Origin of the sequence: Parafrigoribacterium soli, from assembly GCF_040227235.1 — a bacterium.
GTDB classification, from domain to species: Bacteria; Actinomycetota; Actinomycetes; order Actinomycetales; family Microbacteriaceae; genus Parafrigoribacterium_A; species Parafrigoribacterium_A soli.
In genome coordinates this window covers 341,833-566,569 of sequence record NZ_JBELNZ010000002.1, presented here as the reverse complement: position 1 = coordinate 566,569, position 224,737 = coordinate 341,833, and the positions used below count along the sequence as shown (strand labels likewise).

231 protein-coding genes, 1 tRNA gene, 3 rRNA genes and 1 pseudogene (2 of these 236 running past the window's edge) are annotated in these 224,737 nt (G+C 66.2%); 172 read left to right on the top strand and 64 right to left on the bottom strand.

Translation table 11 applies throughout. The features are described from left to right. Positions 1–354 carry the 3' portion of a hypothetical protein gene (locus ABUA37_RS07010; protein WP_349898414.1) on the top strand. Its footprint begins 54 nt before the window's first position, so only the last 354 of its 408 coding nucleotides appear in the window; its start codon lies beyond the left edge, outside the window; the stop codon is at positions 352–354. Positions 355–376: 22 nt separating this feature from the next. Here the strand turns inward: ABUA37_RS07010 and ABUA37_RS07005 are convergent, their stop codons facing one another. Continuing rightward, positions 377–1,309 carry an aminodeoxychorismate lyase gene (locus tag ABUA37_RS07005; RefSeq protein ID WP_349898413.1) on the bottom strand — a complete coding sequence of 311 codons (933 nt, stop codon included), beginning with the start codon at positions 1,307–1,309 and terminating at the stop codon, positions 377–379. A gap of 531 nt (positions 1,310–1,840) precedes the next feature. On the opposite strand from ABUA37_RS07005, the gene trxA reads away from it, so the two are divergent. The 4 genes from trxA to lgt all read left to right on the top strand — a co-directional run bounded on the left by trxA (position 1,841) and on the right by lgt (position 5,284). After that, the gene (trxA, locus tag ABUA37_RS07000; RefSeq protein WP_349898412.1) at positions 1,841–2,230 is read left to right on the top strand and encodes a thioredoxin; all 390 of its coding nucleotides are present in this window, start codon (positions 1,841–1,843) and stop codon (positions 2,228–2,230) included. Between the two features lie 141 nt (positions 2,231–2,371). Further along, the gene (locus ABUA37_RS06995) at positions 2,372–3,562 is read left to right on the top strand and encodes an alcohol dehydrogenase catalytic domain-containing protein (RefSeq protein WP_349898411.1); all 1,191 of its coding nucleotides are present in this window, start codon (positions 2,372–2,374) and stop codon (positions 3,560–3,562) included. Further along, positions 3,559–4,212 (top strand): UdgX family uracil-DNA binding protein, encoded by a 654-nt coding sequence (locus ABUA37_RS06990; RefSeq protein WP_349898410.1) that lies wholly within the window; start codon positions 3,559–3,561, stop codon positions 4,210–4,212. Before ABUA37_RS06995 ends, ABUA37_RS06990 begins: the two co-directional genes overlap by 4 nt. Positions 4,213–4,324: 112 nt before the next feature. After that, positions 4,325–5,284, top strand: a complete 960-nt coding sequence (lgt, locus tag ABUA37_RS06985) for a prolipoprotein diacylglyceryl transferase (protein ID WP_349898409.1) — start codon at positions 4,325–4,327, stop codon at positions 5,282–5,284. A gap of 74 nt (positions 5,285–5,358) precedes the next feature. On the opposite strand, the gene ABUA37_RS06980 is transcribed toward lgt, so the two are convergent. After that, entirely contained in the window at positions 5,359–5,685 is a 327-nt protein-coding gene (locus ABUA37_RS06980; RefSeq protein WP_349898408.1) for a cupin domain-containing protein, read from the bottom strand. 69 nt (positions 5,686–5,754) lie between these two features. On the opposite strand from ABUA37_RS06980, the gene ABUA37_RS06975 reads away from it, so the two are divergent. Together ABUA37_RS06975 and ABUA37_RS06970 are read left to right on the top strand one after the other, a co-directional pair. Beyond that, positions 5,755–6,672: an ATP-grasp domain-containing protein gene (locus ABUA37_RS06975; RefSeq protein WP_349898407.1), complete on the top strand. Its 918-nt coding sequence runs from the start codon at positions 5,755–5,757 to the stop codon at positions 6,670–6,672. Positions 6,673–6,794: 122 nt separating this feature from the next. After that, complete coding sequence (locus ABUA37_RS06970) at positions 6,795–7,481, top strand: endonuclease/exonuclease/phosphatase family protein (RefSeq protein ID WP_349898647.1); 687 nt, start codon at positions 6,795–6,797, stop codon at positions 7,479–7,481. A 16-nt stretch (positions 7,482–7,497) separates the two neighbouring features. Here the strand turns inward: ABUA37_RS06970 and ABUA37_RS06965 are convergent, their stop codons facing one another. From ABUA37_RS06965 to ABUA37_RS06955, 3 genes are all read right to left on the bottom strand, one after another. Then, complete coding sequence (locus ABUA37_RS06965; RefSeq protein WP_349898406.1) at positions 7,498–8,304, bottom strand: DarT ssDNA thymidine ADP-ribosyltransferase family protein; 807 nt, start codon at positions 8,302–8,304, stop codon at positions 7,498–7,500. Positions 8,305–8,363: 59 nt separating this feature from the next. Continuing rightward, positions 8,364–8,771 carry a DUF2510 domain-containing protein gene (locus ABUA37_RS06960; protein ID WP_349898405.1) on the bottom strand — a complete coding sequence of 136 codons (408 nt, stop codon included), beginning with the start codon at positions 8,769–8,771 and terminating at the stop codon, positions 8,364–8,366. Between the two features lie 170 nt (positions 8,772–8,941). Further along, positions 8,942–9,556, bottom strand: a complete 615-nt coding sequence (locus ABUA37_RS06955) for an NADPH-dependent F420 reductase (RefSeq protein WP_349898404.1) — start codon at positions 9,554–9,556, stop codon at positions 8,942–8,944. An 86-nt stretch (positions 9,557–9,642) separates the two neighbouring features. Between ABUA37_RS06955 and ABUA37_RS06950 the strand changes: the two genes are divergently transcribed. Continuing rightward, positions 9,643–10,134, top strand: coding sequence for a MarR family winged helix-turn-helix transcriptional regulator (locus tag ABUA37_RS06950; protein ID WP_349898403.1), 492 nt, complete (start codon positions 9,643–9,645; stop codon positions 10,132–10,134). A 7-nt stretch (positions 10,135–10,141) separates the two neighbouring features. Here the strand turns inward: ABUA37_RS06950 and ABUA37_RS06945 are convergent, their stop codons facing one another. Further along, positions 10,142–10,507, bottom strand: coding sequence for a hypothetical protein (locus tag ABUA37_RS06945; RefSeq protein ID WP_349898402.1), 366 nt, complete (start codon positions 10,505–10,507; stop codon positions 10,142–10,144). A 56-nt stretch (positions 10,508–10,563) separates the two neighbouring features. Beyond that, on the bottom strand, positions 10,564–11,433 hold the full coding sequence (locus tag ABUA37_RS06940) for a 3-methyladenine DNA glycosylase (protein ID WP_349898401.1): 870 nt from the start codon (positions 11,431–11,433) through the stop codon (positions 10,564–10,566). A gap of 30 nt (positions 11,434–11,463) precedes the next feature. Here ABUA37_RS06940 and ABUA37_RS06935 point away from each other — a divergent pair, with 30 nt between their 5' ends. From ABUA37_RS06935 to ABUA37_RS06925, 3 genes are read left to right on the top strand one after another with little or no spacing between them, the layout of a single operon-like run. Beyond that, complete coding sequence (locus tag ABUA37_RS06935; RefSeq protein ID WP_349898399.1) at positions 11,464–11,895, top strand: YdeI/OmpD-associated family protein; 432 nt, start codon at positions 11,464–11,466, stop codon at positions 11,893–11,895. 50 nt (positions 11,896–11,945) lie between these two features. Further along, complete coding sequence (locus ABUA37_RS06930; RefSeq protein ID WP_349898398.1) at positions 11,946–13,379, top strand: phytoene desaturase family protein; 1,434 nt, start codon at positions 11,946–11,948, stop codon at positions 13,377–13,379. A gap of 33 nt (positions 13,380–13,412) precedes the next feature. Next, positions 13,413–14,855, top strand: coding sequence for a lipase maturation factor family protein (locus tag ABUA37_RS06925; protein ID WP_349898396.1), 1,443 nt, complete (start codon positions 13,413–13,415; stop codon positions 14,853–14,855). A gap of 21 nt (positions 14,856–14,876) precedes the next feature. Here the strand turns inward: ABUA37_RS06925 and ABUA37_RS06920 are convergent, their stop codons facing one another. Beyond that, complete coding sequence (locus ABUA37_RS06920; RefSeq protein WP_349898395.1) at positions 14,877–15,647, bottom strand: DUF2510 domain-containing protein; 771 nt, start codon at positions 15,645–15,647, stop codon at positions 14,877–14,879. A 92-nt stretch (positions 15,648–15,739) separates the two neighbouring features. On the opposite strand from ABUA37_RS06920, the gene ABUA37_RS06915 reads away from it, so the two are divergent. Beyond that, complete coding sequence (locus ABUA37_RS06915; protein WP_349898394.1) at positions 15,740–16,090, top strand: MmcQ/YjbR family DNA-binding protein; 351 nt, start codon at positions 15,740–15,742, stop codon at positions 16,088–16,090. Positions 16,091–16,096: 6 nt separating this feature from the next. Here the strand turns inward: ABUA37_RS06915 and ABUA37_RS06910 are convergent, their stop codons facing one another. Then, positions 16,097–16,345 (bottom strand): glutaredoxin family protein, encoded by a 249-nt coding sequence (locus ABUA37_RS06910; RefSeq protein ID WP_349898393.1) that lies wholly within the window; start codon positions 16,343–16,345, stop codon positions 16,097–16,099. Between the two features lie 60 nt (positions 16,346–16,405). Here ABUA37_RS06910 and ABUA37_RS06905 point away from each other — a divergent pair, with 60 nt between their 5' ends. Further along, complete coding sequence (locus ABUA37_RS06905; protein WP_349898391.1) at positions 16,406–16,759, top strand: VOC family protein; 354 nt, start codon at positions 16,406–16,408, stop codon at positions 16,757–16,759. Positions 16,760–16,859: 100 nt separating this feature from the next. Here the strand turns inward: ABUA37_RS06905 and ABUA37_RS06900 are convergent, their stop codons facing one another. The 3 genes from ABUA37_RS06900 to ABUA37_RS06890 all read right to left on the bottom strand — a co-directional run bounded on the left by ABUA37_RS06900 (position 16,860) and on the right by ABUA37_RS06890 (position 18,451). After that, a complete protein-coding gene (locus ABUA37_RS06900) occupies positions 16,860–17,117 on the bottom strand; it encodes a hypothetical protein (RefSeq protein ID WP_349898390.1) in 258 nt (85 codons plus the stop codon). Positions 17,118–17,240: 123 nt separating this feature from the next. Then, positions 17,241–17,588: an A1S_2505 family phage non-structural protein gene (locus ABUA37_RS06895; RefSeq protein ID WP_349898389.1), complete on the bottom strand. Its 348-nt coding sequence runs from the start codon at positions 17,586–17,588 to the stop codon at positions 17,241–17,243. Between the two features lie 32 nt (positions 17,589–17,620). Then, positions 17,621–18,451, bottom strand: a complete 831-nt coding sequence (locus ABUA37_RS06890) for an endonuclease/exonuclease/phosphatase family protein (protein ID WP_349898388.1) — start codon at positions 18,449–18,451, stop codon at positions 17,621–17,623. A 50-nt stretch (positions 18,452–18,501) separates the two neighbouring features. Between ABUA37_RS06890 and ABUA37_RS06885 the strand changes: the two genes are divergently transcribed. The 8 genes from ABUA37_RS06885 (at position 18,502) to ABUA37_RS06850 (ending at position 25,372) form a co-directional block, all read left to right on the top strand. Continuing rightward, entirely contained in the window at positions 18,502–18,741 is a 240-nt protein-coding gene (locus tag ABUA37_RS06885; protein ID WP_349898386.1) for a DUF1653 domain-containing protein, read from the top strand. 40 nt (positions 18,742–18,781) lie between these two features. Continuing rightward, entirely contained in the window at positions 18,782–19,168 is a 387-nt protein-coding gene (locus ABUA37_RS06880) for a PPOX class F420-dependent oxidoreductase (RefSeq protein WP_349898385.1), read from the top strand. 56 nt (positions 19,169–19,224) lie between these two features. Continuing rightward, complete coding sequence (mgrA, locus tag ABUA37_RS06875) at positions 19,225–20,262, top strand: L-glyceraldehyde 3-phosphate reductase (RefSeq protein WP_349898384.1); 1,038 nt, start codon at positions 19,225–19,227, stop codon at positions 20,260–20,262. A 44-nt stretch (positions 20,263–20,306) separates the two neighbouring features. Beyond that, positions 20,307–20,924 carry a DUF1294 domain-containing protein gene (locus tag ABUA37_RS06870; RefSeq protein ID WP_349898383.1) on the top strand — a complete coding sequence of 206 codons (618 nt, stop codon included), beginning with the start codon at positions 20,307–20,309 and terminating at the stop codon, positions 20,922–20,924. A gap of 275 nt (positions 20,925–21,199) precedes the next feature. Then, positions 21,200–21,535 (top strand): DUF4234 domain-containing protein, encoded by a 336-nt coding sequence (locus ABUA37_RS06865; protein WP_349898382.1) that lies wholly within the window; start codon positions 21,200–21,202, stop codon positions 21,533–21,535. A 97-nt stretch (positions 21,536–21,632) separates the two neighbouring features. Then, on the top strand, positions 21,633–22,856 hold the full coding sequence (locus ABUA37_RS06860; RefSeq protein ID WP_349898381.1) for an exonuclease domain-containing protein: 1,224 nt from the start codon (positions 21,633–21,635) through the stop codon (positions 22,854–22,856). 408 nt (positions 22,857–23,264) lie between these two features. Then, on the top strand, positions 23,265–23,585 hold the full coding sequence (locus tag ABUA37_RS06855; protein ID WP_349898380.1) for a nucleotide pyrophosphohydrolase: 321 nt from the start codon (positions 23,265–23,267) through the stop codon (positions 23,583–23,585). Beyond that, positions 23,582–25,372: a DNA/RNA helicase domain-containing protein gene (locus tag ABUA37_RS06850; RefSeq protein WP_349898379.1), complete on the top strand. Its 1,791-nt coding sequence runs from the start codon at positions 23,582–23,584 to the stop codon at positions 25,370–25,372. Before ABUA37_RS06855 ends, ABUA37_RS06850 begins: the two co-directional genes overlap by 4 nt. Before the next feature lie 13 nt (positions 25,373–25,385). On the opposite strand, the gene ABUA37_RS06845 is transcribed toward ABUA37_RS06850, so the two are convergent. Further along, positions 25,386–26,555, bottom strand: coding sequence for an HNH endonuclease family protein (locus tag ABUA37_RS06845; protein WP_349898378.1), 1,170 nt, complete (start codon positions 26,553–26,555; stop codon positions 25,386–25,388). Between the two features lie 195 nt (positions 26,556–26,750). After that, the gene (locus tag ABUA37_RS06840; protein WP_349898377.1) at positions 26,751–27,641 is read right to left on the bottom strand and encodes a LysR family transcriptional regulator; all 891 of its coding nucleotides are present in this window, start codon (positions 27,639–27,641) and stop codon (positions 26,751–26,753) included. 6 nt (positions 27,642–27,647) lie between these two features. Here ABUA37_RS06840 and ABUA37_RS06835 point away from each other — a divergent pair, with 6 nt between their 5' ends. The 4 genes from ABUA37_RS06835 to ABUA37_RS06820 all read left to right on the top strand — a co-directional run bounded on the left by ABUA37_RS06835 (position 27,648) and on the right by ABUA37_RS06820 (position 30,104). Beyond that, positions 27,648–28,619 (top strand): NmrA family NAD(P)-binding protein, encoded by a 972-nt coding sequence (locus tag ABUA37_RS06835; protein ID WP_349898376.1) that lies wholly within the window; start codon positions 27,648–27,650, stop codon positions 28,617–28,619. A gap of 51 nt (positions 28,620–28,670) precedes the next feature. Continuing rightward, entirely contained in the window at positions 28,671–29,450 is a 780-nt protein-coding gene (locus ABUA37_RS06830) for a thioesterase family protein (RefSeq protein WP_349898375.1), read from the top strand. Positions 29,451–29,657: 207 nt separating this feature from the next. Continuing rightward, on the top strand, positions 29,658–29,858 hold the full coding sequence (locus tag ABUA37_RS06825; protein ID WP_349898374.1) for a DUF2188 domain-containing protein: 201 nt from the start codon (positions 29,658–29,660) through the stop codon (positions 29,856–29,858). Positions 29,859–29,882: 24 nt separating this feature from the next. Next, entirely contained in the window at positions 29,883–30,104 is a 222-nt protein-coding gene (locus ABUA37_RS06820) for a hypothetical protein (protein WP_349898373.1), read from the top strand. Between the two features lie 12 nt (positions 30,105–30,116). Here ABUA37_RS06820 and ABUA37_RS06815 read toward each other — a convergent pair whose 3' ends face one another. Beyond that, on the bottom strand, positions 30,117–31,130 hold the full coding sequence (locus tag ABUA37_RS06815) for a PHP domain-containing protein (protein ID WP_349898372.1): 1,014 nt from the start codon (positions 31,128–31,130) through the stop codon (positions 30,117–30,119). 50 nt (positions 31,131–31,180) lie between these two features. Next, positions 31,181–31,879, bottom strand: coding sequence for an RNase H family protein (locus tag ABUA37_RS06810; protein ID WP_349898371.1), 699 nt, complete (start codon positions 31,877–31,879; stop codon positions 31,181–31,183). 150 nt (positions 31,880–32,029) lie between these two features. Here ABUA37_RS06810 and ABUA37_RS06805 point away from each other — a divergent pair, with 150 nt between their 5' ends. Together ABUA37_RS06805 and ABUA37_RS06800 are read left to right on the top strand one after the other, a co-directional pair. Beyond that, positions 32,030–32,470, top strand: coding sequence for a hypothetical protein (locus ABUA37_RS06805; RefSeq protein ID WP_349898370.1), 441 nt, complete (start codon positions 32,030–32,032; stop codon positions 32,468–32,470). 112 nt (positions 32,471–32,582) lie between these two features. Then, the gene (locus tag ABUA37_RS06800; RefSeq protein ID WP_349898369.1) at positions 32,583–34,139 is read left to right on the top strand and encodes an HNH endonuclease signature motif containing protein; all 1,557 of its coding nucleotides are present in this window, start codon (positions 32,583–32,585) and stop codon (positions 34,137–34,139) included. Positions 34,140–34,212: 73 nt separating this feature from the next. On the opposite strand, the gene ABUA37_RS06795 is transcribed toward ABUA37_RS06800, so the two are convergent. The 5 genes from ABUA37_RS06795 to ABUA37_RS06775 form a co-directional block, all read right to left on the bottom strand. Continuing rightward, positions 34,213–34,668, bottom strand: coding sequence for an SRPBCC family protein (locus ABUA37_RS06795; RefSeq protein ID WP_349898368.1), 456 nt, complete (start codon positions 34,666–34,668; stop codon positions 34,213–34,215). Positions 34,669–34,838: 170 nt separating this feature from the next. Then, positions 34,839–35,516 (bottom strand): histidine phosphatase family protein, encoded by a 678-nt coding sequence (locus tag ABUA37_RS06790; protein WP_349898367.1) that lies wholly within the window; start codon positions 35,514–35,516, stop codon positions 34,839–34,841. Positions 35,517–35,560: 44 nt separating this feature from the next. Next, entirely contained in the window at positions 35,561–35,836 is a 276-nt protein-coding gene (locus tag ABUA37_RS06785; RefSeq protein WP_349898366.1) for an acylphosphatase, read from the bottom strand. Between the two features lie 41 nt (positions 35,837–35,877). Further along, the gene (locus ABUA37_RS06780; RefSeq protein ID WP_349898365.1) at positions 35,878–37,215 is read right to left on the bottom strand and encodes a GNAT family N-acetyltransferase; all 1,338 of its coding nucleotides are present in this window, start codon (positions 37,213–37,215) and stop codon (positions 35,878–35,880) included. Between the two features lie 22 nt (positions 37,216–37,237). After that, the gene (locus ABUA37_RS06775; RefSeq protein ID WP_349898364.1) at positions 37,238–37,522 is read right to left on the bottom strand and encodes a GNAT family N-acetyltransferase; all 285 of its coding nucleotides are present in this window, start codon (positions 37,520–37,522) and stop codon (positions 37,238–37,240) included. A 200-nt stretch (positions 37,523–37,722) separates the two neighbouring features. Here ABUA37_RS06775 and ABUA37_RS06770 point away from each other — a divergent pair, with 200 nt between their 5' ends. The 5 genes from ABUA37_RS06770 to ABUA37_RS06750 are packed head-to-tail and all read left to right on the top strand — an operon-like array spanning position 37,723 to position 41,072. Continuing rightward, entirely contained in the window at positions 37,723–38,538 is an 816-nt protein-coding gene (locus ABUA37_RS06770; RefSeq protein WP_349898363.1) for an amino acid ABC transporter substrate-binding protein, read from the top strand. Positions 38,539–38,570: 32 nt separating this feature from the next. Beyond that, positions 38,571–39,239, top strand: coding sequence for an amino acid ABC transporter permease (locus tag ABUA37_RS06765; protein ID WP_349898362.1), 669 nt, complete (start codon positions 38,571–38,573; stop codon positions 39,237–39,239). Next, the gene (locus ABUA37_RS06760; RefSeq protein ID WP_349898361.1) at positions 39,226–40,044 is read left to right on the top strand and encodes an amino acid ABC transporter ATP-binding protein; all 819 of its coding nucleotides are present in this window, start codon (positions 39,226–39,228) and stop codon (positions 40,042–40,044) included. The genes ABUA37_RS06765 and ABUA37_RS06760 overlap by 14 nt, the downstream gene beginning before the upstream one ends. 58 nt (positions 40,045–40,102) lie before the next feature. Next, entirely contained in the window at positions 40,103–40,639 is a 537-nt protein-coding gene (locus tag ABUA37_RS06755; protein ID WP_349898360.1) for a DUF488 domain-containing protein, read from the top strand. Positions 40,640–40,667: 28 nt separating this feature from the next. Then, entirely contained in the window at positions 40,668–41,072 is a 405-nt protein-coding gene (locus ABUA37_RS06750) for a PPOX class F420-dependent oxidoreductase (protein ID WP_349898359.1), read from the top strand. Between the two features lie 23 nt (positions 41,073–41,095). Here the strand turns inward: ABUA37_RS06750 and ABUA37_RS06745 are convergent, their stop codons facing one another. The 3 genes from ABUA37_RS06745 to ABUA37_RS06735 form a co-directional block, all read right to left on the bottom strand. Then, positions 41,096–41,428 carry a hypothetical protein gene (locus ABUA37_RS06745; protein WP_349898358.1) on the bottom strand — a complete coding sequence of 111 codons (333 nt, stop codon included), beginning with the start codon at positions 41,426–41,428 and terminating at the stop codon, positions 41,096–41,098. 172 nt (positions 41,429–41,600) lie between these two features. Then, the gene (locus ABUA37_RS06740; protein ID WP_349898357.1) at positions 41,601–43,100 is read right to left on the bottom strand and encodes an MFS transporter; all 1,500 of its coding nucleotides are present in this window, start codon (positions 43,098–43,100) and stop codon (positions 41,601–41,603) included. 49 nt (positions 43,101–43,149) lie between these two features. Then, complete coding sequence (locus ABUA37_RS06735) at positions 43,150–44,589, bottom strand: DUF2510 domain-containing protein (protein ID WP_349898356.1); 1,440 nt, start codon at positions 44,587–44,589, stop codon at positions 43,150–43,152. 204 nt (positions 44,590–44,793) lie between these two features. Here ABUA37_RS06735 and ABUA37_RS06730 point away from each other — a divergent pair, with 204 nt between their 5' ends. Both ABUA37_RS06730 and ABUA37_RS06725 read left to right on the top strand, forming a co-directional pair. Continuing rightward, positions 44,794–45,819 (top strand): alpha/beta hydrolase, encoded by a 1,026-nt coding sequence (locus ABUA37_RS06730; RefSeq protein ID WP_349898355.1) that lies wholly within the window; start codon positions 44,794–44,796, stop codon positions 45,817–45,819. Between the two features lie 4 nt (positions 45,820–45,823). After that, entirely contained in the window at positions 45,824–46,765 is a 942-nt protein-coding gene (locus ABUA37_RS06725; RefSeq protein WP_349898354.1) for an alpha/beta fold hydrolase, read from the top strand. A gap of 11 nt (positions 46,766–46,776) precedes the next feature. Here ABUA37_RS06725 and ABUA37_RS06720 read toward each other — a convergent pair whose 3' ends face one another. Next, positions 46,777–47,538: a glycosyltransferase family 2 protein gene (locus ABUA37_RS06720; protein ID WP_349898353.1), complete on the bottom strand. Its 762-nt coding sequence runs from the start codon at positions 47,536–47,538 to the stop codon at positions 46,777–46,779. Between the two features lie 127 nt (positions 47,539–47,665). Between ABUA37_RS06720 and ABUA37_RS06715 the strand changes: the two genes are divergently transcribed. The 3 genes from ABUA37_RS06715 (at position 47,666) to ABUA37_RS06705 (ending at position 50,666) form a co-directional block, all read left to right on the top strand. Then, the gene (locus tag ABUA37_RS06715; RefSeq protein ID WP_349898352.1) at positions 47,666–48,916 is read left to right on the top strand and encodes an inorganic phosphate transporter; all 1,251 of its coding nucleotides are present in this window, start codon (positions 47,666–47,668) and stop codon (positions 48,914–48,916) included. After that, on the top strand, positions 48,913–49,113 hold the full coding sequence (locus tag ABUA37_RS06710; RefSeq protein ID WP_349898351.1) for a hypothetical protein: 201 nt from the start codon (positions 48,913–48,915) through the stop codon (positions 49,111–49,113). The genes ABUA37_RS06715 and ABUA37_RS06710 overlap by 4 nt, the downstream gene beginning before the upstream one ends. Before the next feature lie 77 nt (positions 49,114–49,190). Then, a complete protein-coding gene (locus ABUA37_RS06705; protein ID WP_407075359.1) occupies positions 49,191–50,666 on the top strand; it encodes an aspartate ammonia-lyase in 1,476 nt (491 codons plus the stop codon). Here the strand turns inward: ABUA37_RS06705 and ABUA37_RS06700 are convergent. Further along, positions 50,663–52,117, bottom strand: coding sequence for an MFS transporter (locus tag ABUA37_RS06700; protein WP_349898349.1), 1,455 nt, complete (start codon positions 52,115–52,117; stop codon positions 50,663–50,665). The genes ABUA37_RS06705 and ABUA37_RS06700 overlap by 4 nt on opposite strands. Before the next feature lie 49 nt (positions 52,118–52,166). Between ABUA37_RS06700 and ABUA37_RS06695 the strand changes: the two genes are divergently transcribed. Then, positions 52,167–52,781 (top strand): TetR/AcrR family transcriptional regulator, encoded by a 615-nt coding sequence (locus ABUA37_RS06695; protein WP_349898348.1) that lies wholly within the window; start codon positions 52,167–52,169, stop codon positions 52,779–52,781. 1 nt (position 52,782) lies between these two features. Here the strand turns inward: ABUA37_RS06695 and ABUA37_RS06690 are convergent, their stop codons facing one another. From ABUA37_RS06690 to ABUA37_RS06680, 3 genes are all read right to left on the bottom strand, one after another. After that, on the bottom strand, positions 52,783–53,793 hold the full coding sequence (locus ABUA37_RS06690; RefSeq protein ID WP_349898347.1) for a YihY/virulence factor BrkB family protein: 1,011 nt from the start codon (positions 53,791–53,793) through the stop codon (positions 52,783–52,785). 2 nt (positions 53,794–53,795) lie between these two features. Then, the gene (locus tag ABUA37_RS06685) at positions 53,796–53,963 is read right to left on the bottom strand and encodes a hypothetical protein (protein ID WP_349898346.1); all 168 of its coding nucleotides are present in this window, start codon (positions 53,961–53,963) and stop codon (positions 53,796–53,798) included. 74 nt (positions 53,964–54,037) lie between these two features. Beyond that, entirely contained in the window at positions 54,038–55,570 is a 1,533-nt protein-coding gene (locus ABUA37_RS06680; protein ID WP_349898345.1) for an AlkA N-terminal domain-containing protein, read from the bottom strand. Between the two features lie 117 nt (positions 55,571–55,687). Between ABUA37_RS06680 and ABUA37_RS06675 the strand changes: the two genes are divergently transcribed. The 5 genes from ABUA37_RS06675 to ABUA37_RS06655 all read left to right on the top strand — a co-directional run bounded on the left by ABUA37_RS06675 (position 55,688) and on the right by ABUA37_RS06655 (position 61,718). Next, on the top strand, positions 55,688–56,623 hold the full coding sequence (locus ABUA37_RS06675; RefSeq protein WP_349898344.1) for a ribokinase: 936 nt from the start codon (positions 55,688–55,690) through the stop codon (positions 56,621–56,623). After that, positions 56,623–57,999, top strand: a complete 1,377-nt coding sequence (locus tag ABUA37_RS06670) for an FAD-binding oxidoreductase (RefSeq protein WP_349898343.1) — start codon at positions 56,623–56,625, stop codon at positions 57,997–57,999. Before ABUA37_RS06675 ends, ABUA37_RS06670 begins: the two co-directional genes overlap by 1 nt. A gap of 120 nt (positions 58,000–58,119) precedes the next feature. Further along, a complete protein-coding gene (locus ABUA37_RS06665) occupies positions 58,120–58,890 on the top strand; it encodes a zinc-binding dehydrogenase (protein ID WP_349898342.1) in 771 nt (256 codons plus the stop codon). Between the two features lie 82 nt (positions 58,891–58,972). Further along, positions 58,973–59,413: a hypothetical protein gene (locus ABUA37_RS06660; protein WP_349898341.1), complete on the top strand. Its 441-nt coding sequence runs from the start codon at positions 58,973–58,975 to the stop codon at positions 59,411–59,413. A gap of 37 nt (positions 59,414–59,450) precedes the next feature. Next, the gene (locus tag ABUA37_RS06655; RefSeq protein ID WP_455430379.1) at positions 59,451–61,718 is read left to right on the top strand and encodes a HelD family protein; all 2,268 of its coding nucleotides are present in this window, start codon (positions 59,451–59,453) and stop codon (positions 61,716–61,718) included. Positions 61,719–61,729: 11 nt separating this feature from the next. Here the strand turns inward: ABUA37_RS06655 and ABUA37_RS06650 are convergent, their stop codons facing one another. Next, entirely contained in the window at positions 61,730–63,040 is a 1,311-nt protein-coding gene (locus ABUA37_RS06650) for an MFS transporter (RefSeq protein WP_349898339.1), read from the bottom strand. A gap of 38 nt (positions 63,041–63,078) precedes the next feature. On the opposite strand from ABUA37_RS06650, the gene ABUA37_RS06645 reads away from it, so the two are divergent. Together ABUA37_RS06645 and ABUA37_RS06640 are read left to right on the top strand one after the other, a co-directional pair. Further along, complete coding sequence (locus ABUA37_RS06645; protein WP_349898338.1) at positions 63,079–64,272, top strand: acyl-CoA dehydrogenase family protein; 1,194 nt, start codon at positions 63,079–63,081, stop codon at positions 64,270–64,272. Between the two features lie 237 nt (positions 64,273–64,509). Beyond that, entirely contained in the window at positions 64,510–65,382 is an 873-nt protein-coding gene (locus ABUA37_RS06640) for a nuclease-related domain-containing protein (protein WP_349898337.1), read from the top strand. A gap of 9 nt (positions 65,383–65,391) precedes the next feature. Here the strand turns inward: ABUA37_RS06640 and ABUA37_RS06635 are convergent, their stop codons facing one another. The 3 genes from ABUA37_RS06635 to ABUA37_RS06625 all read right to left on the bottom strand — a co-directional run bounded on the left by ABUA37_RS06635 (position 65,392) and on the right by ABUA37_RS06625 (position 67,662). Then, on the bottom strand, positions 65,392–65,655 hold the full coding sequence (locus ABUA37_RS06635; protein ID WP_349898335.1) for a protealysin inhibitor emfourin: 264 nt from the start codon (positions 65,653–65,655) through the stop codon (positions 65,392–65,394). Then, complete coding sequence (locus ABUA37_RS06630) at positions 65,652–66,707, bottom strand: M4 family metallopeptidase (RefSeq protein ID WP_349898334.1); 1,056 nt, start codon at positions 66,705–66,707, stop codon at positions 65,652–65,654. Before ABUA37_RS06630 ends, ABUA37_RS06635 begins: the two co-directional genes overlap by 4 nt. Positions 66,708–66,780: 73 nt before the next feature. Continuing rightward, positions 66,781–67,662 carry a metallophosphoesterase gene (locus ABUA37_RS06625; protein ID WP_349898333.1) on the bottom strand — a complete coding sequence of 294 codons (882 nt, stop codon included), beginning with the start codon at positions 67,660–67,662 and terminating at the stop codon, positions 66,781–66,783. Between the two features lie 90 nt (positions 67,663–67,752). Here ABUA37_RS06625 and ABUA37_RS06620 point away from each other — a divergent pair, with 90 nt between their 5' ends. The 13 genes from ABUA37_RS06620 (at position 67,753) to ABUA37_RS06560 (ending at position 77,289) form a co-directional block, all read left to right on the top strand. Next, positions 67,753–68,520 carry a dienelactone hydrolase family protein gene (locus ABUA37_RS06620; RefSeq protein WP_349898332.1) on the top strand — a complete coding sequence of 256 codons (768 nt, stop codon included), beginning with the start codon at positions 67,753–67,755 and terminating at the stop codon, positions 68,518–68,520. 22 nt (positions 68,521–68,542) lie between these two features. Beyond that, positions 68,543–69,391: an aldo/keto reductase gene (locus tag ABUA37_RS06615; RefSeq protein WP_349898331.1), complete on the top strand. Its 849-nt coding sequence runs from the start codon at positions 68,543–68,545 to the stop codon at positions 69,389–69,391. 153 nt (positions 69,392–69,544) lie between these two features. Further along, a complete protein-coding gene (locus ABUA37_RS06610) occupies positions 69,545–70,363 on the top strand; it encodes a hypothetical protein (protein ID WP_349898330.1) in 819 nt (272 codons plus the stop codon). Between the two features lie 160 nt (positions 70,364–70,523). Then, positions 70,524–70,955, top strand: a complete 432-nt coding sequence (locus ABUA37_RS06605) for a hypothetical protein (RefSeq protein WP_349898329.1) — start codon at positions 70,524–70,526, stop codon at positions 70,953–70,955. A gap of 118 nt (positions 70,956–71,073) precedes the next feature. Then, the gene (rpsO, locus tag ABUA37_RS06600) at positions 71,074–71,343 is read left to right on the top strand and encodes a 30S ribosomal protein S15 (RefSeq protein WP_130980531.1); all 270 of its coding nucleotides are present in this window, start codon (positions 71,074–71,076) and stop codon (positions 71,341–71,343) included. Between the two features lie 129 nt (positions 71,344–71,472). Beyond that, a complete protein-coding gene (locus ABUA37_RS06595) occupies positions 71,473–72,171 on the top strand; it encodes a lysoplasmalogenase (protein ID WP_349898328.1) in 699 nt (232 codons plus the stop codon). A 30-nt stretch (positions 72,172–72,201) separates the two neighbouring features. Beyond that, on the top strand, positions 72,202–72,399 hold the full coding sequence (locus ABUA37_RS06590) for a hypothetical protein (protein ID WP_349898327.1): 198 nt from the start codon (positions 72,202–72,204) through the stop codon (positions 72,397–72,399). A 27-nt stretch (positions 72,400–72,426) separates the two neighbouring features. Beyond that, entirely contained in the window at positions 72,427–72,855 is a 429-nt protein-coding gene (locus ABUA37_RS06585; protein WP_349898326.1) for a hypothetical protein, read from the top strand. Positions 72,856–72,875: 20 nt separating this feature from the next. After that, a complete protein-coding gene (locus ABUA37_RS06580) occupies positions 72,876–73,904 on the top strand; it encodes a nitronate monooxygenase (RefSeq protein ID WP_349898325.1) in 1,029 nt (342 codons plus the stop codon). A 9-nt stretch (positions 73,905–73,913) separates the two neighbouring features. Then, positions 73,914–74,438 carry an adenine phosphoribosyltransferase gene (locus ABUA37_RS06575; RefSeq protein ID WP_349898324.1) on the top strand — a complete coding sequence of 175 codons (525 nt, stop codon included), beginning with the start codon at positions 73,914–73,916 and terminating at the stop codon, positions 74,436–74,438. Between the two features lie 75 nt (positions 74,439–74,513). Beyond that, positions 74,514–75,665 (top strand): LLM class flavin-dependent oxidoreductase, encoded by a 1,152-nt coding sequence (locus tag ABUA37_RS06570; RefSeq protein ID WP_349898646.1) that lies wholly within the window; start codon positions 74,514–74,516, stop codon positions 75,663–75,665. After that, positions 75,662–76,321 carry an FMN reductase gene (locus tag ABUA37_RS06565; protein ID WP_349898323.1) on the top strand — a complete coding sequence of 220 codons (660 nt, stop codon included), beginning with the start codon at positions 75,662–75,664 and terminating at the stop codon, positions 76,319–76,321. The genes ABUA37_RS06570 and ABUA37_RS06565 overlap by 4 nt, the downstream gene beginning before the upstream one ends. Before the next feature lie 182 nt (positions 76,322–76,503). After that, positions 76,504–77,289 carry an IclR family transcriptional regulator gene (locus ABUA37_RS06560; protein WP_349898322.1) on the top strand — a complete coding sequence of 262 codons (786 nt, stop codon included), beginning with the start codon at positions 76,504–76,506 and terminating at the stop codon, positions 77,287–77,289. 149 nt (positions 77,290–77,438) lie between these two features. On the opposite strand, the gene ABUA37_RS06555 is transcribed toward ABUA37_RS06560, so the two are convergent. The 3 genes from ABUA37_RS06555 to ABUA37_RS06545 are packed head-to-tail and all read right to left on the bottom strand — an operon-like array spanning position 77,439 to position 80,277. Continuing rightward, entirely contained in the window at positions 77,439–78,812 is a 1,374-nt protein-coding gene (locus ABUA37_RS06555; protein WP_349898321.1) for an NAD(P)(+) transhydrogenase (Re/Si-specific) subunit beta, read from the bottom strand. Then, positions 78,809–79,126 carry an NAD(P) transhydrogenase subunit alpha gene (locus ABUA37_RS06550; RefSeq protein WP_349898320.1) on the bottom strand — a complete coding sequence of 106 codons (318 nt, stop codon included), beginning with the start codon at positions 79,124–79,126 and terminating at the stop codon, positions 78,809–78,811. The genes ABUA37_RS06555 and ABUA37_RS06550 overlap by 4 nt, the downstream gene beginning before the upstream one ends. After that, complete coding sequence (locus ABUA37_RS06545; protein WP_349898645.1) at positions 79,126–80,277, bottom strand: Re/Si-specific NAD(P)(+) transhydrogenase subunit alpha; 1,152 nt, start codon at positions 80,275–80,277, stop codon at positions 79,126–79,128. The genes ABUA37_RS06550 and ABUA37_RS06545 overlap by 1 nt, the downstream gene beginning before the upstream one ends. A 431-nt stretch (positions 80,278–80,708) precedes the next feature. On the opposite strand from ABUA37_RS06545, the gene ABUA37_RS06540 reads away from it, so the two are divergent. Further along, on the top strand, positions 80,709–82,961 hold the full coding sequence (locus ABUA37_RS06540; protein WP_349898319.1) for a polyribonucleotide nucleotidyltransferase: 2,253 nt from the start codon (positions 80,709–80,711) through the stop codon (positions 82,959–82,961). Between the two features lie 63 nt (positions 82,962–83,024). Here the strand turns inward: ABUA37_RS06540 and ABUA37_RS06535 are convergent, their stop codons facing one another. Continuing rightward, the gene (locus ABUA37_RS06535) at positions 83,025–83,399 is read right to left on the bottom strand and encodes a hypothetical protein (protein WP_349898318.1); all 375 of its coding nucleotides are present in this window, start codon (positions 83,397–83,399) and stop codon (positions 83,025–83,027) included. Positions 83,400–83,633: 234 nt separating this feature from the next. Here ABUA37_RS06535 and ABUA37_RS06530 point away from each other — a divergent pair, with 234 nt between their 5' ends. Continuing rightward, positions 83,634–84,629 (top strand): aldo/keto reductase, encoded by a 996-nt coding sequence (locus tag ABUA37_RS06530; RefSeq protein ID WP_349898317.1) that lies wholly within the window; start codon positions 83,634–83,636, stop codon positions 84,627–84,629. 42 nt (positions 84,630–84,671) lie between these two features. Here ABUA37_RS06530 and ABUA37_RS06525 read toward each other — a convergent pair whose 3' ends face one another. Next, a complete protein-coding gene (locus ABUA37_RS06525; protein ID WP_349898316.1) occupies positions 84,672–85,316 on the bottom strand; it encodes a TetR/AcrR family transcriptional regulator in 645 nt (214 codons plus the stop codon). Positions 85,317–85,670: 354 nt separating this feature from the next. Here ABUA37_RS06525 and ABUA37_RS06520 point away from each other — a divergent pair, with 354 nt between their 5' ends. Both ABUA37_RS06520 and ABUA37_RS06515 read left to right on the top strand, forming a co-directional pair. Further along, positions 85,671–87,029 carry a M16 family metallopeptidase gene (locus tag ABUA37_RS06520; protein ID WP_349898315.1) on the top strand — a complete coding sequence of 453 codons (1,359 nt, stop codon included), beginning with the start codon at positions 85,671–85,673 and terminating at the stop codon, positions 87,027–87,029. Positions 87,030–87,082: 53 nt separating this feature from the next. Continuing rightward, positions 87,083–87,685: a histidine phosphatase family protein gene (locus tag ABUA37_RS06515; protein ID WP_349898314.1), complete on the top strand. Its 603-nt coding sequence runs from the start codon at positions 87,083–87,085 to the stop codon at positions 87,683–87,685. A gap of 45 nt (positions 87,686–87,730) precedes the next feature. On the opposite strand, the gene ABUA37_RS06510 is transcribed toward ABUA37_RS06515, so the two are convergent. Continuing rightward, positions 87,731–88,219 (bottom strand): GNAT family N-acetyltransferase, encoded by a 489-nt coding sequence (locus ABUA37_RS06510; RefSeq protein WP_349898313.1) that lies wholly within the window; start codon positions 88,217–88,219, stop codon positions 87,731–87,733. Between the two features lie 52 nt (positions 88,220–88,271). On the opposite strand from ABUA37_RS06510, the gene dapB reads away from it, so the two are divergent. Both dapB and ABUA37_RS06500 read left to right on the top strand, forming a co-directional pair. Then, on the top strand, positions 88,272–89,018 hold the full coding sequence (dapB, locus tag ABUA37_RS06505) for a 4-hydroxy-tetrahydrodipicolinate reductase (RefSeq protein ID WP_349898312.1): 747 nt from the start codon (positions 88,272–88,274) through the stop codon (positions 89,016–89,018). After that, entirely contained in the window at positions 89,015–89,464 is a 450-nt protein-coding gene (locus ABUA37_RS06500; RefSeq protein ID WP_349898311.1) for a tetratricopeptide repeat protein, read from the top strand. Before dapB ends, ABUA37_RS06500 begins: the two co-directional genes overlap by 4 nt. Before the next feature lie 18 nt (positions 89,465–89,482). Here ABUA37_RS06500 and ABUA37_RS06495 read toward each other — a convergent pair whose 3' ends face one another. Genes ABUA37_RS06495 through ABUA37_RS06485 form a run of 3 tightly spaced genes read right to left on the bottom strand, consistent with a single transcriptional unit; the run spans position 89,483 to position 91,473 of the window. Then, entirely contained in the window at positions 89,483–90,397 is a 915-nt protein-coding gene (locus ABUA37_RS06495) for a TIGR01777 family oxidoreductase (RefSeq protein ID WP_349898309.1), read from the bottom strand. 60 nt (positions 90,398–90,457) lie between these two features. Beyond that, positions 90,458–91,012: a DUF4395 domain-containing protein gene (locus ABUA37_RS06490; RefSeq protein WP_349898308.1), complete on the bottom strand. Its 555-nt coding sequence runs from the start codon at positions 91,010–91,012 to the stop codon at positions 90,458–90,460. A 17-nt stretch (positions 91,013–91,029) separates the two neighbouring features. Beyond that, on the bottom strand, positions 91,030–91,473 hold the full coding sequence (locus tag ABUA37_RS06485; protein ID WP_349898307.1) for a TlpA family protein disulfide reductase: 444 nt from the start codon (positions 91,471–91,473) through the stop codon (positions 91,030–91,032). A gap of 120 nt (positions 91,474–91,593) precedes the next feature. On the opposite strand from ABUA37_RS06485, the gene dapA reads away from it, so the two are divergent. The 12 genes from dapA (at position 91,594) to dapF (ending at position 104,706) form a co-directional block, all read left to right on the top strand. Then, on the top strand, positions 91,594–92,571 hold the full coding sequence (gene dapA, locus ABUA37_RS06480; RefSeq protein ID WP_349898306.1) for a 4-hydroxy-tetrahydrodipicolinate synthase: 978 nt from the start codon (positions 91,594–91,596) through the stop codon (positions 92,569–92,571). An 82-nt stretch (positions 92,572–92,653) separates the two neighbouring features. Then, the gene (locus ABUA37_RS06475) at positions 92,654–94,330 is read left to right on the top strand and encodes a ribonuclease J (RefSeq protein ID WP_349898305.1); all 1,677 of its coding nucleotides are present in this window, start codon (positions 92,654–92,656) and stop codon (positions 94,328–94,330) included. 168 nt (positions 94,331–94,498) lie between these two features. Further along, complete coding sequence (locus ABUA37_RS06470; protein ID WP_349898304.1) at positions 94,499–97,249, top strand: FtsK/SpoIIIE family DNA translocase; 2,751 nt, start codon at positions 94,499–94,501, stop codon at positions 97,247–97,249. A gap of 54 nt (positions 97,250–97,303) precedes the next feature. After that, the gene (gene pgsA / locus ABUA37_RS06465) at positions 97,304–97,924 is read left to right on the top strand and encodes a CDP-diacylglycerol--glycerol-3-phosphate 3-phosphatidyltransferase (RefSeq protein WP_349898644.1); all 621 of its coding nucleotides are present in this window, start codon (positions 97,304–97,306) and stop codon (positions 97,922–97,924) included. A 10-nt stretch (positions 97,925–97,934) separates the two neighbouring features. Next, positions 97,935–98,447 (top strand): CinA family protein, encoded by a 513-nt coding sequence (locus tag ABUA37_RS06460; protein ID WP_349898303.1) that lies wholly within the window; start codon positions 97,935–97,937, stop codon positions 98,445–98,447. A gap of 171 nt (positions 98,448–98,618) precedes the next feature. Continuing rightward, positions 98,619–98,927 (top strand): helix-turn-helix domain-containing protein, encoded by a 309-nt coding sequence (locus ABUA37_RS06455; protein WP_325519247.1) that lies wholly within the window; start codon positions 98,619–98,621, stop codon positions 98,925–98,927. Positions 98,928–99,036: 109 nt separating this feature from the next. Continuing rightward, positions 99,037–99,258 (top strand): DUF3046 domain-containing protein, encoded by a 222-nt coding sequence (locus ABUA37_RS06450; RefSeq protein ID WP_349898302.1) that lies wholly within the window; start codon positions 99,037–99,039, stop codon positions 99,256–99,258. Between the two features lie 270 nt (positions 99,259–99,528). Further along, a complete protein-coding gene (gene recA / locus ABUA37_RS06445) occupies positions 99,529–100,620 on the top strand; it encodes a recombinase RecA (protein WP_349898301.1) in 1,092 nt (363 codons plus the stop codon). A gap of 4 nt (positions 100,621–100,624) precedes the next feature. Further along, entirely contained in the window at positions 100,625–101,305 is a 681-nt protein-coding gene (locus ABUA37_RS06440) for a regulatory protein RecX (protein ID WP_349898300.1), read from the top strand. Positions 101,306–101,380: 75 nt separating this feature from the next. Then, complete coding sequence (miaB, locus tag ABUA37_RS06435) at positions 101,381–102,922, top strand: tRNA (N6-isopentenyl adenosine(37)-C2)-methylthiotransferase MiaB (protein ID WP_349898299.1); 1,542 nt, start codon at positions 101,381–101,383, stop codon at positions 102,920–102,922. Further along, entirely contained in the window at positions 102,897–103,838 is a 942-nt protein-coding gene (gene miaA / locus ABUA37_RS06430; RefSeq protein ID WP_349898298.1) for a tRNA (adenosine(37)-N6)-dimethylallyltransferase MiaA, read from the top strand. Before miaB ends, miaA begins: the two co-directional genes overlap by 26 nt. Beyond that, positions 103,831–104,706: a diaminopimelate epimerase gene (gene dapF, locus ABUA37_RS06425; protein WP_349898297.1), complete on the top strand. Its 876-nt coding sequence runs from the start codon at positions 103,831–103,833 to the stop codon at positions 104,704–104,706. Before miaA ends, dapF begins: the two co-directional genes overlap by 8 nt. Before the next feature lie 65 nt (positions 104,707–104,771). On the opposite strand, the gene ABUA37_RS06420 is transcribed toward dapF, so the two are convergent. Then, entirely contained in the window at positions 104,772–105,380 is a 609-nt protein-coding gene (locus ABUA37_RS06420; protein WP_349898296.1) for a class I SAM-dependent methyltransferase, read from the bottom strand. A 41-nt stretch (positions 105,381–105,421) separates the two neighbouring features. On the opposite strand from ABUA37_RS06420, the gene hflX reads away from it, so the two are divergent. Then, complete coding sequence (hflX, locus tag ABUA37_RS06415) at positions 105,422–106,987, top strand: GTPase HflX (RefSeq protein ID WP_407075352.1); 1,566 nt, start codon at positions 105,422–105,424, stop codon at positions 106,985–106,987. Positions 106,988–107,036: 49 nt separating this feature from the next. Here the strand turns inward: hflX and lexA are convergent, their stop codons facing one another. Further along, positions 107,037–107,753 (bottom strand): transcriptional repressor LexA, encoded by a 717-nt coding sequence (lexA, locus tag ABUA37_RS06410; RefSeq protein ID WP_349898295.1) that lies wholly within the window; start codon positions 107,751–107,753, stop codon positions 107,037–107,039. A gap of 237 nt (positions 107,754–107,990) precedes the next feature. Between lexA and ABUA37_RS06405 the strand changes: the two genes are divergently transcribed. From ABUA37_RS06405 to ABUA37_RS06380, 6 genes are read left to right on the top strand one after another with little or no spacing between them, the layout of a single operon-like run. Beyond that, positions 107,991–108,428, top strand: a complete 438-nt coding sequence (locus ABUA37_RS06405; protein ID WP_349898294.1) for a LysM peptidoglycan-binding domain-containing protein — start codon at positions 107,991–107,993, stop codon at positions 108,426–108,428. A 48-nt stretch (positions 108,429–108,476) separates the two neighbouring features. Next, complete coding sequence (locus ABUA37_RS06400; protein ID WP_349898293.1) at positions 108,477–109,553, top strand: histidinol-phosphate transaminase; 1,077 nt, start codon at positions 108,477–108,479, stop codon at positions 109,551–109,553. Continuing rightward, positions 109,550–110,155 carry an imidazoleglycerol-phosphate dehydratase HisB gene (gene hisB / locus ABUA37_RS06395; RefSeq protein ID WP_349898292.1) on the top strand — a complete coding sequence of 202 codons (606 nt, stop codon included), beginning with the start codon at positions 109,550–109,552 and terminating at the stop codon, positions 110,153–110,155. The genes ABUA37_RS06400 and hisB overlap by 4 nt, the downstream gene beginning before the upstream one ends. A 2-nt stretch (positions 110,156–110,157) precedes the next feature. Further along, positions 110,158–110,799 (top strand): imidazole glycerol phosphate synthase subunit HisH, encoded by a 642-nt coding sequence (gene hisH, locus ABUA37_RS06390; protein ID WP_349898291.1) that lies wholly within the window; start codon positions 110,158–110,160, stop codon positions 110,797–110,799. Positions 110,800–110,825: 26 nt separating this feature from the next. Then, positions 110,826–111,572, top strand: coding sequence for a bifunctional 1-(5-phosphoribosyl)-5-((5-phosphoribosylamino)methylideneamino)imidazole-4-carboxamide isomerase/phosphoribosylanthranilate isomerase PriA (priA, locus tag ABUA37_RS06385; protein ID WP_349898290.1), 747 nt, complete (start codon positions 110,826–110,828; stop codon positions 111,570–111,572). Further along, on the top strand, positions 111,572–112,372 hold the full coding sequence (locus tag ABUA37_RS06380) for an SseB family protein (protein WP_349898289.1): 801 nt from the start codon (positions 111,572–111,574) through the stop codon (positions 112,370–112,372). The genes priA and ABUA37_RS06380 overlap by 1 nt, the downstream gene beginning before the upstream one ends. A 128-nt stretch (positions 112,373–112,500) precedes the next feature. Here ABUA37_RS06380 and ABUA37_RS06375 read toward each other — a convergent pair whose 3' ends face one another. Then, complete coding sequence (locus ABUA37_RS06375; RefSeq protein ID WP_349898288.1) at positions 112,501–112,884, bottom strand: DUF1844 domain-containing protein; 384 nt, start codon at positions 112,882–112,884, stop codon at positions 112,501–112,503. A gap of 326 nt (positions 112,885–113,210) precedes the next feature. Between ABUA37_RS06375 and infC the strand changes: the two genes are divergently transcribed. The 17 genes from infC to ABUA37_RS06290 all read left to right on the top strand — a co-directional run bounded on the left by infC (position 113,211) and on the right by ABUA37_RS06290 (position 130,280). Beyond that, the gene (infC, locus tag ABUA37_RS06370; RefSeq protein WP_407075351.1) at positions 113,211–114,101 is read left to right on the top strand and encodes a translation initiation factor IF-3; all 891 of its coding nucleotides are present in this window, start codon (positions 113,211–113,213) and stop codon (positions 114,099–114,101) included. Positions 114,102–114,139: 38 nt separating this feature from the next. After that, entirely contained in the window at positions 114,140–114,334 is a 195-nt protein-coding gene (gene rpmI / locus ABUA37_RS06365; protein WP_349898287.1) for a 50S ribosomal protein L35, read from the top strand. Between the two features lie 33 nt (positions 114,335–114,367). Continuing rightward, positions 114,368–114,757, top strand: a complete 390-nt coding sequence (gene rplT / locus ABUA37_RS06360) for a 50S ribosomal protein L20 (protein WP_349898286.1) — start codon at positions 114,368–114,370, stop codon at positions 114,755–114,757. 63 nt (positions 114,758–114,820) lie between these two features. Then, on the top strand, positions 114,821–115,645 hold the full coding sequence (locus tag ABUA37_RS06355) for a TrmH family RNA methyltransferase (RefSeq protein ID WP_349898285.1): 825 nt from the start codon (positions 114,821–114,823) through the stop codon (positions 115,643–115,645). A gap of 87 nt (positions 115,646–115,732) precedes the next feature. Continuing rightward, positions 115,733–116,488 (top strand): amino acid ABC transporter ATP-binding protein, encoded by a 756-nt coding sequence (locus tag ABUA37_RS06350; RefSeq protein ID WP_349898284.1) that lies wholly within the window; start codon positions 115,733–115,735, stop codon positions 116,486–116,488. Between the two features lie 34 nt (positions 116,489–116,522). Continuing rightward, on the top strand, positions 116,523–117,398 hold the full coding sequence (locus ABUA37_RS06345) for a glutamate ABC transporter substrate-binding protein (RefSeq protein ID WP_349898283.1): 876 nt from the start codon (positions 116,523–116,525) through the stop codon (positions 117,396–117,398). A gap of 74 nt (positions 117,399–117,472) precedes the next feature. Continuing rightward, the gene (locus ABUA37_RS06340; RefSeq protein ID WP_349898282.1) at positions 117,473–118,120 is read left to right on the top strand and encodes an amino acid ABC transporter permease; all 648 of its coding nucleotides are present in this window, start codon (positions 117,473–117,475) and stop codon (positions 118,118–118,120) included. Continuing rightward, positions 118,117–119,037, top strand: a complete 921-nt coding sequence (locus ABUA37_RS06335) for an amino acid ABC transporter permease (protein ID WP_349898281.1) — start codon at positions 118,117–118,119, stop codon at positions 119,035–119,037. The genes ABUA37_RS06340 and ABUA37_RS06335 overlap by 4 nt, the downstream gene beginning before the upstream one ends. 11 nt (positions 119,038–119,048) lie before the next feature. After that, the gene (gene pheS / locus ABUA37_RS06330; RefSeq protein WP_349898280.1) at positions 119,049–120,089 is read left to right on the top strand and encodes a phenylalanine--tRNA ligase subunit alpha; all 1,041 of its coding nucleotides are present in this window, start codon (positions 119,049–119,051) and stop codon (positions 120,087–120,089) included. Further along, a complete protein-coding gene (gene pheT, locus ABUA37_RS06325) occupies positions 120,089–122,644 on the top strand; it encodes a phenylalanine--tRNA ligase subunit beta (RefSeq protein WP_349898279.1) in 2,556 nt (851 codons plus the stop codon). Before pheS ends, pheT begins: the two co-directional genes overlap by 1 nt. Before the next feature lie 276 nt (positions 122,645–122,920). Next, positions 122,921–123,967, top strand: coding sequence for an N-acetyl-gamma-glutamyl-phosphate reductase (gene argC / locus ABUA37_RS06320; protein WP_349898278.1), 1,047 nt, complete (start codon positions 122,921–122,923; stop codon positions 123,965–123,967). After that, entirely contained in the window at positions 123,964–125,121 is a 1,158-nt protein-coding gene (gene argJ / locus ABUA37_RS06315) for a bifunctional glutamate N-acetyltransferase/amino-acid acetyltransferase ArgJ (protein ID WP_349898277.1), read from the top strand. Before argC ends, argJ begins: the two co-directional genes overlap by 4 nt. Further along, positions 125,121–126,053, top strand: a complete 933-nt coding sequence (gene argB, locus ABUA37_RS06310) for an acetylglutamate kinase (protein WP_349898276.1) — start codon at positions 125,121–125,123, stop codon at positions 126,051–126,053. Before argJ ends, argB begins: the two co-directional genes overlap by 1 nt. Next, positions 126,050–127,273, top strand: a complete 1,224-nt coding sequence (locus ABUA37_RS06305; RefSeq protein WP_349898275.1) for an acetylornithine transaminase — start codon at positions 126,050–126,052, stop codon at positions 127,271–127,273. Before argB ends, ABUA37_RS06305 begins: the two co-directional genes overlap by 4 nt. Beyond that, entirely contained in the window at positions 127,270–128,193 is a 924-nt protein-coding gene (argF, locus tag ABUA37_RS06300; RefSeq protein WP_349898274.1) for an ornithine carbamoyltransferase, read from the top strand. Before ABUA37_RS06305 ends, argF begins: the two co-directional genes overlap by 4 nt. A gap of 33 nt (positions 128,194–128,226) precedes the next feature. Beyond that, complete coding sequence (gene argH, locus ABUA37_RS06295) at positions 128,227–129,669, top strand: argininosuccinate lyase (protein ID WP_349898273.1); 1,443 nt, start codon at positions 128,227–128,229, stop codon at positions 129,667–129,669. A 5-nt stretch (positions 129,670–129,674) separates the two neighbouring features. After that, a complete protein-coding gene (locus ABUA37_RS06290) occupies positions 129,675–130,280 on the top strand; it encodes a DNA-3-methyladenine glycosylase (RefSeq protein ID WP_349898272.1) in 606 nt (201 codons plus the stop codon). A gap of 5 nt (positions 130,281–130,285) precedes the next feature. Here ABUA37_RS06290 and ABUA37_RS06285 read toward each other — a convergent pair whose 3' ends face one another. Continuing rightward, positions 130,286–130,906 (bottom strand): hypothetical protein, encoded by a 621-nt coding sequence (locus ABUA37_RS06285; RefSeq protein ID WP_349898271.1) that lies wholly within the window; start codon positions 130,904–130,906, stop codon positions 130,286–130,288. Then, the gene (locus ABUA37_RS06280; RefSeq protein ID WP_349898270.1) at positions 130,903–131,535 is read right to left on the bottom strand and encodes a DNA-binding protein; all 633 of its coding nucleotides are present in this window, start codon (positions 131,533–131,535) and stop codon (positions 130,903–130,905) included. The genes ABUA37_RS06285 and ABUA37_RS06280 overlap by 4 nt, the downstream gene beginning before the upstream one ends. 136 nt (positions 131,536–131,671) lie before the next feature. Here ABUA37_RS06280 and tyrS point away from each other — a divergent pair, with 136 nt between their 5' ends. From tyrS to ABUA37_RS06155, 25 genes and pseudogenes are all read left to right on the top strand, one after another. After that, positions 131,672–132,976, top strand: a complete 1,305-nt coding sequence (gene tyrS / locus ABUA37_RS06275; protein WP_349898269.1) for a tyrosine--tRNA ligase — start codon at positions 131,672–131,674, stop codon at positions 132,974–132,976. 596 nt (positions 132,977–133,572) lie between these two features. Further along, positions 133,573–135,093: ribosomal RNA gene (locus tag ABUA37_RS06270) — 16S ribosomal RNA — on the top strand. Positions 135,094–135,606: 513 nt separating this feature from the next. Next, positions 135,607–138,729, top strand: a 23S ribosomal RNA gene (locus ABUA37_RS06265). A gap of 113 nt (positions 138,730–138,842) precedes the next feature. Next, positions 138,843–138,959: ribosomal RNA gene (gene rrf, locus ABUA37_RS06260) — 5S ribosomal RNA — on the top strand. Together the 16S, 23S and 5S rRNA genes form the textbook arrangement of a ribosomal RNA operon. Before the next feature lie 90 nt (positions 138,960–139,049). Further along, positions 139,050–140,114 carry a hypothetical protein gene (locus ABUA37_RS06255; protein WP_349898268.1) on the top strand — a complete coding sequence of 355 codons (1,065 nt, stop codon included), beginning with the start codon at positions 139,050–139,052 and terminating at the stop codon, positions 140,112–140,114. Then, positions 140,111–141,130 (top strand): HAD-IIA family hydrolase, encoded by a 1,020-nt coding sequence (locus tag ABUA37_RS06250; RefSeq protein ID WP_349898267.1) that lies wholly within the window; start codon positions 140,111–140,113, stop codon positions 141,128–141,130. The genes ABUA37_RS06255 and ABUA37_RS06250 overlap by 4 nt, the downstream gene beginning before the upstream one ends. 44 nt (positions 141,131–141,174) lie before the next feature. Beyond that, positions 141,175–141,351, top strand: a complete 177-nt coding sequence (locus tag ABUA37_RS06245; RefSeq protein WP_349898266.1) for a hypothetical protein — start codon at positions 141,175–141,177, stop codon at positions 141,349–141,351. Then, entirely contained in the window at positions 141,344–142,186 is an 843-nt protein-coding gene (locus ABUA37_RS06240) for a TlyA family RNA methyltransferase (RefSeq protein WP_349898265.1), read from the top strand. Before ABUA37_RS06245 ends, ABUA37_RS06240 begins: the two co-directional genes overlap by 8 nt. A gap of 9 nt (positions 142,187–142,195) precedes the next feature. Next, a complete protein-coding gene (locus ABUA37_RS06235) occupies positions 142,196–143,116 on the top strand; it encodes an NAD kinase (RefSeq protein ID WP_349898264.1) in 921 nt (306 codons plus the stop codon). Then, a complete protein-coding gene (recN, locus tag ABUA37_RS06230; protein WP_349898263.1) occupies positions 143,113–144,828 on the top strand; it encodes a DNA repair protein RecN in 1,716 nt (571 codons plus the stop codon). Before ABUA37_RS06235 ends, recN begins: the two co-directional genes overlap by 4 nt. Positions 144,829–144,896: 68 nt before the next feature. Beyond that, a complete protein-coding gene (locus tag ABUA37_RS06225) occupies positions 144,897–146,573 on the top strand; it encodes a CTP synthase (protein WP_349898262.1) in 1,677 nt (558 codons plus the stop codon). Next, positions 146,566–147,225, top strand: a complete 660-nt coding sequence (locus tag ABUA37_RS06220) for an NUDIX hydrolase (protein ID WP_349898261.1) — start codon at positions 146,566–146,568, stop codon at positions 147,223–147,225. Before ABUA37_RS06225 ends, ABUA37_RS06220 begins: the two co-directional genes overlap by 8 nt. A gap of 7 nt (positions 147,226–147,232) precedes the next feature. Further along, positions 147,233–148,195 (top strand): site-specific tyrosine recombinase XerD, encoded by a 963-nt coding sequence (gene xerD, locus ABUA37_RS06215; RefSeq protein ID WP_349898641.1) that lies wholly within the window; start codon positions 147,233–147,235, stop codon positions 148,193–148,195. Between the two features lie 114 nt (positions 148,196–148,309). Further along, positions 148,310–149,200 (top strand): ParA family protein, encoded by an 891-nt coding sequence (locus ABUA37_RS06210; protein ID WP_349898260.1) that lies wholly within the window; start codon positions 148,310–148,312, stop codon positions 149,198–149,200. A 13-nt stretch (positions 149,201–149,213) separates the two neighbouring features. After that, positions 149,214–150,023 carry a segregation and condensation protein A gene (locus tag ABUA37_RS06205; RefSeq protein ID WP_349898640.1) on the top strand — a complete coding sequence of 270 codons (810 nt, stop codon included), beginning with the start codon at positions 149,214–149,216 and terminating at the stop codon, positions 150,021–150,023. Continuing rightward, a complete protein-coding gene (gene scpB, locus ABUA37_RS06200; protein ID WP_349898259.1) occupies positions 150,013–150,591 on the top strand; it encodes an SMC-Scp complex subunit ScpB in 579 nt (192 codons plus the stop codon). The genes ABUA37_RS06205 and scpB overlap by 11 nt, the downstream gene beginning before the upstream one ends. Next, positions 150,578–151,336: pseudogene (locus ABUA37_RS06195) on the top strand (pseudouridine synthase); the annotation flags it as partial. The gene scpB and the pseudogene ABUA37_RS06195, both read left to right, overlap by 14 nt. Positions 151,337–151,488: 152 nt before the next feature. After that, a complete protein-coding gene (locus tag ABUA37_RS06190; protein ID WP_349898258.1) occupies positions 151,489–152,580 on the top strand; it encodes a prephenate dehydrogenase in 1,092 nt (363 codons plus the stop codon). Beyond that, positions 152,571–153,248 (top strand): (d)CMP kinase, encoded by a 678-nt coding sequence (gene cmk, locus ABUA37_RS06185; RefSeq protein WP_349898257.1) that lies wholly within the window; start codon positions 152,571–152,573, stop codon positions 153,246–153,248. The genes ABUA37_RS06190 and cmk overlap by 10 nt, the downstream gene beginning before the upstream one ends. Before the next feature lie 35 nt (positions 153,249–153,283). Continuing rightward, positions 153,284–154,801: a ribosome biogenesis GTPase Der gene (gene der / locus ABUA37_RS06180; protein ID WP_349898256.1), complete on the top strand. Its 1,518-nt coding sequence runs from the start codon at positions 153,284–153,286 to the stop codon at positions 154,799–154,801. Between the two features lie 147 nt (positions 154,802–154,948). Next, positions 154,949–155,437, top strand: coding sequence for a VOC family protein (locus ABUA37_RS06175; protein WP_349898255.1), 489 nt, complete (start codon positions 154,949–154,951; stop codon positions 155,435–155,437). A 138-nt stretch (positions 155,438–155,575) separates the two neighbouring features. Then, positions 155,576–155,649, top strand: a tRNA-Pro gene (locus tag ABUA37_RS06170). Positions 155,650–156,058: 409 nt separating this feature from the next. After that, the gene (locus tag ABUA37_RS06165) at positions 156,059–156,862 is read left to right on the top strand and encodes a DUF1206 domain-containing protein (protein ID WP_349898254.1); all 804 of its coding nucleotides are present in this window, start codon (positions 156,059–156,061) and stop codon (positions 156,860–156,862) included. Between the two features lie 159 nt (positions 156,863–157,021). Further along, on the top strand, positions 157,022–157,696 hold the full coding sequence (locus ABUA37_RS06160) for a phosphatase PAP2 family protein (RefSeq protein ID WP_349898253.1): 675 nt from the start codon (positions 157,022–157,024) through the stop codon (positions 157,694–157,696). A 194-nt stretch (positions 157,697–157,890) separates the two neighbouring features. Then, positions 157,891–159,315 (top strand): phospholipase D family protein, encoded by a 1,425-nt coding sequence (locus tag ABUA37_RS06155; RefSeq protein ID WP_349898252.1) that lies wholly within the window; start codon positions 157,891–157,893, stop codon positions 159,313–159,315. A gap of 254 nt (positions 159,316–159,569) precedes the next feature. Here ABUA37_RS06155 and ABUA37_RS06150 read toward each other — a convergent pair whose 3' ends face one another. After that, positions 159,570–159,947, bottom strand: a complete 378-nt coding sequence (locus ABUA37_RS06150; protein WP_349898251.1) for a cupin domain-containing protein — start codon at positions 159,945–159,947, stop codon at positions 159,570–159,572. A gap of 73 nt (positions 159,948–160,020) precedes the next feature. On the opposite strand from ABUA37_RS06150, the gene ABUA37_RS06145 reads away from it, so the two are divergent. The 3 genes from ABUA37_RS06145 (at position 160,021) to ABUA37_RS06135 (ending at position 161,571) form a co-directional block, all read left to right on the top strand. Next, entirely contained in the window at positions 160,021–160,479 is a 459-nt protein-coding gene (locus ABUA37_RS06145) for a MarR family winged helix-turn-helix transcriptional regulator (RefSeq protein WP_349898250.1), read from the top strand. Between the two features lie 286 nt (positions 160,480–160,765). Beyond that, positions 160,766–161,251: an SRPBCC domain-containing protein gene (locus ABUA37_RS06140; RefSeq protein WP_349898249.1), complete on the top strand. Its 486-nt coding sequence runs from the start codon at positions 160,766–160,768 to the stop codon at positions 161,249–161,251. Beyond that, positions 161,248–161,571 carry an ArsR/SmtB family transcription factor gene (locus ABUA37_RS06135; protein ID WP_349898248.1) on the top strand — a complete coding sequence of 108 codons (324 nt, stop codon included), beginning with the start codon at positions 161,248–161,250 and terminating at the stop codon, positions 161,569–161,571. The genes ABUA37_RS06140 and ABUA37_RS06135 overlap by 4 nt, the downstream gene beginning before the upstream one ends. A 48-nt stretch (positions 161,572–161,619) precedes the next feature. Here ABUA37_RS06135 and ABUA37_RS06130 read toward each other — a convergent pair whose 3' ends face one another. Continuing rightward, a complete protein-coding gene (locus ABUA37_RS06130) occupies positions 161,620–162,540 on the bottom strand; it encodes an NADP-dependent oxidoreductase (protein ID WP_349898247.1) in 921 nt (306 codons plus the stop codon). A 181-nt stretch (positions 162,541–162,721) separates the two neighbouring features. Between ABUA37_RS06130 and bla the strand changes: the two genes are divergently transcribed. From bla to ABUA37_RS06110, 4 genes are all read left to right on the top strand, one after another. Further along, positions 162,722–163,642, top strand: coding sequence for a class A beta-lactamase (bla, locus tag ABUA37_RS06125; RefSeq protein WP_349898246.1), 921 nt, complete (start codon positions 162,722–162,724; stop codon positions 163,640–163,642). Between the two features lie 114 nt (positions 163,643–163,756). Then, complete coding sequence (locus ABUA37_RS06120) at positions 163,757–164,464, top strand: GAF and ANTAR domain-containing protein (protein ID WP_349898245.1); 708 nt, start codon at positions 163,757–163,759, stop codon at positions 164,462–164,464. Next, a complete protein-coding gene (locus tag ABUA37_RS06115) occupies positions 164,461–165,204 on the top strand; it encodes a GAF and ANTAR domain-containing protein (protein ID WP_349898244.1) in 744 nt (247 codons plus the stop codon). The genes ABUA37_RS06120 and ABUA37_RS06115 overlap by 4 nt, the downstream gene beginning before the upstream one ends. A gap of 76 nt (positions 165,205–165,280) precedes the next feature. Further along, positions 165,281–165,634, top strand: a complete 354-nt coding sequence (locus ABUA37_RS06110) for a hypothetical protein (RefSeq protein ID WP_349898243.1) — start codon at positions 165,281–165,283, stop codon at positions 165,632–165,634. A gap of 3 nt (positions 165,635–165,637) precedes the next feature. On the opposite strand, the gene ABUA37_RS06105 is transcribed toward ABUA37_RS06110, so the two are convergent. The 4 genes from ABUA37_RS06105 to ABUA37_RS06090 form a co-directional block, all read right to left on the bottom strand. Continuing rightward, the gene (locus ABUA37_RS06105; protein WP_349898242.1) at positions 165,638–166,909 is read right to left on the bottom strand and encodes an MFS transporter; all 1,272 of its coding nucleotides are present in this window, start codon (positions 166,907–166,909) and stop codon (positions 165,638–165,640) included. 95 nt (positions 166,910–167,004) lie between these two features. After that, positions 167,005–167,712, bottom strand: coding sequence for a hypothetical protein (locus ABUA37_RS06100; protein WP_349898241.1), 708 nt, complete (start codon positions 167,710–167,712; stop codon positions 167,005–167,007). After that, entirely contained in the window at positions 167,709–168,128 is a 420-nt protein-coding gene (locus tag ABUA37_RS06095) for a DUF6114 domain-containing protein (RefSeq protein ID WP_349898240.1), read from the bottom strand. Before ABUA37_RS06095 ends, ABUA37_RS06100 begins: the two co-directional genes overlap by 4 nt. Positions 168,129–168,178: 50 nt before the next feature. Beyond that, positions 168,179–168,775, bottom strand: coding sequence for a DUF6230 family protein (locus ABUA37_RS06090; RefSeq protein ID WP_349898239.1), 597 nt, complete (start codon positions 168,773–168,775; stop codon positions 168,179–168,181). Positions 168,776–168,974: 199 nt separating this feature from the next. Here ABUA37_RS06090 and ABUA37_RS06085 point away from each other — a divergent pair, with 199 nt between their 5' ends. Continuing rightward, complete coding sequence (locus ABUA37_RS06085) at positions 168,975–169,562, top strand: TetR/AcrR family transcriptional regulator (protein WP_349898238.1); 588 nt, start codon at positions 168,975–168,977, stop codon at positions 169,560–169,562. Positions 169,563–169,594: 32 nt separating this feature from the next. Beyond that, positions 169,595–170,074 carry a nitroreductase family deazaflavin-dependent oxidoreductase gene (locus ABUA37_RS06080; protein ID WP_349898237.1) on the top strand — a complete coding sequence of 160 codons (480 nt, stop codon included), beginning with the start codon at positions 169,595–169,597 and terminating at the stop codon, positions 170,072–170,074. A gap of 19 nt (positions 170,075–170,093) precedes the next feature. On the opposite strand, the gene ABUA37_RS06075 is transcribed toward ABUA37_RS06080, so the two are convergent. Genes ABUA37_RS06075 through ABUA37_RS06065 form a run of 3 tightly spaced genes read right to left on the bottom strand, consistent with a single transcriptional unit; the run spans position 170,094 to position 173,059 of the window. After that, positions 170,094–171,674 carry an AMP-binding protein gene (locus ABUA37_RS06075; RefSeq protein WP_349898236.1) on the bottom strand — a complete coding sequence of 527 codons (1,581 nt, stop codon included), beginning with the start codon at positions 171,672–171,674 and terminating at the stop codon, positions 170,094–170,096. Positions 171,675–171,733: 59 nt separating this feature from the next. After that, complete coding sequence (locus ABUA37_RS06070; RefSeq protein ID WP_349898235.1) at positions 171,734–172,192, bottom strand: hypothetical protein; 459 nt, start codon at positions 172,190–172,192, stop codon at positions 171,734–171,736. Positions 172,193–172,243: 51 nt separating this feature from the next. Further along, positions 172,244–173,059 (bottom strand): DUF1295 domain-containing protein, encoded by an 816-nt coding sequence (locus ABUA37_RS06065; RefSeq protein WP_349898234.1) that lies wholly within the window; start codon positions 173,057–173,059, stop codon positions 172,244–172,246. Positions 173,060–173,105: 46 nt separating this feature from the next. Between ABUA37_RS06065 and ABUA37_RS06060 the strand changes: the two genes are divergently transcribed. Then, positions 173,106–173,687, top strand: a complete 582-nt coding sequence (locus ABUA37_RS06060) for a CDP-alcohol phosphatidyltransferase family protein (RefSeq protein WP_349898233.1) — start codon at positions 173,106–173,108, stop codon at positions 173,685–173,687. On the opposite strand, the gene ABUA37_RS06055 is transcribed toward ABUA37_RS06060, so the two are convergent. Then, on the bottom strand, positions 173,684–174,679 hold the full coding sequence (locus ABUA37_RS06055) for an AraC-like ligand-binding domain-containing protein (RefSeq protein ID WP_349898232.1): 996 nt from the start codon (positions 174,677–174,679) through the stop codon (positions 173,684–173,686). The two genes, ABUA37_RS06060 and ABUA37_RS06055, sit on opposite strands and share 4 nt — an antisense overlap. 191 nt (positions 174,680–174,870) lie before the next feature. Between ABUA37_RS06055 and ABUA37_RS06050 the strand changes: the two genes are divergently transcribed. The 4 genes from ABUA37_RS06050 (at position 174,871) to ABUA37_RS06035 (ending at position 178,504) form a co-directional block, all read left to right on the top strand. Next, a complete protein-coding gene (locus ABUA37_RS06050; protein WP_349898231.1) occupies positions 174,871–176,535 on the top strand; it encodes an FAD-dependent monooxygenase in 1,665 nt (554 codons plus the stop codon). Positions 176,536–176,612: 77 nt separating this feature from the next. Further along, positions 176,613–177,089, top strand: coding sequence for an FHA domain-containing protein (locus ABUA37_RS06045; RefSeq protein ID WP_349898230.1), 477 nt, complete (start codon positions 176,613–176,615; stop codon positions 177,087–177,089). Then, a complete protein-coding gene (gene ftsR, locus ABUA37_RS06040; RefSeq protein WP_349898229.1) occupies positions 177,089–177,790 on the top strand; it encodes a transcriptional regulator FtsR in 702 nt (233 codons plus the stop codon). The genes ABUA37_RS06045 and ftsR overlap by 1 nt, the downstream gene beginning before the upstream one ends. Before the next feature lie 165 nt (positions 177,791–177,955). After that, positions 177,956–178,504, top strand: a complete 549-nt coding sequence (locus ABUA37_RS06035) for a MerR family transcriptional regulator (protein WP_349898228.1) — start codon at positions 177,956–177,958, stop codon at positions 178,502–178,504. A gap of 34 nt (positions 178,505–178,538) precedes the next feature. On the opposite strand, the gene ABUA37_RS06030 is transcribed toward ABUA37_RS06035, so the two are convergent. Next, entirely contained in the window at positions 178,539–179,345 is an 807-nt protein-coding gene (locus ABUA37_RS06030; RefSeq protein WP_349898227.1) for a ParA family protein, read from the bottom strand. Between the two features lie 76 nt (positions 179,346–179,421). On the opposite strand from ABUA37_RS06030, the gene ABUA37_RS06025 reads away from it, so the two are divergent. The 3 genes from ABUA37_RS06025 to def all read left to right on the top strand — a co-directional run bounded on the left by ABUA37_RS06025 (position 179,422) and on the right by def (position 184,761). Continuing rightward, on the top strand, positions 179,422–182,826 hold the full coding sequence (locus tag ABUA37_RS06025; protein ID WP_349898226.1) for a pyruvate carboxylase: 3,405 nt from the start codon (positions 179,422–179,424) through the stop codon (positions 182,824–182,826). A 160-nt stretch (positions 182,827–182,986) separates the two neighbouring features. After that, positions 182,987–184,252: a MinD/ParA family ATP-binding protein gene (locus tag ABUA37_RS06020; RefSeq protein ID WP_349898225.1), complete on the top strand. Its 1,266-nt coding sequence runs from the start codon at positions 182,987–182,989 to the stop codon at positions 184,250–184,252. Between the two features lie 20 nt (positions 184,253–184,272). Beyond that, the gene (def, locus tag ABUA37_RS06015; protein ID WP_349898224.1) at positions 184,273–184,761 is read left to right on the top strand and encodes a peptide deformylase; all 489 of its coding nucleotides are present in this window, start codon (positions 184,273–184,275) and stop codon (positions 184,759–184,761) included. A 17-nt stretch (positions 184,762–184,778) separates the two neighbouring features. On the opposite strand, the gene ABUA37_RS06010 is transcribed toward def, so the two are convergent. Continuing rightward, positions 184,779–186,605, bottom strand: a complete 1,827-nt coding sequence (locus tag ABUA37_RS06010) for an AMP-dependent synthetase/ligase (protein ID WP_349898223.1) — start codon at positions 186,603–186,605, stop codon at positions 184,779–184,781. A gap of 186 nt (positions 186,606–186,791) precedes the next feature. Here ABUA37_RS06010 and ABUA37_RS06005 point away from each other — a divergent pair, with 186 nt between their 5' ends. From ABUA37_RS06005 to ABUA37_RS05995, 3 genes are all read left to right on the top strand, one after another. Then, positions 186,792–187,745, top strand: a complete 954-nt coding sequence (locus ABUA37_RS06005) for an ROK family glucokinase (RefSeq protein ID WP_349898222.1) — start codon at positions 186,792–186,794, stop codon at positions 187,743–187,745. A gap of 48 nt (positions 187,746–187,793) precedes the next feature. Then, positions 187,794–188,483 carry a lysophospholipid acyltransferase family protein gene (locus ABUA37_RS06000; RefSeq protein ID WP_349898639.1) on the top strand — a complete coding sequence of 230 codons (690 nt, stop codon included), beginning with the start codon at positions 187,794–187,796 and terminating at the stop codon, positions 188,481–188,483. Positions 188,484–188,585: 102 nt separating this feature from the next. Next, on the top strand, positions 188,586–189,965 hold the full coding sequence (locus ABUA37_RS05995) for a class II 3-deoxy-7-phosphoheptulonate synthase (RefSeq protein ID WP_407075350.1): 1,380 nt from the start codon (positions 188,586–188,588) through the stop codon (positions 189,963–189,965). Here the strand turns inward: ABUA37_RS05995 and pknB are convergent. Together pknB and ABUA37_RS05985 are read right to left on the bottom strand one after the other, a co-directional pair. Next, on the bottom strand, positions 189,962–191,929 hold the full coding sequence (gene pknB, locus ABUA37_RS05990; protein WP_349898221.1) for a Stk1 family PASTA domain-containing Ser/Thr kinase: 1,968 nt from the start codon (positions 191,927–191,929) through the stop codon (positions 189,962–189,964). The two genes, ABUA37_RS05995 and pknB, sit on opposite strands and share 4 nt — an antisense overlap. 74 nt (positions 191,930–192,003) lie before the next feature. Then, positions 192,004–193,302: a muramidase family protein gene (locus ABUA37_RS05985; RefSeq protein ID WP_349898220.1), complete on the bottom strand. Its 1,299-nt coding sequence runs from the start codon at positions 193,300–193,302 to the stop codon at positions 192,004–192,006. 190 nt (positions 193,303–193,492) lie between these two features. Between ABUA37_RS05985 and ABUA37_RS05980 the strand changes: the two genes are divergently transcribed. Further along, the gene (locus ABUA37_RS05980) at positions 193,493–193,816 is read left to right on the top strand and encodes an Rv2175c family DNA-binding protein (protein WP_349898219.1); all 324 of its coding nucleotides are present in this window, start codon (positions 193,493–193,495) and stop codon (positions 193,814–193,816) included. A 30-nt stretch (positions 193,817–193,846) separates the two neighbouring features. On the opposite strand, the gene ABUA37_RS05975 is transcribed toward ABUA37_RS05980, so the two are convergent. Continuing rightward, the gene (locus ABUA37_RS05975) at positions 193,847–194,947 is read right to left on the bottom strand and encodes a polyprenyl synthetase family protein (protein WP_349898218.1); all 1,101 of its coding nucleotides are present in this window, start codon (positions 194,945–194,947) and stop codon (positions 193,847–193,849) included. Positions 194,948–195,024: 77 nt separating this feature from the next. Between ABUA37_RS05975 and ABUA37_RS05970 the strand changes: the two genes are divergently transcribed. From ABUA37_RS05970 to dnaE, 21 genes are all read left to right on the top strand, one after another. Then, on the top strand, positions 195,025–195,405 hold the full coding sequence (locus ABUA37_RS05970; protein ID WP_349898217.1) for a DUF3040 domain-containing protein: 381 nt from the start codon (positions 195,025–195,027) through the stop codon (positions 195,403–195,405). A 283-nt stretch (positions 195,406–195,688) separates the two neighbouring features. Beyond that, positions 195,689–196,120, top strand: a complete 432-nt coding sequence (gene mraZ / locus ABUA37_RS05965) for a division/cell wall cluster transcriptional repressor MraZ (RefSeq protein ID WP_349898216.1) — start codon at positions 195,689–195,691, stop codon at positions 196,118–196,120. A 101-nt stretch (positions 196,121–196,221) separates the two neighbouring features. Further along, positions 196,222–197,175, top strand: coding sequence for a 16S rRNA (cytosine(1402)-N(4))-methyltransferase RsmH (gene rsmH / locus ABUA37_RS05960; protein ID WP_349898215.1), 954 nt, complete (start codon positions 196,222–196,224; stop codon positions 197,173–197,175). Next, positions 197,172–197,783, top strand: coding sequence for a hypothetical protein (locus ABUA37_RS05955; protein WP_349898214.1), 612 nt, complete (start codon positions 197,172–197,174; stop codon positions 197,781–197,783). Before rsmH ends, ABUA37_RS05955 begins: the two co-directional genes overlap by 4 nt. 36 nt (positions 197,784–197,819) lie before the next feature. Next, a complete protein-coding gene (locus ABUA37_RS05950; RefSeq protein ID WP_349898213.1) occupies positions 197,820–199,580 on the top strand; it encodes a peptidoglycan D,D-transpeptidase FtsI family protein in 1,761 nt (586 codons plus the stop codon). 13 nt (positions 199,581–199,593) lie between these two features. Continuing rightward, positions 199,594–201,132 (top strand): Mur ligase family protein, encoded by a 1,539-nt coding sequence (locus tag ABUA37_RS05945; protein WP_349898212.1) that lies wholly within the window; start codon positions 199,594–199,596, stop codon positions 201,130–201,132. Next, positions 201,133–202,539, top strand: a complete 1,407-nt coding sequence (locus ABUA37_RS05940; RefSeq protein ID WP_349898211.1) for a UDP-N-acetylmuramoyl-tripeptide--D-alanyl-D-alanine ligase — start codon at positions 201,133–201,135, stop codon at positions 202,537–202,539. It begins immediately after the preceding gene. After that, a complete protein-coding gene (mraY, locus tag ABUA37_RS05935; RefSeq protein WP_349898210.1) occupies positions 202,536–203,636 on the top strand; it encodes a phospho-N-acetylmuramoyl-pentapeptide-transferase in 1,101 nt (366 codons plus the stop codon). The genes ABUA37_RS05940 and mraY overlap by 4 nt, the downstream gene beginning before the upstream one ends. Next, positions 203,618–205,144 carry a UDP-N-acetylmuramoyl-L-alanine--D-glutamate ligase gene (gene murD / locus ABUA37_RS05930; RefSeq protein WP_349898209.1) on the top strand — a complete coding sequence of 509 codons (1,527 nt, stop codon included), beginning with the start codon at positions 203,618–203,620 and terminating at the stop codon, positions 205,142–205,144. The genes mraY and murD overlap by 19 nt, the downstream gene beginning before the upstream one ends. A 43-nt stretch (positions 205,145–205,187) precedes the next feature. Then, complete coding sequence (gene ftsW, locus ABUA37_RS05925; protein WP_349898208.1) at positions 205,188–206,324, top strand: putative lipid II flippase FtsW; 1,137 nt, start codon at positions 205,188–205,190, stop codon at positions 206,322–206,324. After that, entirely contained in the window at positions 206,321–207,412 is a 1,092-nt protein-coding gene (locus tag ABUA37_RS05920) for a UDP-N-acetylglucosamine--N-acetylmuramyl-(pentapeptide) pyrophosphoryl-undecaprenol N-acetylglucosamine transferase (RefSeq protein ID WP_349898207.1), read from the top strand. Before ftsW ends, ABUA37_RS05920 begins: the two co-directional genes overlap by 4 nt. Continuing rightward, complete coding sequence (gene murC, locus ABUA37_RS05915; protein ID WP_349898206.1) at positions 207,409–208,818, top strand: UDP-N-acetylmuramate--L-alanine ligase; 1,410 nt, start codon at positions 207,409–207,411, stop codon at positions 208,816–208,818. The genes ABUA37_RS05920 and murC overlap by 4 nt, the downstream gene beginning before the upstream one ends. 10 nt (positions 208,819–208,828) lie before the next feature. Further along, positions 208,829–209,866 carry an FtsQ-type POTRA domain-containing protein gene (locus ABUA37_RS05910; protein ID WP_349898205.1) on the top strand — a complete coding sequence of 346 codons (1,038 nt, stop codon included), beginning with the start codon at positions 208,829–208,831 and terminating at the stop codon, positions 209,864–209,866. 157 nt (positions 209,867–210,023) lie between these two features. Then, complete coding sequence (ftsZ, locus tag ABUA37_RS05905) at positions 210,024–211,181, top strand: cell division protein FtsZ (RefSeq protein ID WP_349898204.1); 1,158 nt, start codon at positions 210,024–210,026, stop codon at positions 211,179–211,181. A 20-nt stretch (positions 211,182–211,201) separates the two neighbouring features. Further along, a complete protein-coding gene (locus ABUA37_RS05900; RefSeq protein ID WP_349898203.1) occupies positions 211,202–211,888 on the top strand; it encodes a YggS family pyridoxal phosphate-dependent enzyme in 687 nt (228 codons plus the stop codon). Between the two features lie 36 nt (positions 211,889–211,924). Further along, complete coding sequence (locus ABUA37_RS05895) at positions 211,925–212,398, top strand: cell division protein SepF (RefSeq protein WP_349898637.1); 474 nt, start codon at positions 211,925–211,927, stop codon at positions 212,396–212,398. A 30-nt stretch (positions 212,399–212,428) separates the two neighbouring features. Further along, positions 212,429–212,731 (top strand): YggT family protein, encoded by a 303-nt coding sequence (locus ABUA37_RS05890; protein ID WP_349898202.1) that lies wholly within the window; start codon positions 212,429–212,431, stop codon positions 212,729–212,731. A gap of 126 nt (positions 212,732–212,857) precedes the next feature. Then, positions 212,858–213,565, top strand: coding sequence for a DivIVA domain-containing protein (locus ABUA37_RS05885; protein WP_349898200.1), 708 nt, complete (start codon positions 212,858–212,860; stop codon positions 213,563–213,565). Beyond that, positions 213,552–214,145, top strand: coding sequence for a signal peptidase II (gene lspA / locus ABUA37_RS05880; RefSeq protein ID WP_349898199.1), 594 nt, complete (start codon positions 213,552–213,554; stop codon positions 214,143–214,145). Before ABUA37_RS05885 ends, lspA begins: the two co-directional genes overlap by 14 nt. A 2-nt stretch (positions 214,146–214,147) precedes the next feature. Continuing rightward, positions 214,148–215,068 carry an RluA family pseudouridine synthase gene (locus ABUA37_RS05875; protein ID WP_349898198.1) on the top strand — a complete coding sequence of 307 codons (921 nt, stop codon included), beginning with the start codon at positions 214,148–214,150 and terminating at the stop codon, positions 215,066–215,068. Positions 215,069–215,126: 58 nt separating this feature from the next. Beyond that, positions 215,127–218,645 carry a DNA polymerase III subunit alpha gene (gene dnaE / locus ABUA37_RS05870; RefSeq protein ID WP_349898197.1) on the top strand — a complete coding sequence of 1,173 codons (3,519 nt, stop codon included), beginning with the start codon at positions 215,127–215,129 and terminating at the stop codon, positions 218,643–218,645. Between the two features lie 23 nt (positions 218,646–218,668). On the opposite strand, the gene ABUA37_RS05865 is transcribed toward dnaE, so the two are convergent. Next, complete coding sequence (locus tag ABUA37_RS05865; protein WP_349898196.1) at positions 218,669–219,184, bottom strand: flavin reductase family protein; 516 nt, start codon at positions 219,182–219,184, stop codon at positions 218,669–218,671. 109 nt (positions 219,185–219,293) lie between these two features. On the opposite strand from ABUA37_RS05865, the gene hisD reads away from it, so the two are divergent. The 3 genes from hisD to ABUA37_RS05850 are packed head-to-tail and all read left to right on the top strand — an operon-like array spanning position 219,294 to position 222,203. Continuing rightward, positions 219,294–220,604, top strand: a complete 1,311-nt coding sequence (gene hisD, locus ABUA37_RS05860) for a histidinol dehydrogenase (protein WP_349898195.1) — start codon at positions 219,294–219,296, stop codon at positions 220,602–220,604. A gap of 46 nt (positions 220,605–220,650) precedes the next feature. Further along, entirely contained in the window at positions 220,651–221,118 is a 468-nt protein-coding gene (nrdR, locus tag ABUA37_RS05855; RefSeq protein WP_349898194.1) for a transcriptional regulator NrdR, read from the top strand. A gap of 47 nt (positions 221,119–221,165) precedes the next feature. Continuing rightward, positions 221,166–222,203, top strand: a complete 1,038-nt coding sequence (locus tag ABUA37_RS05850; RefSeq protein WP_349898193.1) for a quinone-dependent dihydroorotate dehydrogenase — start codon at positions 221,166–221,168, stop codon at positions 222,201–222,203. Between the two features lie 86 nt (positions 222,204–222,289). Here ABUA37_RS05850 and ABUA37_RS05845 read toward each other — a convergent pair whose 3' ends face one another. Continuing rightward, entirely contained in the window at positions 222,290–222,874 is a 585-nt protein-coding gene (locus ABUA37_RS05845; protein ID WP_349898192.1) for a DUF3043 domain-containing protein, read from the bottom strand. A gap of 40 nt (positions 222,875–222,914) precedes the next feature. Between ABUA37_RS05845 and ABUA37_RS05840 the strand changes: the two genes are divergently transcribed. Both ABUA37_RS05840 and ABUA37_RS05835 read left to right on the top strand, forming a co-directional pair. After that, positions 222,915–224,330 carry a dipeptidase gene (locus ABUA37_RS05840; protein WP_349898191.1) on the top strand — a complete coding sequence of 472 codons (1,416 nt, stop codon included), beginning with the start codon at positions 222,915–222,917 and terminating at the stop codon, positions 224,328–224,330. Between the two features lie 99 nt (positions 224,331–224,429). Beyond that, positions 224,430–224,737: the 5' portion of a HesB/IscA family protein gene (locus ABUA37_RS05835; protein ID WP_349898190.1), read on the top strand. It continues 55 nt past the right edge of the window; only the first 308 of its 363 coding nucleotides appear in the window; its start codon is at positions 224,430–224,432; its stop codon lies beyond the right edge, outside the window.

Below are 224,737 nucleotides of genomic sequence, written 5' to 3'. Positions count from 1 at the left end.
CCCACTTCCGGCGATGCCTTCTGCATCGATCGAGAAGAGTTCGAGAGCGACGTCTTCACCGTGAGCGACATGACGGTGGAGGCGCACGTGTTCGACACCGGCACGATTCTCGGCTTCAACGGCACCACAGAGTGGGCACTCGACTCCGTCGCGCTCGAGGATGCCCTGTGGCTGCCTCGCGAGGCCCAGTTGCGCTCTCTGCTCGGCGGCGCCTTCCAGTCGCTCACGCGCGTGGACGATGGATTCCGGGTGCGCGCAGTCATCGGCGGCGATGCCCGCGACTTCGATGCGAGCGACGCCTCGGGAGCGTATGCGGAGGCGCTCTGCGCGCTGCTGCGCGAGGCGCTGGACTGACGGCGGCCCTACCGCAGGAGGGTCAGGGCGCTTCGCCGAGCAGCCAGTCGTTGAGCCGCGCCGTCAGCTCGGCATCCACGGCGAGCGGCACGCCGTCGACGGCTCGCACGGGCGCCGCCTGCCGCACGCTCGACACGAGCCAGGCCGCGTCCGCCCGCGCCAGCTCGTCCACCGGTAGGAGCTCGTAGGACGTCTCGAGGCCCTCGGCGGCGAAGAACTCGAAGGCACTCGCCTGCGTGGTGCCGGCGAGAATGCCCTGGTCGGTGCGCGGCGTGCGCACACGATCGCCGCTCTGCAGGATGAGAGTGGAGGTCGGACCCTCGAGAAGGTAGCCGTCTGAACTCACGAAGACCACGTCATCCGCCCCTCGCCTGCTCGCCTCGCGCAGCGAGGCACGATTGACCGCGTACGAGAGGGTCTTCGCACCCTGGAGCAGCCAGGGGGAGGTCTCGGCGACGTCGTGCCGGTACCCGCGATCGAGCGTCACCACGCTGATGCCGTCGACGCGAACCGCGCGATAGTCGGGAGCGGTCTCGGCATAGACCCAGGCGGTGGGAATCTCGGTGCCCTCGATGCCGCGCGTGAGCACGAGTTTGACCGAGAGTTCCGGCACGGGAGTGTGGTCGGCGATGGCGGCCTCGATGGCGGATCGCCACACGCTCGCATCGGGCTTCGGCAGGTCGAGCAGTCGTGCGGATGCCGCGAATCGCTCCAGGTGCGCGTCGAGCGCGTGCGCCCGCCCTTCGGTCACGGCGACCGTCTCGAAGATGCCGTCGCCGCGTGTAGCGCCGAGGTCGAGAACGCGCAGTCTGGGGGAGTGCGGGTCGGCGATAACGAAGCCATCGGGGTGAACAGGTACGTCTACGGCGACGGCCGGTTCCGAGGGCGATTCCTGGCGCCGCGGGCGATCGTGGTGAACCGGGCGGGTGATGAGCACGAGCGTGGGGGCTTCCATGGTCAATCATCCTAGATTGCTGGGATGGAGGGGCCATGCAGGTGCGCCCGGCGCCTTCCGAATTGCGTCGAAAATCCGCCCGTCGAGCGCTCGAGATCGGTGCTGCTGGGGGGTATATTTCAGGGTCGAAAAGTGGGCCAATTCTGTACCCCGGTGTCCCCCATAAAGCTGACACCCGCGTGGGGGCGCCCCCTATTGGGGGCAGCACATTGTGTACACGCCGACTATCTTCTAAATATGCACTAGCCGGGGGGCTAGGGACGACGGGGACAGCAAGTCCGGAATCGGATCGCGGGGGTGATCCGATACATAAGAAAACGGCCAACTGGTCACCGTCGCCCTGCATCATCTTCAATCGCCGGTCGGGTCCCGAGGACCCGGCCGGCGATTTCACTTTAAGCCGCGCCCGCTGAGGCGGATGCGGTCGGTGCGGGCCGAAGCTGAGTGTCTCCGGGGAGCATCGCCTCGGTGCTGCGTGTTGAATGGAACGAAGGAACGACGAAGCATCACCGATACCCATGAGGAGGCACCATGCCTACCGTTACCGTGACCAGCGACACTCTCGACAAGACGATCACCGACAACGAGATCGTGCTGCTCGACTTCTGGGCGGACTGGTGCGGCCCGTGCAAGCAGTTCGCACCGGTGTTTGAACAGTCGAGCGAGACCAACGGCGACATCGTTCACGGCAAGATCGACACCGAGGACCAGCAGCAGCTCGCAGCAGCCGCGCAGATCACCTCGATCCCCACCCTCATGGCCTTCAAGAAGGGCGTTCCGGTCTTCCGTCAGTCGGGCGCGCTGCCGCCGGCGGCGCTTGAAGACCTCGTTGCCCAGTTGAAGGCGCTGGATGTCGACGCCGCGATCGCTGCGGCCCAGGCCGCGGAAGCCGAAGCGGGCACCGCTCCGCAGGAGGGCTGAGCCGCGACGGGGCGCCGCATCATCGGCGTCCCCGTGCAGACGCAAGCGCCAAGCGCAACCCCTTTTCTTCGCCGCCCGCAGCCAATTAGACCTGAAACGGTAGACACCACCGTCTGCACAGAAGACAGGGTGGAGAAACCCATGCGAGCACTGACCTGGCAGGCAAAGCGATCCGTCTCGGTCGAGACCGTCCCCGATCCGCGCATCCTCGAACCGACCGACGCCATCGTGCGGATCACCTCGACCGCCATCTGCGGTTCGGACCTGCATCTCTACGAGCTATTCGGTCCGTTCATCGACCGGGGCGACATCCTCGGCCACGAGTCCATGGGCATCGTCGAGGAGGTTGGCGCCTCGGTCACTCGCGTGAAGGCCGGCGACCGTGTGGTGATGCCCTTCAACATCGCCTGTGGCGTCTGCTACATGTGCGTGCGTGGGCTCCAATCGCAGTGCGAGACGACTCAGGTGCGCGAATACGGCAACGGTGCAGCGCTCTTCGGATACACAAAGCTGTACGGCCAGGTGCCCGGTGGACAGGCAGAACTGCTTCGAGTTCCACTCGCCGACTACAACACGATTCCGGTGGCACACGACCTTCCGGACGACCGCTACCTGTTCCTCAGTGACATCCTGCCGACGGCGTGGCAGGCCGTGCAGTACGCGAACGTTCCGGATGGTGGCACGCTCGCGGTCTTCGGGCTCGGCCCGGTCGGGCAGTTCGTCTCGCGCATCGGTGTGCACCTCGGATACGAGGTGCTCGCGGTCGAACCGGTGCCCGAGCGGCGGGCAATGGCCGAGCGTCACGGCGTTCTCACCTACGACCTCACGGACGACGTGATCCCGCAGTTGCGCGAGCGCACCATCGGCCGCGGTCCGGATGCGGTGGTCGACTCCGTGGGCATGGAAGCGCACGGCGGTGCCGGCCACGGTTCCACGCTCGCCGCAGTGGGGCAGGCGGCCGTCGGACTCCTGCCGGATCCGCTGGCTCGCGCCGCCATGAACACGGCCGGCATCGACCGGATGACGGCGGTGCTCAGCAGCATCGACCTCGTGCGCCGCGGGGGCACGGTCTCGCTCGCCGGCGTCTACGGCGGAGAAGCCGATCCCATGCCGTTGAAGGACATGTTCGACAAGCAGATCACCGTGCGCATGGGGCAGTGCAACGTCAAGAGCTGGATCGACGACCTGCTTCCGCTGGTCGAATACCCGGGGGACCCGCTCGGAGTGCTCGACCTCGTGACCCATCGCGTACCGCTCGAGGAGGCGCCGCGCATGTACGAGCTGTTCCAGAAGAAGGAGGACGGCTGCATTAAGGTCGTGCTCACGCCGTGAGTGCGCACGATGTCGATCGGCCGGGCGCGGAGCGCTGGGTCCCGGACGGCGGGGGAGTGCGGGCGCTGCGCCGCGCGGCCCCCGCCTGCCGCGGATGCGAACTGTGGGCTGGCGCGACGCAGGTCGTCTTCTCGACCGGGTCGGCATCCGCTCGCCTGATGCTCGTGGGCGAGCAACCCGGCGACCGCGAGGACCGCGAGGGCGCGCCCTTCGTCGGCCCGGCGGGTCGGCTGCTGGATGACGCGCTCGACGCGGCGGGAATCGATCGTGGCGAGGTCTATCTCACGAACGCGGTGAAGCACTTCCGCTTCGAGGAGCGCGGCAAGCGGCGCATGCACAAGAACCCGGCCGTGGCTCACATCGAGGCCTGCGCCCCGTGGCTGCGCGCGGAGCTGGCCGCGGTGAAGCCGGATGTGGTGGTCTGCCTCGGTGCGACGGCCGGTCGTGCGGTGCTCGGCCGGCCCGTGCGCGTCGGGCAGGACCGCGGCCACCTGCTCGACGGCGAGGCGCACCGGCTCGGGCGGGCGCGCGTACTGCTCACCGCGCATCCGTCTGCCGTTGTGCGCCTACACGACAGGCCCGAGTTCGATGAGGCGTTCGATCTCCTCGTGGCCGACCTGTCCGTGGCGGCCACACTGCTCGCCAGGTAGCGCACTCGCGAGCCGGTCTCGGGCAGGAGGATTCTGGAAAGACGCGGCAGGCACCGCATAATGGTCTTCGGGCCCCACCCCCGTGAGCACTCGAGCCGAGGACACTATCGCGATGAGCTTTTCGCTGAACCCGCTGCTGCACCTGCCGTTGAGCATCCCCAGCCCGGATCCCGCCTTCGCGCAGTTCCAGATCGGCCCGCTCGTGGTGCACACCTACGCCATCTGCATCCTCGTCGGCATCTTCGCCGCCGCCATGATCACCTCACGCAGGCTCACGAATCGTGGCGCGGAGCCCGGAATCGTCATCGACATCGCGCTCTGGGCGGTGCCGATCGGCATCATCGGCGCGCGCATCTACCACGTGCTCACCCACGTGGGCGACTACTTCTACCCCGGCGCGAACCTCTGGAACACGGTCGCCATCTGGGACGGGGGTAACGCGCTCTACGGCTCGCTGCTGGGTGGAGCGGTGGGTGCGTACATCGGCTGCCGCATGACCGGCATCCGCTTCTGGACCTTTGCGGATGCTCTCGCGCCGGCGATGCTCGTCGCGCAGGCGCTCGGCCGCTTCGGCAACTGGTTCAACCACGAGCTCTTCGGCCTTCCCACCTCGCTGCCCTGGGGCCTCCAGATCGAGTCGACCAACCCGAAGTTCCCCGCGGGGCTCGCGGATGGCACGCTGTTCCACCCGCTGTTCCTCTACGAGATCATCTGGAACCTCATCGGCGTGGGCATCATCCTGCTCATCGAGCGCAAGGTGCGACTGCACTGGGGCAAGGCCTTCGCGATCTACCTCATCTGGTACGGGCTCGGCCGCAGTTGGCTCGAGGCGATTCGCATCGACCCGACGAGCGACGGCTTCCTCGGCATCCCGGCCAACGACTGGGCCTCGTTCGCTGCGATCATCCTCGGCATCGTGATCTTCGTCGTACAGTCGCGCAGGCACCCCGGTCTCGAGCCCTCGCCGTACGCGCCGGGGCGCGTGCCGAGCCCGAAGGACACGACGGACGAGGTCTTCACCGAGGATGACTTCCGCGACGACGCCGTCGCGGCGGAGGTCGCCAAGAAGTAGCGTTCGGTCGCTGAGCTTGTCGAAGCGCCCCTTCGACACGCTCAGGGGACGCCGCGGCTCAGGGAACGCGGCGCTCAGCCCAGCAGCGTGAGCATGAGGCGCGAGTCTTCGAGCGCCTCCACCGCGTGCGGCAGTCCCTCGTCGAGTCGCATGAGGCCACCCGGAACGAGCGTGGTTTGCGTGCCGGCCGCGGTGATCACGAGGCGGCCGTCGAGCGCCTGAAGCAGCAGCTGCTTGGGCGCGATGTGTTCCCTGAGCACCCATCCGGATTCGAAGGCGAGCACGATCACGCGCACGCCAGGCGCAGCGAGCACGGTGTAGTGGCCGAGCTTGCCCTCGCTGATCGGTGCAAGCTCGAACAGGTTTTCGCGCACCGTCAGTGCGGCTTCGGAGAGGGGCATGTCCATACCCTAAAGCTAGCCCTGCGAGGGCTGCAGATCACGCCGCGCGCGACTGTTAGCCTCGAGACCATGCCCAGCCTCGCCCTCGTCAGCACGGATCCCGAGTTCGTCGGGCAGGATGATCGCGACCTCGAACCCTTGCGCGCGGCGCTGCGTTCGCACGGCATCGACGTGCACGTTCCGTCGTGGCGCGACACCGACGTCGACTGGTCGAGCTTCGACCTCGCGATCATGCGCAGCCCGTGGGACTACGCGGAACACCCGCAGCAGTTCCTCGACTGGCTCGACCGCGCGTCCGCCGCGACGCGCCTACTGAACCTGCCCGAGGTCATCCGGTGGAACCTCGACAAGCGTTACCTGGCCGAACTCGAGGGGCGCGGAGTTCGAGTCGTGGACTCGCAGTTCTGCACCAGCGCGGATGAGGTGGCCGGCGCGCTCTCAGCGGTGGACTCCCCGCGGGTGGTGGTGAAGCCGACCGTGTCGGCCGGATCGCGCAACACCGGCCTGTTCGAGCGGGACGATCCGCGCGCTGCCGAGCTTGCGCGGCACATCATCGGGATCGGCAAGACAGCCATGGTGCAACCTGCGGTGGAGAGCGTGTCGACCGTGGGCGAGCGCGCGCTCGTGTACTTCGACGGCATGTTCTCTCACGCCCTCGTCAAGGGGCCGATTCTCGATGTCGGCGGCAACCTCCTCGGCGGCGTCTACACGGAATCGATCGAGCCCGCGCAGGCCACCCCCGCCGAACGGCAACTCGCCGATGGCGCGATGGCCGCCATCTCCTCGATCTTCCTCGAGCGAGGAATCGCGGCGGACGATGCCGTGCCACTGTACGCGCGACTCGACCTCGTCGAGACGGATGATGGGCCGGCGCTGCTCGAGGCCGAGTTGTTCGAACCCGCTTATTTCGTGCATACGGCCCCCGCATCCGAGGCGCGCTTTGCCGCTGCCGTGCTCGCGAGGCTCGCGACGCCACCGCTGCGCTAGCGCGACCACGCCTGCCGTCCCACCAGCGGGCATTCAGCCGACATGGAGGTGGCTGTTAGGCGCGCACCAAGTTTTGCGGCCTAGGCTGGTGACGCAGCTCAACGAATGTGAGGCAATACACAGTGCGGGTCATCAGCTACAACCTTCGTAAGAACCGGGCCAGCAGTGAACTCCTCGCCATAACTGAAAAGTTCGAGCCAGACGTGTTGTGCCTGCAGGAGGCCGACACGGTGGCCCTTCCCACGACGGTCGGGGCGCTGAGGCTCGCTGATTCGACCATGCGCAATCGGCTCGGCCTCGCGCTCTACTATCGCGACGATCGCTTTGCGGCCATGAACACGCAGACGTTCGAACTCAAGAAGTCGCTGCATGACCGCGTGCTGAGGCCAGCGCACGAGCGCCTCATCGGCACCCGGATGCGCGACCTGGAGGCCGATCGCGAACTCGTGATCGCTTCGTTCCATGCCGCTCCGCTCACGGCGCTCAACTCCCTGCGGCGCAAGCAGATCACGGCGGCGCACGAGCAACTGCGCGTGCTCGGCCCGGGGCTGCCGACCCTCATGGTGGGCGACTACAACTACCCGATCTTCCAGAACCACCTGAACGAGCGGATGGCGGACTCGGGCTATAACCTCACCCTGAGCGACAGCCGCACCTACACGAGATACAAGTTCTTTCGCGGCCACTTCGACCTGGCCACCTCGATCGGACTCACGATCGACAGCGTGAAGACCCTGCCACGCGGCACCTCAGACCACTTACCGATACTCGTGACGGCGAGCTACAGCGAGGTCGCGTCGGTCGCCTGACGCGCAGCCGCCAGCCTCACGCGGTGGCGAGAGCGAACCAGGGTGGATGCACCGCGACCCGCGGCTGATGCGCCGATCCCGCGAGGAGCGCTCGGACGTCGGCTCGAGCCCGCTCATTCGCGACGCCGATGAGGCTCACCCGCTCGAACGGCACCGGCTCTGCCACGAGCAGTTCGGAGCGCAGCAGCACACCGTCATCGGAGCCGAGTAGGCGGCGAAGCAGCTGCTCCGAGTCTTCTTTCGTCGTGGCGAAGCGGGTGCGCGCATCCCCGGCATCACCGTCGGCGACGACCGGGTACGGGCCGTCGGCGGTCACGAGCTGCTTGATCGTCGTGACAAGCATGATGAATTCGGATGCCGGCAGCGCCCGAGCGCGCGGAGCCAGCCGGGGATCCGGCGTTCGCGCGAGCATGCCCTCCCAGATCGTCGCGTCGGGGGAGAGAAAGAAGGGCACGTAGTCTGCGACGGTGTGTCCGGTGCCGGCGATGTGCGTGCTGCGCCTGGCGTCGCGGGTATCGGGGGAGGAGATGTCGACCTCGGGGCGACCCTGCCAGGCCGCGTCGGCATCCGCATGAAGCGCACCGTCGACCAGGATGCCGATGAGATTGTCGATGTGGGTCAGGTGGTGCACGCGCTGCTCGGCGAGGATGACGGGTTTGTGCTTGGCTGTCGGCGCCTCCCGGCGGCGGGACACTGTGCCGGCGGTGGAAGCTCGAGGCGCTCGCGTGCGAGCGGTGGTCGCGGCCACGGGAGCGGGTTTCGCCTTCGGGCTGCAGATGTCACAGCGGTCGATATCGAGTCCGTGGATGCATTCTTCGGTCACCTTAAGACCTTACGTTGCGCGGGACTCCCGGGGTGACCATCGCAGGGCTGCGAGCGGCCCTAACGACCGGATGCCAGCATCGACAACAGCACCGTGTTGGCTGTGGTGAGCGTGGCGAGCAGAACGATCACGATCACGGGAACGCGCGGCCGTTCCTCGGCGACGGGCTGCTCCGGCTCGATCACGGCGGCAAGGTGTCGAGGTGTCCGTGCTGCGGCGACTTCACCGGTGAGCGGGGTGCGGTGTTCGGTCCAGGTGGTGCCGTCCCACCAGCGCCTGCGACCTGGGTCTTCCCGGTCGGGGTACCAGCCGGCGGGGATGCGGTGCCTGATGGCCACACTGACCACGGGCAACGCCGGAGTCTCGACGCGCTCTTCGGTGAGCACCGAGTCGAGGTCGATGCCGCCGAAGCCGACGGATGCGAGGTCAACGGGAGCCGTGCCGGCGATTACCGCGGTGGCGACCATGACCCCTCCTGTCCAAGCTGTTCAAGCGTTCGGGGTACGCAAACCGTCCCCCCACGCGCTACGCTACGCCGCCCTCATTGCGCGCGCTCGCCCCAGTTCGCGGGGGAGCAACAGGGCCCCACGCCCGGTCTGGCGACCGAGTGCGGGGCCCCGCTCGGGCTCTGCTCGACTCAGTCGACGAGCGCGAAACCGCTCGTCCAGGAGGTCTTCTCCGAGGCGGCGAGCGTCATCTGCAGGAAGCCGAGCGCCTCGAGCTCGCGGGCACGCTTGAGTGAGCCTGCGTCGACTGCCTTGAGGCCAGCATCCGTCACGATCTTGGCGAGGGCGGCCTTGCCGTCGGCGTCGTCACCCGCGATCAGCACGGCGGTCTTCTCGCTGCCGACGCTGCCGGCGTGCAGGGTGGCCGCGAAGTTCGTGTTGAACGCCTTGACGACGGATGCCTTCGGCGCCAGTTCCGCGATCTGGTGGCTGTTCGACGAGTCTGCGGGCACGACGAGGGAGTCGAAGGTGGCAAAGTCGACCGGGTTGGTGATGTCGACGAGCACCTTGCCGTCGAGCTGGTCGCCGTAGCTGCCGATCACCTCGGCGACGGCGGGGTGGGGGAGCGCGAGCACGACGATGTCACCGGTGATGGCGTCGCCGATGGTGCCGGCGCTGAGTCCGGTGGCGGAGCTGGCCTTGGCGGCGTCGCGCGCCAGCAGCTGAACGTCGGTGCCGCCTGCGGCCGCGAGCTTGGCGATGGCGCCGCCCATGTTGCCTGCGCCGATGATGGTGATGGTGGTCATGATGGTCTCCCTGGGTAATTGGTTGTCGGTTCAACCAATAGTAGCGTATTTACTTGTAGCGTCAAGTAATTTGCTAGAATGGGTTCATGACGAAGACCCAGTGGCTGTCGGCAGACGAGATGTCTGCCTGGAGAAAGTTCGTGGCGGTGGTCGAGTTGCTGCCCGGCGCGCTCGACGGCCAGCTGCAGCGCGACGCGGAGCTCAGCCACTTCGAGTACTTCGTCATGGCCATGCTGTCCGAGGCGCCCGGCCGCACGCTCAGGATGACCGAGCTGAGCGCCGAGACCAACGCGACCCTGCCGCGCCTGTCCCACGTGGTTGCCCGCCTCGAGAAGCGCGGCTACCTGGTGCGGACGCCGTGTGAGGAAGACCGGAGGGCCACGAACGCGTCGCTCACCGCATCCGGTTGGGAGAAGGTCGTTCAGACTGCGCCGGGCCATGTTGGCGCGGTGCGCGAGAACGTGCTCGGCCCTCTCGACGAGCGTGACGTCGCCGACCTCGATCGCATCATGGGTCGGATGCTCGCGCGGCTCGATCCGGACGGCCGGTTCGCCGTGCAGGCGGCCTCGCAGTCGTAGCGAGGGACTAGCGCGACACCTCGTCGACGATGCCGACGAATCGGCTGCCGATGCCGTCCACCTCGTGCCGGTAGACGTTGTCGGCGGGTTGGGGCAGTTCGCCGGGCAGGTGGTGGCTGCAGCTCAGGTAGCTGAAGGCCGGCCACCACTTCTTCGGGCGAACGGCCTCCTCGAAGCCGCAGATGTCGCACTTCAGCTGCACCCAGACGGGCTTCTTTCCGGTGCGATTGGCGCGCGACTGCGCGAGCCAGGCCGGCGGGTTCGAGTCGAGCTCGGCGAACTCCTCCTCCGAGATCCGGTTCGGGATGCCGTGTCTGCGCGCCATTTCCAGCGGAATATCGAGCCGCAGCGCGACCTCGTGTCTCGTGATCATGTCGGTCCAGCGTACGTCCGCGCTCGCTGATCTTGCGCCGAGCGTGCGCGCGCGGGCTACAGCAGCGGGGCGATGACGCCGACGATGCGCTCGCGCAGGGCGTTGCCGGCGAGCGCGAACTCGCGCTGGCGGCGCGCGTATTCGGCCCTGCCCTCCGGCGTCTCGATCGCGACCGGCTCGTAGCCCCACTCGGTGAGGTCGTAGGGCGAGGCGCGCATGTCGAGTTCGCGGATGCTCGCGGCGAGCTCGAACGCGTCCAGCAGCAGCTCGCCCGGCAGCAGCGGGCCGAGCTTCGTGGCCCACTTGTAGATGTCCATGCCGGCGTGCAGGCATCCCGGTTGCTCCATCGCGGGCTGGTTCTCGCGCGTGGGCAGAAGCCGATTGAGCGGCGCAGCGTCCGGTGTGAAGAAGCGGTAGGCGTCGAAGTGCGTGCAGGAGATGCGGGCGCCCTCGACCACGGCATCCGTCTCGGTCTGGCTGAGCCTGAGTGGTGCCTCGTGACGGTGCTCGCCCTGACGATAGACCATCGCCCACTCGTGCAGGCCGAAACATCCGAGTCTCGGCTGACGGCTCGCGGTGGCGCCGAGCAACGAGACGATGAAGCGGATGCTGGCGCCCCTGGCCTCGACGAACGCCGCGGCATCGACAATGACGTCGTCGCCGCGCGCGGAGTACCACCGCCAGTCGGCGCGTTCGCTGCCTGCGGCATCCGCAAGCACGACGCCCGCTCCCGGGTGCCAGCGGCGCAACACGCGCGGAGGCACGGGGTAGTAGGTGAACAGGAAGTCCTCGACCGGATGCGTGCGCCCGGTTCCCGCACGCTCGCGCCAGCCGCTGCTGAGCGAGTCGGCGCGCTCGCGGTGGCGCTCCTCGAGCGCGCGCCACTCCGCGGGGGCGAGCACGCTCGACTCGGTCAGGGTGGCCATTCACCGAGGCTACCTGCCAGACTTGCCGCCATGGAATTCGAGGCGACGATGCTGCAACTAGGCAATAACACGGGCATCCCGGTGCCGGCGGAGGTCATCGAGGCGCTCGGCGGCGGCAAGCGGCCGGCCGTGAACGTCACAGTCAACGGCTACTCGTACCGCAGCACCGTCGCGCCGATGGGCGGCCGATTTCTCATCCCGTTCAGCTCCGACAAGCGGGCGGCGACCGGCATCGCCGGCGGCGACCAGGTGGATGTCGTGCTGACTCTCGACACTGAACCACGCACGGTCGAGACTCCCGCCGATTTCGCCGCCGCGCTGGCCGCCGCCGGCGCTCGCGCGGCCTTCGACGCGCTCTCGCCGAGCCGCCAGAAGGCGCACGTCGTGTCGATCGAGGGCGCGAAGACGGCCGACACCCGCGAGCGTCGCATCGCCACCGCGGTCGCGAGCCTCGCGGAATAGCGCTTTCGCGCTCCCACGGGGCGCGGAGGCAAGGGTGACAGACTAGAACGATGGTCGACGTCACGGTCGTAGGAAGTGGCCCCAACGGGCTTGCCGCCGCCGTCACGGCCGCGCGCGCTGGACTCTCGGTGCGACTCCTCGAGGGAGCCGCGACGCTCGGTGGTGGGCTGCGCACGAGCGAGCTCACCCTGCCGGGCTTCCACCACGACGTCTGCTCAGCCGTGCATCCCGCGGCCACGTCCTCGCCGTTCTTTCGCGAGTTCGGGCTCACCGACAGGATCGAGTGGATCGTTCCCGAGGTCTCCTACGCGCATCCGCTCGACCACGGGCACGCGGGCATCGCCTGGCGCGATCTCGACCGCACCGTCGACGGACTCGGGCGAGACGGCAGCGCCTGGCGTGCGCTGCTCGCACCCCTGCTGAAGCGGGTCGAGGGCGTCGTCGACTTCACCGGCTCGCAGTTGCTCCGCATCCCCAAGGATCCGATCGCGGCCTTCTTCTACGGTCTGCGCGCCTTCGAGCAGGGTTCGCCGCTGTGGAACCTGCGCTTCAAGGGCGAGGTGGCGCCCGCGCTGCTCAGCGGTGTCGCTGCGCACGCGAGCGGCCGTCAACCCTCCCTCGCGCCCGCGGGCGCCGGGCTCCTGCTCGCGGTGCACGGCCACGCCGGCGGCTGGGGCTACCCCAGGGGCGGTGCCCAGTCGATCGCGGATGCCATGGTCGACGACCTGCTCGCCCACGGCGGCACGGTGCACACCAACGTTCCCGTGGACTCGCTCGCCGCGCTCGAGCCGTCGCGTGTCACGCTCCTGGACACCTCGCCGAAGCTGCTGCTCACGGGGGACCTGCCCAGCGGATACCGAGCCGCGCTCGGGAGGTACCGCTATGGCCCGGGCGTCGCGAAGGTGGACTTCGCGCTCTCGGGACCGGTGCCGTGGTCCAACGCCGACGTGGCGCTCGCGCCCACGGTTCACCTCGGCGGCAGCAGGGCCGAAATCGCCGCCGGTGAAAATGCGGTGCTTCGGGGGAGCGTGGCGCAGCATCCGTATGTGCTGGTGACGCAGCCGAGCGTGCTCGACGACTCGCGCGCGCCGGCCGGGCAGCAGGTGCTCTGGGCCTACATCCACGTTCCCTCGGGGTCGACGCTCGACGCGACAGAGCTGGTCACGGTGCAGGTGGAGCGGTTCGCGCCGGGCTTTCGCGACCTCATTCTCGGCAGCGCGTCGAGCAGCGCCGTGGAGATGGCGGCATATAACCCGAATTACATCGGGGGAGACATCTACAGCGGCGCGCTCACCCTGCGACAACTCGTGAAGCGCCCGATCGTGTCGCCGGCACCGTGGCGCACGCCCATCGAGGGGGTGTACCTGTGCTCCTCGGCGACGCCGCCCGGCCCTGCCGTGCACGGCATGAACGGTTGGTACGCCGCGACGCTCGCGCTCAAAGAGCGGTTCGGCATCAGCACGCCACCCTCGCTCGCGCCCTGACCGCTCTGGCTCACCGAGGAGCGCCAGCGTAGCGTGGATGGCGTGAGCTGGTTCGACGCCCAGGACTACGAGTTCGCGCGGCAGGTGCTGCAGCGAGGCATCGCCGTCATGTTCCTCGTCGCCTTCCTCTCCACCGCTGCGCAGTTTCGCGCGCTTCTCGGTGAGCACGGACTGCTGCCCGTGCCGAAGCTGCTGGAGCAGGAGCGGTTCCTGCGCGGCTTCACCCTGTTCCGCTGGGGATACAGCGACCGGCTGCTGCTGACCGTGGCCTGGGTCGGGGTCGCGCTCGCGGCATCCGTTGTTCTGGGTCTGCCGCAGTTCGGGCCGCCGTGGGTGCCCGCGCTGGTCTTTCTCGCGCTGTGGTTGCTTTACATGTCGGTGGTGAACGTCGGGCAGACCTTCTACGGTTTCGGCTGGGAGATGCTGCTGCTCGAGGCGGGTTTCACCGCCGCATTCCTGGGCTCGGATGCCGTGCCGCCGCCGACCACGATCCTGCTGCTGACAGCATGGCTGGTCTTCCGTCTCGAATTCGGCGCGGGCATGATCAAGATTCGCGGAGACCGATCGTGGCGCGACCGCACCGCCCTGTACTACCACCACGAGACGCAGCCGATGCCGAATCCGTTCAGTCGCTTCGCGCACCTGCTGCCGAAGCCCGTGCACCGGGTCGAGGTGCTGGGCAACCACGTCGCGCAGCTGATCGTGCCGTTCCTGCTGTTCGCGCCGCAGCCGGTCGCGAGCGCGGCGGCGGCCATCGTTATCCTCACCCAGCTGTGGCTCGTGTTCACGGGCAACTTCGCCTGGCTCAACTGGATCACGATCGTGCTCGCGTTCAGTCGCATCAGCGATTCGGTGGCGCACTGGGCGCTGCCGGTCATCCCGCTCGACTGGGGCTCGGGCGACGTCACGCCGATCTGGTGGCTCGTGATCGTGCTCGCCGTGTCGCTGCTGCTCGTCGTGCTGAGCTACTGGCCGATCCGAAATCTGCTCTCGCGCAGGCAGCTGATGAACGCGGCGTTCAATCGCTGGCAGCTCGTGAACGCGTACGGCGCCTTCGGCAGCGTGACGAAGGAGCGCTTCGAGGTGATCGTGGAGGGCACGCTCGACGCGTCACCGAGCGCCGACGCTGAATGGCGGGAGTACGAGTTCAAGGGCAAGCCGGGTGACCCCTCGCGCATGCCGCGCCAGTTCGCGCCATACCACCTGCGGCTCGACTGGCTCATGTGGTTTCTGCCGCTCGGCTCGGTGCACGAGCAGTGGTTCTACGCTTTCCTCGGCAAGCTGCTCGAGGCCGACCTGCCGACGCTGCGGATGCTGCGCCTCGACCCCTTCGACGGCCAGCGCCCGCGATGGGTGCGCGCCACTCTCTATCGCTACCGCTTCACGACGCGCTCAGAGAAGCGAGCGAGCGGGATGTGGTGGGTGCGCGAGCCGGTGCGGGTCGCGATTCCGCCGGTGTCGCTGCCTGGCGCTTAAGCGCGGTGCTACACCGCGATGTCAGACTGGCACACCTGCGCGCAGCAAGGATTGCACCGTGACGAGGATGATCAGCAACTGCACGAGAAACGCGAGCCCGGCGGCGCATCCATAGACGATGGCGGTCGCCCACCCCCGGCCTATGACTCGATTGACGTGAACACCTCGCGCGATGAAGTAGGCGAGCGGCGTCAGCAGCCACCACCAGGTCGAGGCGGCGGTGCGGTAGCCCGATTGCAACAGCACCTTGCGATCGTGCATGGTCAGCCCCGCAGACACAAAGAGGAACGTCAACAGCACAATCGACCTGATCATGCTCCCAGGCAGGGCAGTATCCAGCATGAAGATCACGACCGACATCCACACCGGGCTCAGGGCGAGCCACCAGGAAGCGGAGGTGTAGACGACCGTCGGTGTGGACTCAAAGGAGGCCAAAGATCGCGACTGCGTCATGGACAGGTACGGTGTTCGATTCGCCGTGTCGCTCGCTTGGAAAATCGGTGCGAAGTTCCCGGGCACAGGCACGGGCTCGGCGCTGGCGGGACGTGACTGTGGGGCCGCGGGCACCGCGGGCAGGGCGGGCGCGGCCGGGAGGACAGGTGCGTCCGACACGGCCGCCGCCGGGGGCAGGCCGAGCGGCGTCTGCAGGGGCGCCGCCGGGTCCGTAGCGGCATGCCGCGGTGGCTCCGCTGCGCGAACGTGCGAGGTCCACTGCGTGCCGTCCCACCATCGGCGGCCTCCGCTTCCCGCCGGATCGGGATACCAGTCGGCGGGCAAGTCAGGCACAGTCATGATTGTCTTTTTACATCTGAATGTATGTCAGCAATAGCCCCAGTTTGGGAACGCCCGCTCCGATGACGGCGCGTGCGCCTATCCTCGACTCCATGACACCGGATGCGCTGCGTGACTTCTGCCTATCGCTCCCGCAGGCGATCGAAACTTTCCCGTTCGACGAGGAGACCTCGGTCTTCAAAACGAGTGGCAACGGCAAGGTGTTTGCTCTCGTGCGCCTCGATGCTGAGCCGCTCTCGGTCACGCTCAAGTGCGACCCGGAGGAGAGCCTCGCCCTGCAAGAGGAATTCCGGCAGATCACGCCCGGCTACCACATGAACAAGAAGCACTGGATCACCGTGGTGCTCGAAGAAGCATTCCCCGACGAGCTTGTCGAGCAGGTGGTTCGCGACAGCCACGCGCTCGTGAGGCCGCGCATCCCGCGCTCGCGTTCGGCGGAGTAGCCGGGCTCAGGCGCTCAGCGCGTCGATCTTCTCGCGCAGCTCCGCGTTGCTCGGCTCGACGACGTGGGTGTCGTCGGGGAAGACGATCACCGGAATGTTGGTGCGCCCGCTGATGCCGCGTGCGACATCGGCGGCAGCGACATCCGCTTCGAGGTCGACGTAGTCGTAGTCGACGCCGAGTTCATCGAGCAGCTTCTTCGATCGGCGGCAGTCGCCGCACCATTCGGCACCGTACATCGTGATTCGATCGCTCATACCTCCATCAAACCACCGCCGGGGGTTCTGCATTCCAAGCGCCCCGCGTAGCCTTAATCGATGACATTGAAATGGGAAGAAGTTGTCATCGACTGCAAGGACGCCCCCGCTCTTGGCCGCTGGTGGGCGGATGCCCTGGGCTGGGACATCGTCGATGAGGATGAGGCCGGACTCGAGATTCGCAACCCCGACCGCTCGTCGCCCACGCTGTTCTTCGGCAACGTGCCGGAGCCGAAGACGGTCAAGGACAGGCTGCACCTCGACTTCGTGCCCGACGATCAGCAGGTCGAGGTTGATCGCCTGATCTCGCTGGGCGCCACGCGCGTCGACATCGGCCAAACCGGCGAGGAGCGCTGGGTGGTGCTCGCCGACCCAGAGGGCAACGAGTTCTGCATTCTCGCCGCGCGACACTAGCGCCGCGCGGTCGCTGCGCCGCCCCGGTCGCTGAGCTTGTCGAAGCGCTAAGTCGCCCAGTCGCTGAGCAGCCCCGATCGCTGAGCCTGTCGAAGCGCTGTCAGCCCCGCGGCTCGGATCCGAAGACGTGTCGCGAGAGCGCCTGGATGTCCCTGTCCATGTTCTCGAGCTTGATCGTGATGATGTCGAACTTCGCGTCGACGCGAGCTTCCATGGACCCAAACCGGGCGTCCATGGCTTCGAAGCGGGCACTCATGGTGCGGGTAAGACTCGTGCTGACGATGCCGATCATGCCGAAAAAGGCCGCAGTGAAGACGCCGATGAGTACCCATACCTGTGGTTCGGTCAACGTCGTCACGGCTCCATTCTCACTGCTTCGGTAAGGGAACACTAGGGGCGCCCCGGTACGTTGTCCCGAGCGTCGCCCGAACTGGTCCACTGCTCAGCCGCGAGGCGTGCTGTGGAGGAGCGGACGCAGTGATCAGGCGGTGAACTCCTCCGGCAGCACCACGTTCTCGGGAACCGAGCGGAACAACGGCGCGATCTGGGCGGGCGTGTAGCCGGCGATGCCGCATCCGATCTTCGTCACGAGAAAGCGAAGTTCCGGATGCGCGCCCGCGAACTCGAGAAACTCGCCGACTTCGCGCTGGATGGTCTCGATGCCGCTCATGGTGTCGATGCCGTAGGACTGCCCCTGCAGCCCGTGCCCCTGGCCCCACACGGCGCCGAACTTCTCGTAGGCGGTGCGGGCGGCCCCGGCCCCGTGCGACCCGGTCGCGTTCGATCCGAACACGAAGATCTCGCCCGGTTGCAACTCGGTAATGGTCATGGCGCGATCCTAAATCTTTACCCCGTAAGTGGTCAGTGAGCGTCGCCGAGGTACAAGACGGCCTGCACGGGCGCGTGGTCGGACGGCCATCCGCGCTCGTAGCGGGTGACGTTGATTGCGGCCTTCAGCGTGGTGATGGTGGGCGTGGTGAGGATCCAGTCGATGCGCTTGCGATCGTGCTTCGGCGCTCGATAGCCGAGGAAGGTGCCCCACGCCTCGGTGAGCCGCTCCTTCGCCACATCCCAGCTGTCGATCATGAGTCCCGGACGGGTGAGTAGGTCGTACGGCTCGGAGTCCGCATCCGTGTTGAAGTCGCCGGTGAGGATGGTGGGCAGCGGGGACGCCGTCACGATGCGAGCGAGCACGTCTGCCGAGCGCAGTCGCGCCTTGCGCGAGTAGTTGTCGAGGTGCGTATTGATCGCCTGGAACTCTATGCCGGCGGCCCTGTCCCTGAACGTCGCATCCACGAGCATCCGTGGGGTGCGATTGCCCCAGGATGTCGAACCCGGCACCGAGGGAGTGTCGGAGAGCGCGGTCTGCGCCCAGTCGAGCAGCTCGAGTCGTTTGCTGTCGTAGTAAAGCGGGCAGCCCTCGCCGCCGCGGTTGGCCTCGCGGCCGTAGCCGACGGAGCGGTAGCGCTCGCCGAGGGCGTGGCGCACGAAGTTCGCCTGGTCAAAGAGCGCCTCCTGCACGCCGACGAGGCTCGGCTGTTCCGCCTCGAGCAGTCTCTTGATGAGCGGCTCGCGATGCACCCAGCGGTCGGGGCTGCGCGGGTTCAGGTGTGGCAGCCGGCGCCGGATGTTGAAGCTCATGACGTGCAGGTTCGGCGCGTCTACTGGCCCGACCACCGCGGCATCCGTCATCGTGTCAGCCTACGACCGCCTCACGCCCCCGGTGCGGGCAGAATGGTGGGATGTCTGCTCCCGATCACGTCGAGCCCGGTCTCTATCGGCACTACAAGGGCAATCTCTACGAGGTGATCGGCGTGGCCTCGCATTCAGAGACGGAGGAGCGGCTCGTCGTCTATCGCGCCCTCTACGGGCTGCGCGGGATGTGGGTGCGACCGTTCGACATGTTTGTCAGCGAGGTGGAGGTCGACGGCGAACGCGTGCGCAGGTTCGCGCCCGTGAAGGCAGAGGAGCACCACTCCTAAGTGCGAGTCCGGGGTCGCTGCGCTGCACTACCGTGGACCCATGGCCCAAGCAACCACACTTCTCGACCTCGGTGACGAGCACTTCGTCTCGCTCACGACCTTTCGCAAGTCCGGGGTGGGCGTGTCGACACCCGTGTGGATCGCCCGCGACGGCGACGCGCTGCTCGTGACGACACCGCAGGGCAGTGGCAAGGTCAAGCGCATTCGCAACAACGACCGGGTCGAACTGCGTCCCAGCTCCCGCATGGGCAAGGTGGCGGATGACGCCCCAGTCGCGGTCGGGCACGCCGAGATCCTGGAGGAGACGCCGGAACTCGAGAACGTCTTCCGCAAGAAGTTCGGGCTCGAATACAGCTTCTTTCTGTGGATCGAGAAGTTCAGTAAGCAGGGCACGAAGCCGCGCTACATCCTGCGCATTACCCAGTAGCGTCGTTCCACCCGCGCTGACATCCTCGGCCCAGCGCGCCGTGCGAACATAGGGAAATGACCTATAGCCCCGCTGATTCTCGTTACGACTCCATGGTCTATCGCCGCACCGGCAGAAGCGGCCTCAAGCTTCCCGCCGTCTCGCTCGGCCTGTGGCAGAACTTCGGACACAACGTGCCGATGGACTGGCAGCAGCAGATCCTGCGCCGTGCGTTCGATCTCGGAGTGACCCACTTCGACCTCGCCAACAACTACGGCCCTCCGTATGGCAGCGCGGAGGAGAACTTCGGCGAGCACCTTCGCCGTGACTTCGCCCCGTTCCGCGACGAGCTCGTCATCTCCACCAAGGCCGGCTACGACATGTGGCCAGGGCCGTACGGTAATTTCGGCTCCCGCAAGTACCTTCTCGCGTCGCTCGACCAGAGCCTCGACCGCATGGGCGTCGACTATGTCGACATCTTCTACTCGCACCGTGCCGATCCAGACACGCCGCTCGAAGAGACGATGGGTGCGCTGCACAGCGCCGTCACCTCGGGCAAGGCCCTGTATGCCGGAATCTCCTCCTACTCGCCGGAGCGCACGAAGCAGGCGGCGCAAATCCTTGCCGACCTCGGAACGCCGCTGCTCATCCACCAGCCCTCGTATTCGATGTTCAACCGCTGGGTCGAGGGCGGTCTGCTCGACACTCTGGCCGAGTTGGGCGTCGGATGCATCGCCTTCTCTCCGCTCGCGCAGGGACTGCTCACCGATCGCTATCTCGGCGGCATTCCGGATGACGCACGCGCGTCCCGCGAGGGATCGATGCAGAAGAGCATGGTCAACGACGACACTCTCGCCGCCATCCGCGCGCTCACCGACATCGCGAAGGGTCGCGGTCAGAGCCTCGCGCAGCTGGCCATCGCGTGGACCCTGCGGAACGAGCCGGTGACCTCCGCGCTCGTCGGTGCGTCGTCTGTGGAGCAGCTTGAGGCGAACCTCGCGGCGATTGCGGGCCTCGACTTCACGCCGGACGAGCTCGCGGCCATCGACCAGCACGCCGTCGACATGGACATCAATCTCTGGGCGCCGTCAAGTGCGGTGGGGGTTTCGGCGTAGCGCAGTGTCTCAGCTCGGTGTTGAGCGGACGTTAGCATCGGCTCATGGATTCGGATGCTGCGGCCCAGGAGGGTGTACTCGTCTCCTGGGATGACGAGCGCGGCTTCGGCTACATCCAGCCGGAGGCCGGCGGTCACCGCGTCTTCGCCCACATCCACGCCTGGCCCCGCGGTGCGGGCCGGCCGAAGGAGGGCGACTTCGTGACGTTCGACGTGGAACTGGCACCAGACGGTCGCACTCGCGCGCGGTCCGTGCGGAGGCCGTTCGAGACGCTCCCGCGACAGAGGGTCACTCTCGGCGCCGAGGGCTATTTCGCGATTCTGGGTTTCATCGGCCTGTACATCGTGGTCGGAACGTACTGGCCAGTGTCGCCGTGGATCGGCCTTGTCTACGCAGTGCTGAGCGTGGCGAGCATTGCCCTCTACACGCGGGACAAGGCAGCTGCCGGCGCGGGAAGCTGGCGCACCTCCGAGAACACCCTGCACATGGTGTCGCTTTTCGGCGGATGGCCGGGCGCGATCCTGGCGCAGCAACTCCTGCACCACAAAAACCGCAAGGAATCGTTCCAGGCGACGTTCTGGACCACGGTGGTCGTGAACTGTGCCGCCTTCGTCGTGTTCAGCCGGCCGGTGACGGAGCTGATCGCCGATGTCGTAGGGTAGCGAAGAGGACCGTTGTTGTGGCCCGTCGGTCAACGGGCGCGCCGATGCGCCGATACACGTTCCTGTCGCGGCGTCACGACCCGACATGACGGCCTCCTGTGGCTGGCCAGTGCTCTGCGAGTCGTCGTGAACCCACGTCGGATGCAGGACGACTAGCAGGGCGGAGAGCTAAGACGCGCGAAGGTCTCCGCGATCGCCCCGAACTGGGGGAGCTCCTCACGAGCACTGACCCCTACGCTCGGAGTTGCGCTCAATAATCGCAGAATAGAAGACTCATGAAACGCCGAAGCCCAGCTGCCCCGCTCCTCCTGCCATTCGTCACATTCGGCATCTATTCGCTCGTTTGGTATGTGAAGACGAAGAACGAGATGAAGGCTGCAGGCAGCAAGATCCCAACTGCCTGGCTACTCATCGTTCCTATCGGCAACATCGTGTGGATCTGGAAATACGCGGTGGGAGTCGAGCAGTTCACTGGTCGAAGCATGCGCCGTCACGGTGCCTTCTGGCTCTTGTTCCTTCTCGGCTTCATCGGGGCGGCGATTGTCCAAAGCTCGTTCAATCGATCAATCGGTGGCTCAAGCGCCACTCAGGCCGTTCCCGCGGTCGCATAGCCGCAAGGCTCCTCTCCGAGGTCATGGAGTACTCGTCAGGAAGCGTCTGTAGCCGTGCCTCGCGCTAGAGTCGGTTGTCGCGTTCGAAGGAGAGCAAATGTCAGGACCAGGTTTTGCGGTCATCGACTTCGAGACGACCGGGCTGTTTCCTGGTGGTCACGATCGAGTCGTCGAGGTGGCCGTCGTGCACCTGGATGGCAATGGAAGCGTGACAGGCCAGTGGGACACCCTCGTCAATCCGGAGCGTGATCTGGGTCCGCAGCATATCCATCGAATCAAAGCCGCCGACGTCCTGGGCGCGCCTACGTTCACTCAGATCGCCTGCGAGCTTGTCGACTTGCTGCGGGGTCGCGTGCTGGTCGCGCACAACGCGAGTTTCGACATCCGTTTTCTTCGCGCTGAGTTAGAACGTGCAGGCGCTATTCCGCCGCTCGCACTCGAGCCGTGGTTGTGCACAATGCAACTAGCGCGTGACTTTCTCCCCGGTGCTGGTCGTGCGCTCGCCGACTGCTGCGCTGCCTACGACATCGAACTCGAGAACGCGCATCGCGCATCCGTCGACGCTCTCGCGACTGCCAAGCTGCTGGCCGCGTATATGGGCTCCGAGACCGACCCCGAGTTCTGGTACTCCTACATCAGCCAGGCACTGGATGAGGTGTGGCCGTCGCTCACCCACTTGGGCTCGCCATGGGTGTCGCGGGGAGCACAGGCGCAGGCCTCGGCGAGCTTCATCCAACGCATCACTCTCAAGATGCCGGAACATGCCGGTCCTGTGGAGCACCTCGACTATCTGGCGCTGCTTGACCGCTGCCTGCTCGACCAGCAGATTTCGGTACACGAGGCAAACGCTCTTGTGAATCTCGCCGAGACGCTCGGCATCAGTCGCACCACTTGCATCGCCTTGCACCGGCAATATTTCGACCAATTGACCGCGGTGGCCTGGGCGGATGGAGTCCTCACCACCGATGAGATTGCCGATTTGGTCGCCATTGCACGGATGCTCGACGTTCCCAGCGACGTCGTGGTGGCAGCGATGCAGACGCGGGCTGCCGCAGAACCCCCAGCCGAATCATTGCCGGCAGCATTCCGCCTGCAAGCGGGTGACCAGATTGTGCTTACGGGTGACATGATGCGGTCCCGCGAAGACTGGCAGCGCGAGTTGCGCGAGCGAGGCTTCGTGCCATGGGATGCCGTGACCAAGAAGGTCAAGCTCGTCGCTGCAGCAGACCCAGACTCTCTCTCGGGCAAGGCGCGAAAGGCTCGCGACTACGGCATCCCGATAGTGGATGAGGTGGGGCTCGCCGCGATGCTTGCGCACTGAGCGAGCCCACTCCCGGAGTGGAGGCGAGGTTACCCGGTCGGCAGTGTGCTTTCTGCCGAAGCCTCGGCAGCGCTGGTCGCGGCGTCAGCTCGAGCTGAGCACGGCCATCCGCCTCGATCTGAATTATGCAAGAAGTGCATATTGGTGGCGCAAGCTGAGCTGTCGCAATATTTGCGACAGTTCGCATTGAGCGTGGCCACACGGTTCTCGCGCGAGCTTCGGCATGCGACGCGGCTGTGCGGCTGACGAAGAGGAGCGCACGCGCTCCGAACCTCGGCGCACGCCTCCTTTTGGTGGCTCGCTGGGTGATCTGATGGTTGCTGCGCTGGACACTCCGCGCTCAGGCGTCAGCGAACGGGCATCGAAGCAGGATCGCCGGAGAAACCCGGGCCTGCTACCTTGGCGAGCATGGTTGAACTGTCAGTAGGCGACGCAATCGCGGCGCTCGTTGCCGAGCGTGATTGGGCTCAATTCCACACTCCCGAGAATCTCGCGAAGAGCATCTCTATCGAGGCAGGCGAACTGCTGGAGTGCTTCCAGTGGAACCGCGACGCTGACAATGATCGGGTGCGCGAAGAGCTCGCCGACGTGCTCACCTACTGCATGCTGCTCGCCGAGCGGATCGGCGTCGATCCAAACCAGATCATTCTCGACAAGTTGGTGGTGACGCGAGAGAAGTACCCCGCCGACAAGGCGCGTGGACGAAGTACGAAATACGACGCTCTGTGAATACGACGCGCTTTGAGATTGAGCGGCTGGAATTCAGCCAACAGGCTGTCAAGTCGTGGGCGCCGCGTGAACAGCACAACACCAATTGGCCGGTCGTGTACATCCTGGATGACGCCGACCGAGGCACACGGGCGTGGAGGTCGGGCGTCCTTGACAACGTCTACGTCGGCGAGACGCTCAATGCCGACAAGCGAATGCGCCAGCACCTCGGCTCTCCGGAGAAGCAGCAGCTGCGCACCATCCGCGTGATCATCGATGAGACGTTCAACAAGTCGGTCTGTCTGGACCTCGAGTCATATCTGATTCGCCTCTTCGCGGGCGACGGTACTTATCGGGTGTTGAACCGGAACGACGGGATCACCGAGGCGGACTACTTCGACCGCGCCAAGTACCGCGAGACTTTTCGCGAAGTGTTCGACCACCTCCTGCGTGATGGAGTCTTCACGCGAGGTATCCCGGAGATCGAAAACAGTGATCTGTTCAAGCTGTCGCCATTTAAGGCGCTGAGCCAAGATCAGGCTATTGCAGTCGAGGACATCCTTGAAGGGCTCTTCGCCCACGTGAAAGCCGACGTCGGCAGTACCAGCGTGATCCAGGGCGATCCGGGCACGGGCAAGACTGTCATCGGTATCTACCTGATCAAGCTCCTCGTCGATATCGCGCGGTCAATGCCACAGGACGATATCGATGGAGACTCGCTGTTCTCGGAGTTCTTTGTGCCTGGTTATCCGGAATTGCTGAGGGACTTCCGCATAGGTCTTGTCGTTCCCCAGCAGTCGCTTCGCAAATCCATCCAGAAAGTATTTCGCAAGACGCCGGGCCTCTCGGCAGACATGGTCATGACGCCGTTTGAAGTCGGAGTCGCTGATCAACAGATCGACCTGCTCGTCGTCGATGAAGCGCACCGGCTGAACCAGCGTGCGAATCAGCCTTCGGCATCCCAGAATAAGAAGTTCCAGGACGTCACCGAGAAGTTATTCGGTGCGGACGACAAGACGAAAACCCAGCTGGATTGGATTCGTGCCAAGAGTAAGCATCAGATCTTCTTGCTGGATGCTGCACAGAGCGTTCGACCGGCCGATGTACCGCAGGCCTTGCTTGAGGATATGGTTTTCCAGGCACAGCGTGACCACCGTTACTACCCCCTGCTGTCGCAGATGCGCGTGCAAGCTGGTTCCGACTACGTCGGGTACATCAGGCGCATTTTCGGCACGGCACCCGCGCTGGGAGAACCGACCCCAGTGGCGCCCGAGACCTTTGACGGCTATGACTTTCGGATGTTCGATGACGTCGCTGAGATGCGCGATCAGATTCACCGCAAGGATGCCGAAGGGGGACTCGCGCGCATGGTCGCTGGGTACGCATGGGAGTGGAAGACCAAGAACGACAAGACGGCGTTCGATATCCAGATCGACGAGACCCAATTTCGCTGGAATGGCACGCAGGTGGACTGGATTGCGTCGAAGGGCTCCCTCGAGGAAGTCGGTTCCATTCACACGGTGCAGGGGTATGACCTCAACTACGCGGGAGTCATCATTGGCAACGACCTGCGATACGACCCCCTGGTTAAGAGATTGTTCATCGATCGCGCGTCCTATTTCGACAAAAAGGGCAAGGAGAACAATCCCGCGCTGGGGAAGACCTATACGGATGACGACCTTCTCCGTTTCATCACGAACATCTATGCGGTGCTTCTGACCCGTGGAATCCGCGGCACCTACGTCTACGTGTGCGACCCAGCGTTACGCGCGCACCTGAAACAGTTCATTCCGAGCGACCCTGCGTAGTTTCCCAACCCAATTAGTCGCAGGCGATTCCGTCGCCGTCGCGGTCGAGTTGATAGATGTCCGTGCCGATGATGCGCACCGGGCCCTTTGTGTAGGCGGGGCCGTTGCCGCTGCCACCCGCGCAATCCACGTCGCTTGCGATCGGGACGCACTGGCCCGAGTAGTTCGGGTCGCATCCGGCGGGAGCGGCGGGGGCGGGCGCGGCAACCGGCGCAGGGACGGGAGCGGGCATCGGCGCGGCAGCGGCCGGCGTGCGCACCAGTGCAGACGCGACCGCGGGCTCGTTCGGACATCCGCTGAGGATGCGCGACATCGCATCGTGCTCCGCCGACGTCACCCACAGGCCGTACTTTGCCTTCACCGAGATCTGGTGCGCGACATAGGTGCAGCGGAAGGACTTGGCGCTCGGCAGCCAGGTCGCCGTGTCACCCGCGCCCTTCTGCGAATTGGAGCGGCCATCGACCGCGAACAGGTTGACAGGGTCGTTGGCGAGTTCCTCGCGCTGCTGCTGGCTCAGCTGCTGCGCGCCCGTCTGCCACGCGTTCGCGAGCGCGACGACGTGGTCGATCTGCACCGCCTGCGAGGTCGTGTTGCCGCGCACGAAGTTGATCGTCGCGCCCGTGTATGGCGAGACCAGCACGCCGCTCATGACCTTGCACGGGCCGCTCTTCACGGTGCTGGCGAAGTCGCGCTGCAGGATGTCGTTGCGCGTGTCGCATCCGTTGTGGTCCACGTCCAGCCAGGCATGGCCGAACATGCCGGTGCGATCGTAGCCGGTGAGCGGGGACTTGCCCTTGACCGGCAGGGTGGCCAGGAGGGCGAGCGCGGTGCCCTCCGGCGACGCGACACTGGTGGATGGCGACGGTGGACGCGACGGGGTGGGCGTCGGCTGGGTATCCGTCGAGGCGACCGTCTGCGTCGGGCTCGGCGTCGGTTGAGCGACGGGAATCGTGGCCGCACCCGCGCGCGGAAGAAGCGACGCCCCCACACCCATCGTCGCCAGGGAGATCGCGAGCACGACCGCCGCAGTGCCGCGCCCGGGAATGGAGGCCCAACCCGGTCGGCCCGCCACCAGCGAGTACAGCGCCGTCACGATCGCGATGAGGCCCCACGCGAGCAAGAGACCGCCGAAACCTCCGGATGCCGCACCCGTGACCGAGAAAGCGGCCACGACCGGCGCCACGATCCAGAAACTCGCGCCGAACCTCGGCCGCCATCGCGCTCTGCCGCTCACAACCATCCCCTCGGGTACGGCTACACGCTAGGGGAGAAGAGGAACGGCGGGCAGTCCCCGTGCGGGTGTCGTCGAAGCCCTCGGGTCACAACCTCGCATCAGGCGCGCTCATTGTCGCGCGCTGCACTTCTTATCGCATCGTGCTCAGGTGCGCGCCAGCTGCTCACGATCCGACATCAGTGCCAGGAAGGCGGCGGTCGCGGGCGCCGGGTGCGCCCTACTGATCACGGTCAGCACGAGTTCGGCGTCGCTGTCCACGATCGGCCGCACGACAACCCCGGCGGCGGGCCGGTAGATGATCTCTGGAATTGCTGCGATTCCGAGCCCTGCCGCAACGAGCTTCGGCATCTCGCCAGCATCCGCCACCTCGTCGGAGATCACCCGTGTGAGTCCTCGCTCAGCGAGAACGCGGTCGAAGACGATGCGGCTGGCGTACCCGGCTGGAGAATCGATCCACCGCTCGGTGACGAGGTCACCGAGTCGAACCTCGCTCCCAGCGGCCAGCGGATGCGTAGCGGGCAGGATGGCAACAAAGGGCGATCGTGCCACCTCAAGAACGTTGAAGCTGGCGAGGTCGCTCAGCGGCAGCCCTGCGAACGCGACATCGGCGCGCCCATGGCGCACCTCTTCACTCAGTCCAGTGGAGCCGGAGGGTGACGCGATGAGTTGAATGTCCACGTGCGGATGCCGCCGATGGAATTCACCGAGGATCTCCGGCAGACGCACGGCGTCGAGAGCAATGAATGTTCCAATTCGGAGCCTTCCGCGTAGACCCTCGCTGTTCAGAGCCACGGAGCTTCGAACTCGGTCGAGGGCTTCGATCGCGCCGCGCGCTTCGGGCAGCAACGATGACCCGGCCGCCGTCAACGAGATGATCTTGGTGGACCGATCGAACAAGGTCGCGCCGAGTTCCTGCTCGAGTGATCGAATTCCTGCCGACACTGTCGATTGCGCGGCGAAAAGCTTCACCGCCGCCCGAGTGAAGTTCAGTTCCTCGGCAACGGCCACGAAGTACTCGAGCTGTCTTCCGTCCATTCACCAATGATCGCCTATGTCGATCATTATCACCAAGATAATGCGTTGGACTCGATCATCGCGAGGGCGCAGAGTGGGAATCCCCAGGAAGAAGGAAAATCCATGACTGTTCTCGTTCTCGGCTCCACTGGCACTGTCGGGCCGCATGTCGTCAGAGCTCTGCTCGCTCAAGGCACCCAGACGCGCGTCATCGTGCGGAATGGCGAGAAGGCCCGGCAGATCTTTGGACCCGCCGTCGAGGTGATTGAGGGTGATATCAATGACCACGCGATTCTGCACTCAGCGACCGATGGCGTGGATGCGCTGTTCCTGTTGACGCCGCACGGCAACGCACAGGCTGACCTGCAATTGCGGGTGATTCGCGAGCTCCGTCGCACCGCCATAAAGATCGTCAAGCTCAGCGCCACATCGTCCACTGTGCACGCGGGGGGACCGCTGGCATCCCGTGAGCACTGGGAGGTCGAAGAGATTCTCAAGGCGAGCGGTCAGCCTTTCGTGATTCTTCGCCCGAACGCCTTCATGCAGTCGGCGATCAACCAGGTCATGCTCCCGGCGATCAAAGCCACCGGAAAGCTGCCCAACGCCATCGCCCAAGCGGGTCTCAGCATGATCGATGCCGCGGATGTGGGGGACGTGGCTGCGCGAGTGCTGACGAAACCTGACTGGGATGGCGAAACCATCGCCCTCACCGGTCCGCGTGCGATCACCTACTACGAGATCGCGAAGCTCGTCGGTTCTATCAGCGGCCAGCAGATCGAGGTCGTGGAAATCACGCCGGCAGACATCCGCGAATCGTCGCTCGCCCGCGGTCTGGAGCTCTGGGAGGCTGAGCATTTCGAGGAAATGTACCAGCTCTTCCGCGACGACAAGGCTTCGTTTGTCACAGACAGTGTCGAGCGGGTAACGGGTCACGCCGCGGCGACGATCGAGGACTACATAGCCAGAAACGCGGACGTGTTCCGGTTGGCTGTCGCCTGACGGTCGGGGAGGGCGCCGGTAGTTCGCGGCTCGGCTCAGTAGGCTGAGTCGGTGAGCAGTGAGATCGAGCCGTACTACCATTCCAGGCGCGACGGCCGCTTCGAATCGACCGTGCATGCGCAGGGCGCGTGGAACCCGCACGAGCAGCACATGGCGCCGGTGGCGGGCATCCTCGCGCACAGCCTCGAACTGTTTCAGCCTCGTCCGGAACTGCGCATCGCGCGCATCAGCTACGACATCCTGGGCCTGATTCCGGGTGGCGAGTTCGACATCGTCACCACCATGCTGCGCCCCGGACGCACCATCGAGCTCGTGCAGGCCGAGCTCGTCTCCGGTGGTCGCGCGGCCGTGCGGGCGACGGCCTGGCGCTTGGTGCGTTCCGACACCTCCGCGATCGCCGCGATCGACGACGACCGCATTTCAGGCCCGGATGCCGTGGAAGACCCGGTCGCCATGGAAGAGTGGGCGGGCGGCTATATCCAGTCGATCGATGTGCGACCGCTTCCCGACCACGCGGCGGGTCGCGGACGTGCGTGGATTCGTGCGAAACATCCGCTGGTCGACGTGCCGTTTTCGGATTTCGCTCGACTGATCGGGCTGGTCGACACCACCAACGGAATCGCCACCCGGGTGAAGCCGCAGGAGTACCTGTTTCCGAATGTCGACCTGCAGATCCACCTGTATCGCGAGCCGAGCGGCGAGTGGCTCGGCCTGCAGAACTCGGTGAGCTTCGGCTCCGACGGCATCGGACTCACCTCGACGGTGCTGCACGACCTCACGGGGCCGTTCGGACGTGCCGAGCAGATCCTCACGCTGCGCTCGGTTGGATAGCGTCGCGCAGCGCAGGTGAAGCGGGCGCGACTCGCCGCCACCACGAGCGGTCCTGTGACTTCGATGCAAAGGGCTTGCCAAGGCGCGTCGAAGCGCGTTGTCTGGAATGGCGAGCGCACCGCATCCGATGGTCGTCGGCATCTGCCGAGGCCGTCGCGCAGAACGCACGTCGGTGGGCTGGATGTGGAGAGCCGGGAGGGCAGGAACGTGAGCGATGGAGACGTGGAGACCTTCGATAACCGGGGGCAGTGGGTGAATCGGGTCGTCGGCGAGCCGGAGCGCTCCAGGAGCTTTTCGAGCAGGCAGGAGGCGGTGGACGCGGGACGCGCGCTTGCCGCTGAGCGTGGCACGACGCACACGGTTGCGGATGCCGAGTCGACCGGCACCATCACGGATCCGGGCGAGTAGAACGAGTGGAATGGGCGTGAAAACATGGCCGATTTTGTGGCCGACGTAGCCAACGACGGGGTGGAAGACCCTACCGAGGAGAAGATCGAGAGGGTGGCCGAGCAGGTGCTCGAAGACATCCAGCCGGGCCTCATCGAGGACGTGACGATCGCGCTCGAGGAGCGCCTCGCGGAGGCCGGCGTAGAACTGCGGCCGGAAGCGATCGACAATCTCGCGGAGGACATCGAGAACGAGGCATCGAGGTAGGCGGCGACGCTTCTACTTACCGCGTGCCCAGTCGAGGAGCTTGTCCACCGGCCAGGTCGTGATGATCCTCTCGGCTGGCACGCCGTTGGCGACTGCGCGGGCTGCGCCGTACTGCAGAAAGTCGAGCTGTCCCGGTGCGTGAGCGTCGCTGTCGATGCTGAACAGGCATCCGGCGTCGAGGGCGAGCCGAATGAGATCGTCCGGCGGGTCCTGGCGCTCGGGCCGTGAATTGATCTCGACCGCCACGTTGTGCTCGGCGCAGGCCGCGAACACGCGCTTCGCGTCGAAGGCCGATTGCGGGCGGGTGCCGCGAGTACCCTGAACGAGGCGGCCCGTGCAGTGACCCAGGACCGTGGTGTGCGGGTTCCGGATGCCGCCCAGCATCCGTCTCGTCATGACTGACGACTCGGCGCGGAGCTTCGAGTGCACGCTCGCCACCACCACATCCAGCCGCGACAGCATTCGATCGGATTGGTCGAGCTTGCCGCCCTCGAGGATGTCGGCCTCGATGCCGGTCAGAATGCGCGTGGGGCCAGCGGAGCTTGCTGAGATCTGTCCGATGCGCTCCAGCTGCGCGGTGAGCCGCTCCTCGGTCAGTCCGTGGGCGATCTTGAGGCTGGGGGAGTGATCGGTGATCGCGAGGTATTCCCGGCCGAGCATGGCCGCGGCCTCTACCATCGCCTCGATCGGAGAGCCCCCGTCAGACCACTCCGTGTGACTGTGCAGGTCGCCGCGGAGTGCGAGCTGTTCGCCGCCCTCCGCCAACGGATGCGCGCCGTGCTCGCGCAGGTCCGCAAGGTACTCGGGCACCTGGCCTGCCAGCGCCTGTTCGATCACCTGACGGGTGCGATCGCCGATGCCCTTCGTGCGCCCCAGCCGGCCGTCCCTCGACCGCGCTGCCAGCTCCTCCGGCGAGTACACCTCGATGGTCGCTGCTGCGGTGCGGAACGCCTTCACCTTGAAGGTTGGCGCCAGTTCACGCTCGAGCCAGAAGGCGATCTCGTGCAGCGCGGCGACGGCGTCCATTCATCCATGATGCCTCTTCGAGGTGCGGAAACGGCTGCGAGCCGAGCGGCTCAGATCAGTCCGCGCAGCAACTCTTCCGGCGTGACGCCGGCCTCGCGAGCTCGAACGGTCAGGCGCTGCAGCTCGGTCGCGGTGAGCGGCAGTTCGATCGTGTGCCACTCCTCGTCGAGGGAGAACAGCGCGTCATCGGCGGCGGTCCAGTCGGCCTCGTCCTGTGTGGCCATGGGAGCGGAGTCGACGCGGTTCGGCAGTGTCGGTGGGTCGGCGGTCACGGAGTGCCCGGAGCCGCCGGTCCAGCCGGGGCCGGAGGGAACGGCCGTGCCGCGCTGGTAGGCCTCCGCTGCTCCGCGGGCACGCGCATCCGCGGCCTCGTTGAGAACGTGACCGACGTGGCCGCGCACCCATTCGAAGCGGTAGCTGCGCCCGGCGATGGCGGCGTCGATCTCCTTGAGCAACTCGACGTTCATCACGGGCTTGCCGTCGCCCTTGCGCCAGCCCTTCTTCTTCCAGCCCGGCATCCACTTGGTCACGGAATTGATCACGTATTGGCTGTCGCACAGGATGAGGAGGTCGTCGCCGGCGTGTTCCGTCGCCCGGAACAGTTCGAGCACCGCCGTCAGCTCGCCCTGGTTATTGGTCGCGTGCTTCCAGCCGCCAGCCGCCCAGTTGTCGTCATCGACGTACCAGGCCCAGCCCGCCGGCCCTGGGTTGCCGAGCGCGGAACCATCGGCGGATGCGGTGATCGTCATGCAAGAACTCCTCGGCTCGTCGGGGTCAATCGTACTGAGCGCGTCGGACGTTCCCGGCCTCCCCTCCTCCCCACGCTGTTCCAACCGCGGTTTCCGCACCGCTTTCATCGCGCGCCGAAGTGGCGTCTGCGCGCATCCGATGATGGCCCGATGAAACCTACAACCTATGACGAAGCGAAGCTGCAGCCGCTCACGACCGACGCTCTCATCGAGGAACGGGTCGCCGAGCTACTCGGTCGCGCGATCAGACGACAATTGTGGCTGCTCTTTCTCGACGTCGACGATGTGCAACTGCCGCTGATCGTGCCACTCGAAGGCATGCCGCTCATGCCGCCAGGCCCGGAGGATGAGACCCTCGGCGCCCTGCTCGCCCGCTTCAAAGACCTGGCCGGTGCGCACTCGTTCATCTTCGTTCTTGAGCGATACGCGGATGCCGAGCTGGGTCCCGCCGACATCGCCTGGGCCCGCGCGCTCCACCTCGCCTGCGACGCTGCCCAGGTGCCACTTCGTGCGATTCTCGTAAGCCACAGGGCGGGAGTGCGCTGGGTGGCGCAGGATGACTATCGGTTCGAGGGCGACGCTGCGGTGTGACGCTCCATGTGCGTTCGTTGACTTCTCCGCCACAGGCCGCCCCGCTGACCACTTATCCCCAGATTCGGCGCAGCGTCTTTCGAACACACGTTCGAATGACGAGAATCGTCGTATGGCTTCCCTCGCTCATCCACTGATCTCGGCGCTCCTCGCAGTCGTCGATCGCATGGGTGCGCTCACGACCCAGGTCTCCGAGTATCGGGAGCTCAGCGACGCGGAGCTCCGTGAAGTGGCACGGCTGTCGGCCTCGCTCCAACGAGCGGCGGAGACGCAGGGTGCAGTGGTCGCCGGGGAGGTCGCGCATCGCTCCCGGTCGGAGCTGGGCAGCGGCGGGCTCGCGCAGCGAGAGGGCTTTCGCACTGCGGAGGAGTTCGTTCGAGTCACCACGGGATCGACGATTCGAGACGCGGCCGCTGCGGTCAGGGTGGGTCGTCTTCTCGAGAGTGTTGGTCACGAGGGTGCGGTCGACCTGGTAGCAGGGTCAGGCAACGAGGGCGTAACGGGTGACGGTGCTGTCGCTGCGAGTGAGCCGTGGTTGGCGCACGTCGCCAGGGCGGTTGCCGCGGGCGAACTATCCGTAGGCGGTGCCGAGTCGATCTCCCGCGGCTTAGGCCAGCCATCCGCTCTCGTGACGCAAGCACAGCTGGCCGAAGCGGTTCGGCGCTTGTGCTTGGAGGCGTCGGTGCTCGACGCCGATCGGTTGTATCGCCGTGCACGACAGCTTCGCGACGAACTGGAGCTCGAGGTGGATGGCGCTGCCGTGGCCGAGCGCGAGTCGGAGCGCCGAGCGGCACGCAATCTCGCGCTCTATCGCCGACAGGACGGCATGGGCCGTCTCGTCTGGACGCTCGATCCGGAAACCCTTGCCCGGGTGGGGGAGCTGTTCGATCGAGCGACGTCTCCCCGCAGGGGAGGACCACGATTCTCGGCGAACAGCGACGGACTCGCCGATCGGATCGCCTCTGATTCCCGCACGACGGGTCAGCTGGCCTCCGACGTGTTCGAGCATCTGCTGGCTGCCGGTGCCGACGCCGACTCGAGCGAGCTCCTCGGCACGGGAGCCGCCTCAGTGCGCGTGCTCGTGACTCGCCGCGCGCTTCAGTCGCGCGCGGGTCATGCTCGCATCGAAGGGCAGGCCGGCCCGGTCTCAATCGAAACCGCCGAGCGACTCGCCTGTGGTGGCTCGACGATCGCAATAACCTTCGATGACCACGGGCAACCTCTGAATGTCGGGCGTGAACAGCGGCTCTACACGCGCGTGCAGCGCATAGCGCTCGCGGCGCGCGATGGCGGATGCCGTTGGCCAGGGTGCGAACGACCGCCATCGTGGACAGAGGCGCACCACATTCGGTTCTGGGCCAGGGACGCCGGCAACACCGATGTGGCAGACGGTGTGCTCCTTTGCCGACACCATCACCTCCTGCTGCACAACAACCACTGGGAGGTCGAACGTAACGGTGCCGAGTATTGGTTGATACCGCCGCCGTCGATCGACCCCGAACAGCGACGACGGCGCATGCGAAGCACGAGCTTGGCGATGGCTGATCTGCGTCGAGAATTGCGACGAGACGCGCTCGGGGAGCGTGACGCGGCGCGGCAAAGATCTGCGTCCGACGACCGATCGCGGGTCACGCGTGCCTTGACAGACGACCGTGAATTCGCACGCTGATGCAGCACGTGGTGCGCGAGGCGAACTACGGGCGAGAGCGGATGCGAGGGTGCGCTCGCGACAGAGCGGAGACTCAGTCGGACGGCTCGCCGTTCTTTCTGCGGCCCTCGGCGATGAACGCGAGCCGGCGCAGAGTCTCGTGGTTGCGGGCGCGCAGCGGAATGTCGAGCAGGGGAGCGGGCACGAGCGAACCGGGCCCACGCACCGCGCGCTCGCTGAGACGAACGACGCTCCCGCCGGAGCGCGGCTTCACCTCGATCACCACACGCGCCTCGCCGGCGGGCCAGCCCTTCGGCTGCATCGTCATGCGCCGAGGCGGGTCCCACTCGAGCACTGTCGTCTCATCGTTGATGAGTGCGGGCCAGACGCCGAAGGAGTGCTGCAGGCTGCTGCCCGCCTGCGGCCAGTCCTGGTCGACATCGCGCATGCGGGAGGCACCGACCACCCAGGTGGGAAAGAGCCAGCCGTCGGCCAGCACGGCGAAGACGTCTTCGGGGGAACAGCGCATGAGGCGCGTATTGGTCGACACGAGAGACTCCCTCTGATGAACGGATGTCGCTGCCGGACATTGTTAATTCCACCACGGCCGCCGCCGGCACGGGCCGGTAGCCCGCACACTCGCCGGGAACACGCAGCTTGCGCCGGACGGGATCGCCGGGGAAACGGCGGCCGCGTCTGGGAGGCCACTCCGGCTCGTGCTTAGACCGGCTCGCCGGTCGGGTCCTCGGCCCGCTGGTCGACGAGCTGTGGTCCACCGACGGGCAGCCCGGCCCACGACACCAGGGTCCATCCCTCATCGGGCGAGCCGGAGAGCTCGACGACGCCCGTGTTGTCGAGCTCGTGCTCGGCGGCGAACGTGGCAGGAACGTTGCCCACTCGGGCCGCGGTCCAGACCCGGATCGCGGCGCCGTGGCTGAAGACGGCGGCCGTAGGCGGTTCCTCCGTGTGATCGTTCAGCACGGTGGAGGCGATGGCGTCGATCTCTGCGTCGAAGCGACCGAAGAACTCGTGCCCGTCGGGTCCACCGGGCATCCTCGTGTCCAGAACGCCAGAGCCCCACGAGAACACAGTCTCGAGATAGCGGCGCACGGACTCGCGGTCGCTTCGCTTCTCCAGCGAGCCCGCCTCGACCTCCCGCAGCCCTGCGAGCACGCGCAGGTCAAGGTTGCGCTGGCGCGAGAGGGGTTGGGCCGTCAGCTGGGTGCGCACGAGTGGCGAGGCGAACACCGCGGCGATCGGCTCGTCGACGAGTGCCTGGGGAACGGTGGCCGCCTGTCGTTCGCCTAGCGGCGTGAGCCCCGGTCCCGGTCGGTCGGTATCCAGCTGACCGAGCACGTTTGCCGGCGTCTGAGCGTGCCGAATGAAAAGCAATCGCATGGGAGAGGAGCCTAATCGTGGCTGCTGAGCACGCGCTGGCCGAACTACCGGATGACCCGGAACGACCGATCGCCCGCCGGCTCCCGCTCGTCGACCTGAACGGTGGCGACCGTCGCATACGCCGGACCGGTCTCGAGCCAGGTCAGCAGCGCGTCCACGGCCTCTTCGCTGCCCTCCGCCTCGACCTCGACCCGGCCATCCGGAAGGTTGCGCGCGAAGCCCACGAGACCCAGATTCTGCGCCTGAACCAGTGCGTTCATGCGAAATCCGACGCCCTGCACGTCACCACTCACCAGCGCGCGCTTGCGAACGACCGTCATGCGGCAACGCTACGCCGACTCGCCACCAGCGTGCCGCAACGTCAGAACCAGATGCTCAGCCACGGGGTCACGGACGAGCGGAACATCGCATCCACAGCGTCCGCGGCGCCATCCGTCAGCTCCGTGATCGTGCCGGCACGGGCGAGTAGCGCGGCCGAAACGCCGCCGAGATAGATCGCGCTCAACTCCTTCACCCCAAGGGCGACCGCAGCAGTGCCAGCAGCGGCTGGGACATCGGGCGAGGCGCCGGCATCACCGAGCCTTGTCACGTGCCCGACACCGGCCTCGTCGACCTCGAGGAGCCAGCGCCCGGCGGCGAAACCGAGCGCGTCCGAGACCTCGAATATCGCCCGACCCGGCGCCGCATAGCTGCGCGCCTCGAGAGCCGCCGGTACATCGAGGATGCGCGTCCACAGGTGATCGCGCTCCTTAGACTTCACGGCCGCGCGACCATCCCGGATCTGCCAGGAGAACGGCTCCGTCACCGGTCGCAGTGGCGCTCGCACCTCACCGACCAGGTCGAGCTCGAACAGGAAGCGCCAAATCGCCGCATATGCCTCATCGGTCACCCCCGCCGCGTAGCCGACCTCTATGATCGCGCGGCCGCTGTGAGTCTCTTCGCGCGCGACCGTGTAGATCGCGAAGCCCTGGGCGACACCGGCGGCATCGTCGTAGCGCAGAAACCGAGCGCGCCGCGCCTCCTCTTCGTCGCCGATGCCGAGCAGCCGCTCCCAGAGCTGACCCTCGAAGCCGATCAGCCCGGGCGTCGCGAGCCGCGCCCGTTCCACGATGTCGTGACCGTCCACGAGCAGTTGCTCGCTCGTGACATATTGCACCCGACCGGATGCGCGTGGCCCCGCCCACAGCGCACGGGCCGTGTCGATCGTCCAGGTCGCGGTCATCGCGGCGGGAGCAAAGCCCCAGCGCCCGTAGATCGTGGCCTCCGAAGCCGTGAGGATCGCAACGGGTGCACCCAGCGCCAGCGCCGTGCGCAGTTCCGCCTCGAGCATCGCGGTCGCGATTCCGCGGCGGCGATGGGTCGGAGAGACCGTGATGGTGCTGATCGCCCACGACGTGACGCTGCGGCCGCCTGGGACGGTCAGTGGCGTCGGCCAGGAACTCGCCGTGGCAACCGGTGGGGCGGCATCGTCGAGGGTGTCGTCCCACACGCCCGCGATGCGGCGATGCGGCGCCTGATGACGCAACGACTCGATGCGCTCGGGCTTCGGCCTGGGCTCGTGAAAGCCCCGGTTCACCGCTTCGGTCCACGGCGTGACCGCATCCTGCTCCGGCATGACCAGTTCGAACCGCAGGCCGTCGGCGGCAAGGCGTGAGGCGGACTCCGGGTCGATGGGGTGGCTCTGATGCGGCTCGCTCATCGGTTAAGGCTATCGGCAGAGGTCACCTGGTCAGAAGGGCGGCGCGCTCCGAATGCTTGTCAAACCACTGGGCCACGTACCAGCACATCGGAACGATGCGCATGCCGGTATTCGCCTCCACGTCGTCGGCGGCGAAGGCCACGATCTCGGCCGCATGGCCTCGACCGCGTTTGCCCGGGGAGGTGTAGGTGCGGGTGAACGAGATCGCGTTGCCGTTGATGGTGTAGTCGACCACCGCCGTGAGCTCACCGTCGACGCGCAATACATAGCGGTGGGCGTCCGGCTCGTGCGTGAAGTCCTTCTGCATGCCCCAACGCTAACGAATCCGCCTGAATGTGCGCGGGGCGCCGCGCGTGCGGCGTGGTCACAGGCGGTAACAGGAATGCGAAGGGGCCGGATGCCGTTGTTACGCTGCGAGAGCCGTGTCACCACCGGCCGCACGGGGGCGCGCTCGCCCCGAACAGCAATCGCCGAGCCCGGGATCCGGGTTCGCGGGTCAGGATCATCATGAGAATCAGAAGCGTTTCCGTTGCCGTCGCCGCGATTGCGGCCGTCACCATCGCCCTCAGCGGATGCTCGGCGGGCTCGGCCACGACATCCGATTCATCAAACGCCACCGGCGCGCTCGCCGCCGTGCAGAAGGCCGGCGTACTCACCATCGGCACCGAGGGCACCTACCGTCCCTTCACCTACCACGATGGAGGTTCCGGCAAGCTCATCGGTTACGACGTCGAGGTGGCCGAGGCCGTGGCCAAGAAGCTCGGGGTGAAGGCGAAGTTTCAGGAGACCCAGTGGGACGCGATCTTCGCGGGCCTCGAGGCACACCGCTTCGACGTGATCGCCAACCAGGTGTCGATCACGCCAGAGCGCGAGGCGAAGTATGAGTTCTCGAAGCCGTACACCGTGTCCACCGGCGTCATCGTGACCAAGTCGAGCAACACCGCGATCTCGTCCTTCGACGACCTCAAGGGCGTCTCGGTCGCCCAGTCGCTGACGAGCTCGTTCTACACGCTCGCGAAGCAGAACGGTGCCGAGATCCAGGATGTGCAGGGCTGGGCCGAGGCCGTGGCGAATGTCAAGAACGGGCGAGTCGATGCGACCATCAACGACAAGCTCACCTGGCTCGACTTCAAGAAGAACGGTGACGCATCCGGTCTGAAGGTCGCTGCGGAGAGCACGGACTCCTCGAAGAGCGCCTTCGCCTTTGCCAAGGGCAGTGGAACGCTCGTGAAGGCCGTGAACAAGGCCCTCGACGCACTGCGTGCAGACGGCACTCTGGCAAAGATCTCCAAGAAGTACTTCGGAGCTGACGTCAGCGAGTAGCAGGGCAGCCGTGGCTCAGTAGTCTGGCTCCTATGGATCAGTCGGCGTGGAACCTGCTGCTGAGTTCGTTCTGGCCGATCGTGCAGGGCGCGCTCGTCGGCACGATTCCGCTCGCGCTGGCCTCCTTCGCGATCGGTCTCGTGCTCGCGATCGCCATTGCGCTCATGCGGCTCTCGCGCATCCGCATCGTCTCGGGCATCGCGCGCGTCTACATCTCGATCGTGCGGGGAACCCCGCTGCTCGTGCAGCTGTTCGTGATCTTCTACGGCCTGCCGTCGCTCGGTGTGGTGATCGACCCGTGGCCGAGCGCGGTGGTCGCGTTCTCGATCAACGTCGGCGGTTACGCGGCCGAGGTCGTGCGCGCGGCCATCCTCTCCGTACCAAAGGGGCAGTGGGAGGCGGCGTACATGATCGGCATGTCGCACCGCCGCGCGCTCACCCGCATCATCCTCCCGCAGGCCGCGAGGGTGTCGGTGCCGCCGCTGTCGAACACCTTCATCAGCCTCGTGAAAGACACCTCGCTCGCCTCGCTCATCCTGGTGACCGAGCTCTTCCGCCAGGCCCAGAAGGTCGCGGCATTCAGCGGCGACTTCATGCTGCTCTACCTTGAGGCGGCGCTCGTTTACTGGATCATCTGCCTCGTGCTGGCCTCCGGGCAGGGACTGCTCGAGAAGCGATTGGACCGCTATGTCGCCCACTGACGCCCAGCCCCCTGGCCCGCAGCCCACTCACGCCCAGCCCGCGGATGCCGCTGCCGCACTCCTCAGCGTCCGTCGCCTGCAGAAGAGCTTCGGCTCCACTCGCGTGCTCGAGTCCGTCGACCTGACTGTCACCCGCGGTGAGGTCCTGGTGCTCATTGGACCGTCCGGGTCGGGCAAGACCACGCTGCTGCGCTGCCTGAACGGCCTCGAGGTGGCCGACGCGGGCGAGGTCGCGGTGGCGGGGGACCTCTCCATCGACTTCGCCACGCACCCGGGCAAGAAGCAGCTCGCGGCCCTGCGCGATCGCTCCGCGATGGTGTTCCAGCACTACAACCTGTTCCCGCACATGACCGTGCTCCAGAACGTTGTCGAGGGCCCGATCACCGTGCACCGGCGCCCGCGCGAGGAGGCCACGGCCGAGGCACTCAGGTTGCTCGATCGCGTGGGACTCGCCGAGAAGCGCGACAGCTATCCGTTCCAGCTCTCGGGCGGTCAGCAGCAGCGGGTGGGAATAGTGCGCGCGCTCGCCCTGAAGCCACAGCTCTTGCTGTTCGACGAGCCGACATCCGCTCTCGATCCGGAGCTCGTCGGAGACGTGCTCGGGCTCATGAAGCAGCTCGCCCTCGAGGGCTGGACGATGGTGATCGTCACCCACGAACTGCACTTCGCCAAGGAGGTCGCCAACGAAGTTGCCTTCATCGATGGCGGCGTGATCGTCGAGCACGGCGCACCGGAGCAACTGTTCAGCGCACCGAAGCACGAGCGCACCAAGCAGTTCCTGCACCGCCTGCTGTTCCCGTTCTAGGGAGCCGGCGACGCGTCCTGCCCTCGCTCAGGTGACGCGCGTAGCGTCGAAAGCGCCCATGACAGAGACGATTTTTACCATCGGCCACTCCACCCGACCGATCGACGAGTTCATCCGGTTGCTGCACGCCCACGGCGTGCGGCGACTGGCCGACGTGCGCACGATCGCCAAGTCGCGGCACAACCCGCAGTTCAACGAGACGGAACTCACCGTGAGTCTGCCGGAGGCGGGCATCGCCTACCAGCGGCTCGAGGCGCTCGGTGGTCTGCGCCACACCACCGCGGATTCCGTCAACGGCGCGTGGCGCAACGCCTCGTTCCGCGGCTATGCCGACTACATGCAGACTCCGGAATTCGCGGCCGCCGTCGACGGTCTCGTTGAACTGGGCGAGAGCGAGCCGACCGCGATCATGTGCGCCGAGGCGGTGCCGTGGCGCTGCCACCGCTCTCTCGTCGGTGATGCGCTGCTCGTGCGCGGCATCCGGGTGCTCGACATCATGACAGAGAAGGATGCCCGACCGCACTCGATGACGCGCTTCGCAAGAGTCGAGGGCACGCGGGTGACCTACCCGCCCGAGGAACAACCCACGGAATAGCGCCACAGAGACAGGAGTTGAACCGACCATGACCGAGAACAGCAGGGCCGTGATCCCGGCCGACCTCGCCGACCTGCTCGAGCGCCCCTTGTTTGGCACGCTCGGCACGATCCGCCCAGACAACACCGTGCAGGTGAACCCGATGTGGTTCCAGTACGACGGTGAGCACCTGCGCTTCACGCACACGACGAAGCGTGCGAAATACCGCAACCTCCAGCAGAATCCCTCGATGAGCCTGGTCGTCATGGATCCGGACGACCCGATGCGGTACCTCGAATTGCGCGGCCGACTGGTCGAGGCCATCCCCGACCCGAGCGGAGCGTTCTACGTCGTGCTGGGCAAGCGCTACGGCAACGCGGAGCAGCAGCCGCCGGCCGACAGCCCCGATCGCGTCATTCTGGTGATGAGCGTGGAACACGTCACGAAGCACTGAGGCGCCAGCGGACGCACTGGACGCTACAGTTCGGGTCCGTCGTGCTCGCTGATGTCGAGTTCCTCGTCCTCGTCCGCGGCGAAGCCGGCGTCGTCGGTGACACCGGTGCTCTCGGCGTCGCTGATGGGCGAGTTTTCGCTCGTGGCAACGCGATCGGGAAACTCGACCTCGGGATCGTGCTCGTCATAGATCGGCTCGACCTCTCTCGGTGAACCGCCGGTCGGACCGTCGTTACCATCGCCAGCACCCGGCAGCACCGTCTCGCCCGCGACCGCATCGTTGGTCACGGTCTGAGCGGCGCGCTCGCGGTAGTCGATGGTGTCGTCGAGGGTGTTGTCCTCGTTCGCGTCCTGCATGGCTGGTTCCCCTTTCTCGGAGTGCGTACCTTCACTCGCCGCGCGAGGCGATGCCCACCGTGTCCCGAAGTGACCGGTGCGCCCCGGCGCCACCATTCGATCGTGCGTCTGCGATGCGGATGCCGACAAGGGCTTGCGAGCCTGGCGGTGCGCGGTTATGGAGCCGCCAGGTTCAGCCGCGCTGAATCGGGATGCTCGCGGTGTCGTTGTAGTCGCGCCCTCGCGTGGGGATGAACAGCGCCACGGCCACGCCGACGAACACGACCACGGCGCCGAGCAGGAACACCAGCTGGAACGCCGCAGCGGTGGGGATGTCCACTCCGCCCGAGCGCACGACCTCGGAGGACAGGATGACGCCGACCACCGAGGCGGCCACCGTCGAACCGAGCGTGCGCATCACGGAGTTGAGCCCGTTCGCGGCCGCGGTCTCGCTCGGTGGCACCGAGTGCATGATGAGGGTCGGCATGGCCGCGTAGGCGAACCCGACTCCGACGCCGACGAGTGTGGAGATGAGGATGACGTGCCACACCTCGCTCATGAGCAGCGCGCCGACGCCGAAGGAGACGCCGATGACGGCGCCGCCGAGGACGAGGCTCATGCGTGGGCCGCGCGCGTTCGACAGTCGCGCGGCGACGGGGGAGAGCAGGAACATGACGATGCCGAGCGGCATCAGGCACAGGCTCGCGATCAGCAGGGATTGCCCGAGCCCCACGCCCGTCGTGGTGGGAGCCTCGAGCAGCACCGGAAGCGCCGCCGTCGTGATGAAGAAGGCGAAGCCGATCGCGATGGAGCTGAGGTTCGTGAGCAGCACCGGCCGTCTCGCGGCCACGCGCAGGTCGATCAGCGGATCGCGCGTGCGAAGCTCGAACCAGGCCCAGGCGACCAGCACCAGGAAGCCGCCCACGAGCATCCCGAGCGTGAGCGGGCTGGACCAGCCCCACTCGCTGCCCTTGGAGATCGCGAGCAGGATGCCGACGAGCGCGACTCCGAAGATGACGGCGCCGACGAAGTCGAAGCGACCGGCCGTGCGCAGGGTGCTGACCGGGATGATCCACAGCACGAGCCCCACCGCGAGCATGCTGAGCACCGCCGCGAGCCAGAACAGGAAGTGCCAGTCGAGGTTCTGCGCGATGACGGCGGCGATCGGCAGACCGACCGCGCCGCCCACGCCGAGAGTGGCGCTGACGATCGCGACCGCGCCACCGAGGTTCTTGGGATGGATGACGTCACGCAGGATGCTGATGCCGAGCGCGATCACGCCGAGCCCAACTCCCTGCAGCGAGCGCCCGACGATCATGGGGATGAGAGTGTCCGACAGCGCACACACCACGGAACCCGCCGCCATGATGGCGAGCAGGATGATCACGATGAGGCGCTTGCCGTACATGTCGCCGAGGCGGCCGCTGATGGGTGTGGAGATGGCTGCGGCCAGGAGCGTCGCGGTGAGCACCCAGGACGAATCCGCGAGCGAGGTGGACAGCAGCTGCGGCAGCTCCGGGATGACCGGGGTCACGAGGGTCTGCATGAATGCGGCGATCAGGCCGCTCGTGGCGAGCGCGCCGATCATGGCCCCGTCACTCGGCCTGCGGGTGAGTCGTCGACGCTGTCGCGGGGTCAGCGAACTCTCGTGCGCGTCATCGTCTTCCGGTGGAGAGGATGCGCGAGAAGCCATTACCTCACCCTAGCTATCGCGAGTGACGCGGGGCGCCGTTCGCGCGAAACTATCGCGAGAGGGTGTTGACTCCCCAGTCGTCCACGCGCCAGTCGATCCAGCCGTTCACGCGCTGCAGGCTCACCTCGACCTGGAAGCTCCTGCCGTTGCCGGTGCCCGTGCAGGTGAAGCTCTGGCCGACCAGGATCGGCGGCGTGTCCGGACAACCCACATCGAGCGCCGCACCGTTCGCCGCGGCATCCGCCGTGACCGCCTGTTCGGCCTGCGCGCTGAAGACCGCGGGTGCCGCGGCGATGAGCATGCCGGGAACGGCGAGAACGGAGGCGACACTGAGCAGGGCCAGGGCGAACCAGACGAGCATCGGTCCGAAGCCGCGACCGGTCTTGCGCGTGAGCACCATCGCGCGAACGAAAAGGTAGACCGGTGCGGAGAGCAGCGCCCACCACCAGTGAGCCGGCCGGTCCACGCCGTGGCGACGCAGAAGGTGCACGTCGGCGATGGCGAGGGCGATCATCGCGACGTAGACGATCACGAGCATCACCGGCAGGATCACCTGGTTGGCCGCGCTCGATCCGAGGCCGGTGACGATGAGCAGCACGACCACGAGCTGCAGCAGCGGGAAAAGGGCGATCACCCACACCGGTGCGGTGCTGATGGGAACGTTCGACAGGCCGTTCGCTCCGACCGTCGGATGCTGCACCCGCTGCCGGCGTGCGCGCTCGGCACGCGAGCCGCGCGTCTCCGGCGCGGCGACGCCGGCCGCGCTCGCCGCGACCTGGTCGAAGAGCGGAGTGCCGACCGTCTGTGTTCCGAATGGCTCTGATCGCACGAAGGAGCCCGGCGCTCCGGGCCCGGTGGGAAACGTGACGGCGGGAGCGGCTGCGGCGCTCGCAGGCGCCGTGGCCACCGGCATGGGGACGACCGGAATGGTGGCCGAATCGTCCGGCGTCGAGACGGCAGCGGCTACCGGCGCCTCGGCGACGGCCGCCGCGGTCGCCGTGGCTGGCGCAGGAGTCGAACCGTCCTCGCCGAGCGATGGCACGGATGGAATGCGGCCGGCATGACCGCTCGCCGACACGGGTGCGAAGCCAGCGCCGTCGGCATCGAGCTCGTCTGCGGGATGCGCTTCCTCCTGTGCCGGGGCGCTCGCAGCAGCGTCCGCCACGTCGTCGGTGTCGGCACCCGATTCAGGCGCGGGCACGTCGGCCGCCTCGTCGCTCTCGGAGGGAGGATCGAGTTCGAGGAGCGACTGCGCGGTGGCGGGAATGACGTCATCCGTGCCGCGGTCTTCGCGTTCGCGTTCGCGACGCTCCCGTCTCGTCGGCAGGTCATCCGCCCAGGCGAGCGGGGACTCCTGCACTATGAGGGGCTGGCGTGCGGCCGTGGTGTGCTGGGTCCAGGCGTGGTTGTCCCACCAGCGCAACTGCGGGAGTCCAGTCGGATCCGGATACCATCCGGCCGGAAGTCGTACGACATCGTCGGGTATCACGGTGCCTCCCCTCGCACGGAATGCAGCCATGGCGATGCGCTGCAGCCGCGAATCTGCTGTGAAATTGCTGCGGTGATTGATTCTATGGAGTAACGGCGCTATTTGGGAAGTGAGACGCCCTCGCTCCTCGGAGCGGGCGCCGGGCTCGCCGGCGCCCGGGTCGCCTCCCAGCCCGGATACGGGGAGCGGGGTTACCGTGTGCGGGTGAAATCGAAGGAATCGGCCGCGACCGGGCAGAGCGCTGCGGCGCTCGGCAGCGGTGTGCTGCGGGGCGTTCCGGTGTGGGCGTGGCGGCTGCTCATGCGACTGCTGCACCGCAGCGAGGTCACCCGATTCAACGCGGAGCCGATCGTGGGCGTCGATCACGTCGACGACATCGACTTCGTGGGCGACGGCATCCGGGCCCATCGCCTCGATGTGATCGTGCCGCGGGCCGTGGACGAAGAATCGAGGGCTGCGCCGCTGCCGGTCTACGTCTACTTCCACGGCGGCGGATGGACCTCGGGCGACAAGCGCGCGCTCACGAAGTACTGCGCGAGCCAGGCCGTCGCTGGCATGGTGGTGGTCAACGTCAACTACCGCATGGCGACGAAGTTCCAGATGGGCCACATGCTCGCGGATGCCAACGCCGCGCTCGCCTGGATCGGCGCCAACATCGCGGGCTACGGGGGTGACCCGCGGCGCATCGTGCTCGGCGGGGACTCGGCCGGCGGCCAGATCGCCGCGCTCATGGCCGCGACCTCCTTCCAGCCCGAACTCGCCAGGCACTACGACCTCGTTCCCGCGACCGCGCCGGGCAGGCTCAAGGGGGTCGTGCAGCACTGCAGCGCCGTCGACTTCTCTGTGCACTTCGACCGCGGATTCATCCTGAGCCTCAACTTCATCCGAATGCTGCTGCCGCAGCGCACACAGCAGCTCTCCCGCGCACGCAGCGAGGGCCGCCATCACCTCCTGCGGCGCGCGGCTCGATTCCTCTCGCCGATCGAGTGGCTCGATGCCGGGTTCCCGCCGGTGTTCGTCACGACCTCAGAGCGGGACTACTTCTACCGCGCGAACCTCAACTTCGTGGCCTGCCTGCGGGAGCACGCCATCCCGGTCGAGACCCTCATCTACGACCGGGCGAGCGTGAACGCGCAGCACACCTGGCAGCAGAACTACCGCTACCCGGAATCGCAGGAGGTCTATCGCCGCCTGCAGGGCTTTGTGAAGCGGGTCGCCGCGCTATCGTGATCGCGTGGTGACACAGAATCCGCGCTCCACAGGGCCCGATGGGGCAGCGCCCGACGAGTTCGGCTCCGCCGTGTTCGACGAGGTCGCGGCGCGCGACGCGAACCTGCCCGACATCGACTGGACCGTTCTTCCCGAGGGTTCGCGCAGCATCCGATTCGACGCACCGAGCGGCTCTCTCGCGGTCGTGACGCTCGGTGATCCCGCGAACCCCGCCGTGCTCCTCGCCCCCGGCGTGACCGGGTCGAAGGAGGACTTCTCGCTCATGCTGCCTGAGCTCGCAGCCGCTGGATACTACGTCGTGAGCTACGACCTCGCGGGGCAGTACGAATCGGCGAACGCCGGACCGGAAAACCTCAGGCCCCCGCGCTCGCACTACGACTACGAACTCTTCGCCGGCGACATGATCGCCCTGCTCGAGTGGACCGGTCGCGCACACGTGCTCGGCTATTCCTACGCGGCGACGGTCGCGCAAATCGCGCTGGTGCGGCGACCTGAGCTGTTCGCGAGCCTCACCCTTCTCAGCTGTCCGCCGGAACCCGGCCAGGGCTTCCGCGGTGTGAGCCGCATCGGCTGGTTCAGTGGCCTGGCCAACGGCAGCATCGGTGCGGCACTCATGATCTGGGGGATCAAGCGCAACTTCACCAGGGTCACCCCCGGTCGGCTGCGCTTCGTGAACCTGCGCTTCGCGGTGACGAGGCGCCAGGCGGTGCGCGACATCATCGAACTCATGATGAACGCACCCGACCTCCGCGACGCACTCAGGCAATCGGCGATCCCGAAGCTCGTCGCAGTGGGCGAGCACGACCTCTGGCCGCTGCGGCTGCACGCCACCTTCGCCGAACAGATCGGTGCCAGGCTCGCGGTCTATCGCGCGGGACACAGCCCCTGCGAGACCGCACCACACCAGCTCGACCGCGACCTGCTGCAGTTGTTCGCGGCGGACTGAACGGTCATCGCTCAGTTCGATCGCGCGCTGTCCGTCGCCCGCGCTCGCGCCCAGCGGCGGCGCTCCGCTCGGCGCTTCAGCGGTGGTTCCTGCTCGAAGTCGAGGCGAAAGGTGGTGTAGCTCCAGCCGAGGCGGCGCCCCAGTGCCTTCCACGAGTCGAACGGCCTCGCAGATATCGCCACGCGCAGTCGTGGGTCGTAGATCACCGTCATGTCTGGCCGCAGTTGGTAGCTGAGGTCGAGATCATCGTGCACCTGTCGCGTGGTCGTGTGCACGAGGTGGCGCACGCGGCCCCAGACCGCGGCGTCGAGCGCCAGGTTCGAGCCAAAGAGCGGCGGATGCCCGAGCAGCAATCCCACAAAGGCGAAGTAGCCGCCGATGTAGAGTGTGCGCCCGAGCCAGGCGACGAGACGGCTGGAGCCGTAGAAGTCGCCCGGGCCGGTGACGGCGGCGAGGCCGCCCGCGGTCGCAAGCGCGCGCTCGATCCGCTCGAGCCAGTCGGCCGGCGGGATCGAGTCTGCGTCGAGTCGCGCGAGGATGTCGCCGCTCGCGGCATCGAAGCCGGCGGCGGTCGCCCGCGCGATGCCCTGCACGGGCTCGTGGATCACGCGCGCGCCCGCATCGACCGCGACCAGCGCGGTCGCATCCGTGCTGCCGTTGTCGACCACGATGATCTCGTCGGCCCGGCGAGTCTGGCCGGCCAGTGCGCGGAGGCACACCGCGAGCATGTCTGCATCGTTGCGGCACGGAACGACGACAGAGATCGAGACCATGATGGGAAGACTCTACGCGGCAGTTGCCACGGAGTCGCGCGCCGGGCGCCGCCGCGGAGGGTCCAACACGATATCCCCTTAACCGTCAGGTTGCCAAGCGTTCACGCGCCTGTAAGACTCGTCCCCAGTGGACATCTCGCTCATGGTCGTGCTGGTTATCGTGCTGGCTCTCTTCTTCGACTTCACCAACGGCTTTCACGACACAGCCAACGCGATGGCGACACCGATCGCGACTGGCGCACTGCGTCCGAAAGTGGCCGTTGCCATCGCCGCAGTGCTCAATCTGGTGGGCGCATTCCTGTCGACCGAGGTGGCGCAGACCATCTCCGGCGGCCTGATCCGAGAGGGTCAGGGTGGCATCCAGATCACACCGGTGATGATCTTCGCGGGCCTCATCGGCGCCATCCTCTGGAACCTGGTCACCTGGCTGCTCGGATTGCCGTCCTCGTCCAGCCACGCGCTGTTCGGCGGCCTCATCGGAGCGGCCATCGTCGGTGCAGGCTTCGGCTCGATCGACCTCGGCGTCCTGCTGTCGAAGATCGTCTTCCCCGCCCTGCTGGCGCCCATCGTCGCGGGCCTGGCGGCCTACCTCGCCACGAGAATCGCCTATGCCGTGGTCAAGAAGAGGCAGCGCCCCGGCTTCAAGTACGGCCAGATCTTCACCTCCTCGCTCGTCTCGCTCGCGCACGGCACGAACGACGCCCAGAAGACGATGGGCATCGTCACCCTCACCCTCATCGCCGCGAACCTGCAGAAGCCAGGCACCGGCCCAGAGCTCTGGGTCATCATCGTCTGCGCGCTTGCCATTGCACTCGGCACCTACACGGGCGGCTGGCGCATCATCCGCACGATGGGCAAGGGCCTCACGGAGATCGAGCCGGGCCAGGGATTTGCGGCTGAGGCCTCGACGACGGCCGCCATCCTCGCCTCCAGCCACCTCGGATTCGCGCTCTCCACGACGCAGGTTGCCTCGGGCTCGGTCATCGGTACCGGCATCGGACGCAAGGGTGCGTCGGTGCGCTGGCGCACCGCGGGCCGCATCGCGATCGGCTGGGTGATCACGATCCCGGCTTCGGCCGCGGTGGGGGCGCTCGCATCCTGGGTGGCGCTACCTGGCGGTCTTGGCATGTGGGGCATCCTGATCGACGCGGTCGTTGCGGGTGTGATCATCGCCTGGATCTTCCTCTACTCCCGCCGCAATCGCGTGCACGCCGGCAGCATGCAGCTCGAGCCCACGGCCTTCGTTCGCCCCAAGAAGCCGAAGAAGCCGAAGAAGGCCAAGCGCCCCAAGAAGCAGAAGCCGCCGAAGAAGCACAAGAAGCCCAAGAGCAAGAACGCGGCAAAGAGCAAGAGCGGGTCGAAGGGGCGGGGCAAATGATCGAGTGGGCCAGCTTCCTCATCGTGCTCATCGTGTCGGTTGTCGGCGCCTGCGGCGTCGTGCTGCTGTTCTCCCTGGGACTTCGCCTCGTTGCCGCGGAAAGCGGCTGGCGACGGCCGCTCGGCGTGGCAAGCTTCGTCGCGTGCGGCCTGCTGATCCTTTACGGGATTTACCTGATCATTCCCGGGTTTAAGTAACCGGTCGGCGCTGGTGCGCCGCGTAGAGTCGAAGTGGCACAGGCAAAGGAGCCCGACTCAACGTGAAAGAACAGATCGTGAACGCAGTAAACCCATCCGCACCCACCACCGCGAGCACGCGAACCGAAATCGACTCGCTTGGGCCGATGGACGTTCCCGCGGATGTCTACTGGGGCATCCACACCGCCCGAGCGCTCGAGAACTTTCCCATCACGCGCCGACCGATCTCGGTCTACCCGGATCTCGTGCGTGCGCTCGCCACCGTCAAGCAGGCCGCCGCACGCGCTAACCGCGAGCTCGGCGTGCTCGAACCGGCCAAGGCCGACGTCATCGACCGCGTGTGCCAGGAGATCATCGACGGCGAACTGCACGACCAGTTCCTCGTGGGAGTGATCCAGGGCGGGGCGGGCACCTCGACCAACATGAACACCAACGAGGTCATCGCGAACCGAAGCCTGGAGCTCATGGGGCTCCCGTTCGGCGACTACGAGCACCTGCATCCGATCGACGACGTCAACCGCAGCCAGAGCACCAACGACGTGTATCCCACCGCGATCAAGCTTGCGATGGTCTTCGGCATCAAGCGGCTGCTCACCGAGCACACCCAGCTCGAACAGGCCTTCGCGCGCAAGGGGGCCGAGTTCGCCGGCATCCTCAAGGTCGGTCGCACCCAGCTGCAGGACGCGGTTCCGATGACGCTCGGCCAGGAATTCATGGGCTTCGCGCACACGCTGCGGGAGGACTTCGACCGGCTCAGTGAGACCATTCCGTGGCTCAACGAGATGAACATGGGCGCCACGGCCATCGGTACGGGCATCACCGCAGACCCGAGGTATTCGGATGCGGTGCGTCGCCACTTGGTCGAGATCACCGGCTTCGACATGGTCACCGCCCCCGACCTCATCGAGGCCACCTCGGACGCCGGCGTCTTCATGACGCTGAGCGGCACGCTCAAGCGCAACGCGGTCAAGCTGTCGAAGATCTGCAACGACCTTCGGCTGCTCTCGAGCGGCCCGCAGGCCGGCCTCGCCGAGATCAACCTGCCGCCCGTGCAGGCCGGGTCCTCGATCATGCCGGGCAAGGTCAACCCGGTCATCCCCGAGGTCGTGAACCAGGTGGCCTTCAGCGTGATCGGGGCGGATGCCACGGTCACCGCCGCGGCGGAGGGCGGCCAGCTGCAGTTGAACGCCTTCGAGCCCGTGATTGCCCACTCCATCCTGCAGTCGATCGCCTGGATGACCAACGCGTCGCGCACGCTGCGTGTTAACTGCATCGACGGCATCAGCGCGAACGTCACACGGCTCGCCGCCCAGGTCGAGTCCTCGGTGGGCGTGGTGACGGCGCTCACTCCCTACATCGGCTATTCCGCCTCGGCGACGCTCGCCCACACGGCGCTCACGACGAATTCCTCGATCGCCGACCTCGTGGTCTCGGCCGGGCTGATGTCCGCCGAGGAGGTGGCGAGGGTGCTCGCTCCCGAGCGGCTGAGCGGGCTCGTTCCGACAACGGGAGTGATCAGCGTGGTGAGGCCGGTCTCGACCGACCAGGACTAGTCACGCCCGCGCCTGGCCCACACGATTCCCGAGGTGACGAGCACCGCTGCAACGGCGGTGAGCGCGAATGCGCCGATGGTCACGGCATCCCGGAATTCGCTGCGCTGAAGCACACTCCAGCCGGACGCGGCTATGTCCCCCGTGAAGAGCGCCGCCAGGATGGTGCCACCGATCGCGATTCCGGTGCCTGAGGCGACCTCGCTCGCGGTGTCGACGAGTGCGGCTCCGATCGTGGTGCGGTTGCTCGGCAGGCCCCGAATCACGTTGACTCCGGCCACGACACCGACGACGCGCATTCCCGCCGCCACGAGCACGAGAGCCAGCGCGATCCAGCCGTAGCCGACACCACCGAGTGCGGCGTAGACGCCGAGTCCGACGACGACGGCCGCGGCGCTGAACCAGGCCGCGCGGTCGAGGCCGACCCGATCAACGAAGGGCCGGATGACGGCGCCGCCGGCGATCAGCACGACCACCTGCGGCAGCATGCCGAGGGCGGCCATCACGGGGGTCCAGCCCCAGTCGAGCTGCAACTGCAGTGTCACGAGGTAGCCGAGGCCCGCGGTAGCGATGCCTGCGGCCGCCTTGAAGGCGAGACCGCTCGAGACAAGCGGGCGAGCCAGAAGCGCGAGGTCGAGCAGCGGATGCCGCGCGGTGCGCTCGCGAAGCACGAAGGCGACCGCGCAGAGCAGCGCCCCGGTCGCGACTGACCACGGAATCCACGAGCCCACGCCGTCACCGAGGAACGCGGTGGGTGCGACCAGCGCGAGCACGATCGCGGCGGTGCCGAGCAGGGCTCCCGCGACGTCGATCGGATCGCGGTGCAACTCCTCCGCCGCATCCGCAGAGATGCCGAGGCGCACGCCCAGGAAGGCGAGTGCCGCAATCGGCACGTTGATGAGCAGCAGCACCTGCCAGGGCGCGATCGCGAGCACGAACCCGCCGATCGTCGGGCCGATCGCGAGCCCGACAAGGCCCACCGTGGAGATGAGCGTCGTCGCGCGCACCCGCAGGCCGTCTTCGTCGAAGAGGCGGAAAGCGAGCGCCATCGAGCCCGGGGTGGTCATCGCTGCGGCCGCTCCCATCGCCACGCGCACGGCGATCAGTTGCTCCGCGGTCGTGACGAAGGCGGTGGCGAGGCTCGCGACGGCGAGCAGAACCAGGCCGATGAGCATGACGCGGCGGCGCCCGACGCGGTCCGCGATGGCACCGAAGCCCAGCATCAGACTGCCGAAGACGACGGCGTATGCGCCCGTGACCCACTGCAGGCCGGCGGTCGACGCGTGCAGCTCCCGGGCGATCGTGGGGAGGGCGACATTGAGGATCGAGTTATCGAGCATCTCGAACAGGAAGACGGCGGAGAGGCCGGCGAGAGCGACCCCGGCCTCCCGCAGCGAGTGCGGTGAGCTGGCAGGGCCTGCGGGCGATAATGACAGAGACTTGTTCGTGGACATGTCACTAGATTAGGTCACTAAGTTTAGTTACACAAGGGAGTGAGCCGAGATGGCGCGAACCAGCGAGCGCGGCGGGCCTCAGACACGCTCGAAGATCGCCGAGGTCGCGGCACGACTGTTCATCGACCGCGGCTTCGACGAGGTGACCGTGGCCGAGGTCGCGCGCGAAGCGGGCGTCTCGAGCGTCACGGTCTTCAATCACTTCCCGCGCAAGGAAGACCTGTTTCTCGATCGGGCCGTGGATGCCGAGGAGCTCGTGCGTACGGCCGTGCGCGACCGCGCTTCGGGCGGCGACGTGCTCGACTCCCTGCACGCCGCGACCCTGCGGCTCATCGAGGATGGACATCCGCTCTCGGGCCTCGACGATCGGTCGATTCCGTTCTTTCGCACCGTCGCGGCATCATCCGCGCTCGTCGCGCGGGCTCGGGACATCGCGGCCGAACTCCAGGGCGTGCTTCGGGAAGAGCTTGAGCGCGATGCCGACTTTGAGGACGACGCCGCACTATTCGCATGCTTCTTCGTCGCCGGCTACACCACTGTGCTCGTGGAAACCGCAGGCCGCCTCATCGCGGGGGAGCGGAGGGACGAGGTCGTGGCCGACCATCGCGCACGGTTCGAGCGCCTGTTCGACGCGCTCCGGCGGGGAGTAGCACCCGGGCTCTGACTCAGGAGGCGTCGTCCAGAGCCCCGTCGTCGCGCAGGGTGCGGCCGTCCGCCTCGTCTCTGGCGCGCTTGCGCTCCAGCCTGCGGCTTCGACGCGTGTCGCGTGGCGGCAGCTTGACGTCGTCCTCGGCGGCGACGCCGGCACTCAACTGGCGCACGCGCACGAGTTCGGAATCGAGCTCGGCGCCCAGCACGAGCACGAGGTTGCTGAGATAGAGCCAGAGCAGCATCGCGATGCCACCGCCCAGCCAGCCGTAGATCTTGTCGTAGCTCGAGACGTTCGCGGCGTAGAAGGCGAACCCCGCCGTCACCACCGCCCATCCGGCGAGCGCGAGCGTGGCGCCCCAGCTCACCCAGCGAAAGCGCGGTCGAGACACGTTCGGGGTGAAGTAGTACAGCACGCCGATGATGAGCACGGCGAGTATCGCCAGGAGCACCCAGCGTCCGCCGTCCCAGACGTCGATCCACGGAGCGCCGAATCCCAGGGTCTTGCCCATTGCCGTGACGACGCGACGCGTGAACAGGAGGATCGCGACGATGAGCGAGAAGACGGCAACGAGCGGAACGGTGAGCAGGAGCATGAGGCCGCGAAACTTCCAGAACGGCCGACCCTCCTCCACCTCATAGGCTCCGTTCACCGCACGACCGAATGCCGTCGCATAGGCGGATGTCGACCACACCGTCAGCGCGATGCCGACGATGAGTCCCCATCCGGGATTGGGGATGTGCGTGAACTGGGTGAGCGGCTGAGAGAGCATGGCCACGGTCGAGTCCCGCGCGACGGTGTTGATCGCGTCGAGCAGGTCGACGACCGCGCCCTTCCTGTGATCGAACAGCGCGAGTGCCGACACGACGGCGAGGGTCGCGGGAAACGTGGCGAGCGCCGCAAAGAAGGTGAGGGCCGCGGCGCTGTCGATGCCACGGTGGCGCACGAAACCGTTCCAGGAGCGCCGCAGCGCGTACATCCAGACGGGGAGACCGATGCCGCGAGTGGTCTCCTCGCCAGGCGGCACGGCTACTCCACTTCGCGGTTGGCGTCGAGCTCCGCCTGCTCAGGGTTGACCTCGTCCAGTTCGACCCTCTCATCCGGGTCGACGGTGGGTCCCTGAATCTTCTCCTCGCCGTCGAGATCGACCTCCCGCTCGTCGTCGGGGTGCGGTTCGTATTCCCTGTCGCTGGTCATCGGATCGCCTTTCGTCAGCCTCTATCTTCCTTCGCATCGCGCCCGGGCGCATCCGGCAAGCGTCCAGCCGAGCGTCAGCGCGAGCGCCAGAGGTGTAGTCCCGCGTAGCTGCGCCACGGCGCCCAGCGCGCGCCATAGTCGGCAAGCCCACGCGCGGTCGAGGGGAGCCCGAGCTTCGCGGCGCTCTGCAGCATCACGAGATCGCTCGTGAGCAGCACGTCGGGGTTTCCGAGCACCCGCATCGCGAGGTAGCCGGCGGTCCATGGCCCCACGCCGGGTAGGGCGACGAGTCTCGCTGTCAGTTCGTCCACCGGCATCCCGATGTCGAGCACGAGCGAGCCGGATGCGAGTGCCTCGGCCACCCCGAGCACGGTCGCGATGCGGGACGCCGGGCCTCGAAGCACGCCCCGACCCTCTTCGGCGATTCGTGCCGCGGTGGGGAACAGCCGCGTGCCGCTCGCCTCGTCGCCCTCGCCGAGCTCGGCCGCGATCCTGCCGAGCACGGTGCGCGCGGCCTTCACCGAGATCTGCTGCCCGATCAGGGTGCGGAACAGCGTCTCCTCGGCGTCGAGGCTGCCGGGCAGTCGGATTCCCGGGCGAACGTGCACCGAGGGGGCGAGCGCGGGGTCGGCCGAGAGCGCCGCGTCGATCGCCGCGGCATCCGCGTCGAGGTCGAAGAGCAGGCGCACGCGGGAGACGAGGGACGCGAGATCCGTGACGTTGTCGAGCCGGGCGGTGCAGCGCAGCGCCGTCGCGCCCGGGGTCGTCTGGTCGAGCGCGAGGTCGACGGTGGCCGTGCCGTGCGGCAGCCGCACGGCTCGCCGGAAGTGCGATTCGGCCGCGGCATCGAAGCTGGTTTCGATGCCGGGAATGGCGTGGTCGGCGAAGAAGCGCATCAGTCCGGCTCCGTCGAAGGGCTGGCGGGCGGGAAGACGCAGCGTGATCGAGGTCGCGCGCGCGGCTCCCGGTGTCTCGAGCGAGTGCGGCCGCCGGGCCCCGCGGCGTCGTGCCCGCGCGATCCCGAGCGCTCGAAGTTCGGTTGGCGTCGTCTCGTATACCGCGAGCACGGTGTCATTGAACTGGCGGATGCTCGCGAAGCCGGCCGCGAAGGCCACGTCCGCGATCGGCAGTTCGGTGCTCGTGAGCAGGGTTCGCGCGGTCTGCGCCCGATTCGCGCGGGCGAGCGCGAGCGGACCGGCGCCGAGCTCCTGCACCAGTACACGACCGAGGTGGCGAGGCGTGTAGCCCAGCCGGCTCGCGAGGCCCGAGACGCCCTCTCGCTCGACCACGCCATCCGCGATGAGGCGCATGGCGCGCGCCGCGAGGTCATCGTGCAGCCGCCAGTCCGAGGATCCGGGTACGGCGTCGGGCAGGCAGCGCTTGCACGCGCGCAGCCCGGCCTCGTGCGCGGCGGCGGCGGTGCGATAGAAGGTGACGTTGGTGGGCCTCGGCGTCGTGGCCGGGCAACTCGGTCGGCAGTAGATGCCGGTGGAGTGCACGCCCGTGATGAACTGGCCGTCGAAGCGGGAGTCGCGCGACGACATGGCGCGATAGCGCTCCGCAAAGAGCGGATCGTTGACGGCGATGACGGCCGGAGTCGCGTTCATGCCTCCACTGTGACACGTGCGGCCGAGAGGCACTAGCGGAAATCAGACATGACTCGGCATGGGGCTGCCGCGCTGCCGGGATCCGGACGCCGGGCCGCCGCGGGCTAGATTGGACGCATGACAACAACGGCGTCGGCGGGCCCGCGAGAGGGCGTGGTCGTCGTCGGCAGTGCCAATCAGGACCTCGTCTTCGCGGCCGACCGCATCCCGTTGCCCGGCGAGACGCTGCTCGCGAGAAGCGCCGCTCGTTACCCCGGCGGCAAGGGCCTGAACCAGGCCGTCGCGGCGGCGAGAGCGGGTGCGGCAACGACCTTCATCGCGGCACTCGGCCGAGACGATGCAGGCGAGCAGCTGGCCGAGACGATCACGACCGTGGGCATCGCACGCGAACTCGTGCGCCGCGTAGACGAGCCGACCGGGCAGGCCTTCATCGTCGTGAACCCGGCCGGGGAGAACACGATCATCGTCGCGAGCGGCGCGAATGCGGGCATGCTGCACCTGACCGAGGCAGACCGCACGGCGCTCGCCGCGGCATCCGTGCTGCTGTTGCAGCTCGAGCTGCCCCTCGCGATCGTCGTCGAAGCAGCGAGGGCGGCGAAGGCGGCGGGCACGACGGTCGTGCTCAATGCGGCTCCCGCGCAGCCGCTCCCCGATGACCTCCTGGCGGCGCTCGATTACCTCATCGTGAACGAGCACGAGGCGAGCGAGCTGGGCGGGTCGAGCGACCTCGCGGCAGCCTCGCGCAGCCTCGCGTCACGCGTACCGCGCCTGGTCGTCACCGTCGGTGCGGAGGGCTCCGTGCTGTTCGACGCGGGAGCGGAACTCGCGCGGGTCGCGGCCTTCCCGGTGACCCCCGTGGACACCACCGGCGCGGGAGACACGTTCTGTGGCGCCTTCGCCTCGGCCATCGCCGAGGGTCGGGACTTCGCGGGGGCCGCGCGCTTCGCCAGTGCGGCGGCGGCCCTCTCGGTGCAGACCGAGGGCGCCGTGCCCTCGATTCCGGAGCGCGATCGCATCGAGGCTCGACTGTCGCAAGCGGTGGGGCAGTCCTGATGGCGAGTGAGAGTGCCGGCGTGCTCGCGGCGCTGCGCGACGGCCTCGGAGACGCTGTATCCGTCGAGACGGAAGCGCTCGACTCCGCGCGCGAGGACAAGTCCGGCCACCGATCCACGGACGCGCCGCTCGCCATCGTCACGGCCCGCAGCGTGGGCGACGTGCAGGCCACGCTGCGCATCGCGAACGAGTTCGGCGTGGCCGTGGTGCCGCGGGGCGCGGGAACCGGTCTCGCGGGTGGCGCGACCGCCGGCCGCGGCGAGATCGTGCTGTCCACCCTCGCGATGGATCGCATCCTCGAGGTGTCGGCGGCGGACGAGCTCGCGGTCGTCGAGCCCGGCATCCTGAACGCGGATTTCAACGCCGCGCTCGAGGCCGACGGTCTCTGGTTCGCGCCGGATCCCGCGAGTAAGGCGATCTCCACGGTCGGCGGCAACATCGCCACGAACGCGGGCGGTCTGCTGTGCGCGAAGTACGGCGTGACGCGCGAGGCGGTGCTCGGACTCAAGGTCGTGCTCGCCGACGGACGCCTGCTGACGCTCGGCCACCGCAGCGTGAAGGGCGTCACCGGCCTCGACCTCACGGCGCTCATGATCGGCTCGGAGGGCACGCTCGGCGTGATCGTCGAGGCGACGGTCAAGCTGCGACCCCTCGTGCGGGGAACCGTGGCGACGATTGGCGCCCACTTCTCGGACGTGGCGGCCGCGGCCTCCGCCTCTGCCGCCATCACGGCCGCCGGCCTCCATCCCGCCGCGATGGAACTGCTCGACGCGGCATCGCTTCGGGCGATCGGTGCGAAACTCGGCCTCGATCTGATCGGGCGAGGCAATGCCTGGCTGCTGGTGCAGACGGATGGCGCCGCGAGCGCGAGCGAGGCGGCCGAGGCGCTCGAGATCGTCCGTTCCTTCGGCGGCGATGCGGAGCTCAGCACCGATGCCGCCGAGGGGGAGCGGCTGCTCGCGATCCGCAGGGCATTCCACCCCTCACTCGAGGCGCTGGGAACGGTGCTCATCGAGGACATTGCCGTGCCGAGAAGTGCGCTGCCCCGAATGTTCGAGTCGATTGCGCGAATCGGCAAGCAGTTCGGCCTGTCGATCCCCACGGTCGCGCATGCCGGGGACGGCAACCTGCACCCGAACTTCGTGTACGAGGCGGATGACACGGGTGTCGTGCCTGACCGAGTCTGGGCCGCGGCCGACGCGCTGTTCCAGGAGGCGCTTGCGCTCGGCGGCACGCTCACGGGCGAGCACGGCGTCGGCATCCTGAAGAAACGGTGGCTCGGCAACGAGCTCGGGGGCGACCAGCTCGCGCTCCAGAGGCAGATCAAGGCTGTCTTCGACCCGCGCGGAATCCTGAATCCGGGCAAGGTGTTCTGAGGCCGCTTTCGGCGCTCGCGCGGGCGTCTTTCGGGGAATACCTCCAATGGCATCCCGGTTGTCTTGTACATGCAATCTAAGACAGCACAGGCAGCAGTGGCCCGCCCCGGCGGAAGCACCGTGCGATTTGTGCCCGACGCCGTCGCGATCGGCGGCAGGGCCGTCGTCGGCACGATCGACGCGGTCGGTCCGGATGTCATCGGGTTCGCTCCGGGCGACCGCGTCGCGAGCCTCGGCGCGCGCGCGGACCTCGCCGAGGTGCACCTCCTCGACTCGGAGAACCTCATCGGCATCCCTCGCGACGTCACGGCCGAGCAGGCCGCGGCGTTCCTGCCACAGGGACTCGTTGCCCGCGTGCTGGTCAAGGAGGCTCACGCCGTTGGCGGTCGTGAGACCGTGCTCGTGCACGCCGCCGCGGGCCCCCTCGGCTCGCTCGTCGTCGCCTGGGCGAAGTCGCTCGGTGCCACCGTGATCGCAACCGTCGGATCCAGCGAATCGCGTCCCATCGCATCCCGTGCCGGCGCCGACGAGGTCATCGTCTTCGGTGAGGACGACGTTGAGGCGCGAGTGCGCCAATACACCGAGGGACGCGGCGTCGACGTCGTCTACGACGGAGTCGGTACGGCCACCTGGGAGGCCTCGCTGGGCTCGCTGCGGCGTGGGGGCGAACTCGTGCTCTGTGGTCGCGCCGCCGAGACGCAGCACGGCTCCGAGGCCGCTCGCGAGCGCGAGGTCACCATCCTGCGACCGCGACTGTCCGAGCACCTTCGTGGCGGCAGCATCCAGCAGGGTGCGGCCGACCTGTTCCTCGCGATTCGCTCCGGGGTCTTCGACGGCGTCGAGGTCGCGCCCCTCGTCAGGAGCCCGCGCTCCGTGGCGCTCGCGGCCTGAGTCCGGCCGGTCGGTGTGTACGTCGCCAACTCGCGGCGTCATGCGGATGCATCGAGGCCGCCGGATTCCCTAGGCTGGCACCATGACGTTCCTCCCGATTCCGAGCGACGAAGCTCTTTCCACGTCACGCCGCGCGTGGCTGGAGCTCAAGGACGAACTGGTTCCCTGGATCGGCGAACGCGCATTCACGCTGTTCTGCTACTCGATCTCCCGGGCCAACCGGTGCGAGAACGATGCCCTCGCGTTCCGCAGAGCACTCATCGACTCCGGCGACGCGCCGGAGAACCCGGAGGTCACCGAGGCGGAGCAGTTGCTCGTCGACTGGGGCAGGCTCATCGTGACGAATGCACACGACATTCCCGCCGATTTCTACGCGAGGCTCGAGGAGACCTTCAGCCCCGAGCGTCGACTCACTCTCCTCGCTTTCGCCGGGCAGATGCTCGCGAGCAATCTGGTCAACACCGTCGGGCGCGTTCCGCTCGATCCGGCCCTCGAGCCGTATCGGGCGTCATCCTCGAACTGAGCGGCGCACGCCCGCGCCTTCCGGCGACTAAACTTGAATGCCGGAATTCAAGGGACATCAATACGTGAGCGACGCAGAACTACTTCATGAGCGTGAGTACGTCCGAGGACTCTACGCCCGGCTCGACCAGTTGCAGGCGGAGGCGGAAGACCAGCTCGCCGCCGTGCGAAAACTCGACGTCGGCGGCAACCACCAGAGCCGCTCAGAGCGCGACACCTTCGCCAGGATGTACGAGGACCGCATCGTGCAGTTGCGCGAGGTCAACGAACGCCTCGCTTTCGGCCGCATCGAATTTGCCCCCGAAGTCACGAGCGACGGGGAGCACAGCGACGAGTCGGCGCTGCGCTACATCGGTCGCATAGGACTGCGCGACGAGAACCTGCAGCCGATTCTGCTCGACTGGCGTGTTCCGCAGGCGAGCGCGTTCTACCAGGCCACCGCCGCGACTCCGCTCGGCGCGCGCGCGAGGCGGCACCTGATCTCGAAGGGCCGCGACATCATCCGTGTCGAAGACGACATCTTCGACCCCGAACTGCTCGACGCCGACGCCTCGACGCTGCAGGGCGAGGGGGCGCTGCTGGCGGCGCTCACCGCGCAGAGAACCGGGCGGATGTCCGACATCGTCGCCACGATCCAGGCCGAGCAGGATCGCATCATCCGCTCCGATCTCGGCGGCGTGCTCGTGGTGCAGGGTGGCCCCGGAACGGGCAAGACCGCGGTCGCGCTTCACCGTGCGGCGTACCTGCTGTATTCGCACCGCGATCGGCTGCGCAATTCCGGCGTGCTCATCGTCGGGCCATCCCGATCGTTCCTGCAGTACATCGAGTCGGTGCTGCCCTCTCTCGGCGAGACCGGCGTCGTGCTCGCGAGCGTCGGACAGCTGTTCCCCGGCGTCGACACGAGCGCCGAGGACGCGCCGGCCATGGCCGCGCTCAAGGGCAGCACCGCCATGGTCGACCTCGTCGCTCGTGCCGTGCGCTCGCGGCAGCGCGTGCCTGCCGAGGTGCAGGAGCTCGACATCAATGGCGATCGCCTCCGTCTCGATCCGCACGTGATCGCAAGTGCCGTGCAGAAGGCCCGAGAGACCGGCAAGCCGCACAACGAGGCTCGCGTGACCTTCGTCAAGAGTGCGCTCAACCAGCTCACGCGACGCTGGGCCGAGCAACTTCGAGACGCCGGCAACTCGCTCGACGAGAGCGACTATCCGATGCTGCGGGAAGACCTCCGCACCGCGCACGACGTGCGGGTGGCGCTCAACACCGCCTGGCTGCCGCTCACGCCGGAGAAGCTCCTGCGCGACCTCTACGCGCGGCCACAGTGGCTGGCAGAACTCACCCCCGACTGGAGTCCTGAGCGGCGTGCGCTGCTGCGCCGCGACCGCGATGCACCGCTCACGGTCTCCGACATTCCGCTGCTCGACGAGGCCGCAGAACACCTCGGCGAGTACGACCTGGTGGATGCCGCGAAGAAGCGCGAAGAGAAACTGCAGCGCAAGCGGGACATCGACAACGCGGAGCACGCAATCGAGAACATGCAGGTCGGCGGCCTCGTGAACGCGCAGACGCTCGCGGACAACTTTGCGGAGCTCGGCGATCGGCTCAGCACGGCCGAGCGAGCCGCTGCCGACCGCAGCTGGACCTACGGTCACATCGTCGTCGACGAGGCGCAGGAACTCTCACCGATGCAGTGGCGCATGCTGTTGCGCCGCGGCCCGTTGCGCTCGTTCACGATCGTGGGAGACATCGCGCAGGCCGCTTCTGCCTCCGCCGCACCGAACTGGCGCGTCGCGCTCGAGCCGCTCATCGGCAGCTCGCCCGAGGGCGAGCGCTGGAGGCTTGAGGAGCTCACCGTCAACTACCGCACGCCCAGCCAGATCGCGGCTGCGGCGGAGGACATGGCGATTGCGCACGGCCTCCCGGTGACGCCGGCGAAGTCGGTGCGCGAGAGCGAGTGGCCCGTGGTGGTCAAGACGGATGTCGTGCAGGCGGTGCGAGACGATCGTGCGATCGACGACACGGGCACGCTCGCGGTCATCGCCGGCCCGGAGCGACTCGCGGAGCTCTACGACCGCCTCGCACCGGAGTTCGGCACCCTCGTCGGTCTCGGTGCCGAAGGCCTCGCGAAGGCGATCGTCGTGCTGAGCCCGCAAGAGTCGAAGGGGCTGGAGTTCGACGCGGTCGTACTGGTCGACCCGGCCGGAATCGCCTCGAGCCAGCGGGGCGCCGCGGCACTCTACGTGGCCATGACAAGGCCGACGCAGCGACTCACCCTCATCGCGGACGGTGAACTCCCGACCGGTCTCTGAACCGGCGGCCGCTACGGCCTCGGGTGCAGCGCGTCGTAGTGCAAGAAGCTGCGCTGCCAGCGCACGAGGGTCGCGACGAGGACGATGATGACGATCCCGCCGAGCACCGGCGGCAACCACAGCGCTCCGAGTGCCGCGACGACGCCGATGTAGATGTCGCCGACCCTCGGGCCCCCGGTGACGACCACGGTGAAGATTCCCTGCAGGCGACCGCGCATGTTGTCGGGCACGGCGACCTGCAGCATGGTCATGCGGTAGATGGAGCTGACGTTGTCCGCCGCGCCGGCCCCGGCAAGCAGCACGGAGGCGACAATGATCGCGGGCAGATTGGGCTCGCTCGCAGGCCGCGCCGCGAGGCTCGCGATCAGCAGCACGAGCCCGAAGGCAGCGGTGAACGCGCCGTAGATCACGATCGCGATGCCGATGGCACGCCCCTGCCGCCTCACCTGGCCGACCTTGCCCGAGAGAAGGCTGCACAGGAGCGCCCCGATCGCGCCGGCCGCGGTCAGGATGCCCACGGTGACCGCGCCGCCGCCCAACACGAGCGCGCCGACAGCCGGGAACAGCACTCGCGGCTGCCCGAAGCTCATCGCGATGATGTCGACGATGAACGACATCCGGATGTTCGGCGCGGTGCGCAGGAACGCCAGGCCGTACTTCAGCGACTCGAGTCCCGGTCGGTGGATCTCGCCCTCCGGCGTGATGCGCGGCAGGGAGACGATGCCGAGGAAGGCCGCGAGGAAGAGCACGACGTCGGCGGTGTAGGTCCACGCGAAACCCACGCTCGCGACGAGTATGCCGGCCAGCGCGGGGCCCACGGTGATCATGAGGCCGGAGCTGATGCCACCCAGCGCGGATGCGGCGGGGAGGAGTCGCTCTGGCAGGATTCGGGGGAGCACCGCCATGCGCACCGTGCCGATCATCGTGGCCGCCACCGCATTGAGCGTCGTGAGCAGGTAGAACGGCCAGACGACCTCGACGCCCGTCCAGGCGAGCGTCGCGAGGCCGATGGTCGAACCCCACGCGACCACGGCCGCGATGATCATCAGCAGGCGTCGATCGAAGGCATCGGCGAGCATCCCGCCGTAGAGGCCCGCGAACACCATGGGCACGAGGGCGAACGCCCCGACGAGCGCGACCGCGAAGGTCGACGCGGTGATGTCGTAGATGTGCAGTCCCACCGCGAGGATGGTCATCTGCGCGCCGATGCCCGAGATCGCGTTGCCTGCCCAGAGTCGCGCGAAGGCCGGGCTCTCGCGCAGGGGACTGAGGTCGATGAAGACGCCGCGCCTGGCGCTCTGCGGTTCGGAATCTGTGCTCACTGTGCCCAATTCTGCTGCATGCTGGGATGCTGGATGACATGGCTCCCGAGAACACCCCTGCTCCAGACCGTCACCTGCCCGGTCGTCACCGCATTCTCGGCGATGACCTGCTCACCAGAATCCACAATCGAGCGGCGGGCTATGACCGCGACAATGCGTTTTTCAGCGAGGATCTGGACGAGCTGAAGGAGGCCGGGTACCTGCGCGCGTTCGTTCCGGTGGAGTTCGGCGGGTTCGGCCTGAGCCTGCAGCAGGTCGTCCACGAACAGCTCAGGCTCGCGGCGGCGGCGCCGGCGACGGCGCTCGCCGTGAACATGCACCTCGTGTGGACGGGAATCGCGAAGACGCTGCGTGACCGAGGCGACGACTCGCTGGAGTTCATCCTGCGCGAGGCGGCTGCCGGCGAGGTCTTCGCCTTCGCCATCAGCGAGGCGGGAAATGATCTCGTTCTGTTCGGCAGCCAGACGGATGCGCGCCCGCAGCCCGACGGAAGCTACGAGTTCACCGGCACCAAGATCTTCACGAGCCTGTCGCCCGCCTGGACGAGGCTCGGCCTGTTCGGCCTCGACAGCACCTCGGCGGATGCGCCGAAGCTCGTGCACGCCGTGGTGGAGCGCGATGCGGGCGGAATCACGGTGCTGGACGACTGGAACACGATGGGGATGCGTGCGAGCCAGAGCAACAGCACGCGACTCGATGGCGTGCGGGCGCGCGCCGACCGCATCATCCGCCGGCTCGACCCGGGGCCGAACGCCGACCCGCTGATCTTTGCGATCTTCGCGAACTTCGATATCCTGGTCTCCGCCGTGTACACGGGCATCGGGCAGCGGGCGCTCGAACTCGCCGTCGAGAGCGCTCAGCGCCGTGGTTCGGTGAGGACGGGCACGACCAAGGATCAGGACCCGGACACGCGTTGGAAGATCGCCGACGCCGCGATCTCCCACGACGCGGTGCTTCCGCAGCTCGACGCCATTGCCCGAGACGTGGATGATCGGGTCGATCGAGGCGCGCAGTGGTTCCGTGCGCTCGTGGGACTCAAGCTTCGCGCGACCGCCAGTGCCAAGTTCGTGGTGGAGCAGGCCATCCGCGTGGCTGGCGGTTCTGCGTATTCGGCGTCGAGCGAGCTCGGTCGCCTCTATCGGGATGTGCTGGCCGGCGGCTTCCACCCGAGCAACGAGGACTCGGCGCACGCCACGGTGGCGACGGCGCTGCTCGGCCCCCTCGCCCCCTGAGTTCACGCCTTAAAGACTCGACGCCCGGTGCGGCACTTGGTGCGGCTCTTCCGGGCGACGAGTTGTTCTTCCTCCAGAATGCGCCTTCCCCCGCGGATGCGCAACCCTTTCCTTCCGGCTTTCTCGCGGGCGGGCGCGCCTCGCTCTGGGGGTCGCGCGATGGCGGGGGAGCCGCCATCCTGAACTAGGGGATCGCGTGCACGATGGCACGGTGCACGACGGTAGAGGTGGGGGGCGATGACGCAGGAGATTTCGCAGGAGCACCTGGACGAACGCGGTGCCGAGGACGGCGATGCCGTTGCGGTGGCCGAGGCGTCGCTGCGCGCCCGGGTTCCCGGTCAGCGCGCCATCGGCGAGTTTCTGAGCGCCCACTCCACCGAGCGGCCGAGGTCGGTCTGGGCGCGCCTGTTCGGCGTGAGCCCGATCGGCACCGAGAGTGAACCGTTCTTCGCGGGGGCGGTGGGCGAGTTGCACGTGGGCGAACTGCTCGCGCAGCTCGACAGCGACTGGACCGTCCTACACGCCGTGCCCGTCGGCCAGGAGGGCGCCGATCTCGACCACCTGCTCGTCGGTCCCGCGGGCGTCTTCACGGTCACCACTCGCAATCACCCCGGTCTCGCGATCGCGGTGTCCGGGCGCTCGGTGCTCGTGGACGGACTCAAGCGCGCCCACATCCGTGCGGCGGAGCATGACCTCGGTAGGGCGGAGCGGCGGTTGACCGCGGCGCTGGGGCAGCCCGTCGTCGTCACGGGTCTGCTCGTCTTCGTCGAACCCCTTTCGCTCAGCCTGCGCGGCACGCCCAAGGACATCGAGGTGCTCGCCTCGGCCGAACTCGTTCCGTGGCTCGAGGCTCAGCCCGCCGTGTTCGACGCCGTCGAGGTGCAGCGCATCGCGAGGGCCGCAGAGTTGCCGGAAACCTGGGGTCACGCACGAGAGGTGGATGACGACTCTGGTGTCATTGAGCTCGATCGTCTCCTGCGCCTCGTCGAGCGGTCACGTGCGCTGCGCCAGCTCTGGTTCGGCGCCGCCACGATTCTCGTCGTCGTTTCGGCCACGGCGCTGGCGACGCTCGCGATCCTCGGCGCGATTCCGGGTCACCTGGGGCGCTGAGGTTCGGGGCTAGTCGGATGCGTCGCGCACCCGATCGACGAGCTCGCGCCATGGCCCCGTCAGCTGCTGCTCCGGGAGGGTGACGCGGTGACGGGAGCACTCGATGCGATAGCTGTACCGATCGGGTTGCTGCTGTTCGGTGGAGACGTCCTGCCACGGCAGCCGGTCGAGCAGGGCGAGCCACGACTCCCTGTCGTCGCGGTCGTCGATCGTCACCTCCCAGTGGCTGCTGAGGCCCGCGATGCCGCCGCTGCGCACCACGCGGATCTTCATCGCGCGACGCCCACGGTAGTCCACGCGTGGTGCACGGCGTCGCGTTCGGCCGAGCTCGCTCCGTAGCGCGCGGCAGCGGCATCCGTCGTGGCCTTGGCGAAGCGAGCGAAGTCGCAGTCGGTGGGCACCTCGCCGCCCACGAGGGTGTCGTACCAGACCTGCCCCGCGCGTTCCCAGGCGTTGCCGCCCAGCTTCGCGGCCGCGAGGTAGAAGGCGTGGTTCGGGATGCCCGAGTTCAGGTGCACGCCGCCGTTGTCGTCGCTCGTCTGCACGTAGCCGCTCATCGTGGCGGGCTGTGGGTCCTTGCCGAGCACATCGTCGTCGTACGCGGTTCCCGGCGCCTTCATCGAACGCAGCGCCGAGCCCTGCACCTCCTTGGTGAACAGGCCCTGGCCAATGAGCCAGCTGGCCTCGCTCACATCCTGCGACTTCGCGAACTGCTCGACCAGCGCGCCGAATACATCCGAAATCGACTCGTTGAGTGCACCGGACTGGCCCTGGTATTCGAGACCCGCCGTGTACTGGGTGACGCCGTGGGTCAGTTCGTGGCCGATGACGCTGAGCGAGGAGGTGAAGCCCTGGAAGACGGTGCCGTCGCCGTCGCCGAAGACCATTCGATCGCCGTTCCAGAAGGCGTTGTCGTAGTCCCGGCCGTAGTGCACGGTGGCGAGCAGCGGCAGGTTGTGGTCGTCGATGGATGCACGACGGTAGACCTTGCGATACAGCTCGTGGGTGCTGCCGAGGCCGTCGTACGACTCTGTGACGGCCACATCGCTTCCCGCGGGCTCGCCCTCGCCGCGCACACGGACTCCGGGCAGCGTCTCGCTGTGCCGCGCGTCGAAGATCGTGCGATGCGGGCCATCGAGCGCGCCGCCGCCCTGGGCCATCGCCGTGGTCCTGGGATGGTCGGCACGGGCCCCGAGGCGCACGCCCCGGAACGGATCGTCGAGCTCCCGCGACGCCCGCGCCGAGGCGGCGGCATGCTCGAAGCGGGGATCATCCAGGGCGGCGATTCGTTCGAGCAGGTACGGCGGAACGATGCAGCACTTCATGATTCGATGCTGCCACTTCGTCGGCGCCTCGGCGCCGACCGACGGGAAGTTCCCAGCGGCCGGCTCGGCGGCCTCAGCGGGTGTCGACCCTGCCTGCCTCCTGCACGAACTGTGCGACCGTCTCGAGATCGAGGTGGAAGATCTGTTCGCCGTCGTGCTGGCCATAGGAACGCAACGGGATGGAGCGCACATCGTCGCCACCGACGGTGACGAGCCCCGCACCGGAGCCGACGACGGCGCGCTCGGTGCCCTCGCGAGCGAGCACGTCCGTCGCGTTGGCGATGCCCGGTGCAACGATGACGGGCACCCCGCCGAATGTCTCGCTCAGCGCGTGGTGGTAGTGGCCGGAGAGGATGACGCGCACGTCGGAGCCGCGAATGACCTCGAGCAGGTCTTCCGGGTTGTAGAGCTCGAGCGCCTGCAGCAGAGCGGTGGAAGCGGGCACGGGAGGGTGGTGCATGACGAGCACTGTTCCCGCTTCGGCGGGCTCCGAGAGCACGTCGCCCAGCCAATCGAGCTGGCTTCGGCCGAGTTCGCCGTAGCCTGCTCCGGGCACCGAGGTGTCGATGGTGACGACGCGCCAGGAACCCAGCGTGCTTACGGCGTCGATCGGTCCCTGGGTCGCGACCGCGGCATCCGGCTCGTGGCCGCTGCCGAGAACTTGGCGAAAGCTGCGGCGATCGTCGTGGTTGCCCATCGCGTAGATCACGCTCGCGCCGCGGGCGGCGGCCCAGGGCGCCAGCGCCGAGCGCAATCGCTGGTACGAGCGCGGTGATCCATCGTCGGAGAGGTCTCCGGAGGCGACGAGCAGATCGAGGCCGCCGATACCCGAGAACTGGTCGAGTGCCCTCGCGAGAGCGGCGAAGGTGTCCACGCGACCGTAGTGAAGCGAGTCGTCACCGAAGAGGTGGGTGTCGGAGATGTGCAGGATTCTGAGGGGAGTGGACGCTGGCACCCTGAGAACATACCGCCGCCGCTGCCTCTCACAGGGGAACGCCGCTCCCTTCTTCGGGCGGCGCCTGCGGCGAGGTGAAAGGATCGTGCGATGGGAACCTCAATCGAGATCGACACGGCGGATGGCTCGCTGCCCGCCTACCGCAGTGAACCGTCCGGAGCGCCGCGCGGCGGAATCGTCCTGATCCACGAGATCTGGGGACTCGTGGAGCACATCCGCGGCGTTGCCGATCGGCTCGCCGAAGCGGGTTACCTCGTGATCGCACCCGACCTGCTGAGCGGTGTTGGGGTGGTTCCCGAGGTAGGGCAGCAGTTGCAGGAGCTGACTTTCAGCTCCGACGAGGCCAGGCGCACCGAGGCGCAGCCGCTCATGCGCGAGAAGCTCGCGCCCGCGCGATCGCCGGAATACGGCCGCTGGGCGGTCGAGGCGCTCGGCAGCGTCGTCGACCTCGTCGCGGCCGAGCCCGGCGTCGACGGCCGCATCGCCGTCATCGGCTTCTGCTTCGGCGGCAGCTACAGCTTTGCGCTCGCCGCGGCCGACCCCCGGGTGCGCGCCGCCGTGCCGTTCTACGGACAGCCGCCGGAGACCTCGGAACTCGGCTCGATCTCGTGCCCGGTCCTCGCCTTCTACGGTGACCAGGACGAACGACTCATGGAGGCCCTGCCGCGGGTGACGCAGGAGATGGCCGATGCGGGGGTCGACTTCACCCCGCGCGTGTACGAGGGCGCGCGGCACGCCTTCTTCAACGAAAGCAACTCGGCCACCTACGATGCGGATGCCGCTGCCGACGCCTGGCAACGCACGCTCACCTTCCTCGACGAGCGGCTTCCGTCGCCGGAACCCTCAGCAAGTTCCTGAGTTCGCCCGGCAGACTGGAACCATGACAGCTGCGACGGTTCCCCCTGCGCCCACGATCACGCTCAACGACGGCACCGAGATGCCGAAACTCGGGCTCGGAACCTACGGTCTGCGCGGCGACGCGGGCACGCAGGCCATGGTCGCGGCGATCGGCACCGGCTACCGGATTCTCGACACCGCCCTCAACTACGAGAACGAGCGCGAGGTGAGGGAGGCCGTGCGCCGCTCTGGCGTTGCGCGCGAGGAACTCTTCGTCACGACGAAGCTGCCGGGGCGGCACCACGGCTTCGACGAGACCCTCGCGAGCTTCGAGGAGTCGCGCGAGAACCTCGGCCTCGACTACGTCGACCTGTACCTCATCCACTGGCCCCTGCCGAAGGTGGGGAAGTATGTCGAGTCCTGGCAGGCGATGATCGCGTTGCGCGAAGCGGGTCGGGTGCGATCCATCGGCGTCAGCAACTTCACCGAGGAGTACCTCACGAGGCTGAGCCGTGAGACGGGCGTTACCCCGGCGGTCAATCAGGTCGAGCTGCATCCGCGCTTTCCGCAGGCGAAGCTGCGCGCCTTTCACGAGGAGCACGGCATCGTCACGCAGAGCTGGAGCCCGCTCGCCAAGAGCAACTCGGTCACGGGCGAGTCTGCGGTGACCGCGGCGGCTGAGGCGCACGGTGTCACGCCGACCCAGGTCGTGCTGCGCTGGCACGTGCAGCTGGGCGCCGTTCCCATCCCGAAGTCCGGTGATGTCGACAGGCAGCGCGAGAACCTCGATGTCTTCGGCTTTGAACGCAGCGACGACGAGGTCGCGGCGATCTCCGCGCTCGAGTCCGGGCGCCTGTGGGATGGCGACCCGGAGACGCATGAAGAGTTCTGACCCGCGCGTCAGCTGAGCCCGCCGAAGCGCATACGTTCGCTGAGCCCGTCGAAGCGCCACTGAGCCCGTCGAAGCGTTCTACGCACCCCTTTGGGGGCTTTTTGCCCCGCTAGCGCGGGCGTACGCTCGGGGAATCCGAACCCGGGGAGAGCAATGACTGGAATTGCAACCCACGGAGTATTCGCGCCAGGACTGTCCACCCGCGGCCCGGAATCATCCGTGCTCGAAGAATGTCTGCGTGCCCAGCTGAAGGCACGACAGCGTGGTGCCGTCGCGCGCCTGTTCGGTGTGAGCCCGCTGCACAGGGAGGCTCGCGCCGACTATCACGCCGCGCTCAGCGGAGCTCGCGCCGCCACCGTGTACTCGCGGCTGGGCGCCGAATTCACTGTGCTCGAGACGATCGCCGCTGACGGCCCGGACCACCTCATCATCGGCCCTCCCGGAATCTTCACGGTGACCACCAGGAGCTTCCCGGCAAAGCGGGTGCGCGTCGGCGGTGCCAGATTCCTGGTCAACGGCCGCAAGAGCGGTTGCGTCGCCGCGGCCAAGCGCGATGCGGCCGACGTGTCACTGCAGTTCAGCGACATCGCGGGCACGCACATCGAGGTGACGCCGGTCATCGTCGTGATCGAACCGCGCTCGCTTTCCCTGCACGCCCCGGATGTCGCCGTCACCGAATCGGCCAGGGTCGCGCGATGGTTCGCCGGGCTTCCCAGGGTCCTCTCCGACGACACGATCGAGTACCTCTCGACCGTGGCCGCACTGCCGGGCACCTGGCGATGCAGCGTCGAGGCGAGCCACGATGCCGAGCGGCACGCCCAGAGATTCGACCGGCTCCGCCGCGAGGTCGACGACGCTCACCGCCGCGCCCGCACTTGGCTCTATCTCACACTCTCGGTGTTCACTGGCGGCGCGGCCGTGGCGGCCGTGGCCTTCTCAGATTCGCTGCTCGCGTTGGTGGGGATCTCCTGAAAGGGAGTACGAGCAGAGCATTCCGCCCAGCGGCGGAAATGATCCCCCCGGGAAAGGGTTTGCGCCCTTCCGTGCAAGGGCCAGGGCGCAAACTCTTCACTCGGGGGAGACCGCGGGGTCGTCACGGTGTCGGGCTCGGCCGCGTTGATACCGTGGAGTGGTGACCTCAGCCCCAGCTGCGCCAGATTCCCGCGAGCTCGCGACGACCGCGGCGCTGCGCAGCGTGCTGTTCGGCCTGGCGCCGATCGTCATCACCCTGGCGACGCTCACGCTCGGTGCGGCGCTGCCCTTTCCCCTCGGCGCGCTCCTCTCATTCGCCCTTGTCGCCGTCAGCGTCTGCGTGGCGATCGTCGACGGGGCGCGCGGCCTGCGCGCGATTCGCCCACTGCGCGAGGCACGGATGCTGGAACAGAAGCGCTTCTCGCGCGCGGGCACGGGCGGGGCGGCGGCGCGCAGTACGGACCGAGCGCTGACCCTCGTGCACCACTTGGCCATGACCGGCCTCGTGCTCGGCCTCGTGCACGGGGTGTTCCTGCTGGGGAGTCTCGCCCTCACCCTGCCGGGGATGTTCTGGCTGGCGTCCGTTCGATGACGGCGGCCGGCCCCCTCCAGCGGTGCTAAACTCACAAGGTTGCCGTCAAACGGCCGCGGATAAAGAGAGCTCGCACATTCTGTGACGGGCACCGCGCAACGAGGGAAAGGGGCCATCTATGCCATTAGCACCAGATGCCAAGAAAGCGATCATCGACGAGTACGCAACTCACCCAGGTGACACCGGGAGCCCCGAAGTGCAGGTCGCAATGCTGACCGCACGCATCAAGGACCTCACCGAGCACCTCAAGGAGCACAAGCACGACCACCACTCACGTCGTGGTCTGCTGCTGCTGGTGGGCCAGCGTCGTCGCCTGCTTGGTTACCTCTCCGACGTCGACATCAACCGCTACCGCGCGTTGATCGAGCGCCTCGGACTGCGTCGATAGCGGCATCGCGTCGATAACGAACTCCTGGCAAACGGGCCGTCACCTTTGAGGTGGCGGCCCGTTTCACGTTTCCGGTTCTCGTGCCGCCGCCTCCCGTGACGCGGGCACCCGCTCCCATAGGGTCTAGGCATGAACAAGGCCCGCACCCTCACGATGTTTGCGCCGTACCTGCTCGTGAGCGTCATCCATCTCATCGCCCTCGTGAGCGGCGCGGACGCGATCGGCGACTTCACGAAGCCTGTGCTCATGGTGCTCCTCTTCGTGGCGTTCCTGTTCTGCCTGCCGCGAGCACGCGGCGAGGTCGCTCGCCTCGGCTCGCTCGGCATCCTGCTGTCGTGGCTCGGTGATGTCGCGCTCGCGTCGCCAGACGATCTCGGCTTCATCCTCGGGCTCGGCTTCTTTCTGCTCGCGCACCTGGCGTACGTCACGCTGTTCTTCCGCAGGCTCCGGATGTGGCGGCCCCGCGCGCTCGCACTCGTATACGCCGTCTGGCTCGCCGCCTTCGTGGTGCTGCTCGCACCGCACCTGGGCTCTCTCCTGATCCCGGTCATCGCCTACGGCGTCGTGCTCGGTTCGATGGGGGCGCTGGCGCTCCACTGCAACCGCTGGATAGCCGTGGGCGGAGCACTCTTCGTGGTGTCCGACAGTCTTCTCGGGCTCGCAAAATTCCTGCCGGGTTTCGCGCTCTGGCAGTCCGACTTCCTGATCATGCTGAGCTATCTGCTTGCCCAGGGACTCATCGCCTTCGGCGTGCTGCGCTGGGCGTGGTCCGCGCGGTCGACGCTGTCCGTGATTACCGTCGAGACGCCGACTGCCGCAGCGCACTGAGCCGGAACGCCGTGCCCATAGGCTGGGGCCATGGCCAACCCGCTCAAGCGGCTCTCCCGCATCCGCACCGTGATCTTCATCTTCATCGTGCTGTTCGCGATCGCGGGTTTCGTGCTGCACCTCGGGCTGCTGAGCTTCCTGTTCCGCGGCGTGCTGCTGCTCGGCGTCGTTGCGCTGTTCGCCAGTTACCTCTGGGGCTTCTATCTCAGGTGGCGCAAGACGAACTAGCGCCTTCGATCTCGTAGTCTGGCTACCGTGAACCTCTTCAGCCGTGCGCCCGAGTCCAGCGAGTACCCGAAGACGGATGCCGGAACGGGCAACTTCAACCAGTACAACTACAACCTGGTTCCCAAGAACAAGCGCGTCACCATGCAGCTCGCGGGCAGTGACCCCTTCCAGGACGAGATCCGGCGCATCCGGGATCTCGCCGGCGCCGAGAGCGAGATCTTCTTCGCCAAGCGCACGACCGAGGAAGAGCGCACGGACGCCCCGATGCCCGCTCGTTTCTTCGCCGAGAGCCGGATGTCGGCGATCGTCGGCTACGTACCCCGCGGCCTCGAACCGCTCGTCATCCAGACGCTCGCGCGGCTCGACGACGCGGGCCGCTCGACGCGGATCCCGGCCGAGATCGTCACGACTCGCAACGGGCTGCGCGTGGTCCTGCTGATGGGCCTCACCCGCTGACACCGGCGCAGAATGGTGGCATGTACTCCGTTGTCGAATGTGCCATCCCGCTCGTCGCCGCGCCGATGGCGGGTGGCCCGTCCACCCCGGCGCTCGTCGCAGCCGCTGCCGAAGCTGGCGGACTCGGGTTCCTCGGCGGCGGATATCTGACCCGTGCCTCACTCGGCGATCAGCTCCATGAAACCCGAGCGCTCAGCGCGTCCCCGTTCGGCGTCAACCTCTTCGTGCCGCGCGAGCACCCCTCCGCGTTGCCGGGGCTGGAGAGCTACCGTCGTGAACTTCTGTCGGAGGCCGAGCGCTACGGGATCGAGTTGCCGCAGCCGGACCCCGCCGACACCGATCACTACGCCGACAAGCTCGAGCTGCTCTGCGAGCAGCCGGTCGCCGTGGTGAGCTTCACCTTCGGCCTGCCCGATCGCGAGGCGGTCCTCGCACTGCACGACGCCGACACGAGCGTCGCGATCACCGTCACGAGCCTGCACGAGGCCCGAAGCGCGGTGGAACGTGGTGCGGACGCTCTCGTGGTCCAGGGCGCGGAAGCGGGTGGGCACCGCGGAACCCACGACGCGAGCGCGAGCCCGGACGCGACGCCGCTGGCCGAACTCGTGCGCGCCGTGCGGGCATCCACGGCTCTACCGATCGTGGCCGCGGGTGGGGTCTCAACGCGCCAAGGCGTGGCGGAGTTGCTGGCCGCCGGCGCGACCGTTGTCGCCGTGGGCACGGCGCTCCTTCGCAGCCCGGAGTGTGGCGCCTCGCAGACGTACAAGGACGCGCTCGTCAGCGGCGAGTTCACCGAGACGAGGGTGACCAGGGCATTCTCCGGAAGACTCGCGAGGGCTCTCGTCAATCGATTCGTTGCCGAGCACGACGCCACCGCGCCCACTGCCTACCCCGAGCTCAACCAGCTCACTCGGCCGATTCGCGCTGCGGCGGCGAGGGCGGGTGATGCCGGCGGGCTGGCTCTCTGGGCGGGCACGGCGTACTCATCGGCTCGCGCGGACGGCGCCGCCGAGATCCTGCGCGCGCTCTCGCCGCACGGTGACTCTTAGAGTGGTGCAGTGAACTCACCCGCAACAGCCCACGTCGATCGCCTGCTCGTCACCGTTCCCGATTTCCCGAGTCCGGGCATCCAGTTCCGCGACCTCAGCCCGGTGTTCGCCGACGCCGAGGCGTTCAGGGCGGTCACCGAGGAGCTCGTCGCGCCCTATGAGGAGCAGATCGACGTGATCGCCGGAGTGGAGGCGCGTGGTTTCGTGCTCGCGGCATCCGCTGCCTTCGCGGCAGACAGAGGCCTCGTCGTCATCCGCAAGGCGGGCAAGCTGCCGGGCCCGGTGCTGCAGGAGGCGTTCGAGCTCGAGTACGGCTCTGCGGTGCTGGAGATGCATCCCGCGAAGGTGCCCGGCCAGCGGATGCTGATCCTGGATGACGTGCTCGCCACGGGTGGCACACTCGCGGCCGCGGTGCGACTCGCGGAGCGCGCCGGGTACGTGGTGGTGGGCATCGCGGTCGTGCTCGAACTTGAGGCACTGGGCGGGCGGGCGGCGCTGCCGGGCAGGGGACTGCGCTCGATCCTCACGCTGTAGAGCCCGGGAATACTTCCACCGCACCCGTGGTTCCATAGAATGTTCATGCAGACGCATAGAAAGCCTGAGGACAGCATGCAGTTCGGAATCTTCACCGTCGGTGACGTCACCGTCGACCCGACCAACGGAATCGAGCCGACCGAGCACGAGCGGATCAAGGCGATGCTCACGATCGCCCAGAAGGCGGAAGAGGTCGGCCTCGACGTCTTCGCCACCGGGGAGCACCACAACCCGCCGTTCGTCCCGTCGAGCCCCACCACGATGCTCGGCTACCTGGCCGCCAAGACCGAGCGCATCATCCTGTCGACCTCGACGACGCTCATCACGACCAACGACCCGGTGAAGATCGCCGAGGACTACGCGATGCTCCAGCACATCGCCGACGGCCGCGTCGACCTCATGATGGGCCGCGGCAACACCGGCCCGGTCTACCCGTGGTTCGGCAAGGACATCCGCGAGGGCATCCCGCTCGCGATCGAGAACTACGCCCTGCTGCGCAGACTGTGGGACGAGGATGTCGTGAACTGGCAGGGCACGTTCCGCACGCCGCTGCAGGGCTTCACCTCGACCCCGAGGCCCCTCGACGGCGTCGCGCCCTTCGTCTGGCACGGCAGCATCCGCTCGCCCGAGATCGCTGAGCAGGCGGCCTACTACGGCGACGGTTTCTTCGCCAACAACATCTTCTGGCCGAAGGAGCACTACATGCAGCTCATCGGCTACTACCGCCAGCGCTTCGAGCACTACGGCCACGGCACGGCGGCCGAGGCGATCGTCGGTCTCGGCGGCCAGGCCTTCATGCGCAAGAACTCGCAGGATGCCGTGAACGAGTTCCGCCCCTACTTCGACAACGCCCCCGTCTACGGCCACGGCCCGTCGATGGAGGACTTCACCGCGCAGACCCCGCTCACCGTGGGCAGCCCGCAGCAGGTCATCGACCGCTACGCGAGCATGCGCGACTCCTTCGGCGACTACCAGCGCCAGCTGTTCCTCATGGATCACGCGGGCCTGCCGCTCAAGGTCGTGCTCGAGCAGCTCGACATCCTGGGCGAAGAGGTTGTGCCGGCGCTCCGCAAGGAGTTCGCCACCAACCGCCCGGCGAAGGTGCCCGACGGTCCGACTCACGCCTCACTCGTGGCCGCTCGTGCCGAGAGCCTCTCGAACGGCCAGGAGTCGCCTTCGGAAATTCAGGACAATGCGCAGGCGAACGTCGCGGGAGGTGCGAAATGAGCTCGATCCGGAACCAGAGTCCTGAGTTTCCGAAGCGGCGGCTCGCCGTCGTGTCCTCGGGGCTCAGCCAGCCCTCGTCGACGCGGCTCCTCGCCGATCGCCTGGCCGACGCGACAGTGCGTCGGCTCGAGGCGCACGGCGTCGAGGCCGAGGTGCAGCTCTTCGAGCTTCGCGACGTGGCGCAGGATGTCACGAACAACCTGCTCACCGGTTTTCCGAGCCCGAAGCTCGCGAACGTCATCGAGGCGGTGACCGAGGCCGATGGCCTCATCGTGGTGACGCCGATCTTCACCACGAGCTACAGCGGGCTGTTCAAGTCGTTCATCGATGTGCTCGAACCGCAGTCGCTCACCGACATGCCGGTCCTGCTCGGTGCGACGGGCGGCACAGAACGCCATTCTCTCGCGCTCGACTACGCGATGCGGCCGCTGTTCACCTACCTGCACGCGGTGGCGGTTCCGACCTCGGTGTACGCCGCATCCAGCGACTGGGGGAGCGGGGCGGATGCTGGCCAGAGCACCCTTCCCGATCGGATCGAGCGTGCCGCGGGCGAGCTCGCGGCACTCGTCAAGGCGAGCGCGCGCTCGAACCGCATCGTCGATCCCTTCGCGCTCCCGAACGGCTTCAGCCCGGTCGGCGGCTACGGAGCGCAATAAGCGGCACGCGATCTCGCGGATGGGGTACAAACCGCGCGAATCTCGCTTGCCATAGCTTCCCCGCCGGACGATGATGGCACTGTCGGTGCAGACAATTCGGTACACCCGGGTTTCTGCGCTGGCATCGGGGCCCGACAGGACGCCTCGAACCGTCTCCGAACCCGGGGAGCGAGGCAGGATAAATGCAGTCGGAAGCGTCGACCACGGGCTCGACGAGCACGCTGATCGGGTCCATCCAGCGCGCGCTGCGCCTCGTCGATCTGGTGGCGAGCGCGTCGAGGCCGCTCAGCCCGAAGCACCTGGCGAGTGCGCTCGGCCTCAGCCTCGGCACCACCTACAACATCATCCGAACCCTGGTGCACGAGGGGTACCTCGCACAGGAGCCGGACGGCATCATCCTCGGCCCGGGTCATCCCGTGCTGAGCGGCGGTGCGGATGAAGGTGTCCTGCTCTCGCAGGTGCGGCAGGGACTGCGCGACATCACCTCCGAACTCGGGGCGACGGCGTACCTCAGTCGCTACGACGACGGCGAGGTCACCATCGTCGACATCGTGGATGTTCCGCTCGCGCCGCGCACGGAACTCTGGGTGGGGATCAGCCGAGCCGCCCACGCGACCGCCCTCGGCAAACAGATCCTCTCGGAACTCCCCGCCAACGAGCGTCGCGACTACCTGCACCGCCACCCGATGGAGGAGCTCACCCAGCACACGATCCGAGATCCGCACCTGCTCCTCGCCGAGCTGGAGCGGCCGGCGCCGGCCAGGCTGGATCGTCAGGAATACGCGCTCGGGCTCACCTGCATCGCCGTTCCCGTGCGCGCTCCCGGCACGATAGCCTCGCTCGCCATCTCGATGCCGACCGGCGAGGTGGATGAGCTCGGCACCGTCGTGCAGCGACTCAAAGCGGCGGCCGGCACGCTCTCGCTCGCCTATGGGACCGACGCGAGTGCAAGCGGTTTCACTATCTGAAATCCGAGCACTGGCGGGCGCCATTGGGCGACCCTACAGTGATTACTGGGAACACTGCGCGAACACTGCGTGCTGTTGCGGGCAGGGTGCGATCCACATATTCGGGTTATGTCGATCGAGACCCTGCCCCTTTTCCTTTTCGGCGCTGGCTAGAGCGCCTTCACCGCGGCGAGAACGTGTGACAGCGAGTCCTTCGCATCTCCGAACAGCAGCGTGGTCTTCGGGTCATACAGCAGCTCGTTCTCGATGCCCGCGAACCCCGGTCGCATCGATCGCTTGAGAAACACGACCTGCGCCGCATCCCCGACCTCGAGAATCGGCATCCCGTAGATGGGCGATCCGGCCGTGGTCTTCGCCGCGGGGTTCACGACGTCGTTGGCGCCGACGACGAGCACGACATCCGTGTACTTGAACTCCGGGTTGACCTCGTCGAGTTCCCTGAGCGACTCGTAGGGCACGTTTGCCTCGGCCAGCAGCACGTTCATGTGGCCCGGCATGCGACCCGCCACCGGGTGGATGCCGAACACGACGTCCACGCCGCGCGCCTCGAGCGTCGTCGCGAGTTCGGCGATCGTGTGCTGCCCCTGAGCCACGGCAAGCCCGTAGCCCGGGACGATCACGACCCGCTGCGCGTAGCCGAGCAGAACAGCGACATCCTCGGCGCTCGATGACCTCACCGGTCGATCGCTCACCGTCGTGGATCCGGCCGTGGATCCGCCGCGGAAGGCGCCGAACATGATACCCGTGACGCTGCGGCCCATCGCCGCGGCCATCACCTGGGTCAGGATCGTGCCGCTGGCGCCGACGAGTGTGCCGGCCACGACGAGCAGGACGTTGCCGAGCACGATTCCGGATGCCGCTACCGCGATACCCGTGAACGCGTTCAGCAGCGAGATGACGATCGGCACGTCCGCGCCGCCCACCGGCAGCACGAGCAGCAGTCCCGCCACGAGCCCGAGCAGCAGCAGCGCGATCGCCCAGCCGGATGCCCCGCTCGCGATCACGAAGCCGGCGGCGGTGAACGAGGCGAGCAGCACGACCGTCATGACCCAGCGCATGCCGGGAAAGAGCAGTGGTCGCGTGCTGATGAGCTCCTGCAGCTTGCCGACCGTCACCGCGGAACCCGAGAACGACACCGCTCCAACAAACATCGTGAACACGATCGCGAGCCGCACCCAGGGGTTGTCGTTGTGATCGAGTTCGAGCACGGCGACGAGGGCGGCGGCGCCACCGCCGACCCCATTGAAGCCGCCGACGAGTTGCGGCATCTGCGTCATCTGAACGCGCCTGGCGATCGGCACCGCAATCGCAGATCCCACCGCGATCGCCGCGAGGATCCACGGGATGTTCTCGAGCCGCGCTGAGAGGAACACCGTGATGACGGCGACGAGCGCACCCGCCGCCCCGATGAGGTTGCCGCGCCTCGCGCCCTGCGGAGAGCTGAGCCCCTTGAGCGCGAGGATGAAGCAGACGGCCGAGACGAGGTAGAGCAGCGCCGTCCACTCCGGCGATAGCACGCTCACTTCGCCGCACCCTTCGCGCCGGCCTCGCCGCTGGGCTTCCTTCTGCCGCGGAACATCTCCAGCATCCTGTCGGTCACGACGAAGCCGCCTACCATGTTCGCGGTCGCGAGCAGCACGGCGAGCAGTGCGACGGCGAGCAGCCACGGGTTGCTCGCCTGCCCGGCGACGACGATCGCGCCGACGAGGATGATCCCGTGAATCGCGTTCGCCCCGGACATCAGCGGCGTGTGCAGCTTGCTGGTCACCTTGGAAACCACCTCGAAGCCCACGAACACGGCGAGCACCACCACGGTCAGCAGACTTACCGGATCCATTACTTCTGCTCCTTCTCGATGGCCTCGGCCGTGGGGGCGTGCAGTACGCTCCCGTCGCGGGTCAGCGCGGCTCCCGCAATCACCTCGTCGTCGAAGTCGGGTGCGACGGCACCGTCGACGACCATGAGCGCGAGCAGGTTTGCGACGTTCTTCGCATACAGTCGCGAGGCATCCGTTGCCACCGCGGATGCGGGATCCCGCAGTCCGACGAGCGTCACGGCACCGTCGCCGGCCGTCGTGGGTACGGCCACATCGGTGCCGGCGACGACGCCCTCGACGTTGCCGCCGGACTCCGCCGCGAGGTCGATCACGACCGAGCCGGCCCGCATTGCGGCGACCATCTCGGTCGTGACGAGCAGCGGGGCAGCGCGCCCCGGGATGGCCGCGGTCGTGATGAGCACATCGGCCGCAGCGACGTGCGGCGCGAGCAACTCCCGCTGCCGCACCGCGCGATCCTGGCTGAGCGCGCGAGCGTAACCGCCCGTGCCCTCGGTCGCAGCGTCGAGCTCGAGGTCGATGAAGGTGCCGCCGATCGACGTGACCTCTTCGGCCGAGGCGGCCCGGATGTCGTTGGCCGACACCCGCGCACCGAGTCGCTTCGCTGTTCCGATGGCCTGCAGTCCCGCAACACCGGCTCCGAGCACGAGCACCCGCGCGGGCGGAACCGTTCCCGCCGCCGTCATGTACAGCGGAAAGAAGCGGGGGAGGCGCACCGCGGCCTCGAGCACGGCGCGGTATCCCGTGACGAGCGCCTGCGAGCTCAGAGCATCCATGGATTGGGCGCGCGAGATGCGCGGCACGAGTTCGAGCGCGAAGGACGTGACGCCGGCCTTCGCAAGCGCGCTCACGGTTGCGAGCTCGGATGCGGGCGAGGCGAGCCCGATGGTGATTGCGCCAGACCGCAGACCGGCCGCCGTGGCGGGGGTCAGCGGTCGCACATGGCAGAGCACGTCCACCTCGCCGAGCGCGAGCGCATCAACGAGGGCGGCGCCGACGTCGGCGTAGGCGGCATCCGGATAATCGGCCTCTGCGCCCGCTCCGGTCTCGATCGCGACGTCGAGGCCGAGCTTCTTCAGCTGGACCACCGTTTCGGGAGTCGCAGCGACACGGCGCTCTCCCGACTGGCTCTCTCGTGCAACACCGACCAGCACTGCCGGCTCCTCTCGGGTTGCCTCCAGCGTATCCGCGGCGACCCTCACCGTGCCGATTCTGTGCTTCGCCATGCCGCAGGCGCGGGTACTCGCGTCTCGCAGGGGGCAACTGGTAGACTCAATGAGGTTGAACTGGTTTAACTGTCGTTCGCGAGAGCACAACCGATCAGCTGCGGAGCAGGCCGGCAAGACGCTGGTCACCGGTGGTGGTTTTCCAGTATTTCGACGGTCAGGTCTCGACAGGCTCGACCTCGAAATCCTGGCGGATTTCGACTGTTGGCCAGACAAGCGCCCCACTCTAGGGATTTCGCGCGTACACCACGCTGCGTTTCGGAACATCCGATCGCAGGTGTCATCGAACCCGCTCCTGCTCCTTGACGAGTCGCGACCCACACGGGGTTACGACGTAAAACAAAGGAGAAAGCCCCCTTATGGAGGGTCCAGAAATCACCTCAGCCGAAGCCGTTCTCGATAACGGCAAGTTCGGCACGCGCACCGTGCGCTTTGAAACCGGTCGTCTCGCCCAGCAGGCCCAGGGAGCAGTCGCTGCCTACCTCGACGAGGAGACCATGCTGCTGAGCGCCACGAGCGTCAGCAAGCACCCGAAAGACAACTTCGACTTCTTCCCGCTGACGGTGGATGTCGAGGAGCGCTCCTACGCCGCAGGCAAGATCCCCGGCAGCTTCTTCCGCCGCGAGGGTCGCCCGTCGACCGAAGCGATTCTCGTCTGCCGCCTGATCGACCGTCCGCTTCGCCCGACCTTCGTCGAGGGTCTCCGCAACGAGGTGCAGATCGTCATCACCGTTCTGGCCATCGCGCCCGACGAGTTCTACGACGCTCTCGCCATCAACGCGGCGAGCCTCAGCACGCAGATCTCGGGACTTCCGTTCAACGGACCGATCGGCGGCATCCGTCTCGCGCTGATCGGTGACCAGTGGGTCGCCTTCCCGAAGTTCTCGCAGCTCGAGGAGGCCGTCTTCGACCTCACCGTCGCCGGCCGTCTCATCACCAATTCGAACGGTGAAGAGGATGTCGCGATCATGATGGTCGAGGCCGAGGCCACCGAGCACAGCTGGGACCTCATCAAGGGTGGTGCGACGAAGCCCGACGAGGCCGTCGTTGCCCAGGGCCTCGAGGCGTCCAAGCCGTTCCTCAAGCAGCTCATCAAGGCCCAGATGGAGCTCGCCTCCCACGCGGCCAAGGAGGTGCAGGACTACCCCGTCTTCCTGCCCTACGAGCAGGCCACCTACGACGCCGTCGCGGGGATTGCGTATGACCGCCTGCGCGACATCTACCAGATCGCCGACAAGATCGAGCGCCAGAACGCGGATGACGCGCTCAAGGACGAGGTCAAGGAGGCCATCGCGGCGAAGGTCGGGGCCGGTGAACTGGCGGAGAACGCGAACGGCCAGGTGAGCGCCGCCTACAAGTCGGTGACGAAGAAGATCGTTCGCGGTCGTATCCTCACCGAGGGCGTGCGCATCGACGGTCGTGGCACCTCAGACATCCGTCCGCTCGACGCCGAGGTGCAGGTCATCCCGCGTGTTCACGGCAGCGCGATCTTCCAGCGCGGCGAGACCCAGATCCTGGGTGTCACCACGCTGAACATGCTCAAGATGGAGCAGCAGATCGACTCCCTCGCCCCGGTGAAGAAGAAGCGCTACCTGCACCACTACAACTTCCCGCCATACTCCACCGGTGAGACCGGTCGGGTCGGCTCGCCGAAGCGTCGCGAGATCGGGCACGGCTTCCTCGCCGAGCGCGCGCTCGTGCCGGTGCTGCCGCCTCGCGAGGAGTTCCCCTACGCGATCCGCCAGGTGTCCGAGGCTCTCGGCTCCAACGGTTCGACCTCGATGGGTTCCGTCTGCGCGTCCACCCTGTCGCTGCTGAACGCCGGTGTGCCGCTGCGCGCGCCGGTTGCCGGCATCGCGATGGGACTCGTCTCCGACGAGGTCGACGGCGAGACCCGCTACGCGGCTCTCACCGACATCCTGGGTGCTGAGGATGCGCTCGGCGACATGGACTTCAAGGTCGCAGGTACCTCGGAGTTCGTCACCGCCATCCAGCTCGACACCAAGCTCGCGGGAATCCCGTCCTCGGTGCTCGATGGTGCGCTCGGCCAGGCCAAGGAGGCTCGCACCGCGATCCTCGCCGTGATCAACGCGGCGATCGACGCACCGGATGAGATGGCACCGACCGCGCCTCGCGTGATCTCGGTCCAGATCCCGATCGACAAGATCGGCGAGCTGATCGGCCCGAAGGGCAAGACGATCAACCAGATCCAGGACGACACCGGAGCAGACATCTCGATCGAGGATGACGGCACCGTGTTCATCGGTGCGGTCGACGGTCCGTCGGCCGAGGCAGCGCGCGCCGCGGTCAACGCGATCGCGAACCCGCTCAACCCCGAGGTAGGGGAGCGGTTCCTCGGAACCGTCGTGAAGATCGCCACCTTCGGCGCCTTCGTCTCGCTCACCCCTGGCAAGGATGGCCTGCTGCACATCTCCGAGGTGCGCAAGCTCGCCGGTGGCAAGCGGGTGGAGAACGTCGAAGACGTGCTCTCCGTCGGCCAGAAGATCCAGGTCGAGATCACCAAGGTCGACGACCGCGGAAAGCTCTCGCTCGCTCCCGTCGATGACTCTGCCGAGGCATCCGACGCCGCCGAGGCTCCGGCCGAAGGCTAGTCGACAGCAACGCCAGTCCAGTAGTGCCCGCTCCCGATCAAGGGGCGGGCACTACTGCGTGGGTCAGGCGATCGCTGCGCCACTCCACTCGGTTGCGGTCACGATGCCCCCGCAGACGAAGAACGTGATCACGATCAGGATGGTGAGCGCGGCGAGGCTCCACAGCATCCGTCGACCCGGCGCAGCCACGAGCCGCACGACAACCATGGCCGCGTAGAGAACGACCACGATCACGAGTCCCGTGAACGCGACGGCGGCGGGTTCGAGCCGCTGCATGGCGAAGAGGATGCCGCCGCAGATCAGCGTGAGGATCCCGCCGATGACGAGCCAATTATTGCCATTCCCGCTCGTCAGCGCCCGCTGTTCCGTCACCTTGGTGGAGGTGGAGTCCGATCCGGGAGCCTGTCGGGAGGGATGGGAAGGGGTCTGGTCGGTCATGGTGCACCTTTCTTCTCATCGAAGACGTCGCACTTCAACGCTCTCACCGATGGGGTCGAAAGGCCACGGGTTTCTGCTGCCCTCGCAGCAGCCCCCGAATTGGGTGCAACCGGAATGGTAACGATTGGTGCATCCTCCCGTGGTTTGGCGCCCGCCTGAGCTAATCTCGGTCCCACAAGGCGCACGCACCCGAATCGGCGAAGACGACGGTACGCGAGCGCACGGGGGATCACGATGACACAGCTACTGCCAGACCTGGCACCCATGGGGGCATGGGAGCCGGAATGGACCGCGCCCACGCCTATTCAGCGCCTGCGCAGGCTGGGCCAGTCCGAGTTGCGCGTGTCACCGCTCGCGATCGGAGGCAACGTCTTCGGCTGGACGACCGATGCCGAGACGACGGACGCCATCCTCGACCGCTACGCGGAGCTCGGCGGCAACTTCATCGACACGGCCGACTCCTACGCGAGCGGCCGCAGCGAGATCATGATCGGCAACTGGATGCGCGAGCGGCGCAATCGTTCCCAGCTCGTCGTCGCCACCAAGATCGGCAAGAGTGCGGACAACCCCGGTCTCTCGGCCGGCACGGTCATGCGCGCGGTCGACGCCTCGCTCGAGCGACTGCAGACCGGCTACCTCGACCTGCTCTATCTGCACATCGACGACCCGAACGTGGACTTCGAAGAGACCCTGCTCGCGGTCGACTGGCTGATTCGCGCGGGCAAGGTGCGGTACTTCGGCGTGTCACACCACTCCGGCAATCGACTGATCGAGGCCAGGGTCATCGCGGCCCAGCTCGGCATCACCCCGCTTGTCGCCGTGCAGAACCACTACAACCTCATGCACCGCGCGGAATATGAGGGAACGCTCGCCAGCGTGGCGCGCAATCAGGGCCTCGGCGTGATGCCGAGATTCGCGCTCGCGGGCGGCTTCCTCACCGGCAAGTACCGCACGCGGGCGGATGTCGCCAGGGGAGCGCGCGGCACCAAGCCCACGACGTATCTCAACAAGCGCGGACTGCGCACGCTCGCCTGTCTCGACGGGATCGCCGCGGTGCAGGAGTCGGTGCCGGCCACCATCGCGCTGGCCTGGTTGCTTGCGAAGCCCAACGTGGTCGCGCCCGTGGCGAGTGCGAGCCACCCGAGCCAGGTCGATTCCCTCATGGCGGCCGCAGACATCCAGCTCACGAGGCACCAGCTCGCGGCGCTCGATCGCGCCTCGGCTTCATAGCACACCGCGCGGTGGCACCGTTCCCCTTGCGGGGTGCGCGCGTCAGGCGGAGACGGGGCTGTCTACCTCTGTGCTGTGCACACCGATCTCGGTCATGATCCGGCTGACTGCTCTGGCCAGTGCCGCGCCCACGGCGACGAAGTCGCCCGCATAGGCTCCCGCCATCGCGCCGTCCCTGATCAACATGAGGTCGTCTGCCGCGTCGCCGGGCAGCGGATGATTGAGTTGCTTGAGGAGGCTCGCCAACATCCCTGTGTACCAGTCACGGTGTTCGGCCACGACGGCCCTCACTGGGTGACGCGGGTCGGGGTATTCCGCCGCCGCATTGACGAAGGGACAGCCGCGGAATCCCACGCGCTGCGTGTCTCGTTCGACCATGGCGAAGAGTTCCCTGAGCGCCGCTGCGGGGGTGACCGCCTGCGCGACCACGGGCTCGATGTCGGACTTGACGCTCGCGTGCCGGTTCTTCACGTACTCGATGATGAGTCGGTCCTTGGCGCCGTAGTGCTTGTAGAACGTGGCCTTGGTGACGCCGGACTCACTGATCAGTCGGTCGATGCCGACCGTGTGAATCCCCTCGTCGGAGAACAGGCGGTCTGCGGTCTCCAGGATGCGCTGCTTGGCCCATGGTCCGGAGGTGGCCACGGGGCCACGCTGCGCGGTCGGATCAGACTCAACAACCGTCACAACGTGGCTCCCTTCGGCGATTCGGCTAGGTATCCTCAAAGCCGCTCGGAAGCAGACCAAACTCGGAGGAGCGTTCGGTCGACTTCCATGACGCGAGAATCTTCGATCTCGCGGTGCTGCGTGTTGTGCTCCGCCTTCGGGTGGCGGCCTGTGCAGGTGGATTTCGGGGTGAATCCGATTGCGCGAATCTCCCGGGGTAAGCCGCTCAATTCTCCAACATCTGGAGGCTAACACAGAAATGCGACAGACAACTCTGTTTGTCCTCTTTTTGTGCGACATTCATGTACCCCAGTACGGGGGAGGGCTGTCCACAGGCGGTCCGCACGGTCAGACACGTGACGTAGGCTCGATCGCGTGAACGGCGCAGTTGAGCTTCCCCTGGGCGTGTCAGAACTCTCTTTCACCGCAGCGGGTGATTCGCTCGTGCGGCGTTCGATCCTACCGAGCGGGGTCCGCATCCTCAGCGAGCAGGTGCCGGGAGCGCGCAGCGCGACGATCGGCTACTGGGTCGCGGTCGGATCTCGCGACGAGCAGCTCCATACCTATGGGAGCACCCACTTCCTCGAGCACCTCCTCTTCAAGGGCACCCGCTCCCGCAGCGCGCTCGACATCGCCGTGAGCTTCGACGCCGTCGGTGGCGAGCACAACGCCATGACGGCCAAGGAGTACACCTGCTACTACGCCAAGGTGCAGGATCGTGATCTCGGAATGGCCGTCGAGGTGCTCTCCGACATGTTCACCTCGTCACTGCTCGATCCGGTCGAGTTCGAGAACGAGCGCGGGGTCATCCTCGAAGAACTGGCCATGGCCGACGACGATCCGGCGGATGTAACGAGTGAACGCTTCTTCGAGGCCGTGCTGGGCGCGCACCCGCTCGGGCGCCCCATCGGCGGCAGCCCCGAGACGATCCAGGCGGCGACGCGCGAGTCGGTGTGGTCGCACTACCAGGCGAACTATCGCGCCCAGGACCTCGTCATCACCGTCGCCGGTGCCGTCGACCACGACGTGCTCGTTGCTGCGGTGCAGACCGCTCTCGTCGCCGCCGGGTGGGACCTCGGTGCCGAGGCAGCGCCCGTCGAGCGACGAGACCCGAGCGCCGGCGTGATCGATCGCGGCAGCCCGCTCGTCGTGGTCCAGCGCCCCATCGAACAGGCCAACATTCTGCTCGGCGTTCCCGGCATTGCCGCGGCAGACGATCGACGCAGCACCATGGCGATGCTCAACTCGATTCTCGGCGGCGGTATGTCGTCCCGGTTGTTCCAGGAGATCCGCGAGAAGCGCGGCCTGGCCTATTCCGTCTACTCGTTCTCGCCGAGCTACTCCGACGCCGGGCTGTTCGGGCTCTATGCCGGCTGTTCACCCGCCAAGGTGGGGCAGGTCACCGAGCTCCTCCTGGGCGAGTTTCGTCGCGTGGCAGACGGGGGAGTCACCGACGAGGAGGTGCGGCGCGCCTCCGGCCAGCTGAGCGGGGCATCCGCTCTGGCTCTCGAAGACTCAGACACCCGGATGTCGCGACTCGGCCGCTCGGAGATCACGCTCGGCGAGTTCAGCGACCTCGACGAGGCGCTGCGCAGGCTCGCCCTCGTCTCCGCGGGCGATGTTCGCGAACTTGCGGCGGAGCTCGCGTCGCGGCCACTCTCGATCGCCGCGGTAGGCGCCGTTGAGGAATCAAGCTTTGCCGGACTCAGCGACGAGCCGGTTTCCGCGCAGTAGTCCGGTCGCAGCGCACGACCACCCGACAAGCAGGACCGAACACAGGAACAACGATGTCCCACTTCATTTATCTGGTACGCCACGGCGAGCAGCAGGATGCCGAACACGGCCTACCGGATGGCCCGCTGTCGAGTCGCGGAACACGGCAGGCGGAACTCATCGCCGAGCGCCTGAGCGGCGTGCCGCTGACTGAGGCTTGGCATTCCCCGCTGCAGCGTGCCCAGGAGACGGCCGCGATCATGACGGCCAGCATGCCGGACCTTCATGCGCAGCCCTCCGCCCTGCTGTTCGACTGCATTCCCTCCGGTCCCACACCGGACATGCCCCACGCGTTCCAGCCGTTCTTCGGCTCGATCACCGAGGCGCAGATCGACGCTGGTCAGGCACAGATGACGGATGCGGTGGCCGAATGGCTCACCCCGTCTCGCGATGATCGTCATACGCTCCTCATCACTCACAACTTCGTGATCGCCTGGTTCGTGCGCGAGGTCTTCGAGGCACCCGCGTGGCGCTGGATGGGCACCAACCAGGCCAATTGCGGACTCACCATCATCCGCGTGCGGTCGGTGAAGTCACCTGAGCTCATCACGCACAACGACCTCGGACACCTGCCGCCCGAGTTGCGCACCGGCCTCCCGGTCGAGCAGCCCTACTAGCGCTCGCGCGGGCTGAGTAGCGAGGAACGAGCGTATCGAAACCCCTCACTTCACCCGCTTCGCGTACCACGTCGTCGCGTTCGGGTTGTCGTTGTACGGCTCTACCTGCACATATCCACTCGACCGGTAGAGCCCGCCCGCCGCAAGCAGGCTGTCGTTCGTGTCGAGCACGAGCTCACCCGCACCGAAGTCGATGGCCCGCCGCTCCAACTCGCCGAGCAGCACTCGTCCGTAGCCGCGACCGCGAACGCGAGGCTGCAGCCAGAGGTGCTTCACCTCGAAGCGCACGGGAGCGCCATCCGGGGTATCGAGGCGCCGAATGCCGCCGCAGCCCACGTCCGCCACACCGTCATCTGTGTCTGCCTCCACGACGAGGAAGACGCCGCGCGGTGGCTCGAAGGCCGAGGCGGCGGGGAACACGGGTCGGTATTTTCCCTGCGCCTCCGGAAAGCTCAGCTCGCGGGATTCGAAGTACTCGTTGAGCAGCAGCGTGGCCGCGTCGTCGGTCACCGGGGTCTCTCGAAAGCGCACCATCCCGCAAGCCTAGGTCGATCGGGCATACCCCTCGGCTTGCTAGATTGAACGGATGACAACCAGGGTCGCCGTGGTCGGCGCAACCGGCAGAATGGGCCAGCTCATTTCGCGGCTCGTGCGCGATGCCGATGACTTCGAACTCGTCGCCGAACTCGACTCCAAAGCCGAACTCTCCGCGATGCTCGGTGCCGACGTCGCCGTGGACGTCACGGTGCCGGCCGTGAGCCCGACCGTGGTCGCCTTCGCCGTCTCCAACGGCATCCGCGTGCTCGTCGGAACGAGCGGCTGGTCGGCGGCCCGCGTCGCGACGCTCGAGTCCTCGATCGAAGACAGGCCAGAGGCCGGGGTCGTCATCGTCCCCAACTTCTCGATCGGCTCTGTGCTCGCCACCACCTTCGCCACCATGGCCGCGCGCTTCTACGATTCGATCGAGATCGTCGAGGCGCACCACGCGTCCAAGGTCGACTCGCCGTCCGGCACCGCCGTCCGCACGGCTGAACTCATGGGCGACGCCCGCAGCGCGCTCGGACCGGTGTCCGCGCTGCACAGCGACCAGCGCGGCCGTGGCCAGCAGGCGGCCAGCATCCCGATCCACAGCCTGCGCATGCAGGGCATCGTCGCGAAGCAGGACGTCATCTTCGGCGGAACGGGCGAGGTGCTGACGATCGTGCACGAGACGCTCGCGCAAAGCTCGTACGAGCAGGGCATCCTCATCGCGCTTCGCGCCACCGTGAACGCTCGCGGCGTCACTGTCGGCCTCGATCGGCTCATCGATCTGGGCGGGGCATCCCCGGCATGAACGGTCGCATCGCCGTCGCCATCATGTCGGTACTCCTTGTGCTGTATCTGGTCGTCGTCACGCAGCTGGCCTTCCGACTCATTGCGGTCGACAACGGTGCGGCGAAGGGTCTCGGCGTGGCGCTCATCGTGCTCCCCCTGCTCGGCGCTTGGGCGCTCGGTGCGGAACTCCTGTTCGGCCTGCGCAGCCAGCGGCTCCTCGGCGTGCTGCGCTCAGAGGGCGCGCTGCCGGCGGATGCACTGCCCACGCGCGCGAGCGGACGACCGGAGCGCGCGGCGGCGGACGCTGTGTTCCCCGGGTACCAGGCGGCGGTCGAGGCGGCACCGGGCAGCTGGCAGGCCTGGTTCAGGCTTGGCCTGGCCTACGACGCATGCGGTGACCGTCGCCGTGCCCGTGGCTCGATCGGCCGCGCGATCAGGCTCGAACGCGACGAGCGCAGGGCCTGAAGCACCGCGAGGTACCGCTCAGCCGCGCTCGAGCATCGCGTCGATGGCGCTCTCGGCCGTCTCGTCCCTGAAGCGGAAGCCGTCGTCGAGCAGTCGGCTCGCGAGCACCTTCTGGCTGCTGAGCAGCAATTCTGTTCCGGCATCCTGCATGGCCAGCTTGATGGCCCAGGAGGGGACCGCGAAGTCGTACCAGCGGCGCATCCGCTTCGCGAGGTGCGCGGTGATCCGGTCGGAGGTTGCGGGCGTCGGTCCCACGAGGTTCACCACGCCGCTGAGCGATGAGGTCAGCAGGTGCCGGATGGCCGCGGCTTCGTCGTAGAGGCTGATCCAGGGCCAGATGTCACCGCCGGTCGCGAGCCGCGACCCGAGTCCCACCCGCGTCAGCGCCACGAGTGGAGCGAGTGCGCCGCCGCGGGCCAGCACGATGCCGGTGCGGAAGGTGACCAGCCGCGTCTTCGCAGGGCGGATCTGCGCGGCCTGCTCCCAGGCCTCGACGAGGTCGGCGAGAAAGCCCGTGCCCTTCGGCGATGCCTCGGTCAGCCGCTCGCCAGGGCGATCACCGTAGAAGCCCACAGCTGAGGCGTTGAGGAAGACCGCGGGCGGCTTGGACGCCATGTTCATCGCCTCGGCCAGCGCCCTCGTGGTTTCCAGTCGCGAATCCAGGAGCTCCCGCTTATAGGCGGGCGTCCAGGGCAGGTGACCGAGCGGCGCGCCGGAAAGGTTGATGATGGCATCCGTCGAGTCGATGAGGCTCGAATCGAGGATGCGCGCCGTGGGCGCCCAGTTGTGCTCGTGGGGCGCGGTGGGTTGGCGGCGTACGAGCGTGTGCACGTCATGACCGTCCTCGCGCAACTGCCTGCACAGTTCCGTTCCGATCAGTCCGGATGCCCCGGAGACGAGCACCCGCATCGTGTGCTGCTTCGCCGCGGCCATGCGCATCCCCTCGTGTCGAAGCTCCAGCCTAAGCCACCCGAACGGGGGTCATCGACGGGTTCAGCCGGCGGTGGCGGAGGCTCGCCCGACGATGCCGATGCGGGCCAGCAGCAGGTAGATCTGGCATCCGAAGCAGTAGTCGAAGGCCGAGTTGAGGAATGCCGCGATGAAGGCCGCTGCGGCGGGAATCGCGAGCCCGAAGGGCACGCCGGCGAGGTGAAGCACGACGCCCACGATGGTGACGACGAGACCGATGCCCTGCGCGAAGGTAGGCGGCACCGGGTCTTCCAGATGAGTGGGCGGCGCGAGTCTCGGTCGCACGAGCCGGCGAAAGAGCCAGCCATACGGATGCCTCGCCACGCCCGCGAACGCGCCCCAGGTGAACAGCGCGGTGATGAGCGCCAGCAGCACGAATCCTGGCTCAGCGATCCTCGCGCCGATCGCCGTCGACGGCACGGCCGCCGTGGGCAGCGCAAGTCCGATGGTCACGAGCAGGAGCGCTGCGGTGATGCCTGCACCGAAGCGAGGGCCGCGGGGATCCACGCCCGGTCGACTGGGCCTGGCGTGCAGCGCGGCCTTCGAGGCCGAAAGTGGAGAATGCTGAGTGGTTGCCATCCGGTCCGTCCTTCCGTTCAGGCGACCGCGGGTGCGGTGTGGAGGATTCGGTCGAGTTCTGCGACGACCTCCGCGGCGCGTGGCACGCCGCCGATCCGTGCCTGAACCACGCCGCGACCATCGAGGATGAAGGTTGTGGGTGCCTGCAGCACGCGGTAACGGTTGGCGAGGTCGGAGCGCCTCGTGATGTCGACGTCGACATGGCTAACGCCGGCTCGCCCACCGGCGAGTTCGTCGAGCACGGAATGGGTCACCCTGCACGGGGCGCAGACGCTTGTGGAGAACTGCAGCAGGGTCGCGTCGCTGCCGATCACCGCGCCTGGGCCGAGATCCGACGCGTCCACGACCGTCTCGTGCACCACAGCGCGAACGCGGCCGGTCCGAGCGCGCCACAGCACACCGAGCAGCGTTGCGAGGGCCACGAGCCCGATCAGGATGCCGAAGACGATGAGTCCGTTCATGGTGGCACCACGGTATGCCCGGCCTCGTTGTCGTGGGGGACTGTGACGCGAAATGACAATCCCGCCTCGTCGCGCGGGCACGGGAGGGCGGATCACGGTACCAACCGATACCCTGTACACGTGTCTACGTCCAACAATCCCTTCGGTCAGGTGCTCGTCGCACTCGTCACGCCGTTCACCCCAGACGGCGAAGTCGATTGGCCCGGCGTGGAGAAGCACATCGACGACGTCATCACCGCTGGTGCGGACGGCATCGTCGTCTCCGGCACCACGGGTGAGACCAGCACGCTCACCGACCCGGAGAAGCTTCGGCTGGTAGAGGTGAGCAAGTCGGTCGCGGCCGGTCGCGCCAAGACCATCACCGGTGGCGGTTCGAACGAGACCGCGCACGCCATCGAGCTCTACAAGGCGAGCGAGAAGGCGGGCGCCGACGGCGTCATGATCGTCACGCCGTACTACAACAAGCCCACCCAGGCGGGCGTGCTCACGCACTTCCGCATGATCGCGGATGCCACGGACCTTCCGGTCATCCTCTACGACATCCCCGGCCGCACCGGCATCCCGATCAAGTACGAGACGATCCTGCGCGCCTCGCAGCACCCCAACATCCGTGCGGTCAAGGATGCCAAGGGCGACTTCGCCGAGGTCAGCCGCGTGCTCAACCAGACCGACCTTCTCTACTTCTCCGGAGACGACACGAACGTGCTCCCGCACCTGTCCATCGGCGCATCCGGGCTCGTCGGCGTCACGGCGAATATCGCCGCTGCTCCCTACCGCGTCATCGTCGATGCCGTCAACAGGGGCGACCTCGCCGCGGCGACCGCGGCACACAAGCAGCTCGAGCCGCTCGTTCGCGCCGTCATGACCCACGTGCCCGGCACCGTCGCCGCCAAGTACATCCTGCACGGGCTCGGCCGCATCGGATCTCCGCGCGTGCGACTGCCGCTCGTCGGCCCCGAGGACTTCGAGGCCGCCCAGATCGAAGACGAGATCGCGCTCGTCGGCGAGATCACCGGCCTCGACCTCGGCAACTTCCGACCGGATCGCAACGCCGCCGCAGGTGGCGCGCTGCCGAAGGTCGCCGGCACCACCCGCTAACCCGCACACGTGAACCGGGGGCTCAAGGCCCCATGATCCGGCCGACGGTCATCCGACCGCAGCCGCAAGAACACTGGACGCTATGAATTCACCTATCTACGAACCCCGCAAGCTCGCCGCAGGAACCCTGCGCGTCACCCCGATCGGTGGCCTCGGCGAAATCGGCCGCAACATGACCGTCTACGAGATCGACGGCAAGCTCCTCATCGTCGACTGCGGCGTGCTCTTCCCGGAGGAGAACCAGCCGGGCGTCGACCTCATCCTGCCCGACTTCAGCTCCATCCGGGATCGCCTGGACGACGTCCTCGGCGTCGTGCTCACCCACGGACACGAAGACCACATCGGGGCCGTGCCGTATCTGCTCAAGCTGCGGCAGGATCTGCCGCTCATCGGTTCGACCCTCACGCTCGCCCTCGTCGAGGCGAAGCTCAAGGAGCACCGCATCACGCCGTACACGCTCACGGTCGCCGAGGGACAGAAGGAGGCGTTCGGCCCGTTCGACCTCGAGTTCATCGCCGTCAATCACTCCATTCCGGATGCCCTGGCCGTCGCCATCAAGACGAGTGCGGGCGTCGTGCTCCACACCGGTGACTTCAAGATGGACCAGCTCCCGCTCGACGACCGCATCACCGACCTCCGCGCGTTCGCACGCCTCGGCGAGGCCGGCGTCGACCTGTTCCTGCCCGACTCCACCAACGCCGACGTCCCCGGCTTCACCGCGCCGGAACGCAACATCGGTCCGGTGCTCGAGAGCGTGATCTCCAAGGCGCCCCGTCGCGTCATCGTCGCGAGCTTCTCCAGTCACGTGCACCGCGTGCAGCAGGTTCTGGATGCCGCACACGCCAACGGCCGCAGGGTCGCCTTCATGGGCCGCTCCATGGTGCGCAACATGAACATCGCCGCAGAACTCGGCTACCTCAGGGTGCCGGACGGCGTGCTCATCGAGGCCAAGAAGGCCGCCGATCTGCCCGACAACAAGATCGTCTACATGTCGACCGGTTCACAGGGCGAACCGATGGCCGTGCTCGCTCGCATGGCGAACCTCGAGCACCAGATCGAGGTGGGCAAGGGCGACACCGTCATCCTCGCCTCGAGCCTCATCCCGGGCAACGAGAACGCGGTCTATCGGGTCATCAACGGGCTCGTCAAGCTCGGCGCCAACGTCGTGCACAAGGGCAACGCCAAGGTGCACGTCTCCGGTCACGCGGCCGCGGGGGAGTTGCTCTACGTCTACAACATCCTGAAGCCGAAGAACGTCCTCCCGGTGCACGGCGAATACCGCCACCTGGTCGCCAACCAGCAGCTGGCGATCGCCACCGGCATCCCGGAGGAGAACACCATCATTGGAGAGGACGGCACGGTCGTCGACCTCAAGGACGGCGTCGCGACGGTGGTCGGACAGCTCGACCTCGGCTACGTCTACGTAGACGGCTCGACCGTGGGCGAGATCACGGATGCGGACCTCAAGGACCGCAGGATCCTCGCCGAAGAGGGCTTCATCTCCATCTTCACGGCGATCGACCCGCAGACCGGTCGCGTCATCGTGGGACCGGAGATCCAGGCCCGTGGGTTCGCGGAGGACGACGCAGTGTTCGACGCTGTCAAGCCGCTGATCATCCGCGCGCTCACCGATGCCGCGGAGAACGGCACGCGTGACACGCACGCCTTCAGCCAGGTCATCCGGCGCACCGTCGGCCGGTGGGTCAACACGCAGCATCGGCGCAGGCCGATGATTGTTCCGGTCGTCATCGAGGCGTAATTTCCGCCGGCCGCCCCGTCTCCGCGGCGAGTGCGTACCCGGTGATCAAGCCCGTTTCCGGTGATCGAGCTTGTCGAGACCTCACGGGCGACATCGGATAGCTCCACCGCGCTGACACGCGCCCGGGCCAACCGGGCTACGGGGTGCCTCCGCGCTACCGTTGATCGCATGGCTACGAGCACCAGGTCGACTTCGCGTGCGCGCACGACGAACTCGCGCGCGCGCACCGCCACGGCACCCACCAAACGTCTTCCGCCCGTGCGCAGCAAGGCGAAGGCGGCGCCCCAGGTCGAGGAGGGTCTCCTCACCAAGGCGTGGCTCGGGCTCGCCCACGTCGTCGGCGGCGCGGCCAGGGTTCTCGGCCGGGAGTCGCTCGCCAAGGACGAGCGCCGCGACGGTGTTCCTTTCCTGGTGTTCGTCCTCGCCGTTGTCGGCGCCATCGTCGAGTGGTTCCAGCCCACCGACCCGGTTGCCATCGCGCTCGACGCGTACACCTTCGGCGGACTCTTCGGCCGCGTCGCGTTCGCACTGCCGGTGATCATGCTGCTGTTCGCGATCTGGCTGTTCCGGCATCCGTCGTCTGTTCACGACAACGGGCGCATCGGCATCGGTCTCGCCCTGCTCCTCGTCACGGTAAGCGCGCTCTGCCACGTCTTCGGTGGCCAGCCCGCGCCTGCGGCAGGCATGGAACAGCTCGCGCACGCTGGCGGCGTGCTCGGCTGGGTTCTTGCCGCCCCACTGCTCACGGTCGGAACCGCATTCCTGGCCACCCCCGTGATCGTCCTGCTCCTGCTGCTCTCGCTCTTCATCCTCACCAAGACGCCGCCGAACAAGATCGGCGACCGGCTTCGCGAGCTGTACTCCTACCTGTTCGGCGCCCAATTGCCGGATGCCGAGGAGCGCGCCGCGCAGAAGTCCGCCAAGGCAGACACCGGCCTCGTCTTCAACGACCTGGACGAGGAGGAAGACGCGGCCTCGATCCCGTGGTGGCGCAGGAACAAGTCCAGGCGCGAGGAGGATCCGGCCTTCGACAGCCCGGTGATCTCGCGCGACTCCGACGACACCGAAGTCATCGACCACACGAAACGCGATGGGGAGTTCGGGGTCGAACTGCTCGACGAACTGCTGAACGCCGAGGACGCGGTCAAGCGCTTCACGGGCGAGGTTGAGGGTATCTCGCCGGCCACCGGCATCCGGGACGACGGCGGACCGCTCATCGCCGGGCTGCTCCCGGGATTCTCAGACAAGGCCTCGGTCAAGGGTGAACACGGTGACTTCGACGAGCCGGCCGCGAAGCCACACCGCCCCCAGCCCACCGCGCCGTACCGGCTCCCCGCGGTCGCCACCCTCGCGCAGGGCACGCCACCGAAGTCACGCTCCGAGGCCAATGACACCATCGTTCGCGCCATCACCGAGGTGCTGAACCAGTTCCAGGTGGATGCGAAGGTCACCGGCTTCAGCCGCGGCCCCACGGTCACCCGCTACGAGATCGAACTCGGTCCCGGCGTCAAGGTCGAGCGGGTCACCGCGCTCAGCAAGAACCTCTCCTACGCGGTGGCGAGCAACGAGGTCCGCATCCTCTCGCCGATCCCCGGCAAGAGCGCCATCGGCGTCGAGATCCCCAACTCCGACCGTGAGATCGTCTCGCTCGGCGATGTGCTGCGATCGCGCGCCAGCACGAGCAGCCAGCACCCCATGACCATCGGGCTCGGCAAGGATGTCGAGGGCGGCTTCGTCGTCGCGAACCTCGCGAAGATGCCGCATCTCCTCGTCGCCGGCTCGACCGGCTCGGGCAAGTCCAGCTTCGTCAATTCGATGATCACCTCGCTGCTCATGCGCGCGAAGCCGTCCGAGGTGCGCATGGTGCTCATCGACCCCAAGCGGGTCGAACTCGCCGCGTACGCCGGCGTCCCGCACCTCATCACGCCCATCATCACGAACCCCAAGAAGGCCGCGGAAGCGCTGTCCTGGGTCGTCAAAGAGATGGACATGCGCTACGACGACCTGGCGAGCTTCGGCTTCCGCCACATCGACGACTTCAACGCGGCCGTCGTCGCGAACGAGATCGTGTTGCCCGCGGGCAGCGAGCGGCAGCTCAAGCCCTATCCGTATCTGCTCGTCGTCGTCGACGAACTCGCAGACCTCATGATGGTCGCCCCACGAGACGTCGAGGACTCGATCGTGCGCATCACGCAGCTCGCGCGCGCATCCGGGATCCACCTCGTGCTCGCCACGCAGCGGCCGAGCGTCGACGTCGTGACTGGACTCATCAAGGCCAACGTCCCGAGCCGCCTTGCCTTCGCGGTGAGCAGCATGACCGACTCGCGGGTCATCCTCGACCAGCCGGGAGCGGACAAGCTGATCGGCCAGGGAGACGCTCTCTTCCTCCCCATGGGCGCCTCCAAGGCGATCAGGGTGCAGGGCGCGTGGGTGCCCGAGAGCGAGGTCGCCGCGGTCGTGCAGCACGTGACGCGCCAGGCCCAGCCCGAATACCGCAAGGATGTCGCTGCCGCGGCAGAGCACAAGGCCATCGATGGTGACATCGGAGATGACCTCGAGGTGCTGCTGGCCGCCGCAGAACTCGTCGTGAGCACCCAGTTCGGCTCCACGTCCATGCTGCAGCGCAAACTGCGCGTCGGCTTTGCGAAGGCCGGCCGCCTCATGGACCTGCTCGAATCGCGCGAGATCGTCGGTCCGTCCGAGGGTTCGAAGGCGCGAGACGTGCTCGTGGCACCTGAGCAGCTGCCGAGCGTGCTCGCGAGGCTGCGCGGCGACGATGTCGCGGCGCCGGCCTCGGCACGGGTATCCGCATCCGAAGACCGCTATCGCGGAGACCCGGTGGCCGACCAGACCTCCGGGTACGATGAAGTCGAGGGCTCTTCGGACGAGGACGCCTGGAATCTGACCGACCGGGAGTAAGGCGTGACCCTGCCACAACCGAGCGAGTCAGCCCCCGCGAAGCGGCCAAACCCGATGCGCGGAAGGGTTGCGCGCAGCGGTGACACACCGGCGAGTACCGGCAACGTCGCGAACATCATCACCGTGGTGCGCATTCTCCTCGCCCCGCTTTTCATCTGGCTGCTGCTCGATGACGCGGGGCAACTCGGACCGGTCCGCCTCGTCGCGGCCGCGCTGTTCATCGTCGCCATCGCCACAGACAGCGTCGACGGCATCCTCGCGCGCAGGCAGAACCTCGTCACCGACTTCGGCAAGATCCTCGATCCGATCGCAGACAAGGTGCTCACCGGTGGTGCGCTCGTCTCGCTCTCGATCCTCGGCGAACTGTGGTGGTGGGTCACGATCGTCATCCTCGTGCGGGAGATCGGCATCACCGTGTTCCGCTTCGTGATCATCCGCACCCGCGTCGTTCCGGCATCCCGCGGTGGCAAGCTCAAGACCGTCTTCCAGTCGGTCGCCATCTCGCTCTATCTCGTGCCGACCTGGCTGCTGCTCGGCGACTGGATGCACTGGGTCAACGCCGCCGTCATGGCGGTCGCGCTCGTGCTGACCGTGACGACCGGCATCCAGTACCTCGTGAACGCTGCCACGCGCAGCAGGCCTGTCGCCGCGGCCGCGCGCACCGATTCGGAATGACTCCGGTGGCATGACGAGTAGCAGCCCGCGCGATTCCGCCGCACTCTCGGCGCGCATCGTCGCGGAGCTCATCGATCGCGGCCTCACCGTCGCCGTCGCGGAATCGCTCACCGGCGGCCTGCTCGTCGCCGAACTCATCCGCACGCCAGGCGCTTCGGCCACCGTGCTCGGGGCGGTGGTCGCGTACAACACCGAGCTCAAACACAGTGTGCTCGGCGTCGATGCGGCCCTGCTCGCGCAGCACGGGCCCGTGCATCCGGAGGTCGCCATGCAGATGGCGGACGGCGTGCGCGCGGCTCTGGCCGTGGACGGCAGGCAGGCCGACATCGGGGTCGCGACGACGGGTGTGGCCGGCCCGGGGCCACAGGATGGACATCGCCCCGGCACCGCGTTCATCGGCATCGCGACCGCCGAGGGGACGCATTCCGTGGGTGTCACTCTCACTGGGGATCGACAGGCAATCCGGGATGGTGTTGTCTACGAAGCACTGATACAGCTCGGCAAGATCTGGGGGATCGGATGACCGGCTGCGAGTTGGGAATCTTTGCCGAACCGATCCCGTTACAGTACGTGATTCACAAGAGGCACACAGTCCACACTGGTTAGAGTTTGTTGCAAGAGGTTGTAGTGTTACTCAACCTGACAGATCAGAAGCGGTGCGGTCGGTGTACTTGTCACAATGGAGGAGGGTCCTATGGTTCTAGTTCGTGAAGAAATCGGAGATGTGCTCCGGGACTTTCGTCTGCAGAAGGGTCGTACCCTTCGCCAGGTCGCAAGTAAGGCCAGCGTCGCCCTCGGTTACCTCAGTGAGGTAGAGCGTGGGCAGAAAGAGGCCAGTTCCGAGATTCTCGCCTCGGTCGCAGATGCGCTCGAGACCCCGATCTCTGTCATCATGCGCGAGGTGGGCGACCGCCTGGCCGTGATTGAGGGAATCACCGTGATTCCCGATACTGTTCCCGACGACCTCGTCGCGGACTTCGACGCGGACCTGGTCGTCAGGTAACCCGCGATTCACGACTTCGGTGCGCACACGGTGTGATGCGCACCACGGATGCCCGGCTCTGCGGAGCCGGGCATCCGTGTTCCCCGCCCCTTTTCACCGATTGGCCCCCATGCGTTTGAGTGAGTTCTGGATCGCTGTCGCCGACGAATTCGGCGAATCCTACGGACGGATGCTCACCGACGACCTCGTGCTCGGCGAACTCGGCGACCTCACGGCGAGACAGGCGATCGCCAAGGGCATCGCGACCCGCGACATCTGGCTGGCCCTGTGCCGGGCGAGCGATGTGCCCGAGAACCGCTGGTACGGCGCCGGTCAGGTTCGCAAGGCCTGAATGGTTACCGCGGCCTATGACACGCCGCACCACGTGTTCGAACATTTCTTCGGATGTTCGCTAGGCTCCTCAACAGCGGCTCTCGAAAACGAGTTGTGAACAGAACGCCCGGCGGTCCGATGAATGTCGCACGCCCGGCGTAGCGTCGCACTTGTCAACGAGATCCGTGACAACCCGCCTTTGTCAGGAGGTTGTGGGCCTTGCTTCATCGGCCTTCAGCGGAGTGACAGCCTATGGGCAGCAACCACGACGACTCCGGAGGAGCCAGAAATGCCATCAGTAGCAGATCGCGAAAAGTCCCTTGAAACCGCCCTTGCACAGATCGATCGCCAGTTCGGCAAGGGCTCCGTCATGCGCCTCGGCAGCGACGAGCGTGCTCCCGTCGCGGTGATCCCCACCGGCTCTATCGCCCTGGATGTCGCGCTCGGTATCGGCGGGCTTCCCCGCGGCCGCATCGTGGAGATCTACGGTCCGGAGTCCTCGGGTAAGACCACGCTCACCCTGCACGCCATCGCCAACGCGCAGCGGGCGGGAGGCATCGCCGCCTTCATCGACGCCGAGCATGCGCTCGATCCGGAGTACGCCAAGGCACTCGGCGTCGACATCGACGCGCTGCTCGTCTCCCAGCCAGACACGGGGGAGCAGGCGCTCGAGATCGCGGATATGCTCGTCCGCTCCGGCTCGATCGACCTCGTGGTCATCGACTCCGTCGCGGCGCTCGTGCCACGAGCCGAGATCGAGGGTGAAATGGGCGACTCCCACGTCGGCCTTCAGGCCCGGCTCATGTCCCAGGCGCTGCGCAAGCTCACCGGTGGCCTCAGCCAGACCAACACCACCATGATCTTCATCAACCAGCTGCGCGAGAAGATCGGTGTCTTCTTCGGCAGCCCGGAGACGACCGCGGGTGGCAAGGCGCTCAAGTTCTACGCCTCCGTCCGCCTCGACATCCGTCGCATCGAGACGCTCAAAGATGGCACGGATGCGGTGGGTAACCGCACCAGAGTCAAGGTCGTCAAGAACAAGATGGCTCCGCCCTTCAAGCAGGCGGAGTTCGACATCCTCTATGGAACGGGCATCTCCCGCGAGGGCAGCCTCATCGACTTCGGTGTCGAGCACGAAATCGTGCGCAAGTCTGGCGCCTGGTACACCTACGACGGTGACCAGCTCGGACAGGGTAAGGAGAACTCGCGCAACTTCCTGCTGCAGAACCCCGCGATCGCTCAGGAGATCGAGCAGAAGATCAAGATGAAGATGGGGCTCATTGCAGACCCCAACGCGGTCGCCGCGGCCGCGGTTGTCGAGGGCGACGATGCGAAGGTCGAGTCGATCAGCACAAAGCTCACCGGCCGCAAGGCGGTCTGATCCGATGACCTCCGGCGATGGCCTGGCCAGGGTGAGTTATCTGCCCGGTGTTCTCCCCCCGATCGCGGGCGACCCCGAACCAGTGCCATCGTCGGAATCGGCGCTTCCCGATCGTGCGGCGTCGAAGGTCAGGTTCACCGACCTGGCCGAGACAGTCGAACCGGGCGAGCAATCTACCCCCGAGTCCGACGACGCCCAGCGTCAGCGGGCGGAGAAAGTCAGTATGCAGGCGTTGACCCGGCGTGGACAGTCCCGCTGGGAGTTGCAGAAGGCGCTGCTTGCCCGAGAACTCGACTCCGAGATCGTCGAGGCTGAACTCGACAGGCTCGAACGGGTCGGCCTCATCGACGATGCCGAGCTGGCCGAGACCCTCGTGCGCACCCAGCACGAACGTAAGGGTCTCGGCCGCTCTGCACTCACCGCAGAGCTGCGCCGCAGGCACATCGACCAGCAGTACATCGACGAAGCTCTTGAGCAGGTTGATGATGACGACGAGCAGTCTCGGGCTACGGAACTCGCCGTGCGCAGAGCTCCGCAGTTGCGCTCTCTCGACACCGAGACGGCGAAGCGGCGACTCAGCGGCTTCCTCATGCGCAAGGGCTACGCCGGCTCCGTCGTTCGCGCCGCAGTCGACGAGGCACTGAGCTCGCACGGCGGTCACTCCTCCGGCGTGCGGTTCCGCTGAGCTGGAGGCGGTCCGAGCCGACAGACGGTCTCGTTTCGAGAGCACCGGCACTCGGGAGTTAGGCTTGCCAGCATCATGACTATGACCGAAACTCCCGCCGCCCTGCGGCCCCGCAGCTATGAGGTGCGCACCTACGGCTGCCAGATGAACGTGCACGATTCCGAGCGCATTTCCGGCTCGCTCGAGGCGGCAGGCTACGTGCGCGCCGAGTCCGGACAGGCCGACGTCGTGGTGTTCAACACGTGTGCGGTGCGTGAGAACGCAGACAACAAGCTCTACGGAAACCTCGGGATGCTCGCCGCCGTCAAGAAGAACCACGAGGGCATGCAGATCGCGGTCGGCGGATGCCTCGCACAGAAGGATCAGGGCACCATCCTCGAGAAGGCGCCCTGGGTGGACGTCGTCTTCGGCACCCACAACATGGGCTCGCTGCCCGCCCTCTTGGAGCGCGCCCGCCACAATGGCGAGGCCCAGCTCGAGATCCTCGAGTCGCTCGAGACGTTCCCCTCCACCCTCCCGACGAGGCGCGAATCGAGTTACAGCGGCTGGGTCTCCATCTCCGTCGGCTGCAACAACACCTGCACCTTCTGCATCGTTCCGACCCTTCGCGGCAAGGAGAAGGACCGCAGGCCGGGAGACATCCTCGCCGAGATACAGGCTCTCGTCGATGATGGCGCGGTCGAGGTCACGCTGCTCGGCCAGAACGTCAACTCCTACGGTGTCGAATTCGGCGACCGCCAGGCCTTCGGCAAGCTGTTGCGGGCGGCTGGCGCGATTCCCGGCCTCGAGCGCATCCGCTTCACCAGCCCCCATCCCGCCGCGTTCACCGACGACGTCATCGATGCGATGGCCGAAACGCCGTCCGTGATGCCGCAGCTGCACATGCCGTTGCAGTCCGGATCGGACCGCATCCTCAAGGCGATGCGTCGCAGCTATCGCTCCGAACGCTTCCTCGGCATCCTCGACCGCGTGCGCGCCAGGATTCCGAACGCCGCGATCAGTACCGACATCATCGTGGGCTTCCCCGGCGAGACCGAAGAGGACTTCCAAGAGACCCTGCGCGTCGTCGAGCAGGCTCGTTTCGCATCCGCCTTCACCTTCCAGTACTCGATCCGCGCTGGCACGCCGGCCGCGACGATGGAGGATCAGGTGCCGAAGGCGATTGTGCAGGAGCGCTACGAGCGACTCGTCGCCCTGCAGGACCGCATCTCCTGGGAAGAGAACCAGAAGCTCGTCGGAACCGAGGTCGAGGTGCTCGTCACGGTCGAGGGCAGAAAGGATGCGGACACGCACCGGCTCTCCGGTCGTGCCCGCGACAGCCGCCTCGTGCACTTCGACGTCACGCCGGGCAGCGATACGCCGAGGCCCGGAGACATGGTCACCGTAGCCATCTCCGATGCCAAACCCTTCCACCTCATCGCCGACTCGAGCACCGGGGCACCGCTGAAGGTGCGCCGCACGACCGCGGGAGACGCCTGGGATCGTGCCGAGGCCGCTTCCTGTGCGACGCCCGCACACTCCGCGACGGGCGGTTCGAGCGGCCGCGTCTCGCTCGGGCTGCCCACGCTGCGGGTCGCCACGGCACCGATCTATGACCTCGCGGACGGACAGCGCTAACCCTGTGCTCGTCGCGATCGTCGGCGCGACAGGCACCGGCAAATCCGAGCTCTCGCTCGATCTCGCCGAATCCCTTCTCGCGCGGGGAACACCCGCCGAGATCGTCAACGCGGATGCCATGCAGCTCTACCGCGGCATGGACATCGGCACGGCCAAGCTGGCGCCCGGGGAGCGGCGCGGCATTCCGCACCACCTGCTCGACGTGCTCTCGCCGAACGACGAGGCGAGCGTCGCCGACTACCAGACGGAGGCCCGCACGGCGATAGAGCAGATCCAGGCACGCGGAGCGGTGCCCATCCTCGTCGGAGGTTCCGGTCTCTACGTCTCCTCCGTGCTCTACGACTTCCAGTTCCCGGGCACGGACCCGGAGTTGCGGTCGCGGCTCGAGGCGGAGCTTGCCGAATCCGGGCCGGGCGTCATGTATCAGCGGCTGAAGGCCGTCGACCCGGCGGCGGCATCCGCGATCGGCCCGCACAACGGCCGGCGGCTCGTGCGCGCACTCGAGGTCGGTACCCTCACCGGCGAACCCTTCGGTGCGGGTCTTCCCAGCGAGGCGAGCTACTGGACACCGAGTATCGTCATCGGCCTGCGCGCTCCGCGCGCCGAGCTCGTCAAGCGCCTCGACACGCGCGTCGAACGCATGTGGTCTGCCGGGCTCGTCGAAGAGGCACGAAGCCTGCTGCCCGCGGGTTTCGGCGTCACCGCGGCCAGGGCGATCGGCTATGCGCAGGCGATCGCCCAGCTCAGGGGAGAACTCAGCGAAGAGCAGGCGATCGAGCAGACCGCCGCCTTCACGCGCAAGTACGCACGTCGGCAGGTCAGCTGGTTCAGACGGTATTCCCACATCAACTGGCTCGACTACGACGACCCTGCGCTGTGGGATTCCGCGCGGCAACTAACATTGCCGTATGCCTGAACTCCACTTCACCAAGGGTCACGGAACCGGTAACGACTTCGTGCTGTTTGCTGACCCCGATGGTGAGATCGATTTGACCACGGCGCAGTTGCAGGTGCTCGCCGACCGCCACTTCGGCGTGGGTGCCGACGGCGTCATCCGAGCGGTGCGATCGAGCAACCTTCCCGAGGGCGCCGCCGCCCTCGCCGAGGACGAGGCCGCCGAGTGGTTCATGGACTACCACAACGCGGATGGCTCGCCCTCCGAGATGTGTGGCAACGGCATCCGGGTGTACGTGAAGTTCCTGATCGATAACGGGCTCGCCACGCTGTCGAAGGGGGAGACCCTCACCATCGGAACCCGGGGAGGCGTGCGCGATGTGCAGCAGAACACCGCGGGATTCCAGGTCGACCTCGGCAGGTGGTCCCTCGACGGCGGCGAGCCGCTCGTGCGTGCCAAGAACCTCAAGGTCGCTCGGCCCGGCCTCGGCATCAACGTGGGGAACCCGCACGTGGTCGTGGCTCTCTCGAGCGAGAGCGAGCTCGAGTCAGCAGATCTCGAGTACATCCCGGTGCTCGATCCTGAGCCCGACGACGGGGCGAACGTTGAGTTCGTCGTGCCCCTCGAGCCGATGATCGTCGACGGTGTCGGCCACATTCGGATGCGCGTTCACGAGCGCGGGAGCGGCGAGACGCTGTCCTGCGGAACGGGCGCGGCCGCGGCGGCGCTTGCCTTCCGCTACTGGGCGGGCGATGGCGCACCGAACCAGTGGAAGGTCGAGGTGCCCGGCGGCACCCTGGGCGTGCGGATGTGGGCGGCAGAAGACGGCGAGCACGTCTCGCTGAGTGGCCCCGCCGAGCTGGTATACACGGGCGCGCTGGAGCTGTAGCGCCGACGCACGCTCCCTGAGCTTGTCTAAGGGTCACGCCGTTTCCCTGAGCGTCGGAAGGGGGCCTACCTCCGCCGCACCCGCAGCACCCGGTACCCCTTGTTCGTCGCCGAGCGAACCGTGGAGAACTCCGCGGGAAGCATCGCTTCGAGCCAGCGGTGGAGCGAGTCCGATCCAAGGTTCTTCTGCACGACGAGCCACGCATCCGACCCGGGCTCAAGCCGAGGCAGCCAGAACTGCAGCATGTTGTGCAGCTCGTCCTTACCCACCCGGATGGGCGGGTTCGATCGGATGGTCGTGAAGTGCAGTCCGTCGGGAACATCTCCCGGCGTCACGGCGTTGACATTGCTGAGGCCGATGGACGCAGCATTTCGGCGGACGAGGTCGAGCGCTCGTTCGTTCACGTCCACCGCCCACACGGTGGAGTGCGGCGACTGCAGCGCGAGGGTCAGGGCGATCGGTCCCCAGCCGCAGCCGAGATCGAGCAGGTTGCCGCCGGGAGGCGCGACGGGAGAGTGGGCGAGCAAGACCTGGGTACCGACGTCGATCCGCTCGGGACTGAAGATGCCGTTCGACGTCGTCAGCTCGTAGAACTGCCCGGCCAGCTGGGCGTGGATCTGTCGAAGCTTGAGCTCACTATCCGGAATTGAGGAGAAGTAATGCTCGCTGGCCATGCACAGAACCTACCGAAATATGAGGAGCTAGGGTTAACGAGATGACTGAGGGTGAAGCTGTGGAGCACGAGGGCGTGAGCGCGGAAGAGCGCCCCATGCTCGATCCCGTCGAGCGCATCATGGCCAACGCTGCCGCGCACTCGAGCGGATACACCCTGTTTTCCTCCGGTTCCGCGCAGGCGCTGCAGGACGGGGCAACGGCCGCCGGCGACGGCGCAAACGACGGCGAACAGTTGGACCGGGAAGATCGGCAGGCGCTGCGTCGCGTCGCGGGCCTCTCCACGGAGCTCGAAGACGTCACCGAGGTCGAGTACCGGCAGCTCCGCATCGAGCGCGTGGTTCTCATCGGTATCTACGCCCAGGGTGCACTCGAAGAGGCCGAGAACTCCATGCGTGAACTCTTCGCCCTGGCCGAGACCGCCGGGGCCGTGGTGCTCGACGGGCTGCTGCAGCGCCGCGCGACGCCCGACCCCAGCACCTACTTCGGCAAGGGCAAGGCGCAGGAGTTGCGCGATGTCGTGGCGGCCACGGGCGCCGACACCGTGATCGTGGACAGCGAGCTGGCCCCGAGCCAGAGGCGAGCTCTCGAAGACGTGGTGCGGGTGAAGGTCATCGACCGCACCGCGGTCATCCTCGACATCTTCAGCCAGCACGCCAAGAGCCGTGAGGGCAAGGCGCAGGTGGAGCTCGCGCAGCTCGAATATCTCCTTCCCAGGCTTCGCGGATGGGGCGAGTCTATGTCCCGCCAGGCCGGTGGTCAGGTGGGTGGCGCCGGTGCCGGCATGGGCAGCCGCGGCCCAGGTGAGACGAAGATCGAACTCGACCGCCGCCGCATCCACACCCGCATGTCGCGTCTGCGCAAGCAGATCCTCGGCTTCAAGCCCGCCCGCGAGGCCAAGCGCGCGAACCGCAATCGCAATGCGGTGCCGTCGGTGGCGATCACCGGGTACACGAACGCCGGAAAGTCGTCGCTGCTCAATCGCATCACGCGGGCCGGCGCGCTCGTGGAAAATGCGCTGTTCGCAACGCTCGACACCGCGGTGCGCAAGACCGAGACGGATGACGGGCGCCTGTACACGCTCACCGACACCGTTGGTTTCGTGCGCAACCTTCCCCATCAGCTGGTCGAGGCGTTCCGTTCGACGCTCGAGGAGGTCGCCGACGCGGACGTGATCCTGCACGTGGTCGACGCGTCGCATCCGGATCCGGGTAGCCAGCTCGCTACCGTACGCGACGTCATTGGCGAACTGGGAGCGAGGGACATTCCGGAGGTCGTCGCCTTCAATAAGGCCGACCTCGCCGACGAGGAACAGCGCCTCCTGCTGCGGTCGCTCGCGCCAGACGCGATCTTCGTCTCGGCGCGCACGGGCGAGGGCATCGAGGAGCTGCGCTCCGCCATCGGCGAACTCGTACCTCGGCCATCCGTGCGGGTGGAACTTCTGGTGCCGTATGACCGCGGCGAGGTGATCTCGTCGCTGCACGACCACAGCACAATCCTCAGTACGGACTACGAAGAGGGTGGCACGCGAGTGAGCGCCCTCGTCACGGAGGAGCAGGCGCCCGCGCTGCGCGCGTTCGCGGTGAACCCCGCGGTCTCCGCGTCTTAGGTCCTGCAGCCGGTATCGGTCCAGGCGCCCGGTCCCGGATTGCGGCTTCCTAGACGGCGCGCAGCACCGCCACGACCTTGCCGAGAAGCTCGGCATAGTCGCCCAGGATCGGCGCGAATGCGCTGTTGCGCGGGAGCAGCCAGGTGTGGCCGTCACGCTGCTGGAACACCTTGACCGTCGCCTCTTCGTCGAGCATCGCGGCGACGATATCGCCGTTCTCTGCCGTCTTCTGCTGGCGCACGACGATCCAGTCTCCGTCACAGATTGCCGCGTCGATCATCGAGTCGCCCACCACCTTGAGCATGAAGAGGTCGCCCTTGCCGACGAGCTGGCGCGGAATGGGGAAGACCTCGTCCACCTGCTGTTCTGCGGTGATCGGGATGCCTGCGGCGATGCGGCCGACGAGCGGCACCATCGCGGCGTCACCGACGGGCGTCGGATTGTCGGAAACAACGCCGCCAGACGGTTCGAGCTCGATCAGAACCTCGAGCGCCCGAGGTCGGTTCGGGTCACGTCGCAGGTAGCCGCTGAGTTCCAACTGGTTGAGCTGGTGAGTGACGCTTGAGAGCGAGGAGAGACCCACCGCGTCACCGATCTCCCGCATGCTCGGCGGGTATCCGTGCGTCGACACAGCGCGCTGAATGGTCTCCAGGATGGCGATCTGCTTGTCGCTGAGGCTCTTCCGCCTGCGAGTGCCGCCCTTCGCCTGACCGGGCACCTGGGCCGACCCCTCGGACTTTGATCGCTCCGTGTCGAGCTCGTCCATCTCAGGCCTGCTTTCCAATGTCGGTGGTGGCTGGTGTGCTGTCTCCAGACAATCGAAACTGTATCCGCAGATCGGGCGATAGACAAACATGTATTCGAGTGTGTCGCGGTTCTCAGGTAAGGGAGTTCGAAAGTAATGCTTGAATGTGGCGTAAATCGAATGTATGTTCGGAACATAGCTTCGTATCCGGCGCTCCCGGCCGAGCGTCGGATACGGAATCTCTCAGGAGGTAAGGCAATGAGCACAGCAACACTGCACGGATCCGCACTGCACGGATCCACACTGCACGGAACCGCACTGTACGGAACCGCACTGCACCGCACCGCGCCGTATGGCCAAGCCCGCGACCGTGATGCCCGCCAGACGGCGCCGCGGCTGCGTCTCACGCGACGTGGTCGCCGTGTGCTGGTGTTTCTCGTTGCCTTCCCCCTCGTCGCAGCGGCCATGGCCTTCGCGCTCAATGGAGGAATCGCCATCGCCACCGACACTGCGGGTGGTCAACTGCAGTACGTCACGGTGAGCGCGGGGGAGTCGCTGTGGCAGGTCGCTGAGACCGTTGCGCCGTCAGCAGACCCGCGCGATGTCGTCTCCGAGATCGTCCACCTGAACCAGCTCTCCAGCGCAGACGTGCAGGCAGGCGAACGCCTCGCGATTCCCGCGCGGTACTCGCGGTAGTCCGTCACACGTTCCTGCCGCGCAGTAATGGGCTAGTACAGTTCTGTGGTGGCTTCACTCTCCGACCTACCCCTTCGTGACGACCTTCGAGGAAAAGCGCCATACGGCGCGCCTCAGCAGCCCGTGCGCGTTGCGCTCAATGTCAACGAGAACAGCCACGGCATCCCGGAGCCGGTGGCGCGAGACGTCGTCGAAGCGGTGGCCGCCGCGACGCTGAAGCTGAACCGTTACCCGGATCGGGAGTTCGTCACGCTCCGAGAGAGTCTCGCCGCATACCTGGGTCACGGCCTCAGCCGCGACAACATCTGGGCCGCGAACGGTTCCAACGAGGTGCTGCAGCAACTGCTGCAGGCCTTCGGCGGACCCGGCCGCAGCATCCTCGGCTTCCCGCCCACCTACTCGATGTACCCGATCCTCGCGGCAGGTACCGGCACTGCCTGGGTAGAAGGCCAGCGTGACGCCGACTTTGAACTCTCTCCGGAGACGGTTGTGCGCAGCATCCGTGAGACCGACCCGGATCTGGTCATTCTCTGCTCGCCGAACAACCCGACCGGCACGCCGCTGTCGCTCGAGACGATCGAGGCCGCGTACGACGCCAGCCGCGGCATCGTCATCGTTGACGAGGCCTACGCGGAGTTCACTCCCGACCCGCAGCAGACCGCACTCACCCTCCTCGAGGGCCGCGAACGGCTGGTCGTCTCCCGCACGATGAGCAAGGCCTTTGCCTTCGCCGGTGCCAGGCTCGGTTACTTCGCCGCCGACCCGGCTGTGACGGATGCGGTCCGTCTCGTGCGCCTGCCCTATCACCTCTCAGCGCTCACGCAGGCCGCCGCGACCGCGGCGCTCGCGCACGCATCCGAGTTGCTCGCCGTGGTCGATGACATCAAGGCACAGCGCGACCGCCTGCTCGTCGAACTGCCGCGACTCGGGTACCCGGTGTGGCGCAGCTGGTCGAACTTCGTGCTGTTCGGCGGGGTCGACGATCCTCACGCACTCTTCGAGGCGCTTCTCGAGCAGGGAATTCTCATCCGAGACGTCGGCATTCCGAACTGCCTGCGCGTGAGCGCGGGCACGGAGGCCGAGACGACGGCGTTCCTCGACGCGCTGGCTAGGATTGAACGATGACCGCACAACGCGTTGCCCAGTTGAAGCGCGAGACGAGCGAGTCGAACATCGACCTCTCGATCAACCTCGATGGCACGGGCGTATCGAGCATCGATTCTTCGGTGCCTTTCTTCGATCACCTTCTCACCGCGTTCGCGAAGCACTCGCTGGTCGACCTCACGGTCAAGGCGAGCGGTGACACGGATATCGACGTGCACCACACGGTCGAAGACATCGGCATCGTGCTGGGCAAGGCGATTCGCGAGGCGCTCGGAGACAAGGCGGGTATTGCGCGGTTCGGCGATGCACTCGTGCCGCTCGATGAGGCTCTCGTGCAGGCCGTCGTCGACGTCTCCGGGAGGCCGTACCTCGTGCACACGGGAGAGCCCGACGGCTTTCAGTACCACCTCATCGGTGGCCACTTCACGGGGTCGATGGTTCGTCACGTGTTCGAGGCCATCACGTTCAATGCGGGACTCACGGTGCACGTCACGGTCCTGGGCGGTCGCGATCCGCACCACATCGCCGAGGCGGAGTTCAAGGCCTTCGCACGCGCGTTCCGTCAGGCCGTCGCTCCGGATGCTCGCGTCAGCGGCATCCCGTCGACCAAGGGTGCTCTGTAGTCGTGACCTCTCCATCCGTCGTGGTCCTCGACTACGGCAGCGGCAATGTTCACTCGGCAGCGAAGGCTCTCGAGGCCGCCGGTGCTCGCGTCGAGTTGAGCGCGGATCGTGCGCGCATCCTCGAGGCCGATGGTCTCGTGGTGCCCGGAGTCGGCGCCTTCGCGGCCGTCATGGAACGCCTCGCCCCGGTCGCCGCGGCGGAGCTCATCGACAGGCGACTGGCCGGGGGACGGCCCGTGCTCGGCATCTGTGCGGGCATGCAGGTCTTCTTCGAACGTGGCATTGAGGGTGGCGTGACGACGGAGGGCCTTGGTCAGTGGCCGGGAACCGTCACCGAGCTCGAGGCGCCCGTCCTGCCGCACATGGGATGGAACACGGTCGAAGCGCCGGAGGGTTCCGTCCTGTTCGACCGAATTGCGGACGAGCGGTTCTACTTCGTACACTCGTACGCTGCGCAGCAATGGAGCCTTGAGGCGAGTGGGACCTTCGCCCGGCCGAGCCTCACCTGGGCGACCCACGGATCGCGCTTCCTCGCGGCCGTCGAGAACGGACCCCTGGCTGCCACCCAGTTCCACCCGGAGAAATCCGGGGCCCCTGGCATCCGGTTGCTGGGCAACTGGATCGCAAGCCTGAGTAGCTATTGATTCCCACCTCACGAGAAAAGACACCCATGAGCGAGTTCAACAAGGCCCCCGCCCTCGTCCTCCTGCCCGCCGTGGATATTGCTGGCGGCAAGGCCGTTCGCCTCACGCAGGGCGAGGCGGGCAGCGAGACCAGCTACGGCGACCCGGTGGATGCCGCGGCCGACTGGGTAGACCAGGGTGCAGAGTGGATCCACCTCGTCGACCTCGATGCGGCTTTCGGGCGCGGAAACAACCAGGCGGTGATCAAGCGCGTCATCAAGCAGGCGCGGGGCGTCAATGTCGAACTGTCGGGTGGCATCCGCGACGACGAGACGCTTGAGGCTGCACTCGCGACCGGTGCGAAGCGCATCAACCTCGGCACCGCGGCGCTCGAGAACCCCGAGTGGGCGTCCCACGTCATCTCCGAATACGGCGAGGCCATCGCCGTCGGACTCGACGTTCGCGGCACGACACTGGCTGCGCGCGGCTGGACGAAGGATGGCGGCGACCTTTACCAGGTGATGGACCGGCTCGAGGCCGCCGGCTGCTGCCGTTACGTCGTCACCGACGTGACGAAGGACGGTACCCTGCAGGGACCGAACCTCCAGCTGCTCCGTGAGGTAGCCGACCGCACCGACAAGCCGGTGATCGCCTCCGGTGGCATCTCGAGCCTCGACGACATCGCCGAATTGCGCGAACTGGTGCGCTTCGGTGTCGAGGGCGCAATCGTCGGCAAGGCGCTCTACGCCAAGGCCTTCACGCTGCCCGAGGCGCTGGACGTCGCCAGCGACTGATGTCGGAGCATTCGCACGGCGGGCCCGACGGGGCCGCGCAGGTTCCACACCCTGGAACGGATTCGGCCGGTGTGCCGTGGGAGGGCCGCCACTTCGAGCAGGAGCACTCCTCCAACGATGATGGCTCGGCACCCGAAGCACTCATGCAGGCGATCGCACGATTCCGCGCGGGCGACGGGGGAGAGCAGTCGGTCATTGCCGCCCTCACTCAGTCCCGGCTTCTGATCCCGCTCGTCGCCGCCCTCGGAGAGTCGGGCATCGGTGCCCATGGACACGTCGTCGACAAGAGCGCGGAACTGTCGATCGTCACCGTCGCGGGGCCGGATGGCCGGGACGTACTCCCCGTGTTCAGCTCCGTAGCGGCTATGAGCACGTGGAATGCGAAGGCGAGGCCAGTACCGGCGGATGCCGCCCGCGTTGCCCTGGCCGCCGCGAGCGAGCAGACGGATGTCGTCGTGCTCGACCCGACGTCGGAGACGGAGTTCGTCATCCGCCGTCCCGCGCTGTGGGCGATCGCGCAGTCGCACGAGTGGATCCCGAGTTACCTGGACCCGGAAGTGCTCGACGCGTTCATGGCCTCTGCCGCGCAGGAGCCTGCCGTAGCCCGCATCGAATTGGCGCCGGGCGATCCGGATGCACGCATGGCCGGACCGGAACTCATCGTGACCCTGGCGCTCGCTCCTGGTCTTGACCAGCAGTCCCTGGATGCCCTGCTCGCCCGCCTGCAGCAGGGCTGGGCCGAGAGCACCCTGATAGCCGCCCGCGTAGACTCCCTGGCCCTGAAGCTCGTCCCCGCCTGACGGGGCGTCCTTTCGCTTTTCGCCCTTTAGCCGACGTAACTACCGTGCTGGGGACAATGGTGGCCGGGCGGGGGTGTGGTGGGCCTCCATGGGCGGAGCCCGGCCGCCATTGTCCCCAGTACCCCGAGCTAGTTAACCGGCCCCGTCCACTTTTCCCCCGCACCCTCCCCAGGCGCATCCGGGTACGGCGATGCCTCGCGGAAGGCGAGCTGCACCGAGCGCAGCCCGTCACGCAGGGCGCGGGCGTGGTGGTCTCCGAGGTCGGCGGCGCTCGCGGTCACGAGGCCGGCCATGGCGTTGATGAGCTTGCGTGCCTCATCGAGGTCGAGCTGGTTTTCTGGGTCGTCGGCGAGCCCGCACTTCACCGCGGCGGCGCTGAGCAGGTGCACGGCGACCGTGTTGATGACCTCCACGGCTGGCACGTCCGCGATGTCGCGAGCCGCCTCCGCATCCGAGTATCCCGTAACGGGCGATCCCGGTTCCTCGGGGTGATTATGACCGGTGTCGCTCATGGTTCTTCCTCTGTTAGACTTAGCGACGGCTTCGAGGCCTCATGGTCTCGAAACGAAAGTGGAGATTCTCCCACCCGCGCTTACCGCCGGTTGCAGCTGTTGTTTCAGCTCAATAAAAGGTTACCGGGTTGTTGGTGCCCCGCCCGCGGTCACGAAGGTGTCCGCGGGTAGTCAAGGGTGCCGTGCCGGTTATGGCGAAAGCACATGACCCGGCGCGTGATCTCCTCCTCTCGTCCCCGGCACGACATCCGTCGTCCGCTGGCTGCGACTGCTGAGTATTAGAGGAGAAACGCATCAGCGATCCCCGTACCAATGACCGTATCCGCGTGCCGGAGGTCCGACTTGTTGGCCCAGGCGGCGAGCAGGTCGGTGTCGTGCGCATTGAAGACGCCATCCGTCTCGCTCAGGAGGCCGACCTGGATTTGGTTGAGGTAGCTCCCAATTCCAAGCCTCCCGTGGCCAAGATCATGGATTTCGGCAAGTTCAAGTACGAGACTGCGCAGAAAGCCAAGGAGGCCAAGCGCAACCAGTCGAACACGATCCTCAAAGAGGTTCGCTTCCGTCTGAAGATCGATGTTCACGACTACGAGACCAAGCGCAAGCGCGCCGAGGGCTTCCTCAAGGGCGGCGACAAGGTCAAGGCCATGATCCTGTTCCGCGGTCGTGAGCAGTCACGTCCCGAGCAGGGCGTTCGCCTGCTGCAGCGCTTCGCAGAAGATGTGTCGGAGCTCGGCACTGTCGAGTCGACGCCTACCATCGACGGTCGCAACATGGTCATGGTCATCGGACCACTGAAGACCAAGGCCGAGGTCAAGGCCGAGACGGATGCGAAGCGTGCGTCGAGCAAGCCGCCGCGCGAGGAGCGCGAGCACGCATCGAGCGATGCTGCGGCGGATGCCCCTGCTGCGGCCACCGAGTCCGCTCCGGCCGCCGCGCAGGCCGCGCCGGCGCAGACGACACCGAAGGCGGCAGAGCCAGTCACCGAGGCGACGCCGGAGCTGGCCAAGGCCGAGGAACCCAAGGCCGAAGAGCCCGCGGCCGCTGCGCCGAAGGCTGCAGAGCCGAAGGCCGCAACGCCGAAGCCGCAGGCTGCAGCGAAGGCCCCCGCCACACCCAAGGCACCGGCCACGCCCAAGGCCCCGGCGCCGAAGGCACCAGCTGCCAAGGCTGCGCCGAAGCCGCGCGCCGCGACCACCAAAGATGTGACGACGGACTAGTCCGTCGGGCAACAGTAAGAACGTCAACAAGGAGAGATATGCCCAAGCAGAAGACCCACTCCGGGGCCAAGAAGCGATTCAAGGTCACCGGCAGCGGCAAGATCATGAAGCAGCAGGCTGGCATGCGCCACAACCTCGAGGTCAAGTCGGGCAAGCGCAAGCGCAGCCTGAACCAGGACGAAGCGGTGGCTCCCGCCAACGTGAAGACCATCAAGAAGCTTCTCGGCCTCTAAACCGCCGACCGAGACACAGAAGGAACCAGGAAGATGGCAAGAGTAAAGAGGGCGGTCAACGCCCACAAGAAGCGTCGCGTAATCCTCGACCGCGCGAGCGGTTACCGCGGTCAGCGTTCGCGCCTGTACCGCAAGGCCAAGGAGCAGGTCACCCACTCCCTCGTCTACGCATACCGTGACCGCCGCGCTCGCAAGGGTGACTTCCGTCGCCTGTGGATCCAGCGCATCAACGCCGCGTCGCGTGCCAACGGCCTCACCTACAACCGCTTCATCCAGGGCTTGAACCTGGCTGGCATCGAGGTCGACCGCCGCATCCTCGCCGACCTCGCGGTCACCGAGCCGACAACCTTCGCGGCGATCGTCGCCGCCGCCAAGGCAGCGCTTCCCGCGGACACCTCCGCGCCGAAGGTGAACGCAGCCTGACACTTGACTGGCTGAGCCGCGTCGGCGCGTCCCCTGAGGGCGCATCCGGCTAGCATTGAAGCCATGTTGGACAACCCGCGTTCCCCCAGGGTTCGAGCGGTGGCAAAACTTGCCAAGAGAGAAGCCCGGTCACAGACCGGGCTCTTTCTGTTGGAGGGGCCGCAGGCAGTGCGCGAGGCGTTGACCTTCCGGCCCGAATTGGTCGTGGATGTCTTCGCGACGCCCACCGCTTTCGAACGTCACGGCGACATCGCGCGGGCGGCGGCCGAGGCGAATGTCGAGGTCGAGTTCGTCACGGAGCACGTGCTTGATGCGATGGCCGACACGGTCACCCCGCAGGGGATCGTGGCCGTGTGCGAGCAGTTCCCCACCTCGGTCAAAGACATCCTCAGACCGGATGCCGACGGCCGGGCGCCGACGCTCGTCGCGATCCTCGAGGAGGTGCGCGATCCGGGCAATGCAGGCACGATCATCCGGGCCGCTGACGCCGCCGGAGCCGACGGCGTCATCTTCAGCGGCCGCAGCGTCGACTTGTACAACCCGAAGGTGGTGCGTTCCTCAACGGGATCCATCTTCCACGTTCGAGTCGCCGTCGGCGCGGAGCTCGAGCCGCTGCTGGAGCGCGTCCACGCGGCGGGGCTCCAGGTGCTCGCGGCCGACATCAAGGGCGACGATCTGCTCACCGCGCGCGAACGCGGCACTCTCGCGAAGCCGACGGCCTGGTTGTTCGGAAATGAGGCCAGGGGACTGTCCGACGAGCAGCTCGGCATGGCCGATGCCGCCATCACGGTGCCGATCTACGGCCACGCGGAGTCGATGAACCTGGCGACCGCGGCATCCGTATGCCTCTACGAATCTGCCTTCGCCCAGCGAACGAGACTCGGATAGCTCCGGCCTCTGTAAGCGCTTGTCACGCATCCATCACGATGCTCCGGCGGGTTTGCCCTTGCCCGGTCGGTGTGATTGTCTGAACGGATGGAGCCTTCACGCAGTGGTGAACCGCTGGTCGTCATCGATCACGTCAACAAGCACTTTGGTGAGCTTCACGTTCTGAAAGACATCTCGACCACGGTTGCCCGTGGCGAGGTCGTCGTCGTGATCGGCCCCAGCGGCTCCGGCAAGTCGACGCTCTGCCGAGCGATCAACCGCCTCGAGACGATCGACGACGGCACGATCACCGTCGACGGCCGTCCGCTTCCTGAAGAGGGCAAGGCTCTCGCACAGCTTCGTGCCGAGGTCGGCATGGTGTTTCAGTCGTTCAACCTCTTCGCGCACAAGACAGTGCTCGAGAACGTGACCCTCGGCCCGCGCAAGGTTCGCGGGCAGTCCAAGGCCGTCGCGGACAAGCGGGCGATGGAGCTGCTCGACCGCGTCGGCGTGGCCAACCAGGCGTCGAAGATGCCGTCGCAGCTCTCGGGCGGCCAGCAGCAGCGCGTCGCGATCGCACGCGTGCTCGCGATGGACCCGAAGCTCATCCTGCTCGACGAGCCGACATCCGCACTCGACCCGGAAATGATTGCCGAGGTCCTGGATGTCATGGTGCAACTTGCCAAAGACGGCATGACCATGGTCGTTGTGACCCACGAGATGGGTTTCGCCAGGAAGGCCGCCGATCGCGTGCTCTTCATGGCAGACGGGGAGATCGTCGAGGAGGCGACCCCCGAGCAATTCTTCACTAACCCGAAGAGTGCGAGAGCGAAGGACTTTCTCTCGAAAATACTTACCCACTAGATCAGTGGATAAGCAACACAGCTAGGAGACAACCATGAGACTCAAGAAAAGTCTGATGATTACCGCCATCGCCGCTGCCAGCATCCTCGGGCTTGGAGCATGCGCATCCGGAAGCGGCACCCCAACCGCTCCCGTGGCCAAGGCGCCGAAGTTCGAGGCGGGCACCACCATGGCGAAGCTCGCCAAGGCGGGCACCATCACGATCGGCACCAAGTTCGACCAGCCCCTGTTCGGTCTTAAGGGACCGGATGGCAACCCTGTCGGCTTCGACGTCGAGATCGGCAAGATCATCGCGGGCGAACTGGGCATCGCGCCGGACAAGATCAAGTGGGTCGAGACCGTGTCGGCCAACCGCGAGCAGTTCATCGAGAACAAGACGGATGACATCGTCATCGCCACGTACACGATCAATGACGCTCGCAAGGAGAAGATCTCCTTCGCTGGCCCGTACTACAACGCCGGCCAGGACATCCTGGTTCTGAAGGGCAACCCCGAGAAGATCAAGGGACCGGAAGACCTCAAGGGCAAGAACGTCTGCAGCGTCGCGGGTTCGACCTCCGAGAAGAACATCAACGAGTACGGCGTGAACCTGATCACGACGGACACCTACTCGAACTGCCTTGAGCCGCTGCGCAACGGCAAGGTTGTCGCGGTGACCACGGACAACGTGATCCTCGCCGGTCTCGCCGATCAGAATCAGGGCGAGTTCGAGGTGCTGGGCAACCCCTTCACCGAGGAGCCCTATGGCATCGGGCTTGCGCACGACGATGACGCCTTCCGTAACTTCATCAACGACGTGCTCGAGAAGTCATACAAGGACGGCGCGTGGAAGAAGGCCTGGGAGGCCACCGCGGGCAAGGTTCTGAAGACGCCGGAGCCGCCGGCCGTCGACCGCTACACGAACGGCTAGCTCACTGACCGTGAGCCCGTCCGCTCAGGCGGGCGGGCTCATGGCACGCACACAACAGGAAAGGGAGGTGAAGGGTGGACGCCATCATTGACGTGACCCCGATCTACCTCGCCGGCTTCCTCCAGACGCTCACGCTGCTGGTCATCTCGGGCATCGGTGCCTTCGTCGTCGGCGTGATCGTCGCCACGATGCGAATCTCTCCGGTGCCGTCACTCCGGGTGTTCGCCACGGTGTACACGGAGGTTCTCAGGAACGTGCCGCTGCTGCTCGTGCTGATGTTCTGCGCCTTCGTTCTTCCGATCCTGGGTTCCGGCCTCGACTACTTTCCGCTCGCGCTCATCGGACTCATCGCCTACACCTCGCCGTTCGTCGCGGAGGCGATCCGCTCGGGCTTCAACGGGGTGCCCGTCGGTCAGGCGGAGGCCGCGCGCGCCGTCGGCATGGGCTTCGTGCAGACCGTCGGTCTCGTGATCCTGCCGCAGGCCGCACGCATGGTCGTTCCGCCTCTCATCAACGTCTTCATCGCGCTCACCAAGAACACCTCGGTGGCCGGCATCTTCTTCGTCAACGAACTCTTCAAGCAGACCAACGCGGCCACTCGTGACAATCCGAGCTCGGTCATCCTGGTGCTGTTGTATGCGGCCGCGCTCTACCTCGTCATCACCGTGCCGCTTGGCCTCATCGCCGGTGCGATCGAGAAGAGAGTGGTGGTGGCCAGATGAGCGTCAGTGTTCTGTACGACGCGCCGGGCCCGAAGACCCGTCGTCGCTCGATGATCGCCTCGATCGTCGGCATCGTCGTGATCATCGCCTTCTTCTTCTGGATGTACGTCACGCTCGCCGCGCCGCGGGTCAACGCCAACGGTGCGACGACCCCCGGCATGTTCGACGCCTCGAGGTGGGACGTTCTGGCCCAACCGGTCGTGTGGACCTCGTTCGGCACGGCGACGCTCAACACGCTCCGGATGGCCGCGGCCGCAGCAGTCCTCGCCGTCGCCATCGGTATCGCGTTCTCCTTCGGTCGCACGGCGCGCCAACGGTGGATTCGGGTCGCGACGGGCATCATCCTGGAGTTCGTGCGCGGCATCCCGCTGCTGCTCATGATCTTCTTCGTGTTCCTCGTCTTTGCGGTTGGCTCCTACTGGTCTGGCGTCCTGGGACTGGCCATCTACAACGGTGCGATCATCGGTGAAGCACTGCGCGCCGGGGTTGTCTCACTGCCACGCGGCCAAAAGGAGGCCGGCCTTGCCGTCGGCCTCAGCCCGCTGAAAACGTGGAGGCTGATTGAGTTTCCGCAGGCGTTCCGGCAGATGTTGCCGATCATTCTGGCGCAACTCGTCGTTCTCCTGAAAGATACTTCGCTCGCCTATATCGTCGGCTATCCGGAACTTGCGAGGACGATCAAAAACGATACGAACTTCTTCGGCAGCCGGTACATTTTTACGCTCTTCATCGTCGGCCTGGTCATCTACCTCGCGCTCAATCTCACTCTCTCGTGGATCGCTCGCTTCGTCGCGAGGCGCAGCGGACCGAAGCTCGGCAAGGCGACGGCGGCCGTTACGCGGCAACCGGGCGAGGACGGCACGAGGGCCATCACGCTACCGCGGCAGAATTACGGGCCGCCCGATCCTCCGCACTAAACTTGGGCCTCGTGCCTGAGACTTCACCCATTACCGATCAGGCCGTCGAGTCGGCGGTGACCGCCGCTCTTGCAGCGGTCGCATCAGCGCCCGACCTCGCCGGCTTCACCCGCGTCAAGAGCGAGCACCTCGGCGAGGCATCCACGCTCGCGAGGCTGAACGCCTCGCTGCGCGACGTCGCGCCGGCAGATAAGGCCGCGGCAGGCAAGCTCGTCGGGCAGGCGAGGGCTCGAGTGAACCAGGCCTTTGCCGCCCGCGAGAGCGAGCTCCACACTGCAGAGGAGACGGCTCGGCTCGCGCAGGAATCGGTGGATGTGACCGCGGTCGCGAGCCGCTGGACGCCCGGTGCGCGCCATCCGCTCAGCCTGCTGATGGAACACATCGGCGACATCTTCGTCGGCATGGGGTGGGAACTTGCGGAGGGACCGGAGCTCGAGAACGAGTGGTTCAACTTCGACGCCCTGAACTTCGACGAGGATCACCCCGCTCGCGCGATGCAGGACACCTTCTTCGTCGAGCCGAAGGACTCGCACCTCGTGCTGCGCACCCACACGAGCCCGGTGCAGATTCGTTCGCTGCTCACCCGTGACCTGCCGGTGTACGTCATCGCTCCAGGCAAGGTCTACCGAACGGACGAACTCGACGCCACGCACACGCCCGTGTTCCACCAGGTCGAGGGCATCGCCATCGATAAGGGGCTCACGATGGCGCACCTGCGCGGCACGCTCGAGCACTTCGCGAGGATCATGTTCGGCGAGGCCGCGAAGATTCGCCTGCGCCCCAACTACTTCCCGTTCACTGAGCCGAGCGCCGAGATGGACGTCTGGCAGCCGAACGCCAAGGGCGGTGCGCGCTGGGTCGAGTGGGGCGGATGCGGCATGGTCAATCGCAACGTCCTTCGAGCGGCCGGCATCGATCCGGACGAGTACCAGGGCTTCGCCTTCGGCATGGGCATCGAGCGGACGCTGCAGTTCCGCAATGACCTGAACGACATGAGAGACATGGTCGAGGGCGACATCCGCTTCAGTCAGCAGTTCGGAATGGTGGTCTGATGCGCGTCCCGCTGAGTTGGCTTCGCGAGTTCGTCGACGTGCCCGTCGATGCGACGCCCGAGGATGTCCACGCTGACCTGGTGAAGGTCGGCCTGGAGGAGGAAGACATCCACCGCTTCGAGCTGAGCGGACCGATTGTGGTCGGCCAGGTGCTCGAGTTCACGCCCGAGCCGCAGAGCAACGGCAAGACCATCAACTGGTGCTCCGTGCGCGTTGCGCCCGAGGGCGAGACCGCCGCCGACGGGGGAGAGGATGTGCGCGGCATCGTCTGCGGCGCGCACAACTTTGTCGCCGGCGACAAGGTCGTCGTGACCCTGCCCGGCGCCGTGCTGCCCGGCCCGTTCCCCATCGCCGCACGCAAGACCTACGGTCACGTGTCCGACGGCATGATCGCCTCAGCGCGCGAGCTCGGTCTGGGGGAGGAGCACGACGGCATCCTTCTGCTCGCCTCCCTCGGTCTCGACCCGGAGGTAGGTACGGATGCTGTGGCACTGCTCGGCCTGGATGACACGGCCGTGGAGGTCAACGTCACCCCCGACCGCGGCTACGCCTTCTCGATCCGCGGGATTGCTCGCGAGTACTCCCACTCCACCGGAGCGGCCTTCCGTGATCCGGCACAGCGCGCCGATCTGCCGTTCCCGGAGGCCCCGTTCCCTGAGCCTGTCGAAGGGAACGCGTCGAGATTCCCCGTCGCCATCGACGACGTCTCGCCCATCCGGGGTCGTGTTGGCGCGAGCGTCTTCATCACGCGGGTGGTCAGGAACATCGACCCGACCCGTGCCACTCCACCGTGGATGGTGGCGCGACTCAAGCTCGTCGGCATCCGTTCGATCTCGCTCGTCGTCGACATCACCAACTACGTGATGTTCGAGCTCGGCCAGCCGATCCATGGCTATGACCTGAATCGGTTGCACGGCGGTATCGTCGTTCGCCGAGCCCTCCAGGGCGAGAAGCTTGTCACCCTCGATGAGCAGGTGCGCACGCTCGATGCGGAAGATCTCCTGATCACCGACGATTCCGGGCCGATCGGTCTCGCCGGCGTCATGGGCGGGGCGTCGACCGAGATCAACGACGGCACGACCGACGTCCTCATCGAGGCCGCGAACTTCGACCCGGTCTCCATTGCGCGGTCGGCGCGGCGCCACAAACTGCCGAGCGAGGCATCCAAGCGCTTCGAGCGCGGCGTCGATCCCGAGGTCGCGCAGGCGGCCGCCGCACGTGTCGTTCAGTTGCTCGTCGAATTGGCAGGCGGAACCGCCGATGCCCTCGGCTCGCGCTGGTTCGCGTCAGAGGCACCTCAGCCGATCGAACTGCCCACGGGTTACGTGGAGTCGATCGTGGGCGTGCGATACACCGATGATGAGACCCGGTCCTCGCTTCTGGCGATCGGCTGCTCGGTCGACGACGCAGCGACCGGATGGATTGTCACGCCGCCGAGCTGGCGTCCCGACCTCACGGACAAGGCCACGCTCGCGGAGGAGGTGGCGCGCATCGTCGGCTACGAGCGCATCCCCTCCGTGCTGCCCACGGCTCCTCCCGGTCGCGGTCTCACCCGCCCGCAGCGTCTTCGCCGCACGGTGTCGCAGATGCTCGCGGCAAATGGACTAACCGAGGTTCTGGCATATCCGTTCGTGTCGGAGGCGAGCAACGACACCTTCGGTTCGCCGACGGCGGGGTCTGTGCCGCAGCTGAAGCTCGCCAACCCGCTCGACGGGGAGGTGCCGTACCTGCGCACCTCGCTCATTCCGGGGCTGATCGAGGTGGCGAGACGCAACCTGTCGAGGGGGCTGACCGACCTCGCCATCTTCGAGTCGGGTTCGGTCTTCCTCCCCGAAGCGAATCGCACCTACGGCGGGGGACCGCTGCCGATCGGCAACGCGCAGCCGAGCGCCGACGTGCTCGACGCCCTCAACGCCGGCATTCCGCCACAGCCGCGCCACCTGGGCGCCCTCCTCCTGGGTGCGGCCGTGCAGAAGCAGCCCGAGCAGGCCGCCATCCGGCGCGGGCTCGGCGACGCTCTCACCGTCGTGCAGCAGCTCGGTGCCGCGCTTCGCGTGCGCATCGAACCACGTCAGGGTGCTCATCAGGTGCTGCATCCCGGGCGCACGGCCGAGCTCTTCGTGGGCGACCGAAGTGTGGGCTTCGCGGGCGAACTGCTCCCAGCGCTCGCGGAGGAGCTCGACCTGCCGCGCGTGGTCGCGGTGCTCGAGCTCGACCTCGATGTGCTGGTTTCCCTGGCAGACGAGGATGCGGCTCCCGCGGCGATCGCGACGCTGCCGGCGGCAACGCAGGACCTGTCTCTGGTCATCGCATCCGATATCCCCGCGGGCGACGTGCGCGCGGCCATCGTCGAGGGTGCCGGCTCGCTTCTCGAGGACGCGAGACTCGTTGACGACTACCGCGGCACGGGCGTGGAGGACGGCACGAAGTCGTTGACCTTCGCGCTGCGTTTCCGGGCTGCGGACCGCACCCTGACCGCAGCCGAGGCGAGTGACGCGAAACTTGCGGGACTCGCCCTCGCGACGCAAAGATTCGGCGCCAAGCTGCGCGAGTAGCGCGGGTCCGGCGGCACTTTCGCCCGGAATAGCGGCATTTTCCCCCGCGACACGGCGCAGGAATACTGCGTCCGATTCGTCGGCTGCAGCAGAGAGGAGGTATGGTCATTCACATGGACATCCGCGGAATGCGTCACGGCGAGCTTCGCCGTTCCGCCCGCGCGCGCCGATCGTGGGCGACGCCGCGCCGCTGAATCCTCAGCACGCTGGATGACCAGCACTGATCGCGCCGTCGCCGCCTAAGATCCCTGTCCGATCGATCACTAAGGTAGCGCTATGTCTTACTCCGTTGCCGTGGCTGGTGCCAGCGGCTACGCGGGTGCCGAGCTCTTACGGCTTCTCAGTCTCCATCCCGAGTTCGAGGTGACCACCGTCACCGCGCACCAGAACGCGGGTCAGCCGCTCGCCGCAGTGCACCCGCACCTGCGCTCGCTCGGCCACCTCGACCTCAACGCCACGACGACCGAGACGCTCACCGGTCATGATGTCGTCTTCCTCGCCCTTCCGCACGGCGCCTCGGGCGAACTGAGCGACGCCCTCGCGGCCACCCCGCTCGTCGTCGATTGCGGTGCGGATCACCGGCTCACCAGCGAGAGCGACTGGGCGCAGTTCTATGGCGGCGACCATCACGGGGCCTGGAGCTATGGGCTCCCGGAACTCGTGCTCGCGGGCGCAGGAAAGCAGCGCAATGCGCTCGTCGGCACCAAGCGCATTGCAGTACCCGGATGCAACGTCACGGCTGTGACGCTGGGGCTCGCTCCCGGAATCCGGGCAGGCGTCATCGAAGCGAGTGACCTCGTGGCGGTTCTCGCCGTGGGCACCTCGGGCGCCGGCAGGAGCCTCAAGACCTCACTGCTCGCGAGCGAGATCCTCGGCTCGGCTTCGGCGTATGCCGTGGGCGGCATCCACCGACACGTCCCGGAGATTCGGCAGAATCTCAGCGCCGCTGGTGGCGCCAACGTTTCGATCTCCTTCACCCCGGTACTCGTGCCGACATCGAGGGGCATCCTTGCCACCTCGACAGCGAGACTCGTTGACGGTGCGACCGCGAGCCAGGTGCGCTCGGCCTGGGAAGAGGCGTACGGGGATGAAACCTTCGTGCACCTGTTGCCCGAGGGCGAGTTCCCGAAGAGTGGCGACGTCACCGGCGCCAACATCGCGCTCGTCGGCCTGGCCGTCGATGAGGCGTCCGGCCGCGTCGTCACGATCACCGCGATCGACAACCTGGTCAAGGGCACGGCCGGAGCGGCCGTCCAGTCCGCAAACCTCGCACTCGGCCTGCCCGAGACCCTCGGCCTTCCCGTGGATGGAGTAGCACCGTGAGCGTCACCAGAGCACAGGGTTTCGAGGCCGCCGGCTTCGCGGCCGGACTCAAATCGAGCGGCAACAAAGACGTCGCTCTCGTCGTTAATCGCGGCCCGCGTCAGGCCGCCGCGGCAGTCTTCACGAGCAACCGTGCCAAGGCGAACCCCATCCTGTGGTCAGAGCAGGTGATCTCCGACGGCATCGTGTCGGCGATCGTGCTCAATTCCGGCGGAGCCAACTGCTACACCGGCAGCTTCGGCTTCCAGACCACGCACGCCACGGCCGAGGCCGTCGCCGACGCGCTCGACATCTCCTCCGGCGATGTTCTCGTCTGCTCCACCGGCCTCATCGGCAGCGGTGACCAGCGGTTCCGCGACCGGGTTCTCGCCGGCGTCGCCGGCGCCGTGCCGATCCTGTCCACGAGCGGTGGCGAAGATGCTGCACTCGCGATCATGACGACGGACACGCACAGCAAGCAGGCGGTCGTCGAGCGCCAGGGATGGTCGATCGGCGCGATGGCAAAGGGTGCAGGAATGCTGGCGCCAGGGCTCGCGACGATGCTCGTCGTCATCACCACCGATGTCGACCTCGGTTCCGCAGACCTCGATCGCGCCCTCAGGGCCGCGACTCGTGTCACGTTCGATCGCCTCGACTCCGATGGCTGCATGTCGACGAACGACCAGGTGACGCTCCTCGCCAGTGGGGCATCCGGAATCGTGCCGGACCTCGACGAGTTCCAGTCCGCGCTCACGCAGCTCTGCGACGACCTCGCGCTGCAGCTGCAGGGGGACGCCGAGGGCGCCAGCCACGACATCTCGATCCAGACCATCCACGCGGCGAGCGAGGACGATGCGGTCGAGGTGGGGCGTGCCGTTGCGAGAAACAACCTCTTCAAGGCCGCAGTGTTCGGCAACGATCCCAACTGGGGCCGCGTCCTCGCCGCGGTCGGCACGACCCGTGCGGAATTCGACCCCTACGACATCGACGTCTCGATCAACGGTGTGCGGGTCTGTCACTCCGGCGAGCCAGGCGAACCGCGCGAGGCCGTGGATCTGGCGCCGAGATCCGTGCACGTGCTCATCGATTTGAAGTCGGGCGAGGCCGAGGCGGTCATTCGCACGAACGACCTCACCCACGACTACGTCCACGAGAACAGCGCGTATTCCAGCTGATGGCCGACGACAGCACTGCGACCTCGGCGAAGGCCGAGGCGCTCATCGAGTCCCTGCCGTGGATCGCGCGGCTCCAGGGCAAGGCCGTTGTCGTGAAGTTTGGCGGCAACGCGATGGTCGACGAGTCTCTGAAACGCGCCTTCGCAGAAGACATGGTCTATCTCAGGCAGCTGGGCGTCCGTGTCGTCGTCGTGCACGGCGGTGGGCCGCAGATCTCCGCCGAGCTGACGCGCCGCGGGATCGCGAGTGAGTTTCGCGGCGGACTGCGAGTGACCACCCCGGAGGCGCTCGACGTGGTGCGTGAGGTGCTGACCCTCGGCGTGGCGCACGAGCTCGCCGGCTTGCTCAACGAGAGTTCGACGCCGGGAACAGTAGCGATCGCGCAGCCGTTATCCGGCGAAACCGACGGGCTGTTCCGGGCCGAGAAGCGCGGGGTCATCATCGACGGCGAGGCGGTCGACCTGGGGCAGGTGGGCGACGTAGCCGAAGTTAATCCCTCGGTCGTCCTCGCGCTGCTCGACGCGGGAAAGATTCCCGTCGTGTCGTCGATCGCACCGGATCGCGACGATCCGGCGCACTCCCTCAACGTCAACGCCGACTCCGCGGCTTCTGCGCTCGCCATCGCGCTCGCGGCAGAGCGCCTCGTCATCCTCACCGACGTCGCGGGGCTCTACCGCGACTGGCCGAACCGCGACTCGCTCGTGGATCGCATCACCGCCAGAGAGCTCGATGCGCTCATTCCCTCTCTCGAATCGGGCATGATTCCGAAGATGACGGCTTGCCTCGACGCCGTTCGTGGCGGGGTCGGTTCGGCCGCCGTCATCGACGGGCGCGTACCGCACTCCATCCTCCTCGAGGCCTTCAGCACGACTGTGCTCGGCACCGAGGTCATCGACCCTGATCGGTCCCAACCAGTGAAAGCAGAGAAGTGACAACCGAATCGCATGCCCCCGCCGTCGACACGGACGCGACGGAGAACTGGCGCGAGCGATTCAGTGACGCTCTGATGGGGTCCTACGGCAAGCCGCTCGCGCTGCTCGAACACGGCGAGGGTTGCGTCGTGTGGGACACCGACGGCAAGCGTTATCTGGACTTCCTCGCCGGAATCGCCGTGAACTCTCTCGGGCACGCGCATCCGGTGCTCGTGGATGCGGTGAGCAGGCAGATCGCCACGCTGGCACACGTGTCCAACTACTTCGCGACTCCGCCGCAGCTGGAGCTCGCCGAGCGACTGCTTCGCCTCAGCGGCGCGGGCAATGCCGGCCGCGTCTTCTTCGGTAACTCCGGAGCAGAGGCGATAGAGGCCGGCGTCAAGCTCGCGAGGCTCAATCGTCAGGGCGGTCACCGACCCCGCATTCTGAGCCTCAGAAATTCCTTCCACGGCCGCACCATGGGCGCGCTCTCGCTCACCGGCAAGCCCGTCCTGCGCGAAGCATTTGAGCCGCTGCTTCCCGGAGTCGAGCACATCGACAGCTCCATCGAGGCGCTCGAGGCGGCGATGGACGACACGGTCGCGGCGCTCTTCGTCGAGCCGATCAAGGGCGAGGCCGGCGTGCACGACCTGCCGGAGGGTTACCTCCAGCGCGCCCGCGAGCTCACCACTCAGCACGGCGCCCTGCTGATCCTCGACGAGATCCAGACCGGCGTCGGCCGCACGGGCAACTGGTTCGCGTTCCAGGGGCACGGCATAGTGCCGGATGCGCTGGCGCTGGCCAAGGGGATAGCCGGCGGTGTTCCCATCGGTGCGCTCGTCACCTTCGGCAGCGCTTCCGAGCTGTTCCTGCCCGGGCAGCACGGAAGCACCTTCGGCGGCAATCCTCTCGCCACAGCCGCGGGCAACGCGGTGCTCGGAGAGATCGAACGTGCCGGTCTCATCGAGAATGCCACGCTGCGCGGCCGGCAGCTGAGAGAGATGATCGCCGCGCTGGACGCACCGCTCATCACGGAGGTTCGGGGAGAGGGCCTACTGATCGGGCTCGGTCTTGCCAGGCCCGTTGGCCATCCGCTGGCCGAAGAGGCGCTGAAGCTCGGGCTGATCATCAACGCGCCCAACGATTCCAGCATCCGCATTGCCCCGCCGCTCATCGTCGGCGACGCAGAACTCGCCGAATTCCGCACCATCTTCATCAAGGCCCTGGAGGCTATCGCATGACCCGTCACTTTCTTCGCGACGACGATCTGAGCCCCGCAGAGCAGGCCGAGGTCCTCGACCTGGCGCTCGAGCTGAAGAAGGACCGCTGCGGTGCGCGTCCGCTCATCGGCCCGCAGACGGTCGCCGTGATCTTCGACAAGTCGTCGACTCGTACGAGGGTGTCGTTCGCGGTCGGCATCGCTGAGCTCGGCGGCATCCCGCTCATCATTAGCACGGCGAACAGCCAGCTGGGTGGCAAGGAGACGGCGCGCGACACGGCACGCGTGCTCGAGCGTCAGGTCGCCGCGATCGTCTGGCGCACCTTCGGCCAGGCGGGTCTCGAAGAGATGGCCGAGGGCACGAAGGTCCCCGTGGTCAACGGGCTCTCCGACGACTTCCACCCCTGCCAGTTGCTCGCCGACCTCCTCACCATTCGCGAGCACCGGGGTGCACTCGCGGGGCAGACGCTCACCTTCGTGGGGGACGGTGCAGACAACATGGTGCACTCGTATCTCCTCGCCGGCGCGACAGCGGGAATGCACGTGCGAATCGCGTGCCCGGTCGACTACCTGCCGAAGGACAGCGTGATCGCCGACGCCGACGCGATCGCCGAGGCAACCGGCGGATCCGTCGCCATCTACACCGATCCGATCGAGGCGGTCGCCGGCGCCGATGTCGTCGTCACCGACACCTGGGTGTCGATGGGCAAGGAGAGCGAGAAGGCGCAGCGACTCGTGGATTTGGCCCAGTACCGTGTGGATGCGGAGCTGATGTCGCTCGCCAAACCGGATGCGCTGTTCCTGCACTGTCTGCCGGCCGATCGCGGGTATGAGGTGACGGCCGAGGTCATCGACGGCCCGCAGAGCGTCATCTGGGACGAGGCGGAGAACCGGCTGCACGCGCAGAAGGCGCTGCTCGTCTGGCTGCTTCGGCAGCAGTAGGGTTGCCCGTGCGCCGAGCGAAGGAGACATCAGATGGCAGTTGAGAAGCAGGGAGCGGTCGGCGAGACGGCCCAGGGTGCCCTCTGGGGCGGACGGTTCAGCAGCGGTCCATCGCCGGAGCTGTCGCGGCTGAGCAAGTCCACCCAGTTCGACTGGCAGCTCGCGCCATACGACCTCGCCGGCTCGCGCGCACACGCCAAGGCGCTCGCCGAGGCCGGCTACCTCACCGATGATGAGCTCGCCGGCATGACCTCCGCACTGGAGCGCCTGCGCGGTGCTGTCGCAGATGGCAGCTTCGCGGCGCTGGAGTCCGACGAGGACGTTCACGCTGCGCTCGAGCGCGGCCTGATCGAGCTGGCGGGGCCCGAGCTCGGAGGAAAGCTGCGTGCCGGGCGTTCCCGTAACGATCAGATCGCCACGCTCATCCGCCTGTATCTGCTCGACCATTCGCGCGCGATCTCCAGCCTGGTCATCGACCTGATCGACGCGATCGCCGCCCAGGCCGAGGCGCACGGCGACGCCCCGATGCCGGGTCGAACCCATCTACAGCACGCGCAGCCGATCCTCTTGGCCCACCACCTGCTGGCTCATGCCTGGCCGCTCGTGCGCGACCTCGAACGCCTGCGCGACTGGGCTGCACGCGCCTCCGCCTCGCCCTATGGCGCGGGCGCCCTCGCGGGAAGTTCGCTCGGGCTCGACGTGGGTCTCGTTGCTCGAGAACTCGGCCTGGATCGTCCCACCGAAAACTCGATCGACGCGACCGCGAGCCGGGATGTCGTGGCAGAGTTCGCGTTCGTCGCCTCCCTCATCGGCGTCGACATGTCGAGACTCGCCGAAGACGTGATCATCTGGAACACCAGGGAGTTCGGCTTCGTCACGCTCGACGACGGCTACTCGACGGGATCGTCGATCATGCCCCAGAAGAAGAACCCCGACATCGCCGAGCTTGCGCGAGGCAAGGCCGGCCGGCTCATCGGCAACCTCACCGGGCTGCTCGCGACCCTCAAGGGCCTTCCGCTCGCATACAACCGTGACCTGCAGGAAGACAAGGAGCCGGTCTTTGACTCCGTGACCACCCTCGAGGTGCTCCTTCCCGCCTTCACCGGCATGATCGCTTCGCTTCGCTTCAACACCGAGCGGATGGCCGAGCTCGCACCGCAGGGCTTCTCCCTGGCCACGGACGTGGCAGAGTGGCTCGTCACCCAGCGCGTTCCCTTCCGCGAGGCGCACGAGATCAGTGGCGCGCTCGTGAGCTTCTGCGAGGAGCGAGGCATCGAGCTCAACGACCCATCGGATGCCGAGCTCGCCTCGATCTCGCCGCATCTCACGCCCGCGGTGCGTGACGTGCTCACGGTGGCCGGTTCGATCGCGAGCAGGCGCGGTGCCGGTGGCACAGCACCCGTGCGCGTCGCGGAGCAACTCGCGTCGCTCACCGCGCGAGTGCGCGAACTCTCCTCGGCGATCGGGGTGCTGTAGTCCTCGTGCTCGATCGTGCTCGTCTCCTCGCACCGTCGTACGAGTGTGCGCCGTTGCTGCTCGGTTCCATCCTCACCGCGACCTCGGAGGAGGGCGCGGTCAGCCTGCGCATCACCGAGGTCGAGGCGTACCACGGCTCGGAGGATCCTGGCTCGCACGCCTTTCGCGGCAAGACGAACCGCAACGCCGTGATGTTCGGCGAGCCCGGCCACCTGTACACCTACTTCACCTACGGCATGCACACCTGTGCCAACGTCGTCTGCGGTCCGGAGGGCCAGGCGTCCGGGCTTCTACTGCGGGCCGGCGAGGTGGTCGAGGGCGTTGAGCTGGCGAGGGCCCGGCGACTGACCTCGCGCAAGGATTCCGACCTCGCGCGCGGCCCCGCCCGGCTCACCGTCGCGCTCGGCATCCACCTCAGCGACGGGGGACTCGATCTCGCGAGCGATCGCATCCGTCTGGAGCTGGGCGCGGGGGAGTCGCGCTATTCGACGGGTCCTCGCACGGGTGTCTCCGGCGCGGGCGGCACCGAGGAATTTCCCTGGCGCTTCTGGTTGCCCGGCGACCCGACTGTCTCGCCCTACAAGCGGCACTCGCCCAAGAAGAGGGTCTGAGCGCGTCAGTTCAGCGCGATGACGAACACCGCCGCGCTCGCGCAGCCCCAGACGAGGCTGACGAGGCTGCCGATGATGAAGCGCTCGCGCGCTTCGGCCGCATCGAGTTCCGTGAACCTGCCGACGCCCTTGAGAGCCACGATCAGGGCGATGGCTTCCGGATGTCCCGCCACGATGGCCGCGGCCACAGCGAGTCGCTCCAGGATGCCGATGGTCGAGCCACCGCGCAGAACCTCGCGCTTCGCGGCCGTCTCGATCGCGGCAGTGTCAATTGCGGCCGTGTCGACTCCCGATGCCCGTACAAGGATCCCGCCGTGCCGTCCCGCCGGATTCTCACCTCCGGCAAGGCCGAGGGTCACGATCACGGCCGGGCTGCCTCCCACGATCGCCAGTGCGATGCAGAGCAGCGCGAGCAGAGCGGTGACTCCGAACGGTGGGTGGCTCGAACCAAGCGAGGCGAACACGATGGCCAGCACGAGCAGGCCCGCGGCGACCCAGGCGAAAAGACGTTTGCTTGCTGCCAGGGCCGCGAAGACGAGTGATGCCGTGGTGATCGCGAGCAGGAGCGACCAGTAGAGCCATGTGCCGAGGGGGAGTGCTTCGATGAGGGCGGTGGGGGATGTCATGCGCCGTGCTCGCTTCCCTGGTCGGCATCGAGGTTGTCCAGCACCCGCGCGAGCGCCGTATACGACGCGAGCTCCGTGCGGATGGCTGCAATCTTCCCACGGCTGCTCACGGCCTGAGGGGTGATCTTCAACTCGCGGGCGGCGTCGCGCTGGTTGAGTCCGCGCGCGGTCCGATCGAACAGCTCCCAGCCCTCCGTGGTGCGGCGGGAACGCAGCACGAGCAGGAGGTCGATGAGCGCCTCCGCCTCCGCTGCCGTCGTTGCCCTCGACCCGCCATCGTCTCTGGCCTCCTCCGCTGCGAAGTGTGTGCCGCGCTTCTTCGCTCGCCCAATCGCAGCGCGCGCAGCGATGAACGCCGAGCCGCTTGCCTCGCGCGTGGCGCGGGGGAGTGGCGTTCGGATCTCGCCGGCACCGAGGCCTACGCTCCAGTGCCCGGACCTCGTGAGCCCGAGAATGATCTGGAGCGCGACGTCGCCATCCGGCGCGATGACCTGGATCTCGTCACCGGCGTTCCGGTCGACGGGCAGCGTAAGCCTGTCACCGAACCGAGCGTTGAGGTCGTCGAGCACGAGGCCGGCACGGTCCTCGGTCGAACGGCTCTGGATCTGATCGGCCGTGATGACCAGCATCGGGCACTCTCCTTCGCACATCAAGCCGCTTGCATTGATTCCAATACTTATCAAGTCATATAGCTTTATCTAAGCCAAGTCAAGCCTGCACCATTGACACAAAATCCGCGCACAAGCCGCTGCTACCGTAATAGCCATGCCAGATTCCGCCGCACTCGCAGGCCAGCGCAACGACCCATCGTTCGCCGACGTCTGGGACGAGATCCTCTGGCGAGGCCTCGTGCACGTCTCGACCGACGCTCAGGAACTCAAGACCCTCCTCTCCGGTCCGCCGATCACCTACTACTGCGGCTTCGACCCCACCGCCCCGAGCCTTCACCTCGGCAATCTCGTGCAATTGCTGCTCCTTCGCCGCTTGCAACTCGCCGGTCACAAGCCGCTGGGGCTCGTCGGCGGATCCACCGGCCTGATTGGTGATCCGCGTCCGACGGCCGAGCGCACCCTCAACACGAAGGACACGGTGCAGGAGTGGGTCGGCTACCTGCAGGCGCAGGTGTCGCGCTTTCTGAGCTTCGACGGCGATAACGCCGCGCGGCTCGTCAACAACCTCGACTGGACGGCGCCGCTCAGTGCGATCGACTTTTTGCGGGACATCGGCAAGTACTTCAGGGTCGGCACGATGCTCAAGAAAGATGCCGTGAGCGCGCGGCTCAATTCGGACGCGGGCATCAGCTACACCGAGTTCAGCTACCAGATCCTGCAAGGAATGGACTTCCTGGAGCTGTACCGCAGCTACGACTGCGTGCTCCAGACCGGGGGATCGGACCAGTGGGGCAATCTCACGAGCGGCACCGACCTCATCCGCAGGGCAGAGGGGCAGAGCGCGCATGCGATCGGCACGCCGCTGATCACCAATTCCGACGGCACCAAGTTCGGCAAGAGCGAGGGCAACGCGGTCTGGCTCGATCCGGCGCTCACGAGTCCATACGCGTTCTACCAGTTCTGGTTGAACACGGACGACGGCGACGTCATAGCGCGGCTCAAGATCTTCACGTTCCTGTCGAGAGCCGACATAGACCGTCTCGCGGATGCCGTGACTACCGAGCCATTCAAGCGAGAGGCCCAACGCACACTCGCCTTCGAGGTCACGAGCCTCGTCCATGGAGAGGACGCCACCAATGCCGCCATTGCGGCGGCACAGGCGCTCTTCGGGCAGGGAGACCTGACCGAGCTCGACGAAGAGACCCTCGCAGCGGCCCTGCGAGAGCTCCCCAGCGCCACCGCGGGCGTCGAGACGGGCATTATGCAGCTGCTGGTCGACACGGGCCTGTGCACGAGCCTGGGTGAGGCGAGGCGCGCGGTCGACCAGGGAGGCGTGTACCTCAACAACGTCAAGGTCGCGGATGCCGCACTCACCCTCGAGGGAGCGCTGCTTCCGGGCGGTATGGCCGTACTGCGCCGGGGAAAGAAGACGCTCGCTGGCGTCTTTGTCGAGCGCTGACGCCGCGCGACACGCCCGGGATTGCACGTAATTTGCGCCGTCCCCCAGAGCACCGTAATCTTCTTACTTGTCACCCCAAAGGTTCGAAAAGCCGCAGAGCTTACGGCCTCAAGAGGGACACAATCCTAAGTCACATAGCGACTAGCCTCTTGTAGGAAGTCGTCTTCAGATCTTAGGATGGAAATCCACCTCGTGAGCTATCAGGTCCATTCGGCGCGCGCTTTTCAAGCAGCCCGGCGGATTTGACAAGCACTGCGAAGGTGGTAAGTTAGACAAGTTGCCCGGCGCGAGAGCGAGGGTGACAAACACTGAGGAATTAGCCCTGAGTAGAAGCCGTGATGGCTGAAATCAGGAGCGTCCGATCCTTGAGAACTCAACAGCGTGCACAATGTCAAATGCCAAAAACCTCGTGCATTGACGGTCGTTTCTAGCGACTGAAGATGCAGGAGATTCCTTTGGAAACAGATTAAAACAACAAAGCAAATGTCAGCAATGATGTTTGTTCTTGTCAGTTTCAAACTTGTGCCATGTCCGCCCATTCCGGCGGCTTGACACACTAGATGTGCCGGCGACCTCGGTCACCGTGCAATCAAACATTTACGGAGAGTTTGATCCTGGCTCAGGATGAACGCTGGCGGCGTGCTTAACACATGCAAGTCGAACGATGAAAGAGGAGCTTGCTCCTCTGGATTAGTGGCGAACGGGTGAGTAACACGTGAGTAACCTGCCCTTGACTCTGGGATAAGCACTGGAAACGGTGTCTAATACCGGATACGACCCTCGGAGGCATCTTCAGGGGGTGGAAAGAATTTCGGTCAAGGATGGACTCGCGGCCTATCAGCTAGTTGGTGAGGTAACGGCCCACCAAGGCGACGACGGGTAGCCGGCCTGAGAGGGTGACCGGCCACACTGGGACTGAGACACGGCCCAGACTCCTACGGGAGGCAGCAGTGGGGAATATTGCACAATGGGCGCAAGCCTGATGCAGCAACGCCGCGTGAGGGACGAAGGCCTTCGGGTTGTAAACCTCTTTTAGTAGGGAAGAAGCGAAAGTGACGGTACCTGCAGAAAAAGCACCGGCTAACTACGTGCCAGCAGCCGCGGTAATACGTAGGGTGCAAGCGTTATCCGGAATTATTGGGCGTAAAGAGCTCGTAGGCGGTTTGTCGCGTCTGCTGTGAAAACTGGGGGCTCAACCCCCAGCCTGCAGTGGGTACGGGCAGACTAGAGTGCGGTAGGGGAGATTGGAATTCCTGGTGTAGCGGTGGAATGCGCAGATATCAGGAGGAACACCGATGGCGAAGGCAGATCTCTGGGCCGTAACTGACGCTGAGGAGCGAAAGCATGGGGAGCGAACAGGATTAGATACCCTGGTAGTCCATGCCGTAAACGTTGGGAACTAGATGTAGGGTCCATTCCACGGATTCTGTGTCGCAGCTAACGCATTAAGTTCCCCGCCTGGGGAGTACGGCCGCAAGGCTAAAACTCAAAGGAATTGACGGGGGCCCGCACAAGCGGCGGAGCATGCGGATTAATTCGATGCAACGCGAAGAACCTTACCAAGGCTTGACATATACCGGAAAAGGCTGGAAACAGTCTCCCCGCAAGGTCGGTATACAGGTGGTGCATGGTTGTCGTCAGCTCGTGTCGTGAGATGTTGGGTTAAGTCCCGCAACGAGCGCAACCCTCGTTCTATGTTGCCAGCACGTAATGGTGGGAACTCATAGGAGACTGCCGGGGTCAACTCGGAGGAAGGTGGGGATGACGTCAAATCATCATGCCCCTTATGTCTTGGGCTTCACGCATGCTACAATGGCCGGTACAAAGGGCTGCAATACCGCAAGGTGGAGCGAATCCCAAAAAGCCGGTCTCAGTTCGGATTGAGGTCTGCAACTCGACCTCATGAAGTCGGAGTCGCTAGTAATCGCAGATCAGCAACGCTGCGGTGAATACGTTCCCGGGCCTTGTACACACCGCCCGTCAAGTCATGAAAGTCGGTAACACCCGAAGCCAGTGGCCCAACCGCAAGGAGGGAGCTGTCGAAGGTGGGATCGGTAATTAGGACTAAGTCGTAACAAGGTAGCCGTACCGGAAGGTGCGGCTGGATCACCTCCTTTCTAAGGAGCACTCGAGGATGCCTCTGTATACAGGGCTAGTAAACCTCGTAAGCCACTTCGGAGACACGCGTTCTCCGTGGCGCTCATGGGTGGAACATTGACATTGTGACCAGGTAAGAGTCTTGCCTCTTAGTACGTCTCCTTCGGGAGATTGGAACGGAAGCTCGAGTCGAGTCTGGTCTTCTGCACGCTGTTGGGTCCTGAGGGACCGGGCCGCTTCGAAAGAAGTGGAACCACCTCTGGACCAACCTTGACCGAGATCTTCGGATGTCGGTTGAGACGGTCTTCGGACCTTGATCCCTGGCGAACCGCCGGCCCACGATTACTCGTGACACGGTAGGCACAGGTTAGACAAGGTACCGCCCGTATTTTGAGAACTACACAGTGGACGCGAGCATCTTAGACACTCGCATGGAGAGCAGGCTTCGGCCGGCTCGATGTGCGTGATGTCTTCATTTAGATCTAGCAATGCGTTGTTTATTCAACGCAACGCTGATCTTTGTGTAATTTTGTCATCAAGTTTCTAAGTGCAAACGGTGGATGCCTTGGCATCTGGAGCCGAAGAAGGACGTATAAATCTGCGATAAGCCTCGGGGAGCTGATAATAGAGCTTTGATCCGAGGATCTCCGAATGGGGAAACCCCGCCAGGCGTAGCAATACGACCTGGTGACTCCCGCCTGAATATATAGGGCGGGTAGAGGGAACGTGGGGAAGTGAAACATCTCAGTACCCACAGGAAGAGAAAGCAAAAGCGATTCCGTAAGTAGTGGCGAGCGAAACCGGAAGAGGCCAAACCGATCATGTGTGATAGCCGGCAGGCGTTGCATGGTCGGGGTTGCGGGACCTTTCAGCAGTTACTGCCGTACTGCAACAGTTACAACGCGATATAGACGAAGTGGATTGAAAGTCACGTCACAGAGGGTGCCAACCCCGTAGTCGAAATGTCGCAATGGCTGGAGAGGTATCCCAAGTATCACGGGGCCCGAGAAATCCCGTGTGAATCTGTCAGGACCACCTGATAAGCCTAAATACTCCCAGATGACCGATAGCGGACAAGTACCGTGAGGGAAAGGTGAAAAGTACCCCGGGAGGGGAGTGAAATAGTACCTGAAACCGTTTGCATACAAACCGTTGGAGCCTCCTTAGTAGGGGTGACAGCGTGCCTTTTGAAGAATGAGCCTGCGAGTTAGTGATATGTGGCGAGGTTAACCCGAGTGGGGTAGCCGTAGCGAAAGCGAGTCTGAATAGGGCGATTTAGTCGCATGTCCTAGACCCGAAGCGAAGTGATCTATCCATGGCCAGGTTGAAGCGCGTGTAAGAGCGCGTGGAGGACCGAACCCACTTCAGTTGAAAATGGAGGGGATGAGCTGTGGATAGGGGTGAAAGGCCAATCAAACTTCGTGATAGCTGGTTCTCTCCGAAATGCATTTAGGTGCAGCGTTGCGTGTTTCTTGCCGGAGGTAGAGCTACTGGATAGCCGATGGGCCCCAAAAGGTTACTGACGTTAGCCAAACTCCGAATGCCGGTAAGTGAGAGCGCAGCAGTGAGACGGTGGGGGATAAGCTTCATCGTCGAGAGGGAAACAACCCAGACTACCAACTAAGGTCCCAAAGCGTGTGCTAAGTGGGAAAGGATGTGGAGTTGCAGAGACAACCAGGAGGTTGGCTTAGAAGCAGCCACCCTTGAAAGAGTGCGTAATAGCTCACTGGTCAAGTGATTCCGCGCCGACAATGTAACGGGGCTCAAGCACACCACCGAAGTTGTAGATTTCGTGTATTAGCCAGGCGGTCTTTTGGTCGTCCAGGCGCACGGAGTGGTAGGAGAGCGTCGTGTGGCGAGTGAAGCGGCGGTGTAAACCAGCCGTGGACGCCACACGAGTGAGAATGCAGGCATGAGTAGCGAAAGACGGGTGAGAAACCCGTCCTCCGAAAGAACAAGGGTTCCAGGGCCAGGCTAATCCGCCCTGGGTAAGTCGGGACCTAAGGCGAGGCCGACAGGCGTAGTCGATGGACAACGGGTTGATATTCCCGTACTGACGAAGAACCGCCCAAGCTAATCCAGTAATGCTAAGTGTCTGAATCCCATAGATGGATCCCTTCGGGGTGAAGCGTTGGGCCTAGCACACGACCCTATGCTGGTGCGGCTAGCGTATTAACAGGTGTGACGCAGGAAGGTAGCTGAGCCGGGCGATGGTTGTCCCGGTCTAAGGATGTAGGCCGAGAGATAGGCAAATCCGTCTCTCATTAAGGCTGAGACCCGATGGGTAGCTCTTACGAGCGAAATCAGTGATCCTATGCTGCCAAGAAAAGCATCGACGCGAGGTTCAAGTCACCCGTACCCCAAACCGACTCAGGTGTTCAGGTAGAGAATACCAAGGAGATCGAGAGAATCGTGGTTAAGGAACTCGGCAAAATGCCCCCGTAACTTCGGGAGAAGGGGGGCCTGAAGCGTGAAGGGATTTACTCCTGGAGCGCCGCAAGGCCGCAGAGACCAGTGGGAAGCGACTGTTTACTAAAAACACAGGTCCGTGCCAAGTCGCAAGACGATGTATACGGACTGACGCCTGCCCGGTGCTGGAAGGTTAAGAGGAACGGTTAGCCGCAAGGCGAAGCTGAGAATTTAAGCCCCAGTAAACGGCGGTGGTAACTATAACCATCCTAAGGTAGCGAAATTCCTTGTCGGGTAAGTTCCGACCTGCACGAATGGCGTAACGACTTCCCAGCTGTCTCAACCGCGAACTCGGCGAAATTGCACTACGAGTAAAGATGCTCGTTACGCGCAGAAGGACGGAAAGACCCCGTGACCTTTACTACAGCTTGGTATTGGTGTTCGGAGTGGCTTGTGTAGGATAGGTGGGAGACTGTGAAGCTTGGACGCTAGTTCAGGTGGAGTCATTGTTGAAATACCACTCTGGTCACTTTGGATATCTAACTACGAACCGTAATCCGGTTCTGGGACAGTGCCTGGTGGGTAGTTTAACTGGGGCGGTTGCCTCCTAAAAAGTAACGGAGGCGCCCAAAGGTTCCCTCAACCTGGTTGGCAATCAGGTGTCGAGTGTAAGTGCACAAGGGAGCTTGACTGTGAGACTGACAAGTCGAGCAGGGACGAAAGTCGGGACTAGTGATCCGGCAGTGGCTTGTGGAAGCGCTGTCGCTCAACGGATAAAAGGTACCTCGGGGATAACAGGCTGATCTTGCCCAAGAGTCCATATCGACGGCATGGTTTGGCACCTCGATGTCGGCTCGTCGCATCCTGGGGCTGGAGTAGGTCCCAAGGGTTGGGCTGTTCGCCCATTAAAGCGGTACGCGAGCTGGGTTTAGAACGTCGTGAGACAGTTCGGTCCCTATCCTCTGCGCGCGCAGGAAATTTGAGAAGATCTATCCCTAGTACGAGAGGACCGGGATGGACGAACCTCTGGTGTGTCAGTTGTTCCGCCAGGAGCACCGCTGATTAGCTACGTTCGGAATGGATAACCGCTGAAAGCATCTAAGCGGGAAGCCAGCTTCAAGATGAGATTTCCATCCCTTAGGGGGAGAGGCTCCCGGCTAGACTACCGGGTTGATAGGCAGGATGTGGAAGTGCGGACTAAAGACGCATGGAGCTGACCTGTACTAATAAGCCGATAACTTGATAACACTTTTGCTCGCGTCCACTTTGTGGTTCCCGATTTACGGTCGGGGATCATCCCAGAATTCTGGTTCTTTTGAACGAGGTTCTGGCTATGAACTGATACATAAATCAATAGTGTTTCGGCGGCCATAGCGAGAGGGAAACGCCCGGTTACATTCCGAACCCGGAAGCTAAGACTCTCTGCGCCGATGGTACTGCAGGGGGGACCCTGTGGGAGAGTAGGACACCGCCGGACTTCTTTGTAAGATGGCCACCCGCAAGGGTGGCCATTTTGCTTTAACCCGGTGCCGGTGGACGCCAGCGACATCGATAACAGGAGGCGCTCGTGAGCGAATCAGGAGACCGCGGCAGGCGGCCCGGCGGCAAGCCCGCAAGCGGCAGGCCCAGCAGCGGTAGACCCAGCAGCGGTAGACCCACGAGCGGGCGCCCCGAGCGCGGAACTCCGCGGGCAGGCCGCCCGGCTCAGGGTGCTGACGGACGCCCTCAGCGCTCGGGGAACGACGAGAAGCGGCTCTGGACCAGAGCGGGTGCGCCGGCGCGCGGAGACCGCTCGGCACGTGAGCGCGAGGCTCCCGTCGATCGAGACCCCTATGGAACACAGTCCGTTCGTTCGCGTCACGATGACCCCGTCATCGCGGAGGACGTGAAGCCGGGAGACCTGGATCGTGTCGCCCGCGCTCAGCTCAAAACCTTGAGTAAGGAGAATGCGGAGGGCGTGGCCAATCACCTGGTCATGGTCGCGCGCCTGATCGACAGCGATCCGCAGCTGGCGCACAAGCACGCCATCTCGGCTGCCAGACGTGCCGGACGCATCGCCGTGGTACGCGAGACGCTCGCGATCACGGCCTACACGATCGGCGATTACTCGCTGGCGCTTCGCGAATTGCGCACGTATCGCCGCATTTCCGGCAGGAACGACCAGCTTCCGATGATGGTGGACAGCGAACGCGGGCTGAATCGCCCCGACCGCGCACTCGAGCTCGGTAGGTCGGTTGAGCGCTCGACACTTCCGGTCGACGTGCAGGTGGAGCTTGCGATCGCGATGTCGGGCGCGCGTCTGGATCTCGGCCAGCCGGAACTCGCGCTCGGTGAACTCGAGATCGCACAGCTGGATCCGACGACGGCGTATTCCTATAGCCCGGGCCTCTTCGACGCCTACGCGACAGTACTCGAGGACCTCGGACGCTTGGAGGACGCAGAGCTCTGGTGGGAGCGCTCCAACCGCGCTTCCGAAGCCCTGTCGTCCGCGGCGACCGGCGACGACGATGTTGTTGAAGTAGTAGAGGAGGAAGTCGCTGACGGCGGCGCTCCGGCCGAGGCAACCGCTTCGGGGGACACGGATGTGGCCGGGCCCGACGTGGCGGCGCAGGACGGGGCGATCGAGCAGTGAGCAGCGTGCATCCGACCCCGCTCGATGGAGCCGACCTGCTGCTTGCGGACCTCGACGGAGTGATCTACAAGGGCGCGGAGGCGATCCCCTACGCGGTCGAGAGCATCAACCGCGCCGCCGAGGGCATGCGCGTGGGGTACGTGACGAATAATGCCTCGCGCACCGACGCATCCGTCGCCGAGCACCTTCGACAGCTGGGACTCGCGGTGGAGCCGAGTGACGTCGTCACCTCACCACAGGCCGCCGTACGCCTGCTGGCCGGACTCGTGCCCGAGGGCTCGACGGTTCTGACCGTCGGTGGCGAAGGCCTGACCTTTGAACTGGTGAAGGCCGGCTTCGTGCCCACGGCATCCGCCCTCGACAACCCCGCTGCGGTCATCCAGGGCTTCGCGACGGATGTGGGCTGGGAGCAGCTCGCCGAGGCGTCGTTTGCTTTGCACAGCGACGTGGAGGGTGGCGGCATCCCCTGGGTCGCCACGAACACCGACTGGACGATTCCTGTTGCGCGCGGCATAGCTCCGGGCAACGGCACCCTCGTGTCCGCTGTGCATTCTGCGGTCGGCCGGCTTCCCGTGGTGGCGGGCAAGCCGGAGGTTGCCATTTATCAGGAGGCCGTGCGGCGGTTCGATGCGTCGAGCCCGCTGTTCATCGGCGACAGGCTCGACACCGACATCCTGGGCTCGAACCGTGCAGGCATCCCCGCCGTCTTCGTGCTGACCGGCGTGGACGGTGCGAAGCAGCTGCTTGCGGCGGATGAGCGTTCGCGGCCCCGGTACATTCTCGATGACCTTCGTGGCCTTCACGAGGCGTACCCGGAGACAACTAGTGCCGATGGCCGCTTTCAGGTTGGCGGCGCGGTGGTGCGGATGCGGGAAAACCGGGTTGACCTCAAGAGCGCGGGTTCGCGTATCGATCTCGTTCGCGCTGCTACGGCCGCCATCTGGGGGTCCGGCCTGGCGATCTACGGCATCGACGTGTCGCCGGAGCTCATGGACGCTCTCGGTATCTCGCGATAACGTGCAGTCAGCGGAGCGGACGACCGGCAATGAAAGGGGAGAGCGTGGAAGAGAATGGCTCGTCGATGAACGACGGTGAACCAGAGACGAATGCGCTTCTTTCGCGCCTGCGCCTGATCGAAGATCAACCCCTCGACCAGCGTGCCGGAGCGTTCGCGCAGGTACACGATGAGTTGCAGGCCACTCTCGAAGGCGGAGACGCGCCCGCGCGCCATGCCTGAGGACGAAGACGTCACGAGTGCAGCCCCGCAGCCGCGGCTCGACGCCGCACTCGCCGAACGCGGCATCGCGCGCTCGCGCACTCATGCGGCCCGGCTGATCGCGGAAGGTGTGGTCACGATCGACGGGGTGACCGCATTTAAGGCCTCGGTGCGGGTGCGGGACGAGCAGGAACTCGCGCTGACCGCATCGGATCACTACGTCAGCCGCGCGGCTCATAAGCTCATCGCCGCGCTCGACGAGTTCGGTGTCGACCCCCGCGGACGCGTGGCCATCGACGCTGGCGCCTCGACCGGCGGGTTCAGTCAGGTGCTGCTCGAGCGCGGCGCGTCGCACGTGATCGCCATCGACGTGGGCCACGGCCAGCTGGCTTCGGAAATTCAGGACAATGGCGCGCTGACCGCTGTCGAGGGCTTCAACATCCGCGACATCACGCGGGAGTGGGTTCAGTCGCAGCTCCGAACTCCTGAATTTCCGAATCTCGTGGTGGGGGATCTGTCGTTCATCTCGCTGACTCTCGTGCTCGAGGGGTTGCGGAACGCCGTGGACCCCGGCGCGGACTTCGTGCTGCTCGTGAAGCCGCAGTTCGAGGTGGGGCGCACCGGCATTCGTGAGGGCATCGTGCACGAGCCGGGCCTGCGGGCGGACGCGATCAGCGGCGTGCTCTGGGCGGGCTGGGACCTCGGGCTGCGCACGGCGGGCGTCATGTCCTCACCAATCGCCGGAAACGCGGGAAACCTCGAGTATCTGGTCTGGATGAGCGCCGCTGTCGGTACCAATCCGACAGAATGGACTGACCGGGTGAACGCACTCGCGTACCCGACTGCACAGCGCTAGGAGCGATAGGTGGCCGCACGGCACATTCTCGTGGTGTCCCATACGGGGCGCGAGGAATCGCTGACCGCCGCCGTGCAGGTGTGCCGCCAGCTCGTTGCGGAGAACGTCGTGCCGGTGCTCAAACCGGACGAGCATGCGGACATCCTCGCCAAGGCGCCCGATCTCGACTCTCTCGCGATCCTCGGCGATCCCATCACGGTGGACGAACTCGAACTCGTCATCGTGCTGGGCGGAGACGGCACGATCCTCAGGGCCGCGGAGATGGCCCGCGGATCCTCCGCCCCCCTGCTCGGCGTCAATCTGGGCCATGTCGGTTTTCTGGCCGAGAGCGAGCGTGACAATCTCGCGGAGACCGTGCGACGCGCTCTCGCTCGCGACTACCTCGTCGAGGAGCGCATGACGCTGTCGGTGCGGGTGAAGGTCGACAACGAGGTCGTGTACGAGACCTGGGCACTCAACGAGGCCACGGTCGAGAAGGCGAGCCGCGAGCGGATGCTCGAGGTCGTGATCGAGGTCGATGGCCGGCCGCTCTCCTCCTTCGGCTGCGACGGCGTAGTCATGTCGACGCCCACCGGGTCGACCGCGTACTCGTTCTCGGCGGGTGGCCCCGTCGTCTGGCCGAGCCTCGACGCCATGCTCCTCGTGCCGCTCAGCGCGCACGCCCTGTTCGCCCGCCCGCTCGTGGTCGGGCCGGACTCGGTTTTCGCCGTCGAGGTTCTCGATCGCACCCAGGGAACGGGCGTGCTCTGGTGCGACGGCCGCAGAACCCACGAACTGGCCGCCGGCGCGCGCGTGATCGTGCGACGCTCATCCGTGCCCGTTCGGCTCGCGCGGCTACACCCGGGTCCATTCACCGACCGGCTCGTGCACAAGTTCGCGCTTCCCGTAGCCGGATGGCGGGGCCCGGAGGGTGAGGTCGCGGCGACGTGATCGAAGAGATCTCCATCCGCAACCTCGGAGTCATCGGCGAGGCGCGCCTTCCGCTCGGCCCCGGGTTTACGGCGCTCACCGGCGAGACCGGAGCCGGAAAGACCATGGTGGTCACCGCGCTCGGGCTGCTGCTGGGGGAGCGATCCGACAGTTCCGTGCTGCGTCAGGGCGAAGGTTCTGCGGTGGTCGAGGGGCACTGGCAGGTCGACGCCGACGGGCCCGTCGCCGAACGCGTGCGGGACGCCGGGGGAGAGCTCGATGAGTCCGGCACTCCCGGGCGCGCGCAGTTGATCCTCGGAAGATCCGTATCGCCCGAGGGCCGCAGCCGCGCCGTCGTGGGTGGGCGCACCGCACCGGTCGGCGTGCTGAACGAGATCGGGCAGCAACTCGTCGTCGTGCACGGGCAATCGGATCAGATCCGGCTGCGCTCCGCCACGGCACAGCGAGAGGCGCTCGACCGCTTTGCCGGCCAGGAACTCGCCACCGTGCTCGCCGACTATCAGGATGCGTACCGACGCTGGCAGTCGAACCAGGGCGAGCTCGACATCCTCGTAGCGGAGCGGGACCGTCGCTCCCGCGAGGCCGAAGACCTGCGGATCGCGATGGCCGAGATCGAGGATGCAGCGCCGCAACGTGGTGAAGACACCGAACTCGGCGAACGCGCCGAGCGCCTCGCCAACCTGGAAGACCTGCGACTCGCGGCCGCCCAGGCGCATGAACTCGTGTCCGCACAGGCAATGGACGACGTGCCGGACGTGCTGGGCATGCTGGACACCGCGAGGCGACAGCTCGAGCGGGTCGCTGACCACGATCCCGATCTCGTGCCGATCACGGAAGCGATAGCGAACGCATCCTTCGCCGTGTCCGAGGTCTCGGCGCAGCTGTCGAGCTATCTCGGGGGCCTGGACACGGATGGCGGCCGCGAACTCGAGGTGGTGCAAGAGCGCCGCGCGGAGCTCGCCGCGCTCACCCGCAAGTACGGACCAACGCTCGACGAGACGATCGACTACCTCGACACCGGCAGCGCGCGGCTGCTCGAACTCGACAACGACTCCGACCGCATCGAGTTGCTGCGTGGCGAGGTCGAGGCTGGGCTCGCCCGAGTGACGCAGCTGGCTGCAAGGCTGAGCGAACTGCGCCGCGACTACGCCATCCGCCTCTCGGAGCGCGTCACGGCCGAGCTGGGTGCTCTCGCCATGGCGGACGCTCGGCTGAGCGTCGAGGTGCAGGACCGACAGGAGTACGGTCTGAGCGGCAGGGACCAGGTGTCGATCCTGCTGCAGCCGCACTCGGGAGCGGAACCCAGGCCGCTCGGTCGGGGCGCATCCGGTGGTGAACTCTCGCGGGTCATGCTCGCGATCGAGGTAGTCATCGCGGCGAGCGACCCGGTGCCGACCTTCATCTTTGACGAGGTGGATGCTGGCGTCGGCGGTGCGTCCGCGATTGAGATCGGAAAGCGGCTGGCTCGCCTCGCGCGGACCGCCCAGGTGATCGTCGTAACTCACCTCGCGCAGGTCGCGGCCTTCTCGACCAATCACCTGCGAGTCGTCAAGGACAGCGCCGGCGCCGTCACGGCGAGTAGCGTGCAGCAGTTGCAGGGGGAGGAGCGCATCGCCGAAATGGCGAGGCTGCTCTCCGGCCTGGCCGACTCAGAGAGCGGGCTCGCCCATGCGAGGGAGCTCGTGGAGACGGCTCAGGCGCTGTCGGAATAGCCTGACTCGGCAGATCGGCGATGTCGCAGCCCGGGGCGGTGCGTCTCGCGGTGATAGGCTAAAACCCCGTGGTGGTTAATCAAAGCGCGGAGACAACAAAGCACATTTTCGTCACCGGGGGTGTTGTTTCCTCCCTCGGCAAAGGTCTGACCGCGGCTAGTCTCGGCAACCTTCTGACCGCCCGCGGGTTGCGCGTGGTTATGCAAAAGCTGGATCCGTATCTGAACGTGGATCCCGGCACCATGAACCCGTTCCAGCACGGCGAGGTCTTCGTGACCGACGACGGCGCCGAGACCGACCTCGACATCGGCCACTACGAGCGCTTCCTCGACATCAACCTGAGCCAGGCGGCGAACGTCACGACCGGCCAGATCTATTCGACGGTGATCGCCAAGGAGCGTCGCGGCGAGTATCTCGGCGACACGGTGCAGGTCATTCCGCACATCACGGACGAGATCAAGCGACGTATGCGCCTGCAGTCATACAACGACCCCAAGCCCGACGTGATCATCACCGAGATCGGTGGCACGGTCGGCGACATCGAGTCCCAGCCCTTCCTCGAGGCCGCGCGCCAGGTGCGCCACGAGATCGGTCGCGCCAATTGCTTCTTTGTGCACGTCTCGCTCGTGCCGTACCTCGGTGCTGCCGGCGAGCAGAAGACCAAGCCGACGCAGCACTCCGTGGCGGCGCTGCGCTCCATCGGTATCCAGCCGGATGCGATCGTGCTGCGTAGCGATCGCGCCGTTCCCGAGTCCATGAACCGCAAGATCGCGCTCATGTGTGACGTCGATCCGGAAGCGGTCGTGAACGCGGTCGATGTGCCGAGCATCTACGACATCCCCACCATGCTGAACGACCAGGGCCTCGACGGCTACATCATCGAGCACTTCGGGCTCGAGGCCGACGAGGTCGACTGGTCGCGGTGGTCGACCGTGCTGCAGGCGGTGCACGAGCCGAAGTACGAGGTGAACATCGGGCTCGTCGGCAAGTACATCAACCTGCCCGACGCCTACCTGTCGGTGACCGAGGCACTTCGTGCCGGCGGATTCGCGCAGCAGTCGAAGGTGAAGATCCACTGGATTCCCTCGGACGAGTGCGAGACGCCCGAGGGGGCGGCCAGGCTGCTCTCGGAACTCGACGGAATCTGCGTGCCCGGTGGGTTCGGCGTGCGCGGCATCGAGGGCAAGCTCGGCGCACTCAAGTTCGCCAGAGAGAATCAGATTCCCGTTCTTGGGCTGTGCCTGGGACTGCAGTGCATGGTTATCGAGTACGCACGCAACATCGCGGGACTCGAGGGCGCATCGTCTTCGGAGTTCGACCCGGATACCGAATTCCCCGTGATCGCCACTATGGCGGAGCAGGTGGAGATCATCGCCGGAGGTGACCTCGGTGGCACCATGCGCCTCGGCCTCTACCCGGCGAAGCTCGAGCCAGGCTCGGTCACAGCCGAGGCCTACGGAGCGAACGAGGTGTCCGAGCGTCACCGTCACCGCTACGAGGTCAACAACGCGTACCGCACTCGCATCGCGGACGCGGGACTCGTGTTCTCCGGCCTGTCGCCCGATGGCACCCTCGTGGAGAACGTCGAGCTCCCCCGCGAGGTGCACCCGTTCTACGTCGGCACTCAGGCGCATCCGGAACTCCGGTCGCGCCCGAACCGCGCACATCCGCTGTTCGCCGGTCTCATTGGCGCGGCGCTCGCCCGGCAGCAGGCCAGCCGACTGTTCGAAGTGAAGGATGCCTGAGACGGCGCCCGACGGCGCGGAGCTGCTCGACGAGCCCTTCGAGGCTCCGATCGTTTCTAGCGACGAGAAGTTCCACGGGCACGTCTGGGATGTGCGCAGGGACCGCTTCGAATACGGTCCCTCCGACGCGACCGAGACCATCACGCGCGAATACGTCGACCACACCGGTGCCGTCGCGATCCTCGCGCTCGACGACGAGGACCGGGCGATGCTCATTCGCCAGTACCGGCATCCGATTGCCACTCGTGACTGGGAGATCCCTGCGGGCCTGCTCGACGTGGAGGGCGAGAAGCCGCTCCACGCCGCCCAGCGTGAGCTCGCGGAGGAGGCCGACCTCGAGGCATCCGAGTGGGCGGTTCTCGCGGACTTCTTTACCTCTCCCGGTGGCAGCACGGAGGCGATTCGCGTCTACGTCGCTCGCGGCCTGCAGTCGACGCCGGCCTTCGAACGCACGGAGGAGGAGGCGGACCTCGAGACCCGTTGGGTGAGCCTGGAGGACATCGTCGACGCCGTGCTCGATCGACGCATCGGCAATTCGATCCTCAGCATCGCTGCGCTCGCGGCCCACACCTCGCGGGCGAGAGGGTGGTCGAGCCTCGGCGATGCAGACGCGCCCTGGCCACAGCAACCCCATCGTGGCGCACGGGGCTGAAGCCGAGATGGTCGAGGCGAGGCGGCCGACGGCACTGGAGCGATCGGTCGACCAGTATCTGCGCCATGTCGCCATCGAGCGCGGCCTCTCGGCCAACACGGTCGCCGCGTACCGCCGCGATCTTGCCGCCTACCTTGGCATCCTGGCCGCTCGCGGAATCGACTCCGCCGAAGCGATCGCTCAGGCGGATATCTCGGCCTTTGCGCAGGAGCTGAGGACTCGCGTGGACGCGCCGCTCACAGCATCCTCGATGGCGCGGATGCTGTCATCGATCCGCGGTTTCCATCGCTTTCTCCTCGACGAGGGCATCGTGCAGGAGGACGTGGCCTTAGAGGTCAAGCCACCGAAGCTCGCGAGCAGACTGCCGAAGGCCATCACCGTGGAGCAGATGGCGGCCGTGCTCGACGCCGCCGCCGGCGACGACCTCCAGTCGCTGCGGGACAGGGCACTGCTCGAACTGCTCTACGCGACGGGCGCGCGCATCTCCGAGGCCGTCGACCTCAACGTCGACGATGTGCTGAACACCGAGAGCGGTGGCGCCGGCGATGGTCTGCGCAGCGGCGATGTCGTGCGACTCTTTGGCAAGGGCGGCAAGGAACGCATCGTGCCGCTCGGCAGCTTCGCGCGGACGGCGATCGATGCCTACCTCGTGCGGGCCAGACCGAGCCTCTCGCTCCGCGGTGCGGCGACGCCGGCGCTCTTCCTCGGGTTGCGCGGCCAGCGCCTGTCGCGGCAGAACGCGTGGCTCATCATCCGGGCGCGAGCAGAGAAGGCGGGGATCGGCGTCGAGATCTCGCCGCACACCTTTCGGCACTCCTTTGCGACGCACCTGCTTGCCGGCGGAGCGGACGTGCGCGTCGTGCAGGAACTCCTCGGCCACTCCTCGGTGGCAACCACTCAGATCTACACACTGGTCACTGCGGACACCCTGCGAGACATGTACACGACGGCGCATCCGAGAGCCAGGTGAGCATTCGCGTGGCGATACGGAAACCGCGCTGTGGGCATCCCGGACCGCGGTTGCCGCACGGGTAGAATCGTGGAAATCGGCTCGGTCGGGCACTAAGAGTAAGGGAATGTCGGGATGACAGCGAAGCGGGACACCACGGCCGAACAGCTCAACGGAGTCGATGTCGTCGCGAATGGACCGACCGGTCGCCCGCTGCGTGAATTTCCCCAGCCTCCGGCGCTGAAGAGCCACGGCCCGGCACGCATCATCGCGCTCTGCAACCAAAAGGGTGGCGTCGGCAAGACCACGACCGCCATCAGTCTCGGCGCGTCTCTCGCGGGCTACGGCCGCAGAGTTCTCGCCATCGACTTCGATCCGCAGGGTGCGCTCTCCGCCGGACTCGGCGTGCCGATCCACGACGTGCCGAACATTTACGACCTCATGCTCGGCACGGTCAAAGACCCGCACGAGGCGATCCAGGCCACGACCACGCCAAACCTCGACGTGATCCCCGCGAACATCGACCTCTCGGCCGCCGAGGTGCACCTCGTCAACGAGGTCGCCCGGGAGCAGATTCTCGCGAGCGTGCTGCGCAAGGTGAGCGACGAGTACGACGTCATCCTCATCGACTGCCAGCCCTCGCTCGGCCTGCTCACGGTGAACGCGCTCACCGCGAGCCACGGCGTGCTCATCCCGCTCGAGTGTGAATTCTTCGCCCTCCGCGGCGTCGCGCTGCTCGTCGAGACGATCGACAAGGTCAAGGACCGGCTGAACCCGCGCCTCGAACTCGACGGCATCCTCGCGACCATGTATGACTCGCGCACGCTGCACTCGCGAGAGGTTCTCGAGCGCGTCGTGGAGACTTTCGGCGACCGCGTCTTCGAGACCGTCATCGGCCGCACCGTCAAGTTCCCGGATGCCAGCGTCGCCGGCGCGCCGATCACCGCCTTCGCTCCCGATCACCCCGCATCGGATGCCTACCGCCAGCTGGCCAGAGAGTTGATAGCCCGTGGCGCAGCGGCCTAGCGCCGCGGCGGTCGTGGCGGAGGCCGAGAGCGAGGCCGAGGTCTCTGGCTTCTCGGTGAGCCTGAGCAACTTCAGTGGGCCGTTCGACCTGCTTCTGTCGCTGATCGGCAAGCACGAACTCGACATCACCGAGATCTCACTCAGTCGCGTCACCGATGAATTCATTTCCTATCTGCGCAACCTGGATTCCCCGGAGGAGCTCGATCAGGCGAGCGAGTTCCTGGTGGTCGCGGCGACGCTGCTCGACCTCAAGGTCGCAGGCCTTCTGCCGCAGGGTGAACTCGTTGACGCCGAGGACGTCGCCCTGCTTGAGGCACGCGACCTTCTGTTCGCCAGGCTGCTGCAATACCGCGCCTTCAAGGAGTCGACGGCCTGGTTCAGCGAACGGTTCGACGCGGAATCGACCAGGCACGTCCGCTCCGTGCGTCTCGAGGAACGATTCCGCCAGCAGACGCCCGAGCTCGTCTGGACACTGACGGTAGACGACTTCGCGGCCATCGCGGCCCTCGCATTCGCGCCACGGGAACTGCCGACCGTGGGGCTGAACCATCTTCACGCACCCCTGGTCAGCATCCGGGAGCAGGCCGCGCACATCGTCGCCCTGCTCCGGCGCGGCGAGCCGATGACGTTCCGGCAGCTGATTGTCGGTGCCGAGCAGAAGGGTGTCGTGATCGCGCGCTTCCTCGCCGTGCTGGAGCTGTACCGCTCCGCATCTATTTCCTTCGACCAGCTCGAGCCACTCGGGGAGCTGACCGTGCGCTGGACGGCAGAGCAGTGGTCGGAAGAGAGCCTCGCCAACCTGGGAGCCGATTATGACAACTGATGAGATCACCGCGACACCGCTCGACCTCGATCGCAGCCTCGAAGCGATTTTCATGGTGGCCGACGAACCGCAGAGTGTCGTGGCGCTGGCGAGCTCGCTCGGCGTTCCGGTGCACTCAGTGCACGAGTCGATCGCACGCCTCGTGGCCGACTTCGATGGGGACGGCGGCGGTGCACGCCGAGGCTTCGAGCTTCGGGAGGTCGGCGGCGGCTGGCGCATCTACGTGCGCGGAGAGTTCGATGAGGTCGTTCGCGATTTCGTGCTCACCCAGAACCCGACGAAGCTGTCGCAGGCGGCCCTGGAGACACTTGCGGTCATCGCCTATAAGCAGCCGATCAGCCGCGGTGCGATCGCGTCGATCCGTGCGGTGAACGTCGACTCTGTGGTGCGCACGCTGCTCGGCCGTGGCCTGATCACGGAGGCATTCACCGACAGCGAGACGGGTGCGATCCACTATGAGACGACCGAGCTGCTGATGACGCAGCTCGGCATCAATTCGATCGATGAGCTGCCCAGGATTTCGCCGCTTCTCGCGGACGGTTCGGAGGGCTTCGATGACATCCGATAGCGAGGGCGTGCGGCTGCAGAAGCTCATGGCCGCGGCGGGCGTTGCCTCCAGACGCGTCTCCGAGGACCTCATCGCCGCTGGTCGGGTCGAGGTCAACGGCGAGGTCGTGATCGAGCCGGGTCGTCGGGTTACCGAGAGCGACCGAGTCTCCGTGGATGGCGTCGCGATTCAGCTCGACACCTCGCGGCGCTACTTGATGCTGAACAAACCCGTGGGCATCGTCAGCTCGCTGCAGGATGAGCGGGGTCGCCCGGATCTCCGCCGGTTCGTCTCGCAATTCGAGGAACGCCTGTTCAATGTGGGGCGCCTCGACGCGCAGACCTCGGGGCTGCTGATTCTCACCAACGATGGCGAACTCGCCCACGTGCTCGCGCATCCGTCGTTCGGGGTGATGAAGACGTACATCGCCAAGGTGCAGGGTCGGGTTTCGCCACAGACGATCGCGAGGTTGACGGCCGGCGTCGAGCTTGACGATGGGCCCATCGCGGCGGACAGGGCACGCATCGTAGGGCACGCCTCCGATCGCGAAACGATGGTGGAGGTCACGCTGCACTCCGGCCGCAATCGCATCGTTCGACGGATGCTCGACGAGGTCGGTCACCCCGTGGTCGACCTGGTGCGGCGCCAGTTCGGTCCGCTGCATCTCGGCACGCTTGCGCAGGGCGAGCTGCGCGATCTGACCAAGGCCGAGCTCGGCGAGCTGCTGACGATTTCGCGCAATGCGAAGGGCCAAGGCGCGGTCCCTGAGCCTGAGACGGTCGCTGAGCCTGTTGAAGGGCGGGGCGCTTCGCTCCCGACCGGCGCGGCCGCCCGATTCTCCGAATCGTCCGGAACCGGCGGCGTGGGCCCAGGCTCAGCGACCGGTCGCGGCTCAGCGGACGAACGAGAGGGCACGCAGTGAGTGGCAGCAGACTGGTCGGCCAGGTCAGGGTCGTGGGCGCGGGGCTCCTCGGCGCGAGCATCGGTCTGGGCCTGCGCGCGAAGGGCGTGGATGTCGTGCTTCACGACTCCTCGCCGGCGAACCTCAACCTCGCGATCGACTACGGCGCGGGCAGGGCCGAGCGCGACACCGATCTTCCTGCCCTCGTCGTGGTTGCGGTGCCACCCGACCTCATCGCCACGGTGGTCGCCGCCGAGCTCGAACGCTACCCGAACGCGCTCGTCACCGATGTCGCGAGCGTGAAGGCTGGGCCGCTGACCGAACTGCGGACGCTGGGCGCCGACATCAGCAGGTATGTGGGGTCGCATCCGCTTGCCGGTCGTGAGCGCGGGGGAGCGATTTCGGCGCGCGCGGACCTGTTCATCGGTCGACCCTGGGTGGTGGTGCCGCACGAGGGAGTGTCGACCGGGCAGAGGCGCATCGTCGAGGACCTCGTTCTCGATCTCGGGGCGGTGCCCGTGGAGATGGCGGCGGAGGAACACGATCGCAGTGTTGCGCTCGTCTCGCACGTGCCTCAGCTCGTCGCGTCGTTGCTCGCGAAACGCCTGATCGGTTCGAGTGAGGCCGCGGTGGGCCTCAGCGGACAGGGACTGCGAGACACCACGCGCATCGCCGGCAGCAACCCGGAGCTGTGGGTGCAGATCCTCGGATCGAACGCGGAATCGGTCGCGAGCATCCTCACGGCGTACCGTGACGATCTCGACGCGCTGCTCGGCATCCTGGCGAACCCGACGGCGCCCGGCGCCCGACGAGCCCTGGCCGAAACCCTCGCGGCCGGTAACGCCGGTGTCGCACGCATCCCGGGAAAGCACGGCCAGGATCGTCGGTTCAGCCAGCTCGTGGTGCTCGTCGATGACGTGCCAGGCGAACTGGCCCGCCTGCTCACCGAGATCGGTGAGGCGGGAGTCAACATGGAGGACCTGCGGCTGGAGCATTCGCCCGGCGCGCAGGTGGGCCTCGCCGAGATCTCGGTCGTGCCGGAGGTGGAGCGGCAACTGGTCGCCGAGCTCGAGAAACGTGGCTGGAGAATAGCGGAGGCGTGGCAGTGACGAGGATCGTGGTGGCCGTGGACGGGCCGGCAGGAAGTGGTAAGTCGAGCGTGAGCAAGGCTGCCGCGCGCGCCCTCGGCTTCGACTACCAGGACACCGGCGCCGCCTACCGGGCGCTCTCGTGGTACGCACTCGAGCGCGGCATCGATGTCGAGAACGCGGATGCGGTGGCCGCGTTGCTCGACGGCTTCGACTACGCGATCGGCGTCGACCCCGACTGCTACTTCGTGCGGGTGGGCGATACGGATGTGACCGAGGCGATCCGTGATCCTCGCGTTTCGACCGTGGTGAGTGCGATCGCCAGGGTGCCCGCGGTGCGCGCGCGCCTCACCTTGCTCTTCCGCAAGATCATCGCGAGCGGCTCGAAGCCGGGCGTGATTACGGAGGGCCGCGACATCACGACGGTGGTCGCTCCGGATGCCGATGTGCGGATTCTGCTGACCGCATCCGAAGAAGCTAGAATGGCTAGGCGTTCCGCCGAAGTTACGGGGCAATCCGCCCAGCTCGTCGGTCAGCAACTCAGCGCCAGGGACGCGCAGGATTCCCGCGTCGTTGACTTTCTCAACGCCGCCGAGGGTGTCACCACCCTCGATTCGACCCTTCTCGATTTCGACCAGACCGTCGCGGCGGTCGTCGACCTAGTGCACGAGAAAACAGGAGTCGAGTAGCGCGCAGCGCATCGAGACCACTTTAAGGACACACCATGGCCGAGAACATCGACGACGACAACTTTCCCGAACTCGACCCGCAGCTGGTCGAGAAACTGGGGGCGATCGACGAGGCGGATGCCGCGCAGCGTGCGAGCGCACTTCGCCAGGGCCTCAGCGACTACGAGCTCGATGAGGAAGACCTCGAACTCCTCGACGCCGCCACGGATGACCCGGACGCGATCGTCTACCTGCCGGCGCTGCCGGTGCTCGCGATCGTGGGCCGGCCGAACGTGGGCAAGTCCGCGCTCGTGAACCGCATCCTGGGCCGCCGCGAGGCGGTCGTGCAAGACACGCCCGGCGTCACCCGCGACCGCGTGACCTATAAGGCGGAGTGGAACGAGCGCCGCTTCACGCTGGTCGACACCGGCGGCTGGGAGCCGGACGCCAAGGGCATCAACGCGTCCGTTGCCGCCCAGGCCGAGATCGCCATCGACCTCGCCGACGCCGTGCTCTTCGTGGTGGACGCCAACGTCGGTGCGACCTCAACTGACGAGCATGTTGTGCGGATGCTGCGCGCAACGAAGAAGCCCGTCATCCTGGCCGCGAACAAGGTCGACGACGTGCGGCAGGAGCCCGAGGCGGCAGCACTCTGGAGCCTCGGTCTCGGTAACCCGTGGCCGGTCTCGGCCGTACACGGCAGGGGAGTGGCCGACCTGCTCGACCACGTTCTCACGATCCTCCCGGAGATCTCCGCGGTGGCGAAGGAAGAGGTGGGCGGCCCGCGTCGCGTCGCCATTCTCGGTCGCCCGAACGTGGGCAAGTCCTCGCTCCTCAACCGCGCCGCCGGCGAGGAGCGCGTGGTGGTCAACGATCTCGCGGGCACGACCCGCGATCCGGTCGACGAGCAGGTGGAGATTGCAGGCAAGGTGTGGCGCTTCGTCGACACCGCCGGCATCCGCCGTCGCATGAATCTCGCCCAGGGCGCCGACTTCTACGCATCGCTGCGCACGAGCGCGGCGCTGGAGAAGGCGGAGGTCGCGGTCGTCATGATCGACGTGAGCGAGGTGATCAGCGAACAGGATGTGCGCATCATCGACCTCGTGCTCGAGTCCGGTCGCGCGCTCGTGCTGGCCTTCAACAAGTGGGACCTCCTCGACGACGATCGCCGCCGGTATCTCGAGCGCGAGATCGAACAGGACCTCGCGCACGTCGCCTGGGCGCCGCGCGTCAACATCTCGGCCCGCACCGGCAGGCACATGGAGAAGCTGGTTCCCGCCCTCGAGCTCGCGCTGCAGTCATGGGACACCCGCATTCCGACGGGCAAGTTCAACGCGTTGCTCGCCGAACTCACCGCCGAGCACCCGCATCCCGTTCGCGGTGGCAAGCAGCCGCGCATCCTGTTCGGCACTCAGGCCTCGACGAGGCCGCCGACGTTCGTGCTGTTCACGACCGGATTCCTCGACCCGCAGTACCGCAGGTTCATCACGCGACGGTTGCGTGAGATCTTCGGCTTCGAGGGCAGCCCGATCAACGTGAACATGCGCGTGCGCGAGCGTCGCAAGCGCACCTAACTCCCGTCGCTACGTCGGTCGAGTAGCGAGGAACGAGCGTATCGAGACCCTCCCGCAGGTCGAGCTTGTCGAGACCTCCTCGCCGCGCTACCCGTGACTCCGCATCCTCCGCGAACTACGCTTGTCCGCAAGCAAAGGAGCTTGCGCATGACGACCACGATCACCCCGTTCCTCTGGTTCGATGACCAGGCAGAACAGGCGGCTGCTCTGTACACCTCGATTTTCAACGGCAGGATCGTGGGAGAGCACCGCTGGGGCGCCGGTGGACCCGCACCCGAGGGGAGCCTCATGTCCGTGACCTTCGACCTTGCCGGATGCCGGTACGAGGCTTTCAATGGCGGCCCCGGACATCCGTTCCACGATTCCTTCTCAATCTCAGTGACCGTCGACACCCAGAAAGAGGTGGATGACGCGTGGGATCGCCTGCTTGAGGGCGGCGGTCAACCCGTGGCGTGCGGCTGGCTCATCGACCGCTTCGGACTCTCGTGGCAGATCGTGCCGAAGGCGCTCGGCGAATTGCTCTCTGATCCTGACCCTGAGCGCTCTTCGCGCGCGATGCAGGCGATGCTTCGCATGGTCAAGATCGACGAGGCTGCTCTTCGCGCGGCTGCCGACGGCGCCGACCTCGCTCCCTGAGGTCGGTCTCGTTCCCTGCGGTCGGTCTCGTCCCCTGAGTTCGTCGAAGGGCACCGCGTCGTTCCCTGAGCTTGTCGAAGGGACCCTTCCGCACCCGTTACTATTAGGAGGTTGCTCGCGCGGAAACGTGCGGGCCAGCGGGCTGTAGCGCAGCTTGGTAGCGCACCTGACTGGGGGTCAGGGGGTCGCAGGTTCAAATCCTGTCAGCCCGACCGAAGGGTCGTACCAATAACCAAGCACTGGATCCCTCTCGGCTGATGTCGGGAGGGATTCTGTCGTCACTGGGGGCGCGTGACGTTCACCGTCCTTGAACCGTGCCGTCGCGGCGTCTGCCAAGACCGTCAGGGTTGTGAAAGCATGCACGACTCAGCGTTGCAAACGGCCTCAGACCGGGTAGTCAACGGGGCCGTGAACCTAGTGCCAGGTCACCGAGAACGGCCGAAAGGTCCAGCTCAACCTGTGCTAACCGTTCACGCATTTCCTCCCTTATGCTGACGAGATGCCAGACCGGGAACGGGCCGCCGTCGTATTCGACCCCGTCACAGCCGAGTCTCGATGCCGGTCCGCAGAGCGCGTTTCCAATATTCTGATGGGCGATGACCTCGAGGAAGGGGGCGCCCAGTGAGCGAGACCGCTAAGCGAGGGGCCACGAAGGCCGAGAACAGTGCGTTCCTTCGTGGTGCTGCTCGAGCCGGATATGCGGTGAACGGGATCGTGCACGGACTGATCGGGCTCACGGCCGTGAGCGTTGCCCTGGGCGTAGGGGGAGAAGCAGACCAATCCGGCGCCCTGAGTGAACTCGCACAGGCACCAGCCGGCATGCTTCTCCTCTGGGTTATTACCATCGCCCTGTTTGCGCTCGGTGTGTGGCAGGTGCTTCATTCGGCACTGACGTGGTCATCTGACACCAAACGAAAGTGGCTCGGTCGACTGGCCGGGATGGGCAAATCCCTGGCCTATTTCTTCGTGGGCGCGACCGCTCTAATCTTCGCTCGAGGGTCATCGACCAGCAACGCAAAATCCTCCCGGTCGCTCTCCGCGCAACTCATGACGACGCCGGGCGGCGAATTCATCATCATTGTCATCGGCGTCGTCGCCTTTGCCATCGGAGTGGGACTCATCGTGCGCGGCCTGAGCAGACGATTTCTGGAGAGAATCGAGCTCCCACGCGGGAGCCTTAGACGACCAGTGATCGCCCTCGGAGTCATCGGTTACACCCTGGAAGGCGTGGCACTGTGCGCGGTCGGCGTCTTGTTCTGGATCGCCGCGGCCACGGTCGACCCGAATAAGGCTGGCGGACTCGATGGCGCACTCAAGGCGCTTATTGCACTCCCGTTCGGCGAACTCATCGTCTTCATCATCGGTGCGGGTTTCATTGCCTTCGGGCTCTACAACGAGTTCCGCGCTCGGTTCGCTCGATTGTGACTGCGGAAAGTCGGCGAGGCGAAGCTAGGTTAGCCGGAAGAACTGAAGACCTGTGAAGTGAGGGCGAAGTACATGCGGCTGACTGATAAACATTCCTGGCGATCCAAATTCGTGACGGAGGAGCGGTATGTAAGCGCTGTCGCACGGCGCTGGCTTTACGTGAGCGCTGCCATTCTCGTTGCGCTCGGGGCGGTGTGCTTCACCATCGTCCTAACGGGAGTTCTCACCCATTCGGGTCTAGCCGACTGGGACAAGCCCGTGGCGCGGTGGATGGACGCTCACCGCTCGCCAGGTGTTACTGCCGTCATGATCGTGCTGACGATCGTCTTCGGACCGGTGTTGCTTCCGATCATCATCTTCATCATCACCGCTGTCTGGTTCATCTTTGCCACACACGCGTGGCGTCCTCTTCTCCTCGCCGGGGCGATGATCACGGGCGTCATCATCGCCACCACGCTCGCGCAGATTGTGCACCGCATAAGACCGCCGGCGGACTTCATGCTCATCGGGCACGACACCACGTTCTCCTTCCCGTCCGGCCATGTGCTCGGGGCAAGTGACTTCCTCATCCTCATGGCCTTTCTCATCGTCTCCCGCCGCCCCAAGGCCTGGGGTGCGGCACTCGGGTTAGGAATTGCCTGGCTGGGAGTGCTCGCCGAAATGTTCAGCAGGATGTATCTCGGCTACCACTGGCTCACCGACACGTTCGCGTCCCTGTCGATTTCCATGATCATCGTGGGTGCCGTGATCGCTATCGATACTCGGCGCACAACACGTCTGCGTGGTGAAGACGTTCATGGTCCGCTGTCGCAAGCTCAGCGGGACGGCACCTGATGCGTCGGGTGCGCGATGACCCTGGGAGCTGGTTTCTGAGTCGCGCCGAGCGGGGAAATCTGGCCACAGATGTCCATGCTGGTGGCGGGGCGCCGTCCTGGTCAGAGGGGAATCTCGTGCGGCCTCTCATCCATGGAGCGACCTACTTCGCCCGACTCCACGAGGAACTGACGGCTCTGCGCGCGGGAGACCGTGTGTGGTTCACCGACTGGCGTGGCGACGCTGACGAGCGGATGCTGGCAGACGGACCGGCGATCGGCGATCTGCTCGCAAACTTGGCCCGTACCGGAGTGGAAGTACGCGGCCTTGTCTGGAGATCTCACGGAGAGCGTGTGTCGTCACCGATCAGTGGTCGGTCCAACGAGCTTCTGGGGCGTGAGATCAACGAGGCGGGCGGAGAGGTGCTGCTGGATCAGCGAGTACGCCTGTTCGGCTCTCATCACCAGAAATTCTTCGTCATCCGCCATCGTGACGACCCGTCGCGTGACATCGCTTTCGTTGGCGGGATCGACCTCTGCCACAGCCGTCGGGACGACGCCGACCATGCGGGAGACCCGCAAGCCCTGAACATGGATCCCCGGTACGGCAAACGACCTCCGTGGCACGATGCCGCCCTCGAATTGCACGGGCCCGTGGTGGCAGACCTGCTGGCGGTTTTCGCTGAACGATGGAACGACCCTCACCCCCTCGACCGGCGCACTCCCTATCGGATGCTGTTGCAACGTCTTGCCCACACGCCGCGGCATCCCAAGCCACTGCCGGAGGCCGCGCCACCGCCACCGCCGGCGGGGCCCCATGCCGTCCAACTGCTGCGCACCTACGGCGTGAAACGTCCGCCATTCCCGTTCGCACCCGCCGGGGAGCGTAGCGTTGCCCGCGCCTACGCGAAAGCCTTCGCCCGCGCCCGCTCGCTGATCTACATCGAGGACCAGTACCTGTGGTCGACAGAGGTCGCGGCCGCCCTCGCCGCGGCCCTCGAACGGAACCCCGAACTGAGGGTGATCGCCGTCGTGCCGCGCTACCCCGCCTCTGACGGGCCCCTCGCAGGGGCGCCGAGCCGGATCGGGCAACTGCGTGCCATCGCCATGCTGCGCCGGGTTGCCTCAGACCGGATCGGTGTGTTCGACCTGGAGAACGACACCGGGACTCCGATTTGTGTCCACGCCAAGATCTGCATAGTCGACGACACGTGGGCCACCTGCGGTTCGGACAACTTCAACCGGCGATCATGGACCACGGATAGCGAGCTCACCTGCGCCGTCATCGACACCACTGCCGATGGCCGGGAGCCGTCCGGTATAGAGCCCCGCAGCGACGTGGCCCGAAGGCCGCCGCGCGATCTTCGCCTCCAGCTGTGGGCCGAACATCTGGCCCTCGACCCGAGCGATCCCCGACTCCACGACGAGGGGGCCGGGCTCGACCTGTGGAACGCCGCCGCCGATGCGCTCGACCATTGGCACGAAACTGACCGCCATACGCCCCGGCCCGCTGGACGCGTGCGCCACCATAATCCCGAACCTGTCTCGGCCCTCCAGCGACTCTGGGCAGTTCCGAGCAGCCGCCTCGTCCTCGACCCGGACGGTCGCCCCCGCGCACTGCGCGGCACCGCCCAGTTCTAGGCCGACGAGATCAGAACTGACTGAGCCGGAACGCAAGAACGAACCCAAGCGATTGCGGGGGCGATCGTGGCCACTGACCAGACCACCAGGATGTACCTCTTGGAGCGACCGTTCTTGCGCATTCCGGCTCCCTTCAGCGACCCGACCGGTCCGCGCCGCGTGTCCACGCCGCCAGCCGATCGCCGACCGTGCGGGTGTGTGCCAGCACAGGAGAGGTGACCATTGTGCGGCGGGGCAATCAGGGAGACGTGGGCTCACTGAGCCCAGGGCGGGCTCACGGCGGAGGTGTCACCCTCAACGACGAAGCGCATTCCCAAGGGAGTGACGATCCAAGCCGAGGCTGGTTCGTCGGTCTCGTTGCTCACCTGGAATCGGGAGCCGGCCGGGACCGTAACAACCCCTCCGGCAGAGACTTCGGCGTGCTCATCATCGACCGCGATGATCAGTCGGCCGCTCAGCACTCGAAAGACTTCTTCGACCGACATCCGATGGGGGACGCCCGGGGTGTGCGGTGCGAACTCGGCTTGCCAGGCGCCTAGCTGGTGGGCGCCCGTCGCCGTGCGCACGAATGAATGGAACGTCACGCCGTGGATCCTGAATTCGACGGCATCGTTGGTTGTGTTTATCGGCATTGCGTCTCTCCTTATAGTCAATCTCACTGACCATAAGGTCAACAAGATTGACTAGTCAAATTAGGATGGGAACGTGAGCGCAACAGTTCCGGACAATCTGATTCCCTTCCTCCTCATGGCCAGCTTTCGTGGGTTGATAGACACCCTTCACGCCCGGCTGGCCGAATGCGGCTTCGGCGATGTGCGAGCCATTCACGGGATGGCCATGCAGGCGATCGGCGAGGGGTGCACGTCGACGGAAGTGGCCAGGCGGCTCGGCGTTTCGAAACAGGCTGCCGCCGTCACGGTTCGAGCGCTGGCGGATCTGGGCCTCGCAGCCAGCGAGGCCAATCCTCACGACCGTCGCGAGCGACTCATAACGCCCTCGGATCGCGGATCGGACATGCTTGCTCAGTCCGGCCGCATCCTCACGGATGTGATTGGCACCTGGCGCGAGGAGCTGGGCGACGATGCGGTGAACGCGACCATACGAACGCTGGCCGCTGTCGATCACGGGCGACGGTCGATCACGGACGTGTCTGACTGGCTCTGAACCCGAGAACCACTACTGCGCTTCGACTTGACGCGCACGGCGATTGTCGAGGGTGTCCGGGCGTGCCCTTCGCGAATACGTTCCGAGGTTGCAGGGGTTAGCAGGCTGTGACGCAAAGCGCGTGAGGGCCGTCGACGCGCCGGGTAGCTTGATACCGACGCGGATGTCAGCACGCCGCCGTTGCGACCGGGGGTCAGGCGAGGCGCGTCTCGCAACCTTCTGGGGTTCGGCAATGCTTCCTTTGCGTGGCATCGCGCACTAATATGCAACATGGAGGTTGCCTATTATGAACTCAGCAACAGGATCAGAGTCGAACGCCGTCGTGAAACGCGTCGTGCTCGACGTTCCGCTCGAACGTGTCTGGGCCGCGATCACGGATTCGAGCCGGTTTGGGTATTGGTTCGGCGCGGAGTTTGACGGCCCTTTCGTCGCAGGCGAAGTGGCTACCGGCCGCATCCGCCCGACCCAGGTTGACCAGGAGACCGCTGCGCTGCAGGAACCGATGAGTGGCATGCCGGTGACGGTCTACGTCGACGCGATCGAGGCGATGGTGCGGTTCGCGTTCCGCTGGCACCCGGGTCCGGAAAGTGACGTACTCACGCGCGTGAGTTTTGAACTTGCGCCGACCGAGGCCGGCATCGCCGTTACGGTGACCGAGGAGGGCTTCGACGAGCTGCCCGACGACGTGAGGTCGCAGCGTCGCGAGAACAATGCCGAGGGCTGGGAACACCAGGGGCGGCTGCTAGCGCGCTACCTCGAACTGCCCGCGTGACCAGCGTGCTGCGGGACGCGGCTCCCGCGATCCTCGCCCTCGCTGATCCGGTTCGAGTGGGCCTGGTCGAGAGGCTCGGCGAGCGTGGCCCGGCCTCGCTCGCGCGCCTGGCGGCCGACACGACGATCACGCGGCAGGCGATCGCTCGGCATCTCGGAACCCTCGAGAGCGCCGGACTCGTCGCGAGCGAACGGCGGGGGAGGGAGCGCATCTGGCAGCTGCGGCCCGAGGCGCTCGAAGCGACCGGCAGGGCTCTCGTCGATGCCTCGCGCCGCTGGGACGACGCGCTCGAACGGCTGCGCCGCTACGTCGAGGACTAGCGTGCGATGCTCGAGGTGCCGGAGGTTCTGACTCGTCCGCTCGAGGCCCTATCGCTGCTGCATACTGATGATCGTCTTGCCGGTGCGCCGCTTCGTGGGGTTGAGTGCCGCGATGGCGTCGTCGAGACTTGCGATAGTGCCAATGTTCGACTGCAGACGTCCATCGCGCACCCGTTGAACGATCTCGGTGAGCTGTGCCGGATTCGATTCGACCACAAAGTCGATGGCCACGCCCTCGGCCGGACGCGACTCGACCGGGCCGACCACGCTCACCAGCGTTCCTCCAGGACGGATCAACCTCGCGGACCGCTTCTGGATGTCACCACCGACGACGTCGAACACCAGATCGACTGCGCCGACCTCGTCGAGTGAGTCACCGCCGAGGTCCACGAACTCGTGCGCACCAAGGTCGAGCACCTTCTGCCGGTCGTGCGCTCGACCCGTGCCAATGACGTGCGCACCCGCCTCGAGCGCCAACTGCACCACCATGGATCCGACAGCTCCGCCGGCGCCGTGCGCGAGCACCGTCTGCCCCGACTGAAGGTGACCGTGCACGAACAGCCCCTGCCATGCCGTGAGCCCCGAGATCGGCAGGCTTGCGCCCACAGTGAAGTCGATGTCGCCGGGCAGCGGTGCGAGGTTGCGCGCTTCGATGGCGACATACTCGGCGAGCGTCCCGTCCCGATGCCAGTCGGAGAGGCCGAACACCCGCTGCCCCACGGATAGTCCCGTCGTCCCGTAGCCGAGGGCCGCTACCACACCGGCAAGCTCGTGCCCCAGGACGGATGGCGTTCGATCGCGACCCGCTCGATCCGCCCAGGTCGATGGCCACTCGATCTCGGTCGGCACGTACCCGGCCGCGTGTATCTCGACGATTACATCGTTGATCGCGGGGGAGGGCTGAGGACGCTCCTCCAGCGTCATTCCCGCGGTTCCCGCCGCCTTATCCGTCACTACTACTGCCTTCATGAGGCACCTCCATCTGTGCGACCACCTGGCCGGATGCGACGGTCGCGGTCATCAATCCATGCTAATCACCGAGAAGTGCGGTGCGCTGGTCTCGCCCGGCGGACGTGACGGCCTCGTGCAGCCAGCTCTCCCAGCATCGCGATAGCCTTCCGTTCGTGCACCACTTGCCCCAGGCCTCGACATGATGGAACACCGCTCATCACGCCTCGCGCGTGCTGCACTCGTTGCCCTCGCCGTCATGGCGCTCGTTGGCTGCGCGAGCACCCTAACCGTGCGGGCGCATCCATTCGCCACCCCATCACCGACCCGCCAGGCGCCATCTGCGAACCCGCAGTTCCGCGCTTTGGAAGCTCAATTCGACGTGCGGCTGGGTGTCTACGCTCTCGACACCGGAAGCGGCCTCGCTCTTGGCTATCGCGGTGATGAGCGCTTCGCCTACGCCTCCACGATCAAGGTGCTCGCCGCCGCAATGCTGCTCAATCAGACCACGGAGCAGCAGTTGGACACACTCGTGCGCTTCGACAAGGCCGATCTGCTCGCGCATTCACCCATCACGACGCAGCGGCTGGGCAGTGGGATGACCCTGCGCGAACTGACGGATGCCGCCCTTCGGTATAGCGACAACACGGCGGCCAATCTGATCTTCGAACACATCGGGGGTCCGTCCGGTCTGGGCGCCTGGTTGAAGCGGGCGGGCGATGGCATCACACACGTCGACCGCAAGGAGCCCGAGCTCAACGAAGCCTCGCCCGGGGACATCCGCGACACCAGCACGCCGGAGGCGCTCGCGAGGGATCTGGAATCGCTGCTGATCGGTCGCGCCCTCGCGGCAGACGATCGGGCCGCACTCACGGCATGGATGATGGCCAACACGACCGGCGGTGGCCTGATTCGTGCCGGGGTGCAGTCGGGATGGAAGGTCGCAGACAAGAGCGGCTCGGGCGGCTACGGCACGCGCAACGACATCGCCGTGATCTGGCCAGCCACGGGCGCACCGATTGTGCTCGTCGTGATGTCGAGCAGCGCCGACCGCAATGCCCAGTACGACGATGCCCTCATCGTCCAAGCGACGGCGACAGCAATCGGCGCGCTTAGACCCTGATACTGCCCGCGCCGCCGGCGAGCTGCCGAGCACGAGTTGCCACGGTCTCGTCGAGGCACCTCGCTTGGAGTGAGCGCGATGACGCGCTAGCGTTTTAAGGAGGAAGGGGTGACGATGAGCGATCCGCATCTGGCCGCAGCTCTGGACGCTCTGGAGCGTTCGGCGCAGGAGCCTGCGAACTTCTACCAGCCGTTTCTCGCCCTGTTGCCGGTATCCGGCGCGGCGGTATCAACCGTTGGCAAACTGCTCGGAAGCGAGACCGTGTCGGCGAGCGACGACCTCGCACTGCGCGTCGACGAACTCCAGTTCGATCTGGGGGAGGGCCCCTGCTGGGACGCAATGAATCAGGGGCGCCCCGTCCTGATGCCCGACATCCGTGCCAGCCGAGGGAGATGGCCCGCGTTCTCCGCGGCCATTCTCGAGTGCGAGGTTGCGTCGCTGTTCGCCTTCCCGCTTGTGGTGGGCCCGCTCAAGATCGGTGCGGTCGACCTGTACTCGATCGGAGCCACGACTCTCGACACCGCGCAGACGGAACAGGCAGCGACGATGGCCAACGCCGTTGGACGCCACGTGCTTCGTCGCGCCCTCGACACCGTGGGCGGCGACTTCGACGACGTAGGGACCGCGCACTCTCGCAGGCTCATTCACCAGGCGACCGGCATGGTGCTTGCGCAACTGCGCATCCCAGGCGATGACGCGCGCCTGGTCATTCAGGGCCACGCTTTCGCGGCAGGGCGTCCGATGATGGAGGTCGCCCAGGAGATCATCGACGGAAAGCTCGAATTCACCCGCCGGGAGACCGGGATCGAGGTGTCCGAATGAAAGATCCCGCCCGCGAGGGTCAGCTCCTGGAGACCTTCGCCAAGCTCGCAGACACCCTCGTTGCGGACTACGACGTCGTGGACCTGCTCCAGTTGCTGGTCGACACGTGCAAGGATCTTCTCGACACCGAGGCCGCCGGAATCCTTCTCGCGGATTCCGCGGGCCAGCTCGAAGTCATCGCTTCGACGAGCGAGGCGAGCCGACTGGTCGAAACGATGCAGCTCGGGGCGGAGGCCGGACCCTGTATCGAGAGCTTTCACTCCGGACAGGTTGTATCGGTGCCAGACATCACGAGGGCGCCCGATCGATGGTCGCGTTTCCGTGACAGTGCCCTGCGACAGGGTTTTGCTTCCGTGCATGCCATTCCCCTCCGCCTCCGGGACACGACGATCGGCACACTGAACCTCTTGGGCGAGTCGATCGGCGAGTTGCAGCCCGAAGATGCGACCGCAGCGCAGGCTTTCGCTGACGTCGCGACCATCGGCATCCTGCATGAGCGAACGGTGCGTGAAAGCACTGTGCTCGCCGATCAGTTGCAGGCCGCACTTGACAGGCGCATCGTGATCGAACAGGCGAAGGGCGTGGTCGCGTTCACCCAGAAGGTTCCGATCGACGAGGCCTTCACCCTCATTCGCAACTACGCGAGGGCGCACCAGCTCCCGGTCAGCCATGTCGCCGCTCGGCTCGTCGACATGAGCCTGAGCATAGACGGTGAGAGCGACGCGAACCCGAAGCAATAGGGTGTGGCGCGCGTAGACTGAATGTCTCGCCCCTGACCCCGGTGACGCTCGAACCATAGTGCGACCGGAGGCGGACGTGAAGACTCTCACACTCCCTAACGCCGAGTACGTTACGGGTAGCGACATAGCGGATGGCGTGTTGAAGTACAGCCTGGCCCTGACGCGGAGGCAGGATGTCGACATCGTCGATGTTCCCTTCGTCGGAGACCATGGCGCTATTTGGCGCGTGCAACTGATCGTCGGCTGGCGCATGGGGCTGGCCGTGATTTCGTCTGACGAGCGAAGCGAGCCGGGTGAGCTCTTTGATGTCGAGGCAATGGGCGTGATCCGTGCCAAGTCTCATGCCCTGGGCGCACCGCAAGGCCACGCCTTCACTCCGGCCGAGCTCGAGGCACTGCAGCGGCCCAGCTACGAGCCGTATTACGCGTAGTGCTCAGTCGGCCCTGACTTCGCCGTCGAGGGCGACGTTCACATCCGGGTCGATCCGGGAGCGCTGGCGTCGCAGCGCGGCGAACACGGTCGCCAGCAGAAGAAGGGCGACGACCACGAGGATGCTGCCCGCGAGCGTGATCGCTCCGGTCACGCCCATCAGGCCGCCGAGAACGCCGATGACGATTCCGCTCCCCACACGGAATCCCATGCTGGTCATCGCATAGGCACCGATGAAGCTGCCGCGTCGGTCATCGGGTGCGGCGAGCTGCACGACGGTCAGGCTCGTGGAGTCCGACACGAGGCTGGCGAGCCCGGCGATGACGAGCACGACGAGGCTGAGTGCGTAATTGCGCGACTGCGCGAAGGTCACATAAGCGATCGCCATCACCAGGGTGCTGACGATCGCGAGACGCGTACTGGCGCGTACGCGACCGATGGCCTCGAGTGAGATTCCGCCGACCACCGCGCCAAACGACATCGCCACAATCAGGGCGCCGTAGCCGAGGCCGGAGTCATCCTGCCCGAGCAGCGCCCCGAATTCGGGAAACAACGGCATGAGCGCGGTGCCGATCAGCAGGCCTACCGCACCCTGCAGCACGATCACCACGAGGATCGACGGGTACTTGGGCAGGTCGCGCAGCACTCCCAGCACCGTAGAGAAGGAGATCCGCCGTGACGGCTGATCCTTCTGGCGGTGCCCGTCGACGGGCACGATGAAGAGGTAGATCATGAACGGCAGGTAAAGCGCGACGTTGATGAACATTCCCGTCGGAGCACCGACCACGAACAGCATGGCCGCTCCGAATGCCGGCCCGACGAACTGCCCGAGGCTGAGCCCGGTCGACATCAGTCGCACGCCGCTGGGCACAACATCGCGACCCACCAGATCGAAGATCATGACACCGTCTGCCTGCCGCCAGACTGCGCTTGCCAGGCCATGCAACAGGAGAAGCACGAGGCAGTGCCACGGTTGCAGCGTTTCGGTCAGCAGCAGGATGCCCCATCCGACGGAGGCGAGCATGAAGAGCCCACATCCGACCTGGATGATGCGCCTGCAGTCATAGCGATCGGCCAACGCCCCGAACGCGATCCCTCCCAGGAGGTGCGGGATCCAGTGGCTGATCACGGCGAACCCAGCCAGCAGGGGGGAGTGGAAGTACTGCCACATGGCCCAGTAGGTGATGGCGTGTTCGGCGTTGTCTCCGGCCATCAGGAAGGAGCCGCCCGCCAGATATCCCTTGTACCAGGGAGCGCGCAGCGCCGCGAACTTCATTCGTTTTCCAGCATGCTACAGAGATTCTTGCACACCGCACGGCGCCGACGGTGCGGCGACGCAGCGCCGCGACAGCTGCCAGTGGCCGCAGCGGCCTACTTCATCTCCTGGTGCGAGTTCTTGAAGAAGATCGAGTCCGCCGTCACGCCGACAAGCCCGAGGTTGACCCTGAGCAGTGTCGGCGGAAGCTCGTTGCCAGGCGGGGGAGTCGCCGCTCCGAGGGTGATGCCGGTGCCGTCCGGCAGTGTCGCTGTGGCCGAGTCGAGGTAGACCTGTACGTGCCCGTGCAGGGTCATCTGGTCCGCGGTCGACACGAGGGAGGGCCCTGTTGCCTTGCGCACGTCAAGCATGAAGCCCTTGATGACGATCTCGTCGGCGGCGAGCTTGATGACGGGTGTTCGCGAGCCGTCGATGAGCGGCACCGTCACGACGCTCACGGACTGCAACCCGGTGAACGAGATCGATGAACCACCGAGTTGTGCCGCCGGCAGCGTGAAGATCGGGGTGCCCTGATCCGGTTGCGCGGGCGTCGCTGGAGCCGTGGGTGCGGGAGTCGTTGGCGCCGCGGTCGACCCGCCCAGCGGATTCGGTACCGGCTTGGGAAGCGGAATCAGCGGCGAGGGGGAGGGCGAAGGAGACGGAGAAGGCGAAGGAGAGGAGCACGACATGAACAAGGGAATGCAGAGCGCCGCGGGCGCGGCCGCCGGCGCGGGAGTGGCGCCGATTCCGGTGAGTGCGAACGCGAGGCACGCCGCCGCGACCCCGCGAGACGTGAGGCGACGAGGCGTGCGCGTGTCGCTCACGATCCGTTCGTCCCCGTGGCAACCTGCTGCGCCACGATCGTCTCGTCGGAGACCTGTTCGCGGTTCTTCGGCATCCAGGCCACCGTCAGAATTCCGCCGATCGCTCCGAGCAGCATCCCGATGAAGAAGCCGCCCAGGTTCACACCGATGAGCGAATACACCGACACCACGAGCGCGATGACGCCGTAGAAGATGCGGTGAACGGGCATGAGCATCGCGAGGATGCCGAGCACCACGAGGAGGATCGGAATGACCGTCGCCTGCAGGCCCTCAATGCCCAACTGGACGTGGATGTTCCCTACGTCCAACTGGCCGGAGAAGAACATCTCGACACCGGCGAGAATGGTCAGCAAACCGCCGACGAAGGGGCGCTCGCGGCGCCAGGCAACGAATCGTGGCCAACGTGTGCTGCTCATGCGCTCTTCCCTTCTATCACCGTCGTGCGTCGCGCGCTCGGACGACGAAGTCAGAAGCACCCCTTCGACCCGTCGGTGAGCTGCACGTGCATCCCGTTCAGGGTGAAGACCGAGGCCTGGGTGCTCCATGCGGTCTGCTGCAGGCCGGTGATCTTGATCGTGTCCGCATCCTGTGCAAAGTCGCCCGCGGCGCCCTTTGCGCTCGTGTTCACCGTTGAGGCGTCGACACCGATACGAATGTTGCCGAAGCTGGAGTCACCCTTGAGGTCGGTCATGCCGATCTGCAGGTCGGATGCCTCGGCCGGCTTGTCCCCGCCGCCCGCGGTGATGAGCATGCCCACCTTGCCGAGCGGGGTGTCGGTGACGACCGACTGGCATAGGTTGCTGAGCTTCGCCGAGCGGATGTTGGCGATGGCCACCGGGTGCGCCTTGCCTGCCGTGTCATTGGTGACCCCGGCGTACTGCGAGAACCCCGAGCCATCCAGCAGCGAAGCACTGATCTGGAACTGGCTGCCGGAGACGGAGAACGACACCGGCACGGCACCGTTCGCGACGCCGCCCATGATCAGCGTCGCGGCGACCGCGACGGGAACGGCGGCGAGCACGATGCGGCCTGCGTGGGTGTTGGTGAGCTTTCGGAACTTCATCGGTCCTCCTACGTCGAGGTGGGAGCGGCGAACCCGGGCGAGCGCCTTGCCACTAACCACACTTCTCAGTCGAAACTAGGGCGCTACTGACCGTTCGTCAATAGGGTGGCGCAAGGGACAAAAAAGGTGTATATACCCCCTAATGGGGGTCGTGTCGACCCGCTCGGATGTCTGACCGTGGCCCGGTTATGCTCGCTTCATGGACACCGACCGCCGCGTCAGACTCAGCCCGGAGGCGCGTCGCGCACAGCTCGTGGCGCTCGGTGTCGCCGCGCTCGTCGATCGACCGCTCGAGTCGGTCACGATCGAGTACCTTTCGGAGCAGGCCGGTGTCTCGCGGGCTCTCCTGTTCCACTATTTCGGATCCAAGGACGGGCTGCACCGCGAACTCGTGCGCACGGCTCGTGACAGCATGCTCCACGCCACGGAGCCTTCGGCCGACCTGGCGCCGCTCGACCGGCTCCATGACACTCTCAGCAGGATCGTGCAGTTCGTGCGGGACCATCGCGGTACTTTCTATTCGCTCGTTCGCGGCACGGCGAGCGGAAGCCCGGAGGTGCGGGAGGTGGTCGAGCAGGCCCGCCGCGCCCAGGCGCAACGCCTCATCGAGGTGTTCCGCGAGCTCGGCGCGGGGGACTCCGAGCTCCTGCGCGTCGGGCTGCGATCGTGGGTTGTCTTCGCCGAGGAGGTTCTGGTGGAGAGCGCGGTCGACACCACGATGTCCGCCGACGACATCGTGGGATTTCTCGAGCGCAGCGCGCGCGCGATCGTCGCATCCGTCGGGTAGCGTGACCGCGAGCGGTGCACGAGAATCAACGGATGCCGATCCTGCCACGGGCGCTGCGCCCGGCCGTCGCGAAGTTCTCACGCACGCGCCTGTTTCGGCGCATCGGTCCCTCGATCATGCCCCCGCTCGAGCGCGTGACGGCGTGGGTCACCGGCGGCCGGGTGCAGCTCAGCGGGCTTCTCGTTCCCTCTCTCGTGCTGCACAGCGTCGGAGCGAAATCGGGCCTCGAACGCGACACACCACTCATGTACTACCCGGAGGCGGGCGGCACAATGCTCGTGACCGGCAGCAATTTTGCCCGCGGCTCCCATCCGGCATGGACGGTCAACCTCATGGCTAACCCCGATGCCGCAATCAGTCTCCACGGCAGGCGCCTGCCCGTGCGGGCGGAGCGGCTCGACCGCGAGGAAGTCGAGCGGGTGTGGCCGAAGATCGAGCAGCAGTGGCCCGGCTATCGCGAATACGAGCGTGCGGCGGGCAGAACCCTCCGCATCTTCAGGCTGCGGCCCTGAACCCCGAAGCCGGTCGTGCTCAGGCTTCGGCGGCGCGCAGATCTTTCCGCAGAATCTTGCCGGAGGACGACTTGGGAATGGAGTCGACGAATGCCACCCGCCGCACCTTCTCATGCGGTGCGACGCGGGCGGCGACGAAGTCCATTACGTCGCGGTCGCTGAGCGACGCGGCCTGCTGCAGCACGACGAAGGCCTTGGGAATCTCTTGGCCGTCGTCGTCCAGCACTCCGATCACGGCGGCATCCGCTATCTGCGGATGCGAAAGCAGGAGCGCCTCGAGCACGGCCGGCGCGACCTGGTAGCCCTTGTATTTGATGAGCTCCTTGAGTCGGTCGATGATCGTCACGACGCCGCGCGCGTTCGCGGTGGCGATGTCGCCGGTGTGCAAGAATCCGTCGGGTTCCAGTACTTCTGCGGTCGCCTTCTCGTTATTGAGGTAGCCGACCATGATATTTGGACCGCGGCACAGCAGCTCGCCGGGTGCACTCTCGCCCTCGGCGGGAATCTCGATCTCCTCGCCCGTGAGCGGATCGATGAGCTTGCTTTCGAGATTGGGGATGGCCGGGCCGACCGAGTCGAGTGGCACGTCATCCCAGTCGAGCGGAATGGCGTGGCTCACGGGACTCATTTCGGTCATCCCGTAGCCCTGCCGCATGCGCACGTGGATCCTGTCGGCCACGGCCTGCGCGAGTACGCCGTCGAGTGGCGCGGCTCCGGAGAACACCGTATCGAGGCTCGACAGGTCGTACTGGTCGATCAACGGATGCTTCGCGAGAGCCACGGCGATCGGCGGCGCGATGAAGACGTATGTACAGCGGTACTCCGCGATGCAGCGCAAAAAGTCTGCAAGGTCGAACCGCGGCATCGTCACGAGGGAGCAACGCTGCGCGAGGGCGAGATTGAGCAGCACGGTCATGCCGTAGATATGAAAGAACGGAAGCACGGCCAAGACCCGATCGCTCGGGACCACTCCGATATTGGGCACGCTCTGCGCGACGTTGGCGACGAGATTGCGGTGCGTGAGCATCACGCCTTTCGGATGCCCGGTGGTGCCGGAGGAGTACGGCAATACCGCGAGGTGCGTCGCCGGGTCGAAGGAGACCTCGGGCGCCGGTAGCCCCGCGGAGAGCAGATCTTGCAGGGAGGAGTACCCCTCCACGCCATCGAGCACGATCACGTCCGTGCGAGCGAGACCCGCCGCGGTTGCAGCCTCAAGGGCCTGCGCCAGCAGGGGCGAGACCGTGAACAACAACCGCGCTCCCGAGTCCCTGAGTTGGTTCGCGATTTCCGCGGCGGTGTACAGCGCATTGACTGTGGTAGCAACCGCACCGGCGCGCAGGATCCCGTGGAACACGGTTGCGAACGCGGGAACGTTGGGGGAGTGCAGTGCGACGACATCACCGACGGCAACACCTCGAGCGGCCAGGGCACCGGCGCACGCATCGATCTGAGCGCGGAGTTCGCCGTAGCTGGTTTCGGCACCCGAAGTGCCGTCGATGAGTGCAATCCGATCGAGATCATCCTCAGCAAGCGACGCAAACAGCGCGTCGTACACGCTCAGCTCGGGAATGATGACATCGGGTAGTGGGCTGCGGAACACGTTCATCTCCTTTGATGATGTGTTGCCAGAGTACGCTTGGCTGCCGCTCGCGGCCCCGATCAGCTGGGCGCCATCGCCTCTTCCGCAAGCGACGCCTTCCATCCGACGAGCGCCCGCACCGTGTCGCTGCTGTCGTTGGCCAGTCTCTCCATGACATCCGCCGGAACGAAATAGTTCACGGCGATCCAGCCGCGCACGGTCTCGGAGGAGTCGTCGGCGAGGGATCGCAGAACGTCGCAGGGTGTCGCCTCGTTGCGCGCCACACAGGAGCGCACCGATTCCTCCGGATCGGCTGCGAGCTTCACGAACAGGTCCTCGGGAGTGTTGTAACTGCTCGCGACGCTCTCGCGAATCTTCGGATTGCTGTTCTGCGCGAGCAATCGAAGCCGGCGGATCTTGCTCTCCGTCACCGGGGGAGCGGGATGCAGCGCCGCGGCCTCCTCCGCGGTGAGCATGGACGGCGCGTGGTCACGCATGGCCTGTCGCTGGGCTGGAGTATTGAATCGGATGCACGACATGCCATCCACGCTACCCCCGCTGACCGCGGCGAGTCGAAGACACCCGGGAGATCAGGCGAGAACGGGCCGCTCGCTTCGCGGCCACCACGGGATGAAGCCCGAAGTCGTCGCCTGGTAGTCGGCGTATTCGGGGTAGCGCGAGCGGGTGATGCTCTCGGTGAACCTGGTCGAGCCGATGAACAGTGTCGTGAGAAGGACCGCACCCAGCACCGTCCACTGCAGCAGCGAGCCCGCGGCGACCGCTCCCATGAAGAACAGCACCCACCACTGCGCCTGCTCGAAGAAGAAATTCGGATGCCGGCACACGCGAAAGAGTCCGGCCTGCAGAAAGCGCGGCTGCGGTTCCCGGCCCGCGGTGCGCTCGGCCGCCTTCCAGCTCTGGAACCGCCACTGCTGCTGGTCGGCGATGGTCTCACCCGCAAGCAGCGCGATGAAGAGTAGCGCGAGCAGGACATCTCCGATGCCCAATGCAGAACGGTTCTCGTACGCGGTGAGCGCGGGCAGGGTGATGAGCACGAGGATTGCGTTCTGGTAGATCACGATGAACAGCAGGTTGAACAGTTCGAACTGCCACCGCTTCATGCGCGTGCGCAACACCGCCCAGCGGTAATCCTCGACTCCGGTGTACCCGCCCTTTCTGGCGAAATTGAAGGTGAGCCTCGCGCCCCACAGCGTCACGAGCACGGCCATGAGGTCGAGCCGTGCGTCCTGCAGCCCGGCGAAGGCGGCGAATACCCACACGTATGCGACGGGGACCACCGACCAGAGTCGGTCGACCCAGGAGTGCTCGTGGGTGATGAGGGAGGCGATCCAGGCGAAGATACACGCGCCGATCGCGATGCTGATGACTACGGACAACGGTGCCATCCGCGCATCCTATCGGCGCAGGCCGCTCTGGATAAGCTTGACCCCTATGGGAGCCGAAACGCGGGGCGAAGTCAGCTCCAGAATCTTCACGATTCCGAACGTGCTCAGCCTCATCAGGCTCGCCCTTGTTCCGGTGTTTCTCGTGCTCATCATCCTCGGCTACGACGCGCTGGCGCTGCTCACGCTGATCGTCTCGAGCATCACCGACTACCTCGACGGCGTACTGGCGCGGCGCCTCAACCAGATCACGCGGCTGGGTCAGCTCCTCGATCCGGCTGCCGACCGCCTCTTCATCTTTGCCACCCTGCTCGGTCTCGCCATCCGCGGCATCATCCCGTGGTGGCTCGTGGTCATCATTGTCGGCCGGGATGTCATGCTCCTCGCGCTCGGCGTCGTCATGGCGAATTTCGGCTATGGCCCGCTTCCCGTGCATCACCTCGGCAAGGTCGCCACCTTCTGCCTGTTCTACGCGCTTCCGATCCTCATGATCGGGCAGGCCTTCCCGGCCATCGCCTGGATCACGATTCCCGTCGGATGGGCCTTCGCGCTCTGGGGCGCATTCCTGTATTGGTGGGCTGGCGTGATCTATCTGGTCGAATCCGCGAGGGTGATCAGAATGCGGCGCTAGCTCGGAATGACGGTGCTTCTGCGCTCCATGGCGTCAAGCCGGTACTCGGCTGGAGTGCGGCCGAAGCGTTCCTTGAATGCGCGTCCGAAGTGCGACGCGGTCCTGAAGCCCCAGCGAGCACCGATCGACACCACCGCCACGGTGAGCATCCGGGGGTCGGTGAGGTCGCGGCGGCAACGCTCCAGTCGGCGGCTCAGGATGTGTGCCGACACGGTCAGACCGGCGTCGCTGAATATGCCGTGCACGCGTCTCAGCGAGATGTAGTGGTTCATCGCGAGGGTTCCGGGCGAGAGATCCGGATCAGCCAGGTTCCGATCGATGAAATCGAGCATCTGCTCCAGCAGCGCAGCACTGGCGCGGCGCTGGGTGCCGTCGGGCAGTCCCAGCCTGCTCCCGAACAGCGTGGTCATCAGGTCGAGGGCATTGTGCGCGGCGAGTTGCCGACTCCTGCCCTGCAGGGTATCCGCCACGCGGTTGAGGGTGGTGAGCACTGCGCCGGCCGCCGGCGTCAGCCCGTCCTGCGCGTCGAAGCGGGTCGCGGTCAGCTGACTCATCTGCGATTGCGGGATGTCGAACAGCTGCTGGGGGAACTTCATGCAGAGATTGCGATAGTTTGCGCTGCTGATGACGGTGGTCGGCCTGGTCGTGTCGAAGAGTGTGATGTCACCTGGGTGGAGCACCGCGACCCGATCGTCCTGCAAGAACTCGCCGACTCCGGCGACCTGAAGGCACAGCAGGTAATTGGGCCTGTCATCCCTGCGGATGCTTGCGGCGTCACGCTGCGCGACGTGGCTTCCCGTCGACATCTCGATGAAGTCGATTCCGGCGATGCTGCGGATGCCCAGCGACCCGCGGAACTGCGCGGGCCGATCTGATTCCACGGTGAATCGCATGAACGATTTCGACAGCAGCGAGCTCCAGTCGCGCAGGTGACGGACGGGCGCCTCAGGGCGCACGGAAGGCAGTCGGGTCGGAACGCTGTCATTGCGCATGTGGCCACTCCTCGTTGAGCGGTGACGTGCTGTCGCGCGGCTTTCAAGGGTGCACGGAGCGGACAGCTTACTGCATCCTACGCTGATGTGCCGCCGACCCCGCGAGTCTTACATTGGCTGCGAAGCGTGAGGACCATGCCGCCCGAAGCTTCCGTCCCAGGCAACGACGCCTGGTCTAAAGAGGAGCAGACATGACTGAAAAGAACGTTCCAGTGCTCATCGCCGGAGGCAGCCTCGTCGGAATGACAACCGCCGTGCTGCTCGGACAGCACGGCATCCCGACGCTCGTCGTCGAGCGCCACCGTGGTACGGCGGTGCATCCGAGGGCGGCGCTGATCCTGCAGCGTTCGATGGAGATCCTGCGCAGCATCGGGCTCGAGGAGTCCGTCACGGTCAAATCCAGCGCGCAGTTCGACCAGGATGCGGCGATCATGGCCGTCGAGAGCCTCGCGGGCGAGGAGATCGCCTATTACCTCGCCAAACTGAACGACGGAGTGCGCGACCTCAGCCCCTCGGAGCGCCTATTTGCGACTCAGGTCGCCATCGAGCCCGTGCTCGGCGACCGCGCGAGGGAACTTGGTGCCGAGACGCTGTTCGGCACGGAACTCGTGAGCTTCGAGCAGGATGCGAGCGGGGTGACCGCCGAGATTCGCGATCGCGAGACGGGCGAGACCACCACCGTGCACGCCAAGTACATGATCGCCGCAGATGGAGCCCACAGCGGAATCCGCGAGCAACTCGGCATCGCGCAGAAGGGACGCGGGGTCTTCTCGAACAGCGTCACCATCTATTTCCACGCGGAGGTCGAAGAGCTTCTGCGTGGACGCAACCTCGGTGTGATCATGGTGGTCAACCCCACGCTGCAGGGATTCTTCCGCATCGAGAAGCCATACAAGTCCGGGTTCCTCGCGGTGCACGGCCTCGGGGATCCGAAAAATCCGAACAGCGACGTCTGGACGGATCTCACCGACGAGCGCTGCATCGAACTCGTTCGTTCGGGACTCGGCGCCCCCGACATCGACGTGAAGATCGACGATGTCATGCGCTGGCAGGCGAGCGCTGAGGTGTCCGACACCTTCCAGGCTGGACGCGTGCTGTTCGTCGGCGACGCGGCGCATGTGATGCCGCCGTATGGCGGTTACGGCGGCAACACCGGTATCCACGACGCCCACAACCTCGCCTGGAAACTGGCGGCCGTGCTCGGCGAGAGCGCCGGGAGCGACTTGCTCGAGACCTACGATGCAGAGCGTCGGCCGGTAGCGGCGTTCACCGTGGAGCAGGCCTATACCCGCTACGTGATGCGGGCGGCACCCTCCCGTGCGGTGCTCGGTATCGAGCCCGTGGTGGGTGACGCGATTATCGACCTCGGCTATCGCTACCGCTCGGCGTCCATCCTCTCGGAGGACGTCGAGCATGCCCTCCACGGCGACCCGCGCGAGGCTGCCGGCCTGCCCGGTACGCGCGCGCCGCACCTGTTCGTGGAACACAACGGCGAGCGGATGTCCACCCTCGATCTGTTTGGACACAACTTCTGCGTGCTCACCGGCAAGGGTGGCGCAGGCTGGAAGCCGTCGGTCGCGACGGCCGCGACGACCCTCGGAATCCCGGTCGACCTGCACATGATCGGCGCGGCCGACGGGCCCACCGATCCGGAAGGCAGCTTTGAATCGCTCTACGGGGTGACCTCTACCGGCGCAGTGCTCGTGCGGCCAGACGGTTTCGTCGCCTGGCGTTCGACCACGGATGCCGCGGCGACCGATCGCACCATCAGCGACGTGCTCACGGCGGTACTGCACCGCGAACGGCACGATTCTCCCGTCGCGCAGAACGCCGTTGCGGAGGCACTCCCGGCCTAAACCAGAGTCTGAACAAAATTTCGAGGGGAGCAGAGGCGTCCGAATCCGATACGCTGGAGCGCTAAGGGAGGTTCACGATGGTTGATTCCGAAAACCAGGATCCGGCCGCCGAGAACGCGCCTCGAATTACTGACACGACTGCTCACTTCACGGGCAAGTTCGAGGCTCAGTTGGCGGCCCTTGACGGGGAAGTTTCGGCGGAGGAGCAGGAAGCCATAGCGGCTCTGCCCTCGGGGTCCGCGCTTCTGGTCGTTCGTCGGGGACCGGATGTCGGGGCACGTTTTCTGCTGGATGCCGACGTCACCACGGCGGGCAGGCATCCGGATGCCGACATCTTTCCCGATGACGTCACGGTTTCGCGCCGCCACACCGAGTTCCTGCGCCACGGGACGGCGTTCGAGATCAAGGACCTGGGCTCGCTGAACGGAACCTATTTCGACGGCGTGAGAATCGATACTGCGCTTCTAGGCGATGGCGCCGAAGTGCAGATCGGCAAGTTCCGGTTGACCTTCTACGCGTCGCGAGCGGATCTCGCCAATGGGGCGGTCTCATAGTGGCACGCTCGAACGCCCAGGCAACGGAGCCTGGAGCATCGAACCTGTTAAGCATCGGGCAGGTGCTCGCGCGATTCACCGCGGAGTTTCCTGACCTCACGCCGTCGAAGCTCAGATTTCTCGAGGAGCGGCAGCTGATCTGTCCCGCTCGCACGGAGTCGGGATATCGCAAGTTTTCGCCAGCCGATCTCGAGCGGTTGCGGTTCGTGCTCACGATGCAGCGCGATCATTACCTGCCGCTCAAGGTCATCCGCGGCTATCTCGACGAGATCGATGCGGGCAGGCAGCCGGAACTTCCCGGTGGCGGAAGCCTGCCGTCACCGTCCATGCTGTCGAGCGAGCGCAAGCTGCAGCGCGACGAACTGGTGCGCGAGGCCGGCGCTACCCGGCAGCTGCTGAACGACGCGATCTCGTCGTCGCTCATCGTCGCCGCCGAGCTGTATGGCGAGGAGGTGCTCGCCGTCCTGCACTCGCTCGTCGAGCTACAGCGCTCCGGCATCGAGCCGCGCCACCTTCGCGGATTTCGTGCGGCGGCCGAGCGAGAACTGGGCCTCATCGAGAGTGCCCTGATCCCGGTCGCGCGGCGAAAAGATGCGTCGAGCCGGGCCAAGGCGAGCGAACTCGCGCGAGAAATTGCGGGGCAGCTGGAGATCGTGCGTGGCAGCCTGATTCGCACTGCGCTCTCGCGGCTCGACCCGTAAGCTGAGGGTGCTGGACAAGTTCTTGCCCGACACGCCGACCCGGTTTTGCGAATGTCACTGATCGACTCGCGCCGCTCGGTAGCTTGGATCCAGACAGAAGTATGAACCTGACGTTGAACGTTGAACTTGAGCTTTCGCGGCAGGCCAGAGGGTGGGAGGCAGTGGATGAGTGAACCAAGCAGCCGTAGCGAGGATTCTCGCTACGACCTGGGTCTGCTGTTCACCGACGGCCTGCCCGATCTCGACGATTCCGCGGGCTACCGCGGTGCGGTCGCCGCTCGCGCCGCGGGCATCAGCTACCGTCAGCTCGACTACTGGGCACGCACCGAACTCGTCGAACCGACCGTGCGCGGGGCGGCGGGTTCCGGCTCGCAGCGACTCTATGGCTTCCGCGACATTCTGGTGCTCAAGCTCGTCAAGCGACTGCTTGACACCGGGATCTCGCTCCAGCAGATTCGCACCGCGGTCAATCAGCTTCGCGAATCCGGCGTGAACGACCTCGCCCAGACCACGCTCATGAGCGATGGCGCCAGCGTTTACCTGTGCACCTCCAATGACGAGGTCATCGACCTCGTCAGCCGCGGCCAGGGCGTCTTCGGGATCGCCGTCGGCAAGGTGCTCCGCGAGGTCGAGAGCAGCCTGGTCGAGCTCGATTCAGAGCGACCGGATGTCATGGACGAGCTCGCGGCTCGCCGCGCCAGCCGCGCATCCTGAGCAACTAGCGCTCCAGAGCAGTCGCCGGAGGAGCTCAGTCGGTCTGGGCGTAGTCGCCGATTCTCGCCGTGCGCATGATGCGGTCGAGCAGCTGGTCGAAGTTGCGCGCCATCTCCTGTGCGCTCTCGCCCGGCCACACGTGCAGCGGCTTCGCCGCGCCCTGGGCCTGCTGCAGTGACGTTCGCTCGGGTAGCTGTGGGCTGAGTACGAGCGGGCCGAACATGTCACGAAGTTCCTTGATGCGGAACTGGTGCTCGAGGGACTGCACGCGAAGCCGGTTCACGATGATGCCGAGCGGCTGCAGTCTGGGGGAGAGGCCTCGGCGGATCTCCTCGATGGCGCGGAGCGCTCGGTCTGCCGCGGCGACGGAGAAGAGTCCGGGTTCGGTCACGACGGTGACCCGGTCACTCGCCGCCCACGCGGTCCTGGTGAGGGCGTTGAGCGATGGAGCGCAGTCAATGAGCACGAGGTCATAGTCGGCCTCGACGTTGGCGAGCGCCTCTTCGAGCTTCCAGATGTCACGGATGCTGGGGTGCGGCCCGTCGAAGTTGATCGCGGACGGACTGCCGATCATCACGTCGATCTTGCCGGCACGACCGCGCGTCCACCCGCTCGGAGCGATCGCGGCTCGCACGATCTTTTCCTTCGGCGAGGCGAGCACGTCCGCAACATTGAGGTGACCGGCGACGTTGATGTCCATGCCGGTCGAGACATCGGACTGGGGATCGAGGTCGACGACCAGTGTTCTGAGACCCTTGGCGAACGCAGCGGAGGCGAGGCCGAGGGTGACTGTGGTCTTGCCGACTCCTCCCTTGAGGGAGCTCACGCTGAGTACATGCACAAGCAACGACGATACCTTCACTAGTCTGAAAGCACCTAAACGTCGGCGGTGAGCCGGATCGACAGCGAAGGGTTTCATGTTTAAGAAGATTCTTGTAGCCAACCGTGGCGAAATCGCGATCAGGGCGTTCCGCGCCGCATACGAGCTGGGTGCTCAGACGGTCGCAGTGTTCCCGTACGAAGATCGCAACTCGATGCACCGCCTGAAGGCGGACGAGGCGTACCAGATTGGAACGCCCGGGCATCCGGTGCGTGCATACCTCGATGTGGCGGAGATTATCCGGGTCGCCCGCGAGTGCGGCGCCGACGCGATCTACCCGGGCTACGGTTTCCTCTCCGAGAATCCGGAACTCGCCGAAGCGGCGGCGGCCGCAGGCATCACGTTCATCGGCCCGGGCCAGCACGTGCTCGAGATGGCGGGCAACAAGGTCACGGCCAAGGAGCACGCGCGGGCCGCGGGCGTTCCGGTGCTGCAGTCCACGCCAGCATCCAGAGAGATCGAAGAACTCCTCGCCGGTGCGAAGGAAATCGGCTTCCCGATCTTCGCCAAGGCCGTTGCGGGTGGTGGCGGTCGAGGCATGCGCCGCGTCAACACGTTCGAGGAGTTGCGCCCGGCCCTCGAAGAAGCCATGCGCGAGGCCGACAGCGCCTTCGGCGACCCCACGATGTTCCTCGAGCAGGCCGTGGTGCGCCCCCGCCACATCGAGGTGCAGGTGCTGGCGGACGCCACCGGCGAGACCGTGCACCTGTTCGAGCGCGACTGCTCGGTGCAGCGCAGGCACCAGAAGGTCATCGAGATCGCGCCGGCGCCGAACCTTGACGACAGCATCCGGCAGGCGATGTACCGCGACGCTATCGCCTTCGCCAAGTCCATCGGCTACGTCAACGCGGGAACCGTGGAGTTCCTGCTCGACACCGCGGGGGAGCGCAAGGGCCAGCACGTCTTCATCGAGATGAACCCGCGCATTCAGGTGGAGCACACCGTCACCGAAGAGGTGACCGACATCGACCTCGTGCAGGCGCAGATGCGCATCGCCTTCGGGCAGTCGCTCGCCGAGCTGGGCCTGCACCAGGAGAACATCGTGCTGCGAGGAGCGGCGCTGCAGTGCCGCATCACCACGGAGGACCCGGCGGCCGGATTCAGGCCAGACACGGGCAAGATCACAACCTACCGCTCACCGGGCGGCGGCGGCATCCGCCTCGACGGCGGAACCGTCGCGGCAGGCACGCAGGTCAGCCCGCACTTCGATTCGATGCTCGTCAAGATGACCTGCCGCGGGCGCAACTTCCCGGCGGCGGTCGCACGTGCCAAGCGAGGTCTCGCCGAGTTCCGCATCCGTGGCGTCTCCACGAACATCCCGTTCCTGCAGGCGGTGCTCGACGATCCCTCGTTCGTCGCCGGTGACCTCAGCACCTCGTTCATTGAGGAGCGCCCGGACCTCGTCAACAGCAGGCCATCGAAAGACCGCGGCACAAAGATCCTCAACTGGCTCGCCGACGTGACGGTGAATCACCCGAACGGCGATGGCGACGGCATCATCTCGCCCGCCCTCAAGCTTCCGGATGTCGACCTCCACGTTCCGGCGCCGGCCGGCTCCCGGCAGCGACTGCTCGAGCTCGGCCCGGTCGGATTCGCCTCGGCCTTGCGCCAGCAGACCGCGCTTGCCGTCACCGAGACGACCTTCCGCGACGCACACCAGTCGCTGCTGGCCACCCGGGTGCGCACGAAGGACCTGCTCGAGGTAGCTCCCTACGTCGCGAGGCTCACGCCCGAGCTCCTCTCGGTCGAAGCCTGGGGCGGAGCGACCTACGACGTGGCGCTGCGCTTTCTCGGCGAGGACCCGTGGGAGCGGCTCGCCTCGCTGCGCGAAGCTATGCCCAACATCGCCATCCAGATGCTGCTGCGTGGTCGCAACACCGTGGGCTACACGCCGTACCCCACGGAGGTCACCGACGCATTCGTGCGAGAAGCCGCGGCGACCGGCGTCGACATCTTCCGCATCTTCGACGCGCTCAACGACGTCTCGCAGATGCGTCCGGCCATCGACTCGGTGCTGGCAACCGGCAGCGCGGTCGCGGAGGTGGCCTTCTGCTACACCGGCGACCTGCTCGATCCCAACGAGAAGCTCTACACCCTCGACTACTACTTGAAGCTTGCGGAGCAGATCGTCGATGCCGGAGCGCACATCCTCGCCATCAAGGACATGGCTGGCCTGTTGCGTGCCGGAGCGGCCGAGAAGCTCGTGGCCGCGCTGCGCGAGCGATTCGACCTGCCCGTGCACGTGCACACCCACGACACCGCCGGCGGCCAGCTGGCCACCCTGCTCGCGGCGAGCCGGGCCGAGGCCGACGCCGTTGACGTGGCGAGCGCTCCGATGGCGGGCACCACGAGCCAGCCCTCGGCATCCGCTCTCGTTGCAGCCCTCGCCCACACCGAGCGCGACACAGGCTTGTCGCTCTCCGCGGTCTCCGACCTGGAGCCGTACTGGGAGGCCGTGCGTCACGCCTACAAGCCCTTCGAATCCGGCCTGCCCGGACCAACGGGCCGCGTGTACAAGCACGAGATCCCGGGCGGCCAGCTCTCCAACCTGCGGCAGCAGGCGATCGCGCTCGGCCTGGCCGACCAGTTCGAGAAGATCGAGGATCTCTACGCCGCGGCCAACCGCATCCTCGGAAAGGTTCCGAAGGTCACGCCTTCGTCGAAGGTCGTGGGAGACCTCGCGCTCGCGCTCGTCGCGGCGGATGCCGACCCGACCGACTTCGAGGCGCATCCGGAGAAGTACGACATTCCAGACTCTGTCATCGGATTCATGGCCGGCGAACTCGGCGATCCTCCCGGAGGCTGGCCGGAGCCGTTCCGCAGCCGCGTTCTCGCGGGCCGCACGGTGAAGACCGGCACGACCGAGATCGCCGACGAGGACCGGGCGGCCTTGGAAGGCGACTCTGCATCGCGGCGTTCCACGCTCAATCGACTGCTGTTCGCGGCGCCCACAAGGCAGTTCGAGAAGGTGCGCGAGCAGTACGGCGACCTCTCCGTGGTCGACACGGTCGACTACCTCTACGGCCTCAAGCAGGGCTCGGAGCACATCGTCGAGATCGACACCGGCGTCAGCCTCTACTTCGGCCTGCAGGCCATCGGTGAGGCCGATGACAAGGGCATGCGCACCGTGATGGCCACCCTCAACGGGCAGTTGCGCCCGGTGTTCGTGCGCGATCGCGGCATCGCCGTCGAGACCACGGCGGCAGAGAAGGCGGATGCGTCGAATCCTGGGCACGTTGCGGCTCCGTTCTCCGGAGTGGTGACGCTCCAGGTGGAACAGGGCGCAACCGTCACGGCGGGGCAGAGCGTCGCATCGATCGAGGCCATGAAGATGGAGGCGGCGATCACCGCATCCGTTTCGGGCACGGTTCGCCGGCTCGCGATCCCGAAGACCCAGCAGGTCGACGCGGGCGATCTGCTCGTGGAGATCGATCCCTCCTGAGCGCGGCGGCGGGGCTGAAAGATGCCCCGCTGCAGCCCTCACGGCCGTCGAGGTAAACTAGAGGGTTGTTACATCAGGGAGAGGTGTTGTTTTGGTAGCCACCAAGCGCAAGAAGTTGGACCCACGTGGCCAACTTCTCGAGCGGCAGCCTGACCAGAGCATGCACGCGCTCGACACGGACGCCGACGACCTCGCGTCGACCCTGCCCGAGAGCCTCACCATCGACGTAAGCCTTCCCGCCACGGTGCACGACACGCCAGAAGACGAGCTTGCTGTTGCGATCGTCGAAGTGCCGGTTAACCCGGGAGGGGTCATCGGCGGTGGCGCGCCCATCACCACCTCGATCCCGGTGATTCCTGCCATCAACCTCGAGTTGGAGGACGGCGTCGAGGAGGATGCCGGCGAGCGACCGGTGTCGGCACTCCCGGTGCAGGAATCGATCCACAGCCGTCGCGAACGGCTGCGGGGTGACATCTCGTCGACCCCAGAATCCGCCGCGATGCTGACGGCCGACCGGTTGATCGACAGGAAGAACAAGCGCCTTCGCCCGGAGGGTCGCTGGAACACGTTCGTCTATGCCGTCACTTTCCATGCCGTGAACCTCGGCGACTCCGCGGCGGTGCGAGCGCGCAAGGCGCTCGAGCAGCGCATCGACAAGGCGTTCGAGGGCGGAGCGCGCTTCGTGCCGGTGCTGACCCGCAAGGGCGGAGTGGGTAAGACCACGGTGACCGCCCTGATGGGTATGGCGATGGCGGACGTGCGCGAGGACCGGGTCATCGCGATCGACGCGAACCCCGACCGCGGAACGCTGTCCGAACGGGTTAACAAGCAGACGCGATCCACGGTGCGTGACGTCGTGACGATGGCCGCCTCGATCTCGAGCTTCAGCGACTTCACGACCATGGTCTCGCGCGACGAGACGAGGCTCGACATCCTCGCCTCAGACACCGACCCGCTGCTGTCTGAAGCCTTCGACGAGAACGACTACAACGTCGTCGCCGACCTCTCGGCCCGCTTCTACTCGATCGTGCTCACCGACTGCGGCACCGGCATCGTCCACTCCGTCATGCGGGCGACCCTGCAGCGCGCCGACTCCGTCGTGATCGTCTCCGGCGGCAGCGTCGACGAGGCGCGGCTCGCATCCGAGACCCTGACCTGGCTCGAAGCCAACGGATACGGCGATCTCGTGCGCAACGCTGTGGTCGCGCTCAACACGGCGACGCAGGGTACCAACCTGGTCAAGCTCGAAGAGATCGAGGCCCACTTCAAGTCGCGCGTGCGCGACATCGTGCGCATCCCCTACGACCCTCAGCTTGCGGCCGGATCGGCCATCAGCTACAAGGACCTGAAGCCGCTGACCAAGAACGCGGCTCGTGAACTCGCAGCGCTGGTGATCGACGGTCTTCCCGTCCGTCGCGGCGCCTGAACAGACAGGCACCACCACGAATGACCGAACGGCAGATCCGTATCTTCGGTGACCCTGTGTTGAAGACCGTGTCCGACCCGATTGGCGCCGACGACGATGTGCGCGGGCTCATCGAGGACCTCATCGACACGGTGAAGCTCCCGGGTCGAGCGGGCGTCGCGGCGTCCCAGATCGGCGTGAACCAGCGCGCCTTCAGCTACAACGTCGACGGCGAGGTGGGCTACGTCATCAATCCCGTGCTCGTCGAGACCTCGGGCGAGCCAGAGCTCATGGACGAGGGCTGCCTCTCGGTGCCTGGCTTTTACTTCGAGCGGCTGCGCTATCCCTTCGCGCGGGTCACGGGAGTGGACCTCGAGGGCAACCCCGTCGAGCTGAGCGGCACGGGCCTCATGGCGCAGGCGCTGCAACACGAGACGGATCACCTCGATGGCAAGCTCTACCTTGAGGGGCTCAGCAAGGAATTGAAGCGCGAGGCGATGCGCCAGATTCGCGAAGCGCCCTGGTTCTAGGCCCGAAGCGGCAGCGCTCAGTGCAGCAGAGAGTGCCCCTGCGTCGCCGGGGCACTCTCGTACATGCCCTCGATGACCTCGGCGAAGTCCGACAGGATGACGTTGCGCTTGATGCTGAGCTTCGGCGTGAGGTGACCGCTGGCCTCCGTTAGCTCCACCGGCAGGATGACGAACTTGCGGATCGACTCTGCGCGGGAGACCGTGGAGTTCGCGGCGTCGACCGCCCGCTGCACCTCGGCGATCACCTTCGGATTGCTGGCGGCCTCTTCGAGGCTCTGCGTGGCATCCTCGCCGTTGTTGTTCAGCCAGACCGGCAGCATCTCGGTGTCGAGGGTGATGAGCGCACCGATGAACGGCTTCTGCTCGCCCACCACGACGACCTGACCGACGACTCCGTTGGCTCGGATGGGATCTTCGAGAGCGGCCGGCGACACGTTCTTGCCGCCGGCAGTCACGATGATCTCCTTCTTGCGCCCGGTGATGGAGACCTGCCCGTCCTCGTCGATCTCGCCGACGTCGCCGGTCTTGAACCAGCCGTCCTCGAAGGCGTCCGCCGTCGCGGCATCGTTCTTCCAATAACCGTCGAACACGCAGATGCCCTTGACCTGCAGTTCCCCGTCATCCGCGACGCGCACGGACACTCCGGGCAGCGGCGGGCCGACCTTGCCGATCTTGAAGTTGGACGGCCGATTGACCGTGACGGGGGCCGTCGTCTCCGTCAGGCCGTAACCCTCGAGAATGGTGAGGCCGAGGCTGCGGTAGAAGTGTCCGAGGTAGAGTCCGAGCGGGGCCGAACCCGAGACGGCGTACTTGACCCGGCCACCGAGCGCGGTGCGGATCTTGCTGAGCACGAGCCGGTCGAACAGTGCGAACTGGAGCTTCAGCCCCAGGGGCATGATTCCGGTGTCGAGCGCCTTGGAATGGGCGATGGCGACCTCGGCGGCCTTGCGGAAGATCTTTCCCTTGCCGCCGCCCTCTGCCTTCTGCTCTGAGGAGTTGTAAACCTTCTCGAACACGCGGGGGACCGCGAGGAGGAATGTCGGCTTGAAAGACGCCATCGACGGCAACAGCAGCTTGGTGTCGGGTTGGTGGCCGACCTTGACACCGCCCTCCACACCGAGCACCGCGATGAAGCGCGCGAAGATGTGCGCGGTCGTGATGAATAGCAGGGTGCTCGAATCCTCGTTCACGACCTCGGGGATCGCGGCGTGGGCATTGCGGCACAGTTCAACGAAGTTCGAGTGGGTGAGGATGCAGCCCTTGGGCCTGCCCGTCGTGCCCGAGGTGTAGATGAGTGTGGCGAGGTCGCTGCCCTTGGCCAACTGCCTGCGGCGCTCGACCTCATCGTCGCTCACCCCGACCCCTGCCTTGACGAGCTTGTCGAGGTCACCGAGGTCGATCTGCCATGAGGCACGCATGAGCGGCAGGTCGGCGCGCACTTCATCGAATCGCGCGAAGTGGTCGGCCGTTTCGGTGATCATCGCGATGGCGCCGGAGTCGCTGAGATTCCACTGCACCTGTCCGGGCGCGGAGGTCTCGTAGACCGGAACGAGCACGGCTCCCGTGAACCACGTCGCGAAGTCGATGAGGGTCCACTCGTATCGCGTCTTGCACATGATGCCGACCTTGTCGCCCGGCTCGATGCCCGAGGCGATGAACCCCTTGGCCAGGGCGACGACCTGGCGCAGGAACTCCGCCGCCGAGACGTCTTCCCAGCCGCCATCGGCGGTGGGGCGGGCAAAGAGCGCGCGATCGGGCGTCTTGGCCACTCGGCCGATCAGGAGGTCCGTCGCGTTTGCGTTCGGGTCGAGTTCGACGAGTAGGGGTGAGTCGTACTGTTTCACGGCAGCTCCTTTGACACCGATGTGGAAATTGCTTCCACTCTAACCGCAGTGCCTGTGCGGCGCCCCGGGGCTCGAGCGTCAAGCCAAATGGCCTTGCGAGCCGACCATCCCTAAACTCGTGGGTGCGCATCCGTGACGCGGGTCTCGGTCGGTGCGCCCATCCCGATCCAGAAGAGGTCCTCAGCCGTGCACGCAATTGGCATCGATATCGGAGGCACCAAGATTGCCGGTGCTGTGGTCAGCGAGACCGGCGAGATCGTCGCCGAGCAGCGCATCGTGACTCCCGCGGGCGATTCAGAGGGCCTCGTGGATGCGGTGGTCACGATGATCGAGTCGCTCGCCGAAGGTCACGAGGTGCGCGCGGCCGGCGTCGCCGCGCCGGGATTCATCGATGTCACGCAGTCGATCGTGTACTACACGCCGAACATCAGCTGGCGCCGGGAGCCGCTGCGCGAGCGACTGACGTCGCGCCTCGACCTCGAGATCACCGTCGACAACGACGCCAATGCCGCCGGATGGGCGGAGTTCCGCTTCGGTGCCGGGCGCGACGTGGACGACATGACGATGCTCACCATCGGCACCGGCGTCGGAGGCGCGATCGTCAATCGCGGACGACTGTTCCGCGGTGGCTTCGGTGCCGGCGCAGAGCTCGGCCACATGCGCGTCGTACCCGACGGACTGCCGTGCGGCTGCGGAGCCAAGGGCTGCATTGAACAGTACGGTTCGGGTCGAGCACTGCTGCGCATGGCGAACGCGATTGCGGACGTGCGCGGCATCGGCCTCGGCATCGCAACCGTGCGCGAGCAGAACGGCAAGCTCACCGGCCACGACCTCTCCGTGCTCATCGAAGCGGGAGATCCGGGTGCGCTGCAGGCCCTGCGCGAGCTCGGCAACTGGCTCGGCCAGGCGTGCGCCTCGCTGAGCGCGATCCTCGACCCACAGCTGTTCGTCTTCGGCGGCGGTGTCGCTCTGGCCGGAGAACTGCTGCTCGATCCCATCCGCGAGGCCTACCTGAACAACCTGCCTGCGCGCGGCTTCCACCCCGAGCCGGAATTTGTCATCGCCGAGTTGGTGAACGACGCGGGAGTGGTCGGCGCCGCAGATCTGGCGCGGCTGCATCTCGAGGCGGCGACCCGCTGAAATCGGCGGCGCACTAAGCTGGCAGAACGTTTCCGAAGGCGGGTGTCGATGTTCTACTGGTTCATGAAGAACCTGATTGTCGGTCCGCTTCTGCGCACAGCCTTCCGACCGTGGGTCACCGGGCACTCGAATATTCCGAAAACGGGTGGCGTCATCATGGCGAGCAACCACCTCTCCTTCATCGACTCGGTGTTCCTGCCGTTGATGATCGACCGCCAGATCAGCTTCCTGGCGAAGAGCGACTACTACACGGCGCGCGGCCTCAAGGGCTGGGCGATCAGGAACTTTCTCAAGGCCGCTGGCATGATTCCCATCGACCGCTCGGGGGGCAAGGCCTCAGAGGCCTCGCTGCAGACTGGGCTCGGCGTTCTCGCCAGGGGAGAGGTGCTCGGCATCTATCCGGAGGGCACACGCAGCCCAGACGGCAAGCTGTATCGGGGTCGCACCGGCGTTGCGCGCATGATCCTCGAGGGCAGCGTTCCGGTGGTGCCTGTCGCGATGATCGACACGGAGAAGGTCATGCCGGTGGGGCGCCGCATCCCCAAGGTGCGCCGGATCGGCATCGCTATAGGGGAGCCGCTCGACTTCAGTCGCTTTCAGGGCATGGAGGGGGACCGCTTCATCCTTCGTTCGATCACCGACGAGATCATGTACGAACTGTCGAGGTTGAGCAAGCAGGAATACGTCGACGTGTATGCGAGTTCGGTGAAGGAACGGGTCGGCTCACTGAGTCGATAGCGCCGCCAGCGGCGGTCAAGCGACCGGCGTCGGCCCGTTAAGGTAGTAGTGGCCGCCTATCTGGCCAGACGGGCGTTCGCCCGTGTCCGATCTCACTGAGGAATGTCCGTGGTTAATCCGTCCGAAGACGCTGTCGTGCTTGCTGATCCCGCAGTGATCGCAGGGCTCGACTATTGGCGGACGCTTCCCATCAAGCAGCAGCCCCAGTGGCCGGACGAGACTGCTGTTCACGCGGCATCCGCCGAGATCGCGAACATGCCGCCGCTGGTCTTCGCGGGTGAGGTCGACATCCTGCGCGAGCGCCTAGCCGCGGCCGCGAGCGGTCACGCCTTCCTGCTGCAGGGTGGAGACTGCGCCGAGACCTTCGCCGGCGCCAAGGCCGACCAGATCCGCAACCGTGTCAAGACGGTGCTGCAGATGGCCGTCGTCCTCACCTACGGGGCATCCATGCCGGTCATCAAGATGGGGCGCATGGCGGGGCAGTTCGCGAAGCCACGCTCGAGCGACAACGAGACGCGCGACGGAGTCACTCTTCCCGCGTACCGGGGCGACATCGTCAACGGCTACGACTTCACTCCGGAATCCCGGGAGGCCGACCCCGCGAGGCTGGTGCAGGGCTACCACACCGCTGCGTCCACGCTGAATCTCGTACGCGCCTTCACGCAGGGTGGTTTCGCCGACCTGCGTCAGGTGCACAGCTGGAACCAGGGCTTCGCGCGTAACCCTGCGAACGTCAAGTACGAGCAGATGGCCAAGCACATCGACAAGGCCGTGAAGTTCATGGAGGCGGCGGGCGCCGACTTCGACGAGCTCAAGCGCGTCGAGTTCTACACCGGCCACGAGGGTCTGCTCATGGACTACGAGCGCCCGATGACGCGCATCGACTCCCGCACGGGAACGCCGTACAACACCTCCGCCCACTTCCTCTGGGTGGGCGAGCGCACGCGGGATCTCGATGGAGCGCACATCGACTACTTCTCGCGGGTGCGCAACCCTATCGGCGTGAAGCTCGGCCCGACGACGACCCCCGAGGTCATGCGCGAGCTGATCGAGAAGCTCGATCCGAATCGCGAACCGGGGCGTCTCACCTTCATCACGCGCATGGGCGCTGGCAAGATCCGGGATGCGTTGCCGCCGCTGCTCGAAGCAATCAAAGAGACGGATGCGACGCCGCTGTGGGTCTCGGACCCGATGCACGGCAACGGGCTCACCACCCCGACCGGCTACAAGACGCGCCGGTTCGATGACGTCGTCGACGAGGTCAAGGGCTTCTTCGAGGCGCACCGCGCGGCGGGAACCTACCCCGGCGGCATCCACATCGAGCTCACCGGTGACGACGTCACCGAGTGCCTCGGCGGCTCGGAGCAGATCGATGAGGCAACACTCGCGACGCGCTATGAGTCACTGTGCGATCCGCGCCTGAACCACATGCAGTCGCTCGAGCTCGCATTCCTCGTTGCCGAGGAGCTTGGCGCCCGCTAGCTTCCGTTGAGGCCGAGACCGACAGTGACGGTTGACCCCTTGTCAACGGTGCTGCCCGGTTTGGGATCGAGGGAACTCACTGTTGCGATGTCGGGGAACCCTGAGGCCGCCCGACTGGGCGCGTTCTTGAACTGAATCGTGAATCCCGCTTCGGTCAACGCCTGCTTGGCCTTGGTCCAGGTCCACCCCCGGACATCCGGAACCTGCACCTGCTCCTTGCCGCGGGAGATCGTGAGGTTCACCCTGTCGCCGGGGTGCACGGCCACGGCGTTGCCGTCGCTGCCGGTGGGCAGTTCGATCCCGATGACCATGTCCTTCGGGATGGTGTCGCTATAGTCCTGCCTGCCGGCTACGGCGGTCAGATCCTTCTGCTTGAGGATCGCGGTCGCCTCGTCGAAGCTCTTGCCCGCGACATCCGGAATCGGCCCGGCACTCACGACCAGTCCGATCTGTTGCTTCTCGCCGTATTGCGTCGCGCCGGCGAGGCTCTTGCCGTCCGCACCGACAGCGGCCAGCACGGTGCCCTCCGCGACCTTCGCATCGAACTGCCTCGTCGAGCTGTCTTTGGAGTAGGTGAATCCGTCATCCGCGATCTTCTGGATGGCGTCGTTCTCTGGCATACCGGCAAGATCCGAGTACGGCAGCAGTTTCGGCCCCGTGGAGATGAGCAGCGTGACCTCGCTGTCCTTCACCACGGACGACCCGCTCTTCGGGGTCGTGCCGGCCACCGCACCCTTCGGCACGGTCGGCGAATCGATCGAGCCGTTGCTCGGATTCACGGTGAGGCCGAGTTGCTTGAGCGCCGCCGTCGCCGCAACCGGTGTCTGGCCCGCGAGCTCGGGGACGGTCACGTGCCCGCCGGGACCCGCACCGAAGTACCAGCCCGTGCCCCCGGCGGCGGCGGCGAGCAGGAGGACGAGCGCGAAGATCCAGAAGCCGCGAGCGCGCCGCTTCTCGGACTTCGTTGCGAGCGCCTGCGTGCTGTCGGCGAGTACGGGGCCCGTACGGTGGCGTGATCGCGGCTGCAGGATCTGCGTCTCGGCATCGTTGTTTGCCGCGACGGCAGAGGGAAGCACCATGGTGCGCTGCACGGCCGTGGCCGCTGTGGCCGGATCATCCGACTGCAGGATCGCCCTGGTTTCGAGCAATTGGTCGAGCATCACCCGGGCGTCGCGGGGGCGCTGGTCGGGGTCGCGCGCGGTGGCCCACAGCACGAGTTCGTCGAGCTCGATGGGCACCCGCGGATTCTTGCTGCTCGGCGTGGGCACCGTGTCGTTCGCGTGCTGCTGGGCGATCTGGAAGGCCTGCTCGCCCTTGAATGGCTGTTCGCCCGCGAGCATCTCGTAGAGCATGATGCCGACGGCGTAGATGTCGCTTCGCGTGTCGGCGACACCTCGAACCACGAGTTCGGGGGAGAGGTAGGCAATGGTTCCGAGCAGTGCGTTGCCGGTGGCCGTGTTCGCCGTCGCGGCGCGCGCGAGCCCGAAGTCCCCGATCTTGATGCGGCCGTCGTCGGCGAGCAGGACGTTTTCGGGCTTGAGGTCGCGGTGCACGATGCCGTTCTTATGCGCGGCCGCGAGCCCCGAGAGAATCGCCTCCATGATGTCGGTCGCCTGCGTCGTCGTGAGGACGTGGTGCTCCTGCAGCAGCTCCCGCAGCGTGATGCCCGGCAGGTACTCCATCACGAGGTATGCGGTGTCGCCATCCTGTCCCTGGTCGTAGACATTGACGACGTTCGGATGCGCAAGCCGGGCAGCGGAGCGAGCCTCCTGAATGAACCGCGCCTTGTATTCGTTGTCGTCGGCGAGGTGGCCGTGCATGACCTTGATCGCGACGCGCCGTTCGAGCCGCAGGTCGGTGGCGAGATAGACCGTCGCCATCCCGCCGCGCGCGATGCGTGAGCGCACCTGGTATCGACCATCGATCAGGCGCCCGATCAGCGGATCAGTGCTGTTGCTACTCACCGGAGAAGTCTAAAGTTCACGTGCTGCGCAATAGCGCTCAAAACACCGTGGAGCGGCAACGCGATGCAGGGTTGTTATCCGAGCAGGTCGAGCCATACCCAGGCAGACGCCTCCCACTTGGCATAGGCGTCGGGGTAGGCGGAACGCTGCACGGCCTGCGCGGCCTGCGTCACGGTCATGGACTGCCAGCCACTGATGTCGAGCAGCCCCTTCGTGTTGCCGAAGTTCGGGTTACTCGGGCCTCCGAAGAAGAGCTTGCTGGCGTGAGCCGGGTTCGTGATCTGCGCGGGCGTGCCCCAGCCAACACTGGGCCGCTGCTGGAAGAGTCCGAGTGAGTCGCGATCGCCGTAGTCGAGATTGCGAAGCCCCGACTCCTGCATAGCGGCGGCGAGCGCGATCACCAGGCCGTAGTCGCTCACGCCCAGGGATCGTCCCACCGAGAGGATCGTGCGCGCATTCTTCGACATCTCGGCGGTGAGCCCGCTCGGGGCGGAGGTCGCGGTGGTGAGCACCGCGGCACCGGGGATGGTGAGCGTGCGGCCCGTGTAGATGATGCTCGACCAGCCGAGCCCGTTCGCATTGAGGATGGCCTGGATGGTCACGCCGAACTTCGACGCGATCTTGCTGAGCGTGTCCCCGCTCGTGATCACGTAGGAGCTCGTGACGTTGGTCGTGCCCGCCGGAGGGGTGATCGGTGTCACGTGCGAGACCGGCGCAGGCGTGAACGAGGCCACACTCACGGTCGGGATCGCGAGCGTCTGGCCCGGGTAGATGATGCTCGAGTGGCTGAGTCCGTTGGCACTCAGCACGGCCTGCGTGCTCACGCCGAACTTCGAGGCGATCTTGCCGACGGTGTCACCCGAGGTGATTGTGTAGCGTCCGCTGCTCGGTGTCTGCGCTCGTGGCGGGGTCGGGGCGGCGCCGCTCTTGGTGAGCTTCAGCACCTGGCCGGGGAAGATCACCGACTTCCAGCCGAGGCCGTTGAGGGCGAGAACGGATGCCGTGGCGAGCCCGTACTTACCGGCGATGCTGCTCACGGTGTCGCCTGCCTGAACGCGGTAGGTGCCGGGAGCACTCGCCGCTGCCGTGGACGAGGCGCTCGTTGCGGCGGGCGCACTCACGGTGGACGCGGCCGAGCCCGCGAAGGCGTCGCGAATGGACTTGGCGAGCTCGGATGGCGTCGTCTTCGGCTTGTCGTTGCGCTTCGGGGTCGCCGCCTGGATGGGCGCGGTGAGGTTCAGGCTGAGGGCCATCGAGCCAACCAGAACGATGGGAATGGTATTCATCATTCCCTTGACGATGCGTGCGCGATCGCGCGCTACGCCGTCTTTGCGAGCCGAGTGGCGCGCTTCGTGTTCTGTTGTGCTGGTCATCCGTATTCCCGTCTTGCTCCCGGCCCCGAGAAGGCGACAGCGCCGCATCTCGTCAACGCTGACACACATATATGTCAGTGTCAATTATCGTGGCCAGTGTTACTGGAGTGAATTCGCGCCAAAGGCTCCGTGTCGTCTTTGTGCCGGGCGCGCACTCTGGCAGTCTTGACGTGTGAGTACCGTTCCGGAAGTGCGCTGGCTGACTATCCCCGACCTCGTCGAGTTGCTCGGCGTAGGCGTCAGCCGAATCCGCAGGCTGATCGAGGATCACAGCCTGCTTGCGGCCAGAATCGACGGCGTATGGAAGGTGCCGGAGCTGTTCCTCCGAGACGGCGAACCGCTGCCCGAGCTGCGGGGCACGCTCATCGTGCTCGCCGACAGCGGCTTCAACGACGAGCAGGCGATGCACTGGCTGCTGACCCAGGAAGACAGCCTCGGCGTCACGCCCATCGACGCTCTGCGAGCCGGCCGCAAGGCGGAAGTGCGACGGGTCGCCCAGGCGCTCGGCTTTTAGGCCTGCCGCACTCGATTCGGGCGGATGCGGTCAGGCCGCCCTGCGGATCACGCGATCCGCGAGCTGCACCAGTTCGTCCCGGGCGGAGGCCGCGAGCGGAGCCTCGGCGATCGCGCTCGTCGCGAGCCGCACGTTGTGGTCGATGATGCGCTCGACGTGTTCGACCGCCCCGCTGTCCCGGATCGACGCCTGCAGCATCGACACCTGCTGCGCCGTGAGTTCGGGGTCACCGAGCAGCTCGTCGAGCAGCCGTCGCGAGTTGTTCGGCAGCTTCGCGCGGGCGAGGGCGATGAGCACCGTGCGCTTGCCCTCGCGAAGGTCGTCTCCCGAAGGCTTGCCCGTTTTGTCCGAATCTCCGAAGACGCCGAGCAGGTCGTCTCGCAATTGGTAGGCGGTGCCGAGCGGCACACCGAATCCACGCAGGGCGTCGAGCTGCCCGAGGGAGCCGCCGCCGAGGCTCGCGCCGATGACGAGCGGGGCTTCCACGCTGTATTTGGCCGACTTGTACACGATCACCTTGTGCGCGCGGTTCAGATGCTCTGACTCCTCGTGGGTGTGCCAGGACTGCTCCTCCGCGATGTCGAGGTACTGGCCGACGGTGACCTCGGTGCGCATGGTGTTGAACTCGCGTCGGGCCGATGTGGCAGCACCCGGGTTCGAGAGCCGGCGCAGCCCGTTGTCGAACAGTTCGTCACTCCAGTCGAGCAAGAGATCGCCGAGGAGGAGGGCACCCGAGCGGCCGAAGCTCTCGGGCGAGCCTGACCAGCCGGCCGAGGAATGCAGCTCCTCGAAGCGCCGGTGTGCGGAGGGCTTGCCTCGGCGCGTGTCCGAATTGTCCATGATGTCGTCGTGCACGAGCGCCGCCGCGTGAAAAATCTCGAGTGCGCTTGCGGCATCGACGACCGCGGTGAAATCGGATGCGGCCGAGCCGATGCCGAGACCGTGAACGGACTGCCATCCCCAGTAGCAGAACAGCGCCCTGAACCTCTTGCCACCCGCGAGCAAATCACGCGAAAAGTCAACGAGCGGCGCGAGCTCAGGCGCTATCGCCCCGAGCTGGGACTGCCGCTCATCGAGGAAGGTATCGATGCCAGCCTGCACCAAGTCAACTAACCGCGCACTCTCAGCCACGTGCCTAGCCTAGCCACGCGGGGGAGCATACAATTGGGAGTTACCGTTCTACGGTCTCGAGCCCGAGAGGAGTCACCATGCCGTTGTCTGAGCAGGAGCAACGCCTCTTGGAAGAGATGGAGCGGAGCCTTTATCACAACGACGCAGATTTCGTCGGCGCCGTCAGTTCACGGGGTGGCAGGCGCAACTACACAACCATCGTCGTCGGCATCCTGGTCGGGATTCTCGGGGTGGCCGCCATCGTCACCGGTGTTGCCATCCGCCTTCCCATCATCGGCGTCGCGGGCTTCGTTGTCATGTTTGTCGGTGTCCTTGTGGCCATCTCGGCACCGCGCATCCGGGGCGGCGAAGCCGTGGATGAGCATGCTGGCGCCACGCCGGGTTCGCGCGCGCCCAAGCCGGACTTCATGCAGCGCATGAACGACCGCTGGGAGAAGCGGCAGGACGGCCGCGACTAGCGGGACGGTCGCGACCAGCACGCACGGCGGTCGGTAGCAACTCCGCTGCAGCCACCAACGGGAATTCAGGATCGGCCTCCCGGCCGGTCCTTTTTCTTTGCCCGCTCACGGGCGATTTCGGCGCTTTTAGCCCCATTTCCCTCCACCCGCTACTTCCCCTTAGTTGCGGGGCTCTTCCTGTGCGCCTACCCCCAATTCGGGCCAAATCCGTTGTCTTGTGGTGGGGAGTGGAGTAAAGTGGAGGTCACCTGAATCCAGGCCGGAGAGTGGGGGGTGATCGGCAGTGTTTCTTGGCACCTACGCACCCAAGCTCGACGACAAGGGCCGCATCATCCTGCCGGCGAAGTTCTGGGGCGAACTCGAGTCCGGCCTTGTCGTCACCCGCGGCCAGGAGCACTGCCTGTACGTCTTCAGCACGCGCGAGTTCGAAGACCTGCACGAGCGCATCCGCCAGGCATCGATCACCAGCAAAGAGGGCCGCGACTTCCTGCGCCTCTTCCTTTCGGGCGCCACCGCCGAGACCCCGGATGCGCAGCACCGGGTCACACTGCCCGCGGGGCTGCGCGCCTACGCAGGTCTCGACCGCGAACTCACCGTCATCGGCGTCGGTAACCGGGCCGAGATCTGGGACACCAAGGCCTGGGAGACGTACTACGCCGAGCAGGAAGCCGGCTTTGCAGACACTGCCGAGGAGGTGATCCCCGGACTCTTCTAGCGCCTTGCTTCTGACTCCCAGCCGCTCAGCGCCCTGCCACACTTCCCCGGTGGCAGGTCGGATCGGATGGGGATCAGGGGCCAGGAGCTGCTCCGGTAGCCATGGTCGACAACCCGATACACACCCCCGTCAAGCTCGGCCGCTCGGTCGAGCTGCTCGCTCCAGCACTCGAGCGCCCCGGCGCCGTGCTCGTGGATGCGACCCTCGGCATGGGCGGTCACTCCGAGGCATTCCTCACCCGCTTTCCCGACCTCGTCCTCGTGGGACTGGATCGGGACACAGACGCGATCGCCATAGCCCGTGAACGACTGGCCCCCTTTGGCGATCGCGTCCATCTCGTGCACACGGTGTACGACCACTTCGCCGAATCGCTCGATTCGCTCGGCATAGCCGAGGTCTCCGGCATCCTCTTCGACCTCGGCGTCTCCTCGCTGCAACTGGATCGCACCGAGCGCGGGTTCTCCTACTCGCAGGACGCGCCGCTCGACATGCGCATGGATTCGACCTCAGACCTCACCGCCGAGCGCGTGCTCGCCGAGTACAGCGAGGCCGAGCTGCGCCGCATCTTCTACGAATACGGCGAGGAGAAGCTCGCGCCTCGCTACGCACGCAGGATCGTGGAGGGTCGCGCCTCGACACCGCTCGTGCGCTCGGCCCAGCTCGTCGACATCATCACGGCGGCGACGCCGGCGGCGGTGCAGCGGACCGGTCATCCGGCGAAGCGCGTGTTCCAGGCACTGCGCATCGAGGTCAACCAGGAACTGTCGGTGCTCGAGCGTGCCATTCCCGAGGCCATCGACGCGCTCGAGGTCGGCGGACGCATCGTCGTGCTCGCGTACCAGTCGCTCGAGGACCGCATCGTCAAGCACGCGCTGGCCGCGGCATCCTCCTCGACGGCCCCGCGCGGGCTTCCCGTCGAGCTGCCGGAGCATCGGCCGGAACTGAAACTTCTCGTTCGCGGCGCCGAGCTCGCGAGCGACGAGGAAAAGGCAGAAAACCCCAGGGCCACGCCCGTGCGTCTGCGCGCGGCGGAACGAGTACGGAGAGCGGCATGACGAATTTGGCTTACTCGCTCCCGGAGCGTTCCCCCCGCATTCCGGTCGAATCGCCCGAGCGAGTGCGCCACGTCGAGATCGTCTCGAGCAGGTCGCAGCGCAAGGCCAGGCCGCGCACCGTCTACGCCCTCGTCACTGTCGTGGGCCTGTTCCTGATCCTCATGGCTCAGCTGCTGCTCAGCATCCTCCTCTCCGACGGCGCGTACCAGATCACCGCGCTGCAGTCGACGCAGACGGAACTCGCTCGTGACGCCCAGACCTACACGGAACAGCTGGATGTGCTCAAGTCGCCCCAGAACCTTTCCGCGCGGGCCGAGGCGCTCGGCATGGTCATGAGCACCGCACCCGCGGTCTACCTTCGGCTCTCCGATGGCGCCGTCATCGGCACCCCGACCGCGATGAAGGCTGCGGACGCCGCGGTGATCGGCACCAACGGTGTGCTCATCGCCAATTCCCTGCTTCCCACACTGCCGCCGGATCAGACAACCGCGGCCACGAGCACCACGACGGCGACCACGACGACGAGTACTGGCGCGCCTGACAGCACAGCGACGAACGGCTCTGTAGCGTCGAACGCGGGGGAATTGCCTTCGCCCGTCACGCACTAGTCGGCCATTCGGCCGCTCGCCAGAAGGAATGAGACCGTGAGGAAACCAGCGACCAATAGGAGGCGACTCGCCATCGCCCTGCTGCTGACCTTCGCCATCGTCGGGGTCTTCGTGGTGCGGCTGGTCGACATCCAGGTCGTGCGTGCCGACCAGCTCAACAAAGACTCCTTCAATAAGCGAGCGATCGCCGTGACGAGCTACGCGGCGCGCGGCAACATCGTCGACAGCAACGGAGAGGTGCTCGCGGCGAGCGTGCTGCGGTACGACATCACCGCATCTCCCCGCAATGTGCACGATTTCGATCGCAAGGTCGATGGAAAGACCATGCACGTCACAGTGCTCCAGGCCGCGGGCGAGATCGCCAAGGTCACGGGTCAGGACCAGAACGTCGTGTATCAGGCGCTCACGAAGGACCCCACCTCCGATTTTGCCTACGTGGCGAAGGGCGTCGACACGGCGAAGCTTCGTGCGGTCCGCAAACTCTCGATCCCGGGCATCTGGGATCAGAAGCACCCGGCTCGCACCTATCCGGATGGCGCGGTCGCGGGAAACCTGGTCGGCTTTGTCGGCACTGACGGTCCGCAGGTGGGCCTCGAGAAGACCGAGGACTCGTGCCTCGCCAGCACCGATGGCTCGTCCACCTACGAGCGTGGGGCGGACGGTGTGCGCATCCCCGGCAGCACCGTGACCACGAAGGAAGCGGTCAACGGCGGCACCCTCAAGCTCACGATCGACAGCGACCTGCAGTGGTTCGTGCAGCAGGCCATCGGTGAGCAGGCCACGGCCATCGGCGCGCAGTCGGCGACGGCGGTCGTCGTGCGGGTCAAGGACGCGCACATCATGGCGCTGGCCGACTGGCCGTCCGTCGACCCGAACAACGTCAACGGCACACCCTCCGCCAACTACGGCTCGCTCGCGTTCCGGGCATACTACGAGCCAGGTTCCACGATGAAGGCGCTGAGCGCCTCAATGCTCATCGACTCGGGCCTCGCCAACCCCGGCACGCCGGCGACGGTTCCCGCAGTGTGGACGACGCCGGAGGGCAGCAGGATCCACGACGCCACCGGTCATCCGACAGAACGCCTGACCCTGACGGGAGTGCTGCAGCAGTCCTCCAACGTGGGCATCTCGATGATCGGCATCCGGGTACCCGAGCAGCAACGATACGACTACATGCAGAAGTTCGGTCTCGGCCAGGAGACCGCCGTCGGGTTCCAGGGCGAACAGGGCCGCGGCATTCCACCGTTGAAGAACTGGGACGACCAGAAGAAGTACGACATGCTCTACGGCCAAGGCGTCGCGGTGACCGCGGTGCAGCTCGCGGGCGCATATCAGGCTCTCGCCAACGGCGGAGTCAGGCTCCCGTTGACACTCGTCGAGGGGTGCACGAAGCCCGACGGCACCGTGACCGACCTACCACCGACCGCGGGCACCCGGGTGATCTCGGAGGCATCGTCGAAGACGGTCGTGAACATGCTCGAGAGCGTCGTCACGGGCGGTGAACTCGGTCCGGTGCTGCGGATCCCCGGCTATCGTGTGGCCGCAAAGAGTGGAACTGCCGAGGTCGCCGGACCCAATGGAGTCGGCTACACGCGAGACCGAATCGTGTCGCTCGCGGGCATCGCGCCGGCCGAGAACCCGCAGTACGTCGTACTCGTGACCTATACCAAGCCAGCTATCATGAAGTCATCGGCTGCCGCTGCGCCGACCTTCCATAAGATCATGACCCAGGTGCTCAAGTACTACCGAGTTCCACCGTCTACGACTCCTTCGACGAGTCCGCCGGCCACCTGGTGAGAAAGAGGATGACTTGACCGCTCGGATCCCCCCGGTTCTCAGGCCGGAGCATCCGTTAGCAAGGCCGCTCTCGGCGCTCGTCGCTGAATTCGGACTGGACCACACAGGCTCGCTCGACGGAGTAGAGGTCACGGGCGTGACCCTGCGCAGCAGCGAGGTGGAGCCGGGCGACCTGTATGTGGGTATCCAGGGTGCGCACAGCCACGGCGCGAGCTTCGCCTCCGCAGCGGCCGAGGCGGGTGCCGTGGCGGTGCTGACGGATGCCGCCGGCGCCGAGCTCGCAGCGGACTCGGGCCTCCCGACGCTCATCGTCGATTCGCCGCGATCCGCTCTCGGAGATGTCTCGGCCTGGGTGTACCAGACCAACGATCATCCGCCGCTGCTGCTCGGTGTCACGGGCACAAACGGCAAGACCTCGGTCGCCTATCTCCTCGAGGCGATCCTCAAGCAGCTCGGTCTCGTGACCGGCCTCAGCTCGACCGCCGAGCGCCACATCGGAGACCTCACCGTCGTCAGCCGCCTCACCACGCCCGAGGCGAGCGAACTGCACGCGCTGCTCGCCAGGATGCGGGAGAGCGAGGTGCGCGCGGTCGCGGTGGAGGTGAGCGCACAGGCGCTCAGCAGCAACCGAGTGGATGGCATCGCCTTCGACGTCGTGGCCTTCACGAACCTCAGCCATGACCACCTCGATGATTACTCCGACATGGAGCACTACTTCGAGTCCAAGCTGTCGTTCTTCACTCCCGAGCACGGCAAGCGCGGCGTCGTGTCCCTCGACTCGCCCTGGGGCCATCGGGTCGTCGAGGGCTCGCGCATCCCGGTGACCACGGTCTCGGCGATCGCCGGTACCGAGGCCGAGTGGACCGTCGAGATTCTCGACGAGCGGGCCGCATACACGGAGTTCCGTCTCACCGGGCCCGAGGGCCGCTCGCTCGCCAGTCGGGTTCCGCTGATCGGATGGCACATGGCCTCCAACGCTGGCCTCGCGATTGTGATGCTGGTCGAGGCCGGCTTCGAACTCGAGGCCGTCGGCCAGGCCATCGGCGACGGCATCGAGGCCTACCTGCCGGGCAGGACCGAACTGGTGAGCGGTCAGACCGGACCGTCCGTCTACGTGGACTTCGGACACAGCCCGGATGCATTCCTCAACACCCTCGCCGCCGTGCGCAAGGTCACGAGCGGCAAGGTCATCATGGTCTTCGGCGCCGACGGCGACCGTGACGCGACCAAGCGGCACGATATGGCGCGCGTCGCCTCGGAAGGCTCGGACATCCTCGTCATCACCGACCACCACCCTCGATTCGAGGACCCGGCATCGATCAGGGCGACCCTCGTCGAGGGAGCGGGACTGGCCGAGCACCAGGCCAAGCTCTATGAGGTCAGCCCTCCCGAGAGTGCCATCCGCCACGCCGTCTCGTTGGCCGCGGAGGGTGACTCGATTCTCTGGGCAGGCCCCGGGCACCAGGACTATCGCGACATCCGCGGCGAGCGCACGCCCTATTCGGCTCGAGCCGAGGCCCGCGATGCCCTCCGTGAAGCTGGCTGGGTATAGGTGATCACTCTCACCCTGGCGGAGATTGCGGCCGCCGTAGACGGCGCGCTCGAACTCCGCGATAGTGCCTCGGCCTCCGACGCCGTTTCGGGAAGCGTGCAGACCGACTCGCGACTCGTCGTCGGCGGCTCGATTTTCTTCGCCCTGCGCGGTGAGACCACCGACGGCCACCTCTTCGCCGAGAAGGCGGTGACCGCGGGCGCCTCGCTGCTCGTCGTGGAGCGTCCCCTGGACCTCGCTGTGCCGCAGATCGTCGTCACCGACGGCGTCGTGGCGCTCGGCGCGCTGGCGAAGGAGGTCGTCACCCGCGTGCGAGCGGACGGTCACCTCCGAGTCGTGGGCGTGACCGGCTCGAACGGTAAGACCACCACGAAGAATCTCCTGAAGGCCGTGCTCGAGGCCGAGGGGCCGACGGTGGCTCCGCAGGGCTCGTACAACAACCAGGTCGGCGCACCGCTCTCGATGCTCCAGATCAACGGGCAGACGCGCTATCTCGTCGTGGAGATGGGGGCGGGTGGGCCCGGCGAGGTGGGCAATCTCGCCGCGATCGCCAAGCCGGATGTCGCCATCGTGCTCAAGGTCGGGCTCGCACACGCCGGGGTGTTCCGCACACTCGAAGCCACCCAGGCGGCGAAGGCCGAAATGGTCACCGGACTGCCGTCATCCGCCGTCGCCATTCTCAATGCCGACGACGGCCGCGTCGCCGCCATGGAGTCTCTCACGGCGGCTCGCGTCGTGTGGTTCGGACTCGACGAGCGCGCCGACCCGCGGGCGGAAGACCTGGTGGCCACCGCGAGCGGCACGACCTTCACGCTCCACAGCGGCAGCGAGCATCGGCAGGTGACGCTTCGCATCCTCGGCGAACACCACGTGATGAACGCTCTGGCGACGATCGCCGCGGTGCGCGAGCTCGGCGTCCCCGTCGATTCGGCCGTGCGAGCCATCGAATCCGTGGCGCGGGCCGAGCGCTGGCGGATGGAACTCCTGCATCCGGGCGGCGGGATCACGATCATCAACGACGCGTACAACGCGAGTCCCGATTCGACCGCGGCGGCGCTCAAGACTCTCGCCCAGGTGGTCGAACCCTCGCAGCGCTCCGTCGCGGTTCTCGGCGAGATGGCCGAGCTAGGGGAGGTCTCCGACGAGGAGCACGACCGCATCGGCAGATTGGTCGTCCGGCTCAACATCCAGAAGCTCGTCGTCGTGGGTCACGCCGCCAGACACATCCACAACGCGGCGGGCCTCGAGGGTTCGTGGGACGGGGAGTCGGTGCTCGTTGCTGATGCGGATGAGGCATACGATCTTCTGCGTGACGAATTGCGCGAGGGCGACATCGTGCTCGTGAAATCCTCGAAATCGGCCGAGTTGAGATTCCTCGGTGACCGCCTGGGAGGTGTCGAGGCATGATCGCCCTCCTCGTCGCGGCCGCGGTCTCGATGATCTTCACACTGCTGCTCACCCCGCTATTTGCGAGGGCATTTCGAAGGCTCAACCTCGGCCAGTTCATTCGCGCTGACACGCCGACGACCCACGTCGTCAAGCGCGGTACGCCGTCGATGGGCGGCGTCATTTTCATCTCCGCGTCCGTGATCGGCTACTTCCTCGGCAAGCTCGTCGCTCGAGAGCAACCGTCGATGTCTGCGCTCCTCGTCATCCTGATGATGGTGGGCCTCGGATTCGTCGGATTCATCGACGATTTCCTCAAGGTGCGCAGGAAGAACAGCCTCGGCCTTCGCGGGCCGTACAAGATCGTCGGCAGCACGATCGTGGCGATCATCTTCTCGGTGATCGCGCTGAACCATCGCGATGCTCACGACCAAACTGCGGCCTCCACCGCGATCTCGTTCGTGCGCGACATCCCCGGGCTCAATCCGGTCGCCGCTTTCGGCGCAGGCATCGGACTCGTGATCATCATCGCGTGGATCATCCTGATCACGACCTCCGTCTCGAATGCGGTCAATCTCGCCGACGGTCTCGATGGTCTCGCTGGAGGCTCATCCATCCTGGCCATCGGCTCCTACGTGGTCATCTGCTTCTGGCAGAACAAGCAATCCTGCTTTGGCATCCTCCCCGTAGCCGACCAGGCGAAGTGCTACGACGTGTCCAGGCCGCTGGAACTCGCGGTCATCGCGGCCGCAATCGTCGGCGCGGTCATCGGCTTCCTCTGGTGGAATACCTCGCCAGCTCAGATCACGATGGGCGACACGGGTTCCTTCGGCCTCGGCGGAGCGCTTGCGGCACTCGCGATCCTGTCTCGCACCGAACTGCTCCTGGTCCTGATCGGCGGCCTGTTCCTGGTCGTGACCGGCCAGGTCATCGTGCAGCGCCTGTACTTCAAGGCCACCAAGGGCAAGCGCATCTGGCGGGCTAGTCCGCTGCACCATCACTTCGAAATGAAGGGATGGCCAGAGGTCACGATCGTCGTGCGTTTCTGGATCATCTCCGGCCTCTTCGTCGCGGCGGCTGTGGGCATCTTCTATATCGAATGGGTGCTGCACTCCTGATGAAGAGTTCCGTCGAGGTAGCCGGCCTCAGTAGTTGGTACGACGACTGGACCGGGCTGCGCGTGGCGGTCCTCGGCCTCGGGGTCACGGGATTCGCCGTCGCGGATACTCTCGCCGAGCTCGGGTCCCGCTGTCAGGTCTTCGCCGACACCGCGGACGAGAAGACCGCCCAGTTGCTCGAGGTGATCGGTGTTCCTCTGATGGAGACGACGACGGCCGAGGCTCTCGAAGCGTTCGAACCGGAGCTGCTCGTCGTGTCACCCGGATTCCGCCCGTCCCATCCGATGGTCGACTGGGCCGCCACTCGAGGCGTGCCCGTCTGGGGCGATGTGGAACTGGCCTGGCGACTGCGCGACAAGACCGGTGAGCCTGCCGAATGGATCACGGTCACCGGAACCAATGGCAAGACGACCACTGTGCAGCTCGTCACCGCGATGCTCGCTGCGGCCGGCCAGCGGGTGATCGCCTGCGGCAATGTCGGCGTGCCGGTGCTCGATGCGATCCGCTACCCGGCCGGCTTCGACGCCCTGGTGGTCGAACTCTCGAGCTTCCAGCTGCACTACGCCGACAGCATCTCCGCGCATTCGAGCGCGTGCCTCAATCTGGCCGATGACCATCTCGACTGGCACGGTTCGGCCGAGGCGTATCGAGCGGCGAAGGCGAAGGTCTACACGGCGACCAAGCACGCCTGCGTCTTCAACGAACAGGATGCCGCAACCATCGCCATGGTCGAGGAGGCAGACGTCGTCGAGGGCTGTAGGGCGATCGGGTTCACACTCGGGGTGCCCGGACCCAGCGATCTCGGCATCGTCGACGGGATCCTGGTCGACCGGGCCTTCCTGCCCGATCGTCATCACTCCGCCCTGGAGGTGTCCACGGTCGCCGAACTGGCGAGCGCGGGTCTCGGCTCCTCGCACATGGTCGCGAACGTGCTTGCGGCATCCGCCCTGGCTCGTTCGTACGGTGTTGAGCCCGGCGTCATCCGCTCGGCTCTCGCGGACTTCAGGCTTGACCACCACCGCACCGAGCTCGTCGCGGTCGCGGAGGGCGTGCGCTGGTACAACGATTCGAAGGCCACCAATCCGCACGCCGCAGCCGCGGCACTGCGCTCATTCGAGAGCATCGTGTGGATCGTGGGGGGCTTGTTCAAAGGCGTGGATGTCGACGCACTGGTATCGGCGCAGGTCTCGCGGCTGCGCGCGGCCATCCTCATCGGCGAGGACCGCGAATCCCTGCTGGAGGCTTTCGCGCGACACGCGCCACAACTCCCGGTGTTCGAGGTCGCCACGACCGACACTAAAGGGGTAATGCCAGCGGCCGTAAGGCTGTCGGCCGCGGTCGCGCAGAGCGGGGATGTAGTGCTGCTCGCTCCGGCGGCCGCGTCAATGGACCAGTTCAGCAACTATGCCGATCGGGGTAATAGGTTCACCGCTGCAGTGCACGATTTGTTGGGAGATCAGTCGGATGACGACCAGCCTTCCTCGCGCTCCCCGCAATCCGGCACCTGAACCCGAGCCAAGACCCTCGCGGGCTCCGGCCGCGGTTGTCGCGGTGCGCAGGATCTTCGCGACCGAAACGAGAAACTACTTCCTGCTGCTCGGTGCGACGCTCTTCCTCGTCGTCTTCGGTCTCGTGATGGTGCTCTCCTCGTCGTCGGTCGAATCCTTCAAGGCGAGCGACGACTTCTTCAGCGGCTTCGCACGCCAGGGCCTGTTCGCCGTGCTCGGTGTTCCGCTCATGCTGATCGCCGCCCGGATGCGCGCGGCGTTTTGGAAGAGGTGGGCGGGCGTGGCGATGATCGCCGCCATCGCCCTGCAATTCCTCGTGGTGGCGACCCCGCTCGGCGTCGAGCACGGTGGAAACAAAAACTGGATCTCCATCGGCTGGTTCAATGCGCAGCCCTCCGAGGTCGCCAAGGTGGCCCTCGTGCTGTGGCTCGCCCTGATCCTGTCGAGGAAGCAGGACGTGCTCGAGGACTGGCGCGAGCTCGTCATGCCACTCGTGCCGGTCGCCGGAACCGCCGTCGGACTGGTGCTGCTCGGCGGCGACCTGGGCACCGTGATCATCCTCAGTTCGATCGTGCTCGGCAGCGTCTTCTTCGCCGGCGTGAGGCTGCGCTTCCTGGCCGTCCCCGTGCTGGTGGTCGGCCTGGCCGGACTCTTCTTCGCCTTCGGCACCAGTTCGCGGCAGGAACGCTGGCAGGCCTTCGCGAGCGGATGCGCGTCGAATGATGACTACTCCGGCAGCTGCTGGCAGACCGTACACGGCTGGTGGGCACTCGCCTCCGGCGGAGTCTTCGGAGTCGGGCTCGGCAATTCGAAAGCGAAGTGGTCGTGGCTCCCGGAGGCCGACAATGACTTCATCTTCGCCATCATCGGCGAGGAGCTCGGCCTTCTCGGCGCCATCGTCGTGCTCCTCCTCTTCATCGTCATCGCAATCTCGTTCGTCCGCATCATTCGCGCTAACCCCGACCCGTTTGCCAAGCTCGTGGTGAGCGCGGTGATGGTCTGGATCATCGGCCAGGCCTTCGTCAACATCGCCGTGGTGCTCGGCGTTCTGCCGGTGCTGGGTGTGCCGTTACCATTGATCTCTGCCGGAGGCTCTGCCCTCGTCACCACCCTGTTCGCCATCGGTATCGTGCTCTCGTTCGCGAGGCATCCGGCGGATGAGCTCGGTCGACAGCGATGACCCGGTACCTGCTGGCTGGCGGGGGAACCGCCGGTCACGTCAACCCGCTGCTCGCCGTGGCCGACCGCATCGTCGAGCGCGACCCGGACGCGGTCATCCGGGTTCTCGGAACGCAGGAAGGGCTCGAGTCCAGGCTCGTCCCGGCGCGCGGCTACGAACTCGTCGTGGTTCCCAAGGTTCCGTTTCCGCGCCGGCCGAATCGCGGCGCGCTGCGCTTTCCCAGTGCGTTCGCGCGCTCGGTCGCGCTCATTCGCGGAATCATTCGCGAGCTGGAGATCGACGTGGTCGTCGGGTTCGGTGGCTATGTCTCCGCGCCCGCCTACGTCGCGGCGAAGCGTGAGCGCGTGCCCATGGCGATTCACGAGGCGAACGCCAAGCCGGGCATCGCCAACCGGCTCGGGAGCCGGCTGAGCAGGTTCGTCGGTGTCGCGTTCCGCGGGACCAGGCTGCCGCACGCGCGCTTCGTCGGCATGCCTCTGCGGCGCGAGATCGAGCGACTCGATCGCCGCGCGCTGCGAGCCGAAGCCCTCGCCTTCTTTGGACTGGATGGCTCGAGGCCGGTACTGCTCGTGACAGGTGGATCACAGGGCGCGCAGCATCTCAACGAGACGGTTTTGGAGGGTGCGCCCGCGATCATCGGCGCGGGTTGGCAGATTCTGCACATCGCGGGGGAGCGCTTCGAGCGGCGCGAGATCGAGCTCCCGCACTACCTGCTGCTCGCCTATTGCGACCGCATGGACCTCGCCTTTGCCGCGACGGACCTCGCCGTCTCTCGCGCGGGATCCGCCACCGTCAGCGAACTCACCGCGCTCGGCGTGCCGGCCGTCTACGTGCCGCTCGCCTTCGGGAACGGCGAGCAGCGGTTGAACGCGGCGGAGGCCGTGCGCGCTGGCGCGGCACACATGATCGAGAACGCGGGGTTCACCCCCTCGTGGATCGTCGAGCACCTGGTTCCGATTCTCGACGATCGTGCCGGGCTTGCCGAGATGAGCGCACGGGCCATGTCAATCGGCGTCCTCGACGGCGCAGACCGCACCGTGGACCTCGTCGGGGATGCCCTCGCGAGCCGGGTACATTGGCAACGATGATCAAGTCCGACTTCTCCCAGGTCATGCCCGACAATCCGGGCTCCGTGCACTTCGTCGGCATCGGTGGTGCGGGCATGAGCGGCATCGCCCGGATGCTTCAGGCCGCCGGCCATACGGTGACGGGCTCCGACATCCGCGACACCGCGACGGTCAAGGGATTGCGCGACCGCGGGGTGGCGATCGCAATCGGCCACGACGCGGCGCACGTTGTCGGCGCCGACACGCTCGTGGTGACGGGTGCCATCGCCGAGGACAATCCCGAATACCTCGCGGCCCGCGCGGCCGGCATCCCGATCGTGCATCGAGCCCGCGCCCTCGCCTGGCTCACCGGCGGTCGCCGGCTCGTCGCCGTTGCCGGGGCGCACGGCAAGACCACGTCGACGGCCATGATCGTGACCGCTCTGCGGGTGCTCGGCGAAGACCCGAGCTTTGTCAACGGGGGAGTGATCCGCTCGCTCGGCCTCAGTGCCGCACCGGGCAAGGGAGAGCTCTTCGTTGTGGAGGCCGACGAGTCGGACGGCTCGTTCCTGCTCTACGATTCTGCCGTCGCGCTCGTCACGAACGTCGACCCGGACCATCTCGACCACTATGGCTCCGAGGAAGCGTTCGAAGACGCCTTCATCGCCTTCGCGGAGAAGGCGAGTGAACGCGTCGTCATATCGAGCGATGACCCGCGCTCGGTGAGCATCACGTCGAGGTTGCGCTCAGACGCCGTAACGACCTTCGGCCAGGCGGCCGGGGCAGACGTGCGACTCCACTCTGTGCACGCAGCCGAGACGATCGAGTTCGATCTGGCCTGGCGCGGTGTCGACTATCACGCGAGTCTCAGGGTCGCGGGCCTGCACAACGCCACCAACGCGGCGGGTGCGTTCGGTGTGCTCGTCGGCCTTGGATTCGAGCCCAGGGTGGCGCTCGACGCGATCGCCGCCTTTGAAGGCACGGAGCGCCGATTCGAGCTTCGCGGTGAAGTCTCCGGCGTCAAGGTCTTCGACGATTTCGCCCATCACCCCACCGAGGTCAGGGCCGCACTCTCGGGCGCGCGCGACGTCGTGGGTGCGGGCAGGCTCATCCCGATCTTCCAGCCGCACCTGTACAGCAGAACCCGGATGCTCGCCGCCGAGTTCGCCGACACCTTCGAAAGCCTCGCGGACCACACGATCATCGTTCCGATCTACGGAGCGCGCGAGGAGCCGGAACCCGGCGTCACGGGTGAACTGATCAGCGCACGATTCAGCGATCCGAGCAGGGTCACCTACATGGACGACTGGCAGCGTGCGGTCGACTATGCAGCCTCGATAGTGCGCCCCGGCGACTTCGTCATTCCGATGGGCGGGGGCGATGTCTACCAGCTCATCCCTCAGCTGATCTCGGCGCTGGAACGCGCCGCGGGCAGCACGGAGGGGTAGCGGGCACGAGATGAAGAGACCGGAAGGATTCGATCCCCGCCCGCCGCAACCGCAGGTGCCGCCCACCGGTGAGTCGGACTCGCGCGGTGCCCGCGGGAAGAGCGAGAAGCAGACGAGGAAGAAGTCCGCATCTCGGAAATCGTCCACCACCGCGCGCGCGCCCAAGGTCGCAACCACGTCGCAGGCCGCACCAGCATCAGAGGCCGCAGCAGCGCCCAAGGCGACGAAGACGTCGCGAGCGCGAAACGGCGAGGCTCGAGACTCCACCACCGCGCGACGCGCCGCTGCCGAGGCGAGGAAGGCCGCGCGAATAAGGCGCCGCTACGAACGCAGCGAAGTGCGCCGCTTCACCCGTCGCAGCCGTCATCGCCGCCTGGCCTGGCTCACCGCGGGTGGCGCCATTTTCGTGCTGTGCGCACTGGTTGCCATCGCGGTGTACTCGCCGCTGCTCGCGCTGAAGACCATCAGGATCGAAGGGGCCTCGCGAGTGAGCGCGGCCGATATCCGTGCCTCGCTCAAGGACCAGCTCGGCACACCGCTCGCCCTCCTCGATTTCGCCGAGATCAAAACGGACCTCGCGAAGTTTCCACTGATCCGCAGCTACGTGACCGAAGCCGTTCCACCGAACACGCTCATCGTGCACATCCTCGAGCGTTCACCCATCGGCGTGCTCGAATCGCCCTCTGGCTACACCGTGGTTGACGCGGCGGGGGTCACGATCTCCCACTCGACCGAGCGCCCGCAGGGCTTGCCGATCATCGATTCCGGCTCGCTCAAGGGCGATTCGACGGCGTTCAAGGCCGCGGTCGCGGTGCTGCTCGCCCTGCCCGATTCGGTAGCGAAGCGGGTCGGCATGGTCACCGCGCGCACGAACGACGATGTCACACTCGTGCTCGATGGGGTGGGCCAGCGCGTGGTGTGGGGGAGCGCGGATCGATCCGCGATGAAGGGCAGGGTCCTCGCCGATCTGATCGCGCACCAGGACCCGAACACCGTCGTCGAATACGACGTCTCGGCTCCGAACAACGCCGTCGTCCGCACCGGATAAGCGTGCTGCTTCGACGGATGTCGCGGCAGTTTCCGACACGCTGGCTATCTTGACCGCACCACGGTCGCCTCGCGCTTAGCTTCGAATCAGTAAAGCTATACTGAGCATAACTTTAAGCCTCTAGCAGAGGTTTAATGTTCCCCGTCGGAGGCCGGACGTGACATCAAACCAGAACTACCTCGCCGTGATCAAGGTCGTCGGCATCGGAGGCGGCGGCGTGAACGCCGTCAACCGAATGATCGAACTCGGGCTGCGCGGGGTGGAGTTCATCGCGATCAACACCGACGCTCAGGCGCTGCTCATGAGCGACGCGGACGTGAAACTTGACGTCGGTCGCGAGATCACCCGCGGTCTCGGTGCGGGTGCCGATCCCGAGGTCGGTCGTCGTGCCGCCGAGGATCACGCGGAGGAGATCGAAGAGGCGCTGGCCGGCGCCGACATGGTATTCGTCACCGCCGGCGAGGGCGGCGGAACAGGCACCGGTGGCGCTCCCGTCGTGGCGCGCATCGCGAAGTCCATCGGCGCGCTGACCATCGGAGTCGTGACGCGGCCGTTCGGCTTCGAGGGCAAGCGCAGGGCCGCCCAGGCCGAGGTTGGAGTCACCGCGCTCAAGAGCGAGGTCGACACCCTCATCGTCGTGCCGAACGACCGCCTGCTCGAAATCAGCGACCGTGGCATCAGCTTCCTCGAGGCATTCGCAACGGCCGACCAGGTACTTCTCGCCGGCGTGCAGGGCATCACCGACCTCATCACGACGCCTGGCCTCATCAACCTCGACTTCGCGGACGTCAAGTCCGTCATGCAGGGTGCCGGATCGGCCCTCATGGGCATCGGATCCTCCCGCGGGGCGGACCGGGCCATCAAGGCCGCGGAGCTGGCCGTGGCATCTCCACTGCTCGAGGCCAGCATCGACGGTGCGCACGGCGTGCTGCTCTCGATCCAGGGCGGGTCGAACCTCGGAATCTTCGAGATCAACGACGCGGCCAGACTCGTTCAGGAGGCCGTGCATCCGGAGGCGAACATCATCTTCGGTGCCGTCATCGACGACACGCTTGGCGATGAGGTACGCGTCACGGTCATCGCCGCCGGTTTTGACGGCGGCGAACCGGTCGTGAAGAAGGTGGGACACCGCTCCAACTTCGTGGATGCTCCAGAGGGCGCTGAATCCGAGCGCGCGACCGAGGAGACGCCCACGGACGAGGGCGTGCGCTCCGTGCCGATCTGGCAGGGTGAACCCGAGCTTCCGACCTCGCAGAGCGATCCCGTCTTCGGCGACGACGATGACGATCTGGACGTTCCAGACTTCCTCAAGTAGCGGGAATCCGGCGGCGGGTGATGGCGGAGCAGTTCGACGCCGAGCTGGGCTCGCGTTTGCGGCTTGTGCTGGATTCTGTCGACGAAGCCGCGCGGATCGCCGGGCGTGAGCCCTCGGCGATCACGACGATCGTCGTGACGAAGTTCCACCCGGCCGGACTCGTTCGTCGCCTGCACGAACTCGGGGTACGCGACTTCGGTGAAAACCGGCACCAGGAGGCCATGGCGAAGGCCACGGAACTCGCCGATCTCGACCTGGACTGGCACTTCGTGGGACAACTGCAGAGCAAGAAGGCGCGACAGGTGCGCACCTATGCCTCGGTCATCCACTCGCTGGATCGACCCTCGGTGGTTGACGCCCTCTCCTCTGAGGATGGTTCGGTCGACTGCTTCGTGCAGCTCAACCTCACCGACGACCCAGGCAGGGGCGGGGTGCAGGATGTGGAGCTCGAGCAGCTGACCGCTCGCGTTCTCGAGACGGCCGGCCTCCGTCTCCTCGGAGTGATGGCCGTCGCACCGCTCGACGAAGAACCGCGGCGGGCCTTCGCGCGGGTGCGAAGTGCGTCCGAACGCGTGCGCACGCTCGCCCCGGATGCCACATTCATCTCCGCCGGTATGTCGGCCGATTTTCGGGACGCGATCCTCGAAGGCGCGACACACCTACGGATCGGCACGGCAATCACGGGAAAGCGGCCGGCCGACGGTTAATCTCGAATGAGCAGTTCCACCACAGGAGGCAAGAAGATGGCTAACCCGTTGCGCAAGACCATGGTTTACCTGGGTCTGGCAGATGAAGAGTTCGACTATGAGGACGCAGCGCCGTCCGCACCCGTCGCGCCGGTAGCGCAGGCGGTTCCTCAGCCCTCGGGCACTCGCGCCCCCGTGACACCACTGCGTCGACCCACCAACACCAGAAATGCTGCCCCCGTGGAAATGAACGAAATTCTGACCGTGCATCCGCGCCAGTACAAGGATGCCCAGGTGATTGCGGAGAGCTTCCGTGACGGCATCCCGGTGATCATCAACCTTTCGCAGATGAGCGAGCCGGAGGCGCGTCGCCTTGTGGACTTCGCCAGCGGACTGTCGCAGGGCCTGTATGGCAAGATCGAGCGGGTCACCAGCAAGGTGTTCCTGCTGTCGCCCGCGCACGTCGCCGTGAGCGGCGAGCAGGCCGAGGTCGAGCCCGACGTCGACGCCTCGTTCTTCGCACAGGCCTAGCGCGAATCCGGCAGGGTCGCTGCTACACCTATGAGTACCGTGTCGCTCGTCGCGACCATCATCTACTATCTTCTGCTTCTCTATTTCCTTGCACTGTGGGTGAGGTTCGTTCTCGACCTCGTGCGCAGCTTCGCGCGCTACTGGCGGCCCAAGGGCGTTGTACTCGTGATCGCCGAGTTCGTCTTCGTCATCACGGATCCGCCGATCAAGGCGGCGCGGCGCGTTCTGCCGCCGCTGCGATTCGGCGGGATCGCGCTCGATTTCGCCTGGAGTGCCGTGATGCTGCTGGTCATTGTGCTGCTGTACATCGCGATGGCATTCCGCTTTCAGTGAGCCTGTGTACTCTTGAACGGTGACGCAACCCGAGGCAATCTTCGAATGCCCTGCGGCGCGTTATTTTGCTACCGTTAGCTGAACGTTATACGCGATGTTCCGATGAGTTTTTTGAGGTGATTCCCCATGGCCTTAACGCCTGAAGATGTGGTCAACAAGCGGTTCCAGCCGACGAAGTTTCGCGAGGGCTACGACCAGGATGAGGTCGACGACTTTCTCGACGAGGTCGTTGTTGAACTTCGCCGCCTCAATCAGGAGAACGAGGAACTGCGTCAGCGCCTGATCGCCGGCGAGTCTCGCATCAACGAGCTGCAGCGCAGCTCGTCACAGTCTCCCGCACCGGCCGCCGGATTCGGCGAGCAGCAGCAGCAGGCTCCGGCGCCCGCAGTGGCACCAGCTCCCGCCGTCGTACCCGCGCCCGCCTACGGCAATGCGGCGATGGACCCGAGCCTCGACCCGAACAACACCAATAACCTGCTGCAGCTCGCGAGGCGACTTCACGAGGAGCACGTGCGAGAGGGCATCGAGAAGCGCGACGCACTCATCGCCGAGGGCCAGGCCACTGCCGCCAGAGTCGTGAGCGAGGCAGAAGCAACCCAGCGCACCCAGCTGGCGGCTCTCGAGCAGGAGCGCACGCAGCTCGAGGAGAGCATCGAGGGCCTTCGCAACTTCGAGCGTGAGTACCGCCAGAAGCTCAAGGGCTACATCGAGGGCCAGCTTCGCGACCTGGAGTCCTCCAACTCCGTAGGCGGGTCCCAGTCAGCCGAGCCGGCCAACTACGGCGCAGGCAACCCGGCACCGTCCACGAGCTACCAGGGCTTTGGCGGCAACTGAACCAGAGGCGAAGACCCGTGCCGGGAAGGTAAGCGTTAGAGCGCTTGTCGCGCTCGTCGTCGTCGCCCTGGTTGTCTACGGCTTCGATCAGTTCGCGAAGTATCTCATCGTCTCTTCCCTCGTCGAGGGCGAGCAGGTCGATGTCATCGGCAACCTCCTGCAGTTCCACTTCGTCAAGAACTCTGGCGCCGCGTTCTCGCTCGCGAGCGGATCGACCTGGATCTTCTCGCTCGCGGCCTCCGCGGTCACGATTTTCATCATCCTGTTTGCCAGGCGAATCCGGTCGCTCGGCTGGGCAATCCTGTTCGGGATGCTGCTGGGCGGCACGGCGGGCAACCTCACCGACCGCCTGTTCCGGGAGCCGAGTTTCGGACTCGGGCACGTCGTGGATTTCATCCAGGTGTACGGGTTTCCGGCGATCTTCAACGTGGCCGATTCGTTCATCGTCGCGAGTATGGGGTTGTTCATCATCCTGACGCTCCGAGGGATCAACCTTGACGGCCGCAGGGTCGGCAGGGCCGAGCAGCCCCGGGGCGAGCAGGAGAGTGTCGTGGACGACGCGGCCTCGGACCCGAGGTAGTCGTGGAGTCCCGAATCCTTCCCGTGCCCGAGGGCCTGGTCGGCGAGCGCGTCGATGCAGCACTGGCGAAACTGCTCGGTTTCTCGCGCACCTTCGCCGCCGAGGTGGCGGAGAGCGGTGGCGTCGTCTCAGACGGCGTTGTGCTCCGCAAGTCCGACCGGGTGCAGGCTGAGCACTGGCTCGAGGTGAGGTGGGAGCCGAAGCAGCCACCGACCGTCGTGCCGATCATCGTCCCCGACCTCACCGTCGTGTACGACGACGACGACATCGTCGTGATCGACAAGCCCGTGGGAGTGGCGGCGCATCCATCCATCGGCTGGACCGGACCGACGGTGCTCGGCGCACTGGCCGGTGCCGGGTTCCGGATCTCGACCTCCGGTGCGGCCGAACGCGCGGGAATCGTGCACCGCCTCGACGCCGGGACGAGCGGACTCATGGTCGTCGCGAAGAGCGAGCGCGCGTACACGGAACTTAAGCGTCAGTTCCACGACCGTGAGGTCAAGAAGATCTATCACTCCGTCGTGCAGGGACACCCCGATCCGCTGAGGGGCACGATCGATGCGCCGATCGGCAGGCATCCCGGGTCCAGTTGGAAGTTCGCCGTCACCTCGGACGGCAAGCCGTCGGTGACCCACTACGAGACGCTCGAAGCGTTTCCGAGTGCTTCGCTGCTCGAGATCCACCTCGAGACGGGCAGAACACATCAGATCCGTGTGCACATGGCCGCCCAGCGGCACCCCTGCGTCGGCGACGCGATGTACGGGGCCGATCCCACGATCTCGGCCAGGCTCGGTCTCACTCGGCAGTGGCTACACGCCGTTCAACTGGGATTTCGTCACCCCGGCAGCGGCGAGGACGTGGTGTTTCACACCGAGTACCCGAAGGATCTGCAACACGCGCTCGACGTCCTGCGCGCCGAGTGACGCCCGCCCCGAGGGGCAGGCTTAAGCTTTTCATCACAACCCTGTAGTCGGAGATGTAGTGCCTGCCAGCGATGATTCTTTCGTGCATCTGCACGTGCACAGCGAATATTCCATGCTCGACGGCGCGGCACGCGTCGCCCCGCTCATGGCCGCTGCGGCAGAGCAGGGGATGCCCGCCATCGCCGTCACCGACCACGGCAACATGTTCGGCGCGTACGACTTCTGGAAGCAGGCCACGGCGGCCGGCCTGAAGCCGATCATCGGCACCGAGGCCTACATCACGCCGGGTACCGCGCGGCAGGACAAGACCCGGGTGCGCTGGGGCGGCGGCACGCAGAACCAGGACGATGTCGGTGGATCCGGCGCCTACACGCACATGACCATGCTCTCCCAGAACAACGAGGGTATGCACAACCTGTTCCGGCTCTCGTCGCTCGCCTCCATCGAGGGCTTCTACTTCAAGCCGCGCATGGACAGGGAACTGCTCAGCCGGTATTCGAAAGGCATCATTGCGACCACCGGATGCGTCGGTGGCGAGGTGCAGACTCGATTGCGCCTGGGGCAGTACAAGGAGGCGCGAGACGCCGCCGCCGAGCTGCGTGACATCTTCGGTCCGGGCAATTTCTATGCCGAGATCATGGACCACGGCATCGACATCGAGCGGCGCACGGTCACCGAACTTCTCGCACTCGCGAAGGATCTCGATCTTCCGCTCGTGGCCACGAACGACCTGCACTACACGCACGCGCACGACGCGACCGCGCACGCGGCTCTGCTGTGCGTTCAATCCGCCTCGACGCTCGATGACCCCAACCGCTTCAAGTTCGACTCGAACGAGTTCTACCTCAAGTCGGCGGCAGAGATGCGCCGTCTCTTTCCGGATCACCCGGAGGCCTGCGACAACACGCTGCTCATCGCCGAGCGCTGCGAGGTCAATTTCGAGCATCGCGATCTCATGCCACGGTTCCCCGTTCCCGAGGGCGAGACCGAGGCGACCTGGTTCGAGAAGGAGGTGACCGCCGGGATGCTGCGTCGCTTCAACAACGCGCCATCCGAGGCTCATCTCGCCCAGGCGCAGTACGAAGTCGATGTCATCAAACAGATGGGCTTCCCCGGCTACTTCCTCGTGGTCGCAGACTTCATCGGCTGGGCCAAGAGCCAGGGCATCAGGGTCGGTCCCGGTCGAGGCTCGGCCGCCGGATCCATGGTCGCATATGCCATGGGGATCACGGAGCTCGATCCGCTGGCTCACGGTCTGATCTTCGAGCGCTTCCTTAACCCGGAACGCGTCTCCATGCCCGACATCGACGTCGACTTCGACGACCGCCGTCGCCCCGAGGTCATCCGCTACGTCACCGACAAGTACGGCGATGACCGGGTGGCCCAGATCGTCACCTACGGCACGATCAAGGCCAAGCAGGCCCTCAAGGACTCCGCGCGCGTGCTCGGCATGCCGTATTCGGTGGGGGAGAAGCTCACCAAAGCCATGCCTCCGGCGATCATGGGCAAGGACATTGGCCTCGGCGACGTGCTCAATCGGGACGCCCCGAGATACAAGGAGGCGGGCGACTTCCGCACCGTGCTCGAGACCGACCCAGAGGCAGCAAAGGTCTTCGAGACGGCCATCGGCATCGAGAACCTCAAGCGCCAGTGGGGCGTGCACGCGGCGGGCGTCATCATGTCTGCCGAGCCGCTCATCGACGTGCTCCCGATCATGAAGCGCGAGGACGACGGCGCGATCATCACACAGTTCGACCAGCCACCGCTGGAGTCGCTCGGCCTCATCAAGATGGACTTCCTGGGCCTGCGCAACCTCACCATCATCGAAGACGCGCTCAGGATGATCGAGAAGAACACGGGCTCCAAACTCGTGATCGAAGACCTCGATCTCGATGCCGACGAGAAGACCTACGAGTTGCTGGCCCACGGCGACACGCTCGGGGTGTTCCAGCTCGACGGTGGTGCGATGCGTGCGCTCCTCAGGCAACTGAAGCCCACCAACTTCGAAGACATCTCGGCCGTCATCGCGCTGTATCGGCCCGGCCCGATGGGCATGAATTCGCACACCAACTACGCGCTGCGCAAGAACGGCCTGCAGAAGATCGAGGCCATTCATCCGGAGCTCGAAGAGCCCCTGCGGGAGAGCCTCGGCATCACCTACGGCCTCATCGTGTACCAGGAGCAGGTGATGTCCGTCGCGCAGAAGGTGGCGGGATTCACGCTCGGTCAGGCCGACGTGCTGCGCCGCGCGATGGGCAAGAAGAAGAAGTCGGAGCTCGACAAGCAGTACGCCGGCTTCGAGGCCGGGATGCGCGAGAACGGCTACAGCCCGGAGGCCGTCAAAGTGCTCTGGGACACGCTCATGCCGTTCGCGGACTACGCCTTCAACAAGGCGCACAGTGCAGGGTACGGCGTGCTCAGCTATTGGACCGCGTACCTCAAGGCGAACCATCCGGCGGAGTACATGGCGGCGCTCCTCACGAGCGTTGGGGACTCCAAGGACAAGCTCGCGCTGTACCTCAGCGAGTGCAGGCGAATGGGCATTCACGTGCTCGCCCCGGATGTCAACGAGTCCAGCGGAGACTTCACGGCGGTCGCCGGCGACATCCGCTTCGGTCTCGGCGCCATCCGCAACGTCGGCGCGAACGTCGTCGAGGCGATTCGTTTGAGCCGCGAAGAGAAGGGACGCTTCACCTCCTTCCACGACTTCCTGCGCAAGGTGCCGATCCAGGTGGCCAATAAGCGCACGGTGGAGTCACTCATCAAGGCCGGCGCCTTCGACCAGATGGAGGGCACCCGCCGCGCGCTCCTGGAGATTCACGAGGACGCCGTCGAATCGGCCGTGAGCCTCAAGCGCAACGAGGCGAACGGGCAGGTCGACCTGTTCGGCGGCATCTTCGATTTCGAAGAGGAGGGCGAGAAGATCCCCGTGAGGCCGGAGTGGGCGAAGCGCGACAAGCTCGCCTTCGAACGCGAGATGCTGGGTCTCTACGTCTCCGACCATCCGCTCGCCGGCCTCGAGACGCAACTCGCCAAGCACGCGAGCGCGACGATCTCCGACATTCTCGCGGGCGAGGTCGCGCACGACGGCGACACCGTCACCATCGCAGGCCTCATCACCGGGGTGCAGCACCGCATCGCCCGCAGTTCGGGCAACCAGTACGGCATGATCACGGTCGAGGACTTCGGGGCAGAGGTCACCGTCATGTTCATGGGCAAGACCTACCAGGAGTTCTCCCCGGCGCTCAGCAACGACTCCGTCGTCGTGGTGCGCGGACGAGTGAGCGTGCGCGACGACGGCATGAATCTTCACGCCGTGAGCATGTTCACGCCAGACCTCGGCCAGAGCCTAGGCTCGGGTCCGCTCATGATCTCGATGCCGGAGTTTCGTGCCACCACGGACGTCGTGACCTCGCTTAACGACGTGCTCATTCGCCATTCGGGGGATACCGAGGTGCGGCTCAAGCTCGTCAAGGGCGAGTCTGCCCGCATGTTCGAGATACCGTATCCGGTGAAGGTTAGCGCGGATCTCTACGGTGAGTTGAAGTCGTTGCTCGGGCCTGCCTGCCTGGGCTGAGCCCGCGCCACTTGCCCGGGCGATCAGACCGGATCGCCTGGACGCCGATAGGTTCGCTCGTGGTAGAGCAGCGCCTCATCCGGTTCGCCGACGCCGCCCTCTTCGATCTGCACGACGATGACCGCGTTGTTTGCGACCGGCAGTCGTTCGACGATGCGTCCGATCATCCAGGCCGTGACTCCCTTGAGCATCGGCAGGCCGTGCGGACCGGCGATCCAGTGGTCTCCCACAAATCGAAGCTCGTGGTCACCCGAGAGCTTGTCTGCGAGATCCCGATTGCGCGCCCCCAGCGTCTGGATCACCACGTAGTCCGTGTCGCTGATCGCGGGCCACGCGCTCGCCACCCTCGCCATGTTGAAGGTGGCCAGCGGCGGCACCGCGGCGAGTGAAGCGAGCGAGGTCGCCGTGAATCCCACCGGCTTTCCCTCCGGGGTGAGCGCCGTGATGGCAACGACCCCGGCCGCGTGCCGACGGAAGACGTGTTTGAAGGCCGAGATGTCATCCGGCTCTTCGGGTGGCAGCAATGGTGAACTCTGCATGTCGCGGTTAACTCTCTGGTAAAAGCCCAAGGTTCGGGTCGTGCGTAGGCAGACAACCACACGTCGCGCGCGGAACGACTGTTCCGGCAACAACTAAGGTGGAAACGCCATGATGCAGACTATTGACCTTCGAGGCCTCAAGCCTACTCGCGCCGAACTTCTCGCTCTCGTTCCCCGGGCACAGACGGATGTCGCGGCGGCCACCGAGATCGCCGCGCAGCTGATCGCCGACGTGCGCGCCGGGGGAGAGGCAGCCCTTCTCGAGCAGGCGGAGCGCCTCGACCACGTGCGACCGCCGCGGGTGCGACTCGGCGCGGCCGAGATCGAGGCGGGCATCGCAGGCCTCGCGCCCGAGGTGCGCGCCGCACTCGAGGAAGCCATTGATCGCGTTCGCCTGGCGACGAAGGCTCAGCTGCCCACGACATCCGTGACGACCTTGGGACCCGGTGCCGACGTGGTGCAGCGCTGGAGTCCGGTAAGCCGGGTCGGTCTGTATGTGCCGGGCGGCAAGGCCGCGCTGGCATCGAGTGTCGTCATGAACGTGGTGCCGGCGCAGGTGGCCGGAGTCACCTCGATCGCGCTCGCATCACCGGCCCAGAAGAACTTCGACGGCTCCATCCACCCCACGATCCTCGGGGCTGCCGGCCTCCTCGGTGTCGACGAGGTTTATGCGATGGGCGGCGCGGGTGCAATCGGTGCCTTCGCGTTCGGCGTGCCCTCGCTCGATCTCGATCCGGTGCAGGTGATCACCGGACCCGGAAACGTCTTCGTTGCCGCGGCCAAGCGGCTCGTGCGCGGCGCCGTGGGCATCGACGCGGAAGCCGGACCAACGGAGATTCTCGTGATTGCGGATGCCTCCGCCGACGCTTTCCTTGTCGCGAGCGACCTGCTGAGCCAGGCGGAACACGACGAGCTGGCCTCCGCGGTGCTCGTGACCGACTCGCTCGATCTCGCCGAGCGCGTGCAGCTCGAGGTGGAGCGGCTCGCGAATGATGCCGCTCACCGCGAGCGCGTCGCCGAGGCCCTCGCGGGCAGGCAATCTGCCGTGGTCCTCGTCGATGACCTCAACGACGCCGCAGACTTCAGCAACGTCTACGGTCCCGAGCACCTCGAGATCCAGACCGCCGATCCGGATGCGGTGCTGGCACGCATCGAGAACGCCGGTGCGATCTTCCTGGGCGACAGCTCCCCGGTGAGCCTGGGCGACTACCTGGCCGGGTCCAACCACGTTCTGCCGACGGGCGGCCAGGCGCGGTTTGCTGCCGGTCTCGGTGCCTACACCTTCCTGCGTTCGCAGCAGGTCATCCGCTACGACCGTCAGGCGCTTGCCGCGGTCGAGTCGAGGATTGTGGCGCTGGCCAATGCTGAGGATCTGCCGGGGCACGCCGCCGCCGTCAGCGCTCGATTCGCCGAGCGGTAGAGACCCGCACGGCTTTAGCCTCGCCGTGACGTATCGTTGAGCCACTATGTTCTGCCCTTTCTGCCGGCATCCGGATTCCCGAGTCGTCGACTCACGCACGAGTGACGACGGCCTCTCGATCCGCAGGCGCAGGCAGTGCCCGGAGTGCGGCAGGCGATTCAGCACGACGGAGACGGCGAGCCTCAACGTCGTCAAACGCAACGGCGTGCTCGAACCGTTCAGCCGCGAGAAGATCGTCTCCGGCGTGCGGAAGGCCTGCCAGGGCAGACCCGTGACGGATGCCGACCTTGCGGTGCTCGCCCAGCGAGTGGAGGAGACCATTCGGGCGACCGGGGCATCGCAGGTCGACGCGAACGACATCGGTCTCGCCATCCTTGCGCCTCTGCGCGAGCTCGACGAGGTCGCGTACCTCAGATTCGCCAGTGTCTACCAGGCGTTCGATTCGCTGGAGGACTTCGAGTCGGCCATCACACAGCTGCGAGTCGAGCACGACCCTGCCGGCGCCGCGGAGTAGGCACGCAGGCGTAAGCACCGCGTGACTGCCGCTACTCTGGCTACGGCATGTATCGCATTCTCTTCTCCCTCTTCCTGTCCAGGCTGGACCCGGAGACCGCGCATCACCTCGCCTTCGTGGTGATCAGGTGGCTGCCGCGACTCGGCGTAGGCGCGATCGCGCGCGCCATGACCCGGCCGCATCCGTCGCTCGCAGTCGACTCCCTCGGCCTGCATTTCGAATCGCCGTTCGGTGTGGCGGCTGGCTTCGACAAGGACGGCGACGCCGTGCGCGGCCTCTGGCAGCTGGGCTTCGGCCACATCGAGGTGGGCACGATCACCGCGAAGGCACAGCCCGGCAATCCTCGTCCGAGGCTGTTCAGGCTCATCGCGGATCGTGCCGTCATCAACCGCATGGGCTTCAATAATCGTGGCGCAGAGGACGCCGCGCCACGACTTCGCGAGCTGGCCGCTCGCTCCTCCCGACCGGTCATCGGCGTCAACATCGGCAAGAGCCGAGTCGTCGACGTCGCGGATGCCGTGGACGACTACCTGAAGAGCACGGCACTTCTCGCGCCTGCGGCAGACTATCTCGCGGTCAACGTCAGTTCGCCCAATACTCCGGGTCTTCGCGGGCTCCAGGCCACGGAGAGGCTCACCCCGCTGTTGACCGCCGTGCGCGACGCCGCGGGCGAGACTCCCGTTCTCGTGAAGATCGCGCCGGATCTCGACGACACGGAGATCGTCGCCATCGCGCGGCTCGCCGTCGACCTCGGGCTCGCCGGCATCATCGCAACGAACACGACGATCTCGCGCGGAGGCCTCACCGTATCCGCCGACGCCGTGCGGGCGATGGGCGACGGTGGTCTCTCCGGCGCTCCGCTGGCAAAGCGATCCCTCGACGTGCTGCGGCTCATTCGCGGAGTCGTTCCGGCGGAGCTGTGCGTGATCTCGGTCGGGGGAGTGGATTCGAGCGACGACGTCATCGAGCGTCTCGACAGCGGAGCAACGCTCGTGCAGGGCTACACCGCGTTTCTGTACCGTGGGCCCCTCTGGGCTTGGCAGATCAATCGCGGACTGCGCAGGCGGGCACGACAGGCGGGCTGAACGTGCCGGTGGATGCGGACGCGACCATGCGGAACGCGACCATGCGGACGCGCCTAATCGGACGCGCCTAATCGAATCGGACGCGACTAAGCGGGGAACTGGCCGCGCTTGACCTGCGGCTTCGGCAGGCGCATGAGACGCATCTGCATCGCTCGCATCGCCGCGTACCAGCGGTTGCCGCGCTGCACCCGATCCTCGCCGAACTTCTCCCTGAGCTTGCGGTTGACCCTGAAACCCACGAAGAGGCAGTCGACGACCGCGAGGAGGAAGAAGCCCCACAGTGCGAAGAACGACACGAGCTGGAACAGCGCGCTGTCGATGAAGCTCAGAATGATGATGACGAACAGGATGGGGATCATCACCTCGCCCACGCTGAACCGGGCGTCCACGTAGTCACGGATGTAGCGGCGCTGCGGACCCTTATCGCGCGGCGTCAGGAACTTCTCCTCGCCGTTCGCCATGCCGACCCTGGCTCGCTCGCGGGCCTCGGCCATCCGGGCGCGGGCGGCCTTGTTGCCCGCGCGGCGGTCTCCGGAGACGAGCGGTCGCTGGTTCGCGGCCTCGCGCTCCTTACGGGTCGGCGTCGGGCGCCCCTTTCCCGCGGAAAGGCTGTCGGTGTTGAGTTCGTACCCGGCGGCTTCGTCGGACTTGCTCGTCGTTGGCTTGGCCACAATGGTCCCTCGCAGTAGATGTCTGCTTAAGATTACCTCCATGACTTCAACGCATTCCACACGCCCGGATCTGCTGCAGACGCTGCGCGAGGCGGTACAGGCGGGCTTTCCCGCCGCCGTGGCAGACCTGTCGCGTCTCGTGCGCATCCCGTCGGTGTCATGGGAGGCGTTCGACGCCCGGCATGTTGCCGAGAGTGCGGATGCCGTGGCCGGCCTCGTTCGCGAGCTGGGAGTCTTCGACGATGTGACCGTCGCTCGCGCCGCAATCGGAGACTCCGACCAGCTCGGGCAGCCCGCCGTGCTCGCGACGCGGAAGGCCCGAAATGGCAAGCCGACGATCCTGCTCTACGCCCACCACGACGTGCAGCCGCCCGGAGCAGACGCAGACTGGGACTCGCTGCCCTTCGAGCCGACCGTACGAGGTGACCGCATCTACGGTCGCGGCGCCGCGGACGACAAGGCGGGCGTGGTCGCGCACATCGCAGCCATCCGCGCCTTCGTCGAATCCGTCGGTGAGGGCTTCGATCTCGGCCTGGCCCTCTTCATCGAGGGGGAGGAGGAGTTCGGCTCGCGTTCATTCACCAGCTTCCTCACCGAGCACAGGGAGCAGCTCGCCGCCGATGTGATCGTCGTCGCCGACTCAGACAACTGGGACACGGAGACACCGGCACTGACCGTCGGGCTGCGCGGCAATGTGACGTTCAAACTCACCGTGCGCACCCTGAAGCACGCCTCACACTCCGGCATGTTCGGGGGAGCGGTGCCGGACGCCATGCTCGCCATGGTCAGGCTGCTCGCCACCCTGCACTCCGATGACGGCTCGGTCGCCGTCGAGGGACTCACGTCGACCGACGTCGAGACACCCGACTACGACGAGGCCCGACTGCGCGACGAGGCGGCGCTCGTCGACGGCGTGACGTCCATCGGCAGCGGCAGCATTCTGGGCCGCATCTGGTCCAAGCCCGCGATCACGGTCACGGGGATCGACGCGCCGAGCGTCGCGAACGCGTCGAACACGCTCACGCCGGTGACCTCGGTGCGCATCAGTGCGCGCATCGCACCGGGGCAGGGCGCCGACGAGGCATTCGCCGCGATCGAACGGCACCTGCGGGCGCACGCTCCGTTCGGAGCGCAGGTCGAGATCACCGACGTCGATCAGGGCAACGGCTTCTCCGTGGACACGAGCGGCTGGGGCGTCGCCGAGGTCGAAGCCGCAATGACGGATGCCTGGGGCGTAGCGCCGGTCGAGATGGGAATCGGAGGCTCCATTCCCTTCATCGCCGACCTGGTGCAGCTGTTCCCCGCAGCGCAGATCCTCGTCACCGGAGTGGAAGACCCGGATTCGCGAGCGCACAGTCCCAACGAATCACTGCACCTCGGGGTCTTCCATCGGGCGATTCTCACGGAGGCGGTCTTGCTTGCACGCCTCACCGAACGCGGAGCCGAGATCTCCTGAGGAGATTCGGCGATCGAGGCGGCAATGTGCCCCGATCCTGCTTAGACTGAGGCAGAGACTCACGCGGCTCGGCCGCTGATGACACCAGAAGGAGTGGCCATGACCGACACGACGACACTTGAGAGCGCGACCGCCGCACACGGCGTCGGGCTGAGTGATGCTGCAGCGAGCAAGGTGCGCAGCCTGTATGAGCTCGAGGGTCGCGACGATCTGAGACTGCGAGTCGCCGTACAGCCGGGTGGCTGCTCCGGCCTCGTCTACCAGCTCTACTTCGACGAGCGACTGCTCGAGGGCGACGCCACCGTCGACTTCGACGGCGTCGAGGTTGTCGTCGACAAGATGAGCGTTCCCTACCTCGACGGTGCCACGATCGACTTCGAAGACACGATTCAGAAGCAGGGATTCAC

What these genes read in the sequence shown, in the direction of transcription:
- ABUA37_RS07005 (WP_349898413.1), bottom strand. Translation starts at nt 1,309, where the DNA reads ATGGAAGCCCCCACGCTCGTGCTCATCACCCGCCCGGTTCACCACGAT.
- trxA (WP_349898412.1), top strand. Translation starts at nt 1,841, where the DNA reads ATGCCTACCGTTACCGTGACCAGCGACACTCTCGACAAGACGATCACC.
- ABUA37_RS06995 (WP_349898411.1), top strand. Translation starts at nt 2,372, where the DNA reads ATGCGAGCACTGACCTGGCAGGCAAAGCGATCCGTCTCGGTCGAGACC.
- lgt (WP_349898409.1), top strand. Translation starts at nt 4,325, where the DNA reads ATGAGCTTTTCGCTGAACCCGCTGCTGCACCTGCCGTTGAGCATCCCC.
- ABUA37_RS06980 (WP_349898408.1), bottom strand. Translation starts at nt 5,685, where the DNA reads ATGCCCCTCTCCGAAGCCGCACTGACGGTGCGCGAAAACCTGTTCGAG.
- ABUA37_RS06975 (WP_349898407.1), top strand. Translation starts at nt 5,755, where the DNA reads ATGCCCAGCCTCGCCCTCGTCAGCACGGATCCCGAGTTCGTCGGGCAG.
- ABUA37_RS06960 (WP_349898405.1), bottom strand. Translation starts at nt 8,771, where the DNA reads ATGGTCGCCACCGCGGTAATCGCCGGCACGGCTCCCGTTGACCTCGCA.
- ABUA37_RS06955 (WP_349898404.1), bottom strand. Translation starts at nt 9,556, where the DNA reads ATGACCACCATCACCATCATCGGCGCAGGCAACATGGGCGGCGCCATC.
- ABUA37_RS06950 (WP_349898403.1), top strand. Translation starts at nt 9,643, where the DNA reads ATGACGAAGACCCAGTGGCTGTCGGCAGACGAGATGTCTGCCTGGAGA.
- ABUA37_RS06945 (WP_349898402.1), bottom strand. Translation starts at nt 10,507, where the DNA reads ATGATCACGAGACACGAGGTCGCGCTGCGGCTCGATATTCCGCTGGAA.
- ABUA37_RS06940 (WP_349898401.1), bottom strand. Translation starts at nt 11,433, where the DNA reads ATGGCCACCCTGACCGAGTCGAGCGTGCTCGCCCCCGCGGAGTGGCGC.
- ABUA37_RS06935 (WP_349898399.1), top strand. Translation starts at nt 11,464, where the DNA reads ATGGAATTCGAGGCGACGATGCTGCAACTAGGCAATAACACGGGCATC.
- ABUA37_RS06930 (WP_349898398.1), top strand. Translation starts at nt 11,946, where the DNA reads ATGGTCGACGTCACGGTCGTAGGAAGTGGCCCCAACGGGCTTGCCGCC.
- ABUA37_RS06920 (WP_349898395.1), bottom strand. Translation starts at nt 15,647, where the DNA reads ATGACTGTGCCTGACTTGCCCGCCGACTGGTATCCCGATCCGGCGGGA.
- ABUA37_RS06915 (WP_349898394.1), top strand. Translation starts at nt 15,740, where the DNA reads ATGACACCGGATGCGCTGCGTGACTTCTGCCTATCGCTCCCGCAGGCG.
- ABUA37_RS06910 (WP_349898393.1), bottom strand. Translation starts at nt 16,345, where the DNA reads ATGAGCGATCGAATCACGATGTACGGTGCCGAATGGTGCGGCGACTGC.
- ABUA37_RS06905 (WP_349898391.1), top strand. Translation starts at nt 16,406, where the DNA reads ATGACATTGAAATGGGAAGAAGTTGTCATCGACTGCAAGGACGCCCCC.
- ABUA37_RS06895 (WP_349898389.1), bottom strand. Translation starts at nt 17,588, where the DNA reads ATGACCATTACCGAGTTGCAACCGGGCGAGATCTTCGTGTTCGGATCG.
- ABUA37_RS06890 (WP_349898388.1), bottom strand. Translation starts at nt 18,451, where the DNA reads ATGACGGATGCCGCGGTGGTCGGGCCAGTAGACGCGCCGAACCTGCAC.
- ABUA37_RS06885 (WP_349898386.1), top strand. Translation starts at nt 18,502, where the DNA reads ATGTCTGCTCCCGATCACGTCGAGCCCGGTCTCTATCGGCACTACAAG.
- ABUA37_RS06880 (WP_349898385.1), top strand. Translation starts at nt 18,782, where the DNA reads ATGGCCCAAGCAACCACACTTCTCGACCTCGGTGACGAGCACTTCGTC.
- mgrA (WP_349898384.1), top strand. Translation starts at nt 19,225, where the DNA reads ATGACCTATAGCCCCGCTGATTCTCGTTACGACTCCATGGTCTATCGC.
- ABUA37_RS06870 (WP_349898383.1), top strand. Translation starts at nt 20,307, where the DNA reads ATGGATTCGGATGCTGCGGCCCAGGAGGGTGTACTCGTCTCCTGGGAT.
- ABUA37_RS06865 (WP_349898382.1), top strand. Translation starts at nt 21,200, where the DNA reads ATGAAACGCCGAAGCCCAGCTGCCCCGCTCCTCCTGCCATTCGTCACA.
- ABUA37_RS06860 (WP_349898381.1), top strand. Translation starts at nt 21,633, where the DNA reads ATGTCAGGACCAGGTTTTGCGGTCATCGACTTCGAGACGACCGGGCTG.
- ABUA37_RS06855 (WP_349898380.1), top strand. Translation starts at nt 23,265, where the DNA reads ATGGTTGAACTGTCAGTAGGCGACGCAATCGCGGCGCTCGTTGCCGAG.
- ABUA37_RS06840 (WP_349898377.1), bottom strand. Translation starts at nt 27,641, where the DNA reads ATGGACGGAAGACAGCTCGAGTACTTCGTGGCCGTTGCCGAGGAACTG.
- ABUA37_RS06835 (WP_349898376.1), top strand. Translation starts at nt 27,648, where the DNA reads ATGATCGCCTATGTCGATCATTATCACCAAGATAATGCGTTGGACTCG.
- ABUA37_RS06820 (WP_349898373.1), top strand. Translation starts at nt 29,883, where the DNA reads ATGGCCGATTTTGTGGCCGACGTAGCCAACGACGGGGTGGAAGACCCT.
- ABUA37_RS06815 (WP_349898372.1), bottom strand. Translation starts at nt 31,130, where the DNA reads ATGGACGCCGTCGCCGCGCTGCACGAGATCGCCTTCTGGCTCGAGCGT.
- ABUA37_RS06810 (WP_349898371.1), bottom strand. Translation starts at nt 31,879, where the DNA reads ATGACGATCACCGCATCCGCCGATGGTTCCGCGCTCGGCAACCCAGGG.
- ABUA37_RS06805 (WP_349898370.1), top strand. Translation starts at nt 32,030, where the DNA reads ATGAAACCTACAACCTATGACGAAGCGAAGCTGCAGCCGCTCACGACC.
- ABUA37_RS06800 (WP_349898369.1), top strand. Translation starts at nt 32,583, where the DNA reads ATGGCTTCCCTCGCTCATCCACTGATCTCGGCGCTCCTCGCAGTCGTC.
- ABUA37_RS06790 (WP_349898367.1), bottom strand. Translation starts at nt 35,516, where the DNA reads ATGCGATTGCTTTTCATTCGGCACGCTCAGACGCCGGCAAACGTGCTC.
- ABUA37_RS06785 (WP_349898366.1), bottom strand. Translation starts at nt 35,836, where the DNA reads ATGACGGTCGTTCGCAAGCGCGCGCTGGTGAGTGGTGACGTGCAGGGC.
- ABUA37_RS06780 (WP_349898365.1), bottom strand. Translation starts at nt 37,215, where the DNA reads ATGAGCGAGCCGCATCAGAGCCACCCCATCGACCCGGAGTCCGCCTCA.
- ABUA37_RS06775 (WP_349898364.1), bottom strand. Translation starts at nt 37,522, where the DNA reads ATGCAGAAGGACTTCACGCACGAGCCGGACGCCCACCGCTATGTATTG.
- ABUA37_RS06770 (WP_349898363.1), top strand. Translation starts at nt 37,723, where the DNA reads ATGAGAATCAGAAGCGTTTCCGTTGCCGTCGCCGCGATTGCGGCCGTC.
- ABUA37_RS06765 (WP_349898362.1), top strand. Translation starts at nt 38,571, where the DNA reads ATGGATCAGTCGGCGTGGAACCTGCTGCTGAGTTCGTTCTGGCCGATC.
- ABUA37_RS06760 (WP_349898361.1), top strand. Translation starts at nt 39,226, where the DNA reads ATGTCGCCCACTGACGCCCAGCCCCCTGGCCCGCAGCCCACTCACGCC.
- ABUA37_RS06755 (WP_349898360.1), top strand. Translation starts at nt 40,103, where the DNA reads ATGACAGAGACGATTTTTACCATCGGCCACTCCACCCGACCGATCGAC.
- ABUA37_RS06750 (WP_349898359.1), top strand. Translation starts at nt 40,668, where the DNA reads ATGACCGAGAACAGCAGGGCCGTGATCCCGGCCGACCTCGCCGACCTG.
- ABUA37_RS06745 (WP_349898358.1), bottom strand. Translation starts at nt 41,428, where the DNA reads ATGCAGGACGCGAACGAGGACAACACCCTCGACGACACCATCGACTAC.
- ABUA37_RS06740 (WP_349898357.1), bottom strand. Translation starts at nt 43,100, where the DNA reads ATGGCTTCTCGCGCATCCTCTCCACCGGAAGACGATGACGCGCACGAG.
- ABUA37_RS06720 (WP_349898353.1), bottom strand. Translation starts at nt 47,538, where the DNA reads ATGGTCTCGATCTCTGTCGTCGTTCCGTGCCGCAACGATGCAGACATG.
- ABUA37_RS06710 (WP_349898351.1), top strand. Translation starts at nt 48,913, where the DNA reads ATGATCGAGTGGGCCAGCTTCCTCATCGTGCTCATCGTGTCGGTTGTC.
- ABUA37_RS06700 (WP_349898349.1), bottom strand. Translation starts at nt 52,117, where the DNA reads ATGTCCACGAACAAGTCTCTGTCATTATCGCCCGCAGGCCCTGCCAGC.
- ABUA37_RS06695 (WP_349898348.1), top strand. Translation starts at nt 52,167, where the DNA reads ATGGCGCGAACCAGCGAGCGCGGCGGGCCTCAGACACGCTCGAAGATC.
- ABUA37_RS06685 (WP_349898346.1), bottom strand. Translation starts at nt 53,963, where the DNA reads ATGACCAGCGACAGGGAATACGAACCGCACCCCGACGACGAGCGGGAG.
- ABUA37_RS06680 (WP_349898345.1), bottom strand. Translation starts at nt 55,570, where the DNA reads ATGAACGCGACTCCGGCCGTCATCGCCGTCAACGATCCGCTCTTTGCG.
- ABUA37_RS06675 (WP_349898344.1), top strand. Translation starts at nt 55,688, where the DNA reads ATGACAACAACGGCGTCGGCGGGCCCGCGAGAGGGCGTGGTCGTCGTC.
- ABUA37_RS06670 (WP_349898343.1), top strand. Translation starts at nt 56,623, where the DNA reads ATGGCGAGTGAGAGTGCCGGCGTGCTCGCGGCGCTGCGCGACGGCCTC.
- ABUA37_RS06660 (WP_349898341.1), top strand. Translation starts at nt 58,973, where the DNA reads ATGACGTTCCTCCCGATTCCGAGCGACGAAGCTCTTTCCACGTCACGC.
- ABUA37_RS06655 (WP_455430379.1), top strand. Translation starts at nt 59,451, where the DNA reads ATGCCGGAATTCAAGGGACATCAATACGTGAGCGACGCAGAACTACTT.
- ABUA37_RS06645 (WP_349898338.1), top strand. Translation starts at nt 63,079, where the DNA reads ATGGCTCCCGAGAACACCCCTGCTCCAGACCGTCACCTGCCCGGTCGT.
- ABUA37_RS06640 (WP_349898337.1), top strand. Translation starts at nt 64,510, where the DNA reads ATGACGCAGGAGATTTCGCAGGAGCACCTGGACGAACGCGGTGCCGAG.
- ABUA37_RS06635 (WP_349898335.1), bottom strand. Translation starts at nt 65,655, where the DNA reads ATGAAGATCCGCGTGGTGCGCAGCGGCGGCATCGCGGGCCTCAGCAGC.
- ABUA37_RS06630 (WP_349898334.1), bottom strand. Translation starts at nt 66,707, where the DNA reads ATGAAGTGCTGCATCGTTCCGCCGTACCTGCTCGAACGAATCGCCGCC.
- ABUA37_RS06620 (WP_349898332.1), top strand. Translation starts at nt 67,753, where the DNA reads ATGGGAACCTCAATCGAGATCGACACGGCGGATGGCTCGCTGCCCGCC.
- ABUA37_RS06615 (WP_349898331.1), top strand. Translation starts at nt 68,543, where the DNA reads ATGACAGCTGCGACGGTTCCCCCTGCGCCCACGATCACGCTCAACGAC.
- ABUA37_RS06610 (WP_349898330.1), top strand. Translation starts at nt 69,545, where the DNA reads ATGACTGGAATTGCAACCCACGGAGTATTCGCGCCAGGACTGTCCACC.
- rpsO (WP_130980531.1), top strand. Translation starts at nt 71,074, where the DNA reads ATGCCATTAGCACCAGATGCCAAGAAAGCGATCATCGACGAGTACGCA.
- ABUA37_RS06595 (WP_349898328.1), top strand. Translation starts at nt 71,473, where the DNA reads ATGAACAAGGCCCGCACCCTCACGATGTTTGCGCCGTACCTGCTCGTG.
- ABUA37_RS06590 (WP_349898327.1), top strand. Translation starts at nt 72,202, where the DNA reads ATGGCCAACCCGCTCAAGCGGCTCTCCCGCATCCGCACCGTGATCTTC.
- ABUA37_RS06580 (WP_349898325.1), top strand. Translation starts at nt 72,876, where the DNA reads ATGTACTCCGTTGTCGAATGTGCCATCCCGCTCGTCGCCGCGCCGATG.
- ABUA37_RS06570 (WP_349898646.1), top strand. Translation starts at nt 74,514, where the DNA reads ATGCAGTTCGGAATCTTCACCGTCGGTGACGTCACCGTCGACCCGACC.
- ABUA37_RS06565 (WP_349898323.1), top strand. Translation starts at nt 75,662, where the DNA reads ATGAGCTCGATCCGGAACCAGAGTCCTGAGTTTCCGAAGCGGCGGCTC.
- ABUA37_RS06560 (WP_349898322.1), top strand. Translation starts at nt 76,504, where the DNA reads ATGCAGTCGGAAGCGTCGACCACGGGCTCGACGAGCACGCTGATCGGG.
- ABUA37_RS06550 (WP_349898320.1), bottom strand. Translation starts at nt 79,126, where the DNA reads ATGGATCCGGTAAGTCTGCTGACCGTGGTGGTGCTCGCCGTGTTCGTG.
- ABUA37_RS06540 (WP_349898319.1), top strand. Translation starts at nt 80,709, where the DNA reads ATGGAGGGTCCAGAAATCACCTCAGCCGAAGCCGTTCTCGATAACGGC.
- ABUA37_RS06535 (WP_349898318.1), bottom strand. Translation starts at nt 83,399, where the DNA reads ATGACCGACCAGACCCCTTCCCATCCCTCCCGACAGGCTCCCGGATCG.
- ABUA37_RS06530 (WP_349898317.1), top strand. Translation starts at nt 83,634, where the DNA reads ATGACACAGCTACTGCCAGACCTGGCACCCATGGGGGCATGGGAGCCG.
- ABUA37_RS06515 (WP_349898314.1), top strand. Translation starts at nt 87,083, where the DNA reads ATGTCCCACTTCATTTATCTGGTACGCCACGGCGAGCAGCAGGATGCC.
- ABUA37_RS06510 (WP_349898313.1), bottom strand. Translation starts at nt 88,219, where the DNA reads ATGGTGCGCTTTCGAGAGACCCCGGTGACCGACGACGCGGCCACGCTG.
- dapB (WP_349898312.1), top strand. Translation starts at nt 88,272, where the DNA reads ATGACAACCAGGGTCGCCGTGGTCGGCGCAACCGGCAGAATGGGCCAG.
- ABUA37_RS06500 (WP_349898311.1), top strand. Translation starts at nt 89,015, where the DNA reads ATGAACGGTCGCATCGCCGTCGCCATCATGTCGGTACTCCTTGTGCTG.
- ABUA37_RS06495 (WP_349898309.1), bottom strand. Translation starts at nt 90,397, where the DNA reads ATGGCCGCGGCGAAGCAGCACACGATGCGGGTGCTCGTCTCCGGGGCA.
- ABUA37_RS06490 (WP_349898308.1), bottom strand. Translation starts at nt 91,012, where the DNA reads ATGGCAACCACTCAGCATTCTCCACTTTCGGCCTCGAAGGCCGCGCTG.
- ABUA37_RS06485 (WP_349898307.1), bottom strand. Translation starts at nt 91,473, where the DNA reads ATGAACGGACTCATCGTCTTCGGCATCCTGATCGGGCTCGTGGCCCTC.
- ABUA37_RS06475 (WP_349898305.1), top strand. Translation starts at nt 92,654, where the DNA reads ATGAATTCACCTATCTACGAACCCCGCAAGCTCGCCGCAGGAACCCTG.
- ABUA37_RS06470 (WP_349898304.1), top strand. Translation starts at nt 94,499, where the DNA reads ATGGCTACGAGCACCAGGTCGACTTCGCGTGCGCGCACGACGAACTCG.
- pgsA (WP_349898644.1), top strand. Translation starts at nt 97,304, where the DNA reads ATGCGCGGAAGGGTTGCGCGCAGCGGTGACACACCGGCGAGTACCGGC.
- ABUA37_RS06460 (WP_349898303.1), top strand. Translation starts at nt 97,935, where the DNA reads ATGACGAGTAGCAGCCCGCGCGATTCCGCCGCACTCTCGGCGCGCATC.
- ABUA37_RS06455 (WP_325519247.1), top strand. Translation starts at nt 98,619, where the DNA reads ATGGTTCTAGTTCGTGAAGAAATCGGAGATGTGCTCCGGGACTTTCGT.
- ABUA37_RS06450 (WP_349898302.1), top strand. Translation starts at nt 99,037, where the DNA reads ATGCGTTTGAGTGAGTTCTGGATCGCTGTCGCCGACGAATTCGGCGAA.
- recA (WP_349898301.1), top strand. Translation starts at nt 99,529, where the DNA reads ATGCCATCAGTAGCAGATCGCGAAAAGTCCCTTGAAACCGCCCTTGCA.
- ABUA37_RS06440 (WP_349898300.1), top strand. Translation starts at nt 100,625, where the DNA reads ATGACCTCCGGCGATGGCCTGGCCAGGGTGAGTTATCTGCCCGGTGTT.
- miaB (WP_349898299.1), top strand. Translation starts at nt 101,381, where the DNA reads ATGACTATGACCGAAACTCCCGCCGCCCTGCGGCCCCGCAGCTATGAG.
- miaA (WP_349898298.1), top strand. Translation starts at nt 102,897, where the DNA reads ATGACCTCGCGGACGGACAGCGCTAACCCTGTGCTCGTCGCGATCGTC.
- dapF (WP_349898297.1), top strand. Translation starts at nt 103,831, where the DNA reads ATGCCTGAACTCCACTTCACCAAGGGTCACGGAACCGGTAACGACTTC.
- ABUA37_RS06420 (WP_349898296.1), bottom strand. Translation starts at nt 105,380, where the DNA reads ATGGCCAGCGAGCATTACTTCTCCTCAATTCCGGATAGTGAGCTCAAG.
- hflX (WP_407075352.1), top strand. Translation starts at nt 105,422, where the DNA reads ATGACTGAGGGTGAAGCTGTGGAGCACGAGGGCGTGAGCGCGGAAGAG.
- lexA (WP_349898295.1), bottom strand. Translation starts at nt 107,753, where the DNA reads ATGGACGAGCTCGACACGGAGCGATCAAAGTCCGAGGGGTCGGCCCAG.
- ABUA37_RS06405 (WP_349898294.1), top strand. Translation starts at nt 107,991, where the DNA reads ATGAGCACAGCAACACTGCACGGATCCGCACTGCACGGATCCACACTG.
- hisB (WP_349898292.1), top strand. Translation starts at nt 109,550, where the DNA reads ATGACCGCACAACGCGTTGCCCAGTTGAAGCGCGAGACGAGCGAGTCG.
- priA (WP_349898290.1), top strand. Translation starts at nt 110,826, where the DNA reads ATGAGCGAGTTCAACAAGGCCCCCGCCCTCGTCCTCCTGCCCGCCGTG.
- ABUA37_RS06380 (WP_349898289.1), top strand. Translation starts at nt 111,572, where the DNA reads ATGTCGGAGCATTCGCACGGCGGGCCCGACGGGGCCGCGCAGGTTCCA.
- ABUA37_RS06375 (WP_349898288.1), bottom strand. Translation starts at nt 112,884, where the DNA reads ATGAGCGACACCGGTCATAATCACCCCGAGGAACCGGGATCGCCCGTT.
- rpmI (WP_349898287.1), top strand. Translation starts at nt 114,140, where the DNA reads ATGCCCAAGCAGAAGACCCACTCCGGGGCCAAGAAGCGATTCAAGGTC.
- rplT (WP_349898286.1), top strand. Translation starts at nt 114,368, where the DNA reads ATGGCAAGAGTAAAGAGGGCGGTCAACGCCCACAAGAAGCGTCGCGTA.
- ABUA37_RS06355 (WP_349898285.1), top strand. Translation starts at nt 114,821, where the DNA reads ATGTTGGACAACCCGCGTTCCCCCAGGGTTCGAGCGGTGGCAAAACTT.
- ABUA37_RS06350 (WP_349898284.1), top strand. Translation starts at nt 115,733, where the DNA reads ATGGAGCCTTCACGCAGTGGTGAACCGCTGGTCGTCATCGATCACGTC.
- ABUA37_RS06345 (WP_349898283.1), top strand. Translation starts at nt 116,523, where the DNA reads ATGAGACTCAAGAAAAGTCTGATGATTACCGCCATCGCCGCTGCCAGC.
- ABUA37_RS06335 (WP_349898281.1), top strand. Translation starts at nt 118,117, where the DNA reads ATGAGCGTCAGTGTTCTGTACGACGCGCCGGGCCCGAAGACCCGTCGT.
- pheT (WP_349898279.1), top strand. Translation starts at nt 120,089, where the DNA reads ATGCGCGTCCCGCTGAGTTGGCTTCGCGAGTTCGTCGACGTGCCCGTC.
- argC (WP_349898278.1), top strand. Translation starts at nt 122,921, where the DNA reads ATGTCTTACTCCGTTGCCGTGGCTGGTGCCAGCGGCTACGCGGGTGCC.
- argB (WP_349898276.1), top strand. Translation starts at nt 125,121, where the DNA reads ATGGCCGACGACAGCACTGCGACCTCGGCGAAGGCCGAGGCGCTCATC.
- argF (WP_349898274.1), top strand. Translation starts at nt 127,270, where the DNA reads ATGACCCGTCACTTTCTTCGCGACGACGATCTGAGCCCCGCAGAGCAG.
- argH (WP_349898273.1), top strand. Translation starts at nt 128,227, where the DNA reads ATGGCAGTTGAGAAGCAGGGAGCGGTCGGCGAGACGGCCCAGGGTGCC.
- ABUA37_RS06285 (WP_349898271.1), bottom strand. Translation starts at nt 130,906, where the DNA reads ATGACATCCCCCACCGCCCTCATCGAAGCACTCCCCCTCGGCACATGG.
- ABUA37_RS06280 (WP_349898270.1), bottom strand. Translation starts at nt 131,535, where the DNA reads ATGCTGGTCATCACGGCCGATCAGATCCAGAGCCGTTCGACCGAGGAC.
- tyrS (WP_349898269.1), top strand. Translation starts at nt 131,672, where the DNA reads ATGCCAGATTCCGCCGCACTCGCAGGCCAGCGCAACGACCCATCGTTC.
- ABUA37_RS06240 (WP_349898265.1), top strand. Translation starts at nt 141,344, where the DNA reads ATGCCTGAGGACGAAGACGTCACGAGTGCAGCCCCGCAGCCGCGGCTC.
- ABUA37_RS06220 (WP_349898261.1), top strand. Translation starts at nt 146,566, where the DNA reads ATGCCTGAGACGGCGCCCGACGGCGCGGAGCTGCTCGACGAGCCCTTC.
- xerD (WP_349898641.1), top strand. Translation starts at nt 147,233, where the DNA reads ATGGTCGAGGCGAGGCGGCCGACGGCACTGGAGCGATCGGTCGACCAG.
- ABUA37_RS06210 (WP_349898260.1), top strand. Translation starts at nt 148,310, where the DNA reads ATGACAGCGAAGCGGGACACCACGGCCGAACAGCTCAACGGAGTCGAT.
- scpB (WP_349898259.1), top strand. Translation starts at nt 150,013, where the DNA reads ATGACAACTGATGAGATCACCGCGACACCGCTCGACCTCGATCGCAGC.
- der (WP_349898256.1), top strand. Translation starts at nt 153,284, where the DNA reads ATGGCCGAGAACATCGACGACGACAACTTTCCCGAACTCGACCCGCAG.
- ABUA37_RS06175 (WP_349898255.1), top strand. Translation starts at nt 154,949, where the DNA reads ATGACGACCACGATCACCCCGTTCCTCTGGTTCGATGACCAGGCAGAA.
- ABUA37_RS06150 (WP_349898251.1), bottom strand. Translation starts at nt 159,947, where the DNA reads ATGCCGATAAACACAACCAACGATGCCGTCGAATTCAGGATCCACGGC.
- ABUA37_RS06140 (WP_349898249.1), top strand. Translation starts at nt 160,766, where the DNA reads ATGAACTCAGCAACAGGATCAGAGTCGAACGCCGTCGTGAAACGCGTC.
- ABUA37_RS06130 (WP_349898247.1), bottom strand. Translation starts at nt 162,540, where the DNA reads ATGAAGGCAGTAGTAGTGACGGATAAGGCGGCGGGAACCGCGGGAATG.
- bla (WP_349898246.1), top strand. Translation starts at nt 162,722, where the DNA reads ATGATGGAACACCGCTCATCACGCCTCGCGCGTGCTGCACTCGTTGCC.
- ABUA37_RS06120 (WP_349898245.1), top strand. Translation starts at nt 163,757, where the DNA reads ATGAGCGATCCGCATCTGGCCGCAGCTCTGGACGCTCTGGAGCGTTCG.
- ABUA37_RS06115 (WP_349898244.1), top strand. Translation starts at nt 164,461, where the DNA reads ATGAAAGATCCCGCCCGCGAGGGTCAGCTCCTGGAGACCTTCGCCAAG.
- ABUA37_RS06105 (WP_349898242.1), bottom strand. Translation starts at nt 166,909, where the DNA reads ATGAAGTTCGCGGCGCTGCGCGCTCCCTGGTACAAGGGATATCTGGCG.
- ABUA37_RS06095 (WP_349898240.1), bottom strand. Translation starts at nt 168,128, where the DNA reads ATGAGCAGCACACGTTGGCCACGATTCGTTGCCTGGCGCCGCGAGCGC.
- ABUA37_RS06090 (WP_349898239.1), bottom strand. Translation starts at nt 168,775, where the DNA reads ATGAAGTTCCGAAAGCTCACCAACACCCACGCAGGCCGCATCGTGCTC.
- ABUA37_RS06085 (WP_349898238.1), top strand. Translation starts at nt 168,975, where the DNA reads ATGGACACCGACCGCCGCGTCAGACTCAGCCCGGAGGCGCGTCGCGCA.
- ABUA37_RS06080 (WP_349898237.1), top strand. Translation starts at nt 169,595, where the DNA reads ATGCCGATCCTGCCACGGGCGCTGCGCCCGGCCGTCGCGAAGTTCTCA.
- ABUA37_RS06070 (WP_349898235.1), bottom strand. Translation starts at nt 172,192, where the DNA reads ATGTCGTGCATCCGATTCAATACTCCAGCCCAGCGACAGGCCATGCGT.
- ABUA37_RS06065 (WP_349898234.1), bottom strand. Translation starts at nt 173,059, where the DNA reads ATGGCACCGTTGTCCGTAGTCATCAGCATCGCGATCGGCGCGTGTATC.
- ABUA37_RS06060 (WP_349898233.1), top strand. Translation starts at nt 173,106, where the DNA reads ATGGGAGCCGAAACGCGGGGCGAAGTCAGCTCCAGAATCTTCACGATT.
- ABUA37_RS06055 (WP_349898232.1), bottom strand. Translation starts at nt 174,679, where the DNA reads ATGCGCAATGACAGCGTTCCGACCCGACTGCCTTCCGTGCGCCCTGAG.
- ABUA37_RS06050 (WP_349898231.1), top strand. Translation starts at nt 174,871, where the DNA reads ATGACTGAAAAGAACGTTCCAGTGCTCATCGCCGGAGGCAGCCTCGTC.
- ABUA37_RS06045 (WP_349898230.1), top strand. Translation starts at nt 176,613, where the DNA reads ATGGTTGATTCCGAAAACCAGGATCCGGCCGCCGAGAACGCGCCTCGA.
- ABUA37_RS06035 (WP_349898228.1), top strand. Translation starts at nt 177,956, where the DNA reads ATGAGTGAACCAAGCAGCCGTAGCGAGGATTCTCGCTACGACCTGGGT.
- ABUA37_RS06025 (WP_349898226.1), top strand. Translation starts at nt 179,422, where the DNA reads ATGTTTAAGAAGATTCTTGTAGCCAACCGTGGCGAAATCGCGATCAGG.
- ABUA37_RS06020 (WP_349898225.1), top strand. Translation starts at nt 182,987, where the DNA reads ATGCACGCGCTCGACACGGACGCCGACGACCTCGCGTCGACCCTGCCC.
- def (WP_349898224.1), top strand. Translation starts at nt 184,273, where the DNA reads ATGACCGAACGGCAGATCCGTATCTTCGGTGACCCTGTGTTGAAGACC.
- ABUA37_RS06000 (WP_349898639.1), top strand. Translation starts at nt 187,794, where the DNA reads ATGTTCTACTGGTTCATGAAGAACCTGATTGTCGGTCCGCTTCTGCGC.
- ABUA37_RS05995 (WP_407075350.1), top strand. Translation starts at nt 188,586, where the DNA reads ATGTCCGTGGTTAATCCGTCCGAAGACGCTGTCGTGCTTGCTGATCCC.
- ABUA37_RS05985 (WP_349898220.1), bottom strand. Translation starts at nt 193,302, where the DNA reads ATGACCAGCACAACAGAACACGAAGCGCGCCACTCGGCTCGCAAAGAC.
- ABUA37_RS05970 (WP_349898217.1), top strand. Translation starts at nt 195,025, where the DNA reads ATGCCGTTGTCTGAGCAGGAGCAACGCCTCTTGGAAGAGATGGAGCGG.
- rsmH (WP_349898215.1), top strand. Translation starts at nt 196,222, where the DNA reads ATGGTCGACAACCCGATACACACCCCCGTCAAGCTCGGCCGCTCGGTC.
- ABUA37_RS05955 (WP_349898214.1), top strand. Translation starts at nt 197,172, where the DNA reads ATGACGAATTTGGCTTACTCGCTCCCGGAGCGTTCCCCCCGCATTCCG.
- mraY (WP_349898210.1), top strand. Translation starts at nt 202,536, where the DNA reads ATGATCGCCCTCCTCGTCGCGGCCGCGGTCTCGATGATCTTCACACTG.
- murD (WP_349898209.1), top strand. Translation starts at nt 203,618, where the DNA reads ATGGGTGCTGCACTCCTGATGAAGAGTTCCGTCGAGGTAGCCGGCCTC.
- ABUA37_RS05920 (WP_349898207.1), top strand. Translation starts at nt 206,321, where the DNA reads ATGACCCGGTACCTGCTGGCTGGCGGGGGAACCGCCGGTCACGTCAAC.
- murC (WP_349898206.1), top strand. Translation starts at nt 207,409, where the DNA reads ATGATCAAGTCCGACTTCTCCCAGGTCATGCCCGACAATCCGGGCTCC.
- ABUA37_RS05910 (WP_349898205.1), top strand. Translation starts at nt 208,829, where the DNA reads ATGAAGAGACCGGAAGGATTCGATCCCCGCCCGCCGCAACCGCAGGTG.
- ABUA37_RS05900 (WP_349898203.1), top strand. Translation starts at nt 211,202, where the DNA reads ATGGCGGAGCAGTTCGACGCCGAGCTGGGCTCGCGTTTGCGGCTTGTG.
- ABUA37_RS05895 (WP_349898637.1), top strand. Translation starts at nt 211,925, where the DNA reads ATGGCTAACCCGTTGCGCAAGACCATGGTTTACCTGGGTCTGGCAGAT.
- ABUA37_RS05890 (WP_349898202.1), top strand. Translation starts at nt 212,429, where the DNA reads ATGAGTACCGTGTCGCTCGTCGCGACCATCATCTACTATCTTCTGCTT.
- ABUA37_RS05885 (WP_349898200.1), top strand. Translation starts at nt 212,858, where the DNA reads ATGGCCTTAACGCCTGAAGATGTGGTCAACAAGCGGTTCCAGCCGACG.
- ABUA37_RS05865 (WP_349898196.1), bottom strand. Translation starts at nt 219,184, where the DNA reads ATGCAGAGTTCACCATTGCTGCCACCCGAAGAGCCGGATGACATCTCG.
- hisD (WP_349898195.1), top strand. Translation starts at nt 219,294, where the DNA reads ATGATGCAGACTATTGACCTTCGAGGCCTCAAGCCTACTCGCGCCGAA.
- nrdR (WP_349898194.1), top strand. Translation starts at nt 220,651, where the DNA reads ATGTTCTGCCCTTTCTGCCGGCATCCGGATTCCCGAGTCGTCGACTCA.
- ABUA37_RS05850 (WP_349898193.1), top strand. Translation starts at nt 221,166, where the DNA reads ATGTATCGCATTCTCTTCTCCCTCTTCCTGTCCAGGCTGGACCCGGAG.
- ABUA37_RS05840 (WP_349898191.1), top strand. Translation starts at nt 222,915, where the DNA reads ATGACTTCAACGCATTCCACACGCCCGGATCTGCTGCAGACGCTGCGC.